General features: G+C 72.5%; 202 protein-coding genes and 4 pseudogenes (1 of these 206 only partly in view). 125 read left to right on the forward strand and 81 right to left on the reverse strand.

Features of this window, described 5'->3' with window-relative positions; genetic code table 11:
* Positions 1-42: 42 nt before the first annotated feature.
* Positions 43-432, reverse strand: coding sequence for a barstar family protein (locus tag B9S64_RS27715; protein ID WP_103488457.1), 390 nt, complete (start codon positions 430-432; stop codon positions 43-45).
* A gap of 86 nt (positions 433-518) precedes the next feature.
* The gene (locus tag B9S64_RS27720) at positions 519-947 is read right to left on the reverse strand and encodes a ribonuclease domain-containing protein (RefSeq protein ID WP_103488468.1); all 429 of its coding nucleotides are present in this window, start codon (positions 945-947) and stop codon (positions 519-521) included.
* A gap of 235 nt (positions 948-1,182) precedes the next feature.
* On the opposite strand from B9S64_RS27720, the gene B9S64_RS27725 reads away from it, so the two are divergent.
* On the forward strand, positions 1,183-1,608 hold the full coding sequence (locus tag B9S64_RS27725; RefSeq protein WP_103488469.1) for an ATP-binding protein: 426 nt from the start codon (positions 1,183-1,185) through the stop codon (positions 1,606-1,608).
* 72 nt (positions 1,609-1,680) lie between these two features.
* Here B9S64_RS27725 and B9S64_RS27730 read toward each other — a convergent pair whose 3' ends face one another.
* Complete coding sequence (locus B9S64_RS27730; RefSeq protein WP_028443790.1) at positions 1,681-2,763, reverse strand: DUF2637 domain-containing protein; 1,083 nt, start codon at positions 2,761-2,763, stop codon at positions 1,681-1,683.
* Between the two features lie 215 nt (positions 2,764-2,978).
* Positions 2,979-3,827: a (2Fe-2S)-binding protein gene (locus tag B9S64_RS27735; RefSeq protein WP_103488458.1), complete on the reverse strand. Its 849-nt coding sequence runs from the start codon at positions 3,825-3,827 to the stop codon at positions 2,979-2,981.
* 145 nt (positions 3,828-3,972) lie between these two features.
* On the opposite strand from B9S64_RS27735, the gene B9S64_RS27740 reads away from it, so the two are divergent.
* Positions 3,973-4,788 (forward strand): GntR family transcriptional regulator, encoded by an 816-nt coding sequence (locus tag B9S64_RS27740; protein WP_103488459.1) that lies wholly within the window; start codon positions 3,973-3,975, stop codon positions 4,786-4,788.
* 64 nt (positions 4,789-4,852) lie between these two features.
* Here B9S64_RS27740 and B9S64_RS27745 read toward each other — a convergent pair whose 3' ends face one another.
* Positions 4,853-5,638 carry a hypothetical protein gene (locus B9S64_RS27745; protein WP_103488470.1) on the reverse strand — a complete coding sequence of 262 codons (786 nt, stop codon included), beginning with the start codon at positions 5,636-5,638 and terminating at the stop codon, positions 4,853-4,855.
* 312 nt (positions 5,639-5,950) lie between these two features.
* Complete coding sequence (locus B9S64_RS27750) at positions 5,951-7,909, reverse strand: PucR family transcriptional regulator ligand-binding domain-containing protein (protein ID WP_103488460.1); 1,959 nt, start codon at positions 7,907-7,909, stop codon at positions 5,951-5,953.
* Positions 7,910-8,211: 302 nt separating this feature from the next.
* Here B9S64_RS27750 and B9S64_RS27755 point away from each other — a divergent pair, with 302 nt between their 5' ends.
* The 11 genes from B9S64_RS27755 (at position 8,212) to B9S64_RS27805 (ending at position 19,797) form a co-directional block, all read left to right on the forward strand.
* Complete coding sequence (locus B9S64_RS27755; protein ID WP_103488461.1) at positions 8,212-9,102, forward strand: xanthine dehydrogenase family protein subunit M; 891 nt, start codon at positions 8,212-8,214, stop codon at positions 9,100-9,102.
* A 2-nt stretch (positions 9,103-9,104) separates the two neighbouring features.
* Positions 9,105-9,701: a (2Fe-2S)-binding protein gene (locus B9S64_RS27760; RefSeq protein WP_103488462.1), complete on the forward strand. Its 597-nt coding sequence runs from the start codon at positions 9,105-9,107 to the stop codon at positions 9,699-9,701.
* Positions 9,698-12,121 carry a xanthine dehydrogenase family protein molybdopterin-binding subunit gene (locus tag B9S64_RS27765; protein WP_103488463.1) on the forward strand — a complete coding sequence of 808 codons (2,424 nt, stop codon included), beginning with the start codon at positions 9,698-9,700 and terminating at the stop codon, positions 12,119-12,121. Before B9S64_RS27760 ends, B9S64_RS27765 begins: the two co-directional genes overlap by 4 nt.
* A gap of 162 nt (positions 12,122-12,283) precedes the next feature.
* Positions 12,284-13,741 (forward strand): NCS2 family permease, encoded by a 1,458-nt coding sequence (locus tag B9S64_RS27770; protein ID WP_103488464.1) that lies wholly within the window; start codon positions 12,284-12,286, stop codon positions 13,739-13,741.
* Positions 13,742-13,780: 39 nt separating this feature from the next.
* A complete protein-coding gene (locus B9S64_RS27775; RefSeq protein WP_103505142.1) occupies positions 13,781-14,920 on the forward strand; it encodes an XdhC/CoxI family protein in 1,140 nt (379 codons plus the stop codon).
* Positions 14,921-15,246: 326 nt separating this feature from the next.
* Positions 15,247-15,549, forward strand: a complete 303-nt coding sequence (locus tag B9S64_RS27780; RefSeq protein ID WP_028443780.1) for an urease subunit gamma — start codon at positions 15,247-15,249, stop codon at positions 15,547-15,549.
* Complete coding sequence (gene ureB, locus B9S64_RS27785; protein WP_103488602.1) at positions 15,546-15,959, forward strand: urease subunit beta; 414 nt, start codon at positions 15,546-15,548, stop codon at positions 15,957-15,959. Before B9S64_RS27780 ends, ureB begins: the two co-directional genes overlap by 4 nt.
* Entirely contained in the window at positions 15,959-17,662 is a 1,704-nt protein-coding gene (locus B9S64_RS27790; protein ID WP_103488601.1) for an urease subunit alpha, read from the forward strand. The genes ureB and B9S64_RS27790 overlap by 1 nt, the downstream gene beginning before the upstream one ends.
* Positions 17,662-18,327: an urease accessory protein UreF gene (locus tag B9S64_RS27795; RefSeq protein ID WP_109492156.1), complete on the forward strand. Its 666-nt coding sequence runs from the start codon at positions 17,662-17,664 to the stop codon at positions 18,325-18,327. The genes B9S64_RS27790 and B9S64_RS27795 overlap by 1 nt, the downstream gene beginning before the upstream one ends.
* Entirely contained in the window at positions 18,320-19,036 is a 717-nt protein-coding gene (ureG, locus tag B9S64_RS27800) for an urease accessory protein UreG (protein ID WP_103489532.1), read from the forward strand. Before B9S64_RS27795 ends, ureG begins: the two co-directional genes overlap by 8 nt.
* On the forward strand, positions 19,033-19,797 hold the full coding sequence (locus B9S64_RS27805) for an urease accessory protein UreD (protein ID WP_103489531.1): 765 nt from the start codon (positions 19,033-19,035) through the stop codon (positions 19,795-19,797). Before ureG ends, B9S64_RS27805 begins: the two co-directional genes overlap by 4 nt.
* A gap of 316 nt (positions 19,798-20,113) precedes the next feature.
* Here B9S64_RS27805 and B9S64_RS27810 read toward each other — a convergent pair whose 3' ends face one another.
* The 9 genes from B9S64_RS27810 to B9S64_RS27845 form a co-directional block, all read right to left on the reverse strand.
* Positions 20,114-21,250, reverse strand: a complete 1,137-nt coding sequence (locus tag B9S64_RS27810; RefSeq protein ID WP_103489530.1) for a zinc-binding dehydrogenase — start codon at positions 21,248-21,250, stop codon at positions 20,114-20,116.
* Entirely contained in the window at positions 21,247-21,549 is a 303-nt protein-coding gene (locus B9S64_RS27815; RefSeq protein WP_103489529.1) for a putative quinol monooxygenase, read from the reverse strand. The genes B9S64_RS27810 and B9S64_RS27815 overlap by 4 nt, the downstream gene beginning before the upstream one ends.
* Positions 21,550-21,554: 5 nt before the next feature.
* Positions 21,555-22,214, reverse strand: a complete 660-nt coding sequence (locus tag B9S64_RS27820) for a glycerol-3-phosphate responsive antiterminator (protein ID WP_103489528.1) — start codon at positions 22,212-22,214, stop codon at positions 21,555-21,557.
* A 40-nt stretch (positions 22,215-22,254) separates the two neighbouring features.
* Complete coding sequence (locus tag B9S64_RS27825) at positions 22,255-23,808, reverse strand: FAD-binding oxidoreductase (protein ID WP_103489527.1); 1,554 nt, start codon at positions 23,806-23,808, stop codon at positions 22,255-22,257.
* Positions 23,805-25,478, reverse strand: coding sequence for a glycerol-3-phosphate dehydrogenase/oxidase (locus B9S64_RS27830; RefSeq protein ID WP_103489526.1), 1,674 nt, complete (start codon positions 25,476-25,478; stop codon positions 23,805-23,807). Before B9S64_RS27830 ends, B9S64_RS27825 begins: the two co-directional genes overlap by 4 nt.
* A gap of 77 nt (positions 25,479-25,555) precedes the next feature.
* A complete protein-coding gene (locus B9S64_RS27835) occupies positions 25,556-27,133 on the reverse strand; it encodes an FGGY family carbohydrate kinase (protein ID WP_103489525.1) in 1,578 nt (525 codons plus the stop codon).
* A gap of 80 nt (positions 27,134-27,213) precedes the next feature.
* Entirely contained in the window at positions 27,214-28,671 is a 1,458-nt protein-coding gene (locus B9S64_RS27840) for an MFS transporter (RefSeq protein WP_103489524.1), read from the reverse strand.
* 469 nt (positions 28,672-29,140) lie between these two features.
* On the reverse strand, positions 29,141-29,311 hold the full coding sequence (locus B9S64_RS34630) for a hypothetical protein (RefSeq protein WP_181387638.1): 171 nt from the start codon (positions 29,309-29,311) through the stop codon (positions 29,141-29,143).
* A gap of 221 nt (positions 29,312-29,532) precedes the next feature.
* A complete protein-coding gene (locus tag B9S64_RS27845) occupies positions 29,533-31,086 on the reverse strand; it encodes a peptidoglycan-binding protein (protein ID WP_103491449.1) in 1,554 nt (517 codons plus the stop codon).
* 607 nt (positions 31,087-31,693) lie between these two features.
* Between B9S64_RS27845 and B9S64_RS27850 the strand changes: the two genes are divergently transcribed.
* Genes B9S64_RS27850 through B9S64_RS27860 form a run of 3 tightly spaced genes read left to right on the forward strand, consistent with a single transcriptional unit; the run spans position 31,694 to position 34,191 of the window.
* A complete protein-coding gene (locus B9S64_RS27850; protein WP_028443769.1) occupies positions 31,694-31,927 on the forward strand; it encodes a phosphopantetheine-binding protein in 234 nt (77 codons plus the stop codon).
* A 50-nt stretch (positions 31,928-31,977) separates the two neighbouring features.
* Complete coding sequence (locus B9S64_RS27855) at positions 31,978-33,225, forward strand: beta-ketoacyl synthase (protein ID WP_103491452.1); 1,248 nt, start codon at positions 31,978-31,980, stop codon at positions 33,223-33,225.
* 18 nt (positions 33,226-33,243) lie between these two features.
* Positions 33,244-34,191 carry an alpha/beta fold hydrolase gene (locus B9S64_RS27860; RefSeq protein ID WP_103491448.1) on the forward strand — a complete coding sequence of 316 codons (948 nt, stop codon included), beginning with the start codon at positions 33,244-33,246 and terminating at the stop codon, positions 34,189-34,191.
* 20 nt (positions 34,192-34,211) lie between these two features.
* On the opposite strand, the gene B9S64_RS27865 is transcribed toward B9S64_RS27860, so the two are convergent.
* Complete coding sequence (locus B9S64_RS27865; protein WP_103491447.1) at positions 34,212-36,602, reverse strand: endonuclease/exonuclease/phosphatase family protein; 2,391 nt, start codon at positions 36,600-36,602, stop codon at positions 34,212-34,214.
* A 634-nt stretch (positions 36,603-37,236) separates the two neighbouring features.
* Here B9S64_RS27865 and B9S64_RS35260 point away from each other — a divergent pair.
* Together B9S64_RS35260 and B9S64_RS27875 are read left to right on the forward strand one after the other, a co-directional pair.
* Positions 37,237-37,458 (forward strand): GNAT family N-acetyltransferase, encoded by a 222-nt coding sequence (locus B9S64_RS35260; protein ID WP_258037868.1) that lies wholly within the window; start codon positions 37,237-37,239, stop codon positions 37,456-37,458.
* 141 nt (positions 37,459-37,599) lie between these two features.
* On the forward strand, positions 37,600-38,373 hold the full coding sequence (locus B9S64_RS27875; protein WP_103491446.1) for a glycosyltransferase family A protein: 774 nt from the start codon (positions 37,600-37,602) through the stop codon (positions 38,371-38,373).
* Positions 38,374-38,440: 67 nt separating this feature from the next.
* Here B9S64_RS27875 and B9S64_RS27880 read toward each other — a convergent pair whose 3' ends face one another.
* Positions 38,441-38,824 carry a VOC family protein gene (locus B9S64_RS27880; protein WP_103491445.1) on the reverse strand — a complete coding sequence of 128 codons (384 nt, stop codon included), beginning with the start codon at positions 38,822-38,824 and terminating at the stop codon, positions 38,441-38,443.
* Between the two features lie 123 nt (positions 38,825-38,947).
* Between B9S64_RS27880 and B9S64_RS27885 the strand changes: the two genes are divergently transcribed.
* Complete coding sequence (locus tag B9S64_RS27885; protein ID WP_103491444.1) at positions 38,948-40,444, forward strand: MFS transporter; 1,497 nt, start codon at positions 38,948-38,950, stop codon at positions 40,442-40,444.
* Positions 40,441-41,490 (forward strand): glutathione S-transferase family protein, encoded by a 1,050-nt coding sequence (locus B9S64_RS27890; RefSeq protein ID WP_103491443.1) that lies wholly within the window; start codon positions 40,441-40,443, stop codon positions 41,488-41,490. The genes B9S64_RS27885 and B9S64_RS27890 overlap by 4 nt, the downstream gene beginning before the upstream one ends.
* Positions 41,491-41,592: 102 nt before the next feature.
* On the opposite strand, the gene B9S64_RS27895 is transcribed toward B9S64_RS27890, so the two are convergent.
* Complete coding sequence (locus B9S64_RS27895) at positions 41,593-42,462, reverse strand: DMT family transporter (protein WP_103491451.1); 870 nt, start codon at positions 42,460-42,462, stop codon at positions 41,593-41,595.
* A 149-nt stretch (positions 42,463-42,611) separates the two neighbouring features.
* On the opposite strand from B9S64_RS27895, the gene B9S64_RS27900 reads away from it, so the two are divergent.
* A complete protein-coding gene (locus B9S64_RS27900) occupies positions 42,612-43,733 on the forward strand; it encodes a winged helix DNA-binding domain-containing protein (RefSeq protein ID WP_103491442.1) in 1,122 nt (373 codons plus the stop codon).
* 90 nt (positions 43,734-43,823) lie between these two features.
* On the opposite strand, the gene B9S64_RS27905 is transcribed toward B9S64_RS27900, so the two are convergent.
* Positions 43,824-44,669 (reverse strand): response regulator transcription factor, encoded by an 846-nt coding sequence (locus B9S64_RS27905; protein WP_103491441.1) that lies wholly within the window; start codon positions 44,667-44,669, stop codon positions 43,824-43,826.
* 118 nt (positions 44,670-44,787) lie between these two features.
* On the opposite strand from B9S64_RS27905, the gene B9S64_RS27910 reads away from it, so the two are divergent.
* The gene (locus B9S64_RS27910; protein WP_103491440.1) at positions 44,788-46,464 is read left to right on the forward strand and encodes an AMP-binding protein; all 1,677 of its coding nucleotides are present in this window, start codon (positions 44,788-44,790) and stop codon (positions 46,462-46,464) included.
* A complete protein-coding gene (locus B9S64_RS27915) occupies positions 46,461-48,071 on the forward strand; it encodes an AMP-binding protein (RefSeq protein WP_103491439.1) in 1,611 nt (536 codons plus the stop codon). Before B9S64_RS27910 ends, B9S64_RS27915 begins: the two co-directional genes overlap by 4 nt.
* Before the next feature lie 45 nt (positions 48,072-48,116).
* Here the strand turns inward: B9S64_RS27915 and B9S64_RS27920 are convergent, their stop codons facing one another.
* From B9S64_RS27920 to B9S64_RS27930, 3 genes are all read right to left on the reverse strand, one after another.
* Positions 48,117-48,338, reverse strand: coding sequence for a hypothetical protein (locus tag B9S64_RS27920; protein WP_103491438.1), 222 nt, complete (start codon positions 48,336-48,338; stop codon positions 48,117-48,119).
* Positions 48,339-48,409: 71 nt separating this feature from the next.
* Complete coding sequence (locus B9S64_RS27925) at positions 48,410-48,937, reverse strand: GNAT family N-acetyltransferase (RefSeq protein ID WP_103491437.1); 528 nt, start codon at positions 48,935-48,937, stop codon at positions 48,410-48,412.
* Positions 48,938-48,957: 20 nt separating this feature from the next.
* A complete protein-coding gene (locus tag B9S64_RS27930; RefSeq protein WP_103491436.1) occupies positions 48,958-49,668 on the reverse strand; it encodes a hypothetical protein in 711 nt (236 codons plus the stop codon).
* A 241-nt stretch (positions 49,669-49,909) separates the two neighbouring features.
* On the opposite strand from B9S64_RS27930, the gene gcl reads away from it, so the two are divergent.
* Positions 49,910-51,694: a glyoxylate carboligase gene (gene gcl, locus B9S64_RS27935; RefSeq protein WP_181012302.1), complete on the forward strand. Its 1,785-nt coding sequence runs from the start codon at positions 49,910-49,912 to the stop codon at positions 51,692-51,694.
* A gap of 486 nt (positions 51,695-52,180) precedes the next feature.
* Here gcl and B9S64_RS27940 read toward each other — a convergent pair whose 3' ends face one another.
* The 3 genes from B9S64_RS27940 to B9S64_RS27950 all read right to left on the reverse strand — a co-directional run bounded on the left by B9S64_RS27940 (position 52,181) and on the right by B9S64_RS27950 (position 55,592).
* Positions 52,181-53,638 carry a catalase gene (locus tag B9S64_RS27940; protein ID WP_103491434.1) on the reverse strand — a complete coding sequence of 486 codons (1,458 nt, stop codon included), beginning with the start codon at positions 53,636-53,638 and terminating at the stop codon, positions 52,181-52,183.
* A 202-nt stretch (positions 53,639-53,840) separates the two neighbouring features.
* The gene (locus B9S64_RS27945; protein WP_103491433.1) at positions 53,841-54,734 is read right to left on the reverse strand and encodes a 2-hydroxy-3-oxopropionate reductase; all 894 of its coding nucleotides are present in this window, start codon (positions 54,732-54,734) and stop codon (positions 53,841-53,843) included.
* 36 nt (positions 54,735-54,770) lie between these two features.
* Entirely contained in the window at positions 54,771-55,592 is an 822-nt protein-coding gene (locus B9S64_RS27950; RefSeq protein ID WP_103491432.1) for a TIM barrel protein, read from the reverse strand.
* Between the two features lie 253 nt (positions 55,593-55,845).
* Here B9S64_RS27950 and B9S64_RS27955 point away from each other — a divergent pair, with 253 nt between their 5' ends.
* The 7 genes from B9S64_RS27955 (at position 55,846) to B9S64_RS27985 (ending at position 61,874) form a co-directional block, all read left to right on the forward strand.
* Positions 55,846-56,097 carry a hypothetical protein gene (locus B9S64_RS27955; RefSeq protein ID WP_037633147.1) on the forward strand — a complete coding sequence of 84 codons (252 nt, stop codon included), beginning with the start codon at positions 55,846-55,848 and terminating at the stop codon, positions 56,095-56,097.
* Positions 56,094-56,471: a helix-turn-helix domain-containing protein gene (locus tag B9S64_RS27960; RefSeq protein ID WP_103491431.1), complete on the forward strand. Its 378-nt coding sequence runs from the start codon at positions 56,094-56,096 to the stop codon at positions 56,469-56,471. The genes B9S64_RS27955 and B9S64_RS27960 overlap by 4 nt, the downstream gene beginning before the upstream one ends.
* A 158-nt stretch (positions 56,472-56,629) precedes the next feature.
* Positions 56,630-57,136 carry a 2-oxo-4-hydroxy-4-carboxy-5-ureidoimidazoline decarboxylase gene (gene uraD / locus B9S64_RS27965; protein WP_103491430.1) on the forward strand — a complete coding sequence of 169 codons (507 nt, stop codon included), beginning with the start codon at positions 56,630-56,632 and terminating at the stop codon, positions 57,134-57,136.
* Positions 57,137-57,211: 75 nt separating this feature from the next.
* Positions 57,212-57,604 (forward strand): hydroxyisourate hydrolase, encoded by a 393-nt coding sequence (gene uraH, locus B9S64_RS27970; protein ID WP_103491429.1) that lies wholly within the window; start codon positions 57,212-57,214, stop codon positions 57,602-57,604.
* A 6-nt stretch (positions 57,605-57,610) separates the two neighbouring features.
* On the forward strand, positions 57,611-58,543 hold the full coding sequence (pucL, locus tag B9S64_RS27975) for a factor-independent urate hydroxylase (RefSeq protein WP_103491428.1): 933 nt from the start codon (positions 57,611-57,613) through the stop codon (positions 58,541-58,543).
* Between the two features lie 178 nt (positions 58,544-58,721).
* Positions 58,722-60,110, forward strand: a complete 1,389-nt coding sequence (locus B9S64_RS27980; RefSeq protein WP_103491427.1) for an 8-oxoguanine deaminase — start codon at positions 58,722-58,724, stop codon at positions 60,108-60,110.
* A gap of 234 nt (positions 60,111-60,344) precedes the next feature.
* Positions 60,345-61,874 (forward strand): nucleobase:cation symporter-2 family protein, encoded by a 1,530-nt coding sequence (locus B9S64_RS27985; protein WP_181012301.1) that lies wholly within the window; start codon positions 60,345-60,347, stop codon positions 61,872-61,874.
* 99 nt (positions 61,875-61,973) lie between these two features.
* Here the strand turns inward: B9S64_RS27985 and B9S64_RS27990 are convergent, their stop codons facing one another.
* The 3 genes from B9S64_RS27990 to B9S64_RS28000 all read right to left on the reverse strand — a co-directional run bounded on the left by B9S64_RS27990 (position 61,974) and on the right by B9S64_RS28000 (position 64,321).
* The gene (locus B9S64_RS27990; protein ID WP_103491426.1) at positions 61,974-62,843 is read right to left on the reverse strand and encodes a chitosanase; all 870 of its coding nucleotides are present in this window, start codon (positions 62,841-62,843) and stop codon (positions 61,974-61,976) included.
* A gap of 154 nt (positions 62,844-62,997) precedes the next feature.
* Positions 62,998-63,327, reverse strand: coding sequence for an SH3 domain-containing protein (locus B9S64_RS27995; protein ID WP_103491425.1), 330 nt, complete (start codon positions 63,325-63,327; stop codon positions 62,998-63,000).
* Positions 63,328-63,517: 190 nt separating this feature from the next.
* Positions 63,518-64,321 (reverse strand): chitosanase, encoded by an 804-nt coding sequence (locus tag B9S64_RS28000; RefSeq protein WP_103491424.1) that lies wholly within the window; start codon positions 64,319-64,321, stop codon positions 63,518-63,520.
* A 65-nt stretch (positions 64,322-64,386) separates the two neighbouring features.
* Here B9S64_RS28000 and B9S64_RS28005 point away from each other — a divergent pair, with 65 nt between their 5' ends.
* On the forward strand, positions 64,387-65,070 hold the full coding sequence (locus tag B9S64_RS28005; protein WP_103491423.1) for an alpha/beta fold hydrolase: 684 nt from the start codon (positions 64,387-64,389) through the stop codon (positions 65,068-65,070).
* Positions 65,071-65,225: 155 nt separating this feature from the next.
* Positions 65,226-66,209, forward strand: a complete 984-nt coding sequence (locus tag B9S64_RS28010; RefSeq protein ID WP_103491422.1) for a fibronectin type III domain-containing protein — start codon at positions 65,226-65,228, stop codon at positions 66,207-66,209.
* An 85-nt stretch (positions 66,210-66,294) separates the two neighbouring features.
* Here the strand turns inward: B9S64_RS28010 and B9S64_RS28015 are convergent, their stop codons facing one another.
* From B9S64_RS28015 to B9S64_RS28030, 4 genes are read right to left on the reverse strand one after another with little or no spacing between them, the layout of a single operon-like run.
* Positions 66,295-66,489 (reverse strand): DUF397 domain-containing protein, encoded by a 195-nt coding sequence (locus B9S64_RS28015; protein WP_181012300.1) that lies wholly within the window; start codon positions 66,487-66,489, stop codon positions 66,295-66,297.
* Positions 66,490-66,518: 29 nt separating this feature from the next.
* Positions 66,519-66,713, reverse strand: coding sequence for a DUF397 domain-containing protein (locus B9S64_RS28020; protein WP_103491420.1), 195 nt, complete (start codon positions 66,711-66,713; stop codon positions 66,519-66,521).
* 30 nt (positions 66,714-66,743) lie between these two features.
* Positions 66,744-66,950 carry a DUF397 domain-containing protein gene (locus tag B9S64_RS28025; RefSeq protein ID WP_028443071.1) on the reverse strand — a complete coding sequence of 69 codons (207 nt, stop codon included), beginning with the start codon at positions 66,948-66,950 and terminating at the stop codon, positions 66,744-66,746.
* Positions 66,947-67,765 (reverse strand): helix-turn-helix transcriptional regulator, encoded by an 819-nt coding sequence (locus B9S64_RS28030; protein ID WP_030632627.1) that lies wholly within the window; start codon positions 67,763-67,765, stop codon positions 66,947-66,949. The genes B9S64_RS28025 and B9S64_RS28030 overlap by 4 nt, the downstream gene beginning before the upstream one ends.
* Positions 67,766-67,899: 134 nt before the next feature.
* Here B9S64_RS28030 and B9S64_RS28035 point away from each other — a divergent pair, with 134 nt between their 5' ends.
* Positions 67,900-68,337, forward strand: a complete 438-nt coding sequence (locus B9S64_RS28035) for an ATP-binding protein (protein ID WP_258037867.1) — start codon at positions 67,900-67,902, stop codon at positions 68,335-68,337.
* Positions 68,338-68,396: 59 nt separating this feature from the next.
* Here the strand turns inward: B9S64_RS28035 and aceB are convergent, their stop codons facing one another.
* Positions 68,397-70,016 (reverse strand): malate synthase A, encoded by a 1,620-nt coding sequence (gene aceB, locus B9S64_RS28040; RefSeq protein ID WP_103491418.1) that lies wholly within the window; start codon positions 70,014-70,016, stop codon positions 68,397-68,399.
* A 253-nt stretch (positions 70,017-70,269) separates the two neighbouring features.
* Positions 70,270-70,875 (reverse strand): NTP transferase domain-containing protein, encoded by a 606-nt coding sequence (locus B9S64_RS28045; RefSeq protein WP_181012299.1) that lies wholly within the window; start codon positions 70,873-70,875, stop codon positions 70,270-70,272.
* Positions 70,876-71,072: 197 nt separating this feature from the next.
* Here B9S64_RS28045 and B9S64_RS28050 point away from each other — a divergent pair, with 197 nt between their 5' ends.
* Entirely contained in the window at positions 71,073-71,387 is a 315-nt protein-coding gene (locus tag B9S64_RS28050; RefSeq protein ID WP_103491416.1) for a DUF5955 family protein, read from the forward strand.
* A 58-nt stretch (positions 71,388-71,445) separates the two neighbouring features.
* On the opposite strand, the gene B9S64_RS28055 is transcribed toward B9S64_RS28050, so the two are convergent.
* Complete coding sequence (locus B9S64_RS28055; protein ID WP_103491415.1) at positions 71,446-72,078, reverse strand: response regulator transcription factor; 633 nt, start codon at positions 72,076-72,078, stop codon at positions 71,446-71,448.
* Entirely contained in the window at positions 72,075-73,340 is a 1,266-nt protein-coding gene (locus tag B9S64_RS28060) for a sensor histidine kinase (RefSeq protein ID WP_109492157.1), read from the reverse strand. The genes B9S64_RS28055 and B9S64_RS28060 overlap by 4 nt, the downstream gene beginning before the upstream one ends.
* A 110-nt stretch (positions 73,341-73,450) precedes the next feature.
* Here B9S64_RS28060 and B9S64_RS28065 point away from each other — a divergent pair, with 110 nt between their 5' ends.
* Together B9S64_RS28065 and B9S64_RS28070 are read left to right on the forward strand one after the other, a co-directional pair.
* Positions 73,451-74,530 carry an ABC transporter permease gene (locus tag B9S64_RS28065; RefSeq protein WP_103489357.1) on the forward strand — a complete coding sequence of 360 codons (1,080 nt, stop codon included), beginning with the start codon at positions 73,451-73,453 and terminating at the stop codon, positions 74,528-74,530.
* Positions 74,527-75,207: an ABC transporter ATP-binding protein gene (locus B9S64_RS28070; RefSeq protein WP_109492158.1), complete on the forward strand. Its 681-nt coding sequence runs from the start codon at positions 74,527-74,529 to the stop codon at positions 75,205-75,207. The genes B9S64_RS28065 and B9S64_RS28070 overlap by 4 nt, the downstream gene beginning before the upstream one ends.
* Before the next feature lie 87 nt (positions 75,208-75,294).
* Here the strand turns inward: B9S64_RS28070 and B9S64_RS28075 are convergent, their stop codons facing one another.
* Positions 75,295-76,098 carry an IclR family transcriptional regulator gene (locus tag B9S64_RS28075; RefSeq protein ID WP_103492484.1) on the reverse strand — a complete coding sequence of 268 codons (804 nt, stop codon included), beginning with the start codon at positions 76,096-76,098 and terminating at the stop codon, positions 75,295-75,297.
* Positions 76,099-76,394: 296 nt separating this feature from the next.
* Here B9S64_RS28075 and allB point away from each other — a divergent pair, with 296 nt between their 5' ends.
* Together allB and B9S64_RS28085 are read left to right on the forward strand one after the other, a co-directional pair.
* Positions 76,395-77,747, forward strand: a complete 1,353-nt coding sequence (gene allB, locus B9S64_RS28080) for an allantoinase AllB (RefSeq protein ID WP_103492485.1) — start codon at positions 76,395-76,397, stop codon at positions 77,745-77,747.
* Between the two features lie 322 nt (positions 77,748-78,069).
* The gene (locus tag B9S64_RS28085) at positions 78,070-78,399 is read left to right on the forward strand and encodes a putative quinol monooxygenase (RefSeq protein ID WP_103492486.1); all 330 of its coding nucleotides are present in this window, start codon (positions 78,070-78,072) and stop codon (positions 78,397-78,399) included.
* A gap of 98 nt (positions 78,400-78,497) precedes the next feature.
* Here B9S64_RS28085 and B9S64_RS28090 read toward each other — a convergent pair whose 3' ends face one another.
* Positions 78,498-79,334: an aldo/keto reductase gene (locus B9S64_RS28090; protein WP_103492487.1), complete on the reverse strand. Its 837-nt coding sequence runs from the start codon at positions 79,332-79,334 to the stop codon at positions 78,498-78,500.
* 94 nt (positions 79,335-79,428) lie between these two features.
* The gene (locus tag B9S64_RS28095) at positions 79,429-80,073 is read right to left on the reverse strand and encodes a TetR/AcrR family transcriptional regulator (protein WP_103492488.1); all 645 of its coding nucleotides are present in this window, start codon (positions 80,071-80,073) and stop codon (positions 79,429-79,431) included.
* A 430-nt stretch (positions 80,074-80,503) separates the two neighbouring features.
* Here B9S64_RS28095 and B9S64_RS28100 point away from each other — a divergent pair, with 430 nt between their 5' ends.
* Both B9S64_RS28100 and B9S64_RS28105 read left to right on the forward strand, forming a co-directional pair.
* Positions 80,504-81,676, forward strand: a complete 1,173-nt coding sequence (locus B9S64_RS28100) for a cytochrome P450 (protein WP_103492489.1) — start codon at positions 80,504-80,506, stop codon at positions 81,674-81,676.
* Positions 81,677-81,691: 15 nt separating this feature from the next.
* Positions 81,692-82,111: a PaaI family thioesterase gene (locus tag B9S64_RS28105; protein WP_103492490.1), complete on the forward strand. Its 420-nt coding sequence runs from the start codon at positions 81,692-81,694 to the stop codon at positions 82,109-82,111.
* Positions 82,112-82,123: 12 nt separating this feature from the next.
* Here B9S64_RS28105 and B9S64_RS28110 read toward each other — a convergent pair whose 3' ends face one another.
* Entirely contained in the window at positions 82,124-83,128 is a 1,005-nt protein-coding gene (locus tag B9S64_RS28110; RefSeq protein WP_103492491.1) for a Gfo/Idh/MocA family oxidoreductase, read from the reverse strand.
* A 93-nt stretch (positions 83,129-83,221) separates the two neighbouring features.
* Between B9S64_RS28110 and B9S64_RS28115 the strand changes: the two genes are divergently transcribed.
* From B9S64_RS28115 to B9S64_RS28165, 11 genes are all read left to right on the forward strand, one after another.
* Positions 83,222-83,983, forward strand: a complete 762-nt coding sequence (locus B9S64_RS28115) for a GntR family transcriptional regulator (protein ID WP_103492492.1) — start codon at positions 83,222-83,224, stop codon at positions 83,981-83,983.
* A 320-nt stretch (positions 83,984-84,303) separates the two neighbouring features.
* A complete protein-coding gene (locus B9S64_RS28120; protein WP_103492493.1) occupies positions 84,304-85,287 on the forward strand; it encodes a substrate-binding domain-containing protein in 984 nt (327 codons plus the stop codon).
* Positions 85,284-86,336 carry an ABC transporter permease gene (locus tag B9S64_RS28125; protein ID WP_103492494.1) on the forward strand — a complete coding sequence of 351 codons (1,053 nt, stop codon included), beginning with the start codon at positions 85,284-85,286 and terminating at the stop codon, positions 86,334-86,336. The genes B9S64_RS28120 and B9S64_RS28125 overlap by 4 nt, the downstream gene beginning before the upstream one ends.
* A complete protein-coding gene (locus B9S64_RS28130) occupies positions 86,333-87,223 on the forward strand; it encodes an ATP-binding cassette domain-containing protein (protein WP_103492495.1) in 891 nt (296 codons plus the stop codon). Before B9S64_RS28125 ends, B9S64_RS28130 begins: the two co-directional genes overlap by 4 nt.
* A gap of 133 nt (positions 87,224-87,356) precedes the next feature.
* On the forward strand, positions 87,357-88,526 hold the full coding sequence (locus tag B9S64_RS28135; protein WP_028443049.1) for an ROK family glucokinase: 1,170 nt from the start codon (positions 87,357-87,359) through the stop codon (positions 88,524-88,526).
* A 368-nt stretch (positions 88,527-88,894) separates the two neighbouring features.
* Positions 88,895-89,389 (forward strand): hypothetical protein, encoded by a 495-nt coding sequence (locus tag B9S64_RS35265; RefSeq protein ID WP_103492497.1) that lies wholly within the window; start codon positions 88,895-88,897, stop codon positions 89,387-89,389.
* Between the two features lie 223 nt (positions 89,390-89,612).
* A complete protein-coding gene (locus tag B9S64_RS28145; protein WP_103492496.1) occupies positions 89,613-89,834 on the forward strand; it encodes a ferredoxin in 222 nt (73 codons plus the stop codon).
* Positions 89,835-89,981: 147 nt separating this feature from the next.
* Positions 89,982-91,568 (forward strand): ABC transporter substrate-binding protein, encoded by a 1,587-nt coding sequence (locus B9S64_RS28150; protein ID WP_103505289.1) that lies wholly within the window; start codon positions 89,982-89,984, stop codon positions 91,566-91,568.
* Positions 91,565-92,515: an ABC transporter permease gene (locus tag B9S64_RS28155; RefSeq protein WP_103493120.1), complete on the forward strand. Its 951-nt coding sequence runs from the start codon at positions 91,565-91,567 to the stop codon at positions 92,513-92,515. The genes B9S64_RS28150 and B9S64_RS28155 overlap by 4 nt, the downstream gene beginning before the upstream one ends.
* A complete protein-coding gene (locus B9S64_RS28160) occupies positions 92,512-93,366 on the forward strand; it encodes an ABC transporter permease (protein WP_103493119.1) in 855 nt (284 codons plus the stop codon). The genes B9S64_RS28155 and B9S64_RS28160 overlap by 4 nt, the downstream gene beginning before the upstream one ends.
* Positions 93,363-95,015: an ABC transporter ATP-binding protein gene (locus B9S64_RS28165; protein WP_103493118.1), complete on the forward strand. Its 1,653-nt coding sequence runs from the start codon at positions 93,363-93,365 to the stop codon at positions 95,013-95,015. Before B9S64_RS28160 ends, B9S64_RS28165 begins: the two co-directional genes overlap by 4 nt.
* A gap of 117 nt (positions 95,016-95,132) precedes the next feature.
* Here the strand turns inward: B9S64_RS28165 and B9S64_RS28170 are convergent, their stop codons facing one another.
* Positions 95,133-96,758 carry a (2,3-dihydroxybenzoyl)adenylate synthase gene (locus B9S64_RS28170; protein WP_103493117.1) on the reverse strand — a complete coding sequence of 542 codons (1,626 nt, stop codon included), beginning with the start codon at positions 96,756-96,758 and terminating at the stop codon, positions 95,133-95,135.
* A 175-nt stretch (positions 96,759-96,933) separates the two neighbouring features.
* On the opposite strand from B9S64_RS28170, the gene B9S64_RS28175 reads away from it, so the two are divergent.
* From B9S64_RS28175 to B9S64_RS28225, 11 genes are all read left to right on the forward strand, one after another.
* A complete protein-coding gene (locus B9S64_RS28175) occupies positions 96,934-103,683 on the forward strand; it encodes a non-ribosomal peptide synthetase (RefSeq protein ID WP_103505288.1) in 6,750 nt (2,249 codons plus the stop codon).
* A complete protein-coding gene (locus B9S64_RS28180) occupies positions 103,680-109,205 on the forward strand; it encodes a non-ribosomal peptide synthetase (protein WP_103493116.1) in 5,526 nt (1,841 codons plus the stop codon). The genes B9S64_RS28175 and B9S64_RS28180 overlap by 4 nt, the downstream gene beginning before the upstream one ends.
* Positions 109,202-110,374, forward strand: a complete 1,173-nt coding sequence (locus B9S64_RS28185; protein ID WP_103493115.1) for a saccharopine dehydrogenase NADP-binding domain-containing protein — start codon at positions 109,202-109,204, stop codon at positions 110,372-110,374. The genes B9S64_RS28180 and B9S64_RS28185 overlap by 4 nt, the downstream gene beginning before the upstream one ends.
* Complete coding sequence (locus tag B9S64_RS28190) at positions 110,371-112,437, forward strand: Gfo/Idh/MocA family oxidoreductase (protein WP_103493114.1); 2,067 nt, start codon at positions 110,371-110,373, stop codon at positions 112,435-112,437. The genes B9S64_RS28185 and B9S64_RS28190 overlap by 4 nt, the downstream gene beginning before the upstream one ends.
* A complete protein-coding gene (locus tag B9S64_RS28195; protein ID WP_103493113.1) occupies positions 112,434-113,699 on the forward strand; it encodes a cytochrome P450 in 1,266 nt (421 codons plus the stop codon). Before B9S64_RS28190 ends, B9S64_RS28195 begins: the two co-directional genes overlap by 4 nt.
* A complete protein-coding gene (locus B9S64_RS28200) occupies positions 113,696-114,526 on the forward strand; it encodes a thioesterase II family protein (RefSeq protein ID WP_103493112.1) in 831 nt (276 codons plus the stop codon). Before B9S64_RS28195 ends, B9S64_RS28200 begins: the two co-directional genes overlap by 4 nt.
* Before the next feature lie 37 nt (positions 114,527-114,563).
* Complete coding sequence (locus tag B9S64_RS28205) at positions 114,564-115,292, forward strand: trans-aconitate 2-methyltransferase (RefSeq protein WP_103493111.1); 729 nt, start codon at positions 114,564-114,566, stop codon at positions 115,290-115,292.
* Positions 115,289-117,142, forward strand: a complete 1,854-nt coding sequence (locus B9S64_RS28210) for an ABC transporter ATP-binding protein (protein ID WP_103493110.1) — start codon at positions 115,289-115,291, stop codon at positions 117,140-117,142. The genes B9S64_RS28205 and B9S64_RS28210 overlap by 4 nt, the downstream gene beginning before the upstream one ends.
* Complete coding sequence (locus B9S64_RS28215) at positions 117,139-118,896, forward strand: ABC transporter ATP-binding protein (protein WP_103493109.1); 1,758 nt, start codon at positions 117,139-117,141, stop codon at positions 118,894-118,896. Before B9S64_RS28210 ends, B9S64_RS28215 begins: the two co-directional genes overlap by 4 nt.
* A gap of 70 nt (positions 118,897-118,966) precedes the next feature.
* A complete protein-coding gene (locus B9S64_RS28220; RefSeq protein ID WP_103493108.1) occupies positions 118,967-120,379 on the forward strand; it encodes a salicylate synthase in 1,413 nt (470 codons plus the stop codon).
* Positions 120,380-120,447: 68 nt separating this feature from the next.
* Positions 120,448-120,735 (forward strand): hypothetical protein, encoded by a 288-nt coding sequence (locus B9S64_RS28225; protein ID WP_103493107.1) that lies wholly within the window; start codon positions 120,448-120,450, stop codon positions 120,733-120,735.
* 27 nt (positions 120,736-120,762) lie between these two features.
* Here the strand turns inward: B9S64_RS28225 and B9S64_RS28230 are convergent, their stop codons facing one another.
* Complete coding sequence (locus B9S64_RS28230; protein WP_103493106.1) at positions 120,763-121,389, reverse strand: TetR/AcrR family transcriptional regulator; 627 nt, start codon at positions 121,387-121,389, stop codon at positions 120,763-120,765.
* A gap of 129 nt (positions 121,390-121,518) precedes the next feature.
* Between B9S64_RS28230 and B9S64_RS28235 the strand changes: the two genes are divergently transcribed.
* On the forward strand, positions 121,519-122,970 hold the full coding sequence (locus B9S64_RS28235; RefSeq protein ID WP_103493105.1) for an amidase: 1,452 nt from the start codon (positions 121,519-121,521) through the stop codon (positions 122,968-122,970).
* A 69-nt stretch (positions 122,971-123,039) separates the two neighbouring features.
* On the opposite strand, the pseudogene B9S64_RS28240 reads toward B9S64_RS28235, so the two are convergent.
* The 4 genes and pseudogenes from B9S64_RS28240 to B9S64_RS28260 all read right to left on the reverse strand — a co-directional run bounded on the left by B9S64_RS28240 (position 123,040) and on the right by B9S64_RS28260 (position 126,066).
* Positions 123,040-123,775 (reverse strand): annotated as a pseudogene (locus tag B9S64_RS28240) (dienelactone hydrolase family protein).
* A gap of 251 nt (positions 123,776-124,026) precedes the next feature.
* Complete coding sequence (locus B9S64_RS28250; protein ID WP_103493103.1) at positions 124,027-124,554, reverse strand: carboxymuconolactone decarboxylase family protein; 528 nt, start codon at positions 124,552-124,554, stop codon at positions 124,027-124,029.
* A gap of 206 nt (positions 124,555-124,760) precedes the next feature.
* Positions 124,761-125,042: a hypothetical protein gene (locus B9S64_RS28255; protein ID WP_103493102.1), complete on the reverse strand. Its 282-nt coding sequence runs from the start codon at positions 125,040-125,042 to the stop codon at positions 124,761-124,763.
* A gap of 130 nt (positions 125,043-125,172) precedes the next feature.
* Positions 125,173-126,066 carry a LysR family transcriptional regulator gene (locus tag B9S64_RS28260; RefSeq protein ID WP_203631596.1) on the reverse strand — a complete coding sequence of 298 codons (894 nt, stop codon included), beginning with the start codon at positions 126,064-126,066 and terminating at the stop codon, positions 125,173-125,175.
* A 90-nt stretch (positions 126,067-126,156) separates the two neighbouring features.
* Between B9S64_RS28260 and B9S64_RS34235 the strand changes: the two genes are divergently transcribed.
* From B9S64_RS34235 to B9S64_RS28270, 3 genes are all read left to right on the forward strand, one after another.
* A complete protein-coding gene (locus B9S64_RS34235; protein ID WP_146225115.1) occupies positions 126,157-126,444 on the forward strand; it encodes a hypothetical protein in 288 nt (95 codons plus the stop codon).
* A 171-nt stretch (positions 126,445-126,615) separates the two neighbouring features.
* Positions 126,616-127,878: an MFS transporter gene (locus B9S64_RS28265; protein WP_103505287.1), complete on the forward strand. Its 1,263-nt coding sequence runs from the start codon at positions 126,616-126,618 to the stop codon at positions 127,876-127,878.
* Positions 127,875-128,252: a sulfurtransferase TusA family protein gene (locus tag B9S64_RS28270; RefSeq protein ID WP_103490236.1), complete on the forward strand. Its 378-nt coding sequence runs from the start codon at positions 127,875-127,877 to the stop codon at positions 128,250-128,252. Before B9S64_RS28265 ends, B9S64_RS28270 begins: the two co-directional genes overlap by 4 nt.
* Here B9S64_RS28270 and B9S64_RS28275 read toward each other — a convergent pair.
* From B9S64_RS28275 to B9S64_RS28310, 7 genes are all read right to left on the reverse strand, one after another.
* Positions 128,178-128,693 (reverse strand): hypothetical protein, encoded by a 516-nt coding sequence (locus B9S64_RS28275; protein ID WP_181012213.1) that lies wholly within the window; start codon positions 128,691-128,693, stop codon positions 128,178-128,180. The genes B9S64_RS28270 and B9S64_RS28275 overlap by 75 nt on opposite strands.
* A 109-nt stretch (positions 128,694-128,802) precedes the next feature.
* Positions 128,803-129,288 (reverse strand): hypothetical protein, encoded by a 486-nt coding sequence (locus tag B9S64_RS28280; RefSeq protein ID WP_103490235.1) that lies wholly within the window; start codon positions 129,286-129,288, stop codon positions 128,803-128,805.
* A 205-nt stretch (positions 129,289-129,493) separates the two neighbouring features.
* The gene (locus B9S64_RS28285; RefSeq protein ID WP_103490234.1) at positions 129,494-130,006 is read right to left on the reverse strand and encodes an Ig-like domain-containing protein; all 513 of its coding nucleotides are present in this window, start codon (positions 130,004-130,006) and stop codon (positions 129,494-129,496) included.
* Between the two features lie 146 nt (positions 130,007-130,152).
* Entirely contained in the window at positions 130,153-131,169 is a 1,017-nt protein-coding gene (locus B9S64_RS28290) for an IPT/TIG domain-containing protein (RefSeq protein WP_103490233.1), read from the reverse strand.
* A gap of 216 nt (positions 131,170-131,385) precedes the next feature.
* On the reverse strand, positions 131,386-132,132 hold the full coding sequence (locus B9S64_RS28295) for an IPT/TIG domain-containing protein (RefSeq protein ID WP_103490232.1): 747 nt from the start codon (positions 132,130-132,132) through the stop codon (positions 131,386-131,388).
* A 976-nt stretch (positions 132,133-133,108) separates the two neighbouring features.
* Positions 133,109-133,978 carry a serine hydrolase gene (locus B9S64_RS28300; RefSeq protein ID WP_375153034.1) on the reverse strand — a complete coding sequence of 290 codons (870 nt, stop codon included), beginning with the start codon at positions 133,976-133,978 and terminating at the stop codon, positions 133,109-133,111.
* A 1,192-nt stretch (positions 133,979-135,170) separates the two neighbouring features.
* On the reverse strand, positions 135,171-136,061 hold the full coding sequence (locus B9S64_RS28310) for a LysR family transcriptional regulator (protein ID WP_103490229.1): 891 nt from the start codon (positions 136,059-136,061) through the stop codon (positions 135,171-135,173).
* Between the two features lie 145 nt (positions 136,062-136,206).
* Between B9S64_RS28310 and B9S64_RS28315 the strand changes: the two genes are divergently transcribed.
* The 4 genes from B9S64_RS28315 to B9S64_RS28330 all read left to right on the forward strand — a co-directional run bounded on the left by B9S64_RS28315 (position 136,207) and on the right by B9S64_RS28330 (position 142,139).
* The gene (locus B9S64_RS28315; RefSeq protein ID WP_103490243.1) at positions 136,207-136,578 is read left to right on the forward strand and encodes a DUF4267 domain-containing protein; all 372 of its coding nucleotides are present in this window, start codon (positions 136,207-136,209) and stop codon (positions 136,576-136,578) included.
* A 781-nt stretch (positions 136,579-137,359) separates the two neighbouring features.
* Positions 137,360-137,716 (forward strand): hypothetical protein, encoded by a 357-nt coding sequence (locus B9S64_RS28320; protein ID WP_103490228.1) that lies wholly within the window; start codon positions 137,360-137,362, stop codon positions 137,714-137,716.
* The gene (locus B9S64_RS28325; RefSeq protein WP_103490227.1) at positions 137,713-140,229 is read left to right on the forward strand and encodes a tetratricopeptide repeat protein; all 2,517 of its coding nucleotides are present in this window, start codon (positions 137,713-137,715) and stop codon (positions 140,227-140,229) included. Before B9S64_RS28320 ends, B9S64_RS28325 begins: the two co-directional genes overlap by 4 nt.
* Before the next feature lie 173 nt (positions 140,230-140,402).
* A complete protein-coding gene (locus tag B9S64_RS28330; protein WP_103490226.1) occupies positions 140,403-142,139 on the forward strand; it encodes an immunity 49 family protein in 1,737 nt (578 codons plus the stop codon).
* A 715-nt stretch (positions 142,140-142,854) separates the two neighbouring features.
* On the opposite strand, the gene B9S64_RS28340 is transcribed toward B9S64_RS28330, so the two are convergent.
* Entirely contained in the window at positions 142,855-143,760 is a 906-nt protein-coding gene (locus B9S64_RS28340; protein WP_258037777.1) for a hypothetical protein, read from the reverse strand.
* An 86-nt stretch (positions 143,761-143,846) separates the two neighbouring features.
* On the opposite strand from B9S64_RS28340, the gene B9S64_RS28345 reads away from it, so the two are divergent.
* Positions 143,847-144,212, forward strand: a complete 366-nt coding sequence (locus B9S64_RS28345; protein WP_258037776.1) for a hypothetical protein — start codon at positions 143,847-143,849, stop codon at positions 144,210-144,212.
* Positions 144,213-144,281: 69 nt separating this feature from the next.
* On the opposite strand, the gene B9S64_RS28350 is transcribed toward B9S64_RS28345, so the two are convergent.
* A complete protein-coding gene (locus B9S64_RS28350) occupies positions 144,282-145,322 on the reverse strand; it encodes a winged helix-turn-helix domain-containing protein (protein WP_103490223.1) in 1,041 nt (346 codons plus the stop codon).
* A gap of 632 nt (positions 145,323-145,954) precedes the next feature.
* Between B9S64_RS28350 and B9S64_RS28355 the strand changes: the two are divergent.
* Together B9S64_RS28355 and B9S64_RS35275 are read left to right on the forward strand one after the other, a co-directional pair.
* Positions 145,955-146,297: pseudogene (locus B9S64_RS28355) on the forward strand (transposase family protein); the annotation flags it as partial.
* A gap of 125 nt (positions 146,298-146,422) precedes the next feature.
* A pseudogene (locus B9S64_RS35275) lies at positions 146,423-146,633 on the forward strand (IS701 family transposase); the annotation flags it as partial.
* 41 nt (positions 146,634-146,674) lie between these two features.
* Here B9S64_RS35275 and B9S64_RS28365 read toward each other — a convergent pair.
* Positions 146,675-147,052 carry a helix-turn-helix domain-containing protein gene (locus B9S64_RS28365; RefSeq protein ID WP_103490222.1) on the reverse strand — a complete coding sequence of 126 codons (378 nt, stop codon included), beginning with the start codon at positions 147,050-147,052 and terminating at the stop codon, positions 146,675-146,677.
* A gap of 77 nt (positions 147,053-147,129) precedes the next feature.
* Between B9S64_RS28365 and B9S64_RS28370 the strand changes: the two genes are divergently transcribed.
* A complete protein-coding gene (locus B9S64_RS28370; protein ID WP_103490221.1) occupies positions 147,130-147,540 on the forward strand; it encodes a RidA family protein in 411 nt (136 codons plus the stop codon).
* A 152-nt stretch (positions 147,541-147,692) separates the two neighbouring features.
* Here the strand turns inward: B9S64_RS28370 and B9S64_RS28375 are convergent.
* A pseudogene (locus tag B9S64_RS28375) lies at positions 147,693-148,706 on the reverse strand (peptidase); the annotation flags it as partial.
* Between the two features lie 1,118 nt (positions 148,707-149,824).
* On the opposite strand from B9S64_RS28375, the gene B9S64_RS28385 reads away from it, so the two are divergent.
* The 3 genes from B9S64_RS28385 to B9S64_RS28395 all read left to right on the forward strand — a co-directional run bounded on the left by B9S64_RS28385 (position 149,825) and on the right by B9S64_RS28395 (position 152,651).
* Entirely contained in the window at positions 149,825-151,081 is a 1,257-nt protein-coding gene (locus tag B9S64_RS28385) for an alpha/beta fold hydrolase (protein ID WP_258037774.1), read from the forward strand.
* Positions 151,082-151,093: 12 nt separating this feature from the next.
* Positions 151,094-151,741: an MBL fold metallo-hydrolase gene (locus tag B9S64_RS28390; RefSeq protein WP_103490218.1), complete on the forward strand. Its 648-nt coding sequence runs from the start codon at positions 151,094-151,096 to the stop codon at positions 151,739-151,741.
* A gap of 130 nt (positions 151,742-151,871) precedes the next feature.
* Positions 151,872-152,651 (forward strand): exodeoxyribonuclease III, encoded by a 780-nt coding sequence (locus tag B9S64_RS28395; RefSeq protein WP_103490217.1) that lies wholly within the window; start codon positions 151,872-151,874, stop codon positions 152,649-152,651.
* Between the two features lie 120 nt (positions 152,652-152,771).
* On the opposite strand, the gene B9S64_RS28400 is transcribed toward B9S64_RS28395, so the two are convergent.
* Positions 152,772-153,044, reverse strand: a complete 273-nt coding sequence (locus tag B9S64_RS28400; RefSeq protein ID WP_103490216.1) for a glutaredoxin domain-containing protein — start codon at positions 153,042-153,044, stop codon at positions 152,772-152,774.
* Positions 153,045-153,232: 188 nt separating this feature from the next.
* Here B9S64_RS28400 and B9S64_RS28405 point away from each other — a divergent pair, with 188 nt between their 5' ends.
* Entirely contained in the window at positions 153,233-153,628 is a 396-nt protein-coding gene (locus B9S64_RS28405) for a hypothetical protein (RefSeq protein WP_258037773.1), read from the forward strand.
* Positions 153,629-153,658: 30 nt separating this feature from the next.
* Here B9S64_RS28405 and B9S64_RS28410 read toward each other — a convergent pair whose 3' ends face one another.
* A complete protein-coding gene (locus B9S64_RS28410; protein ID WP_103490215.1) occupies positions 153,659-154,438 on the reverse strand; it encodes an SDR family NAD(P)-dependent oxidoreductase in 780 nt (259 codons plus the stop codon).
* Positions 154,439-154,558: 120 nt separating this feature from the next.
* On the opposite strand from B9S64_RS28410, the gene B9S64_RS28415 reads away from it, so the two are divergent.
* A complete protein-coding gene (locus B9S64_RS28415) occupies positions 154,559-155,197 on the forward strand; it encodes an HAD family hydrolase (RefSeq protein ID WP_103490239.1) in 639 nt (212 codons plus the stop codon).
* 257 nt (positions 155,198-155,454) lie between these two features.
* Here the strand turns inward: B9S64_RS28415 and B9S64_RS28420 are convergent, their stop codons facing one another.
* Positions 155,455-155,964 (reverse strand): DinB family protein, encoded by a 510-nt coding sequence (locus B9S64_RS28420; protein WP_103490214.1) that lies wholly within the window; start codon positions 155,962-155,964, stop codon positions 155,455-155,457.
* A 434-nt stretch (positions 155,965-156,398) separates the two neighbouring features.
* Here B9S64_RS28420 and B9S64_RS28425 point away from each other — a divergent pair, with 434 nt between their 5' ends.
* The 6 genes from B9S64_RS28425 to B9S64_RS28450 all read left to right on the forward strand — a co-directional run bounded on the left by B9S64_RS28425 (position 156,399) and on the right by B9S64_RS28450 (position 160,910).
* Positions 156,399-156,860 (forward strand): DUF6278 family protein, encoded by a 462-nt coding sequence (locus B9S64_RS28425; protein WP_103490213.1) that lies wholly within the window; start codon positions 156,399-156,401, stop codon positions 156,858-156,860.
* 101 nt (positions 156,861-156,961) lie between these two features.
* Positions 156,962-157,705: an amino acid ABC transporter ATP-binding protein gene (locus B9S64_RS28430; RefSeq protein WP_103490212.1), complete on the forward strand. Its 744-nt coding sequence runs from the start codon at positions 156,962-156,964 to the stop codon at positions 157,703-157,705.
* A gap of 10 nt (positions 157,706-157,715) precedes the next feature.
* Positions 157,716-158,633: a glutamate ABC transporter substrate-binding protein gene (locus B9S64_RS28435; protein ID WP_103490238.1), complete on the forward strand. Its 918-nt coding sequence runs from the start codon at positions 157,716-157,718 to the stop codon at positions 158,631-158,633.
* A 16-nt stretch (positions 158,634-158,649) separates the two neighbouring features.
* Complete coding sequence (locus B9S64_RS28440) at positions 158,650-159,294, forward strand: amino acid ABC transporter permease (RefSeq protein WP_103490211.1); 645 nt, start codon at positions 158,650-158,652, stop codon at positions 159,292-159,294.
* On the forward strand, positions 159,291-160,157 hold the full coding sequence (locus B9S64_RS28445) for an amino acid ABC transporter permease (protein ID WP_103490210.1): 867 nt from the start codon (positions 159,291-159,293) through the stop codon (positions 160,155-160,157). The genes B9S64_RS28440 and B9S64_RS28445 overlap by 4 nt, the downstream gene beginning before the upstream one ends.
* 243 nt (positions 160,158-160,400) lie before the next feature.
* A complete protein-coding gene (locus B9S64_RS28450; RefSeq protein ID WP_258037771.1) occupies positions 160,401-160,910 on the forward strand; it encodes an SRPBCC family protein in 510 nt (169 codons plus the stop codon).
* A gap of 103 nt (positions 160,911-161,013) precedes the next feature.
* Here B9S64_RS28450 and B9S64_RS28455 read toward each other — a convergent pair whose 3' ends face one another.
* Positions 161,014-162,084, reverse strand: coding sequence for a LacI family DNA-binding transcriptional regulator (locus B9S64_RS28455; RefSeq protein ID WP_103490208.1), 1,071 nt, complete (start codon positions 162,082-162,084; stop codon positions 161,014-161,016).
* 225 nt (positions 162,085-162,309) lie between these two features.
* On the opposite strand from B9S64_RS28455, the gene B9S64_RS28460 reads away from it, so the two are divergent.
* The 18 genes from B9S64_RS28460 (at position 162,310) to B9S64_RS28545 (ending at position 184,670) form a co-directional block, all read left to right on the forward strand.
* Complete coding sequence (locus B9S64_RS28460; RefSeq protein ID WP_103490207.1) at positions 162,310-163,311, forward strand: asparaginase; 1,002 nt, start codon at positions 162,310-162,312, stop codon at positions 163,309-163,311.
* A 233-nt stretch (positions 163,312-163,544) separates the two neighbouring features.
* Positions 163,545-164,438 carry a polysaccharide deacetylase gene (locus B9S64_RS28465; protein ID WP_103489452.1) on the forward strand — a complete coding sequence of 298 codons (894 nt, stop codon included), beginning with the start codon at positions 163,545-163,547 and terminating at the stop codon, positions 164,436-164,438.
* Positions 164,435-165,826: an MFS transporter gene (locus tag B9S64_RS28470; RefSeq protein WP_103489453.1), complete on the forward strand. Its 1,392-nt coding sequence runs from the start codon at positions 164,435-164,437 to the stop codon at positions 165,824-165,826. Before B9S64_RS28465 ends, B9S64_RS28470 begins: the two co-directional genes overlap by 4 nt.
* 77 nt (positions 165,827-165,903) lie before the next feature.
* A complete protein-coding gene (locus B9S64_RS28475) occupies positions 165,904-166,707 on the forward strand; it encodes an SDR family NAD(P)-dependent oxidoreductase (protein WP_103489454.1) in 804 nt (267 codons plus the stop codon).
* Between the two features lie 185 nt (positions 166,708-166,892).
* Complete coding sequence (locus B9S64_RS28480) at positions 166,893-167,642, forward strand: SDR family NAD(P)-dependent oxidoreductase (RefSeq protein WP_103489455.1); 750 nt, start codon at positions 166,893-166,895, stop codon at positions 167,640-167,642.
* Between the two features lie 233 nt (positions 167,643-167,875).
* Complete coding sequence (locus B9S64_RS28485) at positions 167,876-168,409, forward strand: hypothetical protein (RefSeq protein WP_103505049.1); 534 nt, start codon at positions 167,876-167,878, stop codon at positions 168,407-168,409.
* Positions 168,410-168,734: 325 nt separating this feature from the next.
* Complete coding sequence (locus tag B9S64_RS28490; RefSeq protein ID WP_181012162.1) at positions 168,735-169,763, forward strand: LacI family DNA-binding transcriptional regulator; 1,029 nt, start codon at positions 168,735-168,737, stop codon at positions 169,761-169,763.
* Positions 169,764-170,387: 624 nt separating this feature from the next.
* A complete protein-coding gene (locus B9S64_RS28495) occupies positions 170,388-171,422 on the forward strand; it encodes a BMP family protein (protein WP_103489199.1) in 1,035 nt (344 codons plus the stop codon).
* 87 nt (positions 171,423-171,509) lie between these two features.
* Complete coding sequence (locus B9S64_RS28500) at positions 171,510-173,135, forward strand: ABC transporter ATP-binding protein (protein ID WP_103489198.1); 1,626 nt, start codon at positions 171,510-171,512, stop codon at positions 173,133-173,135.
* A complete protein-coding gene (locus B9S64_RS28505; RefSeq protein ID WP_103489197.1) occupies positions 173,132-174,268 on the forward strand; it encodes an ABC transporter permease in 1,137 nt (378 codons plus the stop codon). The genes B9S64_RS28500 and B9S64_RS28505 overlap by 4 nt, the downstream gene beginning before the upstream one ends.
* The gene (locus B9S64_RS28510) at positions 174,265-175,200 is read left to right on the forward strand and encodes an ABC transporter permease (protein WP_103489196.1); all 936 of its coding nucleotides are present in this window, start codon (positions 174,265-174,267) and stop codon (positions 175,198-175,200) included. The genes B9S64_RS28505 and B9S64_RS28510 overlap by 4 nt, the downstream gene beginning before the upstream one ends.
* 93 nt (positions 175,201-175,293) lie before the next feature.
* Positions 175,294-176,241, forward strand: coding sequence for a nucleoside hydrolase (locus B9S64_RS28515; protein ID WP_103489195.1), 948 nt, complete (start codon positions 175,294-175,296; stop codon positions 176,239-176,241).
* A 63-nt stretch (positions 176,242-176,304) separates the two neighbouring features.
* Entirely contained in the window at positions 176,305-177,063 is a 759-nt protein-coding gene (locus B9S64_RS28520) for a glutamine amidotransferase (RefSeq protein ID WP_103489194.1), read from the forward strand.
* Positions 177,060-177,857: an alpha/beta fold hydrolase gene (locus tag B9S64_RS28525; protein ID WP_146060051.1), complete on the forward strand. Its 798-nt coding sequence runs from the start codon at positions 177,060-177,062 to the stop codon at positions 177,855-177,857. Before B9S64_RS28520 ends, B9S64_RS28525 begins: the two co-directional genes overlap by 4 nt.
* Entirely contained in the window at positions 177,854-178,861 is a 1,008-nt protein-coding gene (locus B9S64_RS28530; protein WP_103489192.1) for an acetamidase/formamidase family protein, read from the forward strand. The genes B9S64_RS28525 and B9S64_RS28530 overlap by 4 nt, the downstream gene beginning before the upstream one ends.
* Entirely contained in the window at positions 178,858-180,465 is a 1,608-nt protein-coding gene (locus B9S64_RS28535; protein WP_103489191.1) for an aldehyde dehydrogenase family protein, read from the forward strand. The genes B9S64_RS28530 and B9S64_RS28535 overlap by 4 nt, the downstream gene beginning before the upstream one ends.
* Positions 180,462-181,694, forward strand: coding sequence for an L-2-hydroxyglutarate oxidase (gene lhgO, locus B9S64_RS28540; protein ID WP_103489190.1), 1,233 nt, complete (start codon positions 180,462-180,464; stop codon positions 181,692-181,694). Before B9S64_RS28535 ends, lhgO begins: the two co-directional genes overlap by 4 nt.
* Before the next feature lie 66 nt (positions 181,695-181,760).
* On the forward strand, positions 181,761-184,670 hold the full coding sequence (locus B9S64_RS28545; RefSeq protein ID WP_103489189.1) for an FAD-binding and (Fe-S)-binding domain-containing protein: 2,910 nt from the start codon (positions 181,761-181,763) through the stop codon (positions 184,668-184,670).
* Between the two features lie 57 nt (positions 184,671-184,727).
* Here B9S64_RS28545 and B9S64_RS28550 read toward each other — a convergent pair whose 3' ends face one another.
* A complete protein-coding gene (locus B9S64_RS28550; protein ID WP_103489188.1) occupies positions 184,728-185,465 on the reverse strand; it encodes a hypothetical protein in 738 nt (245 codons plus the stop codon).
* Positions 185,466-185,569: 104 nt separating this feature from the next.
* Here B9S64_RS28550 and ggt point away from each other — a divergent pair, with 104 nt between their 5' ends.
* The gene (gene ggt, locus B9S64_RS28555) at positions 185,570-187,375 is read left to right on the forward strand and encodes a gamma-glutamyltransferase (RefSeq protein WP_103489187.1); all 1,806 of its coding nucleotides are present in this window, start codon (positions 185,570-185,572) and stop codon (positions 187,373-187,375) included.
* A gap of 109 nt (positions 187,376-187,484) precedes the next feature.
* Here ggt and B9S64_RS28560 read toward each other — a convergent pair whose 3' ends face one another.
* From B9S64_RS28560 to map, 3 genes are all read right to left on the reverse strand, one after another.
* Entirely contained in the window at positions 187,485-188,078 is a 594-nt protein-coding gene (locus B9S64_RS28560; protein WP_103489186.1) for a hypothetical protein, read from the reverse strand.
* Positions 188,075-188,770: a hypothetical protein gene (locus tag B9S64_RS28565; RefSeq protein WP_103489185.1), complete on the reverse strand. Its 696-nt coding sequence runs from the start codon at positions 188,768-188,770 to the stop codon at positions 188,075-188,077. Before B9S64_RS28565 ends, B9S64_RS28560 begins: the two co-directional genes overlap by 4 nt.
* 366 nt (positions 188,771-189,136) lie before the next feature.
* Positions 189,137-189,904, reverse strand: coding sequence for a type I methionyl aminopeptidase (gene map, locus B9S64_RS28570; protein WP_103491407.1), 768 nt, complete (start codon positions 189,902-189,904; stop codon positions 189,137-189,139).
* Positions 189,905-189,945: 41 nt separating this feature from the next.
* On the opposite strand from map, the gene B9S64_RS28575 reads away from it, so the two are divergent.
* A complete protein-coding gene (locus B9S64_RS28575) occupies positions 189,946-190,263 on the forward strand; it encodes a helix-turn-helix domain-containing protein (RefSeq protein WP_103491408.1) in 318 nt (105 codons plus the stop codon).
* A 20-nt stretch (positions 190,264-190,283) separates the two neighbouring features.
* On the forward strand, positions 190,284-190,664 hold the full coding sequence (locus tag B9S64_RS28580) for a PPOX class F420-dependent oxidoreductase (protein ID WP_103491409.1): 381 nt from the start codon (positions 190,284-190,286) through the stop codon (positions 190,662-190,664).
* Between the two features lie 51 nt (positions 190,665-190,715).
* Here the strand turns inward: B9S64_RS28580 and B9S64_RS28585 are convergent, their stop codons facing one another.
* From B9S64_RS28585 to B9S64_RS28630, 10 genes are all read right to left on the reverse strand, one after another.
* Positions 190,716-191,714, reverse strand: a complete 999-nt coding sequence (locus B9S64_RS28585) for an endo alpha-1,4 polygalactosaminidase (RefSeq protein WP_103491410.1) — start codon at positions 191,712-191,714, stop codon at positions 190,716-190,718.
* On the reverse strand, positions 191,711-192,370 hold the full coding sequence (locus B9S64_RS28590; protein WP_103491411.1) for a spherulation-specific family 4 protein: 660 nt from the start codon (positions 192,368-192,370) through the stop codon (positions 191,711-191,713). The genes B9S64_RS28585 and B9S64_RS28590 overlap by 4 nt, the downstream gene beginning before the upstream one ends.
* Complete coding sequence (locus tag B9S64_RS28595; protein ID WP_103491412.1) at positions 192,367-193,314, reverse strand: NAD(P)-dependent oxidoreductase; 948 nt, start codon at positions 193,312-193,314, stop codon at positions 192,367-192,369. Before B9S64_RS28595 ends, B9S64_RS28590 begins: the two co-directional genes overlap by 4 nt.
* Positions 193,315-193,321: 7 nt before the next feature.
* Positions 193,322-194,035 carry a sugar phosphate nucleotidyltransferase gene (locus tag B9S64_RS28600; RefSeq protein ID WP_103491413.1) on the reverse strand — a complete coding sequence of 238 codons (714 nt, stop codon included), beginning with the start codon at positions 194,033-194,035 and terminating at the stop codon, positions 193,322-193,324.
* A gap of 44 nt (positions 194,036-194,079) precedes the next feature.
* Positions 194,080-195,081, reverse strand: coding sequence for an SDR family NAD(P)-dependent oxidoreductase (locus B9S64_RS28605; RefSeq protein ID WP_103491414.1), 1,002 nt, complete (start codon positions 195,079-195,081; stop codon positions 194,080-194,082).
* A gap of 62 nt (positions 195,082-195,143) precedes the next feature.
* Positions 195,144-196,529, reverse strand: a complete 1,386-nt coding sequence (locus B9S64_RS28610) for a hypothetical protein (RefSeq protein WP_109492159.1) — start codon at positions 196,527-196,529, stop codon at positions 195,144-195,146.
* Positions 196,526-198,406, reverse strand: a complete 1,881-nt coding sequence (gene pelF / locus B9S64_RS28615; protein ID WP_258317587.1) for a GT4 family glycosyltransferase PelF — start codon at positions 198,404-198,406, stop codon at positions 196,526-196,528. The genes B9S64_RS28610 and pelF overlap by 4 nt, the downstream gene beginning before the upstream one ends.
* A 79-nt stretch (positions 198,407-198,485) precedes the next feature.
* Positions 198,486-200,615: a hypothetical protein gene (locus tag B9S64_RS28620; RefSeq protein ID WP_103489013.1), complete on the reverse strand. Its 2,130-nt coding sequence runs from the start codon at positions 200,613-200,615 to the stop codon at positions 198,486-198,488.
* 504 nt (positions 200,616-201,119) lie between these two features.
* A complete protein-coding gene (locus B9S64_RS28625; protein WP_258037696.1) occupies positions 201,120-201,641 on the reverse strand; it encodes a hypothetical protein in 522 nt (173 codons plus the stop codon).
* 155 nt (positions 201,642-201,796) lie between these two features.
* Positions 201,797-202,765, reverse strand: a complete 969-nt coding sequence (locus B9S64_RS28630; RefSeq protein ID WP_103489011.1) for an isocitrate lyase/phosphoenolpyruvate mutase family protein — start codon at positions 202,763-202,765, stop codon at positions 201,797-201,799.
* A 255-nt stretch (positions 202,766-203,020) separates the two neighbouring features.
* On the opposite strand from B9S64_RS28630, the gene B9S64_RS28635 reads away from it, so the two are divergent.
* The 8 genes from B9S64_RS28635 to B9S64_RS28670 all read left to right on the forward strand — a co-directional run bounded on the left by B9S64_RS28635 (position 203,021) and on the right by B9S64_RS28670 (position 211,793).
* Positions 203,021-203,863 carry a nitrilase-related carbon-nitrogen hydrolase gene (locus tag B9S64_RS28635; protein ID WP_103489010.1) on the forward strand — a complete coding sequence of 281 codons (843 nt, stop codon included), beginning with the start codon at positions 203,021-203,023 and terminating at the stop codon, positions 203,861-203,863.
* A complete protein-coding gene (locus tag B9S64_RS28640; RefSeq protein ID WP_103489009.1) occupies positions 203,860-205,143 on the forward strand; it encodes an aspartate aminotransferase family protein in 1,284 nt (427 codons plus the stop codon). The genes B9S64_RS28635 and B9S64_RS28640 overlap by 4 nt, the downstream gene beginning before the upstream one ends.
* Positions 205,144-205,237: 94 nt before the next feature.
* Positions 205,238-206,629 carry a dihydropyrimidinase gene (gene hydA, locus B9S64_RS28645; RefSeq protein ID WP_103489008.1) on the forward strand — a complete coding sequence of 464 codons (1,392 nt, stop codon included), beginning with the start codon at positions 205,238-205,240 and terminating at the stop codon, positions 206,627-206,629.
* Positions 206,630-206,724: 95 nt separating this feature from the next.
* Positions 206,725-207,498: an AraC family transcriptional regulator gene (locus tag B9S64_RS28650; RefSeq protein ID WP_103489014.1), complete on the forward strand. Its 774-nt coding sequence runs from the start codon at positions 206,725-206,727 to the stop codon at positions 207,496-207,498.
* A 290-nt stretch (positions 207,499-207,788) separates the two neighbouring features.
* Positions 207,789-208,832: an iron-siderophore ABC transporter substrate-binding protein gene (locus B9S64_RS28655; protein ID WP_103489007.1), complete on the forward strand. Its 1,044-nt coding sequence runs from the start codon at positions 207,789-207,791 to the stop codon at positions 208,830-208,832.
* Complete coding sequence (locus tag B9S64_RS28660) at positions 208,829-209,872, forward strand: iron ABC transporter permease (protein ID WP_103489006.1); 1,044 nt, start codon at positions 208,829-208,831, stop codon at positions 209,870-209,872. The genes B9S64_RS28655 and B9S64_RS28660 overlap by 4 nt, the downstream gene beginning before the upstream one ends.
* A complete protein-coding gene (locus B9S64_RS28665; RefSeq protein ID WP_103489005.1) occupies positions 209,869-210,921 on the forward strand; it encodes an iron chelate uptake ABC transporter family permease subunit in 1,053 nt (350 codons plus the stop codon). The genes B9S64_RS28660 and B9S64_RS28665 overlap by 4 nt, the downstream gene beginning before the upstream one ends.
* Entirely contained in the window at positions 210,918-211,793 is an 876-nt protein-coding gene (locus B9S64_RS28670) for an ABC transporter ATP-binding protein (protein WP_103489004.1), read from the forward strand. Before B9S64_RS28665 ends, B9S64_RS28670 begins: the two co-directional genes overlap by 4 nt.
* A 17-nt stretch (positions 211,794-211,810) precedes the next feature.
* Here B9S64_RS28670 and B9S64_RS28675 read toward each other — a convergent pair whose 3' ends face one another.
* A complete protein-coding gene (locus tag B9S64_RS28675; protein ID WP_103489003.1) occupies positions 211,811-212,248 on the reverse strand; it encodes a DUF6083 domain-containing protein in 438 nt (145 codons plus the stop codon).
* Between the two features lie 553 nt (positions 212,249-212,801).
* On the opposite strand from B9S64_RS28675, the gene B9S64_RS28680 reads away from it, so the two are divergent.
* Positions 212,802-213,803, forward strand: coding sequence for a TIGR03842 family LLM class F420-dependent oxidoreductase (locus B9S64_RS28680; RefSeq protein WP_103489002.1), 1,002 nt, complete (start codon positions 212,802-212,804; stop codon positions 213,801-213,803).
* A gap of 47 nt (positions 213,804-213,850) precedes the next feature.
* Here B9S64_RS28680 and B9S64_RS28685 read toward each other — a convergent pair whose 3' ends face one another.
* Positions 213,851-214,612, reverse strand: coding sequence for a hypothetical protein (locus B9S64_RS28685; RefSeq protein ID WP_103489001.1), 762 nt, complete (start codon positions 214,610-214,612; stop codon positions 213,851-213,853).
* A gap of 222 nt (positions 214,613-214,834) precedes the next feature.
* Between B9S64_RS28685 and B9S64_RS28690 the strand changes: the two genes are divergently transcribed.
* On the forward strand, positions 214,835-216,364 hold the full coding sequence (locus tag B9S64_RS28690; RefSeq protein WP_103505132.1) for an amidase: 1,530 nt from the start codon (positions 214,835-214,837) through the stop codon (positions 216,362-216,364).
* Between the two features lie 64 nt (positions 216,365-216,428).
* On the opposite strand, the gene B9S64_RS28695 is transcribed toward B9S64_RS28690, so the two are convergent.
* A complete protein-coding gene (locus tag B9S64_RS28695; protein ID WP_103488767.1) occupies positions 216,429-217,409 on the reverse strand; it encodes a carboxymuconolactone decarboxylase family protein in 981 nt (326 codons plus the stop codon).
* 169 nt (positions 217,410-217,578) lie between these two features.
* Here B9S64_RS28695 and B9S64_RS28700 point away from each other — a divergent pair, with 169 nt between their 5' ends.
* From B9S64_RS28700 to B9S64_RS28710, 3 genes are all read left to right on the forward strand, one after another.
* Positions 217,579-218,715 carry a sensor histidine kinase gene (locus B9S64_RS28700; RefSeq protein WP_181012118.1) on the forward strand — a complete coding sequence of 379 codons (1,137 nt, stop codon included), beginning with the start codon at positions 217,579-217,581 and terminating at the stop codon, positions 218,713-218,715.
* On the forward strand, positions 218,712-219,407 hold the full coding sequence (locus B9S64_RS28705; protein WP_103488769.1) for a response regulator transcription factor: 696 nt from the start codon (positions 218,712-218,714) through the stop codon (positions 219,405-219,407). The genes B9S64_RS28700 and B9S64_RS28705 overlap by 4 nt, the downstream gene beginning before the upstream one ends.
* A gap of 109 nt (positions 219,408-219,516) precedes the next feature.
* On the forward strand, positions 219,517-221,736 hold the full coding sequence (locus B9S64_RS28710) for an NADP-dependent isocitrate dehydrogenase (protein ID WP_103488770.1): 2,220 nt from the start codon (positions 219,517-219,519) through the stop codon (positions 221,734-221,736).
* A 92-nt stretch (positions 221,737-221,828) separates the two neighbouring features.
* Here B9S64_RS28710 and B9S64_RS28715 read toward each other — a convergent pair whose 3' ends face one another.
* Both B9S64_RS28715 and B9S64_RS28720 read right to left on the reverse strand, forming a co-directional pair.
* Complete coding sequence (locus B9S64_RS28715; RefSeq protein ID WP_103488771.1) at positions 221,829-222,884, reverse strand: biotin/lipoate A/B protein ligase family protein; 1,056 nt, start codon at positions 222,882-222,884, stop codon at positions 221,829-221,831.
* Positions 222,885-222,985: 101 nt separating this feature from the next.
* Positions 222,986-224,071, reverse strand: coding sequence for a LacI family DNA-binding transcriptional regulator (locus B9S64_RS28720; RefSeq protein ID WP_103488772.1), 1,086 nt, complete (start codon positions 224,069-224,071; stop codon positions 222,986-222,988).
* Between the two features lie 268 nt (positions 224,072-224,339).
* Between B9S64_RS28720 and B9S64_RS28725 the strand changes: the two genes are divergently transcribed.
* The 4 genes from B9S64_RS28725 to B9S64_RS28740 all read left to right on the forward strand — a co-directional run bounded on the left by B9S64_RS28725 (position 224,340) and on the right by B9S64_RS28740 (position 229,486).
* The gene (locus B9S64_RS28725) at positions 224,340-225,713 is read left to right on the forward strand and encodes an extracellular solute-binding protein (RefSeq protein ID WP_103505133.1); all 1,374 of its coding nucleotides are present in this window, start codon (positions 224,340-224,342) and stop codon (positions 225,711-225,713) included.
* Positions 225,714-225,736: 23 nt separating this feature from the next.
* Positions 225,737-226,675, forward strand: coding sequence for a carbohydrate ABC transporter permease (locus tag B9S64_RS28730; RefSeq protein ID WP_103489436.1), 939 nt, complete (start codon positions 225,737-225,739; stop codon positions 226,673-226,675).
* 2 nt (positions 226,676-226,677) lie between these two features.
* On the forward strand, positions 226,678-227,577 hold the full coding sequence (locus B9S64_RS28735; protein ID WP_103489435.1) for a carbohydrate ABC transporter permease: 900 nt from the start codon (positions 226,678-226,680) through the stop codon (positions 227,575-227,577).
* 85 nt (positions 227,578-227,662) lie between these two features.
* Positions 227,663-229,486 carry a glycoside hydrolase family 2 protein gene (locus B9S64_RS28740; protein ID WP_103489434.1) on the forward strand — a complete coding sequence of 608 codons (1,824 nt, stop codon included), beginning with the start codon at positions 227,663-227,665 and terminating at the stop codon, positions 229,484-229,486.
* Positions 229,487-229,660: 174 nt separating this feature from the next.
* Here the strand turns inward: B9S64_RS28740 and B9S64_RS28745 are convergent, their stop codons facing one another.
* On the reverse strand, positions 229,661-230,263 hold the full coding sequence (locus B9S64_RS28745) for a TetR/AcrR family transcriptional regulator (protein WP_103489433.1): 603 nt from the start codon (positions 230,261-230,263) through the stop codon (positions 229,661-229,663).
* A 299-nt stretch (positions 230,264-230,562) separates the two neighbouring features.
* On the opposite strand from B9S64_RS28745, the gene B9S64_RS28750 reads away from it, so the two are divergent.
* Positions 230,563-230,686: the 5' end (the start) of an aldo/keto reductase gene (locus tag B9S64_RS28750; protein ID WP_103489441.1), read on the forward strand. Its footprint extends 896 nt past the window's final position; 124 of the gene's 1,020 nt are visible here — the first part of the coding sequence; the start codon lies at positions 230,563-230,565; the stop codon falls past the right edge of the window.

Below are 230,686 nucleotides of genomic sequence, written 5' to 3' on the forward strand. Positions count from 1 at the left end.
CGCCCGGCGCCGGCATCCCACCGGCGCCGGGCGCATGTCACCTCACCTCAGGAGAAGCGTCCCGGGGCCGGTCCGGTCCTCGATGATCCCGACCAACTGGTCGAAGAGGGTGGGGCCCCGGCCGGCGCGGGCCTCGGCCAGTTCCCGTCCGACACGCGCCCGGTTGGTGGGGTGCGCCCGGCCGAGAAGGCCCTCCAGTCGGCGGGCCGTCTCCTCATGGCCCAGCGCACGGGCCGACGCAGCGTGATCGCGCCACTCGATGACGTAGGAGCCGTCGGCCGGAGTGCCGAAGCCGCCGCCCAGACAGTCGGCGAAGGCGTCGAGGTTACGGCCGAAGTAGCCCCCCGGGCCGTTCACCGCCTCGCCGATCAGATCCCAGAAACGCTCCAGGCCGGTGACCTCGGAACCCTCGATCACATAGGTCACGGTCATACGGCGAGCCTACAAGAGGGCAGACGGGGGGACGGCGGTCCGCGCCGCCGGTGGGGGACGACGGCGCGGACCGGGACCAGGGTGGGCTAGCAGCTGTGGTCGACCAGATCGAAGGAGGCGTAGTGGTCCGCGGTGTAGTAGTCCTCCTGGACTTGCTCACCGGTGACGATCCGCCGGGCCCCACGGGTGTCGGAGCCCGGGGTGACCACCGTGTACTCGTGGTAGTACCCCGTCGACCGGCTCGGCAGAAGGGCCTCGCGGTTCTGGAAGACGGTGCCGTCCTGGTCGTACGGGAACGGGCCGCCCGCGTCGATGAGGTCGAGGGTGTCATGGGCCTGGGACGGCAGAGCGGAGTAGCAGACGCTGCCGACCGCGCTGATGTGGACGCCGGAGGCGGCCACCGGGGTGGTGGAAGGGGACGTGGCCGCCGTCGCGGCCACGGGGCCGGCGACGAAGACGACGGAGAGGAGGGCGGCGACGCCGCCGAGCGTGGTGATCCGTGGGGGGATGCGCATACCCACCATGATGACGCGCGTAGACACCCCCGCGTCAACGCGGCCTCGTGTGAATTTTCTGGGTACCAACCGTGGAGTGCCCGCCATCTCCCGTTCGAGCGAGGGGGGTTGCGCCCGCGCGTGTTCATCAGTTGGCAGCACGACACGCGTGACCGTCCTCCTGTGGGGCATGCATCCCGTGAAGTCGTTCGAGAACTGACGGAGTCACCGACCCAGGACGGGAGTGTGCACCGACATGCGAGCGGGGGACATGACGCAGCGACAGGAAGCCGGACCGGTGCTGTTGCACCGAAGACTCGGGCACAGCGATCTGCCGGCGGTGGGCGAAGCGCGGGGCGCCCTGCGGGAGTTCCTCCGCCACCGTTCGGAGCCGGGGGAGGTCGACACCGCCGAACTCCTGCTCAGCGAGCTGGTGACGAACGCGCTGATCCACACCCGCAACGGCGCGGCGATCACCGTGGCCTCGGCACCCGGTCGATTACGCGTGGAGGTCCGCGACTTCGTGACGGGACAGCAGCCCGCACCGTACGTACCGAACGCCGACGACGGTACGCACGGCCGGGGGCTGCTCCTCGTACAGAGCCTGGCGGACTCCTGGGGAGTCACGAAGCAGGCACTGGGCAAGGTGGTGTGGTTCGAGCTGAGGGGCGCGAAGCCCTGACGGGGCAGGGGAACACCTGACCGGCCAGGGGCCTGACGGGGCGTGAGATGGGCCCTGACGAGGCACGGGGTCTCAGCCGAACTGCTCCTCCAGATCCTTGAGCTTCTGTTCCAGCGAGTCGAGCCGGGGAAGCGTCTGGGTGTCGTCCTCCGCGGTCAGATCGACGGTCACGGGGTCACCGCTCGGGGTCTGCGCCGAAGTACTCCTGGAGTTCGAGCCGTTCACGGCTTGCAGGGATGGCCGGGGGCGCAGGGGCAGCTGTCCCGGCTCTGTTATGGCAGGCTCCGAGACGGCCGGCGGGCCGCCCCCCGCGGGCGCGAGGGCCTGGACGTCCACCTGGTGGCCGCCGCGCCCGCTGCGGCCCCAGGCCCGGTTCTGCCGGTTGAGGGCCTTGATGCGGGCCCGGTCCAGCTTCGCCCGGTCCCTTCTGCGGTGCCGGTCCTGCTCCCTCTCCCGGCGGTCCTCGCGTACCTCGTCGACCGCCTCGTCCAGGGTGCGCACCCCTTCCAGGAGCATCAGCGACCAGGCGCCGAAGGTCTCCCGAGGGGCACGCAGCCACCGTACGATCCGGATCTGGGGCAGCGGCCGGGGCACGAGGCCCTGTTCACGCAGGGCCGCCCGGCGGGTCTGCTTCAGCGCGCGGTCGAAGAGCACCGCCGCCGAGAGCGACATGCCCGCGAAGAAGTGCGGCGCGCCCGCGTGGGTCATGCCGCGCGGGGCGTGCACCCAGTTGAACCAGGCGGCGGCACCGGCGAACGTCCAGACCAGCAGCCGGGATCCCAGCGCCGCGTCACCGTGGCTGGCCTCGCGCACCGCGAGGACCGAGCAGAACATGGCGGCCCCGTCGAGCCCGAACGGTACGAGGTACTCCCAGCCTCCGGAGAGGCTGAGGTTTTGCCGGCCGAAGCCGACGAGCCCGTGGAAGGAGAGGGCGGCGGCCACCGCGGCGCAGCAGAACAGCAGGACGTAGGAGGCGGTGGCGTACAGCGCCTCTTTGCGCCTGCGGCGCTCCTCGCTGCGTTCCCAGCTGTCGTCGGCCGCGGCTTTCTCAGCGGCGCGCTTGCCGCGCGCGACCACCGTCACCGCCGCCATGACCCCCACGAGCAGTACGGCGCCCGGAAGCAGCCAGTCAAGCGATATGTCGGTCAGTCTCATGCGCGGTCCCTTGCGTCACGTAGGGCGTTTCCGGCGCCATCGTGACGGAAAGACCAACCCCTTCAGGGGCTTTCGGGACAAGTGAACGCCATCGTGGAGAAGGGCGTCACCGATGGGCGGAATCTTCCCGAACACCCGATGGAATCGATGAGTTGTGTTCGAGTGGGAGTCGCCCGGACGAGCGGCATGATTCCGGAAGAGCCGTGCGGCGCGCTTCAGGACGCGGGCGTCAGCTTCCGGACACGCTCGTCGTCGCAGGTGCGCGGGCAGGTCACACACGTGTCCTCGGGCCGCAGGGTGTAGAACAGGCAGCAGCTCGCCCGGTCCCGGGTGGGCAGCGACTCGCCGTTCGGGCCGGTCAGCTCACGGAAGCCCGCCGTGCCCACGTACGGCTTGGTGGTGCCGGGCAGCAGCAGCTCCAGCTCGCTCATCGCGCGGCTCTCCTCGCCGAGCAGATGGGCGATGTACCAGAGGCCTTCGACGATCTCGTCCGTCGCCATGCCCCACAGCGCCCGCTTGCCACGGCGCATGCGCGGCCGGAAGCCGTCGAGCACCGGCTCGATGTGCTCCGCCACGGCGGCGAGGACCTCGGCCCGCAGCGCCGCCTCGTCGGCGACGACCCGGGCGCCGGGCAGCCCCGCCGCGGGGTCGTCGGGAAGACAGGCGAACGTGGGTACCCGTACCGCCAGATGGCCCAGTCCCCGGTGGAAGGAGACGTGCTCCACCGGAACGCGCGGCACCCGGCGGTGCAGGAACCACGGGACCGTCACCAGCAGACAGGCCGGCCAGGCGTAGCGGTGCAGTCCGAAGCTGGCCACCACGTCCGGGCGGGCCCGCATGCCGTAGTCCCGGAGCACCTGCGCGTCGTCGTAGGCCAGGAAGGTGTCCAGGGCCGCGCCGCCGGTGGCGAGGTCGGCCACGCGGACCCAGCCGTCACCGGCCGGGGCCGACGCGTCGTCGGCGAGCACCTCGGCGCGCAGCCCGGCGAACACCTCGGTCAGGCGCGCGTAGGCGGGCGCGACGGGGGACGGGGCGGAGGTCGCGAGGAGAGCGGGGACGGCCATGCGGGGACCACCGAATCACGATCATTTACAGGTAAGCCTTACCTTACCCGACTCGATCGGTATGTGAACTGAGGTCTGCTCCGCCTATCGTGCACAGGGGGCCGGAGACACGCGAGCCGGGCCCACCAGTGCGAGGAGGATTCCGGTGGACCAGGGCAGTGCGCGCGAGGAGGTGCGGCCGCCGACGCCGTACGTGTCCGTGGGGACCCCGCCCCACGCGCCGTCGGCCGCCCGTCCCCCGGGGGGCGCGGCCGGGGCGGCTCAGGCGACGGTGACCGCCCGGGTGCCCGAACAGGCGCGCGGGGAGCACACCCACGGCGAGCCGGCCGCGCCCCGGCCGGTCCAGCGGCACTCGGTGCGCGGCCAGATCCTGGACGCCCTGCGCGCGGCTCTGGTCGGTGGCGAGCTGACCCCTGGTGAGGTCTACTCCGCACCGGCGCTCGGCGCCCGCTTCGGGGTCTCCGCCACACCGGTGCGCGAGGCGATGCAGCAGCTCGCGCTCGAAGGCGCCGTGGAGGTCGTACCGAACCGGGGCTTCCGGATCAGCGAACGCGGCCCGCGCCAGCTCGCCGAACTCGCCGAGGTGCGCGCGCTGATCGAGGTCCCCGTGATGCTGCGGCTCGCCCGCACCGTGCCGGCCGCGCACTGGTGCCGGCTGCGCCCGCTGGCCGAGGCCACCGTCGTGGCGGCCGCGACCGGGGACCCGGCCGCCTACGCGGAACGTGACCGGGCCTTCCACCGTGCGGTGCTCGCCCTCTCCGGCAACGACCAGCTGGTGGCCGTCGCCGACGACCTCCACCGCCGCTCCCAGTGGCCCCTGGGCGGCGGCCACGGGAGCCGCCGGGCGGATCTGCTGGCCGACGCCCGCGAGCACACGGCGCTCCTGGACGCGCTCGCCGCCCGCGATCTGACCGCGGCGCAGTCCCTGGTGCGCGGGCACTTCGACGGCGCGGAGACCTGACCGGCCGGGCCGTGGCGGACCGCCGCCCGGTGCGCGACGAGCCCCCGGTACGACGGTCCCTCGGTCAGTTGGCCTCCACCGTCTCCGGGTCCGGCGGCTCCAGACGCGAGGCCAGCCACGTCGGTACCCCGCCCAGCAGCCGGAACAGCCGGCCCGCCTCCGCGCGCAGCCGGGCCGCCTCGGGCCCGGTCTCCGCGTCGGCGAGCGAGATCAGGGCCGGGGCGGTCCCCACCAGGTAGCCCAGCTCCTCCCTTATCCGCAGCGACTCCGCGAAGCCGTGCCGCGCCTCGGCGAGTTCACCCTCGCGCAGGGCGAGCGACGCCAGGTGCCGCCAGGTGAACGAGAGCAGGAGCGCGTCTCCGCGGGCCGTGGCGCCGGCGTGCGCCCTGCGGTAGGCGGCCCGCGCCGACTGCGGTGACTCCGCGATGTTCTGGGCGATCAGCCCGCGGCGGAAGTCCAGCAGGGGGCGGCCCGGCGCGGCCGGTGGGAGCAGGGCCGCCGCCCTGCTCAGCGCCACGCTCGCCTCGTCGGCCCGGTCGCGTGCCCCCAGCTGGGTCGAGGCGTAGGCGAGGTAGCCCCGCTCACAGGCGGCCGCGCCGCGCTCGATGTCGTCCTGGGCGAGCGCCTCCGCCGTGCGCAGCGCGTCCTCGGCGTCCGTCCAGCCGGTCCCGGTGTACAGGCACCGCTCGGTCAGCAGCGAGGTCCGCTGGAGGGCGGCCGCGGGATCGGTGGACGCGTGGGGTTCGAGGAGCGCGGCCGCGTCGGTCCAGCAGGCCCGTGAGCGCAGCCGCCACACCGCTGTCTGGAGCGGCGGATCGTCATCATCGGCTGTCGTTCCGGAACCAGACATGGCGGGATGCGCCACATTGCCCTCCCCGAGCGCGCCATCGAGCTGTGGAGGTCGGCCGGCGCGGGGACGTGGCGGCCGCCGGGTCCGGCGGGCGCATCCGCGGTGCGGGGGAGACCGTAAGGGGCCCGGTCCTCCGCCGTGCGGCTGCACACGCCAGGCCCCGCGTCTTCTCCCGTCCTCCGCTGCCGGTCGGCCTGAGTCTGCGCGCATCTCAGCACGGAATGGCACGCCGGGCCAAGGGGTCGGAACAATGTCAGGTGAAAGATTTCACAATCGGCCTGGACCCGGCGTGGCCGTGATAGGGCCGTGCGATCAGCTCATACGCAGGGCGAGGAAGAAATCGAGCTTGTCCTCCAGCCGGGAAAGATCGCGTCCCGTCAACTGCTCGATTCGTCCGACGCGGTAGCGCAGTGTGTTGACGTGCAGGTGCAACCGGCTCGCGCAGCGGGTCCAGGAGCCGTCGCAGTCGAGGAACGCCTCCAGGGTCTCGATCAGTTCCGCGCGGTGGCGCCGGTCGTAGTCGCGGAGCGGGTCCAGGAGCCGGGCCGTGAAGGCGCGGCGCACGTCGTCCGGTACGAACGGCAGCAGCAGGACGTGGGAGGCCAGCTCGTGGTGGCCGGCGGCGCAGACCCGCCCGGGGCGTGCCGCCGCGACCCGGCGGGCGTGCCGCGCCTCCTCCAGGGCGCCGCGCAGCCCTTCCGCCGAGTGCACGGCGGCGCTGACACCCAGTGTCAGACGGCCGTCGTCCGCCAGTCCGGCGGACAGCGGTTCGCGGACGGCGGAGAGAAGGGCGTCGGCGTGCAGCGCGGAGTCCCGCGCACCCGGGACCCCGGGCCCGGAAGCGGAACCCGGTACAGAACCGGAACTGGACGTGGACCCGGACGCGGGGCCGGAGACGGTCCCGGCCCTGCTGCCGGATCCGGAGGCGGCCTTCGGGCCGGCTCCGGCGCCGGACGGCCCGCCCTGTGGTGCCACCGCGGCCGGCCCGGTCGCCGACGCCTCCCGGGACGCCGCTCCGGCGGGTCTCCCGGAACCAGGACCATGACCGGAAACGGAACCGGACCCCGGCCCCGCGACGGCACCCGGACCCGCACCGGCCCCCGCCCCCGAAGAGGGCAGCGGGACGAGCGCGACCGCCTCGCCTCCCGTGTGCGCGACGGCGATACGGTCCGCGGAGTCCGGCCCCGTCACCAGCGGGTCGACCAGGATCTCCTCCAGCAGCGCCTGGGCCGCCCGGCCGCTCGCCGGCTCCGCCCCGGACCCCGCGCCCTCGGACGCCCATTCGACCCGCGCCACGACGACCTGCCAGTGCGGAGCCGTACCGAGCCCCGGCAGCAGGACCGGGGCGGCCACCCGCAGCCGGGCCGATATCTCGGCCGGGGCGGCGCCCGTCTGGACCAGTTCCAGGATCTCCTGGGCGAGTCTGCGGCGTACCGTGCGGGCGGCGTCGCGGCGGTCGCGTTCCACCGCGATCAGCTGGGTGACGCCCTGGAGCAGGTCGAGCCGGGCCGGTGGCCACTCGCCCGCGTCGGCCTCCACGGCCAGCAGCCAGTCGGAGAGCACCGACGCGCGGGCGCCCCGGGACGCCCCGGCCTCCGTGTCCCGTCCACCGGAGATCGGGAACAGCGAGTACGTCCTGCCGTCCGCCTCCGCCCGGTGCGGGCCGCGCCGTCCGGTACGGGTCGCCGCGAGGTGCTTCCCGGCCAGCGCCGCGCCCACCGGGGCGGACAGCGGTTCGCCCGCCCCGGCGATCTGCCGGCCCGTGGGGGACAGCACCCAGGCCCGCAGGTCCAGGTCGGAGGTGAGCAGGTCCAGGACCACCTCGGGGCCGCCGCCCGCCGGGCCCGACGTCATCAGCCGGCGGTGCCGGTCCACGACCGCGGCGAGGTCACCGGCCCGCTCGCCGGAGACCTGGCGCACCACATGCTCGGTGATCGTGGCGAACGCCACCTTCTCGTGCACGGCGAACAGGGGCAGCCGGTGGCGCACGCAGGCCTCGACGAGGTCGCCGGGCACGGCGCCCAGCTCCGCCTCACCCGCCGCCAGGCCCGCCACCCCGGCACCCGCCAGGATCCGTACGAAGGGCTCGGAGTCCTCGGCGTCCCGGCGCCAGGCCAGGCCCGTGAGCACCAGCTCGCCCCCGGAGAGGTAGCGGCTGGGGTCGCGCAGGTCGGTCGTCATGACGCCCCGGACCGCGCGGTCCAGCTCGGCCTCGCCGCCGAGCAGGCTCAGGCCCAGCGCGTCGGTGTCCAGCAGTGCGCGCAGCCGCATCGTCGATAGCCGCCGTTCTTCTTCGAAGGGGGAAGGGGTGCAGGGGAACAGGGGGAGGGGAGAACAGGGGGCGGGGACACCGGCCGTTCCCTGTGAATTGCCGTGAGGTTGCCGATACCCGCCATTCGTTCGAATCTACAAGACACGGACACGGGCCAGCCAATTGCTTCATGGTTTCGGTGACTGCACCGGGCCGGGCACGGCTTGTGTACTGGGTCACACACCGCGTCACACCACGGAACGAACCACAGGGCCGGCCGTCCCCGCCCCGTCGTACGACCCGATCGAGAAGAAGAGAGCCCATGGACTTCCTTCGCCCCGCCAGCTGGGAGGAGGCGCTCGCCGCGAAGGCCGCGCACCCGACCGCTGTGCCCATCGCGGGTGGCACCGACGTGATGGTCGAGATCAACTTCGACCACCGGCGGCCCGAGTACCTGCTGGACCTGAACCGCGTCGGCGAACTGGCTACCTGGGAGGTGGGCCAGGACACCGTACGCCTGGGGGCCTCCGTACCGTACAGCGCGATCATGGAGCACCTGCGCACGGAGCTGCCCGGACTGGCGCTCGCCTCGCACACCGTCGCCTCGCCGCAGATCCGCAACCGCGGCGGTGTCGGCGGCAACCTGGGCACCGCCTCGCCCGCCGGGGACGCCCACCCGGCGCTGCTCGCGGCCGGTGCCGAGGTGGAGGCCGCCTCCGTGCGCGGCACCCGGATGATCCCCGTCGACGCCTTCTACACCGGCGTCAAGCGCAACGCCCTCGCCCCGGACGAGCTGATCCGGGCCGTCCACGTCAAGAAGGCCGACGGGCCGCAGCAGTACTCCAAGGTCGGCACCCGCAACGCGATGGTCATCGCCGTGTGCGCCTTCGGGATCGCCCTGCACCCCGGGACCCGCACCGTGCGCACCGGCATCGGCTCCGCGGCCCCCACGCCGGTCCGGGCCAAGGAGGCCGAGGAGTTCCTGAACGCCGCGCTGGAGGAGGGCGGGTTCTGGGAGAACGGCCGGATCATCACCCCGTCGGTGGCCAAGCGGTTCGCCCAGCTGGTCGCCGGGGCCTGCAACCCCATCGACGACGTACGGGGCACCGCCGCCTACCGCAGGCACGCCGTCGGCATCATGGCCCGCCGCACGCTGGGCTGGACCTGGGAGCAGTACCGCGGCACGCGCCGCCCCCTTGAAGGAGCTGCCTGATCATGCGCGTCACCATCACGGTCAACGGCCGCCCGCAGGAGGCCGACGACGTCTGGGAGGGCGAGTCCCTCCTCTACGTCCTGCGCGAACGGATGGGCCTGCCGGGCTCCAAGAACGCCTGTGAACAGGGCGAATGCGGTTCCTGTACGGTCCGCCTGGACGGGGTGCCGGTCTGCTCCTGCCTGGTCGCCGCCGGCCAGGCCGAGGGCCGCGAGGTCGTCACCGTCGAGGGCCTCGCCGACTACGCCCGGCACCGCGAGGACGCCCACCCCGGCACCGGCTGCGCCGCCGGGACCTGTGGTACCTCGCTCGACGCCGCCCAGCGGTGGCAGGCCAGGCCCAGCGACGCGCGGAGCGCCGATTCGGCCGAACTCTCCCCGATCCAGCAGGCGTTCATCGACGCGGGCGCCGTGCAGTGCGGTTTCTGCACCCCCGGCCTGCTGGTCGCCGCCGACGAACTGCTGGAGAGCCGCCCCTCACCGTCCGACCAGGACATCCGCGAGGCGCTCTCCGGCAACCTGTGCCGCTGCACCGGCTACGAGAAGATCCTCGACGCGGTCCGTCTCGCGGCCGCCCGTCAGGAAGAGGCGGTCCGATGAGCACGGCACCCCAGCCGCGCACCGGATCCGTCCCGGCCGGCACCCCCACCAAGATCACCCAGGGCTCGCAGACCCGGGGCGGCATCGGTGAGTCCACCCTGCGCCCCGACGGCACCCTCAAGGTCACCGGGGAGTTCGCGTACTCCTCGGACATGTGGCACGAGGACATGCTGTGGGGCCACACGCTCCGCTCCACCGTCGCGCACGCCGAGATCGTCTCCATCGACATCGGGGAGGCGCTGGCCACCCCCGGCGTGTACGCCGTCCTGACCTACGACGACCTGCCCGCGGAGATGAAGAACTACGGGCTGGAGATCCAGGACACCCCGGTCCTCGCCCACGGCAAGGTCCGCCACCACGGCGAACCGGTGGCGCTCGTCGCCGCCGACCACCCCGAGACCGCCCGCCGCGCCGCCGCCAAGATCGTCATCGAGTACGCCGAGCTGCCGCTGATCACCGACGAGGCCTCGGCCACCGCCCCCGACGCGGTCCTGGTCCACGAGGGCCGCACCGACCACCACATCGGGCACGTCCCGCACCCCAACATCGTCCACCGCCAGCCCGTCGTCCGGGGCGACGCCGACGCGGCCGCCGCGCGCGCCGACGTGATCGTCACCGGCGACTACGTCTTCGGCATGCAGGACCAGGCCTTCCTCGGCCCCGAGTCGGGTCTGGCCGTACCGTCCGAGGACGGCGGGATCGAGCTGTACGTCGCCACCCAGTGGCTCCACTCCGACCTCCGGCAGATCGCCCCCGTCCTGGGGCTGCCCGAGGAGAAGGTCCGTATGACGCTCTCCGGTGTCGGCGGTGCCTTCGGTGGCCGCGAGGACCTGTCGATGCAGATCCACGCCTGCCTGCTGGCGCTGCGCACCGGCAAGCCGGTCAAGATGGTCTACAACCGCTTCGAGTCCTTCTTCGGCCACGTCCACCGCCACCCGGCCAGGCTCCACTACGAGCACGGCGCCACCAGGGACGGCAGGCTCACCCACATGAAGTGCCGGATCGTGCTGGACGGCGGCGCCTACGCCTCCGCCTCCCCGGCCGTCGTCGGCAACGCCTCCTCGCTCGCGGTGGGACCGTACGTGGTCGAGGACGTGGACATCGAGGCCATCGCCCTCTACTCCAACAACCCGCCCTGCGGCGCCATGCGCGGTTTCGGCGCGGTCCAGGCGTGCTTCGCCTACGAGGCGCAGATGGACAAGCTCGCCGCCGCCCTGGACATGGACCCGGTCGAACTGCGGCAGCTCAACGCCATGGAACAGGGCACCCTGCTCCCCACCGGGCAGCGCGTCGACTCGCCGGCGCCCGTCGCCGAACTCCTGCGCCGCGTCAAGGCCCGGCCGTTGCCGCCCGAGCGGCAGTGGCTCTCGGCCGACGCGGAGGGCAGCTCCGTGGACGTACGCGCGCTGCCCGGGGGCCTGTCCAACACCACGCACGGCGAAGGTGTGGTGCGGGGGGTCGGGTACGCCGTCGGGCTGAAGAACGTCGGCTTCTCCGAGGGCTTCGACGACTACTCCACCGCCCGGGTGCGCATGGAGGTGATCAACGGCGAACCCGTCGCCACCGTGCACACCGCGATGGCGGAGGTCGGGCAGGGCGGCGTCACCGTCCACGCCCAGATCGCCCGTACCGAACTGGGCGTCAGCCAGGTCACCATCCACCCGGCGGACACCCAGGTCGGCTCGGCCGGATCCACCTCGGCCTCCCGGCAGACCTACGTCACCGGCGGCGCCGTGAAGCACTCCTGCGAGGCCGTCCGCGAGAAGGTCCTGGAGATCGGCCGCCGCAAGCTCGGCACCTACCACCCGGCCTGGGCGACCGCCGAACTCCTCCTGGAGGACGGCAAGGTCGTCACCGACGGCGGCGAGGTCCTCGCCTCCCTCGCCGAGGTGCTGGAGGACGAGGCGGTGGACATCGAGCTCGAGTGGCGCCACCGGCCCACCGAACCCTTCGACCTGCGCACCGGACAGGGCAACGGCCACGTCCAGTACTCCTTCGCCGCGCACCGCGCGGTGGTCGAGGTGGACACCGAACTCGGCCTGGTCAAGGTCATCGAGCTGGCGTGCGCCCAGGACGTCGGCAAGGCGCTCAACCCGCTCTCCGTCCAGGGCCAGATCCAGGGCGGTACCACCCAGGGACTCGGGGTCGCCGTCATGGAGGAGATCATCGTCGACCCGAAGACCGCCAAGGTGCGCAACCCCTCCTTCACGGACTACCTGATCCCCACCATCCTCGACACGCCGACCATCCCGGTCGACGTGCTCGAACTCGCCGACGACCACGCCCCGTACGGGTTGCGCGGCATCGGCGAGGCCCCCACCCTGTCGTCCACCCCGGCCGTCCTCGCGGCGATCCGGAACGCGACCGGACTGGAGCTCGACCGGACGCCGGTGCGCCCCGAGCACATCGCCGGCGCCTGAACTCCCGGGCGGTACACGCGTACCGCCCGGGGCACCAGCCCCCACCTGCAAGAAGAGTTCGCCTCGGGCCGTCCCCCGGGTCGTGCGCCTCGCAGTCATCCCAAATCCCGCAATCACGCAGCTCCACGCGGGTGCCCCTGTGAACCTTGGGAGTAAGGCAACATGACCCAGCAGTCAGTGGAACCCAGGACGAGTCCGGAGGACGCGGGCCCCGGCTCGCGCGTCCCCGCCGGACGGTCCTGGCTCGACCGGTACTTCCACATCTCCGAGAGAGGATCGACCGTCGCGCGTGAGGTGCGCGGTGGCGTCACGACCTTCATGGCCATGGCGTACATCCTCCTGCTCAACCCGCTGATCCTCGGCGGCAAGGACGTCCACGACCAGGTGCTCGGGCAGTCCGGGCTGATCACCGCCACCGCGCTCGCCGCGGCGGCCACCACCCTGCTGATGGGCTTCGTCGGCAAGGTGCCCCTCGCGCTCGCCGCCGGACTGAGCGTCTCCGGTGTGCTGGCCTCGCAGGTCGCCCCGGCCATGACCTGGCCGCAGGCGATGGGCATGTGCGTGGTCTACGGCGTGGTGATCTGCCTGCTGGTGGTCACCGGCCTGCGCGAGCTGATCATGAACGCGATCCCGCTCGCCCTGAAGCACGGCATCACCATCGGCATCGGCCTGTTCATCGCGCTCATCGGCCTCTACAAGGCCGGTTTCGTCCACCAGGGCACGGCCACCCCGCTCTCCCTCGGCCCCGGCGGACAGCTCGCCGGCTGGCCCGTCCTGATCTTCGCCGTGACCCTGCTGCTGATCTTCATGCTCCAGGCGCGCAACGTCCCCGGCGCGATCCTGATCGGCATCGTCGCCGGCACCCTGGTCGCCATCACCCTCAACGCGGTCGCGGACATCGACCCGAAGTCCTGGAGCAGCGGACCGCCCGAGCTGACCGGCGGCGCGGTCTCCTCACCCGACTTCTCGCTCTTCGGGAACGTCGAGTTCGGCGGCTGGGGCGACGTCGGGGTGATGACGGTCGGCATGATCGTCTTCACCCTGGTGCTGGCCGGCTTCTTCGACGCGATGGCCACCATCATCGGGGTCGGTACGGAGGCGAAACTCGCCGACGACCAGGGCCGGATGCCGGGCCTGTCGAAGGCGCTGTTCATCGACGGTGCGGGCGGCGCGATCGGCGGTGTCGCCGGAGGCTCCGGCCAGACCGTCTTCGTGGAGTCGGCGACCGGCGTCGGGGAGGGCGCCCGCACCGGGCTCGCCTCCGTCGTCACCGGGCTCTTCTTCGCGGCCTGCCTCTTCTTCACCCCGCTGACCGCGATCGTGCCGGCCGAGGTGGCCTCCGCCGCCCTGGTCGTGATCGGCGCGATGATGATGCAGAACGCCCGGCACGTGGACTGGGGCGACCGCTCCGTCGCCGTCCCGGTCTTCCTCACCGTGGTGCTGATGCCCTTCACGTACACCATCACCACCGGGGTCGCCGCGGGCGTCATCTCGTACGCCGCGATCAAGGCCGCCCAGGGCCGGGCCCGGGACGTCGGTGCCTTCATGTGGGTCCTGACGTTCGTCTTCCTCGTCTACTTCGCCCTGAACCCCATCGAGAGCTGGCTCGGCGTCAGCTGACGTACTTCCCTCCGCACTTCCCCCAGAAGGAGACACGCCATGCTGGACATCGCCGAAGAGCTCCACCGGTGGGTCGGGCAGGGCCGCGCGTTCGCCGTGGCCACCGTCGTGGCGGTCGGCGGCAGCGCGCCCCGGCAGCCGGGTGCCGCGCTCGCCGTCGACAGCGAGGGCACGGCGATCGGCTCGGTCTCCGGCGGCTGTGTGGAGGGCGCGGTGTACGAGCTGTGCCGGCAGGCGCTCCAGGACGGCACCCCCGTGCGCGAGCGCTTCGGATACAGCGACGACGACGCGTTCGCCGTGGGCCTGACCTGCGGCGGCGTCATCGACATCCTGGTCGCACCGGTGCGCGCGGACGATCCCGCGCGCCCGGTGTACGCCGCCGCGTTCGCCGCCGCCTCCGGCGGCACCGCGGCGGCGGTCGTCCGCGTCACCGAGGGCCCGGACGAGCTGCTCGGCCGCCCCCTGCTCGTCCACCCGGACGGCCGTCACGAGGGCGGGCTCGGCGGACATCCGGAGCTGGACCGCACCGCGGCCGCCGAGGCCCGCGCCCTGCTGGACGCGGGCCGCACCGCCCAGGTCACCGTCGGCGCCGAGGGAGCGCGCTGCGGCAGCCCCGTCACCCTGCTCGTCGAGTCGAGCGTCCCGCCGCCCCGCATGATCGTCTTCGGCGCCATCGACTTCGCCGCCGCTCTGGCACGCGCCGGCCGGTTCCTGGGCTATCACGTCACGGTCTGCGACGCCCGCCCCGTCTTCGCCACACGGGCCCGCTTCCCGGACGCCCACGAGGTGGTCGTCGAGTGGCCGCACCGCTATCTCGCCGCCACCGAGGTGGACGCCCGCACGGTGCTCTGCGTCCTCACCCACGACGCCAAGTTCGACGTGCCGCTGCTGGAACTGGCCCTGCGGCTGCCGGTGGGCTACGTCGGGGCCATGGGCTCGCGCCGCACCCACCTGGAGCGGAACGAGCGGCTGCGCGACGTGGGGGTCACCGAACGCCAACTGGCCACCCTGCACTCGCCGATCGGCCTCGACCTCGGTGCCCGTACGCCCGAGGAGACGGCCCTGTCGATCGTCGCCGAGATCGTCGCCGGACGGCGCGGCGGCAGCGGGGTACCGCTCAGGGGCGCGCACACCCCGATCCACCACGAGGGCACGGCCCCACTGGCCCGGGTGGCCTGAGCGACGGGCCTCCCGGCGGGGCAGGCTGGGGCGCCGCCGCGGTCGCGCCGGGGCGGACCGCGTACCGGGCCTCGGGCTGAACTGACCCTCCGGAAGGGGCCGGTGGAGGTGGTTCCGCTTCCCGCGCGGGAAGCGGAACCACCTCCTCGTATACGTTTGAACGATCAAATTATGTCCGGTTTGCCCGTATATGGCGGGCGATAACCCCAGAAAGAGACTTTTTGCGGTGCGGGGCGAGTTGCCACGGGCCTCCCGGAAGGCTTATAAGAGGAGCGTGGCTCGGGCGCTTCCGGGAATTCCGGGAAATGCCGCCATGGAGGTTTCCCATGTTTCTGACTCCGTCCGACACGGAGAAATTGCTGCTGAGTGTTGCCGGAATGATCGCCCGTGACCGACGGGAGCGCGGGGTTCTGCTCAACTACCCGGAGGCGGTCGCCCTGCTCGCTTGCTGGGTCCTGGAACGAGCCCGGGAAGGCGCCCCCGTCCATGAGCTGATGACCACGGGCCGTACCGTCCTCACCCGCTCCGACGTGCTCGAAGGCGTCCCGGAGATGCTCCACGACGTGCAGGTCGAAGCGACCTTCCCCGACGGGCGCAAGCTCGTCACGATCACCTCCCCGATCCCGTGATCCCCGGTGAGATCCGGACCGGATCCGGAGTTCTGGAGATCAACGCGGGACGCGAGATCAGGTATACGACCGTGGTGAATGACGGCGACCGTCCCATTCAGGTCGGCTCGCACCTCCATTTGCCCGATGCTAATCCCGCCCTTTCCTTCGACCGTGCGCTCGCGGAGGGATTCCGTCTCGACATTCCCTCCGGAACGTCCCTGCGTTTCGAACCGGGAGTCGGTGCCGACGTCGCCCTCGTGGCCCTGGGCGGCCGACGGGAGGTGCCCGGCCTCGTGGTGCGGACGAAGCACGCCCCCGAGACCGCGTCCGATGCCTCCGAGACCGCCTCCGAGCCCTCGGAAGCCGCGTCCGGCACCCCTGAGACCGCATCCGAATCCGCCGACACCACGGCCGGGGAGGAGAACTGATGGCACAGCTGACCCGTGCCGCCTACGCGGCGCTGTACGGCCCCACCACCGGCGACCGCGTCCGCCTCGCCGACACCGACCTGTGGATCGAGGTGGAGGAGGACCGCTGCTTCGGCGGGGACGAGGCCGTCTTCGGCGGCGGCAAGTCGATCCGCGAGTCGATGGCCCAGGCCACCACCTCCGGCGCCGAGGGCGCCCTCGACCTGGTCGTCACCAACGTGGTCGTCCTCGACCACTGGGGTGTCGTCAAGACCGACGTGGGCGTACGCGCCGGACGCGTCGTCGCCCTGGGCCGCGCCGGCAACCCGGACATGAGCGACGGTGTCCACCCGGACCTCGTCATCGGTCCCGGCACCGACGTCGTCTCCGGCGAGGGCCGCATCCTCACCGCCGGGGCCGTCGACACCCACGTCCACTTCCTGATGCCGGAGACCCTCCACGAGGCCCTCGCCACCGGCACCACCACCGTCATCGGCGGCGGCACCGGCGCCTCCGAGGGGTCCAAGGCCACCACGGTCACCCCGGGCGCCTGGAACCTCGCGATGATGCACCGGTCCCTGGACCGGGTCCCGCTCAACGTCATGCTCTTCGGCAAGGGCTCCACCGTCGGGGAGGAAGGCCTGCGCGAGGCCGCGCTCGGCGGCGCCGGCGGCTACAAGGTCCACGAGGACTGGGGCGCCACCCCCGCCGCCATCGACGCGGCCCTGCGCGCCGCCGACACCTACGGACTCCAGGTCGCCCTGCACGCCGACAGCCTCAACGAGGCCGGCTACGTGGAGGGGACGCTCGCCGCGATCGGCGGACGCGGCATCCACGTCTTCCACGCCGAGGGCGCGGGCGGCGGCCACGCCCCCGACATCATCACCGTCGCCTCGCACCCCCACATCCTCCCGGCGTCCACCAACCCGACGCTCCCGCACACCGTCAACACCGTCGCCGAACACCTCGACATGCTGATGGTCTGTCACCACCTCAACCCCCGTGTGCCGGAGGACCTGGCGTTCGCCGAGTCCCGCATCCGGGCGACCACCATCGCCGCCGAGGACGTCCTGCACGACATCGGCGCCCTGTCCATCACCTCCTCCGACGCCCAGGCGATGGGACGCGTCGGCGAAGTCATCTGCCGCACCTGGCAGGTGGCCCACGTCATGAAGCAGCGCTTCGGTGACCGGGGCACCAGCCTGCCCGCCGACAACGAACGCGCCCGCCGCTACGTCGCCAAGTACACGATCTGCCCGGCCGTCGCCCACGGCATCGACCACGTCGTCGGCTCCGTCGAACCCGGCAAGCTCGCCGACCTGGTGCTGTGGGACCCGGCGTTCTTCGGCATCCGCCCGGCCGCGGTCATCAAGGGCGGCATGGTCGTCCACGCGCCCCTCGGTGACGCCAACGCCGCCATCCCCACCACCCAGCCCGTCCTGCTGCGCCCCACCGCCGCCGCCGGGGCCGCCGCCCACCTGTCGGTCAGCTTCGTCGCCCCGGCCGCCCTGGAGGACGGCCTCGCCGAACGCCTGGGCCTGGAACGGGAGCTGGTGGCCGTACGCCCCACGCGCCATCTGACCAAGGCGGACCTGCCGAACAACACGGCCCTGCCCGCCATCGACGTGGACCCGGAGACCTTCGCCATCCACATCGACGGGGAACTCGTCGAACCCGCCCCCGCCACCGAACTGCCGCTCGCCCAGCGGTACAGCATGTTCTGATGGGCTCCCTCGCACCGCTGCTGTTCGCCGACGGCCGGCTGCCGGTCGGCGCGTACACCTACAGCGCCGGGCTCGAACCGGCCGTCGCGGCGGGCCTCACCCGTGACCGGATCCCCGCCCTGCTGCGCGCCCGGCTGCACACCACCGCAGTCACCGAGGCCGCCACCGCCGTCCTGGCCCTGCGCGCCGGGGGACAGGACCCGGTGGACTACGGCCCCGTACAGCGGGCCCTGGAAGCCCGCACCCCGGCGGCCCCGCTGCGGGCGGCCTCCACCACACTCGGCCGGGGCGTCCACCGGCTCGCCCGGCGGCTCGCCCCCGGCCACCCCGCCGTCCGCGCCCTCGCGACGGCGCGGCCCCGGCCGCTGCGCCCGGTGGCGCTCGGCGCGCTGGGGGCGGCCCTGTCGGTGGGCGAGGAGGAACTGGCGTACGCCGTGGTCTACGACGAGCTCCAGACCCTCACCTCCGCCGCCCTCAAGCTGCTGCCGGGCGACCCGCTCGACTCGGTCGCCTGGATCCTGGCGGCCGAACCGGACGCCGCCGACGCGGTGGCCGCCGCCCTGGCGGTCCGCACCCCGGACGGGATTCCCGCCCGCACCGCCCCGCTCACCGAGCAGTGGGCCCTCGACCACGAACGAAGCGAACGGAGACTCTTCCTTGCCTGACAGCGAAAACACCAACCAGCACTTCCACGCACCCCTCAACCAGCCCCGCGCCCTGCGCATCGGCGTCGCGGGGCCGGTCGGCACCGGCAAGAGCTCCATCCTGGCGACGCTCTGCCGCATCCTGGCCGGCGAACTGTCCATGGCCGTCGTCACCAACGACATCTACACCGACGAGGACGCCCGCTTCCTGCGTTCCGCCGGGGTCCTGCCCACCGAGCGCATCCGCGCCGTGGAGACCGGAGCCTGTCCGCACACCGCCATCCGCGACGACGTCAGCGCCAACCTCGACGCCGTCGAGGACCTGGAGGAGGCGTACGGGCCGCTCGACCTGGTACTCGTGGAGAGCGGCGGCGACAACCTCACGGCCACCTTCAGCCCGGCGCTCGCCGACGCGCAGATCTTCTGCATCGACGTCGCGGGCGGCGGCGACGTGGCCCGCAAGGGCGGCCCCGGCATCACCGGCGCCGACCTCCTCGTCATCAACAAGACGGACCTCGCCCCGCACGTCGAGGTGGACGTGGCGGGCATGGTCGCGGACGCCCAGGCGGTGCGCGACGGTCTGCCGGTGCTCGCCCTGTCCAAGCACGACCCGGCCTCCGTCACCGAACTGGCCGACTGGGTACGGTCGGTGCTCGCCCGGCACCGTGCCGGCAGCCATGTGCCCACCGACCCGGGGCCGATGGCGCCGCACAGCCACTCGCACCCGTGACCCGTCACGACGCACCGACCGTCGTCACGGTCCACCGTGACGCCTCGGGCCGGGACGTGGCCGGCGAACTGGCTCCCGGTACCTTCCTCGCCCCGCGCCCCCTGCTGCCGGCCGCCGACGGACTCCACGTCGCCCTGGTCGGTACCACGGCGGGCCTCCTGGCGGGCGACGACCTGCGGATCCGGATCACCGTCGGGCCGGGTGCCCGGCTGCACGTCGTGGAACCGGCCGGACTCGTCGCCTACGACCACCGGGGCGGCACGTCCGCGTGGCGGGCCGGGGTCGAGGTCGCCGAGGGTGGCGAACTGACTTGGGAGTCACGGCCGTTCGTGGTCTCCTCGGGCGCCACCGTGTCCCGCGCGATGGACGTCACCCTGGCCCCCGGCGCCCGGATGCTGTGGCGCGACACCCTGGTCCTCGGCCGCTCCGGCGAACGGGGCGGCCGGATGAGGGCCACCACCCGGGCGGTCCACGACGGCCGGGAACTGCTGGTCGAGGACCTGGACCTCACCGACCCGGACGTACGCGAACTCCCCGGCATCCTGGGCCCGCACCGGGTCATCGGCGCCGTCACCGCCCTGGGCGCCGACCCCGGTGGGCCGCCCCACCCCTCCCGCACGGCCCTGGCCGGCCCCGGCGCGCAGGTCCGGCTGCTGGACACCCATGCCCCGGCCGTGGAGCGGGAGTTGACGGGAATCTGGGAGAGCTGGCGTGCGGCGTACGACGCGGACGCGGGCATGGTCCCCAGCACTGTGCCGTGAGCCCCGGGGCCTGACGACGCCGGCCACGGCACCCTGCCGCCCCGGCGGGAGGCCCTGGCGGCTCTCCTTGGGGCCGGGCTGTGACATGTCACAGGGTACGTCCGGGTGGGGGCGGAGCGCCGGTGTGACCGCCGGGCAGCGCCATGCCGGGCCGGGCCGCGCCGGTACGCACCCCGCACGGTAAGTGGCCCCGCCCGGGATCTGTGACATGTGACAGGGTGCGCCCAGGCGGAAACGCCGCGCCGGTGCGGCCGCCGCCCCCGCCCCGCCGTACGGAGGCCGGCTCCCCAGGACGACCCCCGACAAAGGCGACCGCTCAGGCTGCCGACAGAACCGAGGTGTCGAGCACCTGACGGATCGCCCGGCCCGAAGCCAGCTCCTCCAAGGCGGTGTTGACGTCCGCGAGCGGCAGCGTGCCGGTGTGCATCAGCTCCACCGGCATCAGGCCCGCCCGCCACAGGTCCAGGAAGCGCGGGATGTCCCGGCGCGGTACCGCGTCACCCATGTACGAACCGATCAGTGACTTGCCCTCCCCCGCGAAGGCCAGGGCGGGCACCTCCAGCACCCGGTCCGGGGCCGGCAGCCCCACCGAGACGACCCGGCCGCCCCGGGCGACCGCCGACAGGGCGTCGGCCATCACCTTCGGGCTGCCCACCGCCTCCACCGCCACCCCGGCGCCGCCACCGGTCAGTTCGCGGACGGCCCCGGCCTCCTCCGGGGCGAACGCGTGCGACGCCCCCAGCCGCAGGGCCAGTTCACGCTTCTCCGGGACCGGGTCCACCGCCACGACCGGGTACGCCCCGGCCGCGCGGGCGCCCAGGACGGCCGACAGGCCCACACCGCCCAGGCCGTACACCACGACCGACTCCCCGGGGCGCACCGACGCCGTGTTGATCACCGCGCCCGCGCCCGTGAGCACCGCGCAGCCGAACATCGACGCGACGGCGAACGGCACGTCCTTCGGGATCGGCACCAGCGACTCCTGGGCCAGGACGGCGTGTTCGGAGAACGCGGACACCCCCAGCTGATGGTGGACCGGTGCGCCCGAGGCGTCCGTCAGGAGGGAGGGGCCGTGCAGCAGCCCGCCCGAACCGTTCGCCGCGGCCGCGCGTTCGCAGAGCGCCGGCCTGCCCGCCGAGCAGTCCCGGCAGAAGCCGCAGCTCGGCACGAAGACCAGGGCCACATGGTCACCCGCCGCGAACCGGCGGACACCCGGGCCGGTCTCCTCGACGACGCCCACCGCCTCGTGTCCCAGCGCCATCGGCAGCGGGCGGACCCGGTCGCCGTTGACCACCGAGAGGTCGGAGTGGCACAGGGAGGCCGCGGCTATCCGGACCAGCACCTCGCCCTCGCGCGGCGCCCCGAGGGACAGTTCCTCCACCTCGACGGGACGGGTCGAGGAGTACGGGCGGGAGACGGACGTCCCGCGCAGCACGGCGGCCCGCGTCTTCACGCCCCCACCTCCGCACGCGGCGCGCAGCGCAGCACGTCGCGGCTCTCCAGCAGCGGGACGACCTGGCCGAGCACGATCTCCCGGAAGTGCTCGGTGGCGCAGTGCGCGGTGAAGTCCGCCTCGGTGGCGTACTCCTCGTACAGGAGGACGGTGCGGGGGTCCTCGACACCTTGGTGGACCCGGTAGGCGAGGTTGCCCGGCTCCCGGCGGGAGGCGGCGGCCATGGTGTCGAGGAGGGGCAGGACGGTGTCCTGCTCCCCGGGCCTGGTGCGGTAACGGGCGACGACTACGTACGTCACGGGGACTACTCCTGGGGTGGTGCGGGCCTGTTGAGGGCGGAGGCCGGGACCGGCGGCAGCTGGTCCCGGCGCAGGTGCCACAGGCGGGGATCGGAGGTGGCGGCCGCGGCGGAGCCGAGGGCCAGTGCCAGCGCCACGTCGGCGGCGCTCTCCACGAAGCCCGCGGCGACCGAGGGGGACATCGCGCGCTGGGCCTGCGCGGTCATCCGGCCGACGATCGGCGCGGGCATGATCTCGACCAGGTCGGGTGCGCCGCGCGAGATCGCGTCCGTGGAGCGGCGCAGGTTGGACCGGTCGGTGACGAACACCTTCATCATCGTGAGCAGGCCGAGGGGCCGGCCCTTCTCTATGAGCGAGAGCCGGGTGCTGACCACCCCGTGGGCGCCCATGTTCTTGATGAACTCCAGCGCGCCCCGGTCCTGTGCCAGACCGGGGCTGCTGTCGACGTTCACGAACACGAGCTTGCCCGCCCGTCCCAGCGCCGGTACCACCTGGGGCAGTTGCCCCACGGCGAACGACGCGAGGATGCATCCTCTGGCCGGAGCCGTGAGGAACTGCCGCAGCGGCTGCGTACCGACGACCGAGGCGATCACCGGGACCTCGGCGAACGCCGAGGCCAGCCGGGGATCGAGCGGCCGGCCGAACCGGGACGGGGAGTGGGTCATGGCGAAGCCTGCCTGGTGAAGGGGTGCGGCCGGTGCTGGGTCAGTTCAGCGGAGACGTACCGAATCGGCTGGGGAGTCCCAGTTTGCCAGGGTTGAGGATTCCGGCCGGGTCCAGGGCGTTCTTGACGGCGACGAACGTCGCGAACCCGGCCCCGAGGGATTCCTCCAGGTAGGGGCCGCGCAGCAGACCGCAGCCGTGGTGGTGGCTCAGGGCCGCCCGGTGCCTGATCAGCACGGCGTTGGCCGCGTCCCACACCGCCCGGTACCAGTCGCGGCGGGACTCCGGCGCCACCTCACCGCGCAGCGAGAAGTAGACGCAGGCGCCGTCGGTGTAGGCGTGCGACTGGTGGGCGGAGGCGGCGAGCGTCCCGTCCACGGACTGGATCGCGGCGACCACCTCGTCGTAGATCACCGGGAGGTCGGCCCAGGACGCGGCCATCTCCAGGGTGTCCGCGACGAATCCCGGGCCCGGGGTGAAGCCGTCCGCCGACTTGCCGACGAGCATCCGCTCGTCCAGCCAGCGGGTGAAGACCGCGTCGCTGTCCAGCTCGGGGCCGTACGCGGAGCAGACCTCGGTGGCCACCGAGATAGAGGCGTCCACGATCGCCGGGTCGCCCTCGTCCGCGATCAGCAGCAGATTGGTCTCGGGGTGACCGAAGTGGGTGCCCGACTCCAGCGCGTCGTACAGGCGCAGCACGGCCGGGGTCGCGCCCCGCCGCATGATCTTCCGGCAGGCGTCCAGGCCCTCCGCGAAGCTCGCGAAGCCGAAGGCCACCGCCTTGGCGTACGTCGGCAGCGGGTGCACACGCAGCCGCGCCGAGACGATGACGCCGAGGGTGCCCTCGGAGCCCACGAACAGCTGGCGCAGGTCCGGGCCGACCGCGGCGCGGGTGTAGTCGCCGTAGGTGGCGCGGGTGCCGTCCGCGTGGACGACGTCCACGCCGACGACCATGTCCTCGATCTTCCCGTACCGGGTGGAGAGCTGGCCGGCACCGCGGCAGGCGATCCAGCCGCCGACCGTGGAGACCGCGAACGCCGAGGGCCAGTGGCCCGTGGTGACGCCGTACTCCTCCTGCAACTGCTTCTCGAACAGGTCACCGAACATGCCGGCCTCGACGCTGACGACGTTCGACTCGGCGTCGAAGGCGGTGATGCGGTTCAGCCCGCAGACGTCCAGCACCACACCGCCGAAGACGGGGAGCGCCGCACCGGTCACGTTGGAACGGCCCGCGGAGGGGGTGACCGGGACGCCGGCCGCGTGGCAGATCCGCAGCACGGCCGCGACCTGGTCGGCGTCCACCGCCTCCACGACCACCGCGTCCGGGGTCGCCGGGCGGCCCTCGGTCTCACCGATCATCGAGCCCGCCCACCAGTCGCGGGTCCGGGTGACGACCTCCTCACGGGTGGTGTGCACGGCGTGCGCGGCCTCCCGCAGCGCCTCCACGACGGCCTCGGGGACCTCGACGGGATCGCTCTGGAGCGCGGCCTCGCCGTCACCGACCGGCGTGTTCCGCGCCCACTTGGCGAAGCTCGGGGCGCCGACCGTGTAGTCGCCGCGGTTGAACGGGTGGGTGATGGTCTGACGGCTGATCATGCTGCTGCCCCTTCGAGGAGTACGGACTTTTCGTGGCGGACGGAGGCGAGGTACGCGGAGACGGAGCGCTCCACCTCGGCGTCCGGGAGGTTCAGTTCGCGGCCGAGGACCGCGCCGACGGCCTCGGCCGCGTCGGCGGACGCGTCGCGGGCGAACAGCCGGGCGCGCAGCCGGCGGGAGAGGACGTCGTCGACCGACCGGGCCAGCTCCGCGCGGACCGCGTAGACGACCTCCGCACGGGTGTAGGGGAGTCCGGCGACGACCGGTTCGGCCAGCGACGGGTCCTCCTGGATCAGGTCACCGACGAACCGGGCCTCCGTGCCGTAGCGCTCGCCCAGGTGAGCGGCGAGGCCGCCGGAGGCGGCGACGGCCTCCGCGTCGTACCCCGCGCCGCCGAGCAGCGGGAGCTTCGCGGTGCGGCTGGACGCCTTGCGGCCGAGCACGGTCATCACCTTGTCGATGACCAGTTCGCCCATGTGCCTGCTGGTGGTGAGCTTGCCGCCGGTCACCGTCACCATGCCGGTGCGGCCGATGGTGATGTGGTGGTCGCGGCGCATGTCGAGGGTCGCGCCCTCCTTGCCGCCGACCAGCGGCCGCAGCCCGCCGATCGAGCCGACCACGTCGTCCTCGGTGAGCGTGCCCTCGAACGCGGTGTTGGCGCCCTCCAGCAGGAACTCCATCTCCCGGCGGGTGCAGTGCACGTCGTCCGGGGAACCCTGGTAGTCCTCGTCCGTGGTGCCCAGCACCACGCGGTCGCCCCAGCGGGTGCAGGTCGCGCGGCGGGCCCGGCCCGGGATCGGCACGGTGACGGTGCAGTTGATCCGCACCTTCTCCCACGGCACCACGATGTGCACGCCCTTGGCGGGACGGACCTGCGGGCGGTGGCCCTCGTCGGCCTTCGCGTCCAGCTCGTCGGTCCACACCCCGGTCGCGTTGACGACGGCCCGGGACCGGATGTCGATCGTGTCGCCGTCCACCGACACCCGCGCCCCGGACACCCGGCCCGCCTGGGTCAGCAGCCCCTCGGCCTTCGCCCCGTTGAGTACGGTCGCGCCGAGCGCGGCGGCGGTCCGTACGACGGTCAGCACCAGGCGCGCGTCGTCGGTGCGGGCGTCGAAGTACACCAGCCCGCCCTTGAGGTTCTCCGCGCGCAGGGTCGGCGCCTGGGCGAGCACCTCGGGGACGGTGAGCCGCTGGTGCAGCTTGCCTATCCGCCAGCCGCCGACCAGGTCGTACGTCCACAGCAGGCCCTCGAAGCCCTTGGCGAGGCGGGCGTCGAAGACCCCCTCCTTCTCCAGGACCGGGAAGAGGAACGGCAGCCGGTGGACCAGGTGCGGGGCGTTCTTGCGGAAGCGGTGCCGCTCCAGCAGCGAGTGGCGTACGAGGTTGACGTTGCCCTGCTCGATGTAGCGCAGACCGCCGTGCACCATCTTCGAGGACTTCGACGAGGTGCCGGACGCGAAGTCGTCCTTCTCGACCAGCGCCGCGCGCAGCCCGCGCGAGACGGCGTCCAGCACGGCGTACGCACCGGTGATGCCGCCGCCGATGACGACCACGTCGTACGTGTCGTCGGCCAGCCGGCGCTTGAGCGCCTGACGGTCCAGCAGCAAGGGGGTGCGGCGGGTGGCCGCGGCGCTGCTCCGGGATTTCCGGGCGGGCAAGGTGATCACGACATCAACTCCTGGTGTTTCGGGTGCGGCGGCCGAGTGGTCGGGTGGCCGGCCGCCGGGCGGCGGTGAGGGCGCCGTCAGTGGGGGGTGTGCGGCGGAGAGCCGGGCGCGCCGTACGGGCGCAGCTCCGGGTCTCCCAGATGGGCGATGAGGACGTCCCGCCAGGCGGCGCGTTGCGCGGTGCGCTCGGCCCGGGAGACGGAGGGACGGAAGACACGGCCGTGCGGCTGGGCCTCGACGACCTCGTCGAGCGAGGACCACAGCCCCTGGGCGGTTCCGGCCAGATAGGCGGTGCCCCGCAGGCTCGCGGTGGCCGAGTCGGCGACCCGCTCCAGCTCCAGCCCGGTCAGGTCGGCCTGGATCTGCATGAGCGGGTCGCTGCCGGAGACCCCGCCGCCCAGCCGCAGCCGGGTGAACGGTCCGCCCATGGTGTCCGCGATCCCGTCGATCAGGTCGCACACGGAGTGCGCGATCCCGTCGAGGACGGCGCGGGCCAGGTCGGCCCGGGTGGTGGCGAGGGTGAGCCCGGTGAGGGCGGCGGTGGACTCCGGGTGCCAGACCGGCGTCCGTACCCCCGCGAGCGAGGGCACGAAACGCGGGGTGCGGCCCGGCCGGGTGGGGACCCGGCCCGCCTCCTCACCGAGCTCCTTCGGCGAGGCGAACAGGCCCAGGTCGTCGCAGAGCCAGCGCATCGCCGAACCCGCCGTGGAGGTGTAGGCCTCCAGGCTGTAGTGGCTGGTGCCGCCCTGCCGCCGGCCGGGCTGGGCGAGCACCCCGGAGATGTCCGGCCGGGGCAGGGCGGGCACGGTGCCGGTGGCGGCGTCCACGAAGGCGCCGGTCCCGTACATGACCATGCCCTGCCCGGCGGTGAGCCCGCCGAGCGCGACCAGGGCCGCGTGCTGGTCGCCCATGGAGGCGGCCAGCGGGACGGCGATGCCGAGGGCGGCCGGGTCGGTCGTGCCGAACCCGGCGTCGTCGGACCGCAGTTCGGGCAGCAGGTCGAGGGGGAAGCCGAGCCGGCCGATCCACTCCTCGTCCCAGGCGTGCTCCGTGAGGAGGTACCCGCCGCTGGACGCGGCGTTGGTGGGGGTGGTGGCGTGCACCGCCCCGCCGGTCAGCCGCCAGATCAGCCAGGTGTCCACGGTGCCGAAGAGCAGCCGCCCGGCCCGGTGCGCCTCGGCGGCCTCCGGGTGCGTGGCGATCTGCCGGGCGGCCCAGAGGAACGGGGCGCGGGCCCCCACGGGCCGCCCCTGCCGGGCGAGCAGGACGGCGTCCCACTCCGTCTCGTACGCGGTCAGCTCGGCGGCGTACCGCCGGTCCTGCCACACCACGGCGGGCAGCAGCGGCCGGCCGGTCACCCGGTCCCAGAGCATCGCGGTGGCCCGCTGGGTGGACAGGGCGACCGAGGTGACGGTGATGCCGTCCTCCCGGGCCCGCCCGACGGCCCGGCGCGCCACGTCCAGCGTGGCGGTCCAGATCTCCATCGGGTCCTGCTCGACGGAGAGGTCGTCCGGATGGCTGACCTTGATCGGCCGGTAGAGCACCTCGTGGGCGGCGCCGGAGTCGAGGACGACACCGGCCCGGGTGCCCGTGGTGCCCTCGTCGATGGCCAGCACACCGCGCCGTGGGGCGGCGCCGGGGAAGGTCTGCGTCATTGCGGCCCTTTCATCGCGAGCAAGCGAGCGGTACGGAGGGGAGGGGGACCATCGTGCGGGGGCGCGGGTCCCGGGAGCGGTCAGCGCGCGGTCGTGGTCTTCGCGGTGTCCGGCAGGCCGCCGGGGGCGTCGGTGGACGCGAGCGCGTCGGCGGCGGCCTCGTCGGGGGACCGGTCGGCCTTCATCGGATCCCACTTGATCGCCAGACAGGTGATCATGCCGAGCAGCGGGACGACGGAGAGCACCAGGAAGGTGTCGGCGAGCCCCAGCGAGTCCTTGATCTGCGGGAACAGATACAGCCCGGCCACCGAGCCGAAGCTGCCCACCATGCCGGTGACCCCGGTGCCCAGTGCGCGCACGTCACTGCTGTACGACAGCGCGGCGATGGACTTGCCGTTGGCGCCGGGCCCCGTGGAGTGGCACAGGATGAAGAGCACCGGCAGCAGGAACGCCACCGCGGTCGGGACCTTCTCGAAGGTGAGGCCCATCGCGAGCAGGGCGACGAAGACCCCCGCGAAACCGGCCGCGGAGCTGAGCCGCAGCCCCAGGCGGCGTCCGAAGTACGCCGAGAGCAGACCGCCCGCGATACCGAAGGCGTTGAAGACCATCGAGCCGATGGTGGCCTTCTCGAAGCTCTCGCCGAAGATCGTCAGGCTGATCAGCGGGAGGTACCAGCCCACCGCGAAGTACTGCATCGACTGCCCGAGCGAGATCACCGAGGAGAGGATCGTGCGGGGCAGGTAGTCGCCCTTGAACAGCACCCCGGCGTGGCGGAAGCCGATGGCGGGAGCGGCGGAGGAGGCCAGGGTGGCGGCGTCGGGCCGGCCGGCGACGGCCTTGATCCCGTAGATCGCGTCCAGGTTGGCGACCGCCTCGTCCAGCCGGCCCTTCCCGGCCAGCCAGGTGGGGCTCTCCTTGAGCATCGTCCACTGGCCCACCAGCAGCAGGACCGCGACGACGGCTGCCGAGCCGACCGACCAGCGCCAGATGTCCGCGCCGACGTCCAGGTTGAAGAAGAGCAGGGCGAGCGCGAGGTTGCTGGTGGTGGCGACGTACCAGACGGCCTGCCACAGGTTCAGCCGGCCGCCCAGCTTGGCGGGCGTGTACTCGGCCAGCAGCGCCATGGCGACGGCGAAGTCGATGCCGTAGGCGACGCCGACCAGCACCCGGCCGACCCAGACGACGCCGAAGTCGTCGGCGAACGCGGCGATCAGGGCGCCCGCGATGGCGAAGGCCTTGGCGAGCAGCAGCGGCGGCACCCGGCCGATCCGGGTGGCGAGCCAGCCGCCTATCGGGTTGAAGAGGATTGCCAGGGCCGGAGCGGTGGCCGTGAGGATCGACACCTGTGTGCTGGTGAGCTCCATCTGGGACGTCATCGGTCCCAGACCGGCGCTCAGCGCCGCGTTCGAATAGGCGTCGAGGAACAGTCCACCGAATACCAGGAACCAGATGACCTGCGCCCGGCCGGTGATCTTACCCAGCCCATCGATGAGCCCAACGACGTCGGCGACGCCTTTGACGCTCGGACGTTGTGCCATGAATCCGCCTTCGAGGAGGACCCATCGGTGGCACGGGGAGCACAAAAAAACAGGCATGACGAAACCACCGACAGGTGGTCTATGTCTGTGCCTGTCAAAACACTGCGGAAAGCGCCGCAGCACGTGAACTGCTGAAATGCGTGACTACGCAGTGAGATTAAGAACGCGCGAGGAGGAACGTCAAGGGTTTCCAGGAGGTTACCGAAACGTGACGCCCCGGGCCCGGCCCCGTTCCGGACGCGCGACACGGCCGTACGGGGCCGGGCGGGCCGGGCGGGCCAGGCGGGGGCGGGGGCGGCCTGCCGCCCGGCCACGGACGCCGCCACCGGCGCGGCCCGGCTGCCCGTGCGGACCGTCGCGCCTGGCCAGCCGTGCCGGCCATGCCGACCGTTGCGCCCGGACGACCGTCGCGCCCGGCCGACCGTGCGGCCTGGCCCCCCGTGCCGCTCCGGCCCCCCCCGCGGCCCGGCTACCCGTGGCGCCTCCTGTCCGCGCGCTCCCGCGCCTTGCGCCGTTCCACGGTGTACGCCGACCAGTCGCCCCGGTGCCGGTCGCACCGGGAGGCCCCCACCATGGCCAGCCGCGCGCAGCGGGTGCCCTTCAGTGTGGGTGCCCCGCATGTCGGCTGCCTACGTGCCATGCCTACCGCCCCCTGGGTCCGGCCGGCCGGTGTGCCGGCGGGACCCAGGATCGTCCGGCGGCGATGCCCCGGGGAAGGCGTACCCGCACCCGGCCGGTGCGCTCCGGAGCGTACGGGCGGTCAGGCCGGCGCCTTCCCGGGAGCGCCGCCGCGCGTCCCGGAAGGTGAACGCCGAGGTCCGCCCGGCCGGTCCGGTCCGGGCACGCGGGATTGACGGTGCGTCAGCGGCCGGACTGAAGGGCCGTCCAGGTGCCGGCCCCCACGCTCCCGTCCACCGCCAGCCCGCGGGCCCTCTGGTAGTCGCGCACCGCCGTGCTCGTCGCCGGGCCGAACGACCCGTCCACCGCCAGCGTCGAGCCGAGCGCGGCCGTCAGCGCCCGCTGGATCCGCTTCACCGCGTCACCCGAACTGCCCTGGGCGAGCGCGGGGGTGGTCCCGGCCGACAGCAGCGCCGTCCAGGTCCTCGCGCCGACCGTGCCGTCGGCCGGGAGGCCCCGCGTGGTCTGGAACGCCTGGACCGCGCTCTTGGTGGCGGGCCCGAAGAGGCCGTCCACGGCCCCCGGCTCGTACCCCTGGTCGTCCAGGAGCCGCTGGAGCGCCCTCACCTGGTCGCCCGCGGAACCCGTCTTCTGGGTGTCGTACGCCCCGAAGCTCAGCTCGTCGCTCCCGCTGCCGGAGCCGCCGGCCCCGGCGACGAGCTGCATGTAGTAGGTCCAGTTCCAGTTGGCTCCCGGGTCGGTGTGGTCGTTGCCGGGGGCCTCGCTGTGCCCGATGATGTGCGACCGGTCCTTGGGGATGCCGTAGTGGTCGCAGAGGTGGGCGGTCAGGGCGGCCGACGAGCGGTACATCGGGTCGGTGAACCACGACGGGTCGTCGATGAACCCCTCGTGCTCGATGCCCAGCGACGAGGAGTTGGCGCTCTTGGCGTGGTAGGCGGTGTCCTTGTCACGCACCATCTGGGTGATCTGGCCGTCCGAGGAACGGACCACGTAGTGGGAGCTGACCTGCGACGCGGCGTTCTGGAACCAGCTGATGGTGCCCGCGTACGAGCCCTGCGTGACGTGCACGACCACCTTGTCGACCGTGGCCGTCCGGCCCGTCGCGTAGTTGGCGGAGGCGGCCGGCACCCAGAGGGCCGGAGGGTAGTCGGTGCTCTGCGCGGTGACGTCCGCCGAGGCCAGGGCCCCCTTCTCCGGGGCGACCGGACGCGAGGTCACGGTGATCCGCTCGCCCGCCACCGTGGTGTGCAGCCCTTGGGCCAGGAAGGTGTACACGGTGTCCGCGTAGAGCGCGGCGACCGGGCCCTGGGCGCCGCTGTAGCGGGCGACGGCCGGGTACCAGGCGTTGATGTCGGCGCGCTCGTCCCCGTCCAGGCCGAGCGCGTCGGCGTGGCTGCGCAGGACGGCGGCGCCGCCCAGGATGTTGGCCTCGGTGTCCTGGCGCAGTTCGGCCGGCGTCTCGCCGGTCAGCTGGGCGGCCTTCTCCAGGGAGTGGTTCACGGGGTTGCTGACCAGGTGCATCACCCCGTAGCCGCCCGCCTGGCTGGGGCGGCCGGAGTGCCCGTCCAGGTGGGTCTCGCCGTAGCCGACGGCGGCGAGCAGGTCGCGCGGTACACCGTAGGCCGCGGCGGCCCGTGTGAACGCCCGGTTCATCGGATCGGGTGTGGTGCCGGAGGCGGCGGGAGCGGGGGAGACGGTGGCGACCAGGGCCGAGACGGTGAGGGCGGCCAGAGCGGCCGGGCGTCTCGCGGTGTGGCCGGCGGGGGGTCGGGGCATACCTGCTCCAGGTTCGTGGGGGAGGGGAAGGCTCCCGGACCCGGTGGGGTGGGCCGAGGGCCGTCGAGCCCGAGCAGGCTATCCATGTGATTAGGGCATGACAATGATGTCCCGGCGTGTCCAAATCGCCTTCACCCGAACGGAGTTGAGGCGAGGTTGGAGGGTCCGCCGTCCTGGCCCGTCGCGATGTCCGGGCCTCTGGGCCCCGGGGCGGGCGCGGGAACCCTCCGCGCGTGCCTGGAACCGGTCCGCGCGGCCGCGACGGGGTCACCGACCGCGAGGTGGCGGCCCGGCGCCGGGCCTGAACCGGTTCGAAGGCCGTGCTCACGAGGCCTGCGGTCCAACGCCCGCTTCAGAGGCCCTCGTTGACGTATGACCTGGGCGCATGCGGCCGCGGTCCGCCCTGGAGCCGAGCCCTCGCCCCCACCCGGCGTCGCCGTGGATTCGCACACCTGGTCGGAGCTCCCTCCTCCCGGGGGAACGCGGCACGGAAACCGGCCCGTGAAGGCGTATAAAGGGTGCCTCCGGAGCAGCCGGCGCCCCCGACGGCCCCCGCCCCCACCCCACGCGGCCGGCGTCACCGCGTACGAGAGCTCAGGAGCGTCGCATGAGTACCTCGGAAGAGATCAACGCCCTGCTCGTCAGCAGGTTCGGCACGGACCCCGCGGCCATCCGGCCCGAGGTGCCGCTGCGCCAGCTGAGCCTGGACTCGCTCGCCCTGGAGGAGCTCAGGCTGCTCATCGAGGACCGGCTGGACATCGACCTCGACGACATCGTCCTGAGCTCGCGGGACACCCTCGGCCACCTGGTCGCCGCGGTGCACAGCAAGGCCGGCGCGTGACGGCCCCGGTGCCCCGCACACGCGGCTCCGCCGAGCGGGCGGCCGGACCGATCGCCGCCCGCCGGGGAGCCGGACCGTACGCCGCCGCCGTCACCGGCATCGGCCTGGTCACCGCCGCCGGCACGGGAGCCGGTGCCGCCTGGCACGGCGTCAGTGACCTCGCCACCGCGCCCTCCGTCCATCCCGTGGACGAACTCGCCGGGCTGCCCTGCGACTTCATGTACACCGTCACCGACACCGACCCGAAGGCCGTCCTGGGGGTCGCCGCCCAGCGGCTCATGGACCGCTTCTCGCAGCTCGCCGTGATCGCCGCGCGGGAGGCCGTCGCCGACGCCGGTCTCGACCCCTCGGTGTGGGACAGCGGCCGGGTCGCCGTCGTCATCGGCTCCGCCCACGGCGGCCTGCCCTTCTACGACGACCAGCACACCACGCTCACCGAACGCGGGGCCCGGCGCGTCTCCCCGAAGCTTGCCCCGCTCACCGTCGTCAACGGCGCCGCCAGCAGCGTCGCCATGGACCTGGGCGTGCACGGCCCGAGTCTGGCCGTCTCCACCGCCTGCTCCTCCGGCACCGTCGCCATCGGCACCGCCCACCAGATGCTCCGCGCCGGCGCCTGCGACATCGTCGTGGCCGGCGGCGCCGAATCGGTCCGCTCCCGGCTCCTGATCGCCAGCGCGTGCCAGATGCGGGCCGTCTCCACCCGCCGCGACGACCCCGCGGCCGCCTGCCGGCCCTTCGACTCCCACCGGGACGGCTTCGTCGTCGGCGAGGGCGCGGGCCTCCTCGTCCTGGAGCACCCCGAGCACGCCCGCGCACGCGGTGCCACCGTGCGCGCCCACGTCGCCGGCTACGGCGCCTCCAGCGACGCCCACTCCGCCGTCGCCCCCGACCCCGACGGACTCGGTATCGAACGGGCGCTGCGCACGGCCCTGGCCGACGCGGACCTCGGCCCCGACGACATCGGGCACGTCAATGCCCACGGCACCTCGACCGTCGCCAACGACCTCATCGAGGCGGCCATGCTCCACCGCGTCCTGGGTGAGCACCCTCTCGTCACCTCCACCAAGGCGATGACCGGGCACACCCTGGGCGCCGCCGGAGGCATCGAGGCCGCCCTGACGGTCCTCGCGCTCCAGCACCAACTGGTCCCGCCCACCGCCAACCTGGACGCACCGGACCCGGCGATCCCGGTCGACGTGGTGAGCAAGGAGGCCAGGCGCGGCAGGTTCGACTGCGCCGTGAAGACCTCGCTGGGCTTCGGCGGGCACAACGCGGCGCTCGTCCTCACCAGGGCCTGACGGGAGGCGAGGAGCACCATGACCCAGGAGATCATCCGGTCGCTGTCCGTCCGCGGACTGCGGTACAGCTACCGGGTCCTGCCCCGCGACGGCCGGGGTGAGCCCGCCGCGACCGAACCCGTCCTCGTCCTCGGCGGCGCCCTGCAAGGCATGTACGGCTGGCCGCAGATGGATGAGCACCTCGGCCCGCTGACCGACGTGGTCACCGCCGACCTGCCCGGCATGGGCACCGCCGACCCCCTGCCGCCCGGCCCCGCGGCCGCGGTCCTGCGCGACGCGGTCACCGCGATCGTGGACGACCTCGGTGTCCCCCGGATCAATCTCTTCGGCTTCTCCTACGGCGCGGCCATCGCCTTCGGCTGGGCCCGGCACGCCCCCGCACGCGTCGCCCGGCTGGTGCTGGGCGGCGTCCCGGTCCACATCGGGGAGGCGCAGCGCGCGTACTGGCGCCGGGCGGCCGAACGCCTCGCCGAGGGCGACCAGGAAGGGTTCGCGGCGCTCGCCGCCGACGGCCTGATGTGCCTGGACCCGGACCGGCCCGTCCACCGTGGAGAGCTGGCCCGCCGCTACGTCCGGCGCTCCTTCCTGCACGCCCTGCGCGGCGACTCCCCGCACACCGTGGACTCGCTGCACCGGGCCCTGGAGGACCGTCCGGAGTTCACCGGGGGCCTGTCGGGCGTACCGGCGCTGGTCTTCGCGGGCGAGCACGACACGGTCACCTCACCCGAGCGGCAGCGGGAGTTCGCGGCCACGATCGAGGGCAGCCGCTTCCTCACCCTGCCCGAGTCCGACCACTGGGTCGTGCTGGAGCGGTCCGACGAGGTCGCGGCCCTGGTGGCCGGTTTTCTCACCCGGCCGCTCCTCCCGCACCAGGCGGCGGAACCGGAGCCCCAAGCGCTGCCGTACCCGGACACGGACGTGTGGGGCGGGCCCCGCCGGACCCGCCCCACCGTCACACCGCCCTGACGCTCACACAGCCCTTGGGCTCACTTGATCCGCACGATCTGCGGGTCGTGGTCGCTGGCCTGGTCGGCGAACTCCGCGTTGATGTGCACCACGTCGTAGTCGAGGCGGCGGATGCCGGGGCTCGTCAGGATGTGGTCCAGCGTCTGCGAGTTGCCGTCGTAGACGTAGCTGTACTGCTCCGCCTTCGGCAGGGTGGTGATGAGCGGCTTGAGCACCCGGCCCCGGGTCAGCGCGTCCATCGTCGGGGAGAACGCGAAGTCGTTCAGGTCTCCGAGCGTGACGACCCGCGCCGACTTGTCCGCCTTCAGCAGCGAGGTGACGAAGGTGTTGACCTCGGCCGCCTGCCGGATCCGCTGCGTCTCCGAGGAGCGCGTCGGCTCCTGGAAGCGGCCGTGCAGGGACTGGTCGCCGCCCTTGGACGCGAAGTGGTTGCCGATCACGAACACCGGCTCGCCCCGGAAGAGGAACTCGCCCACCAGCGGCTTACGGCTGGAGTTCCAGGCGTCGCTGGTGGGGTTGATCCGGCCGGGCGAGACGGAGAGCGTGGCGCCCTTCCGCGTCTTCACGGCCGTGACCGCGGTGGTGGCGTCACCGCCCGCCCGGTCCACGAACGAGACCCGCTTCGGGTTGAACAGGAAGACGTTGCGGATGTTGCCGCCGGGCTCGCCGCCGTCCTTGTTGTTCTCCGGGGCGACGTAACGCCAGGAGTACCGGGGGCCGCCGGCGGCGACGATCGCGTCCGTGAAGCGCTTCAGCGTCGCCTCGGAGCCCACCGTGCCGTCGTTCACCGCGCCGTTGTCGTCCTGGATCTCCTCCAGGGACACGATGTCGGGGGAGGAGAGGTTCACCGCGACCCCGGAGGCCAGCGTGTCGAACTTCACCTGGTCGTCCAGCGCGTCCAGGTTCTCCACGTTGTACGTGGCGACGGCGAGTTCGTCACGCTTCTGCTTCCGGGTCACCTCGCGCCGCAGACCCTTGTCGACGTGCCGGCCCAGCTGGGTCGCCTGCACGTTGTAGCCGCCGTACGAGGCGTAGTCCAGGACGCCCGTGGTCGTCCCGGCCAGTGTGTCGCCCACGTTCGCCACCGGCACCGGCTGCGCGGGGTCCAGCGACATCACCTTGAGGCGGCCGGTGTTCTGGTCCTCGTAGGACCGGTACAGCGTGCCGCCGCGCCGGGTGGGGTTCTCCTTCGGCTTGACGGTGACCCAGACCTCGTCGTACGCGGTCGTCGCACCGGTCACCCGGGTGTCGGACATCGTGACCCGGACACCTTCCAGCGACTCGTACAGGTCCAGGGCGTACCGCTTCGGCTGCAGGGGCAGCGCGTCGATCGAACCGCCGCCCGCCGTCGGCACATAGGCGTCCGGCACCGAGCGCGCGTTCAGGACGACCGGCGCGGGCAGGGCGTTGCCCGAGGAGAGGACCGTGGTCCGCGGGGCGGTCAGCTGGGTCAGCGACTGGGTGCCGGTGGCCGGGTAGTACTCTGCGACCTGCCCGCTGACCAGCACCGAGTCCCCGACCGCCACGGCGGGCACAGCGGAACCGGTGTAGACGAACAGGCCCTCGCTGGTACGCGGGTCGTCGTCCGGCGCGGTGTCCTGGATCCAGAAGCCGTGCGAGCCGCTGGTGCGTACGCCGGTGACGACACCCGGGACCCCGGTCACCGGCTGTCCGGCGAGCGGCGAGACGCGGGTGGTGCCCTGGATGTCGTGGATCCGTACGGTGCCGGGCTCGGTCGGCCCCTCGGGCTCCTCGGGGACGGAACCGCCGGAGGTCTCCCCGGCCGCGTTCACGGGGGTCGGGGTGCCTGAGGTCAGGTCGGCCGCGTTGTCGTCGGTGTCCGCGAGGGAGGCGCCGCGCGCCACGGAGGAACTGGCCGAGGCCCCCGTCGCCGGTCCGCTGCCCTCCCGTACGACGGCCGTGCCGTAGCCCACGAGATCCACGATCCGGGTGTCGGCCGCACAGTCCGCGGCGGTCTTGCAGGTCAGCGGCGTGGTACCGGAGACCAGCGCCACGGTCCCGGCGGTCGCGGACATCGCGGTGGTGCCGGTGGCGTCGGCGGCCGGCAGGTCCACGGTGCCGCCGGTACCCGCGGCCTGGGCGACGAGGTAGCGGCCACCGGGCGCGACGGCACCGGACAGCGGGGTGACCTGCCACTGCGAACCGGCCGACGGGGTGCCGGGGAGGTACTGGACACTGAAACCGGACAGCGCGAACTGGCCGGACGAGGCGTTGGCCAACTCGATGAAGTCGCGGGTGAGCGTCGCACCGGAGTTGCCCCCGCCGCCGTAGACCTCGGAGATCACGGCGGACGAGGACGGAGCCGCGAAGGCGGCGGGCAGCGCGGTCACCGACAGGGTCACGGCGACGGCACCGGCCAGCAGGGCGGAGCCGGATCTGGCTATGCGCACGGGAACAGCCCCCAAGTAGGTAGTGAGGAGGCAAAAGCTATGCGCGTAGACATGGGCTGACAAGGAGTCGCGAGGTTAAATCCCGGCAACACCCCGATGCGCCGGGCGCGGACCACCGGCACGCCCCCTCGGCGCGCCCCGCCCGCGCCGGTCGGACGGCACCGAACCCGGGCGCCGGAGCCGTGTGGGCTCGCGGACGCAACCGGTACGCCGCCGGAACGCGTGTCGAGGGATGGAGAAGTCGGAAGCCGTCACCCGCCGTGTCCGTACGGGAGTTGGCCGGTGCGGCCGAGAGGTTCAGGAGATGCCTCATGCCGGACGAGATCACGCTGCGTCCCGTCACCGCCGATGATCTCGACCTGTTCGAGGGGGAGTTCAGTGGCCCGGAGGGCTGGGGCCCGCACGCGTGGTTCGGCTTCCAGTCGACGGCCGACCTGCGCCGCCGCTTCGCGGAGAACGGTCTGCTCGGTCCTGACGGAGGTCTGCTCTCGGTCGCCGAGGGTGACGTGACGGTGGGCCGGGTCAAGTGGTTCCCCGGCAGTTGGGGGCCCGCCGATCTGACCAACTGGAGCCTGGCGATCGGCCTGGTGCCCTCCGCCCGAGGCCGGGGCACAGGCACCCGGGCCCAGCGGTTGTGGCGGAGTACCTCTTCGACCACACCCGCGCCGACCGGCTCCAGGCGTGGACCGACCGCGCCAACCTCGCTGAACAGCGCGCGTTGGAGAAGGCGGGCTTCGTGCGGGAAGGCGTGCTGCGCTCCGCGGTGTGGCGCGACGGGCAGTGGAACGACGCGGTGCTCTTCTCCCTGCTCCGCGCGGAGCGGCCCGGTGGCGCGCCGCGCGGCACGGCACGGTGATCGCCACGACAAGGGGCTGCGGCAGGCGCGGGGCGCGCAGAAGAGAGACGGCGTAAGGCCCCCGACGGCGGCCGGGGGGCGGGTACCCCGGCCGCGGTGCTTGAATGGACCGTCGTCCCTGGTCCGGCAAGGAGAAGCGCTGTGCCCCTGGTATCTGTCGTGATGCCCGTCTACAACTCGGCATCCACTCTCGGCGCGGCCGTCCGGTCGGTGCTCACCCAGACCCACAGCGACCTGGAGCTGCTGGTTACCGACGACCGCTCCACCGATGACTCCATGGACCTGCTCCGTGAGTTCGCCGAGCGGGACGAGCGCGTCCTGCCGGAGTCGGCGCCCGAACAGGGAGGTGCGGGCCGGGCCCGCAACCTCGCGATCGAGCGGGCCCGCGGGGACTACGTCGCCTTTCTCGACAGCGACGACATGTGGCTTCCGGAGAAGACCGAGAAGCAGCTCGCCTTCGCCGCGGAGGCCACCGCGCCGTTGACGTTCACCTCGTACTTCAAGATGGACGCCGACCACGACGGCGAGAGCACCGACTGGGTCCCCAACGGGCGGGTGGTCCGTGCGCGGGAGCACGTGGACCACCGCGCGATGCTGGTCCGGGACCACATCGGTGCCCTCACCGCCATGTACGACCGCAATGCCCTGGGCACGAGGCTGATGCCGGAGATGCGCAAGCGCCAGGACTACGCCCTCTGGCTGTCGATCACGCGGGAGGGCGCTGACGCCCGGGGCCTGGCTGAGCCGCTTGCGGTGTACCGGGCCAACCAGGCGGGATCGCTGTCCTCCAACAAGCTCTCGCTCGTGCGGTACAACTGGGCTCTGTACCGCCAGCACGAGCGTCTGTCGGTCCCACGGTCGACGCGGGCGCTGACCGGGGCCGTATGGCAGTCCCTGCGAAACTCGCGCGTCTGAGGGCTGTCCGTCCCGTGATCCCTGGCGGGCGCACGACGACCGCTACGGCACGTCCCGCGTCGTCGGGTCAGCGTCGGGCCGCCAGGGAGAACGAGTGGCCCGCCGGGTCCGCGTAGACGCGTACGTCGTGGGAGCCGATGGTCGTGTCGCCCGTGTCCACCGGGCGGGCGCCCAGGCCCACCGCCTCGCGTTCCGCCTCGTCCATCGCGCCCGGGTCGACCAGGATGCGCAGATGCGCCTGCTGGGCGTCCTCCGGGCGGGGCCAGCTCGGCGGGGCGTAGCCGTGGTCGCGGCGGACCGCCAGGTGGACACCGCTGTTGCCGACGACCTCGACGAAGTCGGGATCGTTCCCGACGCGCGTCTCGGCGTCCAGCAGGGCGGCGTAGAACCCGGCGAGTTCCAGCGGTTCGGCACAGTCCAGGACCAGAACACTCGTCTTCCCTACAGTCATGGGTCCCGTGTACCCCTGACGGTGCCGCGTACGCGGCCGTGGGCCCGGGTGCGCGGCCCGACACCGTACGCCGTGCCGCGCTGGTCCCCCGGAGAACGGCGGCCTGCCCGTAGGGTCGGGGCCATGGCTGAGCGTACGGGTGACCAGGCCACAGGCACGTCCGGTCCCGGCCCTTCCGATCCCATGCGCTGGCGCGCCCTCGGGGTCTGCCTCGTCGCCGGGTTCATGACGCTGCTCGACGTGTCCATCGTCAATGTGGCGCTGCCCTCCATCAAGGCCGGCCTGAACACCCCGGAGTCCGACCTCCAGTGGGTGCTGTCCGGCTACGCCCTGACCTTCGGACTGGTCCTGATCCCCGGCGGCAGACTGGGGGACGCGCGGGGCCGCCGGGCCGTGTTCATGACCGGGCTGGCCCTGTTCACCCTGGCCTCCGCCGCCTGCGGGGCCGCCCAGTCCAGCACCTGGCTGGTCGTCGCCCGGCTGATCCAGGGCGCGGCCGGCGGGCTCCTCTCGCCGCAGATCTCGGCACTGATCCAGCAGATGTTCTCGGGCCGTGAACGGGGCCGGGCCTTCGGCATGTTCGGCACCGTCGTCGGCATCTCCACCGCCGTCGGCCCGCTGCTGGGCGGGGTGCTGATCCAGTTCGCCGGAGCCGAGGAGGGGTGGCGCTGGGTCTTCTACGTCAACCTGCCCATCGGTGCCGTCTGCCTGGTCCTCGCCCACCGGCTGCTGCCCGACACCCCGTCGGCGGGCCGGGTGCGGCCCCGTGACCTGGATCCGCTCGGGGTGCTGCTGCTCGGCGCCGGGGTGCTGTCGCTGCTGCTGCCGTTCGTCCAGGCCCAGCAGTGGCCCGGCAACACCAAGTGGCTGCTCGTGGTGCTCGCGGCGCTGCTGCTCGCCGCGTTCGTCGGCTGGGAGTCGCGGTGTTCGCGGCGCCGGGTGCAGCCCGTCCTGGACCTCGCGCTGTTCCGCTTCCGGTCCTTCTGGCTGGGCTGCCTGATGATCCTGATGTACTTCGCCGGGTTCACCTCGATCTTCTTCATCACCACCCTCTACCTCCAGTCCGGGCTGCATTACAGCGCGCTGGAGGCGGGTCTGGCCATCACCCCGTTCGCGCTCGGCGCGGGCGGCTCGGCGGGCATCGGGGGACGGCTCGTCAACCGCTTCGGACGGCCGCTGATCGTGGTGGGCCTCGTCATGGTGGCCCTGGGGCTCGGACTCACCGCCATGGCCGTACACCTGGTGCCGGGCCGGGGCGCCGGGCTCGCGATGGCGGCACCGCTGCTGCTGGCCGGGCTCGGCAGCGGACTGGTCATCGCCCCCAACCAGACCCTCACCCTGTCCGAGGTGCCAGTGCACAACGCGGGCAGCGCCGGGGGCACCCTCCAGACCAGCCAGCGGGTCGGCTCGGCCATCGGTATCGCGGCGGTCGGCTCGGTGTTCTTCTCCCGGCTGGGCCGTGACGACTGGGCCCCGGCCTACGACCACGGGCTGGTGGTGTCCACCGCGTTCGTCCTTGCCGGGCTGATCGTGGCCCTCGCCGATGTCCTGGCCGGGCGACGGGGAAGGAGACGCCAGGAGAAGGCCGAAGCCACCGACCAGCCGAGGAGCAGTCCATGAGCAGCACACCGGCCGCCCGGGAACCCGACGACCGCGAACCGAACGCGAACAGCACGTACGGCCACAAGCCCTTCAAGCGGTCCCGCAGCCACTTCGCCGACCGGATCACCGCCGACGGGCGTGACGGCTGGCCCGTCGAGGCGGGACGCTACCGGCTCGTCGTCAGCCGGGCCTGCCCCTGGGCGAGCCGCGCCCTGGTCTCCCGCAGGCTGCTCGGTCTGGAGGACGCCCTGTCGCTGGCCGTCGCCGATCCCATCCAGGACGACCGCAGCTGGCGCTTCACCCTCGACGAGGGCGGCAGGGACCCGGTCCTCGGCATCCACTACCTCGGCGAGGCCTACGACGCCCGGGAGCACGACTACCCCGGCGGCGTCAGCGTCCCCGCGATCGTCGACATCCCCACCCGCACCCTGGTCACCAACGACTACCAGCAACTCACCCTGGACCTGGCCACCGAGTGGACCGCCCTGCACCGTCCCGGCGCGCCCGACCTCTACCCGGAGCGGCTGCGCGACGAGATCGACACGGTGATGGACGGCATCTACCGGGACGTCAACAACGGTGTCTACCGGGCCGGTTTCGCCGGTGAGCAGGGTGAGTACGAGGCCGCGTACACCGATGTGTTCCGCCGCCTGGACCTGGTCTCCGAACGGCTGGCGGGACAGCGGTACCTGGTGGGGGACACCCTCACCGAGGCGGACATCCGGCTCTTCACCACCCTGGTGCGCTTCGACGCCGTCTACCACGGCCACTTCAAGTGCAACCGGAACAAGCTCACCGAGGACCCCGTCCTGTGGGCGTACGCCCGTGACCTCTACCAGACGCCCGGATTCGGTGACACGGTCGACTTCGACCACATCAAGCGGCACTACTACCAGGTGCACACCGGCATCAACCCGACCGGCATCGTGCCGCTCGGACCCGACCTGTCCGGCTGGCTGACCCCGCACCACCGCGAGGAGCTGGGCGGCCGGCCGTTCGGCGACGGCACCCCGCCGGGCCCGGTACCGCCCGGCGAGGAGATCCCGGCCGCGGGCCGCCCCTGACCCGGCTCCCGCCCCGAGTCCGCCCCGCCTCCGGGGGTTCCGGTCCCGTACCCCCCGTATCCCCTTCCGGGTACGGGGGGTACGGGGGTACGCGGACGGGGCTCACTTCACGCGTGGAGGAGGCTGCGGCCCGCCGCCCGCCAGCGGTGAACGGGCCAGGACCACACAGCCGACGGCGATCAGGGCCACCGCGATCAACTGCGGCAGCAGCCACCATCCGGTACGCAACCGCTCACCGAACAGGGTCACCCCGTACGTGATGCTGATCAGCGCGTCCCCCAGCGTCAGCATCGGCTGTACCGCCGCCAGCGTGCCGGCCTGCAGGGCGTTCTGGAGGATGAAGAGCGCGCCGACCCCGGCCGCCGCGGTGCCGTACAGCTGCCACGCCTTCACCAGGCCGATGAATCCGTCGCTCGTCAGCCGCGACATGGCGTCCTTCATCAGGGCGGCCGTCAGCGCGTACGCGCACGCGGCCGCCAGCCCCAGCAGTGCGGCCCGCGCGTTGCCCGAGATACGCATCGCGGAGGTGATCAGCGCGGCCTCGAAGACCCCGGTCACCACCAGCGCCGGAATCCAGGCCGTCCCCTGGACCTCGTCGGTGCCGCCGACCGGCGCGGCCGACGCCATGCCGAGCGCGAGCCCGAGCGTCACGGCGGCCACCCCGGTCCACACCGGGCGCGGCACCCGCACCCGCATGACGAACCCGGCGAGCAGCAGGGTCGCGGGCAGTTCGATGACGAAGATGGGCTGGACCACGGCGATCGGCCCGGTGGCCAGCGCCACCGCCTGGCAGACGGCCGCGACGATCACCATGCCGATCCCGCCCAGCCACACCGGCTGGCGCAGCAGATGACCCACCAGCGACAGACGCATCGCCTCGCCGGAGGGGACCTTGAGGGCGGCGCGGCGCTGGAGCACCGAGGCGGAGCCGTTGCTGAGCGCGGTGAGGACGGCGAACAGGACACTGATCACCCGCACCATGATGGGGGCCCGGGACCGTTTGCCCGTGCTGCCACGGGCACCTCCGAGTGTCGGGTTTCCACCGGGCGCCGCCGGTGGCCCCCCGTGGCGCGTCCGGAGCACGCGCGTGCGCTGTCAGTGCCCCCCGATAGCGTGCTCCCATGGTCGCGAAGACGAGCCCTCCCGTCCTGTCCCGCCGCGCGCTCAACCGCGCCACCCTGGAGCGGCAGTCGCTGCTCCGGCGCGCCACGGTGCCCGCGAAGGACATGGTCGCCCGGCTGGTCGGCCTCCAGGCGCAGAACACCCGGCCCCCGTACTTCCAGCTGTACGCCCGGATCGAGGGCTTCGACCCGATGGAGCTGTCCGCGCTGATGGAGTCGCGTGAGGTGGTCCGGATCGTCACCCTGCGCTCCACCATCCACACGCACACCGCCGATGACGCGCTCACCCTGCGGCCGCTGGTGCAGCCGGCCCGTGAGCGGGAGCTGAAGGTCTTCCGGCACGGGCTGACGGGCGTGGACCTGGAGCGGCTCGCCGCCGTCAGCCGGACGCTCGTTGAGGAGCGGCCCCGCACCATGAAGGAGCTACGGGACGCGCTGCTCGTCCACTGGCCGGACGCCGAACCACGTGCCCTGTCGACCGCCGCCCGGTGCCTGCTCCCCCTGGTCCAGGTCACCCCGCGCGGACTGTGGGGGCGCGGCGGGCAGGTCGCGCTCACGACCGTCGAGCACTGGCTCGGCCGCCCCTCCGAGCCGGCACCCGCCCCCGACGCGACGGTCCTGCGCTACCTCGGCGCCTTCGGTCCCGCCTCGGTGAAGGACATGCAGACGTGGGCGGGCGTCACCCGGCTCCGTGAGGTCTTCGAACGGCTGCGGCCCCGGCTGGTCACCTTCCGCGACGAGCACGGCGTGGAGCTCTTCGACCTGCCCGACGCACCGCGCCCGGACCCGGACACCCCCGCCCCGCCGCGCTTCCTGCCCGCATTCGACAACGTCCTGCTCGGCCACGCCGACCGGACCCGCGTCATCCCGCCCGCCTACCGCAACCGCAACGGCGTGGGCAACCAGGTGTACGGAACGGTCCTGTACGACGGGTACTTCGCGGCGATCTGGCGCCTGGACCAGACAGGGGACACGGCGACGGTGACCGTCCAGACCCTCGGGGACCTCGGCCCGGCAGCGCGCGAGGAGATCACCGGGGAGGCCGTCCGGATGCTGGCGGTGATGTCCGACGCCACCGTCCACGACGTGCGGTACGCCCCGTTCGTCGACTTCGGCGACTGAGTACGCGCACCGGCGGCCCGGCCTGGTCCGCCAGGGGCGGCCACGCACTCAGGACACGCGGCCCCCGCTCCAAGGACACGCGCCCCGCCCCTAAGGCAGCAGCCCCACCCGGCGTGCGGCCACCACCGCCTCCAGCCGGGTGTGCGCCCCCAGCTTCCGCATCGCCGAGCGCAGATAGGCCTTCACCGTCTCCGGCCGCAGCCCCAGCCGCTCGGCCGCCACCGCGTTCGTCGCCCCCGACGCCACACAGGCGAGCACGTCCACCTCGCGCGGGGCCAGCCGCACGTACCTCGTCTCGGGCGGGCGGTCGCTTCCGGTGGCCGAGGCGAGCCGCCCGCAGACCACCAGCAGCTCGTCGCGGAGGTCCGGATCCGCGATCCTCGGCGCCAGTGCGCGCAGCTCCCGGTGCGCCTCGCGTACGTCCTCCCAGACACCGGGGCCCTCCCCGGCACCGGACAACTGCTCCCGGGTGGTGGTGAGCAACTGCCGGACCTCGTCCCGGACGGCCAGCGCCTGCTCCACGTCACGGGCCGCCGACGCCGCCGCGTCGAACGTACGGTCGCCGAGGGCGAGCGGGGTGCGCAGGGCCCCGTACAGCACGCCGCGCACCCGGCGGCGCACCACCACGGGCACCGCGACGACCGAACGCAGGCCCTCCGCAGCCACGGCCGTGTCGTACTCGTGGCTGATGTGGCGGGCCGAGGCGTAGTCGGTCACCGCGCAGGGCCGGGACAGGGCCATCGCCTTGCCGCCGAGGCCGCTGCCCGCCGAGATGACGAGCCCGCGCAGCGCGGAGGTCTGCGCGCCGTTCAGCTCCGCGATGCGCGCGTGCCGGGCGTCGGACAGGAGGCCGCCGAACACCACCGGCAGCCCGCTCGTACGGCGCAGTCTCAGCAGGGCCGCCTGCACCTCGGTCGCCTCGCCCGGTTCTGCCACGGGACGCGCCCCCCGCTCTCTCGGTGGTACCCCCGTTCGGGGGTGGTGAGATCTGGGTCACTGTTCACATGATGTTAAGGCCCGTCGTCACCAGACGGGTCCGCAACGAGGAGGGCACATGTCGGCAACCAGTGCGACGGAGACGTTCCGGGCAGCCCGGGACTACCTGCTGGAGCACCGCGAGGACTACGCGACGGCCTGCGCGGGCTTCCGCTGGCCCCGGTCGCCCCACTTCAACTGGGCCCTCGACTGGTTCGACGTCATCGCCGAGGACAACGACCGCACCGCTCTGCACATCGTGGAGGAGGACGGCACCCGTACCGAGGTGTCCTTCGCGGAGATGGCCGCCCGGTCGAACCGGGCCGCGAACTGGATGCGGTCCCAGGGCGTCGCGGCCGGTGACCGCGTCCTGGTCGTGCTCGGCAACCAGACCGAGCTGTGGGAGACCGCCCTCGCCGCGATGAAACTGCGCGCCGTCGTCATCCCCGCCACCCCGCTGCTGGGCCCCCCCGACCTGCGCGACCGGGTCGAACGCGGCAGGGTCCGGCACGTCCTCGTACGGTCGGCGGACACCGCGAAGTTCGACGAGGTGCCCGGCGACTACACCCGGATCGCGGTCGGTGAGGACGTCGAGGGCTGGCTCTCCTACCGGGGCGCCGACGAGGCGTCCGACACCTTCACGCCGGACCGGGAGACCGACGCCGACGAAGCCCTGATGCTGTACTTCACCTCCGGGACGACCGCGAGCCCCAAGCTGGTCGAGCACACCCATGTGTCCTACCCGGTCGGCCACCTGTCCACGATGTACTGGATCGGGCTCAAGCCCGGCGACGTCCATCTGAACATCTCCTCGCCCGGCTGGGCGAAGCACGCCTGGTCGAACCTCTTCGCCCCGTGGAGCGCCGAGGCCACCGTCTTCATCTTCAACTACACCCGCTTCGACGCGGCCCGGCTGATGGCGGAGATGGACCGCTCCTCGGTGACGAGCTTCTGCGCACCGCCGACCGTCTGGCGCATGCTCATCCAGGCCGACCTGTCCCAGCTGAGGACACCGCCGCGGGAGGTCGTCGCCGCCGGTGAGCCGCTCAACCCCGAGGTCATCGAGACCGTCCGGAGGCTCTGGGGCGTCACCATCCGGGACGGCTTCGGACAGACCGAGACCGCCGTCCAGGTCGCCAACACCCCGGGGCAGTTGCTGAAGGCGGGCTCGATGGGGCGCCCCAGCCCCGGTTTCACCGTCGAACTGCTGGATCCGGTGACCGGTGAACCGGGGGTGAGCGAGGGGGAGATCTCCCTCGACCTGTCCGACGCCCCGGTCGGGCTGATGACGGGCTACCACGGCGACCCGGAGCGCACCGCGCGCGCGATGGCCGGCGGCTACTACCGCACCGGGGACATCGGCTCCCGGGACGAGGACGGCTACATCACGTACATCGGCCGGAGCGACGACGTCTTCAAGGCCAGCGACTACAAGATCTCGCCGTTCGAGCTGGAGAGCGCCCTGCTGGAGCACGAGGCGGTCGCGGAGGCGGCGGTCGTCCCGGCCCCCGACCCGCTGCGGCTCGCCGTGCCGAAGGCGTACGTGGTCCTCGCGGAGGGCTGGGAGCCCGGCCCGGACACCGCGAAGGTGCTCTTCGCGCACTCCCGGTCCGTCCTCGCTCCCTACAAGCGGATCCGCAGGATCGAGTTCGCCGAGCTGCCCAAGACCGTCTCCGGCAAGATCCGCCGGATCGAACTGCGCGAGGCGACCGCCCGGGGTGCCGGCACCGAGTTCGACGAGGGGGACCTGCGATGACCGGCGAACTGTCCTACGCGCACGGCACCGGCACCACGCCCCTGCTCGGTGACACCATCGGGCGCAACCTCGCCCGCGCCGTCGAGGCATTCCCGGAACGCGAGGCCCTGGTGGACGTGGCCTCCGGGCGCCGCTGGACTTACGCCGAGTTCGGCGCGGCCGTCGAGGAGCTGGCGCGGGGGCTGATGGCGTCCGGCGTGGCCAAGGGCGACCGGGTCGGCATCTGGGCCGTCAACTGCCCGGAGTGGGTGCTCGTCCAGTACGCGACGGCCCGCGTCGGCGCCGTCATGGTCAACATCAATCCGGCCTACCGGGCGCACGAACTGCGCTTCGTGCTCGACCAGGCCGGGATCTCCCTGCTCGTCGCCTCGCTCAGCCACCGCACCAGCGACTACCGCGCCCTGGTGGAGCAGGTCCGCGCCGACTGCCCGGAGCTCAGGTCCGTCCACCACATCGGTGACGCGTCCTGGGACGAGCTGCTCCGGGCCGCCGCCTCGGTCACCCCCGAGGAGCTGGCCGCCCGTGAGGCCGGGCTGTCCTGCGACGACCCGATCAACATCCAGTACACCTCGGGCACCACCGGATTCCCCAAGGGAGCCACCCTCTCCCACCACAACATCCTCAACAACGGGTACTTCGTGGGTGAGCTGGTCGCCTACACCGAGCACGACCGGGTCTGTCTGCCCGTGCCCTTCTACCACTGCTTCGGCATGGTCATGGGCAACCTGGGCATCACCTCGCACGGCGCCTGCATCGTGATCCCCGGCCCGGCCTTCGAACCCGCCGCCGTGCTCGAAGCCGTCCAGCGGGAGCGCTGCACCTCGCTCTACGGCGTCCCCACCATGTTCATCGCGGAACTGAACCTGCCGGACTTCGACTCCTACGACCTCTCCTCGCTGCGGACCGGGATCATGGCCGGATCACCTTGCCCGGTGGAGGTGATGAAGCGGGTCGTCGCGGAGATGCACATGGACGAGGTGTCCATCTGCTACGGGATGACGGAGACCTCCCCGGTCTCCACCCAGACCCGCCGTGACGACGACCTGGAGCGCCGCACCGGCACCGTGGGGCGGGTGCTGCCGCACATCGAGGTCAAGGTGATCGACCCCGTGACGGGGGTGACCCTGCCGCGCGGTGAGGCCGGTGAGCTGTGCACGCGCGGGTACAGCGTGATGCTCGGCTACTGGAACGAGCCGGAACGGACGGCGGACGCCGTCGACGCGGGCCGCTGGATGCACACCGGAGACCTCGCGGTGATGCGGGAGGACGGATACGTCCAGGTGGTCGGCCGGATCAAGGACATGATCATCCGGGGCGGGGAGAACGTGTACCCCAGGGAGATCGAGGAGTTCCTCTACGGACATCCGAAGATCGCCGACGTCCAGGTGGTCGGGGTGCCGGACGAGACCTACGGCGAGGAGATCCTGGCCTGTGTCATCCCCCGCGACCACGCCGACCCGCCGACCCTGGAGGACCTGACGGCCTACTGCCGCGAGCAGTTGGCGCACTACAAGATCCCGCGCCGGCTGCGCGTCCTCGAAGCGTTCCCGATGACGGTCAGCGGCAAGGTCCGCAAGATCGAACTGCGCGAGGGGTACGGGGAGTAGGGGCGGAGCAGGGCGTGGGGCCGGGGCGGGTGGACCGCCCCGGCGTCAGGCCGCCTCGGTCATGCCGGAGCCTGTACCGCGCGTGGCGGCGGCCCATTCGATGAGCAGGATCTCGTACTTCGCGGACTCCACGGACGACCAGTCCTGGCCGGCCCGCTCGTCCACGAGCGCACGGATCGCCTCGTTCGCCTCGACGACGGCCGGGTGGGTCGGCTGCGTCGGGGAAACAGGTGCGGAGTGGGTGGAAAGGCGTGGAGTTAAGACCATGCCTTCACTCTACGTCCCCACACTGACAACAGCCCGAACATATGTGGCTCCCGGGGCGGGGGTGACCGAAATCATGCCCCGGGCCGGGAGGGGAGTTCCCGGCGCATACAGACCCGCGGCCACCGGTCCAGGCCGTGTTCCGCCTCCTGGCCCCTGATCCCGCGCAGCTCCTCGCCCACCTCGTCCGCCGCCAGAGTCCGGAATCCGATGCGCTCGTAGTACGGGGCGTTCCACGGGACCCGGGCGAAGGTGGTGAGGGTGAGGGCGTCCGCCCCCCGTGCGGCGGCCCAGTCGGCGAGCCGGTCGATGAGCGCGCGGCCGACGCCCCGGCGGGCGGCGGCGGGGGCCACCGAGACCTGCTCGATGTGGGCCGCCCCGTCCACCAGGTCCGCGAGCAGATAGCCGACCGGGCGGTCGTCCGCTTCGTCGGCCGCCACCCAGCACCGGCCGGCGCGCGCGTACTCCTCCAGCACGTCGAGCGGCGGGGGTTCGTCGTCGGCGACGGAGTCCATGCCGAGCTGCCGGAACGGCTCACCGGCGGCGCGTTCGATGTCCTGGAGCAGCGGCAGTTCGGCGCGGCGGGCGGGGCGTATGAGCATGGGACAAGTATGGCGGGCGGTCAGGGGCCGGTGCCGACCAATTCCTCGGCCGGGCCGTTGACCGGCTGAGGGGTGCCCGTGAGGTCCATGACGAAGAGCGGGATGGCGAGGCCGTCACCGCGTTCCCTGGCGTCGTCGGCGTACCCCGCGAGGGAGAAGAAGACGCTGGTCACCGAGGAGTTGAGGGCGTTCAGCCAGAGGCACTCGACATCGCGCAGGGCGGTCGGCCGGGTGGTCGAGTCGACCTGCGCGATCAGCCCGGCCGCCCGCAGGTCGATCCGGGACGGCGGGCGCACCTCCGGCTGGACGACGTCGCGGTAGCCCAGCCAGGTCAGATACAGCGCGGCGGCCCCGACCGCGTCGCGTGCCGTACGGATCACCAGGGGCCTGAACGGCGGGCGCGGGTGCGTGGCGGTGCCGGGCGGCGGGATGTGCGACCGGGCGGGGGAAGCGGGAGAGCTGCCCCGGGTGGCGACCGGGCGCACCGGTATGCGCAGCACCGCCCCGCAGGGGCAGCAGAGTTCGGGGTGCGGCCACTGGTCGCGGCGTCCGCAGCTGTGGCAGCGGACGCTCACCCAGTCGTCCGTCCAGGTCCGGTGCGTGACCGGCTCGGCCGGGGCGCCGCGCAGCAGCGGCGGGGCGGTCGGCGCGCCGCACGGGCACGGGTACACCGGGGTGACGTACGCGTGGTCGCGCCGGCAGACCGGGCAGCGCACCGGTACGTGTTCCACGATCCGTCCCCCTGCCGCCGCGGGCACCGCGGCCGGTGCCCCGTCGGCCCATCGTCCACCAAGAGGCGTGCCCGGGGCAGCGGATCGGCGTACTTCGCACACGCGGCACTCCCTTGACGGGCATCCCGCGCCGGCTCTAGATTACTTCCGTATAGCAGAACACGTTTTCCGTAATGTGGAAACAATGCTCTCAGGTGGCGCGACAGAGCCCGAATCCACCCGGTCCGAGCAGGAGTACTCCATGCCCCGTATGACCGCTGCCCGAGCGGCAGTCGAGATCCTCAAGCGCGAAGGCGTGAGCAACGCGTTCGGTGTGCCGGGTGCGGCGATCAACCCCTTCTACGCGGCGCTCAAGGCCGCCGGCGGGGTGCGTCACACCCTGGCCCGCCACGTCGAGGGCGCCTCCCACATGGCGGAGGGCTACACCCGCGCCGCCGTCGGGAACATCGGCGTCTGCATCGGTACGTCCGGCCCGGCCGGCACCGACATGATCACCGGCCTGTACTCCGCCATCGCCGACTCCGTGCCGATCCTCTGCGTCACGGGCCAGGCCCCGACGGCCGTGCTCCACAAGGAGGACTTCCAGGCCGTGGACATCGCGGCCGTCGCCGCCCCGGTGACCAAGGCCGCCACGACGGTCCTGGAGGCCGCCCAGGTCCCCGGCGTCTTCCAGCAGGCCTTCCACCTCATGCGCATCGGACGGCCCGGCCCGGTCCTCATCGACCTGCCGATCGACGTGCAGCTGACCGAGATCGAGTTCGACCCCGAGCTGTACGAGCCGCTGCCGGTGCACAAGCCCGCGGCGAGCCGCCGGCAGATCGAGCGCGCGCTCGACATGCTGGAGGCGTCCGAACGCCCGCTCATCGTCGCGGGCGGCGGGATCATCAATGCCGACGCCTGCGAACTCCTCGTGGAATTCGCCGAGTTGGCGGGCGTTCCGGTCGTCCCCACCCTGATGGGCTGGGGCATCCTCCCCGACGACCACGACCTCAACGCGGGCATGGTCGGCCTCCAGACCTCGCACCGCTACGGCAACGCGAACTTCCTGGAGTCCGACTTCGTCCTCGGCATCGGCAACCGCTGGGCCAACCGCCACACCGGCAGGCTCGACGTCTACACCGAGGGACGCACCTTCGTCCACGTCGACGTCGAACCCACCCAGCTGGGCAGGATCTTCGCCCCGGACCTCGGCATCGCTTCCGACGCCCGCGCCGCGCTGGCCCTGTTCGTGGAGGTGGCCCGCGAACGCGAGGCGGCGGGCCGGCTGAAGGACCGTTCGGCGTGGGCGGCGTCCACCCAGGAGCGCAGGGCTGCGCTCCAGCGGCGGACCCACTTCGACCAGGTGCCGCTCAAGCCGCAGCGCGTCTACGAGGAGATGAACCGCGCCTTCGGACCGGAGACCCGTTACGTCAGCACCATCGGCCTCTCCCAGATCGCCGGCGCGCAGATGCTCCACGTCTACCGGCCGCGCCACTGGATCAACTGCGGCCAGGCCGGCCCGCTGGGCTGGACCATCCCGGCCGCGCTCGGCGTCGCCACCGCCGACCCGGACGGCTCGGTCGTCGCGCTCTCCGGCGACTACGACTTCCAGTTCATGCTGGAGGAACTGGCCGTCGGCGCCCAGCACCGCATCCCGTACGTCCACGTGCTGGTGAACAACTCCTACCTGGGGCTCATCCGGCAGGCGCAGCGCGCCTTCGACATCGACTTCCAGGTCAACCTGGAGTTCGAGAACCTCAACTCCCCGGAGCTGGGCGTCTACGGCGTGGACCACGTCAAGGTCGTCGAGGGCCTCGGCTGCAAGGCCATCCGGGTCACGGAACCGGACCAGTTGCTGCCGGCGTTCGAGGAGGCGAAGAAGCTGGCGGCCGAGCACCGGGTGCCGGTCGTGGTGGAGGCGATCCTGGAGCGGGTCACGAACATCTCGATGAGCGGGACGGACATCGCGTCGGTCAACGAGTTCGAGGAGCTGGCGACCGAGCCGGGCCACGCGCCCACGGCCGTCCGCCCGTTGACGGTGTCCTGAGCCGCTTACGCGGCCCGGTCCGCACGGCACCGGCCTCCACGACAGCCCCTGGCGGTCGTCGTGGAGGCCGGTGCCGTGTCCGGTGCCGCCGCGCCCACGGGCCGTCCGGGGCTGCGGCCCGTCCAGGTGCGGGTCCGTCCGGGTCGGGGGCCGTCCGGGGCGAGGTCCGGGTCCGGGTACGCGTCCACGGGGACACCGGCCGTGCGGCGCGGGGCCGGGACGGCGACGGTGACGGTGACGGTGACGGCGCAAAGGGGTGGGGCGCACGGAAGGATCCGTGCGCCCCACCCCGTTCTCGTGCTCACGGCGACCGCGGCGGCGAGTGGCGGCCCGAGTACGGTCCGGCCCCCTCAGGTCCGGGGCCGGACCGCCGGGCCCTTCGCCACCGCACTGGCGTCCCCCACCGCCGCGGTCCCGTCCTGCCGGCGCCCCGCCGCACCCCTCATCCGGGTGCGCGGCGCCGACAGGGCCCTGGGAAGGGAGGTGTCAGTCCTCGCGCAGGGCGTGGACGGCCTCCTCCACGCGCGCGCCGTACTCGGGGTCGGCGGCGCGGAAGTGGGCGATGTTCTTCTCGATCACGTCGTCGCGGGTGACCCGCGCGAGGCCGCCCGCGATGGTGGCGATCAGCCGGTTCTTCTCGTCCGCCGACATCAGCCGGTAGAGCTCGCCCGCCTGGAAGAAGTCGTCGTCCTTCGGGTGCGCGGGCGACGCGTGCGTCCCGGTCCAGCCGTGCACGGGCAGCGGGGCGGCCAGTGGCACCCCCGTCTGGGCGGGCCCGGCGTACGAGTTGGGCTCGTAGTTCTTGTCGTGGCGCGAGCCGTTGCGGGTGGCGTGCAGTCCGTCGCGTCCGTAGGTGTCGACGACGGGGGCCTTGGGCGCGTTGACCGGGAGCTGGGTGTGGTTGATGCCGAGCCGGTAGCGCTGCGCGTCCGCGTACGCGAACAGCCGGCCCTGGAGCATCTTGTCCGGGGACGGGCCGATGCCGGGCACGAAGTTGTTCGGCGAGAACGCCGCCTGCTCGACCTCGGCGAACACGTTGTCCGGGTTACGGTCCAGGACCAGGCGTCCCACCCGGCGCAGCGGGTGATCCGCGTGCGGCCACACCTTGGTGACGTCGAACGGGTCGAAGCGGTAGTCCGAGGCCTCGGCGGCCGGCATGACCTGGACGTACAGGGTCCAGGACGGGTTCACCCCGCGCTCGATGGCCTGGAGCAGGTCCGTCTGGTGCGAGGCGGCGTCCTGGCCGACCAGCTCGGCGGCCCGGTCCGAGTCCAGGGACCGCACGCCCTGGTTGGTCTTGAAGTGGTACTTGACGTAGAAGGCCTCGCCCTCCGCGTTCGTCCACTGGTAGGTGTGCGAGCCGTAGCCGTTCATGTGGCGGTAGGAGGCGGGGATGCCCCGGTCGCCCATCAGCCAGGTGACCTGGTGCGTCGCCTCGGGTGAGTGTGCCCAGAAGTCCCAGACGTTGTCCGGCTCCTGACGGCCCGTGAAGGGGTCGCGCTTCTGCGAGTGGATGAAGTCGGGGAACTTCACCGGGTCCTTGATGAAGAAGACCGGGGTGTTGTTGCCCACCAGGTCGTAATTGCCCTCGTCCGTATAGAACTTGAGGGCGAAGCCGCGTGGGTCGCGGACGGCGTCGGCGCCGCCGAGGGAGTCCGCGACCGTGGAGAAGCGGATGAACGTCTCGGTGCGCCGGCCCACCTCGGACAGGAAGTCCGCGCGGGTGAGGCCGGTGACGTCGTCCGTCACCTCGAAGTAGCCGTACGCGCCGGAGCCGCGGGCGTGCACCACGCGCTCCGGGACGCGCTCACGGTTGAAGCGGGCCAGCTTCTCCAGCAGATGCTGGTCCTGGAGGAGGAGTGGCCCGCCGGCGCCGGCGGTGGCGGAGTTCTGGTTGTCGGCGACCGGAGCGCCTGACTCGGTGGTGAGCACACGCGGGGACATGGAGACCTTCCGTACGGGGGCTGCTGACGGGCTGAGGAGCGTAGGGTCGGCATGAACAACACGTCAACAGTTTGTTGAATTCGGAGTGAATGGTTCCGGGCCGTGGCGGCGCCTGGGCGCGACAGGACAGGTGTCAGCGACGCCACGGCCCGGAGTTCGGGGGCCCTGGGTGCCAGAGCGGGGCCCGTACCGGGCCCGGAGATCAGACCTGGGAGCCGGAGAGGCGTTCGACCGAGCGCAGCAGCGCCGAGTGGTCCAGCCCGCCGTCGCCCTGCGCGCGCAGGGAGGCGACCAGCTGGGCCACGACCGCGCCGACGGGCAGCGCGGCGCCGACGTCGCGGGCGGCGTCCGTGACGATGCCCATGTCCTTGTGGTGCAGGTCGATCCGGAAGCCCGGGGCGAAGTCCCGCTTCAGGAAGTTGTCCCTCTTACGGGCCAGGACCGTCGAGCCGGCCAGTCCGCCGGCCAGGACGTCGAGCGCGGCGCCCAGGTCGACCCCGGACTTCTCCAGGAAGACCACGGCCTCGGCGCACGCCTGGATGTTGACCGCGACGACGAGCTGGTTGGCGGCCTTGACCGTCTGGCCGGAGCCGTGCGGTCCGCACCGCACGACGGTCTTGCCGAGCGCCTCCAGCAGCGGGCGGGCCGCGTCGAAGTCCGCCTGCTCGCCGCCGACCATGATGGAGAGCACGGCCTCGATCGCGCCGGCCTCGCCGCCGGAGACCGGGGCGTCCAGCACCCGGATGCCCTTGGCCTTCGCGTTCTCGGCCAGGTCCACGGAGGTCTGCGGGGTGATCGACGACATGTCGATCAGCAGGGCGCCGGCCTTCGCGTTCTCCAGGATGCCGTCCGGGCCGTAAGCGACCGCCTCGACCTGCGGGGAGGCGGGGACCATGGTGACGACGACGTCGGCGTCGCGGACGGCCTCGGCGACGGAGGCGGCACCCCTGCCGCCCGCGGCGACCAGCCGGTCCACCTTGGCCTGCTCCAGGGTGTGACCGGTGACGTGGTACCCGGCCTTGATCAGGTTCTCCGACATGGGCGAGCCCATGATGCCGAGCCCGATCCAGGCGACCTTGGGGAGGTTGCTGCTCATGAGGGTGCCTTCCGGTGAGAGCGTGTGGGGCGGGGGTCAGGCGGGGAGCCAGTCGAAGGACTCCGCGCTCGGCCGGTCGCCCGGCTTGTACTCCAGGCCGACCAGGCCCGTGTAACCGGCGCCGGCCAGCTCGTCCAGCAGCCGTTCCAGCGGGAGCGAGCCGGTGCCCGGCGCGCCGCGCCCCGGGTTGTCGGCGATCTGGACGTGGCCGGTCTTGGCGGCGTACGCCGTGATGACCTGGCCGAGGTCCTCGCCGTTCATGGACAGGTGGTAGAGGTCCAGCAGGAACTTCGCGTTGCCGAGCCCCGTCGCCGCGTTGACCCTGTCCACGACCTCGATCGCGGCCGGCGCGCTCACCAGTGGATAGTGCGGTGACTCCGGGGCGTTGAGGGCCTCGATCAGCAGGGTGGCCCCGATGCCGTGGGCCGTGCGGGCCGCCAGGACCAGGTTCTCCAGGGCGAGTTCGTCCTGCGCGGCGGGGTCGGTGCCCTCCACGCGGTTGCCGTAGAGCGCGTTGAGCGCCCGGCAGCCGACCGAGGCGGCGAACGCGGTCGCCACCTCGACGTTGGCGCGGAACCGGTCCGACTCGGCGCCCGGCACGGAGAGCGCTCCGCGGTCGGGGCCCGGCAGCCGGCCGGCGTAGAAGTTCAGTCCCACCAGCTGGGTTCCGGCGTCGTCGAGCGCCCGCTTGAGGGCGTCCAGCTCGGCCTGGCCGGGGGTGGGGGTCTCGATCCAGGGCCACCACAGCTCGACCGCCGAGAAGCCGGCCGCGGCGGCGGCCGCGGGTCGCTCCAGGAGTGGGAGTTCCGTGAAGAGGATCGAAAGGTTCACATCGAAGCGCTGGTCCGGGTATCCCATGAGGGGTTCGGCGCTCCTTCCGTATTGCGGAAGTTCGTTTCTGCTCAACGGAAGATTGCATGGCGGTCGGTCCGGCTGTCAAGGGGGGCGCCCGAAAGTGCGGGCCGCGGGCGCCGCCCAGCGGGGCCGGGCCCCGTCCTCACCCGCCTCCGGCCCAGGTCCGTGCGGCCCCGGGTGCGGCCGGGCCCGGCGGATACAGTCGGTGGCCGGGCGGCGGGACGCGCGCCCGTGGCGAGGACATCAGGGAGGCACCGTGCGCTTGAGGGTGGAATTCACCACCGAGCCCTTCGATCTGGACGAGGCACCCGCCCATGCCGTGGTGGCCCGGGAGGTCGTCCAGGCGGCCGATCTCGACGCCGTGGACGTGGGTCCCTTCGGCAACACCGCGGAGGGCGGCGCCGATCAGGTGCTCACCGCGGTGGACCGTCTGCTGCGCGAGGCCCTGGCCTCCGGGGCCACCCGGGTCTCGCTCCAGTTGAACGTGATCGGGGAGGACCTCCCGTGACCGAACCGGTGGACCATCCCCTGGTCGCCGCGGTGAAGCCGCTCGTCGACGCCATGGGTGCCGAACTGCTCGGCCCCGACCAGGCCCAGGCCGACGACGTGGTGCTCGACTGGGAGGGGGAGGCGGTCCTGGCCGTACGGCTGCCACAGCTCTCCGACTCGCTCGACCACATCCTGGCCGCGATGGAGCGGCGGCACGGGATGCCGCTCGCCGAGCTGGACCGCAAGACCAAGCAGGGCGTCGTGCGGACCCTGGAGGCGCGCGGCGCCTTCTCCGTGCGTCACGGCGTGGAGACCGTGGCCGGCGCCCTGGGGGTCTCCCGGTTCACGGTCTACAACTACCTGAACCGGGAGAACGCGGCCCAGGGGGAGTAGCCCCGGCCCGCTCGTCCCCCTCGATGCCGTCGTCCCCGTCCGGGGGCGGCGGCATCGCCTGTTCATGGAATTTCAACAAACTGTTGACGTCGTGTGGTGAAGGGCGTTAGCTATCCGCAGCCCGACAACGCACAGCGAAATAGGCCACGGAGGCTCCCGTGACTACGAGCTCCACACCGGGCCTCGCCCGGTTCAACACCCAGGCGGCCCACGAGGCCGCCGCCGCGCTGCACGAGGTGTGCGCGAGCGAACGGTGGGGGAGCGCGCTCCTCTCCCGACGGCCCTACGCCACCGCGGAAGACCTCTTCCTGGCCAGTGACGCCGCCACGGCGGAGCTGTCCGGGAAGGACCTGGACGAGGCGATGGCCGGGCACCCGCCGATCGGCCGTCCCACACCCGGGGACCCGACGTCCGCCCGCGAACAGCGGGGAATGGCGGGAGCGTCCGACGCACTCAAGGCACGGATGCTCGAACTCAACCTGGCCTACCAGGAGCGGTTCGGACACGTCTTCCTGATCTGCGCCACCGGAGCCACCGGTGAGCGGATGCGCGAGGCGCTGGAGGACCGGATCGGCAACCCGCCCGAGCGGGAGCGCGAGATCGTCCGCACCGAACTGGGCAAGATCAACCGCATCCGGCTGGACCGCCTGGTGCGGGACGCCTGAAGAACCCGTACAGCACCGCGAACACAGCGCCGCGCCGACCGCGGCCCACCGCAGAGAACAAGGAGCGTGACGGTCTTGAGCACCGACACCACCGCATCGGTGTCCACCCACGTCCTGGACACCAGTACCGGACGTCCCGCCGAAGCCGTCACCGTCTCCCTGGCCGCCCGCGGCGGCGACGCCGAGCCGTACACGGCGCTCGGCGCGTCCACGACCGACGCGGACGGGCGCTGCACAGACCTGCCGGCCCCGCCGGAAGGAACCACCCACGTACGGCTCGTCTTCGACACCGGGTCGTACTTCGCCAGCGAGAAGCAAGCCGAGGCGCAGCAGGACGCCCCCCGCGTAAGGGACAGCGGCGCGTTCTTCCCGGAGGTGGCGATCGCGTTCGCCGTCACCCCGGGCGAGCACTATCACGTACCGCTGCTGCTCAACCCGTTCGGCTACTCCGTTTACCGAGGGAGCTAGCAGACAATGCCCACGATTCTCGGCCAGAACCAGTACGGCAAAGCAGAGAACCGCGTCGTGAAGATCACGCGGGACGGCGCCACCCACCACATCAAGGACCTCAACGTCTCGGTCGCCCTCTCCGGCGACATGGACGACGTCCACTACTCGGGCTCCAACGCCCATGTCCTGCCGACCGACACCACCAAGAACACGGTGTTCGCCTTCGCCAAGGAACACGGCATCGAATCCGCCGAGCAGTTCGGCATCCACCTCGCCCGCCACTTCGTGACCTCACAGGAGCCGATCGGGACCGCGCGGATCCGGATAGAGGAGTACGCCTGGGAGCGCATCGCGACCTCCGACGGCAACTCCCGCTTCATCGGCGCCGACGAGGTCCGGCACTCCTTCGTCCGTAAGGGCCAGGAACTCCGCACCGCCCAGATCACCTACGACGGTGAGAGGTGGGAGGTCATCTCCGGCCTCAAGGACCTCACCGTGCTCAACTCCACCAACTCGGAGTTCTGGGGCTACGCGAAGGACAAGTACACCACCCTGAAGGAGGCGTACGACCGCATCCTGGCGACCGACGTCTCCGCCAGGTGGCGCTACAACTGGACCGACGACGAGCAGCGCATGCCGAACTGGGAGAAGTCCTACCGGCAGGCCCGTACGCACATGCTCGAAGCGTTCGCCGAGACGTACTCCCTCTCGCTCCAGCAGACCCTCTACCAGATGGGTTCGCGCATCATCAACAGCCGGAGCGAGATCGACGAGATCCGCTTCTCGCTCCCCAACAACCACCACTTCCTCGTCGACCTGGAACCCTTCGGACTGAAGAACGACACCGCGGACGGTGCCGTCTACTTCGCCGCCGACCGCCCCTACGGCCTCATCGAGGCGACGGTGCTCCGGGACGGCGTCGAGCCCAGGATCCCGGTCGACCTGACCAACCTCTGACGGCCCCGGCCGGCCCCCGCTCCGCCCGTGGCCGGGCGGGGGCCGGCCGGACGTCCACCCTCTCGGCACCCACAGCCGCACCGCTGTGGCACTCAAATCCTCCTGGGGTCCTGCCGTGCCCTCCCCGCACTCCCCGGAGCGCGGGTGCTCCTCGCCACCGAGAGAAGAAGGAAGCCCCATGGCAGCCTCGGCAGACCCGCAGCGCCTCGTCATCGAGAACTGTTCGATCGCGACCGTCGACGCCCAGGACACCGAGTACGCGTCGGGCCACATCGTCGTCGCGGACAACCGCATCGAATCCGTCGGCGCGGGCAAGGCGCCCGCGGGACTGACCGGTGTCGTACGGCGCGTCGACGCCACCGGCCACCTCGCCACACCAGGCCTCGTCAACACCCACCACCACTTCTACCAGTGGATCACCCGGGGCCTGGCGACCGACCACAACCTCTTCGACTGGCTCGTCGCGCTGTATCCGACATGGGCCCGCGTGGACGAGGCGATGGCCCGAGCCGCCGCCCAGGGGTCGCTCGCCATGATGGCCCGCGGCGGGGTCACCACCGCCATGGACCACCACTACATCTACCCCCGGGGCGCCGGAGACCTCTCGGGGGCGATCATCGGCGCCGCCCGCGACATGGGCGTACGCTTCACGCTCGCCCGGGGGTCCATGGACCGCGGCGAGAAGGACGGCGGGCTGCCGCCGGACTTCGCCGTGGAGAGCCTGGAGGGCGCGCTCGCGGCCACCGAGGCCACCATCGACGCCCACCACGACGCCTCTTTCGACGCGATGACCCAGATCGCGGTCGCCCCCTGCTCACCGTTCTCCGTTTCCACCGAACTCCTGCGCCAGGGAGCCGAACTGGCCCGGCGGCGCGGCGTGCGGCTGCACACCCACGGCTCCGAGACCGTCGAAGAGGAACGGTTCTGCAAGGAGCTGTTCGGAATGGGCCCCACCGACTACTTCGAGACGACGGGCTGGCTCGGGGACGACGTGTGGATGGCGCACTGCGTCCACATGAACGACTCCGACATCGCCGCCTTCGCCCGTACCGGGACCGGCGTCGCCCACTGCCCGTCCTCCAACGCCCGTCTCGCCGCCGGAATCGCCCGGGTGCCCGACATGCTCGCCGCCGGGGTGCCGGTCGGCCTCGGCGTGGACGGCACCGCGTCCAACGAGTCCGGCGAGCTGCACACCGAACTGCGCAACGCCCTCCTGGTCAACCGCCTCGGCGCGCACCGCGAGAAGGCCCTGAACGCCCGTCAGGCGCTGCGCCTGGGTACGTACGGCGGCGCCCGTGTGCTGGGCCGCGCCGATCAGATCGGTTCCCTGGAGGCCGGCAAGCTCGCCGACCTCGTGCTGTGGAAGCTCGACACCCTGGCCCACGCCTCCATCGCCGACCCGGTGACCGCGCTCGTCTTCGGCGCCGCGGCCCCCGTCACCCTCTCCCTCGTGGACGGCAGGCCCGTCGTCGAGGACAGCCACCTCACCACGGTGGACGAGGACGCCATCGCCCGCGCCACCCGTGACGAGGCACGGCGCCTGGCCCAGATCGCCGCCGGAGCCTGACGGCTCCCGCCCGTACCACCCCCTGACCGGCCGGCCCGAGGGGGACGGCCCTCGGCCGGCCGCCGTGAACCCGTACAGGGACACGGCAACCGGTCCGCGGTGCGCGCCGTCGCGCACGCACCGCGGACCGGCGATCCGAGCTGCCGCACCAGCTGCACGACCTGTCCCCACGCCCCACCCGCACCACCTCCCTGACACCCACGTCGCCGACGTGTAACCGACCGGAGGAGCCCCGTGGCAGCTACGCCCAGGTTTCGCAAGGACGCAGTCGAAGAGCAGGACACCCCAGTCACCGACCACCGCGCCACCGACCACCCCACCACCGAGGACCGCACCACCGAGGACCGGCCCACCTCCGGCGACGGGCGCACCGTCGCCGAGCAGGGCGGGAAGCATCCGGTCGACGAGACATTGCCGCCCCTGAGGATGTTCACCAGCGGCCTCCAGCACGTGGCCGCCATGTACGCCGGAGTGGTCGCCCCGCCCATGATCGTGGGCCCCGCCGTGGGCCTGAACGCCAAGGAGACCGCCTTCCTCATGGGGGCGAGCCTCTTCACCGCCGGTATCGCCACCCTGCTCCAGACCCTCGGCTTCTGGCGCGTCGGCGCCCGGCTGCCGTTCGTCAACGGCGTCTCCTTCGCCGGTGTCACCCCGATGATCGCGATCGGCAAGGACCGGGGACACGACGGCATCGCCGTCATCTTCGGCGCGATCATCGTCGCCAGCCTCCTCGGCTTCGTCCTCGCCCCCTACTTCTGCAAACTCGTCCGGTTCTTCCCGCCGGTCGTGACCGGGACCGTCATCACGCTCATCGGCGTCTCGCTCCTGCCGGTCGCCTTCAACTGGTCGCAGGGCGGCAACGCGTCCGCCGGCGACTACGGTTCCACGACCAACATCACGATGGCCGCCGTCACCCTCGTGATCGTCCTGGCCCTGCGCAAACTGCTGCGGGGCTTCCTCCAGCAGATCGCGATCCTGCTGGGCCTGGTCATCGGCACCCTGATAGCGATACCCGTCGGCATCACCGACTTCGGAGCCATCGGCGACGCCGACCTGGTGGGCTTCCCGACGCCCTTCCACTTCGGCGCACCGCAGTTCGAGATCGCCGCCATCGTGTCGATGTGCATCGTGATGCTCGTCTGCATGACCGAGTCCACCGCCGACATGCTGGCGCTCGGCAAGATCGTCGACCGGCCCGCCGACGAGCGGACGATCGAGGGCGGGCTGCGCGCCGACACGCTCGGCAGCGCCCTCAGCCCCTTGTTCAACGGCTTCATGTGCAGCGCGTTCGCCCAGAACATCGGGCTGGTCGCCATGACCAAGGTGCGCAGCCGGTTCGTCGTCGCCGTGGGCGGGGGAATCCTCGTGGTGCTCGGCCTCGTGCCCGTCGCGGCGTCGGTCATCGCCCTCGTCCCGCTGCCGGTGCTCGGCGGCGCGGGGATCGTCCTGTTCGGCTCGGTCGCGTCGAGCGGTATCCAGACCCTCGCCACCGCCGCCCTGGAGAAGGGCGAGAACGCGCTGATCGTGGCGGCCGCCGTCGGCGTCGGCCTCATACCGATCGCCGCCCCGGACTTCTACCACGCCTTCCCGAAGGACCTGCTGGTCGTCCTGGACTCGGGCATCTCCACGGGCTGCGTGGTGGCCATCCTGCTCAACCTGGCCTTCAACCACCTGGGCCGGCCGGCGGAGAAGGACGCCGCGCCCGAGGAACCGACCGCGGGCGAGCGGCCCCAGGACCCGATGACCCTGCCGCTCGTCCACTGACCCGGCCCCGCCCGGCCCGGCGTCCCGTCCCGTCACCCGCGCGGCGCGTGCGCGAAGGCCCGTCATCGGTGCCCTCACGCACGCGCCGCGCCGTCGGCGTCAGCCGATGTGGAAACTGTCGCCGTAGACCTTCCAGTCCAGCGGCGGGTTCAGGTCCAGATTGCCGTTCCGCAGGAAGACCCGCTGCGCGGTGTCCACCCGGCTGGTGTCCGAGTGGGCCTCCTCCTGCTCCATCGCCCAGACCCGGGCGTCCAGGAACGCGTCGAGGTAGGCCGTCTCGTCGCCGCCCCGCGACGGCGGCTGTGCCTGAGCGAGGGCACGCTGCCGGATGGATCCGAAGCTGGTGGAGTCCCCGCCGCCGCCGTGCATGACGATCGCGTCGTAGTACGCGAACTGGCCGAGCGTGCCCAGACCGTCGTCCTTGCCCTGGCGCACCGCCGGGTCGAAGTAGACCCGGTCCCGCTCGTCGTCCTGCGCCTGCCGGAACACCGGGTCCGTCGCGGCCTCGGCCCAGGCGCGGGTGAAGCCGGGGTCGAGCCCGTCGTGCGAGTCGCTCCCGTCCACCTCGCGCAGGGCGGGCAGGTACGCCGCGAGGACGTTGCCGGGGGAGCGGTCCGTGTAGCGCTCGACGAGGTCGAGCATGTCGCCGGTGCCGGAGCAGAACCCGATGATGCCGGCGGTGTAGCCGCGGCCGTCACCGATGTCCTCGATGTAGCCGTACTGGGCCTTCCAGTCGAGCGTGGAGTTCTCCGCGCTGGAAACCAGTTGCATGGCGATGTCCTTCTTGGCGGGATCGTCGAGTCCGGACGCGGCGGCCTCCAGGTGATGAGCGGCCGGCTGCGTGGGGGCGCCGGCGTGAGCGGTGACCGGCAGCGCCAGGAGAGCGAGCCCGAGGGCCGCGGCGGCGATACCGGTGGGGCGGGTGAGTCGTGTCGTGCGACGTGCGGTGCGGTTGTGGGGGTGATGCACCTGTCCTCCCAGGGGAGTTCGTCGTGCCCGCTGTTCTGTTAGGAACCTTTCCTATCAGCTGTGCGGGTACGGGAGAACCCTCCGGACGGAACGGGCCCGAAAAACTTCGCGGGGGAGGAGCCCCACGGTGGCGGGGCTCCCCGGCGGGTCCTGCTCAGCAGTTGAGGTAGGCCACGTGGATCCAGACGCCGGTGGGCCCGCCCCAGAGGTCGCCCATCAGCCAGCTCCCTTCCTGGCCCCGCGCGTTGATGTTCTGCCCCCGGTTCACGGTGCCGAGGACGGGGTAGTTGGTGCCGGGCCCGCCCCGGAAGTTCACCCCGTTGTCGTTGACCGTGCAGACCAGCTGGGGTGCGGCCCGCAGGGCGGGTGCCGTGACGGCGCTCCGTGCCGTGGCGGTGTTCTGCGCTCCGTACGCGGACGGGCTCGCGACGAGGCCGACGCCGGCCACGAGGGCGGCCGCGGCCAGCAGCATCTTCTTGATCATGAGACGTGTCTCCCTGAGGCTTCGAGAGGGACACCGTTCGTGTGCCCCGACCGTGCGAACGGCCGGAGCCGCACGCCGGTCACGGCCCGCCCCACACCGGCAGCCGGGAACGAGTGTGCAGGTCAGGACGGTGCACACCGGCGTACGCGCGCCGTGTCCCGGATGCCTCGTGAGCCCTCCGGACGGCTCTTTACGGCCCGTCGATCCGGAAGCTCTCGCCGTACACCTTCCAGACCAGCGGGGTCTCCAGCTGGAGCCTGCCCTGCTCCACGAAGACGCGCTGGGCCGTCTCCACCCGGCTGGTGTCGCTGTGCGAGGGCTCCGTGCGCAGGGCCTCCACCCGGGCGTCGAGGAACGCGTGGAGGTACTCCTCCTCGTCGCCGCCCTCGGACGGGGGATCGGCGGCCTCGACGGCCTGGGCCCGTATCGTGCGGAAGCCGACGGTGCCCTTGGCGTCGGCGTACCCGTGCATCACGTATGCGTCGTAGTAGATGAACTGGCCGAGGGCGCTGAGCCCGTCCGCCTCGGCGCGGGCGACCGCCGGGTCGAAGTACGACGCGTCCCGCTCCGCGTCCTGCGCCCGCCGGAACGCCGTGTCCTCGGCCGCCTTGGCCCAGGCACCGGTGAAGGCCTCGCCCAGCCCCTCGTGCGAGTCGCCGCCCACGACCGCGCGCAGGGCGGGGAGGAACCGTTCCAGCGGGTTGCCGGGGCGCGCCTTCGCGTACCGCTCGACCACCGCCCGCATGTCGCCGGTGCCGGAGCAGAACCCGATGACGCCGGCGGTGTAGCCGCGGCCGTCACCGATGTCCTCGATGTAGCCGTACTGGGCCTTCCAGTCGAGCGAGGAGTTCTCCGCGCTGGAGACCAGCCGCATCGCGATGTCCTTCTTCTCCGGATCGTCGAGCCCCTTCTCGGGAGCGTCCGGGCCGGAACCGGAGCAGCCGGTCAGGGCCAGGACCAGGGCGGCGGCGAGGGCGAGGGGCTTGATCTTCACCCACCCAGCGTGCCAGGTCAGGGGCGTGCGTCGGCGGGGGGCCGGACGACTGTAGCGTTCGGGCCATGGAAGATCAGTCTGTTGTGGATGTCGGCGATGTACGGCTGGCGTACCGGACCTGGGGTGACTCGCTGGGCTCGCCCGTCGTCCTGCTGCACGGCCTGGGCGGCTCGTCGGCCGACTGGGAGGCGGCCGGGACCCTGCTGGGTGAGGAGTGGCGGGTGTACGCCGTCGATCTGCGCGGCCACGGCGAGAGCGACTGGCCCGACGAGTACGGCTTCGAGCAGATGCGCGACGACATCCTGGAGTTCCTGGACGCGTGCGAGCTGGACCGTGCCGGGGTCGTCGGCCACGGGATGGGCGGGATCGTCGGCTGCCTGCTCGCCGAGGAGCACCCGGACCGGGTGGAGCGGCTGGTGCTGGTGGAGACCCCGCCGCCGTTCCCGCCCGAGCGGCCGGCCGTGTTCACGCCCGAGGGTCCGGTGGACTACGACGAGAACGCCGTCCCGGCCGTCCTGGCCCAGATCAACGGCCCCGACCCCCGCCAGGAGGAGGACCTCGGCCAGATCGTCGCGCCCACGCTGATCCTGGCCGGGGGCCCGGAGAGCACCATGCCGCAGGCGCGGCTGGCCGACATGGCGTCACTGATCCCGGACTGCCAACTGGTCACCCTGGGCGGCGGCCACCGGCCGCACATGCGCCACCCGGACCAGATCGCGTCCCGGATCACGGAGTTCTTCACCAGCTGAGCGCCCGGTCGCGGCGAAGGGGGCGGCGACGGGGGCGGGTGGCGGCCCCCATCGCCGGACATAGCGGAAGGTTCCGGCCCGGCCCCTTGTCCGCGGGGGCGCCGACGTGGCATACAGGTCTGGACCAATAGCTGTCCGGATGGAAGGCGCCCCCCATGCAACGCCCCCACGCACGCACCGCGTTGGCCTGCTCCGCCGCCCTGCTGCTGGCCACACTCACCGCCTGTGGCGGCAGTGCCGGCGCCGACACCGACACCGAGAAGCCGACGGTCCCCACCAACGTCACGGCACAGGCGAGCAGCGCCACCTCCGTCCACGTCATGTGGGACCAGTCGTCCGACAACAAGGCGGTCACCGGCTACGAGGTCTATCAGGAGGGCGAGAAGGCCGTGTCGTTGCCCGCCACCAAGCGGATGACCGACATCGACGGGCTGACCGCGTCCACCGCCTACACCTTCACCGTCCGGGCCCGCGACGCCGCCGGGAACCTCTCCCCGCGGAGCGCCGCCGTCTCCGTCACCACCCCTGCGCCCGCGCCCCACGACGAGGAGGCGCCGACCGCGCCCGTGAAGCTGCGGGGCAAGGCCGACGACGGCCGCACGGTCTCCCTGTCCTGGGGCGGCTCCACGGACGACGTGGGCGTGACCTCGTACGACATCTACCAGGAGGACTCCCGCATCCACAGCGTGCCCGGCACGCAGACCACGGCCCACCTCACCGGTCTGCGCCCCGGCACCGTCTACACCTTCACCGTCCGCGCCCGGGACGCCGCCGACCACTCCTCGCCGGACAGCAACGCCCTCGACCTCACCACCCCGGCCGCCTCGGGTGCCCCCGCGAGCACGGCGCCGTCCGGGCTGCGGACGGAAGTGACGGAAAGGGAAGGGGAGTTCGTGGTGGACCTCTCCTGGGACCAGCCGGAGACCGGCGGCACGATCCCCGCGTACCAGCTGTTCCTCAACGGCAAGATGACCACCACGATCGTCTGGGGCGGCACCCCGCCGTCCGGGCGGGCCACCTACGAGCTGACCCTCAGCGACCCGCCGGGCACCCGCTACTCGCTGAAGCTCCGGCCCAAGCTCCCCGACGGCACGTGGGGCGACTTCTCGGCCCAGCGCACGGTGGTCCTGCCGGGCTGACCGGACGGCGGCCGCGCCGGGCGGCCGCCGCGTACCGCCGCCGACAGCCGAGCCGTCCGTGCACCGGGGCTCCGCTGTCGGCGCGTCAGCTTTCCGCGATGTAGGCGACGAAGGCGGACCAGCCGCGCTGTGTGAGGGTGAGCGTGGGGCCGGTCGGGTTCTTGGAGTCGCGCACGAGGACGGCTTCCGGCTGCGCGGCGACCTCCAGGCACTGCCCGCCCTCGGCGCCGCTGTGGCTGCTCTTGAACCAGTGCGGGGTTCCTGCGGCTGACGTGGTCACTTCGACGTTCCACCTTTCCTGTCTGCGTGTCAGCGCCCGGCGGCGTAGGCGACGAAGGCAGACCAGCCGCCGGGGGTGAGTGTGAGGACGGGGCCGGTGACGTGCTTGGAGTCGCGTACGAGTACGACCCCAGGCCGTGTGGCGACCTCCAGACAGTCACCGCCCTCCGCGCCGCTGTGGCCGCTCTTGAACCAGCGTGGAGCCGCTTCTGCTGACGTGGTCATTACGACGTTCACACCTCTTCTGTCGCGATGTCAGGCCCCAACGGCGTAGGCGACGAAGGCCGACCAGCTACCGGGGTCGAGTGAGAGCACGGGGCCGATCAGATGCTTGGAGTCGCGCACCAGAATCGCATGGGGCTGCGCGGCTACCTCAAGGCACTCGCCGCCGGCTCCGCTGCTGTAGCTGCTCTTGAACCACACAGTCTCGGGCGGCGTGCCCGCAAGGGCTTCGGTGTTCATGTCTCTCCCAGATACTTTTCGACGAGGGTCAGCGATTCGCGCGGAGTGAGTGCCTGGGCCCGGAGAACCCCGTACTGTTCCTCGAACTCCCGGACCGCCTTGCGCTCGGTGTAGAGGCGACTGTCCTTGTGCGCCTCAACGTATGCGATCCTGCGCTCTTCCTTCGTCTCGATCAAGGTGAACGGGCCCGCCATGCCCGCGTGGTCCTCGCGTCCGATCGGCATCACCTGGATCTCGACGTTGCGGTACTGGCCGATCACGAGAACCTGCTCCAGTTGCCCACGCAGCACTCTTCGGCCGCCCAGGGGGCGGCCCAACATGGACTCCTCGATCACAAAGCTGATCGTCGGCCTGGGGCGCCGGGAGTAGATCTCGTGCCGGGCCATGCGTGCCGCCACCCGCTGTTCCACCACCTCTTCTTCCAAGAGAGGCCGCCACATCGCGAATACGGCTTGTGCGTAGTCTGCCGTCTGTAGAAGTCCGGGAACGCCGTGATTCGCGTACACGTGCAACTCCACAGCTTCTGCCTCCAGCCGGGCCGCGTCACGGAAGAACGCCGGGTACTGGGCGCGGGCCACCTCATCCTTACCCGCCTTCAGTACCCCACCCGCGTTCAGCAACTCGTCAGCTTGGTCGATGAACTTGGGTGACGGGATCCGACGGGCCTGTTCGAACGCCGCGATCGTTGACGCCGAGTATCCCGTCATCGCACCGAACTCAGGGCGTTCCAGGCCCGCCGCGACCCGGAACAGCTTCAACTGCCTCCCGAAGGTGGACAGGACGCCCATCCCGGGCTCGTACGACTGCTCAGACATTTTTCCGCACACCTCTCCGCCCGCCGTAGCGCCGCACCGAGCCGCCTACAGCCCGCGCCCCACCGCCGTACAGCCCGGGGATGTCAGCGCGTCCGTCCTGGTCACGCTACGCAGGCGCCGGGAGGGTTGGCCCCATGAACGAAGCAATTACCTCTCCCGTGCGACGCGAGTTCCCCATGTGCTTCACCGCCACCCCGCGAGGAGCCCGGCTCGCCCGGCGGCTCGTCTCGTTGAGGCTGGACGAGTGGGGCCACCCGTACGGGTCGGACCTGAACCAGGACCTCACGCTCATCGCCGCAGAGCTGGCCGCGAACGCCGTACGCCACGGACTCGTGGCCGGGCGGGACTTCCGGCTGCGGCTGGTGGAGACCGGTGACGGGGTGTTCCGGGTCGAGGTGTCCGACACCCGTACCGAGCGGCGGCCCGTGCCGGAGCACGCGGAACGGCCCGCAGCCGGTGACGAGGAGTCAGGGCGCGGGCTGTACCTGGTGGCTCGACTGGCCGACCGGTGGGGCGTGGACGGGCGGTCCGGGGCGCCCGGGAAGACCGTCTGGGCGGAGATCGGGGTCTGAGCGGGCCCGTGCGCCGCCCGGACGCGGGTCGCGGGTCCGGGCGGCGCGCTGAGGGGGCGTCAGCGTAGTTGCTCGTACGCCGGGAGCGTCAGGAAGTCCGCGTAGTCCTCGTCCAGGGAGACCTGGAGCAGCAGGTCGTGGGCCTGCTGCCACTTCCCGGCAGCGAAGGCCTCCTCGCCGATCTCGGCGCGAACGGTGGCCAGTTCCTCGGCCGCGACCGTACGGGCCAGCTCCGCCGTGGCGTGCTCGCCGTTCTCGAAGACCACGTCCGCGTTGATCCACTGCCAGATCTGCGAGCGGGAGATCTCCGCGGTGGCCGCGTCCTCCATCAGGTTGAAGATGGCGACCGCGCCCATGCCGCGCAGCCACGCCTCGATGTAGCGGATGCCGACCGCCACGGCGTTGCGCAGGCCGTCGTACGAGGGCTTGGCGTCCAGGGTGTCCACGGCGATCAGGTCGCCCGCCGCCACCGAGACGTCCTCGCGCAGCCGGTCCTTCTGGTTCGGCTTGTCGCCGAGGACCGCGTCGAAGGAGGCCATCGCGATCGGGACCAGGTCCGGGTGGGCGACCCAGGAGCCGTCGAAGCCGTCGTTCGCCTCGCGGTCCTTGTCGGCCTTGACCTTCTCGAAGGCGACCTTGTTGACCTCGGCGTCGCGCCGCGAGGGGATGAAGGCGGCCATGCCCCCGATGGCGTGCGCCCCGCGCTTGTGGCAGGTGCGGACCAGGAGTTCGGTGTACGCCCGCATGAACGGGGCCGTCATCGTGACCAGGTTGCGGTCCGGCAGGACGAACTTGGACCCGCCGTCACGGAAGTTCTTGACGATGGAGAAGAGATAGTCCCAGCGGCCCGCGTTCAGCCCCGAGGCGTGGTCGCGCAGCTCGTAGAGGATCTCCTCCATCTCGTAGGCGGCGGTGATCGTCTCGATCAGGACGGTCGCGCGGACCGTGCCCCGCGGGATGCCGACGTAGTCCTGGGCGAAGACGAAGACGTCGTTCCAGAGGCGGGCCTCCAGGTGCGACTCCGTCTTCGGGAGGTAGAAGTAGGGGCCCTTGCCGAGGTCGATGAGGCGCTGCGCGTTGTGGAAGAAGTACAGGCCGAAGTCGACCAGGGCGCCGGGCACCGGGGTGCCGTCGAGCTGGAGGTGGCGCTCGTCCAGGTGCCAGCCGCGCGGGCGGGTGACGACGGTCGCCAGCTCCTCGGCGGGCTTCAGCGCGTACGCCTTGCCGGACCGGGGGTCGGTGAAGTCGATGTTCCGGGTGTAGGCGTCGATCAGGTTGAGCTGGCCGGTGACCACGTTCTCCCAGGTGGGGGCGGACGCGTCCTCGAAGTCGGCGAGCCAGACCCGCGCGCCGGAGTTCAGCGCGTTGATGGTCATCTTGCGGTCGGTCGGACCGGTGATCTCCACCCGGCGGTCCTCCAGCGCGGCCGGGGCCGGGGCGACCTTCCAGGTGTCGTCCACCCGGATCGCCTGCGTCTCGGGCAGGAAGTCCAGGGTGGAGGTGCGGGCGATCTCGGCGCGGCGCTCGGTCCGGCGGGCGAGCAGCTCGTCACGCCGGGGCGTGAACCGCCGGTGCAGCTCGGCCACGAACGCGAGGGCCGCGTCGGTCAGGACCTCGTCCTGCCTCGGCAGGGGCTCGGCATCGACGATGGCCAGCGGGGACGGCGCTGGTGCGGACATGAGCTGTCACTCCTTCAGCGAGGTGGTGCGGCGGCCGCCGGGTCGCCCGGTACGGCACGGGGTGCCAGGGCTCCGAGATACGGCGAGAGATGCCGACCGGGTCCGGAAGCGGAACCATGGGCTTCTGATCAGTGGATATTAGTTTCCTCATGGTGGAAGTTCAATGGTTTGTTGACATCGAGATTCTCCTGGTCGACAGAGCCCGCCGCGTGATGGCGCACCGTGCCACGGCGGACACGGTCCGTCCCCCCGCTCATTCCAGGTGCTTCAGGTCCTGTGCCGTGTCGATGTCGAAGGGCCGGGCCACGTCCGAGCAGTCCACGAGCACGACCGCGTCGCGATGCGCCCGCAGATACGCCCGCGCCCCCTGGTCGCCGACCGCGCCCGTCCGGATGTCCGCCCACCGGTCGGCGCCGAACAGCACCGGATGGCCGCGCTCCCCGTCGTACGACGCGGCCGCCAGCGCCGAGCGCGAGCGGCAGGCCGACCGGACGCGCGCCACCGCCTCCGCGCCGATGCCGGGCTGGTCGACCAGCAGGACGAGCGCCGCGTCCACCTCCCCGCCGTCGAGCGCGGCGAGTCCGGCCCGGAGCGAGGAGCCCATGCCCTCCTCCCACGCGGGGTTCTCGCTCACCCTGTATGCCGCCAGGTCCGCCCTCGCCCGCACCTCCGGCGCCGCGGCGCCGATCACCACATGGACGGGGCCGCAGCCTCCGTCGCTCAGCGCCCGCGCCGCGTGTTCGACCAGGGGGCGGCCGCGGTGCTCCAGCAGTGCCTTCGGCCGGCCGCCGAGCCTGCGGCCGCCGCCCGCGGCGAGCAGCACCCCCGCGACCACCGGAATCCGTCGTGTCTGAGCCATGCGCCCTGGATACCACCGGGCGTTCACCGAGGCGACGGGCGCCGTACCCCGCGCGCCCTGGCCAATTGTGTCCGCACAGTGGCGCTCCGCGCCTGTCATGGCGTTAACTTGCCTGCACCCCAGGGCACTTGACCACTCCTTGGGGACGGCTCGACCTGGTCGCGACACCGGCACGAAGACGTGCGAGGGGGAGTGCTTTGTTGCGGAGCGTGGGACGGAAGAGAGCGACCGGCGGCGACGTGGATCCGAGGGTGGCCGCACTGCGGACAGCGGTCTCCCGGCTCCGCCGCGAGCTGGCCGGACACCCCGCGGAGTTCCCGGACCGGGGCATCGCGGAGGACGAACTCGCGGCGCTGGACGCCATGGCCGTCGGCGGCGCCCCCGAGATCCCCCGGCTGCGGCGCTCCCTGCTCCTGGTCGCGGGTTCGATCGGCTCGGTCAGCGCGCTGGCACCCGGGCTGCGGGACGTACGGATCGCCGTGGACCTCTTCGGGGAGCCGCCGCGTCCGTGAGGCGTGACCGGGCCGGGCCCACGGGGGACGGGCAGGACGCCGGGACCGCGTCGCGCCGTCAGCGGCGGATCAGCCTGCGCGCGGTGGCCGCGGCGACCGCCGACGTACGCGAGTCGACGCCCAGCTTCGCGTAGATGTGCACCAGATGGGACTTCACCGTGGCCTGGCTCAGGAAGAGCCGCTTGCTGATCTGCTGGTTGGACAGGCCCTCGCCGACCAGCTGGAGCACTTCCAGCTCCCGCTTGGTCAACGCCTGGGCGGGTGTCCGCATCCGGTCCATGAGGCGGTGCGCGACCGCCGGGGCGAGCGCCGAGCGGCCCGCCGCCGCCGTCCGCACGGCGGCCGCGAGCTCCTCAGGTGGCGCGTCCTTGAGGAGGTAGCCGCCCGCGCCCGCCTCGACGGCGGTCAGGATGTCGGCGTCCGACTCGTACGTGGTCAGGATCAGGACCCGGGGGGCGTCCGGTGCCGCCGTGATCGCCGCGGTGGCCTCCGCGCCGTGCATGCCGGCACCGAACTGGAGGTCCATCAGCACGACGTCGAACCCGCCGGTCGCGGCCAGGGCCACGGCCCGTTCCGCGGTCGCGGCCTCCGCCACGACCTCGAAGTCCGGTTCGGCGGCCAGGACCGCGCGCAGACCCGCCCGGACCACCGGGTGGTCGTCGGCGAGCAGCAGTCTGATCGGGGCGCTCATACGGCATCCTCCTGGTCCACGGCGGCCGGGAGCGGCAGCGTCACGGCGACCGCCGTGCCCTGCCCCGGCGCCGACTCCACGCTGAGCGTGCCGCCCAGCGAACGCGCCCGCGCCCGCATCGCGGGCAGCCCGAAGCCGCCGGACGGCTCGGCACCGCCGGTCCCGGGCCCGTCCGCCCCGCCACCACCGGGCTCACGGCCCACGGCGCCCCGGTCGCCAGGCGGCGCGGACGGGTCGAAGCCCCGCCCGTCGTCCACCACGTCCAGGGAGACCGAGGTCTCCATGAAGCTCAGGGTGATCCCGGCCCGCCGCGCGCCCGAGTGCCGCACGGTGTTGGCCAGCGCCGACTGCGCCGTACGCAGCAGCGCGACCTCGTACGGGGTGGGCAGCTCCACCGGGGTGCCGCTGACCGCGCACCGCACCGACAGCTCCGGCGTCGAGGTGCGCGAGGCCAGCCGGGACAGGGCCGCCGCCAGGGACCCGTGCTCCAGGTCCGGCGGCGACAGCGCCCGTACGAAGCGGCGGGCCTCGGCCAGGTTCTCCTGGGCCGCCTCGCGGGCCCGGCGCACATGGACGACGGCCGGGGCGTCCTCGGGCAGGGTGCGCTCGGCGGCCCGCAGCAGCAGCTGGATGCTGGACAGGCCCTGGGCCAGGGTGTCGTGGATCTCCCGGGCCAGCCGCTCCCGTTCGGCGAGGGTGCCCGCGGTGCGGCCGGCGGCGGCCAGCTCGGCACGGGTGGCGACCAGCTCCTCGATCAGCTCGCGGCGCCGCTCGCTCTCCCGGAACAACGCGTCGTAGCCGAGGACGGTGGCCACGGCCACCGCCGCGCCGAGCAGCGGCCCGATGAACGTGCCCGGGGTGACCTCCTGCCCGTGCAGCACGAAGCTGGTGATCGCCGCGGCCGCCGTGACCACCACGGCGGGCAGGCCCCAGCGCACCGGGAGCAGGTGCAGCTGGAGGAAGTAGAGCGGGAAGGCCACCCACAGCGCGTCGGGCGACACGGTGAGCAGTGCCAGCCACAGGGCCCCCAGCGCGGCGAGCCAGCCGGCGGCCGCCCGGGTGTGCGGCTGGACGAAGGGGGCCGACGCGCCCGCCCCGTACAGCGCGGCCATCACCGCCGCGAGCACGACGACCGCCGTGCCGTGCGGGACACCGTCGCTCACCGCGCGGACCACCACCAGCGCCAGCAGCCCGAGCAGCAGCGCGTGCAGGCAGAGCCGCAGGGCGGTGGCGACGGGCGTGGTGCGGGCGGACGAGTCCATGGTCGTTCCAGCGTAGACGCGGGGCGGGCGGCGCCGGTCAACCGAAAGGTTGATGTCGGGCCCGTCCGGCGCGCGATGTCCACGCGGGCCGGAAAGCCGAGGCTGGAGCCATGTTCGTCGCATGGAGAGACCTACGGTTCGCCAAGGGGCGGTTCGCCCTCATGGGCACCGTCGTCGTACTGATCACCCTGCTCGTCGGGATGCTGTCCGGGCTGACGGCGGGCCTCGGGAAGGAGAACACCTCGGCCGTCACCGGCCTCAGCGCGGACCGCATCGCGTTCGCCGCCCCGCCGGACGGCCGGTCGGAGTCGTTCACCGACTCGTCCGTCCCGCAGGACGCCTGGCGCGCCTGGGCCGAGCGCCCCGGGGTCACCGCCGCCGAACCCCTCGGCATCCGCACACTGAACGCCGCCGCGGACGACGGGAAGCGCACCGCCGCGGTCTCCGCCTTCGGTGTCCGACCGGACGGCGGGCTCGCCCCCGGCGCGGTCGCCCCCGGCACGGTCGTCCTCTCGGAGCAGGCCGCCGGGGAGCTGGGGGCCGGAGCCGGTGACACGCTCGCCCTGGCCGGTACGGACGTGGTCGTCGGCGCGGTCGCGGGCGACGCCTCGTACAGCCACACCCCGGTCGTCTGGACCTCCCTCGCCGACTGGCAGCGCCTCTCGGGCACCGAGGGGCAGGCCACCGTGATCGCCCTCAGGACCACCGGCGACGCCGATCTCGCGGCCGGGGACAAGGCGGCCGGGACCCGCACCCTCACTCTCGACGAGTCCCTGGGCGCCATCGGTTCCTACCAGGCCGAGAACGGCTCGCTCCAGCTGATGCGGGCCTTCCTCTTCGCGATCTCCGCGCTGGTCATCGGGGCCTTCTTCACCGTCTGGACGATCCAGCGCAGCGGTGACGTCGCCGTGCTCAAGGCGCTGGGCGCCTCGACGCCGTACCTCCTCAAGGACGCGCTCGGCCAGGCCGTCGTGATGCTCGCCGCCGGTACGGCCGTGGGCACCGGGCTCGCCGCGGGCATCGGCGCGCTGGTCGGCGGGGACGGCGGCGCCGTGCCGTTCGTCCTGGACGCCTCGACCGTGCTGGTACCGGCCGCGGTCATGATCGTCCTCGGTGCGCTCGGGGCCGCCCTGTCCATCCGGCGCATCACCGCCGTCGACCCGCTCACCGCACTCGGGAGTACCCGATGACCCTCACCCTGACCGATGTCACCCTCACCTACCCCGACGGCGACGCCCGGCTCACCGCGCTCGACCACGTCTCGCTGGAGGTCCCGGCCGGCACCCTGACCGCCGTCGTCGGACCGTCCGGTTCCGGCAAGTCGAGCCTGCTGGCGGTCGCGGCGACCCTGGTCACCCCGGACCGGGGGCGGGTCGTGGTGGCCGGTACGGAGACCGCGGGACTCAGCCGTTCGGAGAAGACGGACCTGCGCCGTGAGCGCATCGGCATCGTCTTCCAGCAGCCGAACCTGCTGCCGTCGCTGACCGCCGCCGAGCAGCTCCAGGTGATGGCGCACCTGTCGGGCGGCTCGGTACGGGACGCCCGGATCCGGGCGCTGGACCTGCTGGACGCGGTCGGGCTGGCGGACAAGGCGGACCGCAGGCCCCACCAGTTGTCCGGCGGCCAGCGCCAGCGTGTCAACATCGCGCGGGCCCTGATGAACGAGCCCGCCGTCCTGCTCGTGGACGAGCCGACCAGCGCGCTCGACCACGAACGGGGCGCGGCCGTCCTGGACCTCCTGCTCGGCCTGACCCGGCAGCGGTCCACGGCCACCGTCCTGGTCACCCACGACCGGGCCCACCTGGACCGGGTGGACGGGACGGCGACGATGAACGACGGCCGCCTCGCGGTGCCCGCGCCGGCCTGATCCCGCCGGGCTGCCCCGTCCGGGCTGCTCCCGTCCCGGTCCGGCCCGCCCCGGCGGGCCCCCGGGGCGGCGGCGGGCCGTCCGGGCTCAGCCCGTCGGGCCGCCGCTGCTCGCCAGCGCCTCGGAGAGCTCCTTGGCGACCTGCTGGAGGATCGGCACGATCCGCTCCGTCGCCGTCTCCGTCACCCGGCCCGCAGGCCCCGAGATGGAGATGGCGGCCGACGTGGGGGAGTCGGGCACCGGGACCGCGAGGCAACGCACCCCGATCTCCTGCTCGTTGTCGTCCACCGCGTAGCCCGCACGGCGCACCTGCTCCAGCGCGTCCAGGAAGCCGTCCGGCGTGGTGATCGTCTTGTCGGTGGCCGCGGGCATGCCCGTACGGGCCAGCAGCGCGCGCACCTCGTCCGCCGGGGTGTGCGCCAGCAGCGCCTTGCCGACGCCCGTGGAGTGCGGCAGCACCCGGCGGCCCACCTCGGTGAACATCCGCATCGAGTGCTTCGACGGCACCTGGGCGACGTACACGACCTCGTCGCCGTCGAGCAGGGCCATGTTCGCCGTCTCGCCGGTCTCCTCGACCAGCCGCTGGAGGTACGGACGCGCCCAGGTGCCCAGCAGCCGGGACGCCGACTCGCCGAGCCGGATCAGACGCGGGCCCAGGGCGTAGCGGCGGTTGGACTGCTGGCGGACGTACCCGCACAGCACCAGGGTGCGCATCAGCCGGTGGATGGTCGGCAGGGGGAGGCCGCTGCTCGCGGAGAGTTCGCTGAGACCGACCTCGCCCCCGGCGTCCGCCATGCGCTCCAGCAGGTCGAAGGCGCGTTCGAGGGACTGCACCCCTCCGCCGGCGCCGGAGGGCTTGGAGTCGGAAGTGCTGGCGTGGGACGACGGCACGTCAACGGTCCTTTCGAAGCGGAGGCAAGGCAGCAGCCTACCGGGCCGCTCCGGATCGGCCCACTGCTCCCGGTGCGGCGTCCTTGCCGGTCAGGCCCTGCTTTGTCCCGGTGTCGGGCGGTCGGGCCACCGGTGCCGCCGAGGTCGCGTGACGCCGTTGCTGGACCATTCTACGTTCCGTATGACGAAATGAAGCTTCTACTTCGTGGAAATCTCCAGGGGGCAGGTCTTGACGCGGCGGCCCGCTGAGTGAAGACTTCTTCAACAATTCGTTGAAGTCGGCGTGGGGAGTGCGGGTGCCCGAGGCACAGGTGAAGGCGGACGCGAAGCTGGTGCTGCGCTCGACCCGCGTCGTGACCCCCGAGGGGACCCGCGCGGCCTCGGTCCTCGTGGCGGGAGAGGTGATCGAGGCCGTCCTGCCGTACGGCACCGAGGTGCCGGGGGCAGGCCTGGAGGACTTCGGCGACGACGTGCTCCTGCCGGGCCTGGTGGACACCCACGTCCATGTGAACGACCCCGGCCGCACCGCGTGGGAGGGCTTCTGGACGGCCACCCGCGCCGCCGCGGCCGGCGGCGTCACCACCCTGCTGGACATGCCGCTCAACTCCCTCCCGCCGACCACCACCGTCGGCCATCTGCGTACCAAACAGGAGGTGGCCCGGCCCAAGGTCCACGTCGACACCGGCTTCTGGGGCGGCGCGGTCCCCACCAACACCACGGACCTGCGACCCCTGTACGAGGCCGGGGTGTTCGGCTTCAAGTGCTTCCTCTCGCCGTCCGGCGTCGAGGAGTTCCCCGAGCTGGACCAGGACGAACTGGCCCGCTCCCTGGCCGAGATCACCGGCTTCGGCGGACTCCTGATCGTGCACGCCGAGGACCCCCACCATCTGGCGTCCGCCCCGCAGTGCGGCGGCCCCGCGTACGCGGACTTCCTGGCCTCGCGGCCGCGCGACGCGGAGAACACCGCGATCGAGGGGCTCGTCGCGCACGCCCGGCGGCTGAACGCCCGCGTCCACGTCCTGCACCTGTCCTCCGCCGACGCCCTGCCGCTGATCGCGGCTGCCAAACGGGAGGGCGTCCGTGTCACCGTCGAGTCCTGCCCGCACTTCCTCACCCTCACCGCCGAGGAAGTCCCGGACGGGGCCACGGAGTTCAAGTGCTGCCCGCCCATCCGGGAGGCCGCCAACCAGGACGCGCTGTGGGCGGGCCTCGCCGACGGCACGATCGACTGCGTCGTCTCGGACCACTCGCCCTGCACCACCGACCTGAAGACGCCGGACTTCGGGACCGCGTGGGGCGGTATCTCCTCGCTGCAACTGGGGCTGCCCGCGATCTGGACCGAGGCCCGGCGGCGCGGACACACCCTGGACGACGTGGCCCGCTGGATGTCCACCGCCCCCGCCGCCCTCGCCGGTCTCACCCGCAAGGGCGCCGTCGAGGCCGGACGGGACGCCGACTTCGCGGTCCTCGACCCCGACGCCACCTTCACCGTCGACCCGGCCGGACTCTTCCACCGCAACCAGGTCACCGCCTACGCCGGACGGACCCTGCACGGGGTGGTGCGGTCCACCTGGCTGCGCGGACGGCGGATCGTGGCGGACGGCGAACTCACCGCGCCGACCGGCCGCCTCCTGACGCGGGAGCAGTGAGTACGCGGCCCGTGCTCACTGGCCGCTGAGCACGCAGCCGGTGAGCACGGGCCGCTGAGCACGCGACCGGTGAGCACGGGCCGCTGAGCATGGCACCGGTGAGCACGGGCCGCTGAGCACGCGACCGGTGAGCACGGGCCGCTGGGCGCGGGACCAGCGGCCGGGAAGGCGCCAGGAAGGCTCCACCCCGCTCACGGCCGGCCACCGGGCGGGCGGCGGCGGGGCGTGACCGTCCGCCGGCCTCGGGTGTGCCGGACGTGCGCTCACCCCCGCGTGTGGCAGCCTGGACGACGCCCGCACCGGCCCCCGACCAGGAGTCGCCATGATCTTCATCGCCGTCAAGTTCACCGTCCGCACCGCCGAGCGCGACAACTGGCTCCCGGCCGTCGACGCGTTCACCCTCGCCACGCGGCAGGAGCCCGGCAACCTCTTCTTCGAGTGGTCCTACAGCGTGGAGAACCCGGACCAGTTCGTCCTGCTCGAAGCGTTCGCCGACGAGGCGGCGGGGGTGGCGCACGTGAACTCCGACCACTTCAAGGCCGCCATCGACACCATGTCCGAGCTGGTCGCCGAGATCCCGGAGATCATCAACGTCGAGGTGCCGGGGGCCGAGTGGTCGCGGATGGCGGAGGTCACCCCGCGCAACCGGTGAACCGGACGGGGCCGGTGACCGGACGTCCGGTCACCGGGCCGCGCCCGGCACGCTGACGACGGCCGGCACCCCTCCGGCACGCTGACGACGGCCGGACCTCAGAACTCCTCGTGCGTCTCGGGATCGCCCCCGAAGCGGTGCGGCGCCCGGGACCCGATGGCCGCCACCTCCTCGGGCGTCAGCTCGAACCCGAACAGGTCGAGGTTCTGCCGCTGCCGGGCGGGATCCGAGGACTTGGGGATCGGCACCGCGCCCAGCTGGGTGTGCCACCGCAGCACCACCTGACCCGGCGTCACTCCGTGTGCCCCGGCGGCCGCCATGACCTCCGGGGCCTCAAGGACCTGCCGTCCCCGGGCCAGCGGGCTCCAGCTCTCCGTGACGATGCCCTTCGCGGCGTGCACCGCCCGCAACTCCTCCTGAGGGAGCAGCGGGTGCATCTCGATCTGGTTCACCACCGGCAGTACGCCCGTCTCCCGCTCCAGCCGGTCCAGATGCTCCGCGGTGAAGTTGGAGACGCCGATGGAGCGCACCAGACCGTCCTCGCGCAGCGTGATCATCGCCTTCCAGGTGTCCACGTACTTGTCCACCGCCGGCAGCGGCCAGTGGATCAGGTAGAGATCGACGTACTCCAGGCCCAGACGGGACCGGGACTCCTCGAACGAGGCCAGCGTCTCCTCGTAGCCGTGGTGGCGGCCCGGCACCTTCGTGGTGACGAAGACGTCCTCGCGCGGTACGCCGGAACGGGCGATGCCGCGTCCGGTGCCGGTCTCGTTGCCGTAGTTCAGCGCCGTGTCCACCAGTCGGTAGCCCAGTCCCAGCGCTCCGGCGACGGCCTGTTCGGCCGCGTCGTCGTCGAGCGGCCAGGTGCCGAGGCCCACCGCGGGCAGGGCGCGGCCGTCGTGGAGGGTGTGGACCGGGGTCGGGGTCTGGCTCATCGGTGTCCCTTTTCGTTCGCGGTGCCGTCCCCGCCCAGCGTAGGTCCGTGCCCCGCCCCGCGAGCGGCACGGCGTGGCGCGGCGTCGGCGGGGTTCACGGGGCGGAGGGCAGCACCACCGGGTCCGTGGCGACGGCGCGCAACCGGCCCAGGATCGCCCGCGTCGCCTTCGTGTAGCCCGGAGCGTTGTCGTGGAGCACCGACTCGGCGTTGGCCAGCTCCATGAACGCGATGAGCTCGAAGGCCAGTTGGGAGATGTCCGTGTCCGCCGACAGCTCACCGCGCACCCTGGCCTCCTCCAGCGTCTCCTCCACGAAGGTGACCCAGCCCGTCTGGGTGGCCGCCAGCGCGTCGTGCACCTTGCCCCTGCGGGAGTCGAACTCCGCGATCGTGGCGTAGAAGAAGCAGCCGCCCCGGAAGACCCGGGTCCGCGAGTAGGTGAGCCAGCTCTCGCACATGCGCCAGACCCGCCCCAGGCCGGGCCCCACCGCCCTCGTCGGCGTCAGCACATGGTCCACGAAAATCGTCACCGCGGCCCGCACGGTGGCCAGTTGCAGTTCCTCCTTGGATCCGAAGAGGGCGAACACGCCGCTCTTGCTCAGCTTCAGTTCCGTGGCCAGCCGCCCGAGCGACAGGCCGTCCAGGCCCTCCGTCGAGGCGACCTGGACCGCGCGCGCCAGGACCAGCTGTCTGGTCTGGTTCCCCCGCTCGACCCGTCCGTCCGGCCGCGCTTCACCCATGTGCCAACTCCGTGTCTACGAACGTCCCAAGACCGACATTCTAGGAGGACCCGGAACCCCGGAACGGCCTCTTCGGCGGGGGTGGACCTTTCGGGAGGTAAGGGCGGTCCGTCCTGCGGACAGGCGTTCCCGATCCGGCCCTCCGTTCGTGGTCACCGCCGTTCGCGCCGCACGAACGGGTGGTACGCGCCGTCCGCGCCGGAGCGGCCTGATTTGTCCTGAAAGGCACGCCGGCCGCCCGGAGCGCGCAGGCGGTCCGCGGGGTCGCCGCCGGTGAAGGCGCACCTCTCCCGCGTCCTTCCCCGTCGCGGTCCCGGCGACCGTGTCCAGATCGCGCTGTCCGCCCCCGACGCCGGGCCGCCGGGCGAGGAGCGGTGGCCGGACGGCCGCCTACCCTGGACGTGGGCGGACCGAACGAGGGGGTATCCCGATGCCGGTGGTCGATCTGCGTGGAATCCCGGATTTCACGGCCGACCCGTATCCGTACTACGCGAAACTGCGCGCCGAGGGACCGGTGCACTCCATCCGCACCGACGGCATCGAGAGAGCCTGGCTGGTCGTCGGGTACGAGGAGGCCCGCGCGACCCTGGCGGACCAGCGGTTCGGCAAGGACTGGCGGATCGCGGACGGGTGGGACGAGGGGGCGAGCCCCATCTTCGCCAACATGCTGGAGCTGGATGCCCCGCACCACACCCGGCTGCGCAGGCTCGTGGCCGGTGAGTTCACCGCACGGCGGATCGAGGCGCTGCGCCCGCGTGTCGAGGAGATCACCGGGGAACTGCTGGACGCCATGGTGCCCGCCGGGAGCGCCGACCTGGTGGACGCCCTCGCCTTTCCGCTGCCGATGACGGTGATCTGCGAACTCATCGGCGTACCCGGCCTGGACAGGGACGCGTTCCGCCTGCTGTCCAACGCGGTCGTCGCGCCCGTCTCGCCGGAGGCCGCGGACGAGGCGGCCCGCGCCATGCAGACCTACCTCGACGAGCTGATCGCGGCCAAGCGCCGTTCCCCGGGCGACGACCTGATGAGCGCGCTGATCCAGACCCGGGACGAGCGGGGTGACGGTCTGTCGTCCGAGGAACTGGTCGGCATGGCTTTCCTGTTGCTGGTGGCAGGACACGAGACGACCGTGAACCTGATCTCCAACGGAGTGCGCGCGCTGCTGGACCACCCGGACCAACTCGCCCTGCTGCGCGCCGAACCGGAGCTGATCGACGGGGCGGTGGAGGAGATGCTGCGCTACGAGGGTCCGGTGGAGAACGCGACCTTCCGATTCGCACGCGAACGGGTCACCATCGGCTCCCAGGTCATCCGGAAGGGCGACCCGGTCCTGGTCGCCATCGGCTCGGGGAACCGCGACGCCGGACGCTATACGGAACCGGACACCTTCGACATCCGACGCGAGCCGCGGGGCCATCTGGCCTTCGGGCACGGGGCGCACTTCTGCCTGGGCGCGCCGCTGGCCCGCATGGAGGGCAGGACCGCCGTCCGCGCGCTGCTGGAGCGGTGTCCCGGACTCGCACGCGACCCGGACGGCGAGGGGCCTCAGTGGCTGCCGGGGATGCTGATCCGGGGGGTGCGTCGCCTGCCGGTCCGGTGGTGAGGTAGGAAGACCGCCATGACGGAACTCTCCCTCCAGGCGGCCCAACAGGTCCTCGACAGCCAGCCGTTCAGTGTGCTCCTCGGTGCCCGGCTCACCGCGTTCGGCGGTGGTGCCGCCACCCTGGAGATCGGCGTACGCGAGGAACTGCGGCAGCAGAACGGCTTCCTGCACGGCGGTGTGCTGGCGTACGCCGCCGACAACGCCCTCACCTTCGCCGCCGGGACCACCCTCGGGCCCGCCGTGCTCACCGGCGGCTTCTCCATCCAGTACATCCGGCCCGCCACCGGCCGGACCCTGAGCGCCCGCGCGGTCGTCGTCCACACCGGCCGCAGGCAGGCCGTCGCCCGCTGCGACCTGTACACCGTGGACGAGGAGGGCACCGAGACCCTGTGCGCGGTGGCCCAGGGGACGGTGCTCTCCGCCCGCGCGGCCTGAGCCGGACGGCGGTCAGCCCCCGGCGATCTCGGCCGGCCGCACCGGCCTGCGCTCCGCGCGTGAACGCTCGCAGGCCTCCGCCACACGCAGCGCGTGCAGGGCCTCCCGGCCGTCGCAGGGGTTCGCCAGTTCGCCGCGTACCACCCGGAGGAACGCGTCCAGCTCCGCCTCGTACGCCGGGGCGAAGCGCTCCAGGAAGCCCGGCCAGGGCTTGGCGGGCGCGGGCGGGCCCTCCGGTTCCACCGAGGTGATCGGCGTACGGTCGTCCAGGCCGACCGCGAACTGGTCCAGCTCGCCCGCCAGTTCCATGCGGACGTCGTACCCGGCGCCGTTGCACCGGGTGGCCGTCGCCGTCACCGCCGTGCCGTCGTCCAGGGTCAGCAGGGCCGCCGCCGTCGCCACGTCACCCGCCTCGCGGAACGCGGACAGACCGCCGTCCGTGCCGGTCGCGTACACCTCCGCCACCTCACGGCCCGTCACCCACCGCAGAATGTCGAAGTCGTGCACCAGGCAGTCCCGGAACAGGCCGCCGGAGGACGGGAGATAGGCGGCCGGCGGGGGAGCGGGGTCGGAGGTGACGGTCCGTACGGTGTGCAGCCGGCCCAGCGATCCCTCGCGCACGGCCGTCCGCGCCGCCGTGTACCCCGCGTCGAAGCGGCGCATGAACCCGAGCTGGAGGACGCTGCCCGCCCGCTCCACCTCGGCCAGCGCGTCCAGGGTCCCCGCCAGGTCCAGGGCGATCGGCTTCTCGCAGAAGGCGGGCAGCCCGGCCCGCGCCGCCCGGCGGATGAGGTCCGCGTGTGCCGAGGTGGCCGAGGTGATGACCACGGCGTCCACCCCGGCGGACAGGACGTCTTCGACCGAGGCGAGCGCCCTGGCTCCGGCGCGCTCCGCGACGCGGGCCGCCCGGCCCGCGTCGGGGTCCGTCACCACCAGGGAACCGACGCCCGGGTGGCGGCCGAGAACGCCCGCGTGGAAGGAACCGATCCGGCCGGTGCCGATGAGTCCGATACGCATGCACTCAACGTGCCGCCCGCCCGGCGCACTGTCAACTATATGTCCTGACAAAAAGCCGGGTGCGGTGCGACGGCACGCGGTACGCTCCCGTCCGTGCCCAAACCCACCGCCGACCCCGCCGCGCTGGGGCTGGGTGTGGACCGCACCAGCCCCGTACCGCTCCACCACCAGCTCGCCCAGCAGCTCCAGGCGGCCGTCGAGCAGGGCCGTCTCGCCCCCGGCAGCCTCCTCGGCAACGAGCTGGAGCTTGCCGCGCGCCTCGGGCTCTCCCGGCCGACCGTCCGCCAGGCGATCCAGTCACTCGTGGACAAGGGGATGCTGGTGCGCCGGCGCGGGGTCGGCACCCAGGTCGTGCACAGCCGCGTCAAGCGCCCGCTCGAACTGAGCAGCCTCTACGACGACCTGGAGGCCGCCGACCGCCGCCCGGCCACCCGCGTCCTGCGCAACACGGTCGAGGCCGCCACCGCCCCGGTCGCCGCCGCGCTCGGGGTCGCGGAGGGCAGCGAGGTCCACGTCGTCGAACGGCTGCGCCTCGCGCGGGACGAGCCCCTGGCCCTCCTCCGCAACCACCTGCCCCCGGGACTGCTCGACCTGGACACCGCCCGGCTGGAGGCGACCGGGCTGTACCGGATGATGCGCTCGGCCGGTATCACCCTGCACAGCGCCCGCCAGTCCGTCGGCGCGCGGGCGGCGGAGGGCGAGGAGGCCCGCCTGCTCGCCGAGCCCCGGGGGGCGCCGCTGCTGACGATGGAGCGGACCACCTTCGACGCGGGCGGCCGGGCGGTCGAGCTGGGCTGCCATGTCTACCCGGCCTCCCGGTACGCCTTCGAGTTCCAGCTCCTGGCCCGTCCCTGAGCCCGCCGGCCCCGAGCCGGTTCCGTCCCGGGCCGTCCGCTTGCGTACCTGCCCGCCCCCTCCCCCGTACCGCCGAGTATTGACGCGGTCATGTAAGACGGCTAGAACTCCCTCAGCCGCACTCCCACGGCCCGGCCACGGCAGGCCACCGGCGTGCCCGGAGCCACCGCCGCGCCCCTGCCGGGCAGCGCGGTACCGGGCTCGGGGATACTTGGGCGGCCGGGCCCGGGAGTCCGCTCTCCCCGGCCCACCAGGCAGCACAGCGAGCAGCACAAGAAGGGCACGGCGTCGTGGCAAGGGTTCGGACAGGGGTACGCGCGATGGGCGCCGTGCTCGCGGCGGTGCTGGGAGTCTCCCTCATGGGATGCAGCAGCACCGGCGGCAAGCGGGCGGAAGAACGCGCCGCCAAGGAGGCCTCCGCGGGGCGTTCCGCGGTGAACACACCCCGCTGGACGTTCGCCATGGTCACCCACTCGGGCGACGGCGACACCTTCTGGGACATCGTCCAGAAGGGCGCCCAGCAGGCGGCCGACAAGGACAACATCAACTTCCTCTACACGCACAACGACGAGGGCCAGCAGCAGGCCGAGCTCGTCCAGACCGCCATCGACAAGAAGGTCGACGGCCTGATCGTCTCGCTGGCCAAGCCCGACTCGATGAAGGCCGTCGTCGCCAAGGCGGTCAAGGCCGGCATCCCCGTGATCACGGTGAACTCCGGATCGGCCGAGTCCAAGCAGTTCGGCGCGCTCACCCACATCGGCCAGGACGAGTCGATCGCCGGTGAGGCCGTGGGCGACGAGCTCGACGCCCGGGGACACAAGAAGGTGCTCTGCGTCCTGCACGAACAGGGCAACGTCGGCCACGAGCAGCGCTGCGCCGGAGCGAAGAAGACCTTCGACGGGACCCTCCAGAACCTCTACGTCGACGGCACCAACATGCCCGACGTCCAGGCCTCCATCGAGGCCAAGCTCGACTCCGACAGGAGCATCGACGCGGTCCTCACGCTGGGCGCGCCCTTCGCAGCCGCCGCCGTCAAGGCCAAGCAGACCGCGGGCAGCAAGGCCGAGATCGACACCTTCGACCTCAACGCGAGCGTGGCCACCGGCCTGGCGAACAAGAGCCTGGGCTTCGCCGTCGACCAGCAGCCCTACCTCCAGGGGTACGAGGCCGTGGACCTGCTCTGGCTCCACCGCTTCAACCAGAACGTGCTCGGCGGCGGCCGCCCCGTACTGACCGGCCCGCAGATCATCACCGCCGACGACGCGGACGAGCTGGCCGAGTACACGAACCGGGGCACCCGATGACGGGGGCCCCACCGGCACCGGCCCCGCCCGGGGCCGACGAGCGACTGCTGCGCACCTCACCGCTGCGCAAGCTCCTCGGCCGCCCCGAGCTGGGCTCGGTCGTCGGGGCGGTGGCGGTGTTCGTCTTCTTCGCGCTCGTCGCCGACAGCTTCCTCCAGACGTCCAGCATCGGCACGGTGCTCTACGCGGCCTCCACCATCGGGATCATGGCGGCGCCGGTCGCGCTGCTGATGATCGGCGGCGAGTTCGACCTGTCCGCCGGTGTGATGGTGACCAGCTCCGCGCTCGTCTCCTCGATGTTCAGCTACCAGATGACCGCCAACGTCTGGGTCGGCGTCTTCGTGTCGCTGCTGGTCACCCTCGGGTTCGGTGCGTTCAACGGCTTCATGCTGACGCGCACCAGGCTGCCGAGCTTCATCATCACGCTCGGCACCTTCCTGATGCTGACCGGGCTGAACCTGGGCTTCACCAAGCTGATCAGCGGCACCGTGTCGACCAAGGGCATCGGGGACATGGAGGGCTTCGCGTCCGCCCGCAAGGTCTTCGCCTCCTACCTCACCGTCGGGGGTGTCGAGCTGAAGGTCACCATCCTGTGGTGGGCGGCCCTGGTCGCCGTCGCCACCTGGATCCTGATCCGCACCCGCTTCGGCAACTGGATCTTCGCCGTGGGCGGCGAGGCCGACGCGGCCCGCGCGGTCGGCGTCCCGGTCATCCGCACCAAGATCGGCCTCTACCTCGGCGTGGCCTTCGCCGCCTGGGTCTCCGGACAGCACCTGCTGTTCTCGTACGACGTGGTGCAGTCGGGCGAGGGCGTCGGCAACGAGCTGACGTACATCATCGCGGCCGTCATCGGCGGCTGCCTGATCACCGGCGGTTACGGTTCCGCGATCGGGGCCGCGGTCGGCGCGATCATCTTCGGCATGACCAGCAAGGGCATCGTGTACGCGGAGTGGAACCCCGACTGGTTCAAGTTCTTCCTGGGAGCGATGCTGCTCCTGGCCACCCTGCTCAACGCATGGGTACGCAAGCGCGCGGAGGCGACGACATGACGGCCGCCCAGGCCCCCCGGGAGCCGGAGCCCCGGAACACGTCCCCGAAGGACGCGGCGCCGGACCACCGGGCACTCGTCGAGCTCGACCGGGTCAGCAAGTTCTACGGCAACATCAAGGCGCTCCAGGACGTCTCGCTGGTGGTCCACGCCGGGGAGATCTCCTGTGTCCTCGGCGACAACGGCGCCGGCAAGTCCACCCTCATCAAGATCATCTCGGGTCTGCACCGGCACGACTCCGGTACCTTCCGGGTGGAGGGCGAGGAGACCGTCCTCGCCAACCCGCGCGACGCCCTGGACCGGGGCATCGCCACCGTCTACCAGGACCTGGCCGTCGTCCCGCTGATGCCGGTCTGGCGCAACTTCTTCCTCGGCTCCGAGCCGACGAAGGGGGCGGGCCCCTTCAAGCGCCTCGACGTGGCGCTGATGCGCGAGGCCACCCGCGCGGAACTGCTGCGCATGGGCATCGACCTGCGCGACGTCGACCAGCCGATCGGCACCCTGTCCGGCGGTGAGCGCCAGTGCGTGGCCATCGCCCGCGCGGTGTACTTCGGCGCCAAGGTCCTCGTCCTGGACGAGCCGACGGCGGCGCTCGGCGTCAAGCAGTCCGGCGTCGTGCTCAAGTACGTCGCGGCCGCCCGGGACGCCGGACTCGGCGTGGTCCTCATCACGCACAACCCGCACCACGCGTATCTCGTCGGTGACCGCTTCGTACTCCTCAAGCGCGGCGCGATGTCCGGCAGCCACACCAAGGGCGACGTCACCCTGGACGAGCTGACCCGTCAGATGGCGGGCGGCAGCGAGCTGGAGGAGCTCAGCCACGAGCTGGAGCGGGCTCCCTCCCCGGACCGCCCCGGCGGCTCCCCGGCCGCCGGGGACACCCCGTAGACCACCTCCCGCCACCGTGTCCCCTGGACCGTCCACCGGATCCAGGGGCGCGGGAGTGGCAGAATCGAGCACGGCGGACGCCGTCCGCCGCCGGAAGACCCCCTTCCCGGCTCCCCGATACGCCCCAGGGACGATGAGCACGTACCGCGACTTCACCCACCGCGGCTCCGCCCGCGCCACCGTCCTGCGGACCGTCGGAACCAGGGAGCGGCGCTCCCACCTCACGGCACCCCGGGTCCCCACCGTCGGCATCGACATCGGCGGTACCAAGGTGATGGCCGGTGTCGTCGACGCCGACGGCACCATCCTGGAGACCCTGCGCGCCGAGACGCCGGACAAGTCCAAGAGCCCCAAAGTCGTCGAGGACACCATCGTCGAACTGGTCTTGGACCTCTCCGACCGGCACGACGTGCACGCCGTCGGCATCGGCGCCGCGGGCTGGGTGGACGCCGACCGCTCCAAGGTGCTGTTCGCCCCGCACCTGGCCTGGCGCGACGAGCCCCTGCGCGACGCCCTCGCCTCCCGCCTCGTCGTCCCCGTCATGGTCGACAACGACGCCAACACGGCCGCCTGGGCGGAATGGCGTTTCGGCGCCGGACGCGGCGAGGACCACCTCGTCATGATCACGCTGGGCACCGGCATCGGCGGCGCGATCCTGGAGGGCGGGCACGTCAAGCGCGGCAGGTACGGCGTGGCCGGTGAGTTCGGCCATATGCAGGTGGTGCCGGGCGGGCACCGCTGCCCGTGCGGCAACCGGGGCTGCTGGGAGCAGTACAGCTCCGGCAACGCCCTGGTGCGCGAGGCCAAGGAGCTGGCCGCCGCCGACTCCCCGGTGGCCCACGGCATCATCGAGCGCGTCAAGGGCAACATCCCGGACATCACCGGCCCGCTCATCACCGAGCTGGCCCGGGAGGGCGACGCGATGTGCGTCGAACTCCTCCAGGACATCGGACAGTGGCTCGGCGTCGGCATCGCCAACCTCGCCGCCGCGCTGGACCCCTCGTGCTTCGTCATCGGCGGCGGTGTCAGCGCGGCCGACGACCTGCTGATCGGCCCGGCCCGCGACGCCTTCAAACGCCAGCTCACCGGCCGCGGCTACCGCCCCGAGGCCCGGATCGCCAAGGCCCAGCTCGGCCCGGAGGCCGGCATGGTCGGCGCCGCCGACCTGGCCCGCCTGGTCGCCCGGAGATTCCGCCGGACCAACCGCCGCCGGGTCGAGCGGTACGAGCGCTACGCGCAGATCTACGACCAGGCCGCCAGTACCCTGCGCAACTCACGCGGCGGCACCCGCACCGCGGACTGAGCCGCCGCCGTCCACCCCGGCCCTCCGTACGCCGTCCACCGGCCATCCGTACTTCGCACCGCAGCTCCGAGGGGTAACCGACCATGACCGCCGCAGCCGGGCACCACGTCGTGCCGTGCCAGCCCCCGTCCTCAGGATGTCCGCAGCCGGGCGGTGACGAGGGGGCCGCCTTCGACGGCAAGCCCCGGAACGCCACCGGGCGCGCGCCCGGCAGGTCCGCGGGGGGTGCGTCCGGCGGGGCTTCCGAGGGCTCTTCCGGGGGCCCGTCCGGCGGGTCGTCCGGCGGCTCCTCCGGCGGATCCTCGGGCGGCTCCTCCGGAGGTGACGGAACGCCCCCCGAGGACCGGCGCCGGGTCTTCCGGCGGCGGCTGATCACCCTCACCATCATCGTGCTGCTCATCGGCATCCCGGCCGGCTACCTGGTGATCTCCGCGTCGCAGAGCCGCCGTTCCGGGATGGACAAGGAGGCCGAGGCCTCGGCCCAGGGACTGCGCGAGGACTGGCCGTCCGGGATGCAGCGCAGGATCTTCGAGCTGCCGGTGCCGGGCAACGCGGTGGGCGTCCAGTACTACGAGACGAACAACTGGAAAGTCAGCCGGATGTACCTGAAGTTCCGTACGACCTCCGCGGGGCTGGACCGGTTCCTGAGCGGTGTCGGCACCGGCCGGGCCGCCCTGGAGACGGGCCGGGTCACCATCGGCGAACGGGACATCAAGATCACCGGCTGGTTCTTCGGGCCCGGCGTCGACTGGGCGGGCACCGTCCACCGGAACGAGGGCCCCCGCCCGACCCAGGACATCACCGTCAACATGACCGACCCGGCGGCCCCGGTGGTCTACGTGGTGTCCTCGGCGGCCCCCTGACCGAGGACGGAACGGCCGGCCCCGGCCTGCGTACGGGGCCGCCGGTATCAGGGGCGCCGCCCCATCCGGACAGATCGCCCGGGACGCTTCGGTGTCCCGGGCGTCGTCGTTTCCCCGCGCCCGGACTCCTTCGTCCCTCCTTGTTGAATATGGATGTCGTTATCGATTACTGTCTGATCGTCGCATCGGAGGCCGTGTGTGCGGCGGTAGGGGAGGGATCGTCATGACCTCGGAAGGCCGGGCGTCCGGTGCCGGGAGGGTCGGCGCGCGCCGGGACAGGTGCGTGGGGGCGGGGCAGTGCGTGCTCGCCGCGCCGGCCGTCTTCGACCAGGACGAGGAGGACGGACGCGTACGCGTCCTCGACGAGGAGCCGCCGGTGTCCCAGTCGGACGCCGTGCGCCAGGCCGTGTGGGCGTGCCCGTCCGGCGCTCTCGACCTGCGGTAGCCCCGCGGGTCGGGGCCGGCGGCGGCGCGGCTCCCCGGTGCGCCCACCCGTCGTGCACCGGACGCCCGCCCTCGCGACGGCCTCGTCGCGCGCGCCGTGGAATTCCCCCGGCGCGCGGTTCAGCTCAGCAGAACGTCAAGGAGAGACATGTCCAGACAGTTCGACCGCCGTGCCTTCCTCCGCCGCGGTGCGGCCGGAGCCGCGGCTCTGGCGGTGGGGCCCGGCCTGCTGGCGGCCTGTGCCACCGACGAGCCGCACTCCGGACGCGAGCCGGGGGCGGGTTCCTCGCCCCGCTCGGGCGGCACCCTGCGGGCCGCGTTCGTCGGAGGAGGTGCCTCCGAGACGCTCGACTTCTTCAAGGGCCCCTCGGCACTGGACCTGGTGCGCGCCCGTGCCTGGCACGGCACCCTGGGCAACCTCGATCCCGAAGGGCCCGACGGGGTGCGCTACGGCGTGCTCAAGGGGATCGACGTCTCCGACGACCTGTCGGCCTACACGCTGCACGTGCGGCCGGGCGTCCGCTTCACCGACGGCTCCGAACTGACCTCCGCCGACATCCTGCACTCGCTCGGCGCCCTCGCGGCCAAGAGCACTCTGCCGGTGTACCGGCTCGCCGCCGCGAACTTCGACCTCGCGCGCGCCAAGGCCGACGGTGACCTGAAGGTGGTACTGCCCACCCTCCGGCCCATCGCCGACGGCCGCATGATCCTCTGTCAGGGCAACTTCCTGGTCGTCAAGGACGGCACCAGGAACTTCCGTGCGGACATGCCCAGTTGTGGTCCCTTCCGGCTGACCGGGTTCACGGCCGGCCAGGGATCGTCCTTCGAACGCTACGACGACCACTACGGTCACGTGCCCCACCTGGACGGCCTGGAGCTGCGGTCGATCGCCGACTCGACCGCCAGGGCCGGGGCGCTCACGAGTGGGGAGATCGACTTCGCCCACGACCTCTCCCCGGTCACCGCGCGCACCCTCGCGGACGACACGCGGGTCCGCCTCGTCCCGACGAAGAGCCCCTACCTGGTCGGGCTCTCCTTCCAGATGAACATGAACGCCGAGCCGTTCGGCGACCCGCGGGTGAGGGAGGCGTTCAAGCTCGCGGTGGACCGGGAGGCCATGGTGAAGACGGTGTTCTACGGAAACGCCGAGACCGGCAACGACCTGCCGTCCATGGGCTTCCCGGACTACGCCGAGGATCTGCCCCGGCGCGCCCACGACCCGGAGCGGGCCCGCACGCTCCTCAAGGAGGCCGGCGCGGACGGGATGAGGATCCAGCTGACGACCGGTCCCGAGACACCGGGCATGGTGGAGACGGCCACCCTCTTCGCCGAGGACCTGAAGAAGGCCGGTGTCCGGGCCTCGGTCCGTGAACTGCCCGCGGGCCAGCTCTACGCCGACTTCGCCGCCTACGCGGCGCTGCCGCTGGCCGGTTCGTACCAGATGCCCATCCCCGCGCTGTCCACCTACCAGATGAACACGGCGGGCGGATCGCCTTCGGCGTTCGGCTGGAAGCAGACGGAGACCGACGCTTTGGTGGCGAAGGCCCGCGCCGAGAGCGACCGGGCCGAGGCGAAGAAGCTGGGCACGCGGGCGCAGCGCACCCGCTGGGAGGAGGGCAACCAGGTGCTGCCGGTCTTCAAGCCGAACCTGAACGCCCAGGCCGACGGCGTCGGCGGGATCGGCGACGACCTCTTCGAACAGTTCCCCGGCTTCTCCCAGGCGTCCCTGGGGTGAGCGTGATCGCCTTCGCCGGCCGTCGCCTCGCGGGGGCGGCCGTCCTGCTGGTGCTGCTGTCGGGCGTGATCTTCGCCGCCACGGCCGTCCTCCCGGGTGACGCCGTCAGCGCGGTCACCGGGGTGGACGCCTCCGAGGCGCAACGCGCCGACGTCCGGGCCGGACTCGGGCTGGACCGGTCCGCCGCCGAGCGGTACGTGTCCTGGGTGTCCGGTGCCGTCCGAGGGGATCTGGGCAGCGGCTTCGTCGGGGACCGGCCGGTCGCCGAGGTCGTCGCCACCCGCCTGCCCAACAGCCTGCTGCTCGCGGGGCTGACCCTCGCGGTCACGGTGCCGCTCGCCACGCTGCTCGGTCTGTGGACCGGGCTGCGCGGCGGCGGCGCCGACCGGCTGGTCTCCACGGGCGCCCAAGTCATCGCGGCCCTACCGGAGTTCGTCATCGCCGCACTGCTCGTCGCGGTGCTCGCGGTGTGGCTGGAGGCCTTCCCGCGCGTCTCCCTCGTCCCCTTGGGCGGCACCCCGCTGGACGTGCCGCGCGCCCTGGTCCTGCCCGTGCTGACGCTCAGCGCGGTCGGCCTCACCGTCGCCACCCGGCTGCTGCGCGTCTCCGTCGCGGACGCGGCGGCCACCCCGTACTGCGAAGCGGCACGGCTCAACGGTGTACGCGGGACACGGCTCGCGGCCCGCCACATCCTTCCCAACGCCGCCGGGCCCGCCGTGCAGGCGCTCACCCTCACCACCGGGGCACTGGTCGGCTCCGCAGTGGTGGTGGAGAACGTCTTCGACTACCCGGGCATCGGCCGGGAACTGCAACTGGCCGTCGCCGCACGGGACATACCGATGGTCCAGGGCATCGCCACCACCCTCGTCGCGGTGATGCTCGCGGTGCTCCTGCTGGGTGACATCGGTGCGCGGGCGCTCGGCGCGCGGGAGAGGCACGGCCGATGACCACGGTCCTGACAGCGCCGCGACGGGGTCGTCCCGCCGGACAGCACGCGCCACGCCACCGGCCGCCCCTGCTCATCGGCACCGGCACACTGCTCGTCGTCCTGTTCGCCCTGCTGGGCCCGTGGGCCGCCCCGCACAGCCCCACCGCTCAGCTCGCGGCACCCTTCCAGCAGCCGGACGGGCACTTCCTCCTCGGCACCGACGTGCTCGGCAGGGACGTGGCGAGCCGGGTGCTCGGCGGCGGCCGGACCATCGTGCTCACCGCGCTCGCGGGCACAGCGGTCGCCGGTGCGGTCGGGATGACCGCCGGTGTCCTGGCGGCCATGGTCTCCCGCCGGCTGGGCGACCTGATGGTGCGCTGCGTCGACGCGCTGGCCGCGCTCCCGGCCCTCCTGATCGTCCTCGTCCTGGCCGCCGGTTTCCCCGGCAGCGACACGGCCGTCGTGGCGGCGGTCGGCCTGGCCACCGCCCCCTTCTCCACCAGGGTGCTGCGCGCCGCGGCGGACACGGTCCTGACCAGCGGATACGTGGAGGCAGCCGTGGCCCGTGGCGACACCCGGCGGGCCGTACTGCGCCATGACGTGCTGCCCAACATCGCCGGACCGGCCCTGGTGGACACCGCGCTGCGCCTGGTCGCCTCCCTGCATCTCACCGCCACCGCGGGCTTCCTCGGGCTCGGACAGGGCGGGGCGGCGCCGGACTGGGGGCGCATGGTGAGCGAGAACGTCCCCGGGGCGACGCTGGCCGCCACGCCGTTCCTCGCTCCCGCCCTGCTGCTCGTGCTGCTGTCCGTCTGTGTCGGTCTGCTGGCCGGACGGCTGGCGGACATGGTGGGGCGGGGGGCCGCATGACCGGCCATGAGCCCGGCCGCCCGTCCGGGGCCGGGGCCCATGAGTCCGGCTGCCCGTCCGGTACCGGGGTCCACGTGCCCGGCCGCCCGTCCGGGACCGGTCCGCTCGCCCGGGTCGGTGGGTTCACGCTCGGCCCGGTGACCGGCGGCCCGCCGGTGCTGTGTGACGCCGAACTGTCGGTGGAGCGTGGGCAGGTGCTGGGGATCGTGGGCCGGTCGGGGTCGGGCAAGAGCAGCCTGGCGTACAGCCTGCTCGGGCACGTACGTCCGGGCCTGGAGGTCCGGGGCGGGACCGTCCGGGTGGCCGGAGTCGATCCGTTCGACCGCGCGGGCGCCCGCCGCCTGCGCGGGCGGGTCGTGTCGTTCCTGGGCCAGGACCCCGGCGCGTCGCTCAACCCCGCGCTGCGGATCGGTACGCAGATCGCCGAAGCGGTGCGCCTGCGCTCGCCCGTGCGGCGCGCGCACGACGTCCGGGCACGGGTCGAGGAGCTGCTGCTGTCCGTACGGCTCCCCGCCGACCGGGCGTTCCGGCGACGGCTGCCGCGCCAGCTCTCGGGGGGACAGGCCCAACGCGTCGCTCTCGCGATCGCGTTGGCGGGCACGCCCCGCCTGCTGGTCCTGGACGAGCCCACCAGCGGCCTGGACACGGTTCTCGCGGCCGGGATGCGGCGGCTGCTCGCCGAGGTCCTGGCGGACGGGGACCGCTCCGCGGTGCTGGTCAGTCACGACCCGGCGTGGATCGCGTCCGTGGCGGACGACGTGATCCGGCTGGAGGGAGGCCGGATCGCCCCGGCCGGTGGGCCGAAGGCGCCGACGCGCGTGCCACCGCCGGGCGGGCGAGCGGGCCCCGGCCGGGGGATCCCGAGGAACGCCACCCCCGTCGTCACGGGAGAGCTGTCCGTACGGGGGCTGGGCGCCGCGCACGGGCGCGTTCCCGTCCTGCACGACATCTCCCTCACCGCCCCGGCGGGCGGCTGCACCGCCGTGGTGGGCCCCTCGGGCTCCGGGAAGAGCACGCTCGCCCGCTGTCTCGCGGGACTTCACCGGCCCACGCGGGGCAGCGTCGAGTGGCGGGAGGACGGCGCCGGGCGGGGAGGCGGCGCGCCCGTACAGCTGGTCGCGCAGGACGCGCGTGGCGCGCTCAACCCGCGGGAATCCGTACGCACCGCGCTTCTGCGGCCCCTCACGGGCGTGGGTCGCCTGTCGGCCCCGGAAGCGGAGCCCGAAGCCGTACGGCTGCTCGGCCTGGTGGGACTCGGCCCCGGCGTACTGGCGCGCCGGCCGGGGGAGTTGTCGGGAGGCCAGCGTCAACGCGTCGCGCTGGCACGGACGCTGGCCGCCCGGCCACGCGTCCTGGTCTGCGACGAGATCACCTCGGCGCTGGACCCGGAGACGGCGAGCGGGGTCCTGGATCTGCTGGACTCGCTGCGGCGGACCCTGGGACCGGCGGTCGTGATGGTGACGCACGACCTGGAGGCCGCTGCCCGCCACGCGGACCGGGTCGTCGTCCTGGACGAGGGGCGGGTGGTCGAGGCCGGTCCGGCCGCCCGGGTGCTGGTGGCCCCCGGACACCCCGTCACCCGGGAACTGCTCGCCTGCGCCGGACGTCCCCTGTCCGCCGTGCCGGAGCGGCGGTGGGCGGACGGGTGAGGGGCCAGGGCCCTTCCGCCCCCGCCGGGGGTGGGAGCGGCCCTGTCCCCGCCAGGGGGAGCGGCCCTTCCGCCCCCGCCCGGGGGAGCGCGTCGCCGCGCTCCCCCTCGTCACGCCCTACGCCGGAGGTGACATCCGGGCCAGCGCCGCCTTGTCCACCTTGCCGACCGCGGTGAGCGGGAGGTCCGGGACCCGGACGATCTCGTCGGGGGCCTTGTAGGCGGCGAGTCCACGCTCCCTCAGATGGGCGGCGACCTCCCGCGTGCCCGGCGCCTCGCCCGCGCAGACGACGAAGGCGACGGACCGCTCACCCCACCGCTCGTCCTCCACACCGACCAGGGCCGCCGCGGTGACGGCCGGATGGGTCAGCAACTGTTCCTCCACCTCGACCGCGGCGATCTTCTCACCGCCGCGGTTGATCTGGTCCTTGATCCGCCCCACCACCACGAGGTGCCCGGTCGGCAGCCGCCGTACCAGATCGCCGGACCGGTAGTAGCCGTCCGGGGTGAACGCCAGGCGGTCGTGCGCCTGGGCGCCGTAGTAGCCGCGCAAGGTGTACGGGCCCCGGGTGAGCAACTCGCCCACCGTGCCGTCCGGAACCGGCGCGCCCTCCGCGTCCACCACGAGGACCTCGTCGTCCGCCGAGACGGGCCGGCCCTGAGTGGTGCGGACGAGCTCCTCCGGGTCGTCGAGGCGTGTGAGGTTGATCAGCCCTTCCGCCATGCCGAAGACCTGTTGCACGCGCGCCCCGAGCGCCGGCCCCAGCGTGCCGGCCTGGTCCTCCGGCAGCCGCGCCCCGCCGACCTGCACCACCGCGAGGCTCCCCAGGTCCCAGGAACCGGCGGAGGCTTCGGCCGTCCAGTGGGGAACGAGCGGCGGGGTCAGCGAGGTCAGGGTCACGCGCTCCCGCTCGATGAGGGCGAACGCCGTCTGCGGGCTGGGGTCCGGGGCGATCACGACGGTTCCCCCGGCCATGAGGGTGCCCAGCACACCGGGACACGCGAAGGTGAAGTTGAACCCGAGCGGCAGGACCGCCAGATACACCGTCCGGGCGTCGAGCGCGCAGACCTCCGCGCAGGCACGGGCGTTGTAGGCGTAGTCGTCGTGCGTCCGCGGGATGAGTTTGGGAAGCCCCGTGGTGCCGCCGGACAGCAGCAGCAGGGCGAGACCGGAGGGATCCGCCCCGTCGGTGCCGGTGCCGGGCGCGGTGTCCCCCCGCAACGCCTCGAACGGGACGAAGCCGTCGTACGGGCCGGGGTCGCCGACCACGACGACGTGCCGCAGCGGGCCGTCCGGCCCCTGTTCCGCCCGTACGTCGCTCATCAGCCGCCGGTGGTCGAACCTGGCGTGCCGGTCGGGCACCACGCAGGCCACCGCACCCGCCACGCGGACCAGGTGGCCGATCTCCCGGCGCCGGTGGCCGGGCATGGCGTGCACCGGGACCGCCCCGAGCCGTTGCAGCCCGAACCAGACGAGCACGAACTCGGCGCGGTTGGGGAGTTGGACCACCACACGGTCGCCCCGCCCGATGCCCAGCCCGCGCAGCCCGGCGGCGATCCGGTCGGCCTCGGCGTCCAGGTCCGCGTAGGTCCACCGGCGGTCGCCGTCGACCACGGCGACGCGCTCCGGGTGGCCGGCGGCCAGGTGGCGCAGGCGGGCGCCGAACGTGACGCCCTGCCAGTGTCCGGCGGCCCGGTAGCGCGCGGATGCGGCTTCGGGCCAGGTCGTTGGGGTCTCGGTCATGGGGCTCTGCCTCTCGTTGCCGGGCCGGGGGCTCTGGCGCCCGGCCCCGTCGTGTGACTACGATGCGAACTATAGAAATGATAATCGTTTCTATCTGGCAGGGTTCGGCCCTGTCCGAGGGAGCTGTCAGCGTCCGCCCCTCGACCGACTCCCCCTCGACCGGAAGGCCCCCGTAGTGAGCGATGAAGCAGCCGTCACGGCGCGGACATCGGAAGGCGACCCCGACAGCCGTCACCCCCACACGGCCGGGGCGGTGCGTGAAGCGGTCGCACGCGCGCTGGACATGGCACCGGGGGAGCTGGACGAGGACCGTGACCTCTTCGAACTCGGCCTCGACTCACTGGTGCTGATGTCCCTGGCCGGCACCTGGCGACGCGCGGGCAGCACGGTCACCTTCCAGGACCTCACGCGCGTCCCGACCCTGGGGGCGTGGACGGCCCTGCTCGGGCAGGGCCGTCCGGAGGACACGGCCGCCCCCGCGAGGCCCGCGTCGCCGGAGGCCCCGCGGCTCATCTCCCGTGCCGCGACGGCCGAGGAGGAGTCCTTCCCCCTCGCGACCATGCAGCACGCCTACTGGATCGGACGCCAGGACGGGCAGCCGCTCGGCGGCGTCGCCGCGCACTTCTACGTCGAACTGGACGGCCAGGACGTCGATCCGGACCGGCTCGGCGCCGCCCTGGGCGCACTCGTGCGGCGGCACGGCATGCTGAGGGCCGTCTTCGACGAGGAGGGACACCAGCGCGTCGGCGCCCCGGGAGCGCCGCTGACCGTCCACGACCTGCGCCGGCAGACGCCTGAGGACGCCGAGTCCGCACTGGCCTCACTGCGCGAGCGCAACACCCACGCCCGCGCGGACATCGCCGCCGGTGACGTCTTCCGCGCGGCCCTGTGCCTGCTCCCCGGCGGCCGGACCCGTCTCCAGATCGACCTGGACATGATGGCCGGCGACGCGCTGAGCCTGCGCGTCCTCCTGTCCGACCTGCGACACTTCTACGAGAGCCCCGACGATCCGCCGCGCGAACTCGCCCTGGACTACCGCCGGTACCTCGCGGAGCACGACGCGCGCCGAGAGCCGGAACGCGCGCGGCACGCCGCCTGGTGGCGGGAGCGCCTGCCCGGACTGCCGCGCGCCCCGCGCCTGCCGACGACCGTCGATCCGCTCACCCCGGTCGGCGCGGACGACACCGCGCTCACCCACTCCCGCCGCCTCCACCACTGGCTCGGCCCCGCCGAGAAGGCGGCGCTGATCAACGCCGCCCGCCGGCACGGCGTCACCCCCGCGGCCGCCCTCACCACCGCCTTCGCCGAGGTCGTCGCCGCCTGGAGCGACAGCCGGCGCTTCCTGCTCAACCTGCCGCTGTTCGACCGGGAGATGTTCACCCCCGACGTCGCCCGTCTGGTCGGGGACTTCAGCGGCTCGGTGCTGCTCGACGCGGACATGAGCGCGGCCCTGCCGTTCTCCCAACAGGCCCGCCGCCTCCAGGAACGCCTTCAGGAAGGCATCTCCCACGGCGCGTACGGCGGCGTCGAGGTGCTGCGCGACCTCGCCCGCCTCGAAGGCTCCCCGGTACTGGCCCCCGTCGTCCACACCAGCGCCATCGGGCTGGGCGAGATCTTCGAGCAGGACGTCCAGAAGTCCTTCGGCCGCCCCTCCTGGATCATCTCGCAGGGCCCGCAGGTCCACCTGGACGCCCAGGTCACCGAACTCGACAGCGGCCTCCTGCTCAACTGGGACGTACGGGACGGCGTGTTCGAGACCGGCGTGCCCGACGCCGCGTTCGACGCCTACCGCCGGCTCGTCACCCGCCTCGTCGCGGAACCCGCCGCCTGGGACCGGCCGGTGGACGGACTGCTCGCTCCCGACGTCCTGCCCCGGCGCGCGCTCGCGGCCCTGCCGCCCGTGCCCGTCCCTGACCGCGCCCTGCACACCCGCTTCTTCCGGCTCGCCGACACCGACCCGGGCCGCACCGCCGTCGTCCGTACCACCGGCGACACGTCCACCTACGGCGAACTCGCCCACGCGGCACGGCGGATCGCCGCGCTGCTGGCGGACCACGGTGTACGGGAGGGCGACACCGTCGCGGTGACCCTGCCCAAGGGCGCCGACCAGATCACCGCGGTGCTCGGCATCCTGGCCGCGGGCGCCGCCTACGCCCCGGTCGGCGTGGAGCAGCCCGCCGCACGCCGCCGCCGCATCCACTCCGTGGCCGCCGCGTCCGCCGTACTCACCGACCGGGCCCACGCCCACCTCTGCGCGGACGTCTCCCCGGCACCCGTACTGCTCCTTGAGGACGCGTCGGCGTACCCGCCCGCACCCGTCGTCCGGCCGGACCCCGCCCTGCCCGCCTACGTGCTGTTCACCTCCGGCTCCACCGGCCTGCCCAAGGGCGTCGAGGTCCCGCACCGGGCTGTCGTCAACACCCTCGAGGCGATGGCGGAGCAGCTCGGGCTCGGGCCCTCGGACCGCACCCTCGCGATCTCCGCCCTGGACTTCGACCTCGCCACCTGGGACATCTTCACCCCGCTGTCCCTGGGCGGCCAGGTGGTCGCCGTCGGCCAGGAGCACCGCCGTGACGCCCACCACTGGGCACGCCTGGTGCGCGACCACGGAGTGACGCTCGTGCAGTGCGTACCGGCCCTGCTGGACCTGCTGATGGCCGCGGGCGAGGACGACGGCCTGGGGACCTCCCCGCGCATGGTCCTGCTCGGCGGGGACTGGATCGGGCTCGGCCAGCCCGGCAGGCTGCGGAGCCTGGTCCCCGGCTGCCGCTTCGTCGCGCTCGGCGGCATGACGGAGGCGGCGGTCCACTCGACGGTCTTCGAGGTGGAGGAGCCCGATCCGGCCTGGACGTCCGTTCCGTACGGGGTGCCGCTGCGCAACATGCGGGCCCGCGTCGTGGACGGACGGGGGCGCGACTGTCCCGACCTCGTGCCCGGCGAACTGTGGGTCGGCGGCCCCGGGGTGGCGAACGGGTACCGGGGGGACCCCGGGCGCACCCGGGAACGCTTCGTCGAGTACGACGGCGACCGCTGGTACCGCAGTGGTGACCTGGCCCGCTACCGGCCCGACGGCCTGCTGGAGTTCCTCGGCCGCGCCGACCACCAGGTGAAGATCGGCGGCCACCGGATCGAGCTGGGCGAGGTCGAGTCCGCGCTGGAGGACGACCCCGCCCTCCTGCACGCGGTCGCCACCGTCCTCGACACGCCGGTGCGCCACCTCGCCGCGGCCGTGTCCGCCCGCGACGCGGCACACGACGCGGACGCCGTCCGCGCCCGAGCGGCACAACGGCTGCCCGCCCACATGGTCCCCGAGCGCGTTCTGGTCCTCGACGCCCTGCCGCTGACCGCCAACGGCAAGCTCGACCGGGCGGCGGTCCACCGCGCCCTGACGAAGACCACGGACCAGGACGGACCCCGTACGTCCGCCCCGGCCGGCCCGGTGGAGACCGCCGTCGCGGCCGTGTGGGCCGACCTGCTCGCCGTCGCCGAGGTGGGACGCGAGAGCGGCTTCTTCCTGCTGGGCGGCGACTCCCTCGTCGCGACCCGGATGATCGGCCGTCTGCGCGCGGCCGGGTACCCCGGCGCCCGGGTGGCCGACCTGTTCGCCCGCCCCGTACTCCGGGACTTCTGCGCGACGCTGCGCCCCGCGACGGCGGCCGCCGAGCCGGCCGCGGCGGTCCTCGTGCCCGATCCGGACCACGCCCACGAGCCGTTCCCGCTGACGGACGTCCAGGCCGCCTACCACACGGGCCGCGACCCCCGTTTCACCCTCGGCGGCGTCGGCACCTGGCACTACACCGAGTTCGACGGCACGGGCGTGGACCTGGACCGTCTTGAGCGCGCCTGGAACATCCTGGTCCGGCGGCACGGCATGCTCCGCGCCGTCGTGGAGGACGGACACCAGCGCGTCCTGCCCGAGGTGCCGCCGGTGCGCGTACCGGTGGAGGACGTCATCGCGGGGGACCCCTCCGAGGCCCTCGCCGGCCTGCGGGCCCGGCTCTCCCAGCAGGTCCGCGACCCCGCGCGGTGGCCGCTCTTCGCCGTCGAGGCCGTGCGTTACCGGGAGGGCGACGAGGTACGCACCCGTCTCGGTGTCGGCCTCGACTACCTCGTGCTCGACGCGCTCTCCATCACCACGCTCTACGCCGAACTGAACGCGCTCTACGCCGACCCCGGTCACCCGCTGCCGCCCCTCGGCGTGACGTTCCGCGACTACCTGAGCCGCCCCCCGGCGGACCCGGAGTCCGTCGTCCGCGCACGCGCCCACTGGCGGGCCCGGCTGTCCGAACTCCCGCCCCCTCCCGCCCTCCCCTTCGACCGGGACCCGGCGACGCTCGACGTACCCGTCTTCACCCGGCGCCGGCTGACCCTGCCCGCCGAGGACTGGCGCACCGTCAAGCGGACGGCGGCCCGGCACGGTCTGACCCCCTCCACCGTCCTGCTGGCCCTGTACGGGGAAGTCCTGGCGGCCTGGAGCGGAACCGACGCCGTGACCGTCACGCTCACCCTTTTCGACCGGCGCGACCTGCACCCCCACATCCACCGGGTGCTGGGCGACTTCACCTCGCTGTCCCTCGCGGGGCACCGGCGCGAGGGCGCGTCCTGGCTCGCGGCGGCCGTCGCGCTGCAACGCCGTCAGGCGGAGGACCTGGACCACGCCGATGTGCCGGTCGACTGGCTGCTGAGGGAGTTCGGCCGCCGCACGGGCACGGTGGACGCCGCCGCGCCCGTGGTGTTCACCAGCGCCGTCGGTGTGGGCGACGCGACGCTGGCCGGACCGGACACCGGCTTTCCCGCGAAGGTCTGGGGCATCTCCCAGTCCCCGCAGGTCTGCCTGGACAACCAGGTCACCGAGGAGTCCGGGAGCCTGGTCGTCACCTGGGACGCGGTGGAGAGCCTGTTCCCCGAGGGCGTGCTGGACGCCATGTTCGACGCCCACGCGCGGCTGCTGCGGCACCTGGTGGCCGGCGACTGGGACGCGCCCCTGCCCGACCCGCTGCCCGCCGCCCAGCGCGAACGGCGTGCCGCCGCCGCACGGGAGGCCGCTGGGGAGCCGGTCGCGCCCCGCCCGCTGCACGAGGCGTTCTTCGCCCGCGCGGCGGACCGCCCCGGCCGCACCGCCCTCGTCACCACGGCGGGGGAGGAGACCACCTACGGAGCCCTCGCCGAGCAGGCCCTGCGCACCGCCGCCGCGCTCACCGACGCGGACGTACGGCCGGGCGACCTGGTCGCGGTCACCCTCCCCAAGGGCCCCGCACAGATCGCGGCGGTCCTCGGCGTCCTGGCGGCCGGGGCCGCGTACGTCCCCCTCGGCCTCGAACAGCCCGCCGCCCGGCTGGCGCGGGTCCACGCCACGGCCGGGTTCCGCGTCGTCGTCGGGGACTGGCCCGGCGCGGACGGCCCCCGCACCCTCCCCTTCCCCGGCACACAGAGCCACCAGCCCTCGCCGGGGCCGTGCCCGACGTCCCCCGACGCGCTCGCCTACGTGATCTTCACCTCGGGTTCCACGGGCGAACCCAAGGGCGTCGAGATCTCGCACGCCGCCGCCTGGAACACGATCGCGGACATCAACGCCCGGCACGGCGTCGGGGAGGACGACCGCGTCTTCGCCCTGTCCGCACTGGACTTCGACCTGTCCGTCTACGACCTCTTCGGCCTGCTCTCCGCGGGAGGCTCCCTGCTGCTCCCCACCGAGGACCAGCGCCGCGAACCGGCCCGCTGGCCGGGCCTGCTGGACCGGTACGGCGTGAGCGTCTGGAACACCGTCCCCGCCCTGCTCGACCTGCTGCTCGACGCCGACGAGGGCGGCCGGGAAGGCGGCGGGGCGCGGGGACTGCGCACCGCGCTGGTCTCCGGCGACTGGATCGGCCTCGACCTCCCCGCCCGCCTGCGGGCCCGGACCAGGCGGCCCTGCGCGTTCGTCGCCATGGGCGGGGCGACGGAGGCTGCCATCTGGTCCAACACCCTGACCGTCACCGAGGTGGACCCCCGGTGGCTGTCCATCCCCTACGGCCGTCCGCTGACCGGGCAGCACTACCGGGTGGCCGACCCGGACGGGCGGGACTGCCCCGACTGGGTCCCCGGCGAGCTGTGGATCGGCGGCGAGGGACTGGCCCGCGGCTATCTCGGCGACCCCGGCCGCACCGCCGAGAAGTTCGTCGTACGGGACGGGCGGCGCTGGTACCGGACGGGCGACCTGGGCCGGTTCCGGGGCGACGGGCTGCTGGAGTTCCTGGGCCGCCTCGACAGCCAGCTCAAGATCGCCGGCCACCGCGTCGAGGCGGGCGAGATCGAGGCCGCGCTGGAGGCCCACCCCGCCGTCGCGCGGGCCGCGGTCGTGGCCGTGGGGGAGCGCACCGCGAAACGGCTCGTCGCCTTCGCCGTACCGCTGGACACCCCGGCCGCCGGGCCGGGGACACCGTCCGGCGACGGGGCCGTCCCACCCGGCGGGGAGCGGCCGGGCCTCGCGGGCACCGAGGACCCGGACCTCACCGAGGACCTCTTCGGCCTGCTCGCGGAACGGGTGCCCGTCTACGCCGTGCCCTCCCGCATCCGGCTGCTGCCCGCCCTGCCGCTCACCGCGAACGGCAAGGTCGACCGCGCCGCGCTGGCCGGTGCCGCGGGACCGGAGCCCGCGTCCACCGGTGCCGAACCGCCACGGGGCGACACCGAGACGGCGCTCGCCGCACTCTGGCGGGAGTGCCTGCCGGAAGCGGGACCGGGACCGGACCGCCACGCCAACTTCTTCACCCTCGGCGGCGACAGCCTCTCCGCGCTGCGCCTGCTGACGGCGATCGAACGCCGCCTCGGAGCCGCCGTGCCCGTGCGCCGCTTCTTCGCCGCCCCGACCGTCGCCGCGCTCGCCGCGGACGTCACCCGAACCCTCGCGGCCCACGCGACCGCCTACGAGACCGGAGAGCTGTGAACATCCCTGAACTGCTGGCCCGCTACGCCGACGAGGGCGTGGTCCTGTGGGCCCAGGACGGACAACTGCGTTTCCGCGCCCCCCAGGGCCGGCTCACCGACACGCACCGAGCCGAACTGCGCACGCACAAGGACGCCCTCCTGCGCCACCTGGAGGCCGGGGAGCCCGCGCTGAGCGGCGACCCCGAGAACCGCCACGAACCGTTCCCGCTGACGGACATCCAGGCCGCCTACCTCATCGGCCGCACCGACGCCTACGCCTACGGGGGCGTCGGCTGCCACGCCTATGTGGAACTGGAGTACCCCCAACTGGACGTGGACCGCGTCACCGCCGTGTGGCGGGAGCTGGTCCGGCGCCACGACATGCTCCGCGCCGTCGTCCACCACGACGGCTACCAGCGGGTCCTGCCCGAGGTGCCCGGCCTCACCGTCGGGGCCGACGACCTGACCGCCCTCCCGCCCGCCACGGCCGAGGAGGAGGTGGAGCGCACCCGCGCCCGTCTGTCCGCCCGTCAGGCGCCGCCCGGTCAGTGGCCGCTCTTCGACGTCCATGTGAGCGCCACCGCCGAACGGGCCGTGCTCCACCTCGCCTTCGACATGCTCGTCGTCGACCACGCGAGTCTGCGCCTCCTGCTCGCCGAGTTCCGGCGCCGCTACGAGGGCGCGGCCCTCGCCGAGGCACCGCGGATCACCTTCCGCGACTACGTCCTGGCCCGCCGCGCACTGACCGGCACCGACGGTCACTCCCGCGACCGCGCCTACTGGACCGAACGGCTCGACACCCTGCCGCCCGCCCCCGAACTGCCCCTCGCGGAACCCTGGGAGGCCGCCGTGCGCGCTCCCGGTGACGTGAGCGCGCGGCCCGCCTCCGGCGACGCGGTGACGTTCCGCCGCCTGGAGGTCCTGCTGCCCGCGGCCGACCGGGAGCGTCTGGCCGAGCGCGCCGCCCGGCGCGGGCTGACCGTGTCCACGGCACTGCTCACCGCCTACGCCGAGACGGTCGGCCACTGGTCGCGGACCAGCCGCTTCACCCTCAACGTCCCCACGGTCGACCGGCCCGCCCTCCACGAGGACACGGGCCGCCTCGTCGGTGACTTCACCTCGCTCGAACTGCTCGCCGTAGACCTCTCCGCCCCGGCCACCTTCACCGAACGGACCAGGAGCGTCGGGGCGCGGCTCCTCGACGACCTGGCGCATCCGCTGTTCACCGGCTCGGAGGTGCTGGCCGAGCTCTCCCGCCGGGCCGGCGCCCCCGTCCTCATGCCGGTCGTCTTCACCAGCGCCCTGGGCGCGGGCGGCACCACCGAGGGCGTACCCCCCGAGGTGGCCTACGCCGCGACCCGGACGCCGCAGGTGTGGCTCGACTGCCAGGTCATGCACCGTGGCGACGCCCTGAGCCTGTCCTGGGACATCCGCGAGGGAGCGCTCAGCCACCAGGTGGCCGACGCCATGTTCGACGCCTGGACGGCACTCGTACGGCTGCTCTCGGCCGAGGGCGAGCGCGGTGAGGCCGCCTGGGACGCACCCGCCCGCATTCCCCTCCCCGAGGCGCAGACGGCCCGCCGCCACGCGGTCAACGCGACCGAGGGCCCCCTGCCGGACGGCCTCCTCCACGAGCCCGTGCTCGCCCAGGCGCGGGCCACACCGGACGCGGTCGCGATCCGGGCGCCCGAACGGACCCTTTCCTACCGTCAGTTGGTCGCCCTCGCGAGCGGTGTCGCCGAAGCCCTGACGGCGTTTGGACAGCGGCCCGGGGAGCCGGTGGCCGTCTGGATGGACAAGGGCTGGGAGCAGGCCGTCGCCGTCCTCGGCACGCTCATGGCGGGCGGCGCGTACCTCCCCGTGGACACCGCCCAGCCACCGGCCCGCCGGGACAGGATCCTCGCGGACGCCGGCGTACGCACGGTCCTCACCCAGTCCTGGCTGGCCGAGACCGACGACCTCCCGGCGACCGTGTCGGCCGTCGCCGTCGACCGCGTACCGGAAGCCACCGCCCCCGCTGCCGCCGCGCCCCGGCGCGATCCGGACGCGCTCGCCTACGTCATCTACACCTCGGGCTCCACCGGCACGCCCAAGGGCGTGATGATCAGTCACCGGGCCGCCCTCAACACCGTCGAGGACATCAACCGGCGCCACGCGGTCACCGGCCGCGACCGCGTCCTCGGCATCGCGGGCCTGGGCTTCGACCTGTCCGTCTACGACCTGTTCGGACCGCTCGCGGTGGGCGCCACCCTCGTCCTCCCCCAGGCCGACCGGCGCGGCGACCCCTCCCACTGGGCCGAACTCGTCCGCGACTTCGGCGTCACCGTGTGGAACTCGGTGCCCGGCCAGCTGCACATGCTGTGCGACTGGCTCCGCTCCGAACCGCCCTCGGACGACAGCACCCTGCGACTCGCGCTGATATCCGGCGACTGGGTACCGGTCGCCCTGCCCGACCAGGCCCGCGCGCTCCTGCCCGGACTGGAGGTCGTCTCCCTCGGCGGCGCCACCGAGGGCTCCATCTGGTCCATCGCCCACCCGGTTGGCGAGGTGGACACCACCCGCCCGAGCATTCCGTACGGCACGCCCCTGACCAACCAGACCTTCGCCGTACTCGACCGGAACCTGCGGCCGCGTCCCGAGTGGGTGACGGGCGAGCTGTACATCGGCGGTGCCGGCGTCGCCCTGGGCTACCTCGGCGATCCGGACCGCACGGCGGAGCGGTTCCTCACCGACCCCGTCAGCGGGGAGCGGCTCTACCGCACCGGTGACCTCGGCCGGTACCTCCCCGACGGGACCATCGAGTTCCTGGGCCGGGAGGACGCCCAGGTCAAGATCCGCGGCTACCGGGTCGAACTGGCCGAGGTGGAGGCCGCCGTGCAGGCCCACCCCGGGGTCGCGGCGGGCGCGGTCGTCGTCGACGACCCGGCGGCGGGCGGACGGCGCCTGGCCGCGTTCGTGGAGACGGCGCGCAAGGATCCAGGAGGCCCGGCCGCACCGGGCCCCGAGCGGGCGCGTGCCGCCGCCGCCGACGCCGTACGGGAGGCCTCCGCGGCCGTCGACACCGGGCGGCTGAAGGACTTCCTGGCCGCGCTGGACGAGATGTCGCTCGCCGAGATGACCCGCGTCCTCATGGAGTGCGGAGTCTTCGATGACGGTGCCGCGCGCACGGCGGAGGAGGTGGGCACGGCGCTGCGCGCCACGCCCCGCCACCGGCACATCGTGCGGCGCTGGCTGCGCGCCCTGACCGCCCGGGACCGGCTCACCCTCCGGGACGACGGCACCTACACCGGCCTCGTCCCCGTCCCGGCCGCCGAGGCGGAGCGCCGCCGGAGGCTGGCCGCCGGTCTGGAGCACGAGATCGGCTGGAGCACCGAACTGCTGACCGTCACGCGCACCTGCGCCGAGCGGCTGCCCGAGCTGATCGCCGGGGAGGTGAGCATCCGGGACCTGCTCTTCCCCGGCGCGGCGACCGAGGCCGCGGACGCCGCCTACCGGGACAACCTCGCCATCCGCCACCTCAACGGCGCGGTGGCCGCCGCGTTGCGCGAGATCGCCGCGGCCCACACCGGTGAGGAGCGTCTGCGGGTGCTGGAGGTCGGCGGCGGTGTCGGCGGCACCACCGGCGAACTGGTGCCCGTCCTCGCCGAGTACGGCGTCGACTACCTGTTCACCGACGCCTCGGCGTTCTTCCTCAACGAGGCCCGCGAGCGCTTCGCCGACCACGCCTGGCTCCGCCACCAGCGCTTCGACGTGGACGAGGACCCGCGCCCCCAGCACCTGCTGCCCCACACCTTCGACGTCGTGGTCTGCGCCAACACGCTGCACGCCGCGGCCGACGCCGACGCGGCCGTGGGCCGGCTGCGGGAGCTGCTCGTACCGGGCGGACAGCTCGTGTTCGTGGAGAACACCCGCGACGAGAACCTTCCGCTGCTGGTCTCCATGGAGTTCCTGGAGGTCGCCGGCCGGGCCTGGACCGACACGCGCGCGCACACCGGCCAGTCCTTCCTCACCCACCCGCAGTGGCGTGAACTCCTCGGCCGGCACGGCGCGTCCGACGTCATCTCGCTGCCGGAGACCCAGGACGCCCTGGCGCTCACGGGCCAGGAGGTGTTCATCGCCACCATGAAGACCGACCGCCACCACGTGCCGGTGGGGGAGCTGGCCCGTACGGCGGCCACCCGGCTCCCGGAGTACATGCTCCCCTCGGTGTGGCAGGTCGTGGACAGCCTGCCCCGCACGGCCAACGGCAAGACCGACCGCGCGCTCCTGCGGAGCTGGCTACCCCGGGAGAGCGCACCGGTCGTCGTGCGCGAGCGGCCGAAGGACGAGCTGGAGAACGGCCTGGCCGACCTGTGGGCGGAACTCCTCGCGGTCGAACGCGTCTCCCGCAACGACGACTTCTTCGACCTCGGCGGCGACTCGCTGCTGGTGGCCCGCATGGTGGGCAGGCTGCGCGAGCGCGTGCCGCGGGCGGCGGACCTGGAGTGGGAGGTCGTCCTGCGCCACATGCTGCGCCGCCCCACCGTCGCCGGCCTCGCCGGGTTCCTGCGCGGCCTGACCGGCGCCGAGGAGGCGCCCGCCTCCGGCCCCGTGCGCACGGACCCGGTGATCCACCTGCACGGCGACCGGTCGGCCGACGAGCCCACGACCGTGCTCGTGCACGCCGGAACCGCGACGATCATGCCGTACCGGGCGCTGATCACCGAGATCAGGCGGCGCTCACCCGGCCTCGCCGAGGTCGTCGGTCTGGAGGTCCCGGACCTGAACGGATTCCTCGCCGCCCCGCCCGAAGGCCTCATCGAGCAGCTGGCCGCCGACTACGCGCGAGCCCTGACGGCGGACGGGCGGAGCCGCTTCCACGTCGTGGGCTACTGCCTGGGCGGCCTGATCGCCACCGAAGTGGCCCGTAACCTGGCCGAGTCCGGCGCGGAGGTGGAGAGCCTCACCGTCATCAGCAGCCACAGCCCCCGCTTCCGGCTGGACGACGAACTGCTCGCCGAGTACTCCTTCGCCGTCATGATGGGCATCGACCCGGCCGAACTCGGCTTCCCGGACGACCAGTACCGGGTGGCCGCGGCGGCCGACGCCGTCCTGGCCGCCTCACCCGGAGTCCTGCCGGACGGCGGACTCGCCGCGCTGCCCGCGGAGTTCGAGGACGTGGCGAGCCGCTTCCGGCACCTCACCGACGTGCCCCGCGCCACCCGTATCGCCCGGATGTGCGAGGCGGTCCCCGCCTCGGCCGGCACCTACGAACCCGACCACATGACGCGGCTCTTCCTCGCCTTCCGGCAGAGCGTCTTCGCCATCACCCGGTACGACGCCGAACCCTACGCGGGCGACATCACCTTCCTGCGCCACGACGGCGCCTACCCCTTCCCCGGCAGCAAGGACGCCGTGACCACCTACTGGGAGCGACTCGCCCTGGGCGAACTGGACATCATCGACATCGGCGGCGACCACTACAGCTGCCTGTCCGTCGAGCACGCCCCGGGCATCCTCAAGACCCTCGGTGAACTGACCCAGGGGGCGATCACCCGATGACCCGGAACACGACAGCCGGGGACCAGCCCCTGATCGGGGTCCTGGGGGCCTCCGGCGCGGTCGGCCGGGCCGCCGTACGCGAACTGCGCGCACTCGGCCACACCGGGCTCCGCCTCGGCGGCCGGACCCCGTCGGCCCTCCGCGCGGTCGCCGGCGAAGACCCCACCGGCCAGGACGAGACCGTACGGGCGGACGCCACCGCGCCGGACGGCCTGCGCGCCTTCACCGAGGGCTGCGCCGTCGTCCTCAACTGCGTCGGCCCCACCTACCTGCTCCGCGCCACGGTGGCCTCGGCGGCACTCGCCGCCGGCGCGCACTGCGTGGACGTGGCCGGGGACGACCCGGCCGCCGAGGACCTCCTCAAGGACGGCGACCCGGCCCGCGACGGCCGCACCGTCGTCCTGTCGGCAGGGGCCCTGCCCGGCCTGTCCAGCCTCCTGCCCCGCTGGCTGGCCGGACAGGGCCTGGACGGCGTCACCGCGCTGACCGCGCACTGCGGCGGCCTGGAGACCTGCTCGCCGACGGTGGCACACGACCTCATGCTCTCCCTCACCTCCGGGGGCGCGGACGGCGCGGCCTACGGCGAAGCCCTCGCGGCCGTCCGGGGCGGCCGACGCGTCCCGCGTGCCCTGCGCACCGCCGAGGACACCGAACGCGACGGCTTCCCCGGCCGGGTGGCCGTGCAGCCCTACCTCAGCGGTGAGAGCGAACGCCTCGCGGACACCCTGGGCCTCGACCGGCTCGACTGGTACAACGTCCACCCCGGCCCCCGCGTACGCGCGCTGCTCAACCTCCTGCCGGGGAGCCTCGCCGCCGGAGACGACCCGGCGGCCCTGGCGGAGCGCCTGATCCTCGCCGCCGATCTCGACCTGGCCGGACACCGGCCCTACTACGTCATGGACTTCGCGCTCTCGGGCACCGCGTCCGGAGCGCCGGCCACGGCGGGACTGACGCTGCGCGCGGCCAGCAGCTACCGGCTCACCGCGGCCGTGGGCGCGCTGGCGGTGGACGCCGTGCTCCGGGCCGGGGTCCCGGCCGGCGTGCACTTCGCCCGTGACGTGCTGGACCCCGGCACCGTGGTGCGCCACCTGCGCTCCCAGGGGGTCGCGGAGCTACGGCTCACCGGAGCGGCGGCCGGACCCGAACAGATGGAAGAAGGTGTGCTGTGAGCGCTCCGACACCGTTCCGCGTGCTGGTCTGCGGCACCAACTTCGGCCGCTTCTACGCCGAGGCGGTACACCGGCGCCCCGGGTACGCGCTGGCCGGCATCCTGAGCCGGGGCTCGGCCGCCTCCCGGGCGTACGCCCGGTCGCTGGGCGTCCCGTACTACACGGACCCCGACGACCTCCCGGCCGGTGTCGACGCGGCCTGCGTGGCCGTGAGCTCCTCCATATCGGGCGGGCAGGGCACCGAGCTGGCCAGGGCGCTCATGGACCGGGGCATCCACGTCCTCCAGGAACACCCCGTCCACCTCACCGAGCTGACGGACAATCTGCGGCACGCCCGCCGCCGGGGGGTGCGGTACCGCCTCAACACCCACTACCCGCACGTCGCCCCGGTCCGCGCCTTCACCGACGCGGCCCGCAGGCTCGTCGCACGGCAGCGGCCGCTCTTCGTGGACGCCGCCACCCCGGTCCACCTGATGCATCCGCTGGTGGACATCCTCGGACAGGCACTCGGCACCCTGCGGCCCTGGCGTTTCGCCGACCCGGCGCCGCTGCCCGCCGGTGGCGGGCAGCAGCCGTTCCGTTCCCTGCACGGGGTGTTCGCCGGTGTGCCCCTCACCCTGCGGGTGCACCACCAGCTCGACCCCTCCGACCGGGACAACCACGCCCTGCACTGGCACCGGATCTCCCTCGGCACGGAAGGCGGGGTCCTCACCCTGGCCGACACCCACGGGCCCGTCCTGTGGAGCCCGCGCCTGCACATCGGCCGCGACGACGACAGGCGCTTCGTCCTGGACGGGCCGGGCACCGGGCACCTGGGGCTCGGCACCACGGCCGTGGTGGGGGAGACGGGCACCTTCCGTACCGTCTTCTCGGACCTGTGGCCCGAAGCCGTCGGGCGGGCCCTCGACGGGCTCCGCGAGGCGGCCGGGCGAGGGGAGGATGCCCTGCGCGCGGGCCAGTACGAGCTGGCCGTGTGCCGGATCTGGACCGACCTCGCGGCCCGGCTCGGACCGCCCGAGATCGTCCGGCCGGGCACCCCGAGGCCCCTCGCGGTCAGCGACGTCTTCCCGGCGGACGGACGGTCCCCCGCGTCTCCCGGACCGGCCCCCGCGGCACACCCCCGGTCCGGCACACGTCCCGGTCCGGGCGAGGGCGGCGGAGACGGCCCCGACGACACGGCGCCCTACAGCCCGTCGGCGGAGTTCTTCGACCTCGTCGCGGCCGAGCACACCGCGACCGCGAGCGCCCCCGCCATCGCCGCGCTCCTCGCGGACGCCGACCTGAGCACCGGTCCCGTGGTGGACATCGGCGCCGGCACCGGCCTGGTCACCGAGGCCGTCGCCCGTGCTCGGCCGGACGCGGAGATCGTCGCCTGCGAACCCTCGGTCGGCATGCGGGCCGTGCTCACCAGCCGCGTGTTCAGCGACCCCGATCTGCGCTCCCGGGTCACGGTCACCGCGGACGCGGCACCCGGCCTGGACCTCCCCGACCGGATCAGCGCCGTCCTGCTCTGCGGGGTCCTCGGCCACCTCGACGCGCCCGCGCGAGCCCTGCTGTGGCGACGGCTGAACCACCGGCTGGCCCCCGGCGGGCTGGTGGTCGTCGAACTCATGGGCTTCGAGGAGCCGTTGACCCTCCCGGAGACCAGGCTCGCCACCGCCACCGCCGGACGGCACCGCTACGAGTGGTCGTTCGGCGGGGCACCGGACGAGACGGAGGACGGCGTGATGCGCCTGCACTCCACCTGGCGCGTCCACCGGGACGACGCGCCGGAGGCGGTCCGCGAAGTCCACGACTCCTACCGCTGGGCCCCCTTCGGCCTGAAGGACGTGGCGGCCGAGTCCGGTCTGACCGCACGCGCCCTGCCGACCCGCCCCGGCGCACCCCCGCTGGCCGTCCTCACCCGGGCTCCGGACGCACCCCACGCGCAGGGCGCACCGCCTGGACCGGGCGAACCGCCTGGACCGGACGCGCCGGACACCCCGCGCACCACCACCGGACCGTCCCCCTCACCCTCCCCGTCCCTCGTCCCCTCCCCACCGACCACTGAGGACCACCGATGAGCACCCCCCTGTCCCCGACGGCGTCCGGCACTTCCGACGGACCCGCCCCCGGCACCGCGCCGGACCCCGCGGCCGCGCCCCGCGACTTCCCGATCCGGCGCGGCTGCCCCTTCGCCGCGCCCGAGGAGTACGGCGCACTGCGCACCGAGGACCCGGTCGCCCGCGTCACCCTGCCGACCGGGCGAGAGGCCTGGGCGGTGACCCGTTACGACGACGTACGCGAACTCCTCTCCGACCCCCGTGTCAGCGCGGACATCCGCCGGGCCAACTTCCCCGCCCTCGGCGAGGGCGAACAGGAGGCGGGAGCCAGGTTCCGGCCCTTCATCCGCACCGACGCCCCCGAACACACCCGCTACCGGCGGATGCTCCTGCCGGTGTTCACCGTGCGACGGGTCCGCGCGATGCGCCCCGCCGTACAGGCACGCGTGGACGAGATCCTGGACGGCATGCTCGCCGCCGGCGGCCCGGCGGAGTTCGTCTCCGCGTACGCCAACGCCGTCTCCACCTCGGTCATCTGCGAACTGCTCGGCATCCCCCGGGAGAACCTTGAGTTCTTCCGGGACGTCACCCGGATCTCCGGTTCGCGCCACAGCACCGCCGAGCAGGTCTCCGAAGCGCTCGGCGGCCTCTTCGGGCTCCTCGCCGGACTGATCGCCGAACGGCGGGAGGAACCCCGCGACGACCTGATCTCCACCCTCGTCACCGAGCACCTGGCCACCGGCGACGTGACGACGGACCAGCTGCTCTCCACCCTCGGCATCACGATCAACGCCGGCCGCGAGACCACCACCAGCATGATCGCCCTGAGCACCCTGCTCCTCCTGGACCGGCCCGAGCTGCTGGCGGAACTGCGCGACGACCCCTCGCTGATGCCCGCCGCCGTCGACGAACTCCTGCGGGTCCTGTCCGTCGCCGACTCCATACCGCTGCGCGTGGCCACCGAGGACATCGAGCTGTCCGGCCGGACCGTCCCCGCCGACGACGGTGTCATCGCCCTCCTCGCCGGGGCCAACCACGACCCCGAGCGGTTCGACCGTCCCGAGCGGGTCGACTTCCGCCGCACGGACAACCACCACGTGGCGTTCGGCCACGGTGTGCACCAGTGCGTCGGACAGCACCTGGCACGGCTGGAGCTGGAGGTCGCCCTGGAGACGCTCATCCGCCGCGTCCCCACCCTCCGCCTCGCGGGGGACCGGGACCAGGTCGCCGTCAAGCACGACTCGGCGACCTTCGGCCTCGAAGAGCTGATGGTGACCTGGTGACCGCCCCCTTCCCGCCCGGCGCCTCCGCCCGCGCCGTCCGGGCGGACAGCCCGTGGATCAGGCGGTGGGACGACGGCGCCGCGTCCCGGCTCACGCTGATCTGCCTGCCGCACGCGGGCGGCAGCGCGGGCTTCTACCGGCCCTGGGCCGCGCTGATGCCCCCCGAGGTGGAACTCCTCGCGATCCAGTACCCGGGCCGTGAAGAACGCTTCGAGGACCCGGCGGTCACCGGCATGGACGAGCTGGTGAGCGCGGTGGCGGACGCCGTACGGCCGCTGCTCGACCGGCCGTACGCCCTCTTCGGGCACAGCATGGGCTCCGCCGTGGCCTGGGAACTCGCCCACGAGCTGGACCGCCGCGGGGCACCGGGCCCGCGCCGGCTCTTCGCCTCGGGCCGGGCCGCTCCCGGCACGGCCGTGACCGGGCACCTGCACCGCCAGGACGACGAGGTGCTGAGCGCGGAACTGGCCCGGCTCGGCGGCACGAGCCGTGAGGTCCTCGACGACCCCGGGCTGCGGGCCCTGGTCCTGGGGACCGTACGCCACGACTACCGGATCATCGAGACCCACCGGCCCCGCCCCCGGCCGCCGCTGGCCTGCCCGATCCATGTGCTGACCGGCAGCGCCGACCCGGAACTCGGCGAGGAGCGCTGCCGGGACCGGGCCGGCGGCTGGGCGGACCTCACCACCGCCCGTACCGAGGTGCGCCTCTTCTCCGGCGACCACTTCTACCTCACCCCGCGCCGCCGTGAGGTGGTCGCCACCGTCCTGCGCCGGATGGACCCGTCGCTGACCACGGGCGCGCACACCTGGCCGAGCACCCCGTGAGCCGCCACCGCCCGGCCGACCCCACCTGGAGACCGTCGTGATCGACTACTACTCGACCTCCGCCGAGTTCTACGAGCTGGTCGCCACCCGGCACACCGCCAGCAGCGGCCCCCCGCTGACCGGCGTCCTCACGGGCCTGGACGTGTCGCACGGCCCGGTCCTGGAGATCGGCGCGGGCACCGGACGCGTGACGGAGGTCATCGCGGCCGCCCTGCCCGACGCGGAGATCCTCGCGGCCGAACCGTCGGCCACCATGCGCGCCATGCTCACCTCCAGGGTCGCCCGCGACCCGGACCTGCGGCGCCGCGTGACCGTGACCGACGGCGCCGCCCAGGACCTCGTCCTGCCCGAACGGCTCTCCGCCGTGGTCGTCTTCGGTGTGGCCGGTCATCTCACCGCCCCCGAACGCGTGGCGCTGTGGAAGCGGCTCGCGGCCCGCCTGCCGGACGGGGCACCGATCGTCGTGGAGCTGATGGGGGTCTCCTCACCCCGCGTCATCCCACCGGTGATGTCCCTCAGGGAGACCGTCGGACGCCAGACCTACGAGTGGTGGATCGGCGGCACCCCCACCGAGGGCGACGCCATGCGCTTCACCACCACCTGGAAGGTCCTGCGCGACGGCCGCACCGTGCGTGAGGTCTCCGACAGCTACGACTGGCACACCTTCGACGCAGCCCAGCTGGCCCGGGAGGCCGGCATGACCAGCCGCCGCATCACCGAGGCGGGCGGCAGGCCCATCCCCGAAATCGGAGTACTCGTCACGTGACGTCCAATCCCTCCGGGCCCGGCCCGGACCCCGCCGCCCCTGGCGCGGGCACCCAGGCACCCCCGCCACCGCTCCGCGCGCTGGCCGCGCCCGTCCGGGGCCGACTGGCCCTCGCCGTGGGCCTCCAGGCCGTCGCGGCCCTCGCCGGAGTGGTCCCCTTCATCGCCGTCTCACAGATCGCCGACCGTCTCACCGGAGGATCCCCCGCCGACGGCGACGCCCTCTGGCCGCTGGTCACGGCAGCCTGCGCGGCGGGCCTGCTCGCCCTGGCGTGCGGCACGGCGGCCGGTGCCCTCGCCCATGTCGCCGACAACGACCTCCAGCTCGCCCTGCGCCGCCGGCTCGCCCGGCACATCGGGCGGCTGCCGCTCGGCCGGCTCACCGACCGGGGCACCGGCGAGGTCAAGCAGGCGGTGCGGGACGACGTGAGCGCGCTGCACACCCTGTTCGCCCACACACTGCTCGACCTGGTCGCCCTGCTCACCGCCCCGGTGCTTGCCCTGGGCTACCTGCTCACCGTCGACTGGCGCCTGGCCCTGGTCGCCGTCCTGCCCCTGGCGGCCGGCGTGCTCCTGTTCCGCAGGGCCATGTCGGGCGCGGCGGCGCAGATGGCCGAGTTCGGTGCCGCGCTGGGGCGGATCTCCTCCGCCGCCGTGGAGTTCGCCGCCGGCATCGCCGTCTTCAAGAGCTTCGGGCGCGGACGCAAGGCCCACGAGCGCTTCGTCGGCGCCACCGAGGGGTTCGCCGACTTCTTCTCCGGCTGGGTCCGGGCCACCCTGGTCAGCTCCACCGCCGCCGTCCTGGTGGTCGCCCCCGCCGTCGTCCTGCTGCTCCTGACCGTGGTGGGCGCGGTCCTCGTCACCCACGACCACATGACCGGGGCGGAGCTCGTCCCCTTCCTGCTGCTCGGCCCCGCCGTCGCCGCCCCCATGGGCGCGGTCGGCCCCCGCGTCCAGCAGATCCGGGCCGGCCAGGCCGCCGCCGTACGCGTCACCGCGCTGCTGGACACCCCCACCGTGCCCGAGTCCACCACCCCCGCCCTGCCCGACGGCCACCATGTGTCGATGCGCGGGGTGTCGTTCTCCTACGACGGGCGGACCGACGTCCTGCGCGGCGTCGACCTCGACCTCACGCCCGGCACGGTCACCGCGCTGGTCGGCCCCTCCGGTTCGGGCAAGTCCACCCTGGCGTCGCTCCTGCCCCGCTTCCACGACGTCACCAAGGGCTCGGTGACCCTCGGCGGCGCGGACCTCCGGGACATCCCCGCGACCGAGCTGTACCGCCGGGTCGGCTTCGTCCTCCAGGACGTACGGCTGCTGCGCGCGAGCGTCACCGACAACATCCGGCTGGGCCGCCCCGACGCCACCCACGAAGAGGTCGAGCGGTGCGCGCGCGCCGCCCGGATCCACGACCGCGTCATGGCCCTGCCCGACGGATACGCCACCGAACTCGGCGGGGCCGTCACCCTGTCCGGCGGAGAGGCCCAACGCCTCTCCATCGCACGGGCGTTGCTCGCCGACGCCCCCGTACTCGTCCTCGACGAGGCGACCGCGTACGCCGATCCGCACTCCGAGGCGCTGATCCAGGACGGGCTGTCCGCGCTCGCGGCCGGCCGCACCCTGCTCGTCATCGCCCACCGGCTGTCCACGATCCGCTCGGCCGACCGGATCGTCGTGCTGGAGGACGGACACGTCACCGAACAGGGGCGTCACGACGAACTGCTCGCCGCCCAGGGCCGTTACGCCCGTCTGTGGGAGGCCCAGCGGTCCGCGCGGCCGGACCCGGCGGACGCCGTCCCCGGGACCGCGGGCCACGCGGCAGACGACATCCGAGAGGGAAGCACACGATGATCCGTCAGCTCTACCGCGTCCTGGGGCCGGAGGGCTCCCGCCCGCTGAACCGGCTGATCGCCCTCCAGGCGGGGGCGGCCGTCCTCCAGGGCCTCGCCTTCGCCCTCCTGGTGCCCGTCCTGCGGACCCTGCTCGGCACGGATCCGGACGACGTGTGGCCCTGGCTGACGGCTTTCGCCGTCTGCTCGCTCGCCCACGCCGTGCTCCAGGGCGCCGCGCTCAGCGGCGGGTTCACGGTCGGCTCCCAGCTCTCACGGGTGCTGCACCGCCGTATGGCCGACCAGGCCTCGCGGCTGCCCCTCGGCTGGTTCACCGCCGGCCGCACCGCCGAGTTCAGCCGGCTGGCCGGAGCGGACGTCATCCAGGTGATGAGCACACCGGCCCATCTGCTGCGCCCGTTCATCAGCTCCTTCCTGACCCCGGCGACGCTGGTGGCCGCCACGTTCCTCTTCGACGTCCGCACGGCCCTGGTGCTCCTGCTCTGCGCCCCCGTGCTGTTCGCCGTCCAACGGGCGAGCGGCGCGGTGATGAGCCGGCTCGACCGGGGCCGTGACGCCGCGATCGGCGAGTCCGCCGAACGGGTCCTGGAGTACGCGCGCAACCAGCCCGTCCTGCGGGCGTTCGGCCGGACCGCCGAGGGCTACGGGGCGCTCGACGACGCCCTCGTGGCCGAGGCACGCGCGGACCGGCGGCTCATCGCGCGGGGCCTGCCCGGTCTGGTCTCCTTCTCCTTCGCCACCCGGCTCGTCTTCGCCCTGCTGCTCGCGCTCGGAGTCTCCTGGTACCTCGACGGCTCGCTGACCGTGCCCACCCTGCTGGCGCTCCTGGTGCTGCTCGTCCGGCTCATCGACGGCGTGTCGTCGGCCGCCGAGGCCGGCGCGGGCATGCGCATCGCCCGCAACACCCTGGAACGGCTCGGCGCGGTCCTCGACGAACCGCCCTTCCCCCAGCCGGCCGAGCCCAGGACGCCCCGGGACGCGAGCGTGGAGTTCACCGGGGTGGGCTTCACCTACGACAGCGCGACGGCGGACGGGGCGGCCGGACGCCCGGTCCTGAACGACGTGTCCTTCCGCCTGCCCGAGCGCAGCATGACGGCCCTGGTCGGGCCTTCCGGCGCGGGCAAGAGCACGGTCGCCGGGCTGCTCGCCCGCTTCCGGGACACCACCGAGGGCACCGTCCGTATCGGCGGGGTGGACGTCCGCGAGATCACCGCCGACGAGCTGGCCGCCCAGGTCTCCCTCGTCTTCCAGGACGTCTACCTCTTCGACGGCACGATCGAGGAGAACGTCCGGATCGCCGCACCGGACGCCGGAGCCGGCGAACTGGCGGAGGCCGCAGCCCTGTCCGGGCTGGACCGGGTGATCGAGGAACTGCCCGACGGGTGGGGCACGAAGGTGGGGGAGGGCGGCGCACGGCTCTCCGGCGGGCAGCGCCAGCGCGTGTCCATCGCCCGCGCCCTGCTCAAGGACGCCCCGGTCCTCGTCCTCGACGAGGCCACCGCCGCGCTCGACCAGGAGAACGAGGCGCTGTTCGCGGAGACCGTGCGCACCCTGGCCGACCGCACGACCCTCCTGGTCATCGCCCACCGGCTGAGCACGATCGTGAGCGCCGACCAGATCCTCGTCCTGGAGGACGGGGAGATCACCGAACGCGGCACCCACGACGACCTGGTCACGGCCGGCGGCACGTACGCGTCGTTCTGGGAGCGGCGGGCACGGGCCCACGGCTGGCGGCTGGAGGCGGCCCGGTCATGACCCGTCACCCGGCACCAGCGGCGTACCGGGTCCACCGGATCCATGTGAAGAAGAGAGAAGGCACCACACGATGAGCACCGATTCCCGGCCCACCTGGGAGGCATGGGCGAGCTCCGTCCCCCCGCTCGCCTGCGCGCGCACCCTGGAGCCCTGTCACGACCCCGTGGCCACCGCCACCCGGCTCGCGGGGGCGCGCCTCGCCGACCAGTACATGGTCTACGAGACGGAGGGCGGCGTCTGGCACTTCGCGGCCGGCTCCGCCGTGAGCGTCACCGCGCACGCCACCGGCATCACCGCGCGAGCCGCCGGACGGACCTGGACGGCGGACACCGGCGGGCACCCCCTGACGGCGTTCGCCGCCGCCCTGTCCGCCCTGCGTGACACCGGCGGCACAGGACGCCACTTCTACGGCTGGGCGGCCTTCGAGCTCGCCCACCTCCTCCACGCCGACGCCGAGGCGACCGGTGACGACACCCTGCTGCACGTCCTGGTCCCGTCCGTCGAGGTGACCCTCGCCGGCGACCGGACCCTGGTCCGCGCGGTGGACGAGGCCTGGGCGCGCAAGGCCGCCGACCTGCTCGCGGAGCCACCGGCGCGGCGCGGCGCCCCCGGGGAACTGCCGCCCGACCGGACCGAGGAGGTCATCGCCACGGGGGCCGCCGCCTACGGACGGACGGTGTCCCGCGCGGTCGCGGACATCCGGGCGGGGCTCCTGGAGAAGGCCGTGGTGTCCCGGAAGGTCCCCCTGCCCGCCGAGCCCCGCGTGGACTTCTCCGAGACCTACCTCGCGGGCCGCCGGGCCAACACCCCCGCGCGCTCCTACCTGATGGACCTCGGCGGGTACCGGGCGGCCGGATTCAGCCCCGAGACCGTCCTGGAGGCCGGCGAGGACGGACGCGTGAGCACCCAGCCGCTCGCGGGCACCCGCGCACGGGGGGCCGACCCGGTGGAGAACGAGCGCAGGCGCGCGGAACTGCTCGCGGACCCCAAGGAGATACACGAGCACGCGGTGTCCGTACGTCTGGCCTGGGAGGAGATGGAGGCCGTGTGCCGCCCCGGCTCCCTGGCGGTCGAGGAGTTCATGGCGGTGCGTGCGCGCGGCTCGGTGCAGCACCTGGCCTCGCGGGTGACGGGCCGGCTGCGGCCCGGGGCCGGACCGTGGGACGCGTTCGCCTCGCTCTTCCCCGCGATCACCGCCACCGGCGTCTCCAAACGCGACGCCCTCCGGGCCCTGGCCCGCCACGAGCCGGGGCGCCGGGGCCTGTACGGCGGCGCGGTGTTCCGGGGGAGCACCGGCGGAGCCCTGGACGCCGCCCTCGTGCTGCGCACCCTCATCGGCGCGGGGGACGAGGCGTGGCTGCGTGCGGGCGCCGGGGTCACCGCGCAGTCCAGCCCCGAGCGGGAGACCGAGGAGACCTGCGAGAAGCTGCGCAGTGTGGCCCCGTACCTCCGATTCGCCGAGGACCGGTCCGACACCCGGTGACCCCGGCGTACCGGCCGGCCCGGACCGCGCCAGGGGGACGGTCGCACCACTCGTGAGACCATCGGTTCATGAGTGGTGACCTGGAAGTGAGCGCGCTCGCCATCAATGTGACGATTCCTCAGGAGTTGCGCTGGACGGACACCCGGCGCGGTGAGACGTTCACGCTGTCCACGCTCAACGTCCGGCTCCTCCCGGACGGCCGGCTCGCCGCGAAGGCCTACGGCCGGCCGGTCGCCGGCGGCCGGGGCGCGTACGTGTCGTTCCCGGTCCCCGACGAACCCGGACTGGCGGCCCTGATCGCCGGGGCCGCCACCCGGGCCGGGGCGTTGTGGGCCGCCCATCGCGGCCTCGGCTGAGCCTGGCCCGACCGGGTGCGGGGGCGCTCAGCCGGTGGCCGTCCGGGACGCCCCGAGGGGTGCGGGGCACTGGTCCAGGATCCCCTCGACGATCCTCATCAGACGGTCCCCCACCTGGTCGATGCTTCCGTTGTGCGTGCTGACCTGCGCGCCTTCCAGCACGAAGGTGATCGCGGCCGCGGTCTGTCCGGGGTCGGGCAGCGCGGCCTCGGTGCACATGCCGACCAGCCTGCGGGTCTGCTGGGCCTTGTGCTCCTCGATCACCCGCCGCGCGGGATGGGAGCTGTCGGGCAGCTCGGCGATGGAGTTGATGAACGGGCAGCCCCGGTGTGAGATCGCCGGCAAGCCCTCGGCGATGAAACGGGCCAGGCCGAGGATCTGCTCCCTGGGCCTGCCGGGGTGTTCGGCCTCGACCCGGTCGAAGGCCGCCTGGTACTCGGCGGCGAGGATCCGCAGCCACTCCGCGACCAGCGCGTCCTTGGTTCCGAAGTGCCGGTAGATCGCCATTTTGGTGGTCCCGGCCCGCTCGGCGATCGTCTGGACGCCGACCCGCCGGATCCCCTCGCTCCGGAAGAGCTCTTCCGCCGCGTCGAGGATGCGTTCACGAGGCGGCAAGGTCGCCACCCTGCTCGGCCTTCCGGCGCTCGCTGCCATCACCGCTCCATGACGTCGGGTCCATCGGGAATCGTTCGCTGACTGCTACGGTACCAGCCCGTCCCATGTGATACCGATGGGTATCACAAGGTACCCACCGGTACCGTTCTTCTTCCGCTGGGAGTGGCAGTGAGGATTTCCGAGTACGTGAGCTTCGACGGAGTCGGGCTCGCGGAGCTGGTGGCCAAGGGCGAGGTGACCCCCGCCGAGCTGGAGGCGGTCGCGCGCGAGGCCGTGCGGGCGGTCAACCCACGGATCAACGCCGTCGTGGAGACATGGCCGGCCGACGAGGCGCCTGTCCCCGGCAGCACACCGCTGGCCGGTGTCCCCTTCCTGATCAAGGACATCGGGGTCTCCATGGCCGGGAGGCGCATGGAGCTGGGCAGCCGTCTCGCGGCCGGCAACGTCGCCGGAGCCGACTCCTTCCTGATGCGGCGCTTCCGCCGTGCCGGCCTCGTGACGTTCGGGCGTACCGCGACACCGGAGATGGCCTACAGCAACACGACGGAACCGGTGTTGTACGGCGCGACCCGCAACCCGTGGGACCTGACGCGCGGTGCGGGCGGATCCAGCGGGGGCGCGGGCGCGGCCGTCGCCGCCGGCGTGGTCCCGGTCGCACACGCCACCGACGCCGCCGGTTCGATCCGCGTCCCCGCCGCCTGCAACGGCCTCTTCGGGCTGAAGCCCACCCGTGGCCGGGTCTCCGCGGGCCCCGACGCCGACGAGGTCTTCAACGGCCTGGCCGTGCAGGGTGGTGTGAGCCGCACCGTACGCGACAGCGCGGTGCTGCTCGACCGGATGCGAGGCCCGGAGCCGGGCGATCCCTACTTCGCCGAGCAGCCGCCCCGGCCGTACGCGGAGGAAGTCCTCCGCCACCCGGGCACGCTGCGGATCGGTGTCCTCACCCAGGCCTGGGGCGGACGCCGTACCACCGCGCCGGTGGCCGACGCGCTCTCCCGCACCGCGCGGCTCCTCGAATCCCTCGGCCACCGGGTGGAGGAGGCCACGGTCGATCTCGGGGCCGACTGGGAGGAGTTCGTCCTGGCCGGCGCCCGGCAGTGGACGGCGAATCTCACGGCCTCGGTCGACGAACTCGCCGCCGCCTTCGGCCGTCCCGTGGACTCCTCGACCCTCGAACCGCCCACCCTCGCCTCCTACCACTACGGACGGCGAGTCAGCGGCGCCCAGTTCGTCACCGCTCTCGGGATCCGTAACCGGGTCGCCCGGAGCCTGGCCCGCTCCTTCGACGCGTACGACGTCCTGCTCACCCCGACCCTGCCGGAGCTCCCGCTCCCCTTGGGCACCCACGCGGAGGGCGTGGAGGAACTGGACGGCCTCGGCTGGCTTCGCCGCCTCTTCGACCTTTCGCCGTTCACCGTCGCGTTCAACGTGGCGGGCACGCCCGCCATGTCCGTGCCGGTGACGGCCGACACAGAGACGGGGCTGCCCATCGGCATGCAGTTCGCCGCCGGATACGGGCTTGAAGGCCGCCTCTTCCGCCTCGCCGGACAACTCGAACAGGCCGACCCGTGGTCGGGCCGCATCCCCACCGTGTGGGCCGGGGACCACCCGGGCCACTGAACGGCGTTCAGCGAGGCGCGGGGCGCCGGCCGTCGGCGGCTGATGCCCGCCGACGGCCGACGACCGGCCTCACGTCAGATGGCGGGTGAAGAACTCGGCCGCGGCCTCACCCGCGGACTCCGGGACACCGGTGTGCCCGCCGAGATGGGCGTGCAGGGACTTCTCCTCGGAGCCGAACGCGTCGAACAGGTCCAGGGACGCCTGCCGGTCGTTCCCCTCGTCGTCCCACTGCAACAGGACGTGCAGGGGAACGGTGACCTGCCGGGCCTCCTCGACCAGGGCGCGAGGCACGAGACTCCCGGCGAACAGGACGGCGGCCGAGACACGGGGCTCGGCCACCGCCAGCCGGATGCCGATGGAGATCAGTCCCCCCCGAGTACCCGACCGGGCCGCCGATCCCGGGCAGCGCGAGGAGGGCGTCCAGGGCGGACTGCCATTCGGGGACCGCTGTGTCGACCAAGGGGAGGACGAGGGCGTCGACGATCTCGTCGCCGACCGGCTCGCCCGCCTCCATCGCCCGGCGCAGCCCGGCGCGGGCCCGCTCGACGTCGGGCCACCGAGGCCGGTCGCCGCTGCCGGGCAGCTCGATGGTGGCCGCGGCGAAGCCCCGCGCCACGGAGTGCCGGGCCCGCGCCACCAGCCGGGGGTACATCCTGCGCAGCCCGAGCGGAGGGTGGCCGAGCAGGATCAGCGGCGCCGGGGCGGACGCGGACGCGGGGGTCCAGAGGATGCCGGGTATCTCACCGAGGGTGAATTCGCGTTCGAGGACGCTGTCGTCGAGACGCCGCTCGGAAGTGAAACGCATGGTCGTGCCTTTCGGGAGTGCACTGGAACGGCGCTCCCGGACGACCTGCCTACCGCCCGACCGTGACCCCGGAGGGGAGCACCCATGTCGATACTGCGTTCACGGGTACCACCTCCTCGGTCTCTCGCACGGCCACCGGGAAAGTAGCAGCGGCCGGCCGTGTCCGGCAAACGGTTTCCGGCGGGCCCGGTGGCCGGGCCTGACGGGGGAGGGGCGAGCGGCCGCCGTGCCACAGCCCCCTGGCCGCCTCGTCAGACGGCCAGCGCCACCAGGAAGCGCGACACCATGTTGTACGCCGCGACCGTGGCGACCGCTTCCACCGTCCGGACCTCACCGAACAGGCGTTTCATCTCTTCGATGAGCAGGGCGTCCACCTCCACCTGCTTCGTGGACTGGTCCGTCAGAGCGAGAAGGGCGCGTTCCTCCTCGTCGAAGACACCGCTGTCCACGTCGTTCTCCTTGAGGGCTTCGCACTTCTCTTCCGTGCCGCCCGCCGCCAGGTAGGCCGGGTGGTGCACCCCCCACTCGAAGTCGGCGCGGTTCAGTACGGCGACGCGCAGCATGATCAGTTCGCGGTGTTCCAGGGCGAGGCCGAACTCGGCGCGGACCCGGCCCAGCAGCGCGTTCCAGCCGGTGGCGAGGGGGACGCTCCTCAGCAGAACGCGATCGATCCCGATCAGCTCGCCGTCGGGCCGGCGGGCCTTCATGCCGGCCAGGAGTTCGGGCGGGGGCGGGGGAAGGGTGTCGTCCTGCCAGGGCGTGACGCGTACCGCACTCATGGGGTGCTCCTTGAGGGTGAACCGGCCCGTGGAGAGCCGGGCCGTGGTGAACCGGGCCGTGGTGAACCGGGTGTGCCGGAAAGGGAATCCGGCTTTCGGGATGCTGCCCGGACCAGGAGGGGCGGGTCCGGGCGCGGGGGGCCGGACGCGGGCCCCGCCGTGCTCGTGGAGCCGTTCCGGGACCGCGTCCGTATGCGCCGCCGGGTTCAGACGGTGTCGTAGAGGCGCGTCTCGGGGGCCGCCTCCAGCAGCGGGGACAGCTCTCCCGTCACGTCGCGGGTGAAGAGGTCACCGGCCAGATACGCCTCGGCGTCGGCCGCGTTCCGGAAGCGGTGGAGGACCTGGACGTCCTCGTCGCGGACGAGGAGTTCCTTGCCGGTGGCACCGGGGACGGTGTCCAGGAAGGGCTGCTTGTACTTCCCGTACACGGCCGCGGCGGCGGCGCGGTTCTCCGGGGCTATGCGCAGGGTGATTTCGAGATACGCCATGGTTATGCCTCACTCGGCGGGCAGAGGTGATGCGGTGCGGCGGATTCCGCAACGTGCCTGCCACGTTAGGCGCGCCGGGAGGGCTCCGGTAGAGGAGTCCGTTGAATCTGGCGATAACCCTTGTGTATGGCTAGCGGGGGACTGCCGCCGCGAGTCCGTCGGCGAGGCGGAGCAGGTCCGCGGCGAGCGGGGAGTCAGGACTCCAGACCGCCTCGAAGGAGATCCGCACCTGCCGGCCGTCGTGCAGCAGCGGGCGGTGGGGGACGTCGGGTGAGGTGAGCTTGGAGTGCGGCAGCATGGCCGATCCCAGGCCCAGCCTGGTCCAGTCCTCCAGGACCTGGTAGGTGGCGGCTTCGCCCGCGTAGGTGCGCAGGGGCATCTCGTGTGCCGAGAAGAGCTGGGTGGTGAACGTGGTCAGGCCGCAGGCGTCGGGCACGAGGATGAAGGACTCCTTGCCGGCTTCTTCCAGTTCGACGGGGGTCGCCTCCGCGGTGCCGGGGCTGACGACGACCATCGGCTCCACGTCGACGACGCGACGCTCGAAGCGCGGCATGGCGCTCACGGCGGGGATCAGGATGATGTCGAGCTGTCCGGCGGTCAGACAGTCACGCAGCTCCCGCATGTTCGCCTCGCGCAGCACGAGGTCGAGCGGTGCGGGGAGATTCTGGACCATGCTGAAGGCGCGGGCGACGAGCCGGGAGCCGATCAACGGGGAGAGGCCCATGCGGATCTTCCGCTCACCGGCCTCGGTCAGCCGTCTGGCCTCCGCCGTGACGGCGTCGAGTGCCTCCAGCGCGCGTGCGATCAGGGGCAGGACGCGCGCACCGAACGCCGTCCGGGTCACACCACGCGGGGAGCGGTCGAACAGCCGGTCGCCCAGGCGCTCCTCCAGCTTGGCGATGCCGTTCGACAGGGCGGGCTGCGTCACACCGTAGGCGCGGGCGGCGGCGCTGAACGACTTGGTCTCCGCGACGGCCCGCGCGTAGCGGAGCCCTTCGACGTTCAGCCGCTCGGGCACAGCCATCGCCTATCGCTCCATTCACCGATGTCCCCTACCAGGCAGTTCATTCGCTGCCTAGGGTGGACCTCTGTCGTTTCAGCATAACCAGCGGATATGAGCACCAGTCTGTTCCCGAAAGGAGGGCGCCATGCCGGAGAACACCGCGACCGTGGTCCTGAGCGAGTCCGGAGGCTCTCCGTACCCGGCGGCGGCCGGGCCGGCGGCGTCCACCTCGTCGTCCACACGGCCGTGCCCGGCGCGGCGGCGGCCGCGCCCGTCAGGACCGGCCACACCCTCGCCGGGGCCCGTATGACACAGCGGGGCACCCAGGACGTCATCGTGATCGGCGCGGGTCCTGGCCGGCGGGCAGACAGCGGCACGAGCAGTCCTGCGAACCCTTGAGGAGGACGGCGGACCGGTCGCCGTCCGACACCCCCACCCACCCGGCGCCGCCCCGGCCGCCGACGCCACCTGCCCCACCGCCCCGGCGCCGCCCCGGCCCACGCCTCTCCGAGCGGGGCTCCAGGGGGCGACGCCCCGCCCCGCCCCTGAAGCCCCGCTCCGGAAGAGACCATGACCCACACCGCACCCACCGGCACCACCACGGACCACATACCCGACCCCGACCAGGCGCAGCGCCGCGTTCTGCGCGTCCTGGTCGCCTCCCAGGTGTTCAGCGGTGCGGGGCTCGCCGCGGGCGTCACCGTCGGGGCCCTCCTCGCCCAGGACATGCTCGGCTCCACCAGCCTCGCGGGACTGCCCAGCGCCCTGTTCACCGCCGGCTCCGCGCTCGCCGCCGTCGTCGTCGGCCGCGTCTCCCAGGCCCACGGCCGACGCCCCGGCCTGGCGGCCGGCTACCTCACCGGTGCCGTCGGCTCGGCCGGGGTCATCGTCGCCGCCGTCCTGGACAACCCCCTCCTGCTGTTCACCGCCCTGTTCGTCTACGGCGCCGGCACCGCCACCAACCTCCAGGCCCGCTACGCCGGAGCCGACCTCGCCGCCCCCGGCCACCGCGCGCGGGCCGTCTCCACCGTCCTGGTCGCCACCACCCTCGGCGGCGTCGCCGGCCCCAACCTCGCCGCCCCCACCGGCACCTTCGCCCAGCACCTCGGCATCCCCGACCTCGCCGGACCCTTCATCCTCTCCGGCATCGCCTACGCACTGGCCGCCCTCGTCCTGGCCCTCTGGCTGCGACCCGACCCACTCCTCCTGGCCCGCGCCGTCGCGGAGAGGACGGAGGCGCACGCCGGTCCGGCCGCCACCGGTGACGCGGCCACGGGCGAAGGGCGCGGGGGCGTGGTCCTCGGCGCGCTCGTCATGGTCCTCACCCAGCTCGTCATGGTCGCCGTCATGACCATGACGCCGGTCCATATGCACGACCACGGCCACGGCACCGCCGCCTCGGGCCTTGTCATCGCCGTCCATGTCGGCGCCATGTATCTGCCCTCGCCTCTGACCGGGTGGTTCGTCGACCGCTACGGCCGTATGAAGATCGCCGCCGCCTCCGGCATCACGCTCCTGGCAGCAGGCGTGCTCGCCGCCACCGCACCCGACGACTCCGTGGCCCTTCTCGCCCTCGCGCTCGCCCTGCTGGGACTCGGCTGGAACTTCGGCCTCGTCTCGGGCACCGCGATCATCACCGACACCGTGCCGCTCGCCACCCGCGCCAAGACCCAGGGCACGGTGGACGTCTCCATCGCCATCGCCGGCGCCACCGGCGGCATGGCCTCCGGCATCATGGTCGCGGCGACCAGCTACCCGGCCCTCGCCCTCACCGGCGGTGTCCTCTCCCTGGCCCTCCTGCCCGTCATCGCCGCCACCGCCCACCGCCGATGACCGGCCGTACTCCTCCCGCGGACCTCACGGTCGACGGCACCGGCCTGCTCTGCGTCACCCTCCTGCTGCGTCTGCGCCAGGAGATCGACGGCGCGGAGCCGGGCACCGTCGTCCATGTCGTCACCACCGACCCCGCCGCACCCCTCGACCTGCCCGCCTGGTGCCACATGACGGGCCATCACTACCTCGGCGCCGTCGGAGCGGAGAGCCACAGCGTCCACGCCCTGCGGCTCACCGCCGGAGCACGGGCGACGCGCCCCGACGCGCCATGGCACCGGGCCGGGCGCGAGGGCAGTCAGTCAGGCGCTGGGCGCGGGGCAGACGGCCTGCCCGTTGAGGCGTCGGAGTGCCGCCTCGGCGAGCAGCGCCAGTGAGGCGAGGGCGAGCAGAGGCTGGAGCGGCGCCCAGTAGGTGAGCGCGCCGCCCGTGCCGAGCAGCAGCAGGACGATCTTGTTGCAGACCGGACACCCCACCGCGAAGAAGGACAGCACGCCGCCCAGAGAGCCGAGCCGCCCGCCGGAGGCCGCCGGCGGACCAGGACGCAGATACGTACCGAGGACCAGCCCGGAGAGCAGCGCGGTCGATGCGAGGGCCGGGTAGTTCCACCACTGGACGGGGACCTCCCGGCCGAAGAACGGGGTGGGGACGACGGCGGTCGGCACCCCGACGACGACGGCCGTGGCCACGGCGAAGGCGGCCGCGGCCGTCCACTGCCGGGGCTCCCACAGACGCAGCGCGCCGAGGGCGGTGCGTGGGGAGCGGCTGCTCGGGGCGGTCGGCGGGACAGGTGCGGGGGAGGCGGGCGACAGGCCCATGCGGATGTCTCCGTTGCTGAGGAGGGACGGACGAGGGCGCGGAGCCGCCCACCTCACCTCGGGCCCCGGGCGGGGCTCGGGGAAAGGTGTGGGGGCGGCGAGGGCCGGTCTAGATCCTCAGGACGGAGACGTGCGGGGGCGGTGCCTTGGCGGGCGGACCCTCGCCGTGCGCGGACCAGCACCGTGCGGTCCGCGGGACCGGGGCTTCGCCCGGGGGAGGCGGTTCCGCCGAGGCGGGCGCCACGAGATGCGGGGCGCTCGATCGCTCCGGCGCCTGGCGTCGCGGACAGGAGCCGTGCGTGTCGTACGCGTTCTCGGTGTCGTCCGACGCCGTCTCACCGGCAGCGGGCGGGGGCGCGCCGAATCCGGGGCGCGCCTCGCCTCCGACTGACGCGGACAGCGCGACGCCGGCCACCGGACCACGAGGGGCCGCCGGACCGGACTGCTCTCGCAGGCCGGTGTGCCCCTGTTTCAGCCCGGTGTGGCCCTGTTTCAGGCCGGTGTGGCCCTGGACGCACAACTGGGCGAAGAGAAGGGCGACCAACACCAGAAGGACGGAACTCGTCGACCGGTCGGTCGTGCGTGCTCGGCGCACCGCTCCTCCTTCCCCGCCGACGGGCGTACGGACCCGTGGCGGCCCCGCTCCCGCCCACCGTACGTGTCGCGGGGGTGGACGTGACGTACCGCCGTCGTCCCAGGGGAGCGGGGCCGGTTCGTCAACTGCCCGGCCCGCCCGCCACGGCCGCGGAACGCGAAACGGCCCACCGACCGGGTCGGCGGACCGTCACGGAAGGCCGGCGCTAGCGCTGATGCCGCTGGCCCAGGGAGTTGAACGTGTAGTTGTGGGAGTTGATGTTGTTCGTGACGTCGCCCATGGAGAAGCCGATCAACCCGCCGCAGGCGAGGAAGCACATACCGGGCGTCGGGGTGGGGGGCGTCGGCGCGGCGGTGACCTGGACGGTCGTGGTGTTGTTGGAGGCGTCGCAGTCGGCGTTGCCGTTGTAGGCGGCGGTGATGGTGTGGGCACCGGTGGTGGTGAAGGTGGCCGTGTAGCCGGCCTGGCCGTTGGCGTCCACGGGCACGGTGTCGAGCAGGTCACCACCGTCGAAGAACGTGACGCCGAGGCCGCCGGTGGGATCGGCGGGACAGTCGACCGTGGCCGCCAGCTGCACGGCGGTGTTCACTTCGGCCGACTGAGGGCTGGCCGTCACCGTGGTGCTCGACGGTACCGCCCAGGCGGGGGAGGCGAGCCCCAGGACGGCGGCCAGGCTCGTGGCGACGAGCAGTCTCGCTTTGCGTGGTGTGATGCGCACGGATTCGGTTCCTTGTTTCGGTCTTCGGTCCGCTGGATGCGGGTGCCGTGGGCCTCACGCTAGGGCGGTCGCTTCTGGCCTCCTGGGACGCGGCGCCCACGAGTAGCCTGGTTGGATCAACTGTCTGCGCCCGTTCGACGGGTACATCAGATTGCGGGGGCGGCGGTCCGGGTGTAGGTCGCGCCGGGGCTGGTTCCGCCCGCGGTGGTGACGGACACCGTGACCGGACCCGGGGCGCCCGCGGGGGCCACCGCGGTGATCTGCGTATCCGACACCACGGTGAACGAGGCGGCCGTACCCCCGAAGGTGACGGCCGACGCGGTGGCGAGGTTCGCGCCGGTGAGGGTGAGGACGGTGCCCGCGGACGTGGGGCCGCTGCCCGGTACGAGTGCCGACAGCGTGGGCGGGGCGACATAGCTGAAGGCGACGGGGTTGCTCGTACCCCCCGGGGTGGTCACCGTGATCGGTGCGCTGCCCGTCCCCGGGGGAGCGGAGGCCGTGATCCGCGTGGCCGACACCCCGGTGAAGGAGGCGGCGTTGACGGCGCCGAAGCGGACGGCGCTCGCGTTGAGCAGGTCGCTTCCGTCCAGTGTGACCAGGGTGCCGCCGGCCGTCGGACCCACGGCGGGGCTGCCGCCGCGGAGAACGGGCGGGGCGGCGTAGAAGAAGAAGGCGTCCGGGGCGCTGGTGCCTCCCGGTGTCGTGACGGTCACCACGGCGGCCCCGGCGGTTCCGGCGGGTGTGACGGCGCTGATCTGGGTGGCCGAGTTCACCAGGAACGACGTGGCCGGGACCCCCGCGAAGGTGACCGCCGTGGCCCCGGTGAACCCGGTCCCCGTGAGGACCACGGCGGTGCCGCCCGCCGTCGGGCCGTTGGCGGGCGTCACCCCCGTGACCTGCGGTACCTCCGCCAGGACGTAGGTGAACGTCACCGAGTTGCTGTTACCCGTCGGGTGGATGACCGTCACCGCCGCCGCACCCGCGGCGCGGGGAGGGCTCACCGCCGTGATCTGGGTGGCCGAATTGACGGTGAACGAGGTGGCGTTGGTACTGCCGAACCGTACGGCGGTGGCTCCCGTCATCCCCGTGCCGGTGAGGGTGACGACGGTGCCCCCGGTGGTGGGCCCCTGGGTCGGATTGACGGTACTGAGCGTGGGAGGCATGAGGAAGCTCCAATGGGACCTGGGCGTGGCCCGGACCGACGGGACGCCGGTCCGGGCCGGGGAGTCACCACGTCCGACGCGCCGACGGCCGAGGGCCCTCCGCCCGGCACGGCGCACCGGGCCGGACGGCGGGCAGGGCGGAGACGGTCACCGGAAGCGAGGTGGTCGAGGCAGGGCCGCCGCCCGGCGCGAACCGGGCGGCAGCGGGGGTACGGGTCAGATACCCGGACCGGCGACGTAGGTGTAGGCATCGGCGGCCGTGGCGGAACCGGCCGCGTTGGTCACCACCACGTCGACCGTACCGGCGGAACCGGGCGGGGTCACCGCCGAGACCGTGGTGGCGTTCACCACGGAGAACGGCGCCGGGGTGCCGTCGAAGGTGACGGATTCGGTGGTGTCGAGGTTGGTGCCGGTGATGGTCACACCGGTACCGCCCGACGTCGGCCCGGAGGCCGGCGCGACGGTGGTCACGGTGGGGACGTCCACGTACGTGTACGACAGACCGTTGTTCGTCCCGCCCGCGGTCGTCACACTCACCCCGACGGGGCCGGCCGCGGCGCCCGCCGGCACGACGACGGTGAGCTGGGTGTCGGAGACGACCGTCGGCGTGGCGGTGTTGGCCCCGAAGGACACACCGGTGGCCGTCGCCAGCCCGACACCGTTGACGGTGACCGTGTTGCCACCCGCCAGTGGACCGGAGACCGGACCCAGTGAAGACTTGAACGGGGCCCCGACGTAGAAGAACGGAACGGGGTTGCTGGTACCGCCCGGCGTGGTCACGGTGACCCCGACGGTGCCGGCGCCCGAGGGGGACACCGCCGTGACCTGGGTCGGTGAGACGTTGGTGATGCCGCTGGCCGGCTTGGTGCCGAAGGTGACAGCGGTCGTGCCGGACAGGTTCGTACCTGTGATGGTCACCAGGGTGCCACCGCCGGTGGAACCCTGGTTCGGAGAGATGGGCATGGAGGGACTCCTCGCTGACAGAACAGACAGAGGGCAGAGCGGAACCGGGAGATTCAGGGCCGACCGTCGCCGGAGAACGCGCACGGACGAGGAGACGACTGAACCCGGCCGCCGTGCCGAGGGAGTTCCTCGAAGCGGCACAGAGAAGAACCGGCAGGCGCCGCCCTTATTTCCGTGATCCCCGGTCTTGGGATGGGCGGCCCACCGGTTCGCTGCCTCAAGTACGCCACACCCAAGGGGGTTTGACAATATGCCCGTATCATGATCTCAAAAGCGGAGGGCGCATCGGTGAAACCGTGTACCACCGGCGTGCACCATCGGCCTTCGTCTGCGGGCGCGAAAGAGACCAGTCTGCGCCGCGAGCGGCACAGACTGGCCGTCCAACCCCCTTCGGGGTGCCCATCGCGGTCCCGGCGGACCCATGCCCTCCCCACGTGTGAAGGGCGACACATCGCACCGTCGCCACGCTCCCCGAACGGAATGGGCTGCCCAGTGGTTGGATTTGCCCAGTAACGCAGGATGTCGGCATATGCCTCAAGTCGCGACCCCGCAAGTCACCTGATTGGAGTAGCTCGCGGCGGGACAACAGCCGGCGCGATGAGCGAACGCGCCCTCCATGACCCCGACTTGCGCGCCCTCACGTCGCCTGGCACCCGTACGACGCGCGGGCGTCCCGCCGCACGTACCGTGGCACCGCCTGGACCGGTGGCAGAAGGCAGGGGTTCTTGACCGGCCGCACCGGACCCTGCTCGCGAAGCTGAACGCGGCCGGCGCCCTCGACTGGTCGAGGGCGTACGTGGACGGTTCTCGCATCCGCGCGAAAGGGGGGCGCCGACACCGGTCCGTCGCCGGTGGACCGGCGGAAGACGGGCGGCAAGCAGCATGTGATCCGCGACGGACGCGACACCCGCAGCCCCTCCAGCCGCCCACGCCGAGCAGCGGCGTCAGGGCGCTGGAATGAGGGAGGGCCGACCCGTCAGTTCCGAGTGGTCGCGGCCACGGCTTGTCTGGCCGCCCGCTCCACCACGGAGATGCCGTCGTCCATCGACGGGCTGCCGTCCGACAGCACGGCCACGAGGTAGTGGTGTCCGTCCACGGTGACCTGGCCGACGCTGTTGACATCCCAGAGCCCGGAGGCCGTGCGCTGCAGCCAGCCGTTCTTCAGCGCGTGATCCGAGCCGGAAGCCGCTGAGACCCCCCACGCCTGGTCGCTCGCGACATGGGTCATCAAGGACCGGATGTACGCCCGGGAGTCCTTGTCCAGCGGAGAGTCCGTCTTCGATGTCGCGGCGCCGTCGAACACGGAGAGCAAGAGCCTGATCTGGTCACTTGCCGTTGTCTGCGTCAGCCCCCACTTCGCGCCGGGACCGCCCTCGGTCGCGGTCAGGCCCATGCGCTTGTTGGCCGCCTCCATGCCTGGCGCCCCGCCGATCTCACGCCACAGGTCATTCGTCGCCGCGTTGTCGCTGTTTCGGATCATCGGTTCGGCCAGTGCGCGTTCCTGGGCGGTGAGGTGCCTGCCCGCGTCCTGAGCCTGCAGCAGCAGTGTTGCGAGAATGTCGACCTTGACGATGCTGGCGGTGTCGTACGAGGCGTCCTCGCCGTCCAGCAGCGGCTCTAGGCTCTTGCCGTCGAGATTGAGCACCGCCGCTGTGACGCGCGTCTTGCCCGGGCCTTGTGGCGCGGCGTCCACGCCGGCCGCGGCATGGGTCTGCTCCGACGGCGACGGCGCGGCGACCGCATGTAGTCCGCCCAGGGCGAAGAGGGTCGCCACCGAGGCCAGAAGCACACCGGCGCAGGCGCCGGCACGGCTCCCGCGCCTTGATGCGCCCTTCATATGCGGCATAGAGCGCGTATACGACATGGCATGCAGGCCTTAATAATTGGATTACGAACGGACTTAAATGCCGAGAGTAGGGGAAATCCCCGCCTTGGGAAGTGGCCTGCATCACTGCAATCCCGCTACGTGTCGTATTGTGAGAAAGTCCATAGAGCTCGTAACGCGATCGTGTGGTCGCATTACGAGCTCTATGGGTGGACAGCGGCCAGAGAAGCAGCATGGCCCCCCTTGGCTGAGGTTTGTCGCGACACTTCTTACGGCGGTCTGGGTGATGCTGCCGGCGAGGCGCCTTTTGCGACGGGCTCGTGACCGTAGGTTCTCTACCGGCGCCCCTGTTTCACGGCCCAGCCGGAGCCGACGGACCGTCAGCCGTTTACCAGCGGTGCTCAGGGCTTGGCGCCGGTTTTCGTTCCGGATGTTCCTCGACCCCCGACCAGCACCACTGGGTCGGCTGCTGAGGCAGGCAAGGACGAAGGCTCTCCGGTTACTGGAAGCTGAGGACGTGGTGGAACCGCTCGCCCTTCTCGCCGGTGCTCAGCCACAGCACTCGGCAAGGTGGTTCGCACGGGTCGGAATGTGGTACCAGGCGCCCGAGCCGTTCTCGATGCTGCCGGCCGGTCGGCGAGAGGGACCGGTCTCAGGATTTCACGTAGCCGCTGTAGATGAACTCCGCCCCGTGACTGCCGCCGGTGTCGAGGTTGTCCGTGATCGCGTACCAGATGTTGTTGTACTTGTTGATGCAGCGCCAGTACGTGTGGACAAGGAAGTTCGCCGGAAGGGTGTCCCAGACTGTGGCACTGCCGTACGGGCCGGCCGGCGGATACGCCCCTCCCAGAACGCGTCCCTTCGTCAGCAGTGATCTCAGAATGCCGTGGGCTCAGAGATCGGACAATGAGTGATTGCGCATGATCCGATAAGCGCGGAGTTATCAATGCGCTGATACCAGACGTCCCCCATGTCGGCCATCAGCGGCCCTGCCCGCAGGCTGCGTACTGGCGTCGAGGCAGGGCATCCGTCGCAGGTCAAGAAGGCGGGGCGGCCGGGACGCGGCGTCGACGAACTGGACCTGCCCTTCGCGTCACAGACGTCATCTGCACCCGGTTCTCCAGCAGCGGGTTTCGCCAACGGCCTTTGCGATCGGCCGGTAGCCGACGACCTCATCTCGTACGGCCTTGTTGAGGGCTCTCACCCGGGACCGTCAACCGGTCCGTGGACCGGTGTCCCTAGCCGCCCGCGCCAGGGCGCGGACAGTGTCCGTCTCTTGGGCGGCAGGCCAGATCAGGGCCCATTCCCCGGTCGGAGCGTCGTGAGGGTGCAGGTAACGCAGGCCGGGCCAACGGTAGTAGCGGGCCGCGTCGCCGTGGACGAGGCTGACCGCGTCGCCCGCGGCGACTGCTGCGGCGACTTCCTGGAAGGTGGTGACTTTCGGTCCGCGGCGTATGGGCCGTCCGCCGGGTGTGTGGGTGGGGACGAGGGTCTGGAGCCAGTATTCGGGCGTGGGCGGTCCGCAGTAGGGCAGGACCCAGTCCGCGAGATCCTCCATGCCCACTTCGCCCTTCAGTGCCAGTGGGTGATCGACGGCCACCATGAGCAGCAGTGGTTCGGCGTCGATCACGGGACCGACAGTGAGATCGGGTTCCCGGACGGGCAGCCAGGCCGATGCGATCTCGACGGTGCCGTCGCGTAGCGGGCCGAAGGGGTCGGTGAAGTTCATCTCCCTGATGTGCAGTTCGATGTCGGGGTGGCGGTTGCGGAACAGGTCCAGGAGGTCGGCCTGGTCGTGCGCCTGGGGGCCGTAGATGCCGAGGGTGAGTGTGACCCTGGCGCCGCGGCCCGCGGCGGCCGCATCCCGGATGCCGTCACGTATCCGCTGGTAGCCGGCGCTGAGGTCTGCCCGTAACTGGACTCCGATCGGAGTCAGTTCGACGCGACGGCTGTTGCGGACGAACAGGCGGGCGCCGATCTGTCGCTCCTGCTTGGCGATGGACTGGCTCACGCGCGCCTGTGACACATGGAGGCGTTGCGCGGTGCGGCCGAAATGCAACTCCTCGGCCAGCGCCAGGAAGATCTCTATGTCCCGCAGCTCCACTCGCGTCCCCCGCCGACCCTCTGTGATAACTCCACGATTATCCAAGCATGCGGAAGTGGCGATTGTTCACGCGTTCGCCCCACCGCATCCTGAAAGCCGCCCGGCGTGAAGCACCACACGTCAGGGACACAACCACGGGGGAATGATGCTCACTTGGCTTGCCCACGGCTTGGCCGTGGTGCTCAACCTGCTCATCGTGATCGTCGGCCTGAGGTTCTTCCTCCAGCCGCAGGCCGCCGCGGCCGGGTACGGGGTGCCGGCCAGAGAAGCGAGCGCGTCGGCCTACCTGACCATCAAAGGACTGCGTGATCTCGTCTCCGGGCTGATCGGCTTCGCGCTCCTGGTCTTCGCGGCCGACGAGGCTGAGGCATGGTTCATGCTCGTCGTCGCACTGACGCCTCTTGGCGACACCGTGATCGTCCTTCGCAACGGCGGCACGAAGGCGGTCGCCTTCGGGGTCCACTTCGCCACGGCCGTACTCGTCCTGGTGTGCTCGGGTCTCCTGTTCGCCCTGTGAGCCATGCCGGCCGGCCGTTCCGTCTGTTTTGTCAACAGCCGGGGCCAGGAGGCCCTACGTGTCCTCATCACCCCCGGCGTGGAGCGCTTCGAGTACTTCCGCCCTCTCGAACGCCTTGCCTACGGCAAGGGTTCCGCCCCAGCCCCTGATGGACGTACAGAAGCTGTACGGCACCTACTGCCGGCAGGGCACCGCCTGGTCGGCCGCCCCGGCCTGACACGGTTCTCAGCGCTGATACGCCGAGACGACACCGCTCCTGACGACATCCGGGGAGCAGGCGGCCGGAGGCCAGGAAGCGCGAGCACACGGACGCCGACAGGCAAGGCACCGAGGCTCAGCGCGACGGAACCGACCCGTGCGAGGACGCACCCGCGCCGGCCTGATGCGGCTCGCTCCCGTCCCGTCACGAGGTCAGAGACTCACGCATCTCGTCCAGCCAGGACGCTCTCCCACCCCAACTCGTACGAGGTCGCCACCAGAAACGGACTCGACGTCCACCGAGGCTGGGCCGTGCCAAGCGGTCTATGCTGCGCACGAGTTGGATCAGTCTCAGGGGAGGCCACGGAGGGGCGATCGCGGCTGTTGAGGAAGCGACGCGGATATGAGCGCGATCCGGGCACCGCCGGGAGCACCACTGTGAGCGGTCGCTCCGCCGCGTTCTCACATGCCGCTCGGTGGCGCTCACGGCCGGATTGCCCGGAGCGGACGGTGATTGCACCTTTCGCGACGTTGACCGATCCTGCCGGTGCCGGTCGTCGGATTGAGTGGAGGAAGGACAGCCATGGAGCTGCAGCTGTGGGTCGAGGGGGCCGACCCGGTTGAGGAGCTGGAGGATCTGGGGGACTGGCTGAGCCAGGAACCGGAGCTTCGAGGGCGGGTCAAGCCCGCTCCGGCGATCCCGTCCGAGGGCGAACTCGGCGGGCTGCCCGACGTCCTGATCGCGGCGCTCGGAGGCGGTGGCCTGGCCAGCGCGCTGGCCGCATCCTTGAGCGCGTATCTGTCGCAGCCCCGGCGCCGTTCGGTCCGCATCAAGATGAAAGGGCCGCAAGGACAGGAAGTCGAGGTGGACGCGCAGTGCGCGGGCGATGCCGAACGTCTTCTGCGGATCGCACTGGGGCAGGCGGAAGGATCCCAGTGACAGGACGGGGTATCGATCCGGCGCGCTCACGTATCGTCCTTCTCGGCTCAGCCTCCTACGACGATGAGCAACTGGCTGACGTGCCTCAGATCTCGGCCAATCTGCGGGACTTGCGGGACGTCCTGACCGACCCTGAGGTCGGCGGGTTTCCCGCGGAGTGCTGCGTCACCGTTCCGCCTCAGGCGACCGGCAGGGCGGTCGGCCAGATATTGCACCGGGCGGCGAACGAGGCCGAGGACCTGCTGCTGTTCTACTTCGTCGGTCACGGCATACCAGTAGGTCGCTCCCACGAGTTGTACCTCGCCCTCCACGAGACCGCCATGGACGCCGTGGAGTACAGCGCGCTGCGGTTCGACACGGTGCGCGGGACCTTCCTGGGCAGTCGGGCCAAGAGCCGAGTGGTCATCCTTGACAGCTGCTTCAGCGGGCGTGCCATCGGCGCCACCTTGAGCGCCGGTCAGCAGGAAGTTCTCGGGCAGCTGGACATCCGGGGGACCTATACACTCACTTCGGCCCCACCCAACAGCACAGCGCTGGTGCTGGCCGACGAAGAACACACCGCCTTCACCGGGCGGCTCCTCTCTCTCCTGCGTGAGGGCGCCCCGCACACCGGTCCGTTGATCACCATGCAGGACATCTACCGGACCCTGTGGGGCCGTTTCACGGCAGAACGGCTGCCGCTGCCCCAGCAAAGGGGCACCGAGAACGCCGACCAGCTCGGACTCGTCCGCAACCGGAGGGCAGCCGCGACCAGTTCACTCACCGGCCCAGACCCTTCCCTCCAGCCGTCGGCGCACGATCCACGTGCTGACTCTCTGACCCGCCAACACGACAAGGCTGTCGAGCTTGCCGAGGACGGGCACGGGGACGAGGCCCTTGCCCTGTTCGAGCAGGTCGCCGAGGGGCGGTCCCGCGTGCTGGGGCCCGAGGATCCGGACACCCTTGAAACGCTTCACCAGCTTGCCCTTTCCTATGGTGAGGTGGGACGTGATCAAGAAGCGTCGGACCTGGGACAGCGGGTGGCTGAGATGCGTGCCCGGGTGCTGGGGCCCGAGGACCCGGGCACTCTCGACACGCTCCATGACCTGGCCGTCACCTACGAGCAGTTGGGCCGGAAACAGGAGGCGTTGGACCTCAGGGAGCGGGTCGCCGAGGTCCGTACTCGCGTGTTGGGGCCCGAGGATCCGGACACCCTTGAGACGCTTCACCAGCTTGCCGTTTCCTATGGTGCGGTGGGACGTGATCAAGAAGCGTCGGACCTGGGACAGCGGGTGGCTGAGGTGCGTGCCCGGGTGCTGGGGCCCGAGGACCCGGGCACCATGGAAACGCTCGATGTCCTCGCCCTGTCCTACGCCTCGATGGGTCGCGTGCGGGAAGCGGTCGAGCTGTGGGAGCGGGTGGCCCGGGTACATGCCCGCATCTTGGAGCCCGACGATCCTGAGGCCCTTGGCGTGCTCCATGTTCTCGCCTCCGTCTACGGTGAAGTAGGTCGGGAGCAGGAGGCAGTTGACACGGGGAAGCGAGTAGCCGAAGCACGCGCCCGAGCGCTCGGACCTGAGGATCCGGACACCCTCGAAAGCCTTCACGGCCTCGCTCTTTCCTACGACCGGTTGGGCCGTGAACGGGAAGCGCTGGATCTCAGGGAGCGCGTGGCCGAGGTGCGTGCCCGGGTGCTGGGGCCCGAGGACCCGGCAACTCTGGAAACGCTCTACGACCTTGCCGTTTCCTACGACCAGCTAGGCCGGGAACAGGAGGCGTTGCATCTCAGGAAGCGGGTGGCTGAGGCGCGAGAGCGCGTCCTGGGAGCAGACGATCCCGACACCCTGCGAGCCTTGCGCAGCCTCGCTCTCTCCTACGCCTCGGTGGATCGCGTGCGGGAAGCGGTCGAGCTGTGGGAGCGGGTGGCCCGGGTACACGCCCGCACCTTGGAGCCCGACGATCCTGAGGCGCTCGACGTGCTCCACGTTCTCGCTTCCGCTTACGGTGAAGTAGGACGGGAGCAGGAGGCAGCTGACACGGGGAAGCGAGTAGCCGAAGCACGCGCCCGAGCGCTCGGACCCGAGGACCCGGACACCCTCGAAAGCCTGTACACCCTTTCGCTTTCCTACGACGCGCTGGACCGTGAGCAGGAGGCGCTGGACCTGAAGATGCGGGTGGCCGAGGCCCGTACTCGCGTCCTCGGACCCGAAGACCCCGACACTCTCGAAACGCTCTGCAGCCTCGCTCTCTCGTACAGCGTGGTGGGGCGCGATCACGAGGCGGTGAGTTTGGGCGAGAGGGTGGCCGAGTCCTATTCCCGTGTCCTGGGGCCCAACGATCCCGCGACTCTGGAAATGCTCGACACCCTTACCGACCTCTACGACAGTGTGGGACGACATGCCGAGGCGCGGGCGGTGAAGAAGCGGGTGGCGGCGGCTCGCGCGCAGGGCCACCGCCCGTCCGCGCCGCCGTCGGCACCAGACAACGACAGCCAGCCGGAGAGAGGACGCGGCTGGTTCCGCGGGCGTGCCTGACCGCCCACACGCGCTGCGCGGCTCACCACCGCCCCGTCCCCGTCCGGCCCCCGGACATCCAGGCGGCACGGGGCCGGGCCTCGGGACAGCAGCCGCCGGTCTGTCACACCCCCCACCTACGCTGTGGCAGAGGCCGAGCGAGGAGCGGGACAGTGCGAATAGAACGTCACCAGGTGGGCGAGGCAGCCGTGTCGGCAGCGCGCGAAGACTTCACCAACCGGATCGGCAGGCAGGTGCGCTCCATGTCGAAGGCCGATCGGATGACCACCTACGAATGGCAGTTGATCGCCACCGAGTTTCTCGACTACCTGGGTGCCCTATCCGTCGCGACACCCCACCTCGACACCCCGGAGGCCAAGGCGGCCCTCAAGGACGCCTCGGAGGCCGCGGCCGGCGCCGTCGCCTACGCCGCCTATCACCCGCACTGCGGGTTTCAGGTGTTTCTGGAGTACGTCAACTTCGGCATGAGCTACGACCCGGGTGACGACGCACCCAAGGAGAGCGTCACGACCTGGGACTGGATCGACGCGCTCTGCTTGGCCGTCCTCAGGGACAAGGCCACGTGGTACGGCGAGGCCTTTCGCTTCGCCCGCGACAAGTTCGCCGCAGAGGCACTGGGCACGCCTGCCGGCGAACTCGTCACCGGATTGACGGCCATGGTCCTGGACGACGCCGGCGACGACGAGGAGTACCCGCCGAGTGCGCGGGCCAGGCTCGCCGCCGTCGACGCGGCCCTGGACCGTATCCGCACCCGCGCCGCGGAGACCGGCAAGCCCCTTCTGGAGCGGCCCGACAGTGTGGCCCTCGGCGCGTTGCGGGCCTTGGCCGTCGAGGACCAGCAGGCCTTCGATACCGCCCTCGCCGGCCTACTGACCAGGCATGCGGCCCTGCAAGGCCCCGCGGCCTCTCCGAGCACCCTGCTGCCGCTCGTCCCCCTCGCCCTCGCCGCGCTCGCGTACCGGACACGGGGCTGGGCGCCGACCGTTCGCACCGACTACCTCCCGCACGCGCTGATCACCGGCTTCGAGACCCGGGGCCCCAGGGTCGGAGGGTTCGGCCGGGACCGGCGGCCGGACGCGGTCGCCGCGCTTGCCGCGGGCCCGTTGATGGTGGAGCGGCCCGCCTGTGAACGCGAGGGGATCGCGCGGATCGAGGCCATGTACGAGGAACACCTCCGGGCAGCCTTCACCCCCGCCGACGGGAAACCTCTCGCCGTCCGGCGTCTCGGCAGTGCCATGGGCGATCAGGCGCGTCTCTTCCAGTGGCGGGCGGGCAACCCCGGCGACGACACGGACGCCCAGCTCGCAACCCTCCGGCTGGCCTCCCAGCTGGGTGCTGCCCTGTTCCGCATCGCCCTGGCGGAGCCGGGCACCGAGGTCGAGGTGACCATCGGCGGGCGCACCCTGCGCTATCCGGCCGAGCGGGGTGCGGAGGCCGGTGCCGGCAGCTGGCAGACGGCCGTCGCCTTCGCCCTGATCACGGGCGTGCGCGAGGACCTCGCCCCACTGGTCCTCACCGGCCCCGCCTTCGCCCGCCCGGACGGCTCCGCGTTCACCGAATACCGAGACGCTCTGCACGCCTACCTGAAGGGCGTGGAGCCCGAAGCGGCCGCGGGGCGGGCGCTGCGGAAGGCCGAGAAGGCCGCGGACTGGGGCTTCGCGATGCCGCCTGCCGTGCTGCTGTCACAACTCGCGGAGGGCGACGAGGAGAGCTTCAACCTCGCCCTGGCCGACGCACTCGAAGCCCACCGGGCCTACTACCAGGTCGCCGACCGCGCTGACGATCCGGAGGCCTCCGTCAACCTCGACATCCTTGCTTTGGCCTGCCATGCCCGCCGCCGCGGCTGGGCCGTCCGTGTCGAGTCCCCCTATCTGCCGCAGAGTCTCCTGCGGGCCGCTGCGCCCTTCTAGGGCCTGTACGGAGTCGTGATCTGTCTTGCCTCCGGCTCGGTGGGGTCCGGGGCGGTCGCGTAGGACGGAGGGATATCGCGTCCTCAACTAACTGGCAGCGAGTGCAGGTTCATCGAGACGTTCCTTCCAGTGGGTGAGTACGGGCCGTACCCGTCGCACCTGCGGGAGGGGCTTCCGCGTCGAACACGCCTTCGCCCGCATGAAGACCTGGAAGATCCCGTCGGCTGCTGGACCACCGGCACTTCCGTCAACGGCTACACCATCTGGGCCCGCCTCTATTCCCCAAGCGGATCCCGGTACGTCAGCGACTACTACCTGTCGACGGGGCATCTTCAGAGTTACGTCTCGCACTGCTGAGAAGCCGCCCTGACAAGTGCCTGTTTCGGTTCACGGCGGTCACGGACGAGAGACAGGCACTTACCTTGTTTCTGAACGACCACGCCCGCCAGGCACGTCAACCTCGTTCGTGACGATGCGTCGGTTGTTCTGACGGGCTTGAAGGCGCTCGGAGCGCACCCAAGCAGCCGGTGTTTCCCTACAAGCACTGCTGCAACCCTCCACCGCCGGAAGGCCGCCCAGTGCCAGCAGCACCCCCGTCGCCCCCGACAGCACCACCGACGTGGTTCTTGTAGTCGACTTCGGCGCACAGTACGCCGAGCTCATCGCCCGCCGCTGTGGATTCCGGTACCCGGCGGTGTCTTTGCTGCGGCGAACCTCAGTCGAAGAGCTTTGGGCCCAGCGGGTGCCAGACTGCCGGGCTGGGGAGCCTGGCCGCCGCAGGCGGGCCCCAGCTGCCGGGCTCGTAGACGAGGGGGGCATCGGTGAGGTCGAGGACGGGCTCGACGATGCGCCAGCATTCGAGAATCGCGGGGTAGAACGCGAAGGGCTCGGGGTCACCGTTGATCGCGCCGCCGAGAATGGTCTCGTAGGGCTGTTCCAAGCGGCCGAAGAGGCTGGAGTAGTCGACGCCGACCGGCACCCGGACTGGTTCCACGTCCTTTTGGGCCTTGCGCACGACGAGGTCGGTGCGGATGCCGGTGTCGCCGTCGATGCGGAAGCGCACCACGTTCGGCGGGTGCTCTTCTTGTTCCGAACCGCCGGACAACCTCAGTGGTGTGGGGCGCAGTTCGACCACGACCTCGGTGGCGGTGACGGCCAGGGCCTTGCCGCTGCGCAGATGGAACGGGACACCGGCCCAGCGCCAGTTGTCGATGTAGAGGGTGGTGGCGAAGTAGGTGTCCGTCGTCGAGTCCGGCTGCACGCCGGCGACGTCCTGATATCCCCGGTACTGGCCGCGCACGGTGACTGCGGGGTCCATCGGGCGTACGGCGTGCAGGACCCGCCACTTCTCCAGGCCTTGCGTCACCGCGTTTGCCGCGCTCGGCGGATCCATCGCCAGGAGGGCGAGGACCTGAAGCAGGTGGTTCTGCACCACGTCGCGCAGGCAGCCTACGGTGTCGTAGAAGGAGCCGCGGTCGGCGACGTCGAAGTCCTCGACCAGGCTGATCTGGACGTTGTCGACGTAGGCGCGGTGCCACAGCGGTGCAAGCAGGGTGTTTGCGAAGCGCGCGACCATGAGCGACTGCACCGCCGAGTTGCCGAGGAAGTGGTCGACGCGCAAGAGGTGGTTGTCGTCGAAGTACCTGCTGAGGTCGGCCTGGAGGGGGCCGGCGCTGTGAGGGCAGACGCCTGGACATTCCGGCAGCTGTGGCCACCGGCTGCCCCGATACCCTCTCAGAGAACAGCCCCGACGAATGGGAGAAGCCAGTGATCCGAGACCTGTACAACGTCCGGGTGCAGCCTGAGGAAGGCGGCTCCATGCCGCTGACCGAGGAGGAAGAGCAGCGCGTGCGGGCGGTGTTCTTCAGCGATCTCGGCAACACCATCGCCGAACGAGGCTGGGTACGGTTTCCCGCGTACTCGCCGGAGGAACGTCGCCGACTGGTCGATGTCGCGCACCGTCTCAGTGCTCATTGGGGGCAGCAGGTGTTCATCGAGGCTTTGGACCAGTGCACCATGAAGCTCTACCTTGCCGGGCACGGATCGCAGTCGGCGAGTCCGTTGCTGCCGTAGGCGGGAGGTCGCCGTCTGTGGTGACTAGGCCGTTTCTTACCGATCAGCGCGAGAATGAGCAGTAGATGTTCAACGCCCCGCCTCTAGAAATCGGGCCTGCGGGACGGGGTGCTGAGGAGTATTGAGAAGGGCCAAACCCAGAGAAGTGAGGCTGTGAAGTGCCGTGTTCCGATCCCGAACGGTGCGGATCAGCCCCGCTGCGCGCAGAGTGGTCGCGTGTTCGCTGGCGCTCGGAGGTGAGATGCCAATGAGGGCTGCAAGTTCCTTGGTGGAAGAGCCGGGATGATCGGCGATGGTGTGGAGAACGGAGGCCCGGGTCTTCCCAAGCAATGAGACCACCGGAGACCGGGATCCGGGCGGGACCGGGTGGGGTGGTTGGGTGAACAGAGGCAGTGGGTTTGCTACCTGTTGGCCGATTGGGTATCTCACCACGGGCTGCGGCTTGGCGTCGATGTCGATGGCGGGGTCTTCGGCGCCGAAGACCGAGGGGGTGAGCAGCAGTCCGCTTCCTTCGAGATGAAGGTCACCGTCGAAGCCAGATCGCATGGCGATCTCCAGGACGGGCGGATTCCAACAGATACGCCGCGGGTGGAGCGAGGCAAGCAGGTGTTCCATCCCACCAACGAGTACCTGCCGCATCCGCCTCCCCCGGTCTGCCGCAGCTTCACTGGTGATATGCGCCCAGTGGGGCGACATCAGCACCGCGTAGACATGGTCCAAACTGTCACAGAGCTGTCGCAGCAGGTCGGAGTCGTAAGCCAGGTGGTGCGCCCATGGCGGGAGTGGCTGCCACTCCGCCACATGGGCCAGATCCTTGCGGATCTGGGACCGGGGTATGGCGCGTACCTGCTCCAATAACTCATGCGGTCCGCCGATGTCGGCAGTGGTGAGAAATGTAGGAGCCCAGCCGCCGGGCGGTATCAGATCGAGGACCATACGCGCCTTCGGATCAAGACTGGTGAAGGCGGCACGTCTCCAGGCTCCCAAACGTATCGGGTGGCTGCGGTCCTGCAGGCTGCGCACTGCGGCGCTCAGTTCCATCAGCGGTGGGGGCGGCGCTATACGCGTCCGCGCCAGGTCCTCAAGCGTGAAGTGGATGCGGTAGACCACAGTTCTCCCCAGTCAGGTACGGCATGGTCTCGGCTGATCCTCCTGGAATGCCGTTGTTCGGACCAGCCCGAATCTCGTCGAGAAGGGGCCCGCTGGCGGGGAGATTAGGTACCACGCACCGGGCGTCCCACATAGCTCGTGTGCTCGACGAACGGCCACAGTCTCCATCATTGCAACAACGATCAGAGGGGAACACGATGCACATGCGACGTGCACTGGTAAGCCTGGCCCTGGGAGGTGCACTCGCCCTCACGGGCACAGCTGCGACGGCCGAGGCGGCCGATGGCACGGCATCACCGCAGCTTTCGGTCAGCGAGACAAGCGCGGTACCGGCCAGTTGGCACTTCTACCGCGCCTACTGGACCGTGGGCGCTTGCTCCGCCGAGGGAGACGCTCTCGGCGGTTCCTACTACTGCGAGTACAAGCGAGGCAACGACGGCAAGATGAAGTGGTTCCTGTACCGCTGGTACTAGGCTCGACCTTTCGTGACGGCCCGCCGGTTCAACTGGCGGGCCGTTTCAGCTTGTTGGACGTACCTGGCTCGGCAAGGGCGTTGTCAGTCGTAACGAGCCGACGTGTGGCAGCGGTTGAAGGGTGCTCGGGCGAGGGTGGGATGACCAGTGGTGGTGATCATGGTCGACCGGAACATTCTCGCGCACCAGCTGTTCACCGGGAACTACCGGCAGCATCTACCAGGCCCAGTACGGGAGTTGGTCGAGTCATGGCAGGCCGTGGTCGAGGACCGTCGTCACAAGGCACGTGTCGTGACCAGGAAGCGTGGGCCGGCGCCCGGCTCAGCTGATGTTCGTCGACCGGCTGGTCGTCCCGCTGATCCACCTGCGGCACGGTCTCCCGCACCTGGTCCTCGCCCTGCTGGCCGGTGTTGATCGCTCCACCGTCATCCGTGCGATCCGTGGGATACGCGGGCTCCTGGCCGAACGCGGATGCGCGGTCCCCGACCGGCCGGGCCGGCGGCCGATACGCCCTGGCACCCCTGGGCAACAACGGCTCCAGCACCGTCCACTGCACATCGGTGAGATCTCCCCGCCCCATGAACCGTGATCATTCACAGCCCGGAACTTCCGCCGCCTGCTCGAACCCGTCACCGCTGGGTTCCGGCCCGGCGCAGTCTGTCCGATCCGGCGAGATAGCTACTACCTCGCCCACGCACCCGTCGGCGTCGAGATCGACGAACTTGTCCGGATCGCCGGCAGCCGGTGGGCGATCACGGAGTGTTTCCAGGCCGCGAAGAGCGAGTGCGGCTTGGACGAGTACGAGGTCCGCCGCCGCATCGGCTGGTATCGGCATATCGCCCGCCCACGCCGTCCTCGCCGCCCAGGCCGGTGACGCGGTCAGAATCCGGCCTCCCCTTCTTCCCGCGCTCTGAATTCCTCGCGTGCGCGTTCGACGGCGGGCATGTTCTGCGAGGCCCACGCAAGCAGCACGTCAACGGGATGCCGGAGGGTCTTGCCGAGGGGCGTGATCCGATACCTGACCGCCACGGGGCGCACGGGGACGACCTCGCGCTCGATCACACCGTTCCTTTCGAGTCGCCGCAGTGTCGCGGTCAGCGACTTCTGCGTGACCTGGGGGATGGCCCGGCGCAGTTCGTTGAAGCGGTACGGGCGTTCGCAGAGCTCGTTGAGGACACTGAGCGACCATTTGTCGAGGATCTGGTCGAGCAGTTCGCGGTGCGGGGTGTTGATGCGGAGTTCGTCGTCGGTATCCATGGTGAAACCTGGTCTCGTTGAAGTGTCCTTCTTCCACTAGGTAGCTTATCGATACCTGCTGGGGAGGAGAGAAACCCATGACCGTTCAGCACTTCACACCGGAAGGCATGCTGCGGCCGGTCCCCTATCACCACGTCGCCGTGGGCACCGGGACAAAGCACATCCATGTCAGCGGCCAGGTCGCGCGTCAGGCCGACGGAACTCCGGTGGCGCCCGGTGATCTGGCCGGGCAGGTTGCTCAGGCACTGCGCAACACCGCCGTCGGACTGGCGGGCGCGGGCGCGTCGTTCGCGGACGTGCTGCGCCTGACGTTCTACGTGACCCGATGGAGCCCAGAGAAAATCGGCGACTTCATGGCCGGCGTGGAGGCCGTCGCCGAGGAGACCGGTCTCCGGCTGCCCATGCCCCCGGCCTCCCTCATCGGCGTCGAGTACCTTTTCGAACCGGACGTCCTTGTCGAGGTCGAGGCGACCGCGCTCCTGGACTGACTCCGTTCCATTTTCGACACCCGGGTACATCATCGACTGCCGCAGGATGATCAGGTCCTGGACGTTGGCAGCATCCGTCGGCCTGACGCCGACGTCAACGCAAGGGCGGAGACGTCGGCGTCAGGGGCGTGTCGTCAGCTCCGCGGGGCAGCGGAACCGGTCGAGCCGGAGGTGGTGCTGGTGTCCTTGCCCGTCTCGATCAGGATCCGCGCGGTGTCATTGGCCGCGTTCTGGTCGAAGGGGCGCTCCTGGCCGGTGAAGGTGACCTCGCCGGCGGTGCGGCCGACGGCCTTGTCGATGCGCAGGACGAAGGGGTAGCTCTCGCCGCCGTTCACGTCGACCCAGGACTGGGAGGTGCCGCAGCGGTAGTGGGTCTTGGTGACCGCGTCGCAGTAGCCGTGAGCCTTGACGACGGAGGTGCCCTTCGGGATGTGGACGGCGACGGTGGTGACGCTCTCGTCGCGGGCGCCCTGGACGCGGGCGGGGCCCCTGTTGGTGAACGTCACTGTCGCGGTGACCTTGTCGCCCACCTTTCCCTTCGCCTCGGCGCCGGTCAGGGCGAAGTCGGCGGTGTTCACGGCGTTCACCGTGGCCTCGGCGACCGGCTCGGGATGGTTCTGCCGGTCCGTGTCTGTGGCCGGGGCCTTCTCCACGAGGGTGAGCGGGTCGCCTGTGCCCCGTACGGGCTCGCTGGAGCCGCCGTCACCCGGGTCCGGTTCGTCGGTGCCGATCGTCACCCGCAGGCCGTCGCGGAACGCGGAGCCGAGCGCCCTGAGCGAGACCGGCTTCGCCGTGCCGTAGACGACGCCCGGCTTCAGCGGTTGCTCGATCGTGCAGGAGGCGACGTTCGATGCGGGCATTTCGTCGTACGAGGGGACGGTGTAGTAGGTGCAGTTCTTGTGTGTCTCGTCCGCTTTCAGGCCCGGCGACACGGCGTACGTCACCCAGACCGACGGCACCTCCGCCGTCCCCTTGTTGAGGAAGGTCAGCGGGGCCGAGAACGAGCTTCCGGGCTGCACTCCCTCGATGGGCACGATCGTTCCGACGCCGAGATCCGGCTCCGGGTCGGCGGCGAGCGCCGGAACGGCGGCCACCGCCACCAGCGCGGCGGCTACGGCGGTGGTCCCGCCGCGCAGGGTACGACTGCGGGAAAGCGAGATGCGCATGAGAAGTCCTTCGGTCGTAGGGCGCACGGGGACTGACTGCGGTCCTTCACCTCGCAAGACAGACCCGCAACAAGGCGGGTTGTGCCAGTCGCACCCGTCGTGACAGAACACGGACATGAGCGAACAGAACCGGCCTTTCTCGCGCCATGTTCCCTGCGGAAAGGCCCACCTGCCGCAGCCCGCACTTCGATCGTTCCGCTTCGTTGCCACGATCCTCCTGACGTGCGCCAGGAGCGCATGGACCGTCCGGTCGGAAGCCGACCATGCCGCTCTCTCCCTGGTCTTGCGCCTCGGCGCGGCCGGGCCGTTCGGGAAGGACGTGGTGCGGCACGGAGATCGCCGAGCACCAGATGGCGCTTGCAGCGCAAACCGGCTTAGGGAGGTTCTGGGGCTCCGTCGGGTCAGGCTCTACGACGCACGTTCGTCGTGCTTCACTTTCCTGGCCGACAACGGCGTGCCCGACCACTTCCTCGCGCGATGGGCCGGGCACGAATATCAGGACGACCAAGCGGTGGTATGTCAAGCCGGATGTAGAGGATCTTCGTGGGGCCGCCACCACGTGGGACGGCCTGCACGGGGCTGGGGAAGAGGGGCAAGCATGAGCCACGCGGTCTGCGTGCCGAGCGTCTCGCCGAGCCGGACAGCCAGCAAGATTGAGGTGGATCCGGAGTCCGGCTCTTGGTTGCGGTCGGCAGGAGTCCGGGAGGGTTCATCCGGCTACGGCCAAGCGTTCTACGCGTGGGAAAGCGCGCAGCTCGAGCCACCTGGGGAAGGGCACGCCAGGACGACCCCGGACACGGGCACATGCCGGTGAGCCACACCTGGTCTCTTGAGGGCCCCGGCGCCGGAGTTGGCATCGTGAGAGAGCCGAGACTGGCTAAGGGCTGTCCCGTAATCCCTGGCGGGCGCACGACGACAGCTACGGCACCTCGCCGCGTTGTCGGGACGCCCGAATACATCCAGTATGCGGACGTCCCTCCGCCTTGCGATCCACCGCATCTGACGCCGCGCGCTGATCCACCAGGGATTACGGGACAGCCCTTAGGTCCACCCCGGCGATGTGACATCTCGTGACAGATGAGAGGGTTTTCCGGGTGACCGAGACACCACCGAACACCATGCAATACCGCTTTGACGGGCCAGAAGACGCTCCGGTCCTGGTGATTGGGCCGTCTCTGGGTACCACCTGGCACATGTGGGACCGGCAGATACCCGTGCTCTCCGAGCACTGGAGGATCTTCCGGTACGACCTGCCTGGCCACGGCGGAGCGCCCTCCCACCCCGCCGCCTCCGTCCTGGAACTCGCCGACCGGCTGCTCGCCACCCTCGACGGCCTGGGCATCCAGCGCTTCGGGTACGCGGGCTGCTCCATCGGCGCCGCGGTCGGTGCCGAGATCGCCCTGCGCCATCCGCACCGGGTGGCGTCCCTCGCCCTGGTCGCCTCCTCGCCCCGCTTCGGCTCTGCCGACGAATTCCGACAGCGCGGGGTCGTCGTCCGTACCAACGGGCTGGAGCCGATCGCCCGTACCAGCCCGGAGCGCTGGTTCACCCCGGGGTTCGCCGCCGCGCAGCCCGCCATCGTCGAGTGGGCCGTCCAGATGGTCCGTACCACCGACCCCGGCTGTTACATCTCCTTCTGCGAGGCCCTGGCCACCTTCGACATCCGTGCCCAGCTCTCCCGGATCGGCGTCCCGACCCTCGTCCTGGTCGGCGCCGAGGACAAGGTCACCGGGCCGGCCGAGGCCCGGACCCTCGTCGCGGGGATCCCGGACGCCCGGCTCGCGCTCGTCCCGGGGGCCTCCCACCTCGCCCCCGTCGAGCAGCCCGCCGCCGTGACGGACCTCCTCCTCACGCACTTCTCCACGGCCTGGCAGGACACCCTGACCTCGATCCCGGTGCTGCCCGCGCCCGCCGGTGCCACCGTCCCGTACACGCCCGTGCTGCCGGTGGCCGAGATAGCACCCGCCGCCGTACCGGACAGCGCGCCCGAGGGGCGGGACGACCGGTACGAGAGGGGGATGCGGATCCGGCGCGAGGTCCTGGGCGACGCCCACGTGGACGCCGCGACCGCCGGTGACGACTTCACCGAGGACTTCCAGGACCTCGTCACCCGCTACGCCTGGGGTGAGATCTGGAGCCGTGACGGCCTCGACCGCCGGGCCCGTAGTTGTGTCACCCTCGCCGCGGTGGTCGGATCCGGGCACCTGGAGAGCCTCGGCCCGCACGTCAGGGCCGCGCTGCGCAACGGACTGACCCCGGCCGAGATCAAGGAGGTGCTGCTCCAGAGCGCCGTCTACTGCGGCATTCCGGCGGCGGGCGCCGCGTTCGCCGTCGCGAGGTCCGTGATCCAGGAGGAAACCACTCCGCCCGCGTAGCAGGATGGGGGGATGAACGCATCGCCTGTCACTCTCATCAAGAAGGCCCACTCGTGTGTCCGCCTGGAGCGGGACGGCCGAACCCTCGTCATCGACCCCGGCGGCTTCTCGGAGGACGACGCGGCGGTCGGCGCCGACGCGATCCTGGTGACGCACGAGCACCCCGACCACTTCGACGAGGGCCGGCTGCGCGCGGGCCTGGAGTCCAACCCCGCGGCACAGGTGTGGACCCTGCGCAGTGTGGCGGAGCAGCTGTCCGCCGCGTTCCCGGGACGGGTGCACACGGTCGGCCACGGTGACACGTTCTCCGCGGCCGGGTTCGACGTCCAGGTACACGGCGAACTGCACGCGGTGATCCACCCGGACATCCCGAGGATCACCAACATCGGCTTCCTGGTGGACGGTTCGGTCTTCCATCCGGGCGACGCGCTGACCGTGCCGGACCGGCCGGTGGACACGCTGATGCTGCCGGTGATGGCGCCCTGGAACAAGATCTCCGAGGTCATCGACTACGTTCGCGAGGTCGCGCCGCGCCGCGCCATCGACGTCCACGACGCGCTGCTGACGGATCTGGCCCGCCCGATCTACGACCGTCAGATCGGCGAGCTCGGCGGCGCGGACCACGGCCGGATGACCCCGGGCGAGGCGACCCGTCTCTGAGCCGGGGCCGCCCCCACCCGTCGGCCCGCCTCCGCCCCAATCCGCCTTCCGGCGTGCCTCCGCCCCTGCCCCCCCACCGCCCCGGCCTGCCCCGGAGCCGGTTGTCAGTGGGAGCGGTTAGGTTTGCTGCATGCGCATCGCCACGTGGAACGTCAATTCGATCACGGCCCGGCTCCCGAGGCTGCTGGCCTGGCTGGAGAGCAGCGGCACCGATGTGGTGTGTCTCCAGGAGACCAAGTGCACCTTGGAGCAGTTCCCCGCCGAAGCACTGCGCGAGGCGGGGTACGAGTCGGCGGTCAACGCCACGGGCCGGTGGAACGGCGTGGCGCTGCTCTCCCGCGTCGGCCTCGCGGACGTCGTGACGGGGCTGCCCGAGGGCCCGGAGTACGAGGGCGTGCGGGAGCCGAGGGCGGTCGCGGCGACCTGCGGCCCGGTCCGCGTCTGGTCGGTCTACGTGCCCAACGGCCGCGAGGTCGCCCACGACCACTACGCCTACAAGCTGCGGTGGCTGGAGGCCCTGCGGAAGGCCGTCGCTGCGGACGCGGCGGGCACGCTGCCGTTCGCGGTCCTCGGTGACTACAACATCGCGCCGACCGACGAGGACGTCTGGGACCCCTCCCTCTTCGAGGGCGCCACTCACGTCACCCCCGCCGAGCGCGACGCGCTCGCCGCGCTGCGGGCCGAGGGGCTCTCGGACGTGGTGCCGCGCCCCCTCAAGTACGACCGCCCGTACACCTACTGGGACTACCGCCAGCTCGGCTTCCCGAAGAACCGGGGCATGCGCATCGACCTGGTCTACGGCAACGCCCCCTTCGCGGAGGCCGTCGAGGACAGCTACGTCGACCGTGAGGAGCGCAAGGGGAAGGGGGCGTCCGACCACGCCCCGGTGGTCGTGGACCTCGGCCTCTGACCGTTGGCGGGGCACCGGAGCCGGCAGTGGGGCGCCACGGTGCCGCACACCGGGGCGCGGGGACCCCGCGGTGCCGCGACAGGGGTGCCGGGGGCGCCGGGGCATCGCGTCCGGTGGCGCCTACTTCGGCAGCAGGTGCGGGGCGTGCTCCGTGACGGCCCGCACCACCTCGCGTTTGGACGGGTTCACCAGGGCGTGCCCCGCCACGGCGACCGTCGGCACGGTCTCGTTCCTGTCCGCCACGGAGCGTACGAAGGCGGCGGCGTCGGGGTTCCGCCAGATGTTCACCTCGGTGTACGTCAGCCCCGAGAAGCGCAGCCGTAGCCGGAGCTTCATGCAGTACGGGCAGCCGGGCCGCCAGTAGACGACCATGCCCTCGCGGTCCTCGGCCATCGAACGCCCCTCTGCTCGCCGTGCGTGGTACATGCTGCGGTGATCACCGACAGCCAACATTCCCGGGCCGCCCATGGCAAGGTGTTCCCCTGGCACGGTGCTCCCACGGCCGGGCCCGGCCGAACCCGCCGGGCGGCACCGGTCCCCGCACACGGCCCCCGCACCGGCCGCCGGAGGAGACCCGCACCGTGACAGGCTGGATCCGCCACACCCCGCGCCGGGTCGTGGCCCCTGTCCTGGCCGTCGCCGCGGTCCTGTTGGCCGTCGGCAGCCTCTCCCACCTCACCGACCTGGTCCGGCACGGCCTGTACCCGTACGCCTGGGCGCCCGGCTGGCTCAACCTCTACTGGTCGTCGCTCGCCGTCCTCGACACGCTCGCCGCCGCGCTGCTCATCGGCGGCAGGCGCCGGGGCATGGACCTGGCCTGCGCCATCATGGCGACCGACACCGCCGCCAACGGGTACGCGGTGTACGGCATCCAGCACAGCGGCCTCGCCGACAAGCCGGGGCTGGGACGCCTCCTCGCCTTCGCCGTACTCGTTTTCTGCGTCGCCCCGTTCGTCCGGCGCCATCTCGCCCGCTGACGCGCCGGACGCGGCCCCCGGCGCGGGCCCTCAGTGCACCGAGAACCCGCCGTCCACGAACACCGACTGCCCGGTGACGTACGCCGAGGCCCCGCTCGCCAGGAAGACCGCGGCGCCCGCGAAGTCCTCGGGCAGGCCGTTGCGGCCGGCCATCGTGCGGGCCGCGAGGGCCGCCACCTTCTCCGGGTCCGCGGAGAGCCGTTCGTTGAGCGGGGTCATCACGAACCCGGGGACCAGCGTGTTGACCGTGACCCCGTACGGCGACCAAGCCTCGGCCTGCGAACGGGCCAGTGACTCCAGCCCGCCCTTGGACACCCCGTACGCCCCGCTCTGCACGAACGCCCGGTGCGCCTGCTGCGAGGTGAGGTGGATGATCCGGCCGAAGCCGCGCTCGGCCATCCCGGGGCCGAACCGTCGCCCCAGCAGATAGGGGGCCTTGAGGTTCACCGCCATCGTGGTGTCCCAGACGTCCTCGTCCAACTCGCCCATCGGCGGGCGCAGGTTGATCCCCGCCGAGTTGACGAGGATGTCCGGCTCCCCGAACGCGGCCGCCGCCTCCTCGCCCGCCGCCCGGACACCCTCGGCCGTACCGAGGTCGGCGCTCACCCAGGCCGCCCGGCAGCCTTCCGCCGTGAGTTCGTCCACGGTGCGGACCAACTCGGCCTCGCGGCGGGCCACCACCACGACGCTCGCACCCGCGTGGGCCAGCGCCCCCGCGATCGCCCGTCCGATGCCGGAACTCCCGCCCGTCACCACGGCGACGCGGCCGTCCAGCGAGAAGAGTTCGGAGAGATAGTTCCGCGAGATCATCAGGGCAGCCTAGCGCCCGGCCCGTCCAGGCGGCCCACCCACCGACAGTTCCTCGTCCCGCCCACGGCTCCGCCGGACACCAGCCGCCCGCCGACAGCTGCGCGTAGGGTCGGAACCGTGATTGAGACCATCGTCTTCGACATCGGCGAAACCCTCGTCCGCGACGACCGCTACTGGGCATCCTGGGCCGACTGGCTCGACACACCCCGGCACACCGTCAGCGCCCTCGTCGGGGCCGTCGTGACCCAGGGGAGAGACAACACGGACGCTCTCCGGCTCATCCGTCCGGGTATCGACATCACGGCCGAGTACGCGGCGAGAGAGGCGGCCGGCAGCGGCGAGCAGCTCGGGGAGGGCGACCTCTACCCGGACGTCCGGCCCGTACTCACCGGCCTCCGTGACCTCGGGGTCCGGATCGTCGTCGCCGGGAATCAGACATCGAAAGCCGGCAGTCTGCTGCGTGCCCTCGAACTCCCCGCCGACCTGGTCATCACGTCCGCCGAGTGGGGCGTCGCCAAGCCGGACCCCGCCTTCTACGCCCGGGTCCTCACGGCATCCGGCGCCGCGGCCGCCGAGACCCTGTACGTCGGCGACCACCCCGTCAACGACGTGTTCCCGGCCAAGGCGTCCGGGCTCCGTGTGGCCCACCTCCGCCGCGGCCCGTGGGGACACTGGTGGGCTGACGATCCCGAGGTGCGGGCCGCCGCGGACTGGTCGATCGACTCGCTGACCGACCTGCTCAGCCTGGTCGCCCGCTGACAGCACGGCCGTCCCGCCGGCACCCGGGCCACCCGACCACGCGGTTCGGCGTCGGTCAGGTGCGGGGCGATGCCGAACCGCCGGACGTCAGGGCGCCATGGGCGGCGGGTCCTTCAGCAGGCCGTCGGCGTTCACCTGGAGTGCGTGGCGGGGGAGCCCGACTCCGTCCTCCCCACATACGCCGGACTTCGTCCCTCGCACCCGCAGACGACGGCCCGGAACGGGCCGGCAGATGGAGAGCGACGGCTCCCGCGGACTCAGGCGCCCACGGTCCCGTCGACACCTTCACGCAAGAGGTCCGCGTGCCCGTTGTGGCGTCCGTACTCCAGAAGCACGTGCACCATCACCATCCGCAGGGACACCTCCTCGCCCCATCGTGGCTGATACCCGGCCTGGTCCAGGGAGTCGGCCTCCCGCTCGACACGGCGCGAGTTCTCCACCTCGGCACCCCAGGCCCCGAACGCCTCGTCCCGTGTCGACGCGCTCGCGTCGTACGCTGCCTGAAAGTCGGTCTCGTCGGACCAGACCATCGGCGCGTCGTTGTCCTCGAACACTCGACGGAACCACGCGCGCTCCACCTCCGCCATGTGCCGCACGAGGCCGAGCAGCGAAAGCGTGGACGGTGGCATCGACCGCTGCCGCAGTTCCTCGTCGGTGAGCCCTTCGCACTTCATGGCGAGGGTGGCGCGGTGGAAGTCCAGGAAGGCCCGCAGCATGTCGCGTTCGCTGCCAGAGCTGGGCGGTCCTGTGCGATGGTCGCCGGTCATGGGTCGTGCTCCTCATCCGTGCCCGCGTCGGGCCGGTGTCTGATCCTGCGTGCCCGCGTCGGGCCGGTGTCTGATCCTGCCGACCGTCCCCGTACAAGACCGTCGACCGGACCTGATTGTCCCCGCGGAGGCCGCCGGCTCACGGCGCGACCCGTGTCGGTCGTTGGACACGTTGTCGGCCCCGGACCGCGGTTCACACCCCCAAGGTGCGGTGGCCCGGGGTCGGTTTTGTGTCAAAGTGAACGCAATGGACGCGTTCCAGGGCGGTTGCCCGAGGAGCGCCACGGGGGCCGACCGGGGGACGAGTAGGAGATGATCAGGGTGAACGTGGGTCAACCAAGGCGAATTGGCGTCAACTTGTCGGGCCCACGCGGTAGACGGCCCCTCAAGTACCGCTTGGCAGCAACCGACTTCACGATCCATGAGAGGTGCGTATGAACATCCCTTTCCTGGACAGCTGGCGTAAGCGTCAGGCCGGTACGCGGGCGGTGGCACTCGCCGCCGCCGTCGAGACCGACCCGGACGGCGTGGCGGAGCTGTTCGCGGAATGCGAGTTGCTGCGGGCCCGCGCCTCGCAGAGCGGTCTCCGGCTCGACGACTCACCCTCCTCCTTGTCCGCGCTCGACCAGCTGCCGCCGCGGTGGCGTGACGACCCGGACGAACTGCCGTGGCTGGGCAACGACGCCGGGCTCTACCTCGGCACCGTCCTGGTGCGCACCGTGGCCGGGGCCGCGTGGGGCATCCGTGCGAGCGGGCAACCGGTGGTGCGCCTCGCCTCGGGGCGGGAGATCGACGTCGTCACGGCCGGTCTCGACTGGGCGATGACGGGCAGCCCCGAGCTGTCCGAGATGTACGCCGAGTCGGCCGAGAGCGGTCCCGAAGCGAAATCGCGATAAACAGTCTTATGCCCAGCTGGTGCGTGTCGGCCCCGAAGTCCGGCCAGGGCATGGATAGTTTGCGCTGACCTCGACACAGCGAAAAGTGGGTAGGGCAGCGAATGGCCGTCGATCCGTTGATCGAGCTGCGGGACGTCAACAAGCACTTCGGGACGTTGCACGTCCTGCGGGACATCAACCTCACCGTCGGCCGCGGAGAGGTGGTGGTGGTCATCGGCCCCTCGGGGTCGGGCAAATCAACGCTCTGCCGGACCATCAACAGACTGGAAACGATCGAGTCCGGCCACATCGTCATCGACGGGAAGCCGCTTCCCGAGGAGGGAAAGGGGCTGGCGCAGCTCAGGGCCGAAGTCGGCATGGTCTTCCAGTCGTTCAACCTGTTCGCGCACAAGACCGTACTGGCCAACGTCTCGCTCGCCCAGACGAAGGTCCGGCGGCGCAAGAAGGACGAGGCCGACCGGCGCTCCCGCGAGCTGCTGGAGCGGGTCGGGCTCGCCGGGCAGGCCGACAAGCTCCCCGCCCAGCTCTCCGGCGGCCAGCAGCAGCGCGTCGCCATCGCCCGTGCCCTGGCGATGGACCCCAAGGCCCTCCTCTTCGACGAGCCCACCTCGGCGCTCGACCCGGAGATGATCAACGAGGTGCTGGAGGTGATGCGCCAACTCGCCCGCGACGGGATGACGATGGTCGTCGTCACCCATGAGATGGGCTTCGCCCGGTCCGCCGCCAACCGGGTCGTCTTCATGGCCGACGGACGCGTCGTCGAGGACCGCACCCCCGAGGACTTCTTCACCGCGCCGGAGAGCGACCGGGCCAAGGACTTCCTGTCCAAGATCCTCAAGCACTGACGGGAGGCACCTGTTGCGTACCAAGAACATCGCGGCCGTGCTGGCCTGTCTCCTCGTGATCGCCGCGTCGTCGTCCGGCTGCGGCAGGGAGGGCAGCCCCCCGGTGAAGGGCCCCCGGGCCGAGAAGCTGCCCGTCTACGAAGTGGACACCGGCTTCCAGCTGCCGGACTCGCCGACCTGGCGCGCGGCCCACCGCCGGGGATACCTCGTCGTCGGGGCGAAGGAGGACCAGCCCTACCTCGGCGAGAAGGACCCCGCCAGCGGCGTCTTCTCCGGATTCGACATCGAGATCGCCCGCATGACAGCCGCCTCCCTCGGCTTCGAACCGAAGAAGATCCGCTTCCGGACCATCGCGTCCGCCAACCGCGAGACGGCCCTCCAGAACGGGCAGATCGACTACTACGTCGGCACGTACACGATCAACGCCATGCGCAAGAAGCTCGTCGGCTTCGCCGGGCCCTACTACATGGCCGGGCAGGGACTCCTCGTCCGCACCGACGAGCACGACATCCACGGCCCGCGGGACCTCGCGGGCAAGACCGTCTGCTCCGCCGCCGGCTCCACGCCGTACCAGCGCATCAAGACCGACTACCCCAAGGCGAAGCTCGTCGCCTACGACACCTACTCCATCTGCGTCGACAACCTGCTGACCTTCCAGGTCGACGCCGTGACCACCGACGACGCCATCCTCCTCGGGTTCGCCGCGAAGGCACCGCACGAGATGAAGGTCGTCGGCAAGCCCTTCTCGAAGGAGCCGTACGGCATCGGCGTCCCGCGCCGCGACACCGCCCTGCGCCTCGCACTCGACGACGCGCTGGAGGCGAACGAGAAGAACGGCAACTGGAAGAAGGCCTTCGAAGCGACCCTGGGCCTGTCCGGGGTGCCCGCACCGAAGCCCCCGCCCATCGACCGCTACCCGGCGAACTGAGGGGCCGGCCACCACCATGGACGTACTGACAGACAACTTCTCCCTCTACGGCAGAGGCTTCCTCGGCACCGTCGAACTCACCGTGTACGCCTCGCTGCTGGCGATGGCGCTCGGCTTCGTGATGGCCTCCTTCCGGGTGGCGCCCGTCCGGGCGCTGCGGGTCGTCGGCACGGTCTGGGTGACGGTGCTGCGCAACACCCCGCTCACGCTGCTCTTCTTCGCCGTGCTCCTGGGGCTGCCGCGCTTCGGACTGGTGCTGCCCTTCCAGCTCTTCGCCGTCCTCGCCCTCGGCTGCTACACCTCGGCCTTCATCTGCGAGGTGCTGCGCTCCGGCATCAACACCGTGCCCACCGGGCAGGGCGAGGCCGCCCGCAGCCTGGGGATGTCCTTCGGGCAGACGCTGGGCAGCATCGTCCTGCCGCAGGCCTTCCGCTCGGTCATCCCGCCGGTCGGCTCGACGCTCATCGCCCTGGCCAAGAACTCCGCCATCGCCGGGGCGTTCAGCGTCACCGAGCTGCTGGGCACCTACAAGACCCTCAACGAGCTGGGTTACAGCATCATCTGGTCCTTCGTCTGGATCGCCGTCGGCTACCTGATCATCACCCTCGCCATCAGTGCGCTCTTCCATGTCATGGAGAAGCGCTGGGGAGTTGCCCGATGACCCGTTCCACCCCGCACGCCACCGCGCTGTACGACATCCCGGGGCCGGCCACCCGAAGGCGGCACTTCCTCTACGGGGTGGCCGCCACGGTCGTGATCGCCGGGGTGATCGCCTGGGTCATCCATCTGCTCTTCGACACCGACCAGTTCACCAGCCAGAAGTGGACGCCGTTCACCTACAAGGGCATCCAGGAACTCCTGCTGCGCGGCCTGGGCAACACACTCAAGGCCTTCGCGTTCGCGGCGGTGCTCTCCCTGGTGCTCGGCGCCGTCCTCGCGGTGGGACGGCTCTCCGACCACCGGCCGGTGCGCTGGATCTCGACCGTGCTGGTCGAGTTCTTCCGGGCCATGCCGGTCCTGGTGATGATCTTCTTCGTCTTCGTCGCGCTGAGGGTGCAGCCCCTGCCCGCGCTGGTGACCGGGCTGACGCTCTACAACGGCTCCGTGCTCGCGGAGGTGTTCCGCACCGGCGTCAACTCGGTGGAACGGGGCCAGCGCGAGGCCGCGTACGCGCTGGGCATGCGCAAGACCCAGGTCACCGTCCACGTGCTGGCCCCGCAGGCGGTCCGGGCCATGCTGCCCACCATCATCAGCCAGTTGGTGGTGGCCCTGAAGGACACGTCGCTGGGCTACCTGATCACGTACGAGGAGTTCCTCCACGCGGGCAAGCTGATCGCGTCGAACCTCGACTACGGCCTGCCGTTCATCCCGGTGGTCATGGTGATCTCGCCGATCTACATCGGCATGTGCATGCTGCTGTCCTGGTGCGCGACCTGGGCGTCCAGACGACAGCGGCGCAACCCGAAGACGGAGGCGACGGAGGCCTCCACGGCCGGGCAGGGGGCGGTACTGCCGGGCGCGTAGCAGCCACCGTCCGGCAGCAGCCGGTGATCACCCCGCGTCCCGCACGGGACGGGAGGAAGGTCAGCTGCGTGCCGGCCGGAGCGCGCTCGGCGCAGAGGGGCCGGGCACCCCCGCACCGTCCAACCGGCGGCGGGGGTGCCGCTCCGCCCCTCGCGGGCCCCGACCGTAGAATTCCGCCTGCGGGAGCGGCGAACGCCCGCTCGCGCGGGGGGAGTTGTCATGCGTTACGCCGAACGTCCCAGCATGTACCGTGAGATCCAGGTCGCGGCGGAGCCGTCGAGGGTCTGGGCGTGCGTGGCCGACGTCGAGGCCATGGCCGGGTGGAGTCCCGAACTGGTCCGCGTGGAATGGCGCGACGGCGCCACGGGACCCGCCGAGGGGGCCAGTTACCTCGGCCACAACGAACATCCCACCATAGGCAGTTGGCGCACCCTGGCCCATGTCACCACGTGTGTGGCCGACCGGACCCTCACCTGGTGCGTCCTGGACGTCGAGGGCCGCTACGGTCCGGCGAGCGAGGATCCGGCACAGCCGATGGCGACCTGGTCCTTCGACATCACCCCCGCTCCCGGCGGCGCCGTCCTGCGTCAGACGGTCACGCTCGGACCGGGCCCGTCCGGGCTGACCGCGTACATCGCCCGCGCGCCTGAGCGTGAGGAGGAGGTCATCGCCTACCGCTTCGGCGAACTGGCCAAGGGCATGGACCTCACGCTCCAGGGCGTCAAGGACGCGGCGGAGGGGCCGGCGGCCTGACTCCCGGCTGGCCCGTAGGCCGTACGCCCACCACACCCGTACGCCTACCACGCCCGTACGCCCGGCACGCCAGGACGTCCGTACGCCCGGACGTCCTGGCGGGTCAGCGCGCCGCGCCGGGTGCCTGGTCGCCGAGGGTCGAGGCCCGGGCCTCCAGGGTGGGGCGCAGCCGCCGGGAGCGGCCGGACCTGCCGTCGAGCATGGTGACCAGCGTCGTCGCCGCCACCTCGCCCATCCGGTACATCGGTGAGCGCACGGAGGTCAGGGAGACCGGCAGGGCGGCCGCCAGCGGCACGTCGTTGTAGCCCACGACCGCGACGTCCCGGCCGACCGTCAGACCGGCGTCCCGGACGGCCGCCATCACGCCGATCGCCGCGAAGTCGTTGACCGCGAAGACGGCGGTGGGCCGCGGAGCGAGACCCAGCAGGTGTTCTGCGGCGGCCCGGCCGCCGGGCACGTCGAAGCGGGACGGCACGACATGGCTCGCGGGCACCGGCAGCCCCGCCCCGGCGAACGCGTCGAGGAAGCCCCGTGTGCGCTCCACCCCGGTGCTGGCGTAGGGCTCGCCCGCCACCACGGCGACCCGACGGTGACCGAGGCTCAGCAGGTGCTCCGCGGCCAGCCGCCCGCCGAGGACGTCGTCGGTGGTCACCGAAATACGGCCGGGCAGCCGACGCGACACCAGCACCAAGGGGATGCGCCTGCGGGCCAGTTCGGCCACGAGGTCGGAGTCCGAGCGGGCGTCGCCCAGCACCAGGCCGTCGACCCGCCGGGCGAGCAGCGCGTCGGCCCGCCGCCGCTGCATCTCCGGATCGTCGCCGGTGTTCGCGACCACGGTGTGGTAACCGGCCGTCGAGGCGGCGGCGTCGATCCCCTCGTAGATCGTGGCCAGCACGATGTCGGTCAGCCGGGGCACGAGCACGCCCAGCATCCGCGAGCGGCCGGTGCGCAGCGCCGCTCCGGCGGGGTCCCGCTGGTAGCCGAGTTCCTCGGCGAGCGCCCGGATCTGCGTCACGGTCTCGGCGCCCACCCCGCCCCGCACGGCGTCGTCGGTGCTGAGCGCCCGGGACACGGTGGAGACGTGGACCCCCGCCTGCCGGGCTATCTGGGCGAGGGTGACCGGTGCCCGGCCGGCGCGTGTGCCGGCTGCCGCCCGTGTTGCCTGCCGATCCACTCCCGCGGCCCTTCTTCTCGGAGATCCCGGAACCTCGGCGGTCTGTCGGGTTCTGTCGGACTATGTCGGATTGCGGCCGGGTTCGGCCGTACCGTCATCCGGCACCCCTGAGCTTCGCACACCGTCGAACGCCGTGACCAGGCGAGTGCACGTCACCCATTGACCTTCGGGCAATCGTTTGCGTAGCCTCCACGCAATCGATTGCGAAGAAGCGGAGAGAGGTCCATGCGTCGTATCCAGGTCGTGGCAACCGGCGGCACCATCGCGAGCCGGTCCGGGGCGGAGGGCCGCCGGGCGACCGTGCTCGCGAAGGAGCTGGTCGCGTCCGTGGGCCCCCTCCCGGAGGGCGCGACGGTCGGCGCGCGGGACGTGGTCACCCGGGGGAGTTACGCCTTCGGCACCGCCGATCTGCTGGCACTCGCCCGCGAGGTGCGCGCCGCCCTGCGGGACGGTGCCGACGCGGTGGTGATGACCCACGGCACCGACACCATGGAGGAGACCGCCTTCCTGCTCGATCTCCTCTTCGACGACCCACGGCCGATCGTGCTGACCGGGGCCCAGCGCCCCTTCGACGACCGCGCCGCCGACGGCCCGGCCAACCTGGGCGACGCCCTGGCCGTGGCCGGCGACGACGCGGCCCGCGGCCTCGGCACGCTGCTGGTCTTCGACGGCTTCGCCTTCGCCGCCCGCGGGGTGCGCAAGAGCGACACCATGTCGGCACGCGCCTTCAGTGCTCCGGGACGTGGACCGGTACTACGGGTGGCGGACGGGCACGTGGTGCCGCTGGCCCGGCCGGTGCCCGGCCCACGGGTCCCCGTCGATCTCGACCTCCCCCGGCTGCCCCGGGTGGACGTCGTGCCGGTCTACCCCGGTGCGGACGGGCTGTTCGTGCGGGCCAGCCTGGAGGCCGGCGCCGCCGGGGTCGTGGTGGCGGCGGCCGGAGCGGGCAACGCCGGACCCGAGCTGGTCGAGGCGGTCGCCGAGGCGGTCGCCGCGGGCCACCCGGTGCTGATCAGTACACGGGTGCACTCCGGACCGGTCGCCCCCCTCTACGCCGGCGGCGGCGCCGAGCTGAAACGGGTCGGCGCCCTCTTCGTCGACGACCTCAACCCCTGGCAGGCCCGGCTCCTACTGGCCGCGGCCGCCGCGGTACCGGGCCGGCCGCCGCAGGACGTGGTCCGCGCCTGGCTGGCCGGACGCGAGCTGCTCCCCGTCCCGGCCACGTGACGACGGACCGCCCTCCGGCACCCGGCTGCGAGCCCCCGAACCCGGCCATGAGCCCCCGTACCCGGCCACGAGCCCCGAACCCCGGCCACGGCCCGGCGCCTGAAGGGCCCGGCCCCGCACCCGGAAGGGCGCGACACCCCGCAGCCCCTTCCCCCCCGAACCCCCCTCCTGATCCACCCCCACCCATCACCCCCCTCACCCCCATACCGCGCCCTCAGGCAAGGAGACGCTCGATGACCAAAGAAATTCTCGTCGGCTTCGGAGTGGACGTCGACGCAGTCGGCGGCTGGCTCGGCTCCTACGGAGGCGAGGACTCGCCCGACGACATCTCCCGCGGCCTGTTCGCGGGCGAGGTGGGCGTACCGCGCCTGGTGGAGCTGTTCCGCCGCCGCGGCCTGACCCAGACCTTCTTCTGGCCCGGCCACTCCGTCGAGACGTTCCCCGAGGAGTTCGACGCGTGTGTCGCCGCCGGCCACGAGATCGGCGTGCACGGCTACAGCCACGAGAACCCGATCGCGATGAGCCGTGAGCAGGAGGCGGCGGTCCTCGACCGGTCCATCGAGCTGATCGAGTCCCGCACCGGCCGCCGCCCCACCGGCTACGTGGCGCCCTGGTGGGAGTTCAGCCAGGTCACCAACGAACTGCTGCTGGAACGCGGCATCAAGTACGACCACTCCCTGATGCACCGGGACTTCGAGCCGTACTACGTCCGGGTCGGTGACTCCTGGACGAAGATCGACTACAGCGCCCCGGCCGACTCGTGGATGAAGCCGCTGGTGCGGGGCGAGGAGACCGACCTCATCGAGATCCCGGCCAACTGGTACCTCGACGACCTGCCTCCGATGATGTTCATCAAGGCCAGCCCGAACAGCCACGGCTTCGTCAACCCCCGTGACATCGAGCAGATGTGGCGCGACCAGTTCGACTGGGTCCACCGGGAGATGGACCACGCCGCCTTCACCATGACCATCCATCCCGATGTCTCCGGCCGGCCGCAGGTGCTGCTGATGCTGGAGCGGCTGATCGACCACATCAACTCCCACGAAGGCGTCCGCTGGGTGACCTTCGATCAGATCGCGGACGACTTCGCCGCCCGCAACCCGCGCCCGAAGGGTGACAGCAGATGACCACCGTGCAGCAGCAGGACATAGCCCACGAGAACGAATGGCCGCGCGGCGGAGCGCCCTCGGACGAGGTCCTCTTCAAGGGCCCGCCGACGCTCAGCAGGCGCACCATCACGACCACCACCGTCGTCTGTTTCCTGGCCTGGGTCTTCTCCGTCTACGACTTCGTGCTCTTCGGCACCCTGCTGCCGAAGATCTCGGAGACGTTCGGCTGGACCACCGGGCAGGCCACGGCCATCGCCACCGGCGTGACCGTCGGCACCTTCGTCGTCGCGCTGCTGGTCGGCCCGATGCTGGACCGCTGGGGCCGCAAGCCGAGCCTGATCGTCACCACGGCGGGCGCCGCGGTCTCCTCCGGACTCACCGCGGTGGTCGGCGGGGCGGCGTCGCTGATCGGGGTCCGGGCCATCTCCGGCCTCGGCTACTCCGAGGAGGTCGTCAACGGCGTCTACCTCAACGAGATGTACGGCAAGAGCCGGCGGCGCGGTTTCATGTTCAGCCTGGTGCAGAGCGGCTGGCCGGTCGGCGCCCTGCTGGCCGCGGCCTTCGCCGCCGTGCTGCTGCCGGTCATGAGCTGGCGCTGGATCTTCCTCCTCGCCACCTTCCCGGTCATCGTCATCCTCGTCGCCGGGTCCAAGCTCCGTGAGTCGCCCTCCTTCGTCGCCCTCAAGCGGACCCGGGAGCTGCGCAAGGACGGACGCGACGCCGACGCGGCCCGGTTGGCGAAGCTGTACGACCTCGACATCAGCCGGGACAACGAGTCCGGACTGCGCCAGCTCTTCGCCCCCGACCTGCGACGGCACACCCTGTGCCTGTCCGGGGCGTGGCTGTTCAACTGGATGGGCATCCAGGTCTTCTCGGTGCTCGGCACCACCGTCCTCACCGACGGCAAGGGCGTCTCGTTCTCCAGTGCCCTGGTCGTGCTGATCCTGGCCAACCTGGCCGGCTTCCTCGGCTACCTCGCCCACGGGTACCTCGGTGACCGGATCGGCCGCCGTACGACGATCATCGTCGGCTGGACCGTCGGCGGCCTCGTCATGACGGCGATGCTCTTCGGGCCGGACAGCGCCGCCTACGTCATCCCGATGTACGCCCTGGGGCTCTTCTTCCTCCTCGGCCCCTACTCCGCCATGGTGTTCTACATGGGCGAGTCGTTCCCGGCGCGCGTCCGCGGTATCGGCTCCAACACCGCCCATGTGATGGGCCCGGCGGGCGCGGTCGCCGGCTCGGCACTGCTCAGCGGGGTCATCGGCCTCGGAGCGAGCGCCACCACGGCCGCGTTCGTCGCGGGCGCGCTGGGGATCTTCCTCTCCGGCCTGCTGATGTTCGGCGCACACAAGGTCAGCCAGGACCAGGACGAGGAGACGGTTCTCCCGGCCGAGGCGCACTGACCCGCCCGCTTCCCCTCTCCTCCCGGTGCGTGGTGGTCCCCACCGCCACGCACCGGGAACTCCGTGAAAGGCAGCACATGTCCCTCAACGAGAACACCGCACCCGCCCGTGACGACGGGCTGGCCGGCAAGGTCGCCGTCATCACCGGCGGCGCCAGCGGCATCGGCCGCGCCCTGGCCGTGGCGTACGCACGCGCCGGGACGGACAGCGTCGTCGGCCACTACCCCGGGGACCCGCACAGCGCCGACGAGACCGTCCGGCTGGTGGAGGCCGCCGGAGGGCGCTGCACCGCGGTCGCCGTCGACGTACGGGACAGCGCGCAGGTGGACGCGCTGGCCCAGGCCGCCGTCGCCGCCTACGGGCGGCTGGACATCGCGGTCGCCGGGGCCGGGGTGCTGCGCCGGGCCGCCCTGGCGGAGCTGGACGACGACTCCTGGAACGACATGCTCTCCGTCGACCTGACCGGGGTGCTGCGGACCTTCCGCTCCGCCGCCGCCGTGATGGCCGGACCCGGCGCCATGGTGGCCATCTCGTCCATCGCCGGCGGTGTGTTCGGCTGGGACGACCACGCCCACTACGCCGCCGCCAAGAGCGGTGTGCTCGGGCTGTGCAGGTCGCTGGCGACCGAGCTGGCCCCGCGCGGCATCCGTGTCAACGCGATCGTCCCCGGGCTGATCGAGACCCCGCAGTCCCTGGACGAGACCAACTCCCTCGGTCCGGCCGGGCTGGAGCGGGCCGGCCGGGGCATTCCGGCCGGACGGGTGGGCCACGCCGACGAGGTCGCCCGCGCCATCCGCTTCCTCACCGGCGACGACGCCGCGTACATCACCGGCCAGCAGCTCGTCGTGGACGGTGGTCTGACGGTGCGGTGGCCCGAGTGACGGCACCGCGTGACACCGGGCACCGGCCCGGATGACGCGAAGACGCCGGCCGGCGGTGAACGGGCCGGCGGCGAACCGGGGATCGGCACGGGCCGGGAACCGGTGGTGAACGGGGACCGGCGGTGCACGGGAACCGGCAGGGAACACGGCGGCCCGGACCGGGCCGCGACGGAAAGGTGAACGGCATGGGAGTCCTCCAGCAGAAGGTCGCGCTGGTGACCGGCGCGGCGAGCGGCATCGGATCGGCGATCGCGGACGCCTACGCGGCCGAGGGGGCGCGGCTCTTCCTGGCCGACCGTGACGCCGGCCGGCTGGCCGAACTGGCCCGGCGCCACGCGGCGCGGGGCGTCGAGGTGGTCACCGCGACCGTGGACGTGGCCGACGCGGAGCAGACCCGCGCGATGGTGGAGCACTGTGTGAGCGCCCTGGGCGCACCCGACGTCCTCGTCAACTCGGCGGGCATCCTCACCGAGGTCCCGCTGGTCGAGATGGACGTCGAGACGTGGGACGAGATGATCGCGGTCGATCTGCGCAGCGTCTTCCTGTGCTGCCGGTGGGCGGTGCCGCACATGGTCGCCCGCGGCAGCGGACGGGTCATCAACATCGCCAGCCAGCTGGGCATCAAGGGCGGCGAGGGACTGGTGCACTACTCCGCTGCCAAGGCCGGCGTCATCGGCCTGACCAAGGCACTGGCCAGGGAGGTCGCCCCGAGCGGCGTGCTGGTCAACGCCATCGCGCCAGGGCCGGTGTCCACGCCGCTGGTGGACGGCATCAGTGAGGACTGGAAGCGGGCCAAGCAGGCCGAACTGCCCCTGGGCCGGTTCGGTACCCCGGCCGAGGTCGCCCCGACCGCGGTCCTCCTGGCGAGCGACCCGGGCGGCAACCTCTACGTGGGCCAGACGCTGGGCCCCAACAGCGGTGACGTCATGCCGTAGCGGTGACGTCGTGCCGTGGGCCACGGTCCTCGGCCGGAGAGGGCGGGGCCCGGCCCTCTCCGGACCCCACGACCCGTGCGTCCAGGGGGAGTTGTGTCCACCCTCCCGTACACCGTGGCCGCCCTCCCGTGCATCCGTGCCGGCCCTTCCCGTACATCCCGTGTCCGTCATCCGGTGTCCCTGAGAGGACGGTGAGCCGCGTCGTGTGTGGAGCCTGTGGCGGAGGGCGTTCCGTGCCGCGCTGGGAGGACGTCCTCGCGCCGCCGACCCGCGCGGTGCTCGCCGCGCGCGCGGCGGCGGCCGGACGCCTGCTGGAGCCCGCGTCGGGGCTACGGGTCCGGGCGTGGCTGTCCGCCGGGTACCTCGTCGCCGACCGCGTCGGCCGCACCGTGCACGCGGCCGACCTGGACACCCTCTGGCGGGCGGTCGCGGAGCGCGGAGCGCGGCCAACCGGCTGGCGCCCCCTGGGCGGCGTGCAGACCATGGAGTTCGTCGAACCGTACGACGACGACCGGGACTTGACGGCGGCCGCGGTCTGGTGCGCCGCGGTCGCCCGTACCGAGCCGGACGCCCACCTCGAACTGACCCTCCCCGACCCCGCCCGGAGCCGCGTCGTGCGGGTGACCATCGCGTCCGGCGCGGTACGGGCGACGGCCCTGGACGCCCCGGAGCCCGTGACGCGGGTACGGATCGACGGCGCCGGCGCGGCGGAAGCCGCCCACCACCTGAGGGCCCGGACCCCGGACACTCCGGGCACCCGCCCCTGACACGGCCACGCCCCACTGCCGTTCCCGGCCGCCCCGCCGGGTCGGAACGCCTCCGCCCCGCCGTCCCCGGCCGCCCCGTCGGACCGGACCGGCCCGCGAATTGCCCCCGTGTGGCTCGGTCGGCCGACCGGTCTGGGGGGATTCGCCCGTCACTGACACCTTGCCGGTGTTCGTCATGTGTTCGTTATGCAAACCCGTTGACTCCCCGATCGCGCTGCTTCTAAGTTGTGCAAACCGGTTTGGCAAACCGGTTTGCGTCCCTCGGTCACCGACTGGGGGAGGCAGAGATCACTCGTGCTGATCGTTCTTCGCGATGGGGGTCCTGGTGTCAGTCTCGATCGGTGACGTGGCGCGCCTGGCAGGCGTCAGCCGCACCACGGTGTCGCACGTGATCAGCGGCAAGCGGCCCGTCAGCGACGCGGTGGAGGGCCGGGTGCGCTCCGCCATGACGGAACTCGGCTACGCGCCGAGCCGGATGGCGCAGAACCTTGCCAGTGGCACCACCCGCACCATGGGGCTGCTCGTCCCCGACATCGGCAACGGCTTCTTCGCGGACATCGCCAAGGGAGTCGAACGGACGGCGATAGCGGGCGGCTACAACATGCTGCTCTGCAACACCGGCTGGAACCTCGAACGTGAACTTTTCTACCTGGAGACCCTCAAGTCCCGTGCCGTGGACGGGGTGGTGTACGCGGCCGGTGTCCCGGCGCCCACCTCGCAGCTGACCGGGCTGCTCGGAGGCCTCCCGGTGGTCGCGGTGGACGAGGAGCTCGACGACGTCGCCCAGGTCACCGTGGTCTCCGACAACCGCGTCGGCGGACGTCTGGCCGCCGAGCACCTGGCGGCACTCGGTCACACCCGTGCGCTGGTGGCGGGCGCCACCCCCGGGCTGGCCTCCAGCAGGCTGCGGGTCGAGGGCTTCAGCGACGCCTGGCTCGAACGGACCGGCCGGGCACCCCTGGTGGCCGAGGGGACCTTCGAGGTGGCCAGCGGATACCGGCTGGCCCAGGAGCACCTGGGCGCGCTGCGCGACGGTGAGATCACCGCGGTCTTCTGCCTCAACGACATGGTGGCCTTCGGTCTGATGCAGGCGCTGTCGGAGAACGGGATCGACGTACCGGGCTCGTGCTCGGTGGTCGGCTTCGACGACGTGTTCGCCGCTCGCCACGTCGGTCCCGGACTGACGACCGTCCGCCAGGACGCCGTCGGTCTGGGCGAGGTCGCCGCGCGCCTGCTGCTGGAGATCCTGGAGAACGGCGAGGCACGCCCGCAGGGGGTGCGCGTACTACCGGTCGATCTGGTGGAACGGCGCTCCACGGGGGGCGTACGGGGGAGAGGGGCCTGCCATGGGTGAGCCCCGCACCGTGCCGGACCGTGGACCCGTGCCGGACCGTGGACCCGTGCCGGACCGGATGTCCGTTCCGGACGGTGTCCCCGTGCCGGCCGTCCCGTCCGGCGGATCCGGGATGCCCCGTACGCGCGGTACGCCGGTCGCCTCACCCCCGCGCCCCGGCTCGCACGGCCGGGAACCACCCACGCCGGAGCGCACGCCCCCGGCTCGCCCCACCCCGCTGCGCACCGCCCCGGAGCGCACGCCCCCGGCCCGCACCACCCCGAACCACCCCACCCGGAACAGCCCCACCCGGCTCGCCCCACCGCCCGGCCCGTACGGACCGGAACCGCTCCACCCGGCTCGCACCGGCCCCGGACCACACGTCCCCGGCCCGCACCGCCCGGCCCGCCCCACCCCCGGCCCACACGGCCGCCCCGCTCCACCCCCGGCTCGCACGGCCCCGGCCCACACCGGCCCGGGCTCGCGGCCCCCGGCCCACACCACGCACCGGATCGGCCCCCGCCGTACCCCGGTACCACGCGGAACCGGCTTCCGTCTCTCTCGCTCCACCCGGGTGCTGCCCCCCACCCCGGCCCTCTCCTCCTGCCGTTCCGGTGTTCTCCGGACTGTCGAAAGGTGCCACTGATGACTCGCATACCTGCCCGTTCCGGCTCCCTGGCCGCCCTGCTGGCCGTCTCGGTACTCGCGCTGACCGCCTGTGGCGGTGAGTCCGGTGGCGGCGCGAAGAGCGCCTCCGACTTCGACGCCGCCTACGTGATGTCCGACAACCTCGGCGACAAGGGCTTCAACGACTCCGCCGCGGCCGGCTTCAAGAAGGCCGAGGCCGAAGGCGTCGGCACCAAGCTGCTCCAGGCCTCGCCCAGCGACCCGCAGACCTGGCGGCAGAACCTCGAAGAGGTGTCGGGCAGCGGGAAGTACGACCTGATCTTCACCGGCCCCGGCATGCACGACAACCTGGCCGCCGTGGCCCCCCAGCACCCCGACCAGAAGTACGTCTTCTTCGACGACGAACTGGAGGCGCCGAACGTCCTCTCGGTGCGCTACGCCCAGAACGAGGGCTCCTACCTGGCCGGCATCCTCGCCGCGACCGCCTCCAAGGACACCACGTCCTTCCCGCTCTCGAAGAACACCGACAAGGTCGGGGTGGTGGCCGGGCAGGACCTGCCGGGCATCCAGGACTTCATCGTCGGCTTCAAGCAGGGCGTGGCCCAGGTGGACCCCGCCATGAAGGTGCAGGTCTCCTTCGTCGGCAACTTCAACGACGCCCAGAAGGCGTACGACCTGACCAAGACGATGTACCAGGGCGGCACCGACGTCGTGTACAACGTCTCCGGCCCGGCCGGTCTCGGCATCCTGAAGGCCGCGGCGGACACCGGCCACTACGCGATCGGCGTCGACTCCGACCAGAACGCCCTGTATCCCAAGAACGTCCTGGCCTCGATGCTCAAGCAGATCGGCACATCGGTGCACGCCTCGATCAACCAGGCCAAGGACGGCGAGATCGAGTACGGCAAGACCGTGATCTACGGCCTCGACAACGACGGCGTGGACCTCGTCTACAACGACGCCCTCGTGCCGGACAGCGCCAAGAAGGCCGTCAGTGAAGCCCGTACGGATGTGGTCGACGGCAAGGTGAAGGTCGCCTCCGTCCTGAAGTGATCTCCCACGGCCTCCGGACGAAAGACGCCTCCAGGCGGCCCGGGCGGGGCACTGCCCCGCCCCGGCCGGCCCGGCGGAAGGAACGACATGGACAGCACGACCACCGGAGCCCCTGTGCTCCGGCTGCGGGGAATCCGCAAGACGTTCGGCCCCAAGGTCGCCATCGACTCGATGGACCTGGAGGTCACGGCCGGTGAGGTGCACGCGCTGTGCGGTGAGAACGGCGCGGGCAAGTCCACCCTGATGAACATCCTCGTCGGCATCCACCAGCCCGACTCCGGCGAGATCACCGTGCGTGGCCGGCCGGAGCGGATCGACGGGCCCGCCGGAGCCTCCCGGCTCGGCATCGGCATGGTGCACCAGCACTTCACGCTGGTGCCCTCGATGACCGTCGCCGAGAACATCTACCTCGGCCGCCAGCCCCGCCGCTGGGGACTGCTGGCCGACCGCCGTGCGATGCGCCGGGCCGCCGGCGAGCTGCTGGAACGTTACGGCTTTCCGCTCGACCCCGACCAGAGGGTGAGCGAGCTGACCGTCGGCCAGCGCCAGCGGGTCGAGATCGTGAAGGCCCTGGCCTTCGACGCGGAGATCCTGATCCTCGACGAGCCGACCGCGGTCCTCACCCCGGCCGAGGTCGACGAACTGATGGACGTCATCGCCGGACTGCGCGAACGCGGCCGCACGGTGCTGTTCATCACCCACAAACTGCGCGAGGTCAAGGCCGTCGCCGACCGGGTCACCGTCATCCGGCACGGCCTCAGCGTCGGCACCCGCGACACCGAGGGACTGGCCGAGTCGGAGATCGCCGGACTGATGGTCGGGCGCTCCGTCTTCATGGCCGACCGCCGGCAGACCACCGCGGGCGCCTTCGACGGCGTACCCGCCCTGCTCGAACTCGACGCCGTCAGCTGCGAGAACGCCGAAGGGCGCCGCACCCTCGACGAGGTCGCCCTCACCATCCGGCCCGGCGAGATCCTGGGCATCGCGGGGATCGAGGGCAACGGCCAGACGGAACTGGCCGAGGCCGTCACCGGGCTGCGCCGGATCACCGGCGGACGGGTCCTCCTCGACGGCCGGGACCTCACCTCGGCGACGCCCCGCGAGCGCCGCGAGGCCGGCACCGCCTTCATCCCCGAGGACCGGCTCGACCGGGGCCTGAGCCCCGAGATGTCGGTGGCCGAGAACCTCGGGGCCTCCAACTACCGCCGGGCCGGGCTCGTCCGGCGCGGCATTGTCTCGCAGAGCGCCCTGCGCGCGTACGCGAGCGGCCGGATCACCGAGTTCGACATCCGGGGCGCCCAACCGGACACCCCGGTGGGCACCCTGTCCGGCGGCAACATGCAGAAGGTCGTGGTGGCCCGGGAACTCGCCCGCGAACCCGCCCTGCTGGTGGTCGCCCAGCCCACCCGTGGCGTCGACATCGGGGCCAGCGAGTTCGTGCACCGCCAGATCCTCGCCGCCGCCACCCGCGGCACCGCCGTCCTGCTGATCTCCTCCGAGCTGAGCGAGGTGCTGGCCCTCTCGGACCGCATCGGCGTCATGCTCCAGGGCCGGCTGGTCGAGGTGATCGACACGGCGGAGGCCACCGAGACCCGCCTCGGACTCGCCATGAGCGGCGCCACCGGCGCCGGCACCGGAGGGTCCGGTACGGACGACCCCGGCGGCGCCACGGCCCAGGCGGGCACGGGAACCGAACGGAAGGCGGCGTCATGACGACGACTCCCACCACCAGCACCACCGACCACGGCCTCGCGCCGAAGCCCCCCGGCCCCGGGGGCCCGGCCGGTCCCGCCGAGTCCGCGCGCAGGATCCGCGAGATCTGGGCGTCGGTGCGCAAGCCGCTGTTCTCCGTGGCGCTGACCCTGGTCCTCGGCTTCGGAATCGTCCTGCTCGTCTCCGACCAGCCGCTCCACGCCTACGAGCAGCTGTTCGTCGCGAACTTCTCCACCCCCGCCAACTTCGGCAACCTGCTGATGCGTTCGGCGCCCCTGCTGCTGATCGCCCTCGGTATCGTCTTCTCCTTCCGGGCCGGTGTCTTCAACGTCGGAGGCGAAGGACAGCTCTACGTCGGCGCGGTGGCCGCCGCCGCGACCGGACTGGCCCTGCCCGGCCTGCCCGGCCCCCTGCTCATCGTGGCCTGCGTGGCCGCGGGCGTCGTCGCGGGCGCGCTGCTCGCCTGGATCCCCGCGATCCTCAAGGTCACCTGGGGCGTCGACGAGGTCGTCATCACCCTGATGCTGAACTTCATCGCGATCCTGTTCACCAGCTACCTCGTGGCGAACCCGCTGCGCGACCCCGAGGCGTACGGCGCCACCAGCCGCATGCTGCCCGAGCAGTCCTGGCTCCCCGCCATCCCCGGACTGCCCACCGGGAACATCGGGTTCGTGATCGCGCTCCTGCTGGTACCGGCCGCCTGGCTGCTGCTCTTCCGCACCGTGTGGGGCGCCGACCTGCGCGCCGCCGGCACCAACCTCCGGTTCGCCGAGACGGTCGGCGTCCGGGGCCGCCGGGAGATCATCCTGTCGATGCTGCTCTCCGGCGCCCTGGCCGGTGTGGCCGGCGCGGTGTACGTGCTCGGCACCGGGCACCGCTTCGAGCAGAACTTCTCCCCGGAGTTCGGCCTGATCGCGCTCACCGTCGCCCTGCTCGCCCGGCTGCACCCCGTCGGCGTCCTGCTCACCAGCCTCTTCTACGCGGCCATGCTCAACGGCGCCGCCTACATGCAGATCGCCACGAACGTCCCGCGTTCGCTCGTCAGCCTGCTGACCGGCCTGCTGGTCCTGCTCATGACGGTCGAGGTACGGCGCAGGCGCCGGCGCGGCCAGGCCAAGGAGGTTTCCGCATGAGCGGCTTCACCAGTGCCGTGCTGATCCAGACCGTGCCGGTGCTCCTGGCGGCTCTCGCCGCGATGTTCACCCAGCAGGCCAGGATCCTCAACGTGGCCGTCGAGGGCATGATGCTGATGGCGGCGTTCGTCGCCATCGCGGTCGGCCAGGTCACCGGAAGCGTCGGTGTCGCCGTCCTGGCGGCCGTCGGAGCCGGGGTCCTGATGTCCCTGCTGTTCGGCATCTTCACCCTACGGCTCAACGCCAACCCGCTCGTCGCCGGTCTCGGCATCAACCTGCTCGCCGGCGGGGTCACGGTCTTCCTGCTGGAACGCGTCTACGAGAACCCCGGCGGACTGCGCCCCGACGAGTTCCCCGAACTGTGGAGCGTCTCGGGGGACTGGCTGCGCGCCATCCCCTTCGTCGGCCCCGCCCTCGACGGCCAGAGCGTGATCGTCCTGCTCGCCCTCGCCCTCGTACCGCTCTCCTGGCTGCTGCTCTACCGCACCCCGATCGGCTACGCGATGCGCGCCGCCGGAGAGGACGAACACGCGGCCCGCGCCGCCGGTATCAGCGTGGGGAGGGCCCGGATGACGGCCGTGCTCCTGAGCGGGCTGCTCGGCGGCCTCGCCGGTGCCCAACTGTCCATGGCGGCCCTGCACTTCTTCCTCCCGGACATGACCAGCGGCCGGGGCTTCCTCGGACTGGCGGCCATGCTCTTCGGCGGCGCGACTCCGGCCGGCTCGCTCGGCGCCTCGACGCTGTTCGGTGTGGCGGGCGCAGCGGGCGACCGGCTCCAGGGCGGGGCCATCCCCAACCAACTGGTGCTCGCCGTCCCGTACATCGCGGCCATCCTGGCGCTCACCGCCGCGCGGATGGGGCTCTTCCGCAGGATCCGCACCGCCCGCAGGAGCCGCACCCCCCAGGAAGCGGCGGACGGCGTCGCCGTCTGACCCGCCCCGCTTCCCTCAGCGGCCCACCCGAACCCGGCGGCGCGCCGGAACCCGACCCCCGGCGCGCCGCCGCCCAGAAAGGCACCACCCGTCATGGCCCTTCCCCTCCTGTACGACTGCGATCCCGGCAACGACACCGCGCTGGCCGTCCTCGCCGCGGTCGGCCACCCCGGAATCGACCTGCTGGCCGTCACCACCCTGGCCGGCCACCTGCCCGCCGAGCGGACCGCGCACAACGCCGCGGTGGCCCTGTACGCCGCCGGGGCCCACGGTGTCCCCGTCGCCCGGGGCAGCGAACTGCCCCTCGTCCGCGACCAGGTGCTCGCCGGAGTTCTCGACCTCGACGGCGGTCTGGACCGTCTCCGCGACGACCTCCCGGCCCTCGGCCACGACCCCCGCCACTCCGTCGAGCTGATCATCGACACGGCACGCGAGAACCCCGGGCTGACCGTCGTCACCACCGGCCCCCTCACCAACCTCGCGTCCGCGCTGCGCCGGGACCCCGCCACCGGCCGTAACATCGCCCGGATCGTCAGCCTCGGCGGGGCCTGGGGCCTGGGCGGCAAGACCGCGGCCGCCGAGTTCAACATCTGGTGCGACCCCGAGGCCGCCGCCGTCGTGCTCGGCGGCGAGGTCCCCGTCACGCTGCTGCCGGTCGAGGCCACCGGAGCCGTCCCGGTGGACGACGCCCTCACCGAGCGGATCGCGGCCGGCCCCGCCGCCCGCGTACCGCTCGCCTCGGAACTGCTCGAATCGATGCGCCGGGTCCACCGCCCCGGCCCGTTCGGACCCGTCCCCGTACCGCTGCACGACCCCTGCGCCGTGCTCTACGCCGCCGACCCGTCGCTGGGCGAGACGCGCACCGTGCGCGTGGACGTCGAACTCGACGGCCGGCACACGTACGGCAGGACGGTCATCGACCTCGGCGGACGCTCCGCGCTCCAGGCCCGTACCGGAGTCGTCGTCCGGCTGGACACGCCCCGCACGCACGCGGCCCTCGCCGACGCCCTGGCCCGGCTGCCCGCCCCGGCCACCGCCTGAGCCACCGCACCCCCGACCACCCCGCCCCGGCCGCTCCGGGGCACCCATGAAGGAGCCACCACAGTGAGCCGCAAGTCCGTACTGATCGCCGGCGAGTCCTGGACCGTCCACAGCGTCCACCACAAGGGCTTCGACAGCTTCACCACCACGGAGTACGCCGAAGGCGTCCGCTGGCTGCGCGACGCGCTGGAGGCCGCCGGCTGGGACGTCACCTACCAGCCCGCGCACGTCGCCGCCACCGACTTCCCCTCCACCACCGAGGAGCTGTCCGCGTACGACTGCGTCATCATCAGTGACGTGGGCGCGAACACACTGCTGCTGCACCCGGAGACCTTCACCAAGTCGGTGGCCCGTCCCGACCGGCTCGCGGTGCTCCGCGACTGGGTCCACGACGGCGGCGGGCTGATCATGGTCGGCGGATACCTCACCTTCCAGGGCGTCGACGCCAAGGCCCGCTACGCGGGTACGCCGGTGGAGGACGCCCTGCCCGTCACGATGCACCCCCACGACGACCGGGCCGAACGCCCGGCGGGTGTCGTGCCCGAGGTGGACATGCCCGGCCACCCCGTCCTCGCGGGCGTCCCCGGCACATGGCCGCACCTGCTCGGCTACAACGCCGTCGTCGCCCGCCCCGAGGCCGACCTGGTGGTCTCCGTCGGCGGCGACCCGCTGGTCGCCACCTGGTCCTACGGCAAGGGCCGCTCCGTCGCCTTCACCTCCGACTGCGGCCCGCACTGGGCCCCGCCGGCCTTCACCGACTGGACGGGGTACGGCCCGCTGTGGGACGGCATGGTCTCCTGGGCGGCGGGGGCCGGCCGATGACGCCCGCCACCCCCGGGGGACCGGCCCCCGAGCCGGGCACCGTATGGCTGAACCGGGCCTCCTGGGGCAGGCCCGGCGACCCCCTGGTCGTCTGCCTGCACGGCATCACCTCCAACGCCTCCTCCTGGACCGACGCGGGTCCCCGCCTCGCGGAACTGGGCTTCCACGTCCTGGCACCGGAGCTGCGCGGACACGGCGAGAGCCCCCGCCCCGCGACCGGGTACGACACCGCCACCCTCCTGGCCGACCTGCGGCGGGTGCTGCCCGCGGCCATGGACGTCCTGGTCGGCCACTCCTTCGGCGGCTACCTCGCCCAGGAAGGGGTCCTGCGCGGCGTCTTCCGCCCGCGTGCCCTGCTGCTGGAGGACCCCGTCTCGCACCAGCCCGACGCGGCGACCCCCACCGCCATGCTGGAGTGGGACCGCCTGAACCTGCCCCGGACCGTCGAGGGCACCCTGGAGCTCAACCCCGGCTGGAGCCGCAAGGACGCCGCCGGAAAGATCCTCAGCCTGGAACAGGTGCACTGGGACGGGGCCCGTGCGGCCTTCGCCGGGAACGCCCCCTGGGACCAGCGCCCCGCGGCGGCCCGGATCGCCGCCCGGCAGCCCACGGCCTGGCTGCTCCCCGGCACCAGCCGCTTCGTGCCCGCCGAGGACGTGGCCGCTCTCGTCGGGGCCGTCGGACAGGACTCCGTCGTCACCGTGGAGAAGGCCGGACACAGCATCCACCGCGACGACCTCGGCGCCTTCACCGCGCTGGTCGAGCGACTGCACAGAAAGGCGGCCGGACGATGATCCGCGTCGAACCGGGCCCCGAGGACTACGCCTTCACCGTCGGAGGCCGGCCCGCGTACGTGACGGTCCCGCTGTGGGAGGAGTTCCAGGTCTTCACCGAGGACTGCTTCTCCGGACGGATCACCGCCGTCACCGACCGGCCCCGGGAGGTCGCGCCCTTCCCCCGGGTCAACCCGCTCACCGGCCCGGTGGAGCTGTCCGGGGTACGCGCCGGCGACATCGTCGCCGTACACCTGGCCGCACTGGAACCGGCCCGCACCTGGGGCGTGTCCACCCTCTCCCCGGGCTTCGGAGCCCTTTCCGGGACCCGTGGCAGCCCCAACCTCCAGCCGGAGACCGGGGAACGCGTCTGGATCTGGCGGACCGACCCGGACTCCGGCACGGTGGCGACCACCACCGAGGACGGGCGGCGGCTCCAGGTACCGCTGCGCCCCTTCCACGGCACCGTCGCCGTCGCCCCCGCCCACGGCGAGGTCCGCACCAGCACCGTCCCCGACGCCTACGGCGGCAACCTCGACATCCCCGCCGTGGCCGCCGGCGCCACCCTCTACCTGAAGGCGAACACGGACGGCGCGCTGCTCAGCATCGGCGACGGCCACTACGCGCAGGGAGACGGCGAGTTCGCCGGTACGGCCGTCGAGGGCGCGATGCGCACCCGGCTGCGGGCGGGGGTGCTCGACGCCGCGCACCCGGACGCCGAGGGCTTCGACTGGCCCCGGCTGGAGACCGACGACGAGATCATCGCGGTGGGCTGCGGCCGGCCGCTGGAGGAGGCCGTGCGCGTCGCCCTGAACACCCTGGTGCTCTGGGTCGCGTCGGCCTGCGGGCTGCCACGGGAGGACGCCTACCAACTGGTGTCCCAGGGCTGCGTGACGCGCCTCGGGAACCTGGTCAACCCGTCGTACACCGTGACCGTCGCCCTCCCCAAGACGCTGCTGCCCGGCGCGCCCCGGCTCATGTCGGGACTGCACGACCGGCTGCGCCACCCGGAGGAGGACCGATGAGCGGCCCGGCCACGCGCCCCGACGCCCCGCACCCCGCCACCCCGGACGGCCCGATGAGCGGCCCGGCCGCCCACACCGACGCCCCGCACACCGCCGCCCCCGACGGGCTGTACGAGGTCACCGAGGCCACGGCCCGAGTCGCCCGCACCGCCCCGCTCCTGGCGGCCCTCGGGCGGACCGGCCGGAGCCGTCTGCTGGCGGCCATGGCGGACGCCCTGTGGGCCGACCGCGAACGGCTCGCCGCCACCGCCGACGAGGAGACCGCGCTCGGCGTGCCCGTGCTGCTCGCCGAGATCGCCCGCACCGCCGACCAGCTCCGGCTGTTCGGACGGGTCCTCGACGAGGGCTCCTACCTCGGCGTGGCCGTCGACACGCGCGCCGAGGACGGCACCGCCTTCCCCCCGGTGCGCCGCTGGCTGGTGCCGCTGGGTCCGGTCGCCGTCTTCGGCGCCAGCAACTTCCCCTTCGCCTACGGTGTCGCGGGCGGCGACACCGCCTCGGCGCTCGCCGCCGGGTGCCCGGTCGTCGCCAAGGAGCACCCCTCCCACCCGAGGACCTGCGCCCTGGTGCTGGCCGCCCTGCGCCGCGCCGCGACCGGGGCGGGGGCGCCCGCCGATGTCGTGACCATGGTGGCCGGGTTCCGGGCCGGCATCGATCTCGTACGGTCCCCGCAGCTCACGGCCGTCGGGTTCACCGGCTCCGTCGGCGGCGGGCGCGCCCTGTTCGACCTCTGCGCCGCCCGGCCGTCGCCCATCCCGTTCTACGGCGAACTGGGCAGCGTCAACCCCGCCGTCGTCCTGCCCGCGGCGGCCCGCGACCGTCCCGCCGCCCTGGCCGGGGTGCTGGCCGACTCCGTCCTGACGCGCGGCGGCCAGGTGTGCACCAAGGCCGGGCTGCTCTTCCTGCCGGAGGGCGCCGACGGCGACGCCGTCCTGGAGGCGCTGTCGGCCCGGGTCGCCGAAGCCGCCTGGCCGGTCCTCCTCAACCCCTCGATCCGGGCCGCCTACGTCCTGGGCACCGCCGAACGCGCGGCCCTCCCCGGAGTCCGGGTGCTGACCCGCCACCGGCCGGCCGGGACAGACCCCGCCGACCCCGTACCGCCGGTACTGCTCACCACCGGCGCCGCCACACTGCGGGAGGACCCCGGGAGCGTTCTGACCGAGGAGTGCTTCGGACCCTGCGCGCTGGTCGTCCGCTACCGGGACACCGAGGACCTGACCGCCGCCCTCACCGCCCTCGCCCCGTCCCTGGTGTGCGCCCTGCACGCCGACGACACCGACGCGGACACCGCCCGCGCCCTGCTGCCCCTGCTCGCCGCCGGAGCCGGCCGGGTCGTGTGGAACGACGCCACCTGCGGTCTGCGCGTCGGCTGGGCCACCCAGCACGGCGGCGGCTACCCCGCCTCCACCGACTCCGCGACCACCAGCGTCGGCGCCGCCGCCATCGGCCGCTGGCTGCGCCCCGTCGCCTACCAGGGGGTCCCGGCCGGATTCCTGCCCGACGAACTGCGGACGGCCGACGGGAACGACGGTGCGGGCCCCCACACCGTGCCCTTCCGCCTGGACGGCGTCCCGCTGCCCGGCCCCGGAAGGACGAACCGATGAGGTACGCGATCGCCGGCGCCGGAATCGTCGGACTGGCCGTGGCCCGCCGCCTCCTGCTGGACCGGCCGGGCTGCGAGGTCACCGTCCTGGAGAAGGAGACCGAGGTCGCCACCCACCAGACCGGGCACAACAGCGGCGTGGTGCACGCGGGCCTCTACTACACACCGGGTTCACTGAAGGCGACCCTGTGCCGGCGCGGCGGGTCGCTGCTGCGCGAGTACGCCGCCGAGCACGCCATCCCGTACGAGGAGGCCGGAAAGCTGGTGGTCGCCGCCGACGTGGAGGAGGAACGACGGCTGCGCCCGCTGTACGAGACCGCCCGCGCCAACCAGGTGCCCGGCCTGACCCTGCTGGGCCCGGACGGCCTGCGCGCCATCGAGCCCGAGGCCCGGGGCCGGGCCGCCCTGCACTCCCCGCACACCGCCGTGATCGACTTCCGGCGCGTGGCCCTCGCCCTGGCGCGGGACATCCGCAACCTGGGCGGCGAGGTGCGCACCGGCCGGGCCGTGACGGGCGTGCGCCAGGACGACGACGCTGTGGTGGTGACCACCGGGCCGGGAAGCACCCTGCCGCCCGGTACCGCACCGGAGGGCACCGAGCTCCGGGCCGACCGGCTCATCCTCTGCGGCGGGCTGCACAGCGACCGCCTCGCCCGCCTGGCAGGCGGATCGGCCGACCCCCGCATCGTCCCCTTCCGCGGCGAGTACTACCGGCTGCTCCCGGAGCGCGCGGGACTCGTGCGGGGCCTCATCTACCCGGTGCCCGACCCCCGTTACCCGTTCCTCGGCGTCCATCTGACCCGCCGGATCGACGGCTCGGTCGACGTGGGCCCCAACGCCCTGCTCTCCCTCGCCCGGGAGGGCTACCGGCGCCGGGACCTCGTGCCGAAGGACCTCGCCGAAACCCTGTCGTGGCCCGGCACCCTGCGGATGGCCGGACGCCACTGGAAGGCGGGCGCCCGCCAGTTGCCGGGTGCCCTGGCCCGAGGCCGGTTCGCCGCCCAGGCCCGCCGCTACGTACCCGCCCTTCAAGCCGCCGACCTGCGGCGGGCACCGGCCGGGGTCCGCGCGCAGGCGGTCGGGAGGGACGGCTCCCTCATCGACGACTTCCGCATCGAGACCACGGGCCGCGTCACCGCCGTACGCAACGCGCCGTCGCCCGCGGCCACCTCCTGTCTGGCCATCGCCGAGCACATCACGGCCCGGCTGGCCGACTCCTCCCTCCCCTGACCGGACGGGCGGCCGCGCCCCCGTACCCGCGTCACCACCGCACCGAACCAGTGAAAGGCCTCCGACATGGCCAGGACACCGGACACCGGCCTCACGCCCCGCACCCGCGAGGACGTCCTCGCCGCGCTGCGCCGCACCGTACGGGGAGAGGTGACGGACGAGACCGGCCGCCTCGCGCAGTACTCCGCCGACGCCTCCAACTACCGCCGTACCCCGCTGGCCGTGGTCTTCCCCCGGGACCGCGAGGACATCGTCGCCGCGGTCGCCGCCTGCCGGGAACACGGCGTACCGATCACCGGCCGAGGCGCCGGCACCAGCACATCGGGCCAGGCGGTCGGCTCCGGAGTCGTCCTCGACTTCTCCCGGCACTGCAACCGCGTCCTCGCCCTCGACCCCGAGTCCCGCACCGCCCGGGTGGAACCCGGCCTCGTCCTGGACGACCTCCAGGCCGCGGCGGCCCCGCACGGCCTGCTGTTCGGCCCCGACCCCTCCACCCACAGCCGCTGCACCATCGGCGGCATGATCGGCAACAACGCCTGCGGCTCGCACTCCCTGGCCTGGGGGCGCACCAGCGACAACGTCGTGGAGCTGGAGGTGCTCACCTACGGCGGCACCGTGCTGACCGTCGGAGCGACGACCCGCGCCGAACTCGACGCCGCCGTCGCCGAGGGCGGTGAACGGGGCCGGCTGCTCGGCGCGGCCCGCGACCTGGCCCTGGGCAACCTCGCCCCGCTCCGCACCGAGCTGGGCCGCTTCCCGCGCCAGGTGTCCGGCTACGCGCTGGAACACCTGCTGCCGGAGAACGGCTTCGACCTCGCACGCGCCCTCGTCGGCTCCGAGGGCACCTGCGCGGTCATCCTCTCGGCCACCGTCTCGCTGGTCCGGCGTCCCGCCCACCGGGCCCTCGCCGTCCTCGGCTACCCGGACGCCTGCCAGGCCGCGGACGCCGTTCCCGCCCTGCTGGAACACGCGCCGATGACGCTGGAGGGACTGGACCGCACCCTGGCCCGGATGGTGCGCGGCGCCGACGCCAAACAGGCCGTGCGGGAGCTGCCCGCCGGAGACGCGTGGCTCTTCGCCGAGACCGGTGCCGACACCCCCGAGGAGGCGCTGGCCCAGGCGGAGGCCCTGGCCGAAGCCGCCGCCCGCACCCCCGGGTTCACCGCTTCCCGCACCACGGGGGACCCGGCACGGCAGCGCTCCCTGTGGCGGGTCAGGGAGGACGGGGCGGGTCTTGCCACCCGGCTCCCCGACGGTTCCGAGGCCTGGCCCGGCTGGGAGGACGCGGCGGTCCCTCCCGCTCAACTGGGAGCATATCTACGGGAGTTCTACGCCCTGCTGGACAGCCACGGACTGCGCGGCGCGGTCTACGGGCACTTCGGCGAAGGCTGCCTGCACGTCCGTATCGACTTCGACTTCGCCACCCGTGAGGGGACCGGGATCTTCCGGGCCTTCCTCACCGACGCCGCCCGCCTGGTCGCCGCGCACGGCGGCTCACCCTCGGGCGAGCACGGCGACGGCCAGGCCCGGTCCGAGTTCCTGCCGCTGGTCCACAAGCCCGCCACCATGGCCCTGTTCGAGAGGTTCAAGGACACCTGGGACCCCACGGGCGGGCTGAACCCCGGCATCATCGTCCGCGCCCTGCGAGCCGACCACGACCTGCGCCAGGACCCCGACCGGCCGCTGATCCCGCTGGAGACCGTCCTGTCCTACCCCGAGGACGGCGGGGACTTCGCGCGCGCCGTGGGCCGCTGCGTCGGCGTCGGCAAGTGCCGCACCACAGCGGTCGGCAGTGCGGTGATGTGCCCGAGTTACCGCGTCACCCGCGACGAACGCGACTCCACCCGCGGACGGGCACGGCTCCTGTACGAGATGACCCAGGGCGAGGTGATCACCGACGGATGGCGCTCCACCGAGGTGCGCGACGCCCTCGACCTGTGTCTTTCCTGCAAGGGATGCAGCACCGACTGCCCGGTCGGGGTCGACATGGCCTCGTACAAGGCCGAGTTCCTGCACCACCACTACCGCCGCAGGATCCGCCCGCTGTCCCACTACTCGATGGGCTGGCTGCCGCTGTGGTCCCGGGCCGCCTCGGTGGCCCCCCGTGTGGTCAACGCCGTCACCCGGTCCCGGCTGGCACCGCTGATCAAGCGCGCGGGCGGTATCGCGCCCGAGCGGCCCGTCCCGGCCTTCGCCGAGGAGACCTTCCTGAACTGGTTCCGGGGGCGCCGGACGGCGGCGCCCGGCGGGGAACGCGGCCCGGTGATGCTCTGGGTGGACTCCTTCAACAACCACTTCAGCCCCCAGGTGCTGCGGGCCGGCGTCACGGTGCTGGAGTCCGCGGGCTTCGAGGTCCACGTACCTCCGGGCACCCAGTGCTGCGGTCTGACCTGGATGACCACCGGCCAGCTGGGCGTGGCCCGCAGGGTCGCCGGACGAGCCGTCGAGGCCCTGTCCGCGACACCGGACATGCCGGTCGTCGGACTGGAGCCGAGCTGCACCTCCGCGCTGCGCTCCGACGTACCCCGCCTGCTGGACACCCCGCGGGCACACGCCACCGCGGCGCGGGTCCGGACCTTCGCCGAGTTCCTCCTCGAACAGGCCCCGGACTACGTTCCGCCCAGGGTGGGGGCGCGGTCACTGAGCCAGACGCACTGCCACCAGCACGCGGACGGCGGCACCGGCGCCGACGAGGAACTGCTGCGCCGCGCGGGCGTGGACAACACCCAGGTGCCGTCCTCCTGCTGCGGGCTGGCCGGCAACTTCGGCTTCGAGCGCGAGCACTACGACATCTCGGTGGCCGCCGCCGAAGAGGCCCTGCTCCCGGCACTGCGCGCCGCCGCCCCGGACACCGTGGTCCTGGCCGACGGATTCAGCTGCCGGACCCAGATCCAGCAGCTCGGCGGCCGTACCCCGGTGCACCTGGCCGAACTGCTGGCCGGATCCGGCGGTGAGGAGCCGCCCGGAGACGAGTAGCCGGGGGGCCGTCGCCGAACGCGCCGGTTCCGGCGGGTCCAGTCGGTCGCCGCGGGTTCAGTCGGTCTCCGGGTCGGAGGCGGGCGGCGGCGGGGTCTGCGCGGTGCGGGTCACGTCACCGACCACCTCGACCACATCAGGGCCGTACGCCTGTGAGTTGACCACCTTGAGCAGCAGGACGAAGGAGTGGGCGCGGTGTTTGCGCGCCAACTTCTCGTGGTTACGGGCCAGATAGCGGGTCGCCGCCTGGTTGGCGATGGCCCGCTGGCCGCAGAACAGGAAGACGGGACGACTGTCCTGACTGCCCGTCAGGCGGGCCAGCAGGACGTACTCGGCGACGCCGGTCTCCAGCCGGTAGCGGTCCGAGCCCAGCTGGAAGGCCGCACGGTCCTCGCCCGGTTCGGGGTCCGTGTTGATCCGTACACCGGGCAGTAGAGTCGCCAGATGGGCGGCCGTACGCCGGTTGGACCCGGGTCCGCCGACGCAGAACTCCGCGTGCTCGCCGTAGCCCTGCCGGCCGACGTCGTGGGAGAGGATCTGGACGTGGGCCGAGCAGTCCTTGACGATCGAGGAGAGTTCGAGCAGCGCGAAGACGTCATGGCGGTGGACCGCGCCGTCGGTGCCGGGGTCCCGGTTCACGACGAGCAGGCACTCGGAGTTCTCCGGCAGCCCGAAGAAGGCCTGCTTACGGCGGAGCCTGCGGCGCCAGAGGTAACTACGGGTGAACCAGCCCAGGGTGGCGCTGACACCCGCGGCTATGACACCCAGCACGATGTTGCGTACGTCGTCCGTCATGGCCGCGCATATTAGCGGTCATGGCCGTGTGCGGCCGAGGCGGTCCTGACGATCCGGGGGCGGCGGCGTTACCCTGCGCGGACGATCCTTCACTGGAGGTACGGATGCGTCGTTCCGTAGGCCGGAATGTGTCGTTCTTGAGCGTGATCGCCGTCGTCGGCTCTCTCGGTGCGGCCGCGCCCGCGGCCTCCGCGCCGGCCGCGCCACCGCCCAAGTCGCCGGTCGCGGTGGGATACGGGGGAGCCGTGTCGAGCGTCGACGCGGACGCGTCGGCCGCCGGTGTCGAGGTGCTCCGCAAGGGTGGCAACGCCGTCGACGCTGCCGTGGCCACTGCGGCGGCGCTCGGCGTCACCGAGCCCTACTCGGCGGGCCTCGGCGGTGGCGGCTACCTGGTCCTCTACGACGCCAGGACCCGCACCGTCCAGACCGTCGACGGCCGCGAGACCGCGCCCCGCAGCGCCGACTCCTCGCTCTTCCTGGAGGACGGCAAGCCGGTCCCCTTCGACGCGGCCGTCACCAGCGGACTGGCCGTCGGCACCCCCGGAACCCCGGCCACCTGGCAGAAGGCGCTCGACTCCTGGGGCAGCAAATCACTGCGGCAGGTGCTGGAACCGGCCGAACGCCTCGCCCGCGACGGCTTCGTGGTGGACGAGACCTTCCGCTCCCAGACCGCCGCGAACCAGGAACGTTTCGCCGACTTCCCGGCCACGGCCGAGCTGTTCCTGCCCGGCGGACGTCCACCGGCGGTCGGATCCGTCCTGAAGAACCCCGATCTCGCCCGCACCTACGAGACCTTGGGCCGCAAGGGCGTCGACGAGCTGTACCGGGGCGCGCTGGCCCGGGACATCGTGAAGACCGTCCGCACACCCCCGGTCGATCCGCGGTCCACCCGGGTCGTACGGCCGGGCGACCTCACCACCAAGGACCTGGCCTCCTACCGGGCACTGCGGCAGGCCCCCACCCGGATCGGCTACCGGGGCCTCGACGTCTACGGCATGGCCCCCTCCTCCTCCGGCGGCACGACCGTGGGGGAGGCGTTCAACATCCTTGAGTCCACGGACCTTTCGAAGGCGAGCGAGACGCGGTACCTGCACCGCCTCATCGAGGCCGGCCGCATCGCGTTCGCCGACCGGGGCCGCTGGGTCGGGGACCCGGCGTTCGAGGACGTACCGACCCGGGAACTGCTCGGTCAGCGCTTCGCCGACTCCCGCGCCTGCCTGATCAAGGACGACTCCGTCCTCACCAGCCCGCTCGCCCCCGGCGACCCGCGCCACCCCACCCGGTGCGCCACCGGCGGCACGGCCACGCCGACGACGTACGAGGGCGAGAACACGACCCATCTGACCACCGCCGACAAGTGGGGCAACGTCGTCGCCTACACGCTGACGATCGAGCAGACGGGCGGCAGCGGCATCACTGTGCCGGGCCGCGGTTTTCTGCTCAACAACGAGCTGACCGACTTCTCCTTCGCGCCGGCCGATCCCGCGGTGCACGACCCGAACCTGCCCGGACCGGGCAAGCGGCCCCGGTCGTCGATCTCCCCGACCATCGTGCTGGAGCACGGGAAGCCGGTCCTCGCCCTGGGCTCCCCGGGCGGCGCGACCATCATCACCACCGTGCTCCAGTCGCTCACCGGCCACCTGGACCGGGGCCTGCCCCTGGTCGACGCGATCGCCGCACCGCGCGCCAGCCAGCGCAACGCGGCGGCCACCGAGATCGAGCCCGCGCTGTGGAACAGCCCCCTGCGCGGCAGGCTGGAGGCGCTGGGCCACGTCTTCAAGGAGAACCCGGAGATCGGGGCCGCGACCGGCGTGCAACGGCTGCCGGACGGGCGCTGGCTCGCCGCGGCGGAGCCGGTACGCCGGGGCGGCGGCTCGGCGATGGTGGTGACGCCGACCGGACGCGGCTGAACCCGACGCGGCTGAACCGAAGGGGGCTGAACCGGGCGGGGTGACGGGAGGCGGCCGCACCGGGCGGCCCGACCGGGCGGGGCCGTTCCCGCGCCCCGCCCCGGAACCCTCAGCCCAGGAACCGCACCAGGGCCAGCAGCACCGCCGCGACCACGGCGCCGCCCACCAGGACACGGGGCGCACGGCGGGGCGCCACCACCCGCTCCGCCTCTGCCTCGGGCGGTCCGAGGCTCACGGCGCGGGCCGCGAGGCCGGACGGCGGACGCGGGGGGACGGCCACCCTCCAGGGCTGCCGGGTGTCGTACTCCACCACCATCACCCCGCGCTCGCGGGCGTTCTGGAGGTCCAGCGGGTGCAGCACCTTGATCCGGTACGGGGGACGGGCATCGGGCAGGACGGTGAGGTCGAACTCGAAGGCCGTGTCCGGGGAGCGGGCGTCGCGTGCGGTCAGCCGGGGGTCCCGGTGGACGGCCCGCGTCCCGTGCACCACGGCCGGGGCGTACGAGTTCCGGCCACCGGGACGCAGCGGCAGCGCGGCCCCGCCGGGGTCCACCCGTTCGGTCAGGTCGAGGACGACCAGGATCAGGACCGTCAGGTTCAGGCCGACCAGCAGCAGCCACCGGGGCCCGTCCCAGGCGCCGTGGACCAGGGCGGCCAGGGCGCAGCCGGTGATCAGCGCGGCGACCGCGGCGCGGGGGTTCACCGGACCTTCTTCCGCGGGGTGGAGAGCCTGTTCCGGGCGCGGTCGCCGGGGCGCTCCGCGTCATGCAGGGCGAGGGCCTTCCGGCCCAGGGCATGGCGTCCGACCACGGCGGGGAAGGTGCGGCGCACCCCGTCCGCGTCCTCGAAGGCGACCTCGACCCGGCCGCGCCCGCGCCCCACCGGTGACCAGCCGGTCAGCGAGGCTTCGGACACGGCGAGCCGGCGGCCCAGCCGCAGACGGTGCAGACCGCCGGTGCGGCGCAGGCTGACCGCGCCGCCGACGAGCGCCCAGACGGCTCCGGCGGCGGCGACCGCCTGCGCGACGGTGATCCAGTGACCGGCGGAGAACCAGCCGATCATCCAGTCGACGCTTTCGTCCTCGCGGATGTCGCCCGCGCCGACGGCGGCCCGCCACCCTCCGGCGAACGCGGTCCCGGCCAGTGCGAGCGCCACACCGGGGGCCGCGTGGTGCAGGAAGCGCCGCGCCATCAGGCTGAACGCGACGACCGCCGCGGCGCCCATCATCGGCGCCCCTCCGGCCAGGTCGTCGGTCCCGCAGTCGCTCTCGTCGCAGCTCCACACGACGTGCGTCACCTCTGAGGAGGCGATGTGGAACAGCATCCAGATCTGCCACGCCATGAGCGCGCACGCCATGAGCAGCGGGACGTGCCTGCCCGCGTTCCTCCGTGCCATCCCGTCCCTCTCCCCGTGTCCGGCGGCAGGCCGCGCCTGGCCGTGTCCTCCGGCTCCGGGCGGATGTCCCCGGGCGTCGGGTGAGGGGCCGGTCGTCCGCTCCGGCGGGCGGCCCGGCATGGTCCCGGGCGCCCGGCGCGGCCCGTGGGCACCGGTGGAGGCGACCTCCGTACGTACCGGTGTCCGGGCGACGCGGCCGAAACGATACCGGGTGCCGGTGACGGCCCCACGGGCGCGGTGGGGCGGCCGTCCCGGGGGCCGGAACTCGTAGCGTCCCCGGTGGCCGGGGGCCGGTGGCCGGGGGCCAGGGCCCGCCGGCGGGCCCCGCGGCGCCCGCCACGGCTCCCGGCCCTGCCGCCCCGAGGCTCAGAGCGCGGTGAGGATACGCGGTCCGTCCCTGGTGATCGCCACCGTGTGCTCGGCGTGGGCGGCCTGGCTGCCGTCGCTCGTGCGCAGGGTCCAGCCGTCCGGGTCGTGACGGAACTCGTCGCCTCCGCCCGCGATCAGCATCGGCTCGATGGCCAGTACCATCCCGTGCCGCAGGGCCATGCCGCGACCCGGGCGGCCCTCGTTCGGGACGGACGGGTCCTCGTGCATCGACCGGCCCACCCCGTGCCCGCCGTACCCCTCCATGATCCCGTACCCGGCGCTCCGGCAGACCGTGCCCACGGCGTGGGCGATGTCGCCGATCCGGTTGCCGACGACCGCCGCCGCGATGCCCGCCTCCAGCGCCGCGAACGCGGTGTCGACCAGCCGGGTGTCGGCGGGGCGGGCCCGGCCGACCGTGAAGCTGATCGCGGAGTCACCCACCCAGCCGTCCAGCGTGGCGCCCGCGTCGATGCTCACCAGGTCGCCGTCACGCAGCCGTTGGCCGGTCGGGATGCCGTGCACGATCGCGTCGTTGACGGACACGCAGATGACCGCCGGGAACGGGGTGGGCGCGAAGTGCGGGCGGTAGTTGAAGAACGGTGAGGTGGCGCCCGCGGCCCGCAGCACCTCGCGCGCCGTGCTGTCGAGCTCCCGCGGCGACACGCCGACCACGGCCGCTTCCCGTGCGGCGGTGAGCACCTGGGCCACGACCCGGCCGGCCTCGCGCATCGCCTCGATGGATGAATCTGTCTTGAGCTGAACCATGCCAATTACTATACCGGTCTCAGCGGTATTAGAATGACGGCATGGTACGGACACCTCTGACCCCGGAAGAGCGCCGACGCGGCGAACGCCTCGGCGAACTGCTGCGCCTGGCGCGCGGTCCGCGCAGCATGGTCGCGGTCGCCGCGAGCGCGGGGATCTCCGCCGAGACCCTGCGCAAGATCGAGACGGGCCGCGCCCCGACCCCCGCCTTCTTCACCGTGGCGGCGCTGGCGGGCGCCCTCGGCCTGACCATGGACGACCTGCTCGCCCGGTGCACGGCGGAGCCGGTGGACCCGGCCGGTCCGGCGGACCCGGCAGAGCCACCGGCGGAGGTCGGGGCCCTGCCGCTCATCGCGTAGGGCCGAGTAGGGTCACCTCCGTGACTCTCCAGGACTTCGCCCGCAGCGAGTACGTCAGCCTGACCACCTACCGCAAGGACGGCACCCCCGTCGCCACGCCCGTATGGTCCGCGGTCGACGGGGACGTGCTGTACATCTGGACGCGGTCCGACTCCTGGAAGGTCAAGCGGCTGCGCGCCGACAGCCGTGTCCGGGTGACGGTCTGCGACGTACGCGGGCGGATCGCCGAGGGTGCGCCGAGCGCCGAGGGGACGGCCCGGCTGCTCGACACGGCCGGGACGGCGGCGGTGCGCAAGCTGCTCGCCCGCACGTACACCTGGAAGTTCTGGCTGGTGGACGTGCCCGCCATGGTCGTACGGCTCGGCAAGCGCCCGCACACCGGCATCGCGGTCACCTTCTGATCGCCGGTCACCTCTCATGCGTGCCCTGACGGGCCGTCAACCGTAAGTCGCTCAGCAGGGATCGCGCCACACGTCGAGGTCGAGGCGCTTGCGCATGGACGACAGCTTCAGGGCGCGGGACTCTGCGCAGAAGTCCTCGGTGCGTTCCTCGTACTCCACGTGGAAGACGGCCTTGCCCGCCGCCACGAACGGCTTCAGCCGCTCGCACTCCCCGTACTGCGCGCACTCCTCGTTGACCGCGAAGTCGAAGTGCCGGACCAGTTGCGGGATCTGGGCCAGATCGTTCTTCAGGCCGACGGACAGCCCCCGCTCGTGGACGATGTCCGCGATCATCCGGTTGTACGCCACCTGGTCGGCCCCGCTGAGAGGGAAGCCGGTCTTGTTCGCGTACCCCTCCAGGAGGTCCGGCTCCACCGCGTCGAAGCCCTTGGTCCGGCACATGTCCACCCGGCGTTCCATGATCGGACGCAGGACGTCCAACCGGCGGATGTCCAGCCAGCGTTCACCGTCCCAGCCGTTGGTCCTGCCGAGCACGGACGCCGGGAAGGACTTGTGGTCCGGCCGGAAGTCCTCCCAGGCACCCGCGTTGAGGTAACAGATCACCTTGCGCCCGTCCGCGTGCAGGCGGGCCACGTCCGCGGCCGAGTTCTCGAAACCGTCGATGTCGTAGACCGGTACGTCCACCGACGGGTCCACCCTGCCGTCCAGCTGCCACTGCCACGGCGTCCCCGGCCGGGGACGCCACCGGGCGGCCTCGGGGGAGGAGGAACCGGGCGAGCGGCTCTCCGCGGTGCGGCCCGGCGTGGAGGAACCGGCTGCGGGCCCACCGCCCGGCGCCTCGGTTCCGTCCGTGGTTCCGTCCGTGCTTTCGCCCCCGCCCTCGCGCGGGACCCCCGGGCTCGTACGTCCGGACGGGGAGGGCATCGGGCCGCCGCTCGCACTCCCGTGTTCCTCGCCGCTCCCGGTGGTGCATCCGGCCAGCACCGCCGCCACGAGGGCGGCGGCCGGCAGCAGACGCGCCCGGCCCGGACGCCCGCCCCGGGCCGTCACTGCCCACCGCCCAGTGCCGGCGTCAACCGCGACCAGGGGTTGGGCAGTTCGCCGGTGACCGGCCCCGACACCGCCGCGCCGCGCTCGCGGGCGGTACGGACGGCCAGCGGGATCAGCGCGGCGGGAACCCCGTAGACCAGATGGCAGAACCGGTCGGGTGGCTGCCGCACCGCCCACTCCGGCCTGCTGAAGGCCGACACATAGGTCGACCAGTGCCCCTCGAACGTCACGACGAGATCGGCCGCCCGGACGTATCCCGGTGCCGGGTGCACGCCGGGATTCAGTGCCACCAGTGGGACCCCCGACCGTCTGATCCGCCGCACCAGCCGTCGGCAGGCGGGCAGTTCGGCCGGTCCGGAGGGGGTCCGGTCGAGGAAGCAGCCGTCCGCCTGGTACCAGTCCCGGTGCTTCGCGACCTCGTCCGCGACCTCGGACGGCGGACGTTCGCCGTAGTCGGTGTCCACATAGCCGAGCACATGCGCACCCGCCGACCGCAGGGCACCGGCGGCGGAGACATAGGCGGGGTCGGGGGCCGTGCCCGGCCCGCTCGCCGGATTGAGCACGACCGCGTACGTGCGCCGCGCGGCCGCGATCAGCCGGTGCCAGGCGCCGGGGTCCTCGGCCGGATGGACGTAGAGGGGGACGAGGAGGCTCACGGGGCACGACCGCCTTCCACCGACGCGGGCAGGAGCCGTGGGGGCGGCGGCGCGGCCCCCGCCTCCCACAGCGCGGTCAACGCCTCGTCCAGGGAGAACGCCGGCCGCCACCCCAGGGCGGTGCCGGCCGCCGAGTTGTCCGAGCACTGCCATGAAACCCCTCCCGAACGCACCGAACCGCCCTTCTCGCCCCGCTCCTCGATCCGCCCCGGGAACCCGGCGATCCGGGCCAGCGAGGCCACCAGCTCCCGCACCGGGACGGCCCGGCCCCCGCCGATGTTCAGCACACCGGGCAACGGCCCCGGCGCGGTCGCCGCCAGAACCGCCGCACGCGCCACGTCCCGTACGTCCACGAAATCGCGGTACGCGGACAGGTCACCCAGCCGGAGCACCGCCTCCGGGTCGCGGCCCGCCGCGCGCAGCAGTCCGGCGACCCGGCCCGGCAGACCGGCCGACGGGGCTCCCGGACCCACCGGATTGCCCACGCGCAACACCACCGCGTCGAGTCCGGACGAGGTCACGGCCACCGTGCCGGCCAGCTTGGTCGCGCCGTACGGGGCGACCGGGCCGGTGGCCGCCGACTCGGTCACCGCGACGCCCTCGGCGCCCGGCCCGTACTCCGCGGCGGACCCGAGGTGCACGAGCCGCGCCCCGGGTGCCGCACGCCGCAGCGCGGCACACAGCACCGCGGGGCCCCGGGCGTTGGCCTCGGCGAGTTCCACGGCGTCACCGCCGACCGCCCCGGCGCAGTTGATCACCGCGTCGGGGGCCGCGGACTCCAGGGCCCACGCCGACGCGTCGATGCCGGCGTCGGCCAGATCGACGCGGTACCGGTCGCCGGGTGACCGGCCCGCCCGCAGGAGGACCGTGTCCGGCGTACGGTCCAGCAACGCGGCGACATGGCCGCCGAGATAGCCGGTGGCGCCGAGGACGAGAACACGCATGACGAGGTCAGACTCCCTTGAGCAGCAGCGACTTGCGGCTGGTGAACTCCGCGTTGGCCTGGTCGTAGTCGTCGGGGCGCCCTATGTCGAGCCAGTAGCCATCGAACTCGTACGCGTGCGGCGGATTCTGACGCTCCAACAGATCGAGCACGAGTTCGTCGAAGCCCAGGGGCAGCCCGGGGGTGTAGGGGTCCAGCGTCTCCCGCGAGAGACCGTAGACGCCCATGGAGACGCGGTAGTCCATGCTGGGCTTCTCGGTGAAGGCGACGACCCGGCTGGCGTCGGTCGTCAGCACCCCGAAGTCGATGTGCACCTTCCGGGCGTACGTGGCGATGGTCAGCGGGGCGTTCGACTCCCGGTGCCGGCGCAGCACGTCGGCGTAGTCGAGGTCGGTGAGGATGTCGCCGTTCATCACGAGGAACGACTCCGGAAGTCTCTCGCGCAGGTTGAGCAGGGGCCCCATCGTACCGAGCGGGCTCTCCTCGGTGGCGTAGTCGATGTCCAGGCCCCACTGGGAGCCGTCGCCGACATAGGCCCGGATGATCCCTCCCAGATGACCGATCGCGAGGGTGCAGCTGGTGAATCCGGCATCGGCGAGCTGCCGCAGCACGATCTCCAGGATCGCGTGCTGGTCACCGATCGGCACCAGGGGTTTGGGCAGTGCGGTGGTGTAGGGCCGCAGCCGGACACCCTTGCCACCCGCCAGGATCACTACGTGCATGGGTTCCTCCATCGTCGACGTGGTGCGTGGTCGTGCCGGACGGGTCAGACGTTGTAGATGCCGGTCTTGTAGCGCGCCAGGTTGGCCGGGTCCTGGAAGAACTCGGCCGTGCGCGCGAGGCCCCGCTCCAGGTCGTGGGCGGGCGCCCAGCCGGTGGTCTCGCGCAACCGGGTCGCGTCCGCGACGAGCCGCATCACCTCGGAGGCCGCCGGCCGGACCCGCTCGGCGTCCTCGCGGACCTCCACCTCGGTACCGGTCACCTTGCCGATCAGGGCGACCAGGTCACCGACGGAGATCTCGCCGCCGGTCCCGGCGTTGAAGGTCCGGCCCACCACCTGACCGGCGTCGGCGGTCCCCACGGCGAGGAACGCCCGCGCGGTGTCCTCGACATAGGTGAAGTCCCTGGTCGGCCGCAGATCGCCGAGGGTGATGACGCGCTCCCCGGCGGCGAGCTGGCCGATGACGGTCGGGATCACGGCCCGCATCGACTGCCGGGGACCGAAGGTGTTGAACGGCCGCAGCGTCACCACGGGTGTGCCGAAACTGGCGTGGTAGCTGTCGGCCAGCCGGTCCCCGCCCGCCTTCGACGCCGCGTAGGGGGACTGGGTGTGGATCGGGTGGTCCTCGGTGATCGGCACGGTCTGCGCGGTGCCGTACGTCTCGCTGGTGGACGTGTGTACGAGCCGGGGGGTGCCCAGCGCGCGTACGGCCTCCAGGACGTTCAAGGTGCCGGTGACATTGGTGTCCACGTAGCTGTGCGGGGCCCGGTAGCTGTACGGGATGGCGATGAGCGCGGCCAAGTGGTAGACGCAGTCGGCCCCTTCGGCGAAGCCGCGAACCGAACCCGGGTCCCGTACGTCGCCGAGGACGATCTCGACCTCGGCCAGCACCTCCTCGGACAGGGTCTCCAGCCAGCCGTACGAGGAGAAGGAGTTGTACTGCGCCATGGCCCGTACGCGGTGCCCGGCGGCCACGAGGGCTTCGACGAGGTGCGAGCCGATGAATCCCTCGGCTCCGGTGACGGCGGCGAGCGGGGTGGAGGTCAACGTGACGGTTCCTTTCGGTCGGTGACGCGTAATCAGATGAAGCCGGGTGAGGCGCGGCCCCTTCAGGCGTGGGCCGAGGGCCGCCCCAGCGTGCGCAGCGCCCACGCCCCCAGGGCGGCCGCGGCCGCCCCGTAACAGAGGGACAGGGCCAGGAGATCCCGCTCGACACCGATCAGGGTGACGGCCCCCACCGAGGCGGCCGCCGTGAGGCACACGGCGGCCGGTACCCACGCCACCCCGAACGCCTGAAGGAGCAGTGCCGTCCACAGGGTCGCCGCGATCAGCAGCAGCGGCACCGGTTCGGCGCCGGTGAGCAGCGCGGCGGGGGCCAGGGGCGCGAGGTACGCGAGCAGGCAGAGCCCGAGGACCCCGGCGGAACGCAGCCGGAACGCCGCCGGGGTGGCCGCCGCCCGCAGGGCCGCCACGGACAGTCCGCGGTACCGGTACAGCAGCCACTCGGCGAGCCCCATGCTCACCGTCAGCACGACGACCGCGTACGGCTCCCGCCGCCCCTCCACCAGCACCAGCACCCCCGCCGCCAGACCGAACAGGCCGTACGGCAGGGAGAGCACCGGCCGGGGCCGGGCGGCGCCGGGGGCGGGCGCGGTGCGCAGCGGGCCGGCGAGGGCCCGGCCGGCCGCGGCGACGGTCGCCACGACCGACAGCAGGGGCAGGGCGACCCTCGCCGGGGTCCCGGGCTCCCACCACGGCAGCACCGCCGCCACCGCGACGACCGGGGCGAGCGCGGCCAGCAGCAGCCGTTCCCGGCCCAGCACCAGCAGCACACCGGCCCCCGCCAGATACACCGACTGCCCGGCCACGAACAGCGCGGTCGGGCCCACCCCGGCCACCGCCGTCCCGGCCGCCGTCGCCAGCACGGCACCCACCGGCGCCCCCGCCAGCAGCGTCCGGCCGCACTCCCGGGGGCCCGAGGCCAGCCGCAGATAGGCGCGGTGGCCGAGCGCCTGCCCCCAGGCCCAGGAGACGAGCCCCGCCACGACCAGGGCGGCGACGCCCCGGCCGGACGCCCACAGCGGCCCGGTGAGCAGGTGCGCGAGACCCGGAAGGGCGAACAGCGCCCCGCGCAGGGCACATCGCACATGGTCCGGCCGCCACGGATCGGCGGGGCGCGGCGGTTCGGGGAAGCTGCGCGGCACCCGTTCGTGGAGGGCCGCGGCGAGCGAGAACAGGTCCGGGTGGCCGTAGGTGTCGCGGATGACCTCCGCGGCCAGACCCTCCGACTCCAGCACCGCGGCGACCTCGTACGGGTGCACGGCGGGGCCGATACGGTCGGTCAGCTCGGCGGCGAGGCGGTCCACCGCGTCCTCGTGCGGGCCCCGGCCCGGGAGGCGCAGGGCGACGGTCCGCTCACGGTCGTCGTCGGCCAGCCGCAGGGACAGCGTGTCGTCCGTGGAGCCGCCGGGTTCCAGTGCCAGCGGTCCGCTCATCCGGCCACGCTCCTGGCGACGGGCTCGGGCGCCGGACCGGCGTACGGCGAGGGGGCCGGGTGCGCCGCCGGGCCGGGGTGCGGCGACGGCGCGGCGTACGGCGACGGTCCGGGGTGCGCCGCCGGGCCGGGGCGAGACGGCTCACCAAGGTGCGGCCGCGCGTGCCGTGGCGGGCCGCCCACGAGGGCCGGCGCGAGGACCGGGCCGACGACCGGGGCCGGGGCGGCATGCGGCCCCCCGGCGGCCGGGCCGAGCCCCGCCGCCGCAGGGCCGAGCCCCGCCGTACGGACGCCCGGACGGCCGGTCCCGAAGGCCCGGTCGGAGGCGGCCGCGACACCGGTGCCGGCGGTCCCGGCCCCCGGGGCCGCCGTCGTGGCCGCGCCCGCGAGCGTGCCGGGGTACGCCGCCTCGGCGGCCTCCGTCGCCCGGTCCGCGCCGCGCTCGGAGAGTTCGAGGTAGATGGAGCGGAAGGTGTCCACGGTCTGCCGGAGGGTGAACTGTTCGATCACCCTCAGCCGGGCCGCCTCGCCCATCCGCCCCCTGCGTTCCGGGGCGCCCAGCAGCTCCAGCGCCGCCGCGGCCATCGCGGCCGGATCGCGCGGCGGCACGACCAGCCCGGTGTCGCCGACGGCCTCCCGTACCCCGCCGACATCCGTGGAGACGGTGGCCCGTCCGCATGACATCGCCTCGATGAGGGTGAAGGGGAAGCCCTCGCTGATGCTGGACAGCATGACGACGTTACCGGCCGCGTACGCGTCCGTGATGTCGTCCACCCGGCCCTCGAACGTGACCGCGTCCGCGTGCCCGAGCCGTTCGGCCAGCGCCTCGCACCGCTGCCGGTAGGCCTCGCCGCCGCGCGGAGTGCCGCCGAACAACCGCAGCCGGGCGGACGGCAGTCGCTCGCGGACCAGGGCGAAGGCGCGGATCAGCGTCTCCAGGTCCTTGATCGGGTCGACCCGTCCGGCCCAGCTCAGGGTGGGCACGTCGGGCTCGGGCCCGGCGGGTGGGAAGGCGGCCGGGTCCACGCCGTTGTAGACCGTGCGGATCAGCCGGGGGTCGGCCCCGCCCTGCTCCTCCCACAGCCGGTTGTAGCGGTTGCCCGGGGTGATGAGGGCGGCCCGCCGGTAGGTCTCCTCGGCCAGCAGCCGGAAGAAGCCGAGGACGACCGCCTTGACGGGCCACCGGTAGGGAGCGGTGCGGTAGCCGAGGTAACGCTCCCTCAGGTACACCCCGTGCTCCGTCAACAGCAGCGGCACACCGTGCCGTTCGAGTGCGGCGAGGCCCGGAAGCACCGCGACCCCGCCGCTCACCGCGTGGGCCACACCGTCCCGGGGCGGGGCGGCGGCCAGCGGGCGCAGCGCGTGTTCGACGAGGGTGAGTGCGGTGAGGGCGTCGTGCAGGGTGGGCCGGGCCTCACGGACCATCAGCCCCGGCCGGTTCCACACCGAGGTGAGCACCGATATCGCCCGGTCGCTGCGGAGGAAGGGACTCAGCGCCCCGTCACCCGCCGCGTGGGCCATCGTGTACAGGGCGGGCGCGAAGCCGTCCTCGGCGCACGGGTCGAGCAGGGCCGTGGCGAACCGCTCCCAGGCGGCGGCGAGCCGCCGCCCACGCCGGCCGCGCGGTGGCTGACCGGCCGGTGTGGGCCCCCACATGGGGACGGAACGGATGCGGGAGACGTGCGAGGGCGTGTCCCACACGACGGGTTCCCGCCCGGTGCCGGTCACGGCGACGACCTCGAACTCGATGTCAGGCATGCCCTGGACGATCTGGTCGCACCAGACGCTCACCCCGCCGTGGCTATGGGGATATGTTCCTTCGGTGAGCAGCGTGACTCGCGTCGCGTGAGGCGGTCGTGAGCCGTGGAGAACGTGCATGGATGGCTCCACCATCGGGTCTGTGAGGGCATGCCGGTGCCGGCGCAGGCCGGCACCGCGCGCGTGCGTGCGGGGCCGGTCAGTTCTTCGGCGTGTACGGAGCGGGCTCGGTGACCCCGGCGGGGACGGGGAGCCGGGGCGCGGTGCTCGTCGGGTCGAAGACGCCGCCCGCGGCCACGGCCGGCGCGGACGCCGACGCCGGCAGGGTGAGGGTGAGCGGCTGCGTGCCGGGCACGGTCCAGCCGGACAGCCCGCCCGCGTAGGCGTCACCGAACGCGGCGGACCCCTCGGACGTCCCGGCGGGCATCGTCGCGGGGACGGCCACCCCTTCGGGCGCCCGCACGGTCACCGTGGAGCCGACGCGGTACGCGACGACCTCGCCCGCCTCCAGGGCCGTCCGCCACTCCTGCCGCTGCCGCATCTCCGTGCCGATGTCCTCCATGCGCAGGTTCACCAGCGGGGTGTCGTCGGCGAACAGCGCCGCGTACCCGTCGGTGACACCGGTCAGCACCGGGTAGGCGATGCGGTCCTCGGCCAGGTTCGACTGGTGGATGAAGTGCGGCCGGGGGTCGTTGGCGAGGACGTGTCCCAGCGCGATCCGCGTCTCCAGCGGCACGATGTAGTCCTCGTAACCCGTCGCCGGGTCCAGCGGCTCCGGCAGGCAGGTGGAGGTGGCGGGGTTGTCCTCGCAGATGCCGCTGCCGCCCTGGGCGCGGGAGGTGTAGATCCAGTTGTACTCGTCGACCTGCTCGGCCGCGTGTCCGGCGTTGTAGAAGATGTTCATCGGGTAGCGCGACACCGTCAGCGCGGGGCCGACCTGACGCTGCCGCGGATCACGGGAGTTGTCCGACCCGATCCACTCGATGCCGTTGTCGGAGAGGGCGCCCGCCAGGTTCGGGTTGTCCTGGGGCTGCTGCGGGGTGACCTTCATACCCGAGTGCTCGCCGGTCACCAGCTCACCGGGGCGCAACGGCAGACCGGCGGCCTCGCCCCAGGCGCGGTTGGTGGAGATCTCGTCGGAGATCTCGGCGCGCGTGACCCATTCGGTGGCGCCGCCGGGGGTGGTGGCGCACTTCCACGGCACCACGGTGGTGTCCTGGACACAGCCGAGGAAGGCGTGCGTGTACGTGTGGTTGATCCAGCGGAAGGCGTTGCGGTCCGTGACGAACCGGTCGGCCAGCGCGTCCGCGCCGCCGTTCTCCGCGCGGTGGTCCACGCTGCCCACGGCGTTGTACGCCAGGTCCAGGGTCAGGCCGTGCGCGTCCTGCCAGGCGGTGGCGTGGGCGACGTCGTCCGGCTCCATGCGGATCGGGTCGGGCTCGACACTGCTGTCGGCGCAGTCCACGTCCCCCGGGGTGCAGTTGAGGTCGGAGTTCCAGCGGTCGTCGGCGGCGAACACGTCGTCCACGTGGACGGCGAAGTAGTTGTGCGAGGCCCCCAGACGGGTGCCGCCGGTCATCCAGTCCACGATGCCGCGCGCCAGCAGCCGGAACTGCTGCTGGTACTGGTTGTAGACGAACGTGACGACCAGCTCGCGCCGCCCGTCGTGCCGGTACTCGCCCACCAGCGAGCCCCGGGCGGTCTTCCCCGGGATCGGCGCGTCGACGTACGGGGTGAAGTCCGCGCCGTCGGCCGGGGTGGACAGGTAGGCGTAACTCTCCCCGACGGTCGGCGAGATGTCCTCGAAGGGCACGTCACCGTCGAGGTAGCCGAAGGGGCCGGCCAGACCGGCCGCCGTCACCTCGGCCCGGACACCGTCCACGCTGCCCGCGTACCCGCCGTTGTCCGGGGTCTTCAGCCCGGCCGCGGGGCGCGCGTAGGTGTAGGCGTCCACCTGCGGGATCGCGTACGTCTGCTCGTACGCGGCGAGCGCCGCCATCTCGGCCGAACCGGCCGGGAAGGGGTTGTCGTTGGGCAGGACCACGGCCTGGAACTTCGCGCGCTGCCGTCCCTCCACCGTGTCCGCCAGGAAGCCGGCGTCGATGACCGGGCGGCCCGGCGCGGTGAGGTCGATCTCGGTCCAGGGCGTGCCCGCCGTGTCGAGTTCGGCGGCTATCGCGCCGGTGGCCGGGCCGCCGTCGCTCACGACCAGGACCCGCAGATCGACGCGGGGCGTCGTGCCGTCCGCCTGTGCCGGGCCCGCGGACAGGCTCAACGAGGCCAGGAGTGTGCCCACCGCGCATAAGACCGCGTGGATGTGGCGCTTCATGCTTCGGTCCCCTCCCCAGGGCGGAGTGTGCGGCGCTCCGTGGAAACGCGCACGACTCCGTGCGGGCGCCGGCGCCCCCCTCAGGTACCGGTCACTCGCATCAGTCCCTCCATATCGTGATGGGCCTATGAAGCTTTTGTGTGACTAGCGCGAAACGTGACGGAAAACCGCAGGTAGGTAATGAGCTGGGGAGTGGGGGCAAACCGGCCGGACGGGCGTCGTCCTGCCAGGACCCGATGGTGGTACTGGCTCCGTGACCTGGGACGACGTCGTTGTGAGCGCGGGGTGGCGGCAGCCGTGGACGGCTGTGCCGGGGGAGCGGCGGCGGTTCCGCGGTCCGGGCGTTCCGGAGCATTACGAGCGGTTTCAGGTCAACCCGGCCGTGGAACGACGGTGGCGGCCGGCCCGCGCGCGGTGCGCGGGCCGGCCGCCGATGGCGTGCCGGGTGCGGGGCCGGAACCGACTTTCGACACAGGCCCTAGGTGCGGTTCGAAGGGAGCGCGGTCACGCGCAGAGCACGCGGGTCTCGGGGGTGTACACCGGGCCGCCGGTGACGCTCGTGCTGTCGCTGAACTCCGTGTAGAAGTACGAGTAGAAGCCGATGTCGCCGTTGCACCCTGAGTCGTCCGCGATCTTCAGGGTGAGGGTGACGGTCCTGGCCTGGCCGGGCGGCACGGTGGTGCCGTAGTTGCCGCCGAGGTCGGCGGGCCCGGTGCCCGAACAGGGGGTGCTGCCGGTGGCGGTGGCCAGGCTGCATCCGGTGAAGCTGTACCGCAGGTCGGGGCGCTGGGTGGTCAGCCAGGTCGGGTCGATCGTCTGGTAGACGAACCAGACGTCGTAGTTCTGGTGGTTGGTGAGCGTCATCGACAGGTTCACCGTGCCGCCCGGCGTGGTGGTGGCCGTGTCGGTGGTGAAGGTCAGCTCGGCCGGCTCCGCGGCGTGCGCGGCCGGTGCCAGGCCGAACAGGGCGAGGAAGAGGGCGAAGACGGAGGCGAGTCCCAGGCGTCTCATCTGTGTGCGTCGCATGGCCGGGAGGCTATGAGAGCCGTGACGCGGTCGTCTGCCCGGTCGGCGGACCGGGCGCGCGATGCGGCCGGAAGTGTTCGCGGTGTGAAGGTATCGTGACGCCACCTTCACGGCATGGGTGCGGGTGTGTTTCCGCACGACGCGGGGGACGGGAGTCACCTCTGCTCCGGGTCCGCCCCGGGTCCCGGCCGGGAGCGGGCGCCGTCGCGGCAATGGCGCATACCGGTCGCTTCCCCGGGCGCGGCGGGGCGCGCGGGCACCCCGGAGCGGGACCGCGACAGCCCCCGCACATCGGCGTAGGACAGCGCGACCGGTTCGCTCGCCCGGCCGTCCCGGACGCCGGTCGCGGTGGCCACCGCCGCCTCCAGTGCGCGCCGGTAGAGCAACGAGCCGAGGCTGATCCTGCGGACACCCAGCGCGGCCAGTTCCGCGAGGCTCGAACCGCCCGGTGTGTACAGGATGTTCAGCGGGACCACCGAGCGGGCGGCGAGTGCCGAGATCTCGGCCGGGTCGCGGAGTCCCGGTACGAACACCCCGTCCGCCCCGGCCTGTTGGTAGACCGCGAGGCGCGCCTCGGTCTCCTTTGTCCGCTTGCCCAGCCAGTGGGTGTCGGTGCGCGCGTTCACGAACAGCGCGGGCGCGGCCGCCTTGACCGCGGTGATCTTCGCGGCGTGCAGACCGGCCGGGGCGAGCGTGCCGTCCGGGCGGCCGTCCTCAAGATTGATCCCCGCCGCGCCCAGGCGGTACAGCTCACGGGCCAGTCCGGCCACCTCCGCCACGTCGTCGCTGAAGCCGCCCTCCGCGTCGACGCTGAACAGGAAGGAGTCCTGCCCGAGACGTCGTGCCAGCGCCAGGGTCGCGTCGCGGGTGGCCGCAGTCCCGTCCGGCAGGCCTACGGCGGCGGCCACGCCCAGGCTGGTCGTGCCGATCGCGGGGAACCCCTGCCCGGCCAGGGCGGCCGCGGAGGCGTGGTCCCAGGCGTTGGGCAGCAGCAGAGGGGTGTCCTGGTGGTGCAGCAGCGCGAAATCGCCCGGCGGGCGCCCGCCGGCCGGGGTGTCCGGGGCGCCGCCCGACGCGGTTCCGGAGGGCTCGTCGTGGTCGGCCCCGTGCGTCGTGTGCGTCATACTCCGACGCTAGGCGCGGGACCGTTCGGTGAGGACCGAACCGTCCTCGGCGGATCAGGAGAGGCTCCCGATCCGCGCGAAACCCCCGGTCGGGGTGTGGACCGCTCGGGTGCGATACATGATCGACTCCGTCCGCTGCACGGCGATGGTCTTGCCCCGCTGTGGGGCGGGGCTTACGTTCTCCTCCTATGCACCGTGTCCACGTGCGTGGAGATCGCGTAGAGGCCCTCTGACACCGCGTCGAAGGAGCAGCTCATGTCCGATGTCGTACGCGCCGCACTTGTCCAGGCGACCTGGACCGGCGACACCGAATCCATGATCGCCAAGCATGAGGAACACGCCCGTGAGGCCGCCCGGCAGGGCGCGAGGGTCATCGGCTTCCAGGAAGTGTTCAACGCCCCGTACTTCTGCCAGGTCCAGGAGCCCGAGCACTACCGCTGGGCCGAGGCCGTACCCGACGGGCCGACCGTCCGGCGCATGCGGGACCTGGCACGCGAGACGGGCATGGTGATCGTCGTGCCGGTCTTCGAGCGCGAACAGTCCGGCTTCTACTACAACACCGCGGCGGTCATCGACGCCGACGGCTCGTACCTCGGCAAGTACCGCAAGCACCACATCCCCCAGCTCAGGGGCTTCTGGGAGAAGTACTACTTCAAGCCCGGCAACGCCGGCTGGCCGGTCTTCGACACCGCGGTCGGCAGGGTCGGCGTCTACATCTGCTACGACCGGCACTTCCCCGAGGGCTGGCGTCAACTCGGTCTCAACGGCGCACAGTTGGTCTACAACCCGTCGGCCACCTCACGCGGCCTCTCCAGCTACCTCTGGCAGCTGGAACAGCCCGCCGCCGCCGTCGCCAACGAGTACTTCATCGCCGCGATCAACCGGGTCGGCCAGGAGGAGTACGGCGACAACGACTTCTACGGGTCGAGCTACTTCGTCGACCCGCGCGGCCAGTTCGTCGGGGACGTGGCGGACGACAAGACGGAGGAACTCCTCGTCCGCGACCTCGACTTCGGCCTGATCGACGAGGTACGGCAGCAGTGGGCCTTCTACCGCGACCGCCGCCCGGACGCGTACGACGGGCTGGTGGAGCCGTGACCGGACTGCACGAGCGGCACCTCGCCGTCAGCCCGGAGTGGCTGTCCCTCTACTACCGCCGGCCCCTGGAGCTCACCCGGGGCGAGGGCCGGCACGTCTGGGACGCGGACGGCAACCGCTATCTCGACTTCTTCGGCGGCATCCTCACCACCATGACCGCCCACGCCCTCCCCGAGGTCACCAAGGCCGTCTCGGAGCAGGCCGGACGGATCATCCACTCCTCGACGCTCTACCTCAACCGCCCCCTGGTGGAACTCGCCGAGCGCGTCGCCTCGCTCTCCGGAATCCCCGACGCCCGGGTCTTCTTCACCACCTCGGGCACCGAGGCCAACGACACCGCCCTGCTGCTCGCCACCGCCCACCGGGGGTCCAACCAGATCCTGGCGATGCGCAACAGCTACCACGGCAGGTCCTTCTCGACGGTCTCCGTGACGGGCAACCGCTCCTGGTCGCCCACCGCCTTCTCCCCGCTCCAGACCACGTACGTCCACGGCGGAGTCCGGCACCGGGGCCCCTACGCGGAGCTGGGCGACGCCGAGTTCATCGAGGCATGTGTCGCGGACCTGGAGGACCTGCTCGGACACGTCAGGACGCCCGCGGCCCTGATCGCCGAACCCGTCCAGGGCGTCGGAGGGTTCACCGCGCCCCCCGACGGGCTGTACGCCGCCTTCCGCGAGGTGCTCGACCGGCACGGCGTCCTGTGGATCTCCGACGAGGTGCAGACCGGCTGGGGCCGGACCGGGGACCACTTCTGGGGCTGGCAGGCGCACGCGGGGAACGGCCCGCCGGACATCCTGACGTTTGCCAAGGGCATCGGCAACGGCATGTCGATCGGCGGGGTCGTCGCCCGCGCCGACGTCATGAACTGCCTGGACGCCCACTCCATCTCCACCTTCGGCGGTTCCCCCGTCACCATGGCGGCGGGTCTGGCCAACCTCTCCTACCTGCTGGAACACGACCTCCAGGGCAACGCGCGCCGGGTCGGCGGACTGCTCATCGAACGGTTGCGGGCGGTCGGCGCGCGCTCGCCGGCCGTACGCGAGGTGCGGGGCCGGGGCCTCATGATCGGCATCGAACTGGTGCGGCCCGGCACCGACGACGCCGACCCGGACGCCGCCTCGGCCGTCCTGGAGGCGGCCCGCGCGGGCGGGCTGCTCATCGGGAAGGGCGGCGGGCACGACACCAGCGTCCTGCGCGTCGCACCGCCCCTCTCGCTCACCGTCGCCGAGGCGGAGGAGGGCGCGGAGATCCTGGCCGACGCCCTGCGCGCGGCCGGGTGAGACGAGAGGGCCCGCCCACCGGGCGTACCGGACCGGCACAGGACGCCCGTGGGTCCGGCGCGTCCCGCGTATCCGACCGAGAGGAAGACGAGTTGTGGCACGCACGCTGATCACCGGGGGCCTGGTCGTCACCGCGTCCGACGAACTGCACGTGGACGTGCTGGTCGACGGCGGACGCGTCGTCGCCCTCGCCACCCACGACAGCCACGGCTGGACCGCCGACCACGTCATCGACGCGACGGGCCGGTACGTCATCCCCGGAGGCGTCGACGTCCATACGCACATGGAGATGCCGTTCGGCGGCACCACCGCCTCGGACACCTTCGAGACCGGCACCAGGGCGGCCGCGTGGGGCGGCACGACGACCGTCGTGGACTTCGCGATCCAGCCCAAGGGCGGCTCCCTCATGGAAGGGCTCGACGCCTGGCACGAGAAGGCCGAGGGAGGGTGCGCGATCGACTACGGCTTCCACATGATCATGTCGGACGTGAACGAGTCCTCGCTCCGGGAGATGGACCGGCTCGTCGAACTGGGTGTCACCTCCTTCAAGCTCTTCACCGCCTATCCGGGGGTCTTCCTCTCCGACGACGGCCAGATCCTCCGGGCCATGCAGCGCGCCGGTTCCAACGGCGGCCTGGTGATGACGCACGCGGAGAACGGCCTGGCCATCGACGTGCTCGTGGAACAGGCGCTCGCCCGAGGGGAGCGGGACCCGCGCCACCACGGCGAGGTGCGCCGGGCGCTCCTGGAGGCCGAGGCGACCCACCGCGTCATCAAGCTCGGCCAGGTCGCGGGCGCACCCGTCTACGTGGTGCACGTGTCGGCCCGGGAGGCCGTCGCCGAGGTGGCGAAGGCCCGCGACGAGGGCCTCCCCGTCTTCGCGGAGACCTGCCCCCAGTACCTCTTCCTGTCCACCGACAACCTCGCCGAGCCGGGCTTCGAGGGCGCGAAGTACGTCTGCTCCACGCCGCTGCGCCCGGCCGACCACCAGGAGGCCCTCTGGCGCGGGCTGCGGACGAACGACCTCCAGGTGGTCTCGACGGACCACTGCCCGTTCTGCTTCAAGGGGCAGAAGGAGATGGGCCTGGGTGACTTCTCCAAGATCCCGAACGGGCTGCCCGGCGTCGAGAACCGCATGGACCTGCTGCACCAGGCCGTGCTGGACGGTCACATCGACCGCCGCCGCTGGATCGACCTCGCCTGCGCGGCACCCGCCCGGATGTTCGGCCTCTATCCGAGGAAGGGCACCATCGCACCGGGGTCCGACGCGGACATCGTCGTCTACGACCCGCACGCGGAGCAGACCCTCTCCGCCGCCACCCACCACATGAACGTCGACTACTCGGCGTACGAGGGGAAGCGGGTGACGGGACGGGCGGAGACGGTGCTCTCCCGGGGCGTCCCGGTGATCGCGGACCGCGCCTACGTCGGCCACGCCGGCCACGGCGTGTACCTGCCGCGCGGACTCTGCCAGTACGCGAACTGACCTGGGGCCGTCGGCGGCGCCCCCCGCGCCCTCGCTACTGTGAGGCCATGCGACCGACCCCCTCCGCCGGCCCCGGGCGCGCCGGGGGCCACGGCGTGACCAGGGAGACCCGCACCGTCCCGGAGCCCGCCCCGAGCGCGGCCCACGCGCCGTTCGTCATCCACGGCTACGACGAACTCGTCGACCGTGACACCAGCTGGAACGCGCACGCCCATCCCTGGGACGAACTGCTGTGGAACGAGCGCGGCGCCTCCATGGCCGTGGTCGGCGAGCGCGCCTGGACGATCACCCCGACGCTCGGCCTCTGGATGCCCGCCGGTACCCGGCACTCCGGCTCGGCGGTCGCCGGCACCTGGTTCCGCGCGCACTTCTTCGGCCGTGCCACCACGCCCTCGCTCTCGGACGTGCCCGTGGCCGTCGAGATCACCCCGCTGCTCCGCCTCCTGCTCGAACGGCTCGGCGACACCGGCCTGCCCCCGGACTCCCGGGCGGCGACGGAGGTCATGGTCCTCGACGTGCTCACGCCGTCCCCCCGCGAACTGCTGGTGCACGTCCCGGCGTCCGCGCTGCTGCGGCCGATAGCCGACGCCGTGCGGGAGAACCCGGGCGACCGGCGGACGCTGTCCCACTGGGCCGCCGAACTGGGCGTGAGCCCCCGCACGATCACCCGTGTCTTCAACGCCGAGACCGGAACCAGCTTCGCCCGCTGGGTCGCCGGGGTCCGCGCGCAGCACGCGGTGGCGCTCCTGACCCGGGGCTGGGAGGTGGACGTCGTCGCGGAGGAGGTCGGCTACCGCTCGGCGAGCGCCTTCGGCGCGGCCTTCCGGCGTACGACAGGACTGACGCCCGGCTCGTTCCGGGCCCGCTGAGCTCCGCTGAGCTCCGCTGAGGCCCGCCGAGGCCCGCCGGGGTCCGCCGAGCCGGGGGAGTCCCGGACGTCCCGCAACACAGCGCGGCCGAAAACCGCCGCATGGATGTCCCGATCGCTACAGCCGATGTCTCAAAGGGGTGATTGCGACATCGAAGTGACTTTCATAAGGTTCGAAGGCAAGCCTTACCTAAGTTACTTGTGCCAGTCCGGTGACCGCTCCACGACCGCATCCGCGACCCCGACGTGCGAGGCCCGGCACCAGCCATCCCGGAAGTGGAGTACGGATCCATGCGTCCCCATCGTCTTCGTGCCGTCGCCGTCGCGGCGGCCCTGCTGGTGGGCCTCACGGCCTGCGGCGGGGAGTCCGGCAGCAAGAAGGAGGAGAGCACCGGCAAGGCCGCGTCGGGTGCCTCCTTCCCGCTCACGATCGAGCACGCCCTCGGCAAGACGACCATCCCGTCCAAGCCCGAGCGCGTCGCCACGGTGAACTGGGCCAACCACGAGGTGCCACTGGCGCTCGGTGTCGTCCCGGTCGGCATGGCCGCCGCGAACTTCGGCGACGACGACGATGACGGGATCCTGCCCTGGGTCAAGGAGAAGCTGACGGAGCTGCACGCCGACACCCCCGTCCTCTTCGACGAGACGGACGGCATCGACTTCGAGGCCGTCGCCGACACCGAGCCGGACGTCATCCTCGCCTCGTACTCCGGGCTGACCAAGCAGGACTACGAGACGCTCAGCGACATCGCCCCCGTGGTGGCGTACCCGGAGGCGGCCTGGGCCACCCCGTGGCGCGAGATCATCCAGATGAACAGCAAGGCCATCGGCCTGGCCGACGAGGGCGAGAAGCTGATCGACGAGGTCGAGGGCGACATCGCCGAGACCGTCGCCAAGTACCCGCAGCTGAAGGGGAAGTCGGCGATGTTCATGACGCACGTCGACCCCAACGACGTGAGCGAGGTCGGCTTCTACACCGCGCACGACACCCGCACCCTGTTCTTCGAGGACCTCGGTCTGAAGATCCCGGACAGCATCGCCGAGGCGTCCAAGGGCACCAAGCAGTTCGCGCTGACCAAGAGCGCCGAGCAGATCGACGCCTTCGACGACGTCGACATCATCACCGGCTACGGCGACGACAAGGGCGACCTGCTCACGACCCTGACGAAGGACCCGCTGCTGTCGAAGATCCCCGCCGTCGAGCGCGGCTCGGTCTACCTCCTGCCCGGCAGCGCCCCGCTGGCCACGGCGGCGAACCCCACACCGCTGTCGATCTCCTGGGTGCTGGAGGACTACGTGGCGGCGCTCGCCAAGGCCGCGGACAAGGTCACGTGACGACGGCCGACACCCGGCACCCGCCGGACGCCGCCCTGGTGCGGCGTCCGGCACGGGTCCGGATCCTGTGGCTCCTGGTCACCCTCGTCGTGCTGGCGGCGGTCATGGTCGCCTCGGTCGCCATCGGCTCGCGCACCGTTGCCTGGTCCGACGTGTGGAGCGCGCTGGGCGGCGCGGACGGCTCGCTGGAGGAGGCGGCCGTCACCAAACGGATCCCGCGCACCCTGCTCGCCGTGGTCGTCGGCGCGGCCCTCGGCCTCTCCGGTGGCGTCATGCAGGGCGTCACCCGCAACCCGCTGGCCGACCCGGGCATCCTCGGCGTCAACATGGGCGCGTCGCTGGCCGTCGTCACGGGCGTCGCGTTCTTCGGGCTCACCTCGCCGACCGGATACGTGTGGGTCGCCCTGGCCGGGGCGGCTCTCTCCGCCGTCTTCGTCTACACCGTCGGCTCCCTGGGCCGCGGCGGCGCCACCCCCCTGAAGCTCGCCCTCGCGGGCGCCGCCACCTCCGCGGCGTTCGCCTCCCTGGTGACGGCCGTCGTACTGCCCCGCAACGACATCGCCGGGGCCTTCCGGCTCTGGCAGATCGGCGGTGTCGGCGGCGCCTCCTACGAACGCGTCGGCCATGTGCTGCCGTTCCTCGGATTCGGGTTCGTGGTCTGCCTGCTGTCGGCCAAGGCGCTGAACTCGCTCGCCCTGGGCGACGAACTCGCCGCCGGACTCGGTGAACGCGTCGCCCTGGCACGGGCCACGGCCGCGGTCGGCGCCGTCGTGCTGTGCGGCGCGGCCACCGCCGCCGCCGGGCCGATCGCCTTCGTCGGGCTCGTCGTCCCGCACGCCTGCCGTCTGGTGACCGGGGTGGACCACCGCTGGCTGCTGCCGTTCTCCGCGGTGACCGGCGCCGCCCTGCTGACCGCCGCCGACGTCGTGGGACGCGTCGTGGCCCGGCCCTCCGAGGTGGACGTCGGCATCGTCACGGCGCTCATCGGCGCCCCGTTCTTCATCTACACCGTCCGCCGCCAGAAGGTGCGTGCCCTGTGAGCGTCCCCGCCGTCACCCGGCCGTCCGTCCTGCGGGACGTCACCCGCGGCCGGGTCCGGAACGCCACCCACCGGCGCCTCGTCGTGCTGACCCTGGTGGTGCTCGTCGTCGCCGGCTTCGCCGTGACCCTGATGGCCGGCCAGACCTTCTACCCGCCCCGCGACGTGGTCCGGGTCGTTCTCGGCGAGCAGGTCCCGGGAGCGTCGTTCACCGTCGGCCGGCTGCGCCTGCCGCGCGCGGTGCTCGCCGTGGTGGCCGGATTCAGCTTCGGCATGGCCGGCGTCACCTTCCAGACCATGCTGCGCAACCCGCTCGCCAGCCCCGACATCATCGGCATCAGCTCGGGGGCGAGCGCCGCCGCGGCCATCGCGATCGTCACCCTCTCGCTCGACGAGATCCAGGTCTCCGTCCTCGCGATCGTCGCCGCCCTCGTCGTCGCGCTGCTGGTGTACGGCCTGGCCTTCCGGGACGGGGTCGTCGGCACCCGCCTCATCCTGATCGGCATCGGCATCTCCGCGATGCTCGACAGCGTCACCTCCTACGTGCTGTCCCGGGCCGCGGAGTGGGACCTCCAGGAGGCCATGCGCTGGCTGACCGGCAGCCTGAACGGGGTGAGCTGGGACCAGACCGTACCCGCTCTGCTGGCCCTCGCCGTGCTCGCGCCCGTCCTGCTGTCCCAGGCGCGCAACCTCTCCGCGATGCGGTTGGGCGACGACACCGCCTCCGCCCTCGGGGTCCGCGTCGAGCGCACCCGGATCACCGTCATCGTCGCCGCCGTCTGCCTGATCGCGTTCGCCACGGCCGCCGCCGGGCCCATCGCCTTCGTGGCGTTCCTGTCGGGCCCGATCGCCGCCCGGCTGGCCGGAGGCGGAGGCTCCCTGCTGGTGCCCGCCGGACTGGTCGGCGCCCTGCTGGTGCTCGCCGCGGACTTCGCCGGCCAGTTCGCCTTCGACACCCGCTTCCCGGTCGGGGTCGTCACGGGCGTGCTCGGCGCGCCGTACCTGGTCTACCTGATTGTCCGCACCCATCGGGCTGGAGGCTCGATTTGACCACGTCCCACTCCCTCACGGCCGAGGAGCTGACCCTCGGATACGGCGACCGCGTCGTCGTCGAGTCCCTCGACCTGAGCGTCCCGCCGGGCCGCGTCACCGTCGTCGTCGGGGCCAACGCCTGCGGGAAGTCCACGCTCCTGCGGTCCATGTCCCGTCTGCTCGCGCCCCGTGAGGGCCGGGTCCTCCTCGACGGCAAGCGGGTCCACCGCATGCCCGCCAAGGAACTCGCCCGGACACTCGGGCTGTTGCCGCAGTCGCCGGTCGCCCCCGAGGGCATCACCGTGCTCGACCTGGTCGGCCGCGGACGCCACCCCCACCAGGGGGTCTTCACCCGGTGGAACGAGAAGGACGACGCGGCCGTGGCATCCGCCCTGGAGGCCACGCGGACGGCCGCGCTCGCCGACCGCTCCGTGGACGAGCTCTCCGGCGGTCAGCGCCAACGGGTCTGGATCGCCATGGCGCTGGCGCAGCAGACCGATCTGCTGCTGCTCGACGAGCCGACCACCTTCCTCGACGCCAGCCATCAGATCGAGGTGCTCGACCTGCTGACCGATCTGAACCGGACGCGCGGGACGACCGTCGTGATGGTCCTGCACGACCTCAACCTCGCCGCCCGGTACGCGGACCACCTCATCGCCCTCGCGGGGGGCCGCATCCACGCCTCCGGTGCCCCCGCCGAGGTCCTGACGGAGGAGATGGTCGAGGCGGTGTTCGGGCTGCGGAGCCGTGTCATCGAGGACCCGGTGTCCGGCAAGCCGCTGATGCTCCCCCTGGGCAGACACCACATCCGGCCGGAGCCCGCGTCGGCCGGGTCCGCGTCGTCGGCCGGGAGCGGTGCGCCGGAACCCGCCGGGGAACCGGTGCGCTGAGGCGGCCCGCCCGCCCGTCACCCGGCGTCCGGGAGTCCCTCGTCGGGCAGGTCGAACAGGCGTCGCGTCCGCCGGTCGTTGTGCAGTCGCAGGGCGGTCAGCCACGGCCAGTGGTCCCCGGGCAGCAGACCCGGGCAGGCCACCCGGTGCGGGATGCGGCAGACCGTACCGGGCAGCGGCTCGGCGTCCCCCAGTTCCGTCGCGAGGCCGCCCGGCGTGATGATCCACCGCAGGGACGGCGGCACGGTGTGGGCGGGGAGCCGGATGCGGGGTTCGAGGAGGATCCAGTGCCCGGTGTACCAGGTGTGGTACCGGTCCTGCGGCAGGTCGCAGAAGGGGCAGTCGGGCGGCGACGGAGGGCGCGGCGCCGTGGCCCCCACCCGGAGCGCCTGGAAGGTGTGGTCGAGGAGGCCGGGGTCGTCGGGGCTGGGCGGTGTGTACTCGGTGTCCCCCATATCCGTAAGGGTCCGGACAGACCGCGCGGGCGGATAGGGTGCGATCCGGCCGTGACGGGTGGGACGGGGGCCGCCGCGTGGGGCGGGGATCGACTCCTGGGTACGGCGTGGTCCCGGCCGCCCCACGCGTACTGGCCGGTGAGCGCCCCCGGGGCCTGACCGGCCGGCCCCGTTCGCCCCGCGACCGCCTCCGGCCGCCCCGCAGACGGGCACCGTACCGTGTGCGGCTCCCCGCCGTCCCGGGTGCGGGCAGGGTGGCCCGTACCCGGCGGGTACCCGGGCAGGGCCTCTTCCCAAGATCTGGGAAGCGGTCCAGGATTGTCCCCCGCGACCCGCCCCGAAGGGGCCGGTGTCGCGGGGTTCCGTACGGCTGTGTGTGGAAGGATCCTCCCGCGGTACCCCACGCGGGCGAGGCGCCCGCAGACCCTTCCCGCGTGCCCGTGAGCATCTGAAGACCGGAGCCCGGGAGCGGGCGGTGCACCTCTCGGCCCGCTCCTCCCGCCGTCCACGACCCGCGCGTCCCCTGCCAGCACCCGGACCAGGAGCACACGTCATGGATTTTGGACTCGTCCTCCAGACCGACCCGCCCGCCTCCGCCGTCGTCGGGCTCATGCGCCGCGCCGAGCGCAACGGATTCCGCTACGGCTGGACCTTCGACTCGGCGGTGCTCTGGCAGGAGCCCTTCGTCGTCTACAGCCGCATCCTGGAGCACACCGACCGGCTGATCGTCGGACCGATGGTCACCAACCCGGGCACCCGCACCTGGGAGGTCACCGCCTCCACGTTCGCCACCCTGAACGACATGTACGGCAACCGCACCGTCTGCGGCATCGGACGCGGCGACTCCGCGATGAGGGTGGCGGGGCGCTCGCCCAACACCCTGGCCCGGCTGGGCGACGCCATCGACGTGATCCGGGACCTCGCCGAGGGGCGCGAGGCCGTGGTGGACGGGCAGCGGATCCGGATCCCGTGGGTGAAGGAGGGCAGGCTCCCCGTCTGGATGGCGGCGTACGGCCCCAAGGCCCTCGCCCTGGCGGGACGGAAGGCCGACGGCTTCATCCTCCAGCTCGCCGATCCGTACCTCACCGAGTGGATGGTCAGGGCGGTACGCGACGCGGCCGCCGACGCGGGCCGCGACCCGGACTCCGTCACCATCTGCGTCGCCGCCCCCGCCTATGTGGGCGAGGACCTGGGGCACGCCCGCGAGCAGTGCCGCTGGTTCGGCGGCATGGTCGGCAACCACGTCGCCGATCTCGTCTCCCGTTACGGCGAGCACTCCGGACTGGTGCCCGAGGCGCTGACCGCGTACATCGCGGACCGCTCCGGGTACGACTACGGCCACCACGGCCGCACCGGGAACCCGGACACGGCCTTCGTCCCCGACGAGATCGTGGACCGGTTCTGCCTGCTGGGGCCCGCCGAGGCGCACATCGAGAAACTGCGGTCCCTACGCGGCCTGGGCGTCGACCAGTTCGCCGTCTACGCCATGCACGACGCCCGTGAGGCGACCGTCGACGCCTACGGCTCCACGGTCATCCCCGCCCTGTCCGCCTGACGTCCATTCAACTGACAGCCTGTCAGTTGGCAAGAGGAAGCGGCCGGTTACGACGGAGCCGGTGTGCGGCCGAGCAGGGCGCTGACGTCCACCGTGTCCTTGGCCGCCGGAGTGGCCGAGGGGACCGGCCGGTCGAAGCCGGAGAAGTCCACGGCCGCGTCGGCCCCGTCGCCCCGCACGGTGAGCCGCACCGGGTGGTGCCGGCCGCCGGTGTCCACGTACGCGGTCAGCTCCTGCCCGTGGGCGCGGCGGGTGACCGGGACGGTGCGCACCCCGTCGACCGTCGTCACCGCGCCCTTGGTGACCGTGCCTCCGGCGGTGTCGGCGTTGTCGGAGACCAGCTGGCGGAAGGTGTTCAGGTCGCAGACGTCCACCACCGGGCGGAGCCTCGCATCGGAGGCCGCGCCCTTCAGGTACCGCCCGGCCAGGATCGCTCCGAAGGTGCTGCCGCCGACCGGCACCTGGTTCTTCCAGAAGTCCGCGTCCGGCTTCACCCAGACCGTGCCGCCCCGCTTGACGATCTTCACCGACCCCTTGTCGCCGCCGAGTCGCACGCTGCCCGCGCAGTTCCCCTCCCGGTCCAGGGCGAGATCGGCGGTCAGCGCCTCCTGGCCCTTGCCCAGGTCGCCGTGCGCCCGCAGGCGCAGGGAGCGCGCGTCCAGCAGCGCGTCGCGGGAGCGGTCCGCGATCCGCTGCGCGGGAAGCGACTCGAAACCGTCGTCCGCGCGGGCCGTCACGCCGGTGGTGACGGTGAGGACGACCACCGCCGCACAGGCGGCGGCACGGGCGGCGGTGCGCTGTCCGGCCACGGTGCCTCCTTGGGGAAACGTTCCCGCTCAGAGCCCTGCCGAGCGGTGATCCCTCCTTAGGAGCGTACGCCCGGCCCGGGGTGCGCGCCTGACGGCGGCGGTGTACGGCGGGTGAGGCGTGCTTGAGCGGGGCGGCCCGTCTCGTTACTCTCCGGTAGATCCGTCGGGGCGGCCCCGGGGCCGCCCGGCAGGTGCCCCGGCGGGCGCGAGGAGGCGGCAGCGATGACATCGGCGGAGCCCACCCGGCGGACCGGAGTGAGCGGGTCCCGGCGCCCGGCCGCACCGGCCGCCCCACCCGGACTCGCGGACAGCGCACGGCGGTTGGCCGAGGGCACCACCACCTCGGCGGCGCTCGTCGGCGCGGCCCTGAGCCGTATCGAGGCGAGCCGCTCCACCCTCAACGCCTTCCGGCACCTGCGGGCCGACGCCGCGCTCGCGGAGGCGGCCGAGGCGGACCGGCGGCTCGCCGCGGGGGAGCGGCTGCCCCTGCTCGGGGTACCGGTCGCCGTCAAGGACGACACCGACGTCGCCGGGATGCCCACCCACTTCGGGTGTGACGGCGCGCTGCCGCCGGCCACCGCCGACAGCGAGGCGGTCCGCAGGCTGCGGGCCGCCGGGGCCGTCGTCGTCGGCAAGACCAACGCCTGCGAGCTGGGCCAGTGGGCCTTCACCGAGGGACCCGCCTTCGGCGTCACCCGCAACCCGTGGAACACCGGCCACACGCCCGGCGGTTCCTCCGGCGGCTCGGCGGCCGCCGTCGCGGCCGGGCTGGTGCCCGCGGCGCTCGGCTCGGACGGCGCGGGGTCCATCCGCATCCCCGCCGCCTGGACCCACCTGGTCGGCGTCAAACCGCAGCGCGGCAGGATCTCCGTCCACCCCTACGGCGACGCCTTCCACGGGCTCACCGTCAACGGCCCCCTCGCCCGTACGGTCGCCGACGCCGCCCTGCTGCTGGACGCCGCCGCCGGATCCCACCCGGCCGACTTGCACCGCCCGCCCGCCGTGGACGCGTCCGCCGCCGCGCGCCGCGACCCCGGAAGGCTGCGCATCGGCCTCGCGCTGCGGCCGCCGCTCACCCTCACCCGGACCACGCCGCACCCCGAGGTGGCACGCGCCGTCACCGCGCTCGCCGAGACGCTGGCCCGGCTCGGCCACCATGTGGAGGAGGCCCGCCCCCGCTACGGACTGATCGGCCTCGCCTTCGTCCCCCGCGCCACCGCGGGCATCGCGGAACTCGCCGGGGCGCACCCCGAACCGGGCCTGCTCGACCCGCGTACCCGCAGCGCCCTGCGTACCGGGACCCGGCTCGGCGGGCGGGTGGTCCGGGCGGCGCGTGCCCGGGAGAGGCACCAGCACCGCAGGATCGGCGCCTTCTTCGAGCCGGGCCGGCCCCGCTCGGGCGGCGGTGCCGGGGACGGGCAGGGGTTCGACGTGCTCCTCACCCCGACCACCGCGTCCCCGCCGCCCCGGACCGGGGCCTGCGACGACCTCAGCGCCTGGCGCACCGACCTCGCCATGACCGCCGCCTGCCCCTACGCCTGGCCCTGGAACGTACTGGGCTGGCCCGGCGTCAACGTCCCGGCCGGGTTCACCCGCGACGGGCTGCCGGTCGGCGCCCAGCTGCTCGGACCCGCCCGCAGCGAGGCCCTGCTCTTCTCCCTCGCCGCCCAGCTGGAGGCCGACCTGCGCTGGTACGAGCACCGGCCGCCCGGCTTCGGCACGTCCCCGCCGGGCACGGCGGCCGGGCGCTGACCCGCGGTCCCGCCTCCCCCCCCCGTACGCGCTCGGCGGAGGAGGCCGACCGGCGGTCCCGCGCTCAGATGGGCTCGCCGACCGTCATCCGCAGGATCGCCTCGACCCGCTCGACGGCGCAGATCGCGCCGAAGGCCACCAGATGGACCAAGCAGTGATCGGTCGACGCCGGAGTACGCCAGGCCGCCACGTCCTCGGCGGTGACGCGGTACGGCGCCCGCGCCGCGAGCAGCGCGAGCCGGGCACCCGGCCGCCGCGCCCGCGAGGGCAGCTCCGCCCTCAGCGGCAGCGGTGTGACCCCGTCCCAGTCGGCCACCGACGCCCGTACCGACGCGGCGTCCTCCTCGCTCAGCAGTTCCTCCCCGGCACGCGCGGCGGTGAGCAGCGCCCCGTACGCCGTGCCCACCGGACCGTCGTCCATCCACGCCGGTGCCTCCCCGTCCGTCCGCAGCAGCGGCAGGGAGGCGCCCGGCCGCACCTCGCGGCGCACGGTCCCGGCCAGCGAACGGCCCGCCGTCCTGCGCACCAGCCGGTACCTCTCGGCGCCGCCCGGCAGCATCCGCTCCGACAGCAGCGAGGAGACGATCCGGTTGATGAAGTGGAAGGCGAGCGTCGTCCCCACGTACTCGGGGGCCTCGTCCGCCGGGAACGGCCACGGCCCGCGCATGTTCCTGCCCCAGGCGAGCAGCGCACGGTCGCCGGGGGCCTCCGGTTCCTCGCCCCGCAGCACGCCCTCCGCCAGGCGGTGGTCCCCGGTGGCGTGCAGCAGGACGGCGTGCACGGTCACACAGAACGGGCACCGGTTGGCCAGCGAGACACCCGCCGCCACCAGCTCCTTCCCGGTACGCGAGGCACGCCCGGCGAGCAGGGACTCCCGCATCAGGGCCCAGGTGGAGGTGAGCAGGGAGGGGGAGGCGGACAGGGCGACGAAGGTGGGGGCGTCCTTGACACCGAAGTCGGCGGACACCTGGGCATAGACGTCGGCCACCACCCCGGTGGCCGACGCGGGGGACTGGGGCGAGGTGTACAGGAAGGGTCCGGTCATACCGCCCATGCTGGCCGCCGCCACCCCCTCAGGTCGTCGTACGGCGGGAGGCGGCCGGGGCTGCGCCCGGCCCGGCCGGACACGGCCCGTCCTACTTCAGCGGGAGTAGTGCGCACACCGTCCCCGAGGACGACGCGGCCTCGGGCGTACGGACGTTAAAGTGCCGCTCATGCAGGGGGATACCGGCCGGGGGACGAAGCCGGCGGACGTGGGACTCGCCGTCGCGGTCGGGGCGGTCGTGATCACCGCCGCGTGCCTGGCCTCCGCGCCCTCCGCCCTCGATCTGGTCCTCATCGCGGCGGGCTGCCTCGCCCTGACCGCACACCGCCGTCACCCGCGCGCCGTCCTCGCCGCCACCACCCTGTGCCTGTTCGCGTACGTCGTCCACGCGCACCCCGGAAGCTGGGCGGCGCTGCCCGTCCTGGCCGGTGTCCACGCCGCCGCGCGCAACGAGCACCGTACCGAGGCGGTCGCGACCGGGGTGCTGTTCCTGGCGGGCTACAGCGTGGTGCTGTTCGCCACCGGACCCGGCGTCCAGGACACGGTCGAACGGACGGCGCTGCTGCTCGGCTGGTTCCTGTGCGCCGGGGTCACCGGGCTCATCGACAAGAACTGGCAGGCCTATCTGCGCCAGACCGAGCAGCGCGCGCTCGACGCGGAGCGCACCCGTGAGGAGACCGCCCTGCGCCGCGCCGGCGAGGAACGGCTGCGCATCGCCCGCGAACTGCACGACTCGCTCACCCACTCCATCTCCATCGTCAAGCTCCAGGCCGGAGTCGCCGTCCACCTCGCCCGCAAACGCGGTACCGAGGTGGAGCCCGCCCTGCTCGCCATCCAGGAGGCGAGCGGCGAGGCGATGCGGGAACTGCGCGCGACCCTGGAGGTGCTCCGCACCGACGTGGTGGACCCCGGCACGGGGCTCGACCGGCTGGGGGAGCTGGCCGAACGGGCACGGGCGGCCGGTATCGCGCTGGCCGTCACCGTGGACGGCACCGTACGTTCCCTTCCGGCCGACGTGGACGGGGCCGCGTACCGCATCGTGCAGGAGGCCCTCACCAACGTCGCCCGGCACGCCGACCGGGCCGACACCACCGTCCGCCTCACCTACACCGACACCTCGCTGGCCCTGGCCGTCGAGGACGCGGGGCCCTGCCTGGAAGGCGTCCGCGTCGTCCCCGGCACCGGGCTGACCGGCATGCGGGAACGCGTCACCGCGCTCGGCGGCACCCTGGAGGCCGTGCCGGGGGCGGCCGGCGGCTTCTCCGTCCGCGCCGAGCTGCCCTGTCCCCAGGAGGCCGGCCGGTGATCCGCGTGGTGATCGTCGACGACCAGGCGCTCATGCGCGCCGGATTCCGGGCCCTGCTGGACGCCGAGGACGGCATCGACGTCGTCGGTGAGGCCGCCGACGGCCGCCAGGGCGTGGAGGAGGTCCGGCGGCACACCCCGGACGTCGTACTCCTCGACGTGCAGATGCCCGTGATGACCGGCATCGAGGCGACCCGGGCCATCGCCTCCGATCCGGCGCTGGCCGGGGTCCACGTGGTCATCCTCACCAACTACGGCCTCGACGAGTACGTCTTCGACGCCCTGCGCGCCGGGGCCGCCGGATTCCTCCTCAAGGACACCGAGCCGGCCGAGCTGCTGCGGGCCGTCGAGGTCGCGGCGCGCGGCGACGCCCTCCTCTCGCCCGGCATCACCCGGCGGCTGATCGGCGCGTTCGTCTCCCGGCCCCCGGACCGCTCCACCGCTCCCGGCCTCGACGTGCTCACCCGGCGCGAGCGGGAGGTCACCGCCCTGGCCGCCCGCGGCCTGACCAACGACGAGATCGCCTCCCACATGGTGGTCAGCCCCTACACCGCCAAGACGCACATCAGCCGTGCCATGACCAAGCTCGGCGCCCGCGACCGGGCCCAGCTGGTCGTCTTCGCGTACGAGTCCGGGCTGGTCGAGGCCCGCAGGAACCCCGACGCCCCCGGGACCGCGCCGCACCGGGCGTGAGGCGGCCGGCCGGATCCGGCCGAGATGGGTGCGGGCCCCTGTGGAGTGGGGGACGGCCACGAGATATCTTGATGTCAAGCAATGTTGCAGACGTGGAGCGGAGCACCCGGTGACTGACTCGACCATCATCTATACGCACACCGACGAGGCCCCTGCCCTGGCGACGTACTCGTTCCTGCCCGTCGTGGAGGCCTACGCCTCGACCGCGGGTGTCACGGTGGAGAGCCGCGACATCTCGCTGGCCGGACGCATCATCGCCGGCTTCCCGGAGCGTCTGAAGGCCGACCAGCGTATCGATGACGCACTCGCCGAGCTGGGCGAGCTGGCCAAGGCTCCCGGCGCCAACATCATCAAGCTGCCGAACATCTCGGCGTCCATCCCGCAGCTCAAGGCCGCCATCGCCGAGCTGCAGGCGCAGGGCTACGCGCTGCCGGACTACCCGGACGACCCGAAGAGCGACGAGGACAAGGACGTCCGCGCCCGCTACGACAAGGTCAAGGGCAGCGCCGTCAACCCGGTCCTGCGCGAGGGCAACTCCGACCGCCGTGCCCCCGCGTCGGTCAAGAACTACGCCAAGACGCACCCGCACCGCATGGGCGCCTGGACGGCCGACTCCAAGACGAACGTCGCCACCATGGGCGTCGACGACTTCCGGTCCACCGAGAAGTCCGCCGTCGTCGCCGAGGCGGGCGACCTGCGCATCGAGCTGGTGGGCGACGACGGCACCACCACCGTGCTGCGCGAGTCCGTACCCGTCCTGGCCGGCGAGGTCGTGGACGCCGCCGTGATGCGGGTCGCCGCGCTCCGCGAGTTCATCACCGCGCAGATCGCCCGTGCCAAGGCCGAGGACGTCCTGTTCTCCGTGCACCTCAAGGCCACGATGATGAAGGTCTCCGACCCGATCATCTTCGGCCACGTGGTGCGCGCCTTCTTCCCGAAGACCTTCGCCGAGTACGGTGACGTCCTCGCGGCGGCCGGCCTGACCCCGAACGACGGTCTGGGCGGCATCCTCAAGGGCCTGGAGGCGCTGCCCGAGGGCGCGAAGATCAAGGAGTCCTTCGAGGCCGAGCTCGCCGAGGGCCCCGCCCTGGCGATGGTCGACTCCGACAAGGGCATCACCAACCTCCATGTGCCCAGCGACGTCATCGTGGACGCCTCCATGCCGGCCATGATCCGTACCTCCGGCCACATGTGGGGCCCGGACGGCCAGGAGGCCGACACCGTCGCCGTCCTGCCGGACAGCAGCTACGCGGGCGTCTACCAGGTCGTCATCGACGACTGCCGTGCCCACGGGGCCTTCGACCCGTCCACGATGGGCTCGGTGCCCAACGTCGGCCTCATGGCGCAGAAGGCCGAGGAGTACGGCAGCCACGACAAGACCTTCGAGATCCCGGCCACGGGGACGGTCCGCGTGGTCGACGCCGCCGGTGACGCCGTGCTGGAGCAGGCGGTCGGCGCCGGTGACATCTTCCGGATGTGCCAGACCAAGGACCTGCCGATCCAGGACTGGGTCAAGCTCGCCGTCACCCGCGCCCGCGCGACCGGCAACCCGGCCGTCTTCTGGCTCGACGAGGACCGCGCGCACGACGCCCAGCTCATCGCGAAGGTCAGGACCTACCTGGCCGACCACGACACCGACGGTCTCCAGATCGAGATCATGACCCCGGAGAAGGCCACCGCGTTCTCCCTGGAGCGCATCCGCCGCGGCGAGGACACCATCTCCGTCACCGGCAACGTCCTCCGTGACTACCTCACGGACCTGTTCCCGATCCTGGAGCTGGGCACCAGCGCCAAGATGCTCTCCGTCGTCCCGCTGATGAACGGCGGCGGCCTCTTCGAGACGGGCGCCGGCGGCTCCGCCCCGAAGCACGTCCAGCAGCTCGTCAAGGAGGACTACCTGCGCTGGGACAGCCTGGGCGAGTTCCTCGCCCTCGCGGTCAGCTTCGAGCACCTCGCGCAGACCACCGGCAACGCCCGCGCGCAGGTCCTCGCGGACACCCTGGACCGGGCCACGGCCACCTTCCTCAACGAGGACAAGTCGCCCAGCCGCCGTCTCGGTGGCATCGACAACCGCGGCAGCCACTTCTACCTGGCCCTGTACTGGGCCCAGGAGCTGGCGCGGCAGACCGAGGACGCCAAGCTCGCCGAGGCGTTCACCCCGCTCGCCGCGACGCTCGCGGACGCGGAGGGGACCATCATCGACGAGCTGGTCGCCGTCCAGGGCAAGCCGGCCGACATCGGCGGCTACTACCAGCCCGACCCGGCCAGGGCCGCGGCCGTGATGCGCCCGTCGGCCACGTTCAACGAGGCCATCGCCACGCTCGGCTGACCCCGCGTCACCATCCCGTGCGACCGCCCCGGCAGGCTCCCCGCCCGCCGGGGCGGTCGTGCGTACGGGGCCGCCGGGCGGCTCCGCGCGGTCTACGGCACGCGGGCGGTCCACTCCTCGGTGGCGAACTTGGTCCGCACCAGTTCCTCCGCGCGGGCCATCTCCTCGGCGGTCACGGCGCCCGGGGTGAGGCCGTGGCGGCCGCGGAAGGAGTCGATCATGTTGGCGATGACGACCTCGCGGGGCAGGCCGGTCTGGCGCCTGAGCGGATCGACGCGCTTCTTCGCGGACCTGGTGCCCTTGTCGGACATCTTCTCCTTGCCGATGCGGAGCACGTCGAGCATCTTGTCGGCGTCGATGTCGTACGCCATGGTCACGTGGTGCAGGACGGCTCCGCCGCCGCCCGCCACGCGCTTCTGGGCGGCGCCCGCGATCTTCCCGGCGTCCGTGGCGATGTCGTTGAGCGGCTGGTACCAGGCCCGGATGCCCATGTCGGCCAGGGCTCCGAGCACCCAGTCGTCCAGGTAGGCGTAGCTGTCGGCGAAGGAGAGACCGGAGACCAGCGCGTCCGGTACCGACAGCGAGTACGTGATGGTGTTGCCCGGCTCCACGAACATCGCCCCGCCGCCGGAGACCCGGCGCACGACCGTCACGCCGTGGCGTTCCGCGCCGGCCGGGTCCACCTCGTTGCGCAGGGACTGGAAACTGCCGATGATCACGGCGGGGGAGTCCCACTCCCAGACCCGCAGCGTCGGCGGCCGGCGGCCCGCGGCTACCTCGGCGGTGATGACCTCGTCCAGCGCCATGTGCAGGGCGGGCGACTGGGGCGCGTCGTGGACGAGCTGCCAGTCGTAGTCGCTCCACTCGGTGGCGTGGGCGAGGGCCCGGCGGACCGCGACGGCCACGCCCTCGGAGGTGAGGCCGAGCATCACGGTCGACTCCGGCAGCGCGGCGTCGATCCGGGCGGTGAGGCCCACGGTGTCGGTGTTCGCCGGGACGCCTTCCAGGGCCGCGTCGATGGCCTCGATCGCCTCGTCGGGTTCGAGGAAGAAGTCCCCCGCGACCCGGACGTCGCGCAGGGCGCCGCCCTCCACCTCCAGGTCGACGACCACGAGCTTGCCGCCGGGGACCTTGTACTCACCGTGCACAGCCTTGCCTCCACGTTCACCCGGCTCCGCTCCGAACCGGCTCCGGTCAGGCATAACCTCGCCGTCGCACCGTTTAATCCGGGTGTTCCCGAGCGGCGCGCTCACCACGTCCCGTCGCGCGCCACCGCCCCCTCCGTGCTCTCGCGCAGGACGAGCCGGTGCGCCACGACGCGGTCCTGCGGATCCGCCGAGCCGGCAGCTCCGCCATCCGCACCGTCCCCGCCGTCCGGGCGGGCCTCCGGGCGCGTCGCCTCCTCGATACGGCGCAGCAGCAGGGCCACCGCGACGCGGGCCACCGCCTCCTTGTCCGGGGCCACGGTGCTCAGCGCCGGCACGCTGAAGCGGCCCCCCTCCACGTCGTCGAAGCCGATGACGGCCACGTCCTGGGGCACGCGCGCCCCGTACTCGTGCAACGCCCGCAACGCGCCGAGCGCCAACTGGTCGTTGAGGCACAGCAGGGCGTCGGGCCGGACCCCCTCGGCCAGGACGCGGCGCACGGCGGCCGCCCCGTCGGCCATGTGGAAGGCCTCGACCGGCAGCAGGGACGCCGGATCGAGCGCGATGCCCGCGGCGGCCAGCGCGGCGCGGTAGCCCCGGGTACGTGCCTGGGCGGTGCCCACACCCGGGTCGTCCCGCCCACCGACCGTCAGGACGCGCCGGCGGCCCAGTGCGATCAGATGCTCGGTCGCCTCACGGGCCGCCCGCTCGTTGTCGATCGCCACGTGGTCGGCGCCGTCCGTCAGCAGCTCGCCCAGCAGCACGGTCGGCGGAACTCCCGTATGGGCGCGCAGATCGTCCGGTGCGAGGGCCAGCGGACTCAGGATGACGCCGTCCACGAAATTCGAACCGAACCCGGCCAGCGCCGCCCGCTCCCGCTCCCGGTCCCCGCCGGACTGGTGGATCAGCACGGTCAGGGAGCGTCTTTCGGCCTCGCGGACGACGTGCCGGGCCAGCTCCGCGAAGTACGGGACGTCCAGTTCCGGTACGACCAGGGCGATGATGCCGGTGCGGCCGCTGCGCAGATGCCGTCCGGCGAGGTTGACGCGGTAGCCGAGGTGGTCGATCGCCTCCTGGACCACGCGCCTGGTCCGTTCGGACACGTGGACGTAGTCGTTGAGCACGTTGGACACCGTCTTCTCCGACACCCCCGCGTGCCGTGCGACGTCCTTGATCCTGGGCCGTGCCACCCGCGACCTCCCCTGCCCCTCGTACCCGTCGAGTCTAGAGGGCCCGCCCGTGCGGACCGGACGGCCGCCGCGTCCGGGACGCGGAGGGGCCGCCTGCCGCACGGGTGATGCCACAACCCTTTACAGCCAATGTACATCGATGTAAAAACAGGTCACCGCATCGGTGGAACCCGGCGCGGATCACCTCCGACGTGCGTGGTGGCGACTGCCGCCGTGCCGGTGCCCCCTGCGCCGGCCACCACGTCGTCCGGCCGTCGAAAGGTCAGTGATGAGCCCTGCACCCCCTGCCCGAGAGCCGCTCGGCGCCCGGGATCCCGGCCCGGCGCCCGGCCCCGGCCGCCGCCGGCTGCTGCGCTACGGCACGGCCGGGGCGGCGGCCCTGCTGGCCGGGGTACCGCTGACCGGCTGCGCCTCCCCGGCCAGGGCCGGGGGACCCTCCGCGCTGAAGGTGTGGGACCTTTTCCAGGGCGGCGACGGCATGCTCATGGACGAGATGATCGACGCCGTCTCGCGGGGCGCGGACGGCTTCCGCGTCGACCGGACCATCCTGGACTGGGGCCCCTCCTACTACACCAAGCTCGCCATGTCGGCGGCGGGCGGCCGGGCCTCGGACGTGGCCGTCCTGCATCTGTCGCGGCTGGCCGGATACGCCCCCGGCGGGCTGCTGGACCCCTTCGACCTGGATCTGCTGGCCGAGTTCGGCGTGACCGAGAAGGACTTCGCCCCCGCCGTGTGGAAACGCGCCCGCTACCGGGACACGGTCTACGCCGTCCCCCTGGACGTGCACCCCTTCATCGTCTTCTACGACAAGGACGCCGCGGAGCGGGCCCACCTGCTCGACCCGTCCGGCCACCTGGCCCCCATGGGCTCCCCCGAAGCGCTGCTCGACGCGGGGAAGCGGCTCGCCGAGGCCACCGGGCACTCCGGGATCCTCTTCGGACACGTCACCGACACCGCCCAGAGCTGGCGGCAGTTCGCCGCCCTCTACGCCCAGACCGGGGCCTCCTTCACCCTCCCGGACGGCGGCCCGCCCCAGATCGACGTGGACGCCGCCGTGCGCGTGGTCGCGTTCATGAAGCGGCTCTTCGACGGCCGGACCAACCCCAGGGACCTCGACTACAACAGCGCGATGGCCGCCTTCACGGGCGGGCGCGGCGGCATGATCATGGCGGGCGAGTGGGAACTGCCGACGTTCCGCGACTCCGCCGTCAAGCGGCTGGGTGCCGCGCCCTTCCCGCAGGTCTTCGGCCGCCCCGCCGTCTACGCCGACTCCCACAGCTTCGTGCTGCCGCACCAGGAGAACCCCGACCCCGCCCGGCGCAGGGAGGCCCACCGGTATGTCGCCGAGATCGTCAAGCAGAGCCTGACCTGGGCGGGCGCGGGCCACATCCCCGCCTACCAGCCGGTGCTGGCCCGCCCCGAATACGCCGCGCTCGACCCGCAGTCCTCCTACGCCGCCGCGGGCGAGAACGCCGTACTCGACCCGTCGAACTGGTTCGCCGGGGCCGCCTCGAACTTCCAGAACCGCATGTGCCAGCCGCTCCAGTCGGCGCTGCTGGGCAACACGTCCGCCGAGAAGGCCGTACGCCAGATGGTCCGCGAGGCGGACACCCTGCTGCGCCGCCCGAACCCGGTCGCCTGACGAGAGCCGAAGGAGCCGACATCGTGACCACCACCGCGCCCGCCGGGGAGGCGGCGCCCCCGCGCCCCGAGCCACCTGGGGCCCCGTCCACCGCGCGCCGGCGCACCGGACGCTCCGGCACCGGACGGCTCTTCGTCCTGCCGTTCCTGGTGTGCTTCGCGCTCTTCCTGGTCTGGCCCGTCGTCCAGGGCCTCTGGATGAGCCTGACCGACGCCTCCCTCACCCTGCGCGACCCCCAGTTCGTCGGATTCGCCAACTACGCCGAGGCGTTCGGGGACCCGGACGTCTGGAGCAGTCTGGGCAACACCGTCTTCTTCACCGTGATCTCCTGCGTACCGCTCGTCCTGGTCGCCCTCGCCATGGCCCTGCTGGTGCACAGCGGACTGGCCGGCCAATGGGCTTGGCGGCTCGCCTACTTCGCCCCGTACCTGCTGCCCGTCACCGTCGTCACACTCATCTGGACCTGGCTCTACCAGCCGGACATCGGCCTCGGCAACGAACTGCTGACGTCACTGGGTCTGGAACCGGTGGGCTGGCTCTCCGACGAGTCGGTGGCGATGTGGTCCGTCGCCGCCCTCACCGTCTGGTGGACGGTCGGCTTCAACTTCCTGCTCTACCTCGCCGCCCTCCAGTCCCTCCCGGCCACCTACGACGAGGCCGCAGCGCTCGACGGGGCCGGTGCCTGGCGGCGGCTGTGGTCCGTCACCCTGCCCCAACTGCGCCGCACCACCGTGCTGGTCGCCATGCTCCAGGTGCTCGCCTCGCTCAAGGTCTTCGACCAGATCTACATCCTCACCAAGGGCGGCCCCAACGGCTCCACCCGTCCGATCCTGGAGTACGTCTACGACGTCGGGTTCACCGGCTACCGGCTGGGCTACGCCTCGGCGGTCAGCTACGTCTTCTTCGCGATCGTCATCGTCGTCTCCCTCGCGCAGCTCCGCCTCTTCCGACAGGAGGACTGACCGTGTCCGCCACCGCCACCCCCGCCCGGCCCCGGCGCCGTCCGCGGCGCGAGGACTCCGGTTCCCCGATGCTGCTCGGCCACGGACGGCTGCCCCGTGTCCTGGCCGGGACCGCGCTGACCGCCCTCGCCGTCGTCTGGCTGCTGCCCTTCCTCTGGGCCGTCGCGACCTCGGTCCAGAGCGAGCAGGACGTGACCAAGCCCGGCCTGTCGCCGTTCAAGGGGGCCTTCACGTTTGCCGCGTACCGCCAGATCCTGGAGCGCGGAAACGTTCCGACCTGGGCGTTCAACAGTGTTCTTGTCGCCGTCCTGGTCACCGTGATCACCGTGGGCATCTCGACGCTCGCCGCCTACGGCTTCTCCCGGGGCACCTTCCGGGGCCGCCGCGCCCTCCTCGCCGTCACCGTCGCAGCGATCATGGTCCCGCCGCAACTGCTCATTGTGCCGCTCTTCGAGCAGATGACGATGTTCGGTCTGGTCGACACCTACGCGGCGATCGTCCTGCCCCAGGTCGTCGCCCCCATGATGGTGTTCATCCTGAAGCGGTTCTTCGACGGCATCCCCCGCGAACTGGAGGACGCCGCCCGGATCGACGGCGCGTCCGAGATCAGGGTCTTCCGGTCGGTCGTGCTGCCACTGTCCCGGCCGATCGTCGCCGCCGTCGCGATCTTCGTCTTCATCGGCGCGTGGAACAACTTCATGTGGCCCTTCGTGGTCACCAACGACCCCGACCTCATGACGCTCCCGGTCGGCCTGGCCACCGTCAAGGACGCCTTCGGTGTCCAGTACGCCCAGTCCATGGCGTCTGCCCTGCTGGCGGCGCTCCCGCTGATCGTGATGTTCCTCCTCTTCCAGCGGCGCATCGTCAACTCCGTGGCCACCACCGGCCTCGGCGGCGGCTGACGCCCGCTCTCCGATCCCCTCCGATCTCCTCCGATCCCCTCCGGGCCGTCCGCCGGCCCACCACCACCGTCCGACTGGAGTCTTCGTGCACACCCCGTCCGTCCCCCGTCCGGAGTACCCGCGACCGCAGTTCGTCCGCCGCGACTGGCTGAACCTGAACGGAACCTGGCAGTTCGAGACCGACCAGGGGGACAGCGGCCTCGAACGGGGACTCCTCGGCCGCGACCTCACCGGCGAGATCCTCGTCCCCTTCGCCCCCGAGTCCGGCCTGTCGGGCGTCGGCGACACCGATTTCCTGGAGGCCGTCTGGTACCGGCGCCGGTTCACCCCGCCCGCCGCATGGGCCGGCCGTACGGTGCTGCTCCACTTCGGGGCCGTCGACCACGACACCACCGTGTGGGTGGACGGCACCGAAGTGGTCCGCCACCGGGGCGGGTTCACGCCCTTCACCGCCGATCTCGGCGAACTCGCCCCGGCCGGGCGGGAGGTGGAGATCACGGTACGGGCCCGCGACCCGAAGTCCGGTCCCCAGGCCCGGGGCAAGCAGGCCGTCCGGTACGCCAATCATGACTGCAACTACACGCGCACCACCGGAATCTGGCAGACCGTCTGGGCGGAACCCGTCCCCGACGTCCATCTGCGCCGGCCCCGGATCACCCCCGACCTCGCCGGTTCCGCGTTCGGCCTGGAACTCCCGCTGTCGGGCAACCGCGCCGGCCACCGGGTGCGTGCCGTCCTCAGCGACGACGCGGGCGAGGTCTGCCGCGCCGAGGTGCGCGCCGACCTCGATCTGGCCCCCCGCCTGCACCTGCCCCTGCCGGACGGCCGGCGGCGCGAGTGGAGCCCCGAGGACCCCTTCCTGTACGGGCTGCGGCTCGAACTCCTCGACGCCGGGGGCGAGGTGACCGACACCGTGGAGAGCTACGCCGGTCTGCGCGCCGTCGCGGTTCAGGGCCGGACGGTCCTCCTCAACGGCCGCCCCCGCTTCCAGCGCCTCGTGCTCGACCAGGGCTGGTACCCGGACGGGCTGATGACCGCACCCTCCGACGAGGCCCTGGTCCGTGACATCGAACTGGCCATGGAGGCCGGATTCAACGGGGCCCGGCTGCACCAGAAGGTCTTCGAGGAGCGGTTCCTGCACCACGCCGACCGCCTGGGCTATCTGGTCTGGGGCGAGTTCGGCGACTGGGGCTGCGAGGTCGGCGGCTCGTCCGGCGACAACCAGCGGCCCGACGCCTCCTACGTGGCCCAGTGGCTGGAAGCCGTGGAACGCGACTACTCGCACCCCTCGATCGTCGGCTGGTGCCCGCTGAACGAGACGTACCAGAAGCTCCACGACCGGATCACCCCGCTCGACGACGTGACCCGGGCGATGTTCCTCGCCACCAAGGCCATGGACACCACCCGCCCGGTGATCGACGCCTCCGGCTACTCCCACCGGGTGCTGGAGACCGACGTCTACGACTCCCACACCTACGAGCAGGACCCCGCCGTCTTCCGGCGGCTCGTCTCGGGCCTCGCCCAGGGCGAACCCTTCGTCAACACCCACGAGAGCGGAGCCGCCTACTCCCAGGCGTACCGCGGACAGCCCTACTTCGTCAGCGAGTTCGGCGGGATCTGGTGGGACCCCGAGGCCGCCGCCGGGCAGTCCGGCAGCGACCGTACCGTCTCCTGGGGATACGGCGACCGGGTGCGCACCGAGGACGAGTTCCATGAGCGGTTCGCCGGTCTCACCGGCGTGCTGCTGGAGGACCCGGAGATGTTCGGCTACTGCTACACCCAGCTGACCGACGTCTTCCAGGAGCAGAACGGCGTGTACCGGTTCGACCGGGGCACCAAGCTCGATGTGACGCGCGTCCGGGAGGCCCAGCTGCGGCCCGCCGCGATCGAGCGGCGCCCGGCCGAGTAGCGAGCCGTCCCGATGGCGGGCGCCCGCTGCCACGGTGGGTGCCCGTCCCCCTGGCAGGTGTCCGTCCCCTGGTGGGTGTCCGTCTCCTGGTGGGTGTCCGTCTCCGTACCGGGGGCGGGTACCCACCGTGCCGTGGGACGGGACGGACCCCGCACCCGGGCCGGTGCCGCCGGGTCAGGCCGTCGGGGCCTCGTCGTGCGGGCGGCGGAGCCCCTCGACGAGGAGGGCGACCAGACGGCGCGCGTCGTAACGGGGGTCGTGTTCGGCGCCGATGCAGAGGTTCCCGACGCCGCGCATGAGCTCGTAGGCCGTCAGGCCGGAGCGGACCTCGCCCGCCTCGGCCGCGGCGTCGATCAACTGGGCGCACACCGGTGCGAGGGTGTCGAGGAAGTAGGTGTGCAGCGAGTCGAAGCCGCTGCTGTCGGGCTGGAGCACGGCGGCGAGCCCGTGCTTGGTCACCAGGAAGTCGACGAAGAGGTCGATCCACCGGGCCAGCGCGGTGTGCGGGGTGGGGCTGCTCGCCAGCAGGGCCGGACCGGCCTGTGCACAGGCCTCCACCTGGTGCCGGTAGACGGCGATGATCAGCTCCGCGCGCGTCGGGAAGTGGCGGTAGATCGTGCCCGTCCCCACGCCGGCCTCGGCCGCTATGTCGCGGACCGGCGCTTCGACCCCGGACGCGATGAAGACCGCGGCCGCCGCGTCGAGCAGCGTCTTCTTGTTGCGCAGGGCGTCCGCCCGCTTGGTACGGGCCGCCTGCCCCGTGCCGCCGTCGCTCATCGCACTGCTCCCTTTCACCTGACGGGTCCTACGACCTGACAGGTCCCGCGACCTGCCGGAATCTCACCGACCTGCCGGATCTCACCGACCGACCGACCGGATCGACCGACCGACGCGCTCCGGCCGAGCGTCGGGCATGTCCGGACCGTCGACGGTCCGCCGGTCGGGCTTGTTAAACGGAACCTCGTTCCGTATCGTTAACGGAACGAGGTTCCGTTTGGCCATGATGCCAGAGCGGGAGCCCCGCAGCCAATCACGCGCGCTCTCAGCCGCACCGCTCACCCATGGAGGACATGGTCATGCAGTACCGCACGTTGGGCCGCACCGGTGTACAGGTCAGCTCCCTCGCACTCGGCGCGATGAACTTCGGCAGGATCGGCCGCACGACCCAGGAACAGGCCACCGCGATCGTCGACGCCGCCC

Source organism: Streptomyces sp. SM18, from assembly GCF_002910775.2.
GTDB classification, from domain to species: Bacteria; Actinomycetota; Actinomycetes; order Streptomycetales; family Streptomycetaceae; genus Streptomyces; species Streptomyces halstedii.

What these genes read in the sequence shown, in the direction of transcription:
- B9S64_RS28225 (WP_103493107.1), top strand. Translation starts at nt 120,448, where the DNA reads ATGAGTGGTGACCTGGAAGTGAGCGCGCTCGCCATCAATGTGACGATT.
- ggt (WP_103489187.1), top strand. Translation starts at nt 185,570, where the DNA reads ATGCGTCGTTCCGTAGGCCGGAATGTGTCGTTCTTGAGCGTGATCGCC.
- B9S64_RS28505 (WP_103489197.1), top strand. Translation starts at nt 173,132, where the DNA reads ATGACGACGACTCCCACCACCAGCACCACCGACCACGGCCTCGCGCCG.
- B9S64_RS28595 (WP_103491412.1), bottom strand. Translation starts at nt 193,314, where the DNA reads ATGCGTGTTCTCGTCCTCGGCGCCACCGGCTATCTCGGCGGCCATGTC.
- B9S64_RS27765 (WP_103488463.1), top strand. Translation starts at nt 9,698, where the DNA reads ATGAGCACGGCACCCCAGCCGCGCACCGGATCCGTCCCGGCCGGCACC.
- B9S64_RS28695 (WP_103488767.1), bottom strand. Translation starts at nt 217,409, where the DNA reads ATGACCGGACCCTTCCTGTACACCTCGCCCCAGTCCCCCGCGTCGGCC.
- B9S64_RS28005 (WP_103491423.1), top strand. Translation starts at nt 64,387, where the DNA reads ATGGAAGATCAGTCTGTTGTGGATGTCGGCGATGTACGGCTGGCGTAC.
- B9S64_RS28470 (WP_103489453.1), top strand. Translation starts at nt 164,435, where the DNA reads ATGACCACCGTGCAGCAGCAGGACATAGCCCACGAGAACGAATGGCCG.
- B9S64_RS34630 (WP_181387638.1), bottom strand. Translation starts at nt 29,311, where the DNA reads ATGGCACGTAGGCAGCCGACATGCGGGGCACCCACACTGAAGGGCACC.
- B9S64_RS28700 (WP_181012118.1), top strand. Translation starts at nt 217,579, where the DNA reads ATGCAGGGGGATACCGGCCGGGGGACGAAGCCGGCGGACGTGGGACTC.
- B9S64_RS27940 (WP_103491434.1), bottom strand. Translation starts at nt 53,638, where the DNA reads ATGTCCCCGCGTGTGCTCACCACCGAGTCAGGCGCTCCGGTCGCCGAC.
- aceB (WP_103491418.1), bottom strand. Translation starts at nt 70,016, where the DNA reads ATGTCCGCACCAGCGCCGTCCCCGCTGGCCATCGTCGATGCCGAGCCC.
- B9S64_RS28030 (WP_030632627.1), bottom strand. Translation starts at nt 67,765, where the DNA reads ATGTCTGAGCAGTCGTACGAGCCCGGGATGGGCGTCCTGTCCACCTTC.
- B9S64_RS28295 (WP_103490232.1), bottom strand. Translation starts at nt 132,132, where the DNA reads ATGCCCATCTCTCCGAACCAGGGTTCCACCGGCGGTGGCACCCTGGTG.
- B9S64_RS28600 (WP_103491413.1), bottom strand. Translation starts at nt 194,035, where the DNA reads ATGCACGTAGTGATCCTGGCGGGTGGCAAGGGTGTCCGGCTGCGGCCC.
- B9S64_RS28025 (WP_028443071.1), bottom strand. Translation starts at nt 66,950, where the DNA reads ATGAACACCGAAGCCCTTGCGGGCACGCCGCCCGAGACTGTGTGGTTC.
- B9S64_RS27920 (WP_103491438.1), bottom strand. Translation starts at nt 48,338, where the DNA reads ATGGTCTTAACTCCACGCCTTTCCACCCACTCCGCACCTGTTTCCCCG.
- B9S64_RS27780 (WP_028443780.1), top strand. Translation starts at nt 15,247, where the DNA reads ATGTTTCTGACTCCGTCCGACACGGAGAAATTGCTGCTGAGTGTTGCC.
- B9S64_RS28385 (WP_258037774.1), top strand. Translation starts at nt 149,825, where the DNA reads ATGCAATACCGCTTTGACGGGCCAGAAGACGCTCCGGTCCTGGTGATT.
- B9S64_RS28035 (WP_258037867.1), top strand. Translation starts at nt 67,900, where the DNA reads ATGAACGAAGCAATTACCTCTCCCGTGCGACGCGAGTTCCCCATGTGC.
- B9S64_RS28265 (WP_103505287.1), top strand. Translation starts at nt 126,616, where the DNA reads ATGACCCACACCGCACCCACCGGCACCACCACGGACCACATACCCGAC.
- B9S64_RS27850 (WP_028443769.1), top strand. Translation starts at nt 31,694, where the DNA reads ATGAGTACCTCGGAAGAGATCAACGCCCTGCTCGTCAGCAGGTTCGGC.
- B9S64_RS28320 (WP_103490228.1), top strand. Translation starts at nt 137,360, where the DNA reads ATGGAGCTGCAGCTGTGGGTCGAGGGGGCCGACCCGGTTGAGGAGCTG.
- B9S64_RS27910 (WP_103491440.1), top strand. Translation starts at nt 44,788, where the DNA reads ATGTCGGCAACCAGTGCGACGGAGACGTTCCGGGCAGCCCGGGACTAC.
- B9S64_RS28410 (WP_103490215.1), bottom strand. Translation starts at nt 154,438, where the DNA reads ATGATCTCGCGGAACTATCTCTCCGAACTCTTCTCGCTGGACGGCCGC.
- B9S64_RS28270 (WP_103490236.1), top strand. Translation starts at nt 127,875, where the DNA reads ATGACCGGCCGTACTCCTCCCGCGGACCTCACGGTCGACGGCACCGGC.
- B9S64_RS28500 (WP_103489198.1), top strand. Translation starts at nt 171,510, where the DNA reads ATGGACAGCACGACCACCGGAGCCCCTGTGCTCCGGCTGCGGGGAATC.
- B9S64_RS27725 (WP_103488469.1), top strand. Translation starts at nt 1,183, where the DNA reads ATGCGAGCGGGGGACATGACGCAGCGACAGGAAGCCGGACCGGTGCTG.
- B9S64_RS28400 (WP_103490216.1), bottom strand. Translation starts at nt 153,044, where the DNA reads ATGGCCGAGGACCGCGAGGGCATGGTCGTCTACTGGCGGCCCGGCTGC.
- B9S64_RS28290 (WP_103490233.1), bottom strand. Translation starts at nt 131,169, where the DNA reads ATGCCTCCCACGCTCAGTACCGTCAATCCGACCCAGGGGCCCACCACC.
- B9S64_RS28480 (WP_103489455.1), top strand. Translation starts at nt 166,893, where the DNA reads ATGGGAGTCCTCCAGCAGAAGGTCGCGCTGGTGACCGGCGCGGCGAGC.
- B9S64_RS28170 (WP_103493117.1), bottom strand. Translation starts at nt 96,758, where the DNA reads ATGACCGAGACCCCAACGACCTGGCCCGAAGCCGCATCCGCGCGCTAC.
- B9S64_RS28255 (WP_103493102.1), bottom strand. Translation starts at nt 125,042, where the DNA reads ATGGCGTATCTCGAAATCACCCTGCGCATAGCCCCGGAGAACCGCGCC.
- B9S64_RS27885 (WP_103491444.1), top strand. Translation starts at nt 38,948, where the DNA reads ATGGCTGAGCGTACGGGTGACCAGGCCACAGGCACGTCCGGTCCCGGC.
- B9S64_RS28625 (WP_258037696.1), bottom strand. Translation starts at nt 201,641, where the DNA reads ATGCGACGCACACAGATGAGACGCCTGGGACTCGCCTCCGTCTTCGCC.
- B9S64_RS28135 (WP_028443049.1), top strand. Translation starts at nt 87,357, where the DNA reads ATGAGCACGTACCGCGACTTCACCCACCGCGGCTCCGCCCGCGCCACC.
- B9S64_RS28160 (WP_103493119.1), top strand. Translation starts at nt 92,512, where the DNA reads ATGACCACGGTCCTGACAGCGCCGCGACGGGGTCGTCCCGCCGGACAG.
- B9S64_RS28460 (WP_103490207.1), top strand. Translation starts at nt 162,310, where the DNA reads ATGCGTCGTATCCAGGTCGTGGCAACCGGCGGCACCATCGCGAGCCGG.
- B9S64_RS28450 (WP_258037771.1), top strand. Translation starts at nt 160,401, where the DNA reads ATGTACCGTGAGATCCAGGTCGCGGCGGAGCCGTCGAGGGTCTGGGCG.
- B9S64_RS34235 (WP_146225115.1), top strand. Translation starts at nt 126,157, where the DNA reads ATGAGCACCAGTCTGTTCCCGAAAGGAGGGCGCCATGCCGGAGAACAC.
- B9S64_RS28215 (WP_103493109.1), top strand. Translation starts at nt 117,139, where the DNA reads ATGATCCGTCAGCTCTACCGCGTCCTGGGGCCGGAGGGCTCCCGCCCG.
- B9S64_RS27945 (WP_103491433.1), bottom strand. Translation starts at nt 54,734, where the DNA reads ATGAGCAGCAACCTCCCCAAGGTCGCCTGGATCGGGCTCGGCATCATG.
- B9S64_RS28165 (WP_103493118.1), top strand. Translation starts at nt 93,363, where the DNA reads ATGACCGGCCATGAGCCCGGCCGCCCGTCCGGGGCCGGGGCCCATGAG.
- B9S64_RS28055 (WP_103491415.1), bottom strand. Translation starts at nt 72,078, where the DNA reads ATGAGCGCCCCGATCAGACTGCTGCTCGCCGACGACCACCCGGTGGTC.
- B9S64_RS27835 (WP_103489525.1), bottom strand. Translation starts at nt 27,133, where the DNA reads ATGACGCAGACCTTCCCCGGCGCCGCCCCACGGCGCGGTGTGCTGGCC.
- B9S64_RS28565 (WP_103489185.1), bottom strand. Translation starts at nt 188,770, where the DNA reads ATGGCACGGAGGAACGCGGGCAGGCACGTCCCGCTGCTCATGGCGTGC.
- B9S64_RS28675 (WP_103489003.1), bottom strand. Translation starts at nt 212,248, where the DNA reads ATGGGGGACACCGAGTACACACCGCCCAGCCCCGACGACCCCGGCCTC.
- B9S64_RS27840 (WP_103489524.1), bottom strand. Translation starts at nt 28,671, where the DNA reads ATGGCACAACGTCCGAGCGTCAAAGGCGTCGCCGACGTCGTTGGGCTC.
- B9S64_RS28370 (WP_103490221.1), top strand. Translation starts at nt 147,130, where the DNA reads ATGACCGTTCAGCACTTCACACCGGAAGGCATGCTGCGGCCGGTCCCC.
- gcl (WP_181012302.1), top strand. Translation starts at nt 49,910, where the DNA reads ATGCCCCGTATGACCGCTGCCCGAGCGGCAGTCGAGATCCTCAAGCGC.
- B9S64_RS28440 (WP_103490211.1), top strand. Translation starts at nt 158,650, where the DNA reads ATGGACGTACTGACAGACAACTTCTCCCTCTACGGCAGAGGCTTCCTC.
- B9S64_RS28680 (WP_103489002.1), top strand. Translation starts at nt 212,802, where the DNA reads ATGGATTTTGGACTCGTCCTCCAGACCGACCCGCCCGCCTCCGCCGTC.
- B9S64_RS27755 (WP_103488461.1), top strand. Translation starts at nt 8,212, where the DNA reads ATGGACTTCCTTCGCCCCGCCAGCTGGGAGGAGGCGCTCGCCGCGAAG.
- B9S64_RS28195 (WP_103493113.1), top strand. Translation starts at nt 112,434, where the DNA reads ATGAGCACCCCCCTGTCCCCGACGGCGTCCGGCACTTCCGACGGACCC.
- B9S64_RS28545 (WP_103489189.1), top strand. Translation starts at nt 181,761, where the DNA reads ATGGCCAGGACACCGGACACCGGCCTCACGCCCCGCACCCGCGAGGAC.
- B9S64_RS27775 (WP_103505142.1), top strand. Translation starts at nt 13,781, where the DNA reads ATGCTGGACATCGCCGAAGAGCTCCACCGGTGGGTCGGGCAGGGCCGC.
- B9S64_RS27750 (WP_103488460.1), bottom strand. Translation starts at nt 7,909, where the DNA reads ATGCGGCTGCGCGCACTGCTGGACACCGACGCGCTGGGCCTGAGCCTG.
- pelF (WP_258317587.1), bottom strand. Translation starts at nt 198,406, where the DNA reads ATGCACGTTCTCCACGGCTCACGACCGCCTCACGCGACGCGAGTCACG.
- B9S64_RS28630 (WP_103489011.1), bottom strand. Translation starts at nt 202,765, where the DNA reads ATGACGCACACGACGCACGGGGCCGACCACGACGAGCCCTCCGGAACC.
- B9S64_RS27760 (WP_103488462.1), top strand. Translation starts at nt 9,105, where the DNA reads ATGCGCGTCACCATCACGGTCAACGGCCGCCCGCAGGAGGCCGACGAC.
- B9S64_RS27900 (WP_103491442.1), top strand. Translation starts at nt 42,612, where the DNA reads ATGGTCGCGAAGACGAGCCCTCCCGTCCTGTCCCGCCGCGCGCTCAAC.
- B9S64_RS28120 (WP_103492493.1), top strand. Translation starts at nt 84,304, where the DNA reads ATGGGCGCCGTGCTCGCGGCGGTGCTGGGAGTCTCCCTCATGGGATGC.
- B9S64_RS28085 (WP_103492486.1), top strand. Translation starts at nt 78,070, where the DNA reads ATGATCTTCATCGCCGTCAAGTTCACCGTCCGCACCGCCGAGCGCGAC.
- B9S64_RS28185 (WP_103493115.1), top strand. Translation starts at nt 109,202, where the DNA reads ATGACCCGGAACACGACAGCCGGGGACCAGCCCCTGATCGGGGTCCTG.
- B9S64_RS27925 (WP_103491437.1), bottom strand. Translation starts at nt 48,937, where the DNA reads ATGCTCATACGCCCCGCCCGCCGCGCCGAACTGCCGCTGCTCCAGGAC.
- pucL (WP_103491428.1), top strand. Translation starts at nt 57,611, where the DNA reads ATGCCCACGATTCTCGGCCAGAACCAGTACGGCAAAGCAGAGAACCGC.
- B9S64_RS28110 (WP_103492491.1), bottom strand. Translation starts at nt 83,128, where the DNA reads ATGCGTATCGGACTCATCGGCACCGGCCGGATCGGTTCCTTCCACGCG.
- B9S64_RS28275 (WP_181012213.1), bottom strand. Translation starts at nt 128,693, where the DNA reads ATGGGCCTGTCGCCCGCCTCCCCCGCACCTGTCCCGCCGACCGCCCCG.
- B9S64_RS28725 (WP_103505133.1), top strand. Translation starts at nt 224,340, where the DNA reads ATGAGCCCTGCACCCCCTGCCCGAGAGCCGCTCGGCGCCCGGGATCCC.
- B9S64_RS28610 (WP_109492159.1), bottom strand. Translation starts at nt 196,529, where the DNA reads ATGAGCGGACCGCTGGCACTGGAACCCGGCGGCTCCACGGACGACACG.
- B9S64_RS28250 (WP_103493103.1), bottom strand. Translation starts at nt 124,554, where the DNA reads ATGAGTGCGGTACGCGTCACGCCCTGGCAGGACGACACCCTTCCCCCG.
- map (WP_103491407.1), bottom strand. Translation starts at nt 189,904, where the DNA reads ATGGTTCAGCTCAAGACAGATTCATCCATCGAGGCGATGCGCGAGGCC.
- B9S64_RS28690 (WP_103505132.1), top strand. Translation starts at nt 214,835, where the DNA reads ATGACATCGGCGGAGCCCACCCGGCGGACCGGAGTGAGCGGGTCCCGG.
- B9S64_RS27735 (WP_103488458.1), bottom strand. Translation starts at nt 3,827, where the DNA reads ATGGCCGTCCCCGCTCTCCTCGCGACCTCCGCCCCGTCCCCCGTCGCG.
- B9S64_RS28100 (WP_103492489.1), top strand. Translation starts at nt 80,504, where the DNA reads ATGCCGGTGGTCGATCTGCGTGGAATCCCGGATTTCACGGCCGACCCG.
- B9S64_RS27825 (WP_103489527.1), bottom strand. Translation starts at nt 23,808, where the DNA reads ATGATCAGCCGTCAGACCATCACCCACCCGTTCAACCGCGGCGACTAC.
- B9S64_RS28445 (WP_103490210.1), top strand. Translation starts at nt 159,291, where the DNA reads ATGACCCGTTCCACCCCGCACGCCACCGCGCTGTACGACATCCCGGGG.
- B9S64_RS28220 (WP_103493108.1), top strand. Translation starts at nt 118,967, where the DNA reads ATGAGCACCGATTCCCGGCCCACCTGGGAGGCATGGGCGAGCTCCGTC.
- B9S64_RS28230 (WP_103493106.1), bottom strand. Translation starts at nt 121,389, where the DNA reads ATGGCAGCGAGCGCCGGAAGGCCGAGCAGGGTGGCGACCTTGCCGCCT.
- B9S64_RS27720 (WP_103488468.1), bottom strand. Translation starts at nt 947, where the DNA reads ATGCGCATCCCCCCACGGATCACCACGCTCGGCGGCGTCGCCGCCCTC.
- B9S64_RS28475 (WP_103489454.1), top strand. Translation starts at nt 165,904, where the DNA reads ATGTCCCTCAACGAGAACACCGCACCCGCCCGTGACGACGGGCTGGCC.
- B9S64_RS28130 (WP_103492495.1), top strand. Translation starts at nt 86,333, where the DNA reads ATGACGGCCGCCCAGGCCCCCCGGGAGCCGGAGCCCCGGAACACGTCC.
- B9S64_RS27795 (WP_109492156.1), top strand. Translation starts at nt 17,662, where the DNA reads ATGGGCTCCCTCGCACCGCTGCTGTTCGCCGACGGCCGGCTGCCGGTC.
- B9S64_RS27995 (WP_103491425.1), bottom strand. Translation starts at nt 63,327, where the DNA reads ATGATCAAGAAGATGCTGCTGGCCGCGGCCGCCCTCGTGGCCGGCGTC.
- B9S64_RS28365 (WP_103490222.1), bottom strand. Translation starts at nt 147,052, where the DNA reads ATGGATACCGACGACGAACTCCGCATCAACACCCCGCACCGCGAACTG.
- B9S64_RS28390 (WP_103490218.1), top strand. Translation starts at nt 151,094, where the DNA reads ATGAACGCATCGCCTGTCACTCTCATCAAGAAGGCCCACTCGTGTGTC.
- B9S64_RS27845 (WP_103491449.1), bottom strand. Translation starts at nt 31,086, where the DNA reads ATGCCCCGACCCCCCGCCGGCCACACCGCGAGACGCCCGGCCGCTCTG.
- B9S64_RS28010 (WP_103491422.1), top strand. Translation starts at nt 65,226, where the DNA reads ATGCAACGCCCCCACGCACGCACCGCGTTGGCCTGCTCCGCCGCCCTG.
- B9S64_RS28300 (WP_375153034.1), bottom strand. Translation starts at nt 133,978, where the DNA reads ATGCCGCATATGAAGGGCGCATCAAGGCGCGGGAGCCGTGCCGGCGCC.
- B9S64_RS28510 (WP_103489196.1), top strand. Translation starts at nt 174,265, where the DNA reads ATGAGCGGCTTCACCAGTGCCGTGCTGATCCAGACCGTGCCGGTGCTC.
- B9S64_RS28465 (WP_103489452.1), top strand. Translation starts at nt 163,545, where the DNA reads ATGACCAAAGAAATTCTCGTCGGCTTCGGAGTGGACGTCGACGCAGTC.
- B9S64_RS28425 (WP_103490213.1), top strand. Translation starts at nt 156,399, where the DNA reads ATGAACATCCCTTTCCTGGACAGCTGGCGTAAGCGTCAGGCCGGTACG.
- B9S64_RS28065 (WP_103489357.1), top strand. Translation starts at nt 73,451, where the DNA reads ATGTTCGTCGCATGGAGAGACCTACGGTTCGCCAAGGGGCGGTTCGCC.
- lhgO (WP_103489190.1), top strand. Translation starts at nt 180,462, where the DNA reads ATGAGGTACGCGATCGCCGGCGCCGGAATCGTCGGACTGGCCGTGGCC.
- B9S64_RS28530 (WP_103489192.1), top strand. Translation starts at nt 177,854, where the DNA reads ATGATCCGCGTCGAACCGGGCCCCGAGGACTACGCCTTCACCGTCGGA.
- B9S64_RS28495 (WP_103489199.1), top strand. Translation starts at nt 170,388, where the DNA reads ATGACTCGCATACCTGCCCGTTCCGGCTCCCTGGCCGCCCTGCTGGCC.
- B9S64_RS27980 (WP_103491427.1), top strand. Translation starts at nt 58,722, where the DNA reads ATGGCAGCCTCGGCAGACCCGCAGCGCCTCGTCATCGAGAACTGTTCG.
- B9S64_RS28105 (WP_103492490.1), top strand. Translation starts at nt 81,692, where the DNA reads ATGACGGAACTCTCCCTCCAGGCGGCCCAACAGGTCCTCGACAGCCAG.
- B9S64_RS28535 (WP_103489191.1), top strand. Translation starts at nt 178,858, where the DNA reads ATGAGCGGCCCGGCCACGCGCCCCGACGCCCCGCACCCCGCCACCCCG.
- B9S64_RS27770 (WP_103488464.1), top strand. Translation starts at nt 12,284, where the DNA reads ATGACCCAGCAGTCAGTGGAACCCAGGACGAGTCCGGAGGACGCGGGC.
- B9S64_RS28125 (WP_103492494.1), top strand. Translation starts at nt 85,284, where the DNA reads ATGACGGGGGCCCCACCGGCACCGGCCCCGCCCGGGGCCGACGAGCGA.
- B9S64_RS27860 (WP_103491448.1), top strand. Translation starts at nt 33,244, where the DNA reads ATGACCCAGGAGATCATCCGGTCGCTGTCCGTCCGCGGACTGCGGTAC.
- B9S64_RS27715 (WP_103488457.1), bottom strand. Translation starts at nt 432, where the DNA reads ATGACCGTGACCTATGTGATCGAGGGTTCCGAGGTCACCGGCCTGGAG.
- B9S64_RS28550 (WP_103489188.1), bottom strand. Translation starts at nt 185,465, where the DNA reads ATGACGGACGACGTACGCAACATCGTGCTGGGTGTCATAGCCGCGGGT.
- B9S64_RS28635 (WP_103489010.1), top strand. Translation starts at nt 203,021, where the DNA reads ATGTCCGATGTCGTACGCGCCGCACTTGTCCAGGCGACCTGGACCGGC.
- B9S64_RS28420 (WP_103490214.1), bottom strand. Translation starts at nt 155,964, where the DNA reads ATGACCGGCGACCATCGCACAGGACCGCCCAGCTCTGGCAGCGAACGC.
- B9S64_RS28260 (WP_203631596.1), bottom strand. Translation starts at nt 126,066, where the DNA reads ATGGCTGTGCCCGAGCGGCTGAACGTCGAAGGGCTCCGCTACGCGCGG.
- B9S64_RS28090 (WP_103492487.1), bottom strand. Translation starts at nt 79,334, where the DNA reads ATGAGCCAGACCCCGACCCCGGTCCACACCCTCCACGACGGCCGCGCC.
- B9S64_RS27730 (WP_028443790.1), bottom strand. Translation starts at nt 2,763, where the DNA reads ATGAGACTGACCGACATATCGCTTGACTGGCTGCTTCCGGGCGCCGTA.
- B9S64_RS28060 (WP_109492157.1), bottom strand. Translation starts at nt 73,340, where the DNA reads ATGGACTCGTCCGCCCGCACCACGCCCGTCGCCACCGCCCTGCGGCTC.
- B9S64_RS28575 (WP_103491408.1), top strand. Translation starts at nt 189,946, where the DNA reads ATGGTACGGACACCTCTGACCCCGGAAGAGCGCCGACGCGGCGAACGC.
- B9S64_RS28525 (WP_146060051.1), top strand. Translation starts at nt 177,060, where the DNA reads ATGACGCCCGCCACCCCCGGGGGACCGGCCCCCGAGCCGGGCACCGTA.
- B9S64_RS28045 (WP_181012299.1), bottom strand. Translation starts at nt 70,875, where the DNA reads ATGGCTCAGACACGACGGATTCCGGTGGTCGCGGGGGTGCTGCTCGCC.
- B9S64_RS28620 (WP_103489013.1), bottom strand. Translation starts at nt 200,615, where the DNA reads ATGAAGCGCCACATCCACGCGGTCTTATGCGCGGTGGGCACACTCCTG.
- B9S64_RS28150 (WP_103505289.1), top strand. Translation starts at nt 89,982, where the DNA reads ATGTCCAGACAGTTCGACCGCCGTGCCTTCCTCCGCCGCGGTGCGGCC.
- B9S64_RS28515 (WP_103489195.1), top strand. Translation starts at nt 175,294, where the DNA reads ATGGCCCTTCCCCTCCTGTACGACTGCGATCCCGGCAACGACACCGCG.
- B9S64_RS27915 (WP_103491439.1), top strand. Translation starts at nt 46,461, where the DNA reads ATGACCGGCGAACTGTCCTACGCGCACGGCACCGGCACCACGCCCCTG.
- B9S64_RS28655 (WP_103489007.1), top strand. Translation starts at nt 207,789, where the DNA reads ATGCGTCCCCATCGTCTTCGTGCCGTCGCCGTCGCGGCGGCCCTGCTG.
- B9S64_RS28315 (WP_103490243.1), top strand. Translation starts at nt 136,207, where the DNA reads ATGCTCACTTGGCTTGCCCACGGCTTGGCCGTGGTGCTCAACCTGCTC.
- B9S64_RS28070 (WP_109492158.1), top strand. Translation starts at nt 74,527, where the DNA reads ATGACCCTCACCCTGACCGATGTCACCCTCACCTACCCCGACGGCGAC.
- B9S64_RS27790 (WP_103488601.1), top strand. Translation starts at nt 15,959, where the DNA reads ATGGCACAGCTGACCCGTGCCGCCTACGCGGCGCTGTACGGCCCCACC.
- B9S64_RS27890 (WP_103491443.1), top strand. Translation starts at nt 40,441, where the DNA reads ATGAGCAGCACACCGGCCGCCCGGGAACCCGACGACCGCGAACCGAAC.
- B9S64_RS28395 (WP_103490217.1), top strand. Translation starts at nt 151,872, where the DNA reads ATGCGCATCGCCACGTGGAACGTCAATTCGATCACGGCCCGGCTCCCG.
- B9S64_RS28020 (WP_103491420.1), bottom strand. Translation starts at nt 66,713, where the DNA reads ATGACCACGTCAGCAGAAGCGGCTCCACGCTGGTTCAAGAGCGGCCAC.
- B9S64_RS28430 (WP_103490212.1), top strand. Translation starts at nt 156,962, where the DNA reads ATGGCCGTCGATCCGTTGATCGAGCTGCGGGACGTCAACAAGCACTTC.
- B9S64_RS27880 (WP_103491445.1), bottom strand. Translation starts at nt 38,824, where the DNA reads ATGACTGTAGGGAAGACGAGTGTTCTGGTCCTGGACTGTGCCGAACCG.
- B9S64_RS28745 (WP_103489433.1), bottom strand. Translation starts at nt 230,263, where the DNA reads ATGAGCGACGGCGGCACGGGGCAGGCGGCCCGTACCAAGCGGGCGGAC.
- B9S64_RS28095 (WP_103492488.1), bottom strand. Translation starts at nt 80,073, where the DNA reads ATGGGTGAAGCGCGGCCGGACGGACGGGTCGAGCGGGGGAACCAGACC.
- B9S64_RS28145 (WP_103492496.1), top strand. Translation starts at nt 89,613, where the DNA reads ATGACCTCGGAAGGCCGGGCGTCCGGTGCCGGGAGGGTCGGCGCGCGC.
- B9S64_RS27745 (WP_103488470.1), bottom strand. Translation starts at nt 5,638, where the DNA reads ATGTCTGGTTCCGGAACGACAGCCGATGATGACGATCCGCCGCTCCAG.
- B9S64_RS27950 (WP_103491432.1), bottom strand. Translation starts at nt 55,592, where the DNA reads ATGGGATACCCGGACCAGCGCTTCGATGTGAACCTTTCGATCCTCTTC.
- B9S64_RS27820 (WP_103489528.1), bottom strand. Translation starts at nt 22,214, where the DNA reads ATGACCCACTCCCCGTCCCGGTTCGGCCGGCCGCTCGATCCCCGGCTG.